At 66.7% G+C, this 226916-nt stretch carries 214 protein-coding genes, 1 tRNA gene, 1 pseudogene and 1 riboswitch (2 of these 217 running past the window's edge); of the genes and pseudogenes, 97 read left to right on the forward strand and 119 right to left on the reverse strand.

Features of this window, described 5'->3' with window-relative positions:
* Both BMX32_RS02980 and BMX32_RS02985 read right to left on the reverse strand, forming a co-directional pair.
* Positions 1-620: the beginning of an aspartate aminotransferase family protein gene (locus BMX32_RS02980; RefSeq protein WP_089974339.1), read on the reverse strand. Its footprint begins 784 nt before the window's first position; 620 of the gene's 1404 nt are visible here — the first part of the coding sequence; its start codon is at positions 618-620; its stop codon lies beyond the left edge, outside the window.
* Entirely contained in the window at positions 617-1357 is a 741-nt protein-coding gene (locus BMX32_RS02985) for an MtnX-like HAD-IB family phosphatase (RefSeq protein WP_089974341.1), read from the reverse strand. The genes BMX32_RS02980 and BMX32_RS02985 overlap by 4 nt, the downstream gene beginning before the upstream one ends.
* A gap of 110 nt (positions 1358-1467) precedes the next feature.
* On the opposite strand from BMX32_RS02985, the gene BMX32_RS02990 reads away from it, so the two are divergent.
* On the forward strand, positions 1468-2232 hold the full coding sequence (locus tag BMX32_RS02990; RefSeq protein WP_089974343.1) for a MipA/OmpV family protein: 765 nt from the start codon (positions 1468-1470) through the stop codon (positions 2230-2232).
* 21 nt (positions 2233-2253) lie between these two features.
* Here BMX32_RS02990 and BMX32_RS02995 read toward each other — a convergent pair whose 3' ends face one another.
* The 8 genes from BMX32_RS02995 to BMX32_RS03030 form a co-directional block, all read right to left on the reverse strand.
* Positions 2254-2568: a non-heme iron oxygenase ferredoxin subunit gene (locus BMX32_RS02995; protein ID WP_089974344.1), complete on the reverse strand. Its 315-nt coding sequence runs from the start codon at positions 2566-2568 to the stop codon at positions 2254-2256.
* Entirely contained in the window at positions 2568-3098 is a 531-nt protein-coding gene (locus BMX32_RS03000; RefSeq protein ID WP_089974346.1) for a GNAT family N-acetyltransferase, read from the reverse strand. The genes BMX32_RS02995 and BMX32_RS03000 overlap by 1 nt, the downstream gene beginning before the upstream one ends.
* A 155-nt stretch (positions 3099-3253) precedes the next feature.
* Positions 3254-4501: an aminotransferase class V-fold PLP-dependent enzyme gene (locus tag BMX32_RS03005; protein ID WP_089974348.1), complete on the reverse strand. Its 1248-nt coding sequence runs from the start codon at positions 4499-4501 to the stop codon at positions 3254-3256.
* A 17-nt stretch (positions 4502-4518) separates the two neighbouring features.
* Positions 4519-5841 carry a Fe-S cluster assembly protein SufD gene (sufD, locus tag BMX32_RS03010; RefSeq protein WP_089974350.1) on the reverse strand — a complete coding sequence of 441 codons (1323 nt, stop codon included), beginning with the start codon at positions 5839-5841 and terminating at the stop codon, positions 4519-4521.
* A complete protein-coding gene (sufC, locus tag BMX32_RS03015; RefSeq protein ID WP_089976873.1) occupies positions 5838-6623 on the reverse strand; it encodes a Fe-S cluster assembly ATPase SufC in 786 nt (261 codons plus the stop codon). The genes sufD and sufC overlap by 4 nt, the downstream gene beginning before the upstream one ends.
* 21 nt (positions 6624-6644) lie before the next feature.
* On the reverse strand, positions 6645-7052 hold the full coding sequence (locus BMX32_RS03020; protein WP_089974352.1) for an ACT domain-containing protein: 408 nt from the start codon (positions 7050-7052) through the stop codon (positions 6645-6647).
* A 2-nt stretch (positions 7053-7054) separates the two neighbouring features.
* Entirely contained in the window at positions 7055-8515 is a 1461-nt protein-coding gene (gene sufB / locus BMX32_RS03025) for a Fe-S cluster assembly protein SufB (RefSeq protein WP_089976877.1), read from the reverse strand.
* Between the two features lie 14 nt (positions 8516-8529).
* Entirely contained in the window at positions 8530-8982 is a 453-nt protein-coding gene (locus BMX32_RS03030) for an SUF system Fe-S cluster assembly regulator (protein WP_089974354.1), read from the reverse strand.
* Between the two features lie 275 nt (positions 8983-9257).
* Here BMX32_RS03030 and BMX32_RS03035 point away from each other — a divergent pair, with 275 nt between their 5' ends.
* Both BMX32_RS03035 and BMX32_RS03040 read left to right on the forward strand, forming a co-directional pair.
* Positions 9258-9596, forward strand: coding sequence for a P-II family nitrogen regulator (locus tag BMX32_RS03035; RefSeq protein ID WP_089974356.1), 339 nt, complete (start codon positions 9258-9260; stop codon positions 9594-9596).
* A complete protein-coding gene (locus BMX32_RS03040; protein ID WP_089974358.1) occupies positions 9586-10899 on the forward strand; it encodes an ammonium transporter in 1314 nt (437 codons plus the stop codon). Before BMX32_RS03035 ends, BMX32_RS03040 begins: the two co-directional genes overlap by 11 nt.
* Before the next feature lie 18 nt (positions 10900-10917).
* Here BMX32_RS03040 and BMX32_RS03045 read toward each other — a convergent pair whose 3' ends face one another.
* From BMX32_RS03045 to BMX32_RS03055, 3 genes are read right to left on the reverse strand one after another with little or no spacing between them, the layout of a single operon-like run.
* Complete coding sequence (locus BMX32_RS03045; RefSeq protein WP_089974360.1) at positions 10918-11409, reverse strand: RidA family protein; 492 nt, start codon at positions 11407-11409, stop codon at positions 10918-10920.
* Positions 11406-11825 (reverse strand): c-type cytochrome, encoded by a 420-nt coding sequence (locus BMX32_RS03050; protein ID WP_089974362.1) that lies wholly within the window; start codon positions 11823-11825, stop codon positions 11406-11408. Before BMX32_RS03050 ends, BMX32_RS03045 begins: the two co-directional genes overlap by 4 nt.
* Positions 11822-13426: a flavin monoamine oxidase family protein gene (locus BMX32_RS03055; RefSeq protein ID WP_170843546.1), complete on the reverse strand. Its 1605-nt coding sequence runs from the start codon at positions 13424-13426 to the stop codon at positions 11822-11824. Before BMX32_RS03055 ends, BMX32_RS03050 begins: the two co-directional genes overlap by 4 nt.
* 150 nt (positions 13427-13576) lie before the next feature.
* Between BMX32_RS03055 and BMX32_RS03060 the strand changes: the two genes are divergently transcribed.
* Both BMX32_RS03060 and murU read left to right on the forward strand, forming a co-directional pair.
* On the forward strand, positions 13577-14587 hold the full coding sequence (locus BMX32_RS03060) for an aminoglycoside phosphotransferase family protein (protein ID WP_089974364.1): 1011 nt from the start codon (positions 13577-13579) through the stop codon (positions 14585-14587).
* Positions 14584-15261: an N-acetylmuramate alpha-1-phosphate uridylyltransferase MurU gene (gene murU, locus BMX32_RS03065; RefSeq protein ID WP_089974366.1), complete on the forward strand. Its 678-nt coding sequence runs from the start codon at positions 14584-14586 to the stop codon at positions 15259-15261. Before BMX32_RS03060 ends, murU begins: the two co-directional genes overlap by 4 nt.
* A gap of 24 nt (positions 15262-15285) precedes the next feature.
* Here the strand turns inward: murU and BMX32_RS03070 are convergent, their stop codons facing one another.
* From BMX32_RS03070 to BMX32_RS03090, 5 genes are all read right to left on the reverse strand, one after another.
* Positions 15286-15513, reverse strand: coding sequence for a hypothetical protein (locus tag BMX32_RS03070; RefSeq protein WP_089974368.1), 228 nt, complete (start codon positions 15511-15513; stop codon positions 15286-15288).
* An 87-nt stretch (positions 15514-15600) separates the two neighbouring features.
* Positions 15601-16614 (reverse strand): flagellar motor protein MotB, encoded by a 1014-nt coding sequence (gene motB, locus BMX32_RS03075; RefSeq protein WP_089974370.1) that lies wholly within the window; start codon positions 16612-16614, stop codon positions 15601-15603.
* A gap of 6 nt (positions 16615-16620) precedes the next feature.
* Positions 16621-17475 carry a flagellar motor stator protein MotA gene (gene motA / locus BMX32_RS03080; protein ID WP_089974371.1) on the reverse strand — a complete coding sequence of 285 codons (855 nt, stop codon included), beginning with the start codon at positions 17473-17475 and terminating at the stop codon, positions 16621-16623.
* Positions 17476-17554: 79 nt separating this feature from the next.
* The gene (locus tag BMX32_RS03085) at positions 17555-18868 is read right to left on the reverse strand and encodes a two-component system sensor histidine kinase NtrB (RefSeq protein WP_089974373.1); all 1314 of its coding nucleotides are present in this window, start codon (positions 18866-18868) and stop codon (positions 17555-17557) included.
* Positions 18869-18962: 94 nt separating this feature from the next.
* On the reverse strand, positions 18963-19226 hold the full coding sequence (locus BMX32_RS03090) for a hypothetical protein (RefSeq protein ID WP_089974375.1): 264 nt from the start codon (positions 19224-19226) through the stop codon (positions 18963-18965).
* 203 nt (positions 19227-19429) lie between these two features.
* Between BMX32_RS03090 and BMX32_RS03095 the strand changes: the two genes are divergently transcribed.
* Complete coding sequence (locus BMX32_RS03095; protein WP_089974377.1) at positions 19430-19669, forward strand: hypothetical protein; 240 nt, start codon at positions 19430-19432, stop codon at positions 19667-19669.
* A gap of 1437 nt (positions 19670-21106) precedes the next feature.
* Here BMX32_RS03095 and secF read toward each other — a convergent pair.
* The 4 genes from secF to tgt form a co-directional block, all read right to left on the reverse strand.
* Positions 21107-22069, reverse strand: a complete 963-nt coding sequence (secF, locus tag BMX32_RS03100) for a protein translocase subunit SecF (protein ID WP_089974379.1) — start codon at positions 22067-22069, stop codon at positions 21107-21109.
* 14 nt (positions 22070-22083) lie between these two features.
* On the reverse strand, positions 22084-23967 hold the full coding sequence (gene secD, locus BMX32_RS03105; protein WP_089974381.1) for a protein translocase subunit SecD: 1884 nt from the start codon (positions 23965-23967) through the stop codon (positions 22084-22086).
* 63 nt (positions 23968-24030) lie between these two features.
* Complete coding sequence (gene yajC, locus BMX32_RS03110; protein ID WP_089974384.1) at positions 24031-24378, reverse strand: preprotein translocase subunit YajC; 348 nt, start codon at positions 24376-24378, stop codon at positions 24031-24033.
* A gap of 143 nt (positions 24379-24521) precedes the next feature.
* Entirely contained in the window at positions 24522-25652 is a 1131-nt protein-coding gene (gene tgt, locus BMX32_RS03115; RefSeq protein ID WP_089974386.1) for a tRNA guanosine(34) transglycosylase Tgt, read from the reverse strand.
* 158 nt (positions 25653-25810) lie between these two features.
* Here tgt and BMX32_RS03120 point away from each other — a divergent pair, with 158 nt between their 5' ends.
* Positions 25811-26965, forward strand: a complete 1155-nt coding sequence (locus BMX32_RS03120; protein ID WP_089974388.1) for a flagellar hook-length control protein FliK — start codon at positions 25811-25813, stop codon at positions 26963-26965.
* Positions 26962-27225 carry a hypothetical protein gene (locus BMX32_RS03125; protein WP_089974391.1) on the forward strand — a complete coding sequence of 88 codons (264 nt, stop codon included), beginning with the start codon at positions 26962-26964 and terminating at the stop codon, positions 27223-27225. Before BMX32_RS03120 ends, BMX32_RS03125 begins: the two co-directional genes overlap by 4 nt.
* 11 nt (positions 27226-27236) lie before the next feature.
* On the opposite strand, the gene murD is transcribed toward BMX32_RS03125, so the two are convergent.
* From murD to BMX32_RS03140, 3 genes are read right to left on the reverse strand one after another with little or no spacing between them, the layout of a single operon-like run.
* On the reverse strand, positions 27237-28589 hold the full coding sequence (murD, locus tag BMX32_RS03130) for a UDP-N-acetylmuramoyl-L-alanine--D-glutamate ligase (RefSeq protein WP_089974393.1): 1353 nt from the start codon (positions 28587-28589) through the stop codon (positions 27237-27239).
* Positions 28576-29925 (reverse strand): UDP-N-acetyl-alpha-D-muramoyl-L-alanyl-L-glutamate epimerase, encoded by a 1350-nt coding sequence (gene murL / locus BMX32_RS03135; RefSeq protein WP_089974395.1) that lies wholly within the window; start codon positions 29923-29925, stop codon positions 28576-28578. The genes murD and murL overlap by 14 nt, the downstream gene beginning before the upstream one ends.
* Positions 29922-32534 carry a bifunctional aspartate kinase/diaminopimelate decarboxylase gene (locus BMX32_RS03140; protein ID WP_280140808.1) on the reverse strand — a complete coding sequence of 871 codons (2613 nt, stop codon included), beginning with the start codon at positions 32532-32534 and terminating at the stop codon, positions 29922-29924. Before BMX32_RS03140 ends, murL begins: the two co-directional genes overlap by 4 nt.
* 263 nt (positions 32535-32797) lie before the next feature.
* Here BMX32_RS03140 and BMX32_RS03145 point away from each other — a divergent pair, with 263 nt between their 5' ends.
* From BMX32_RS03145 to phaZ, 5 genes are all read left to right on the forward strand, one after another.
* Positions 32798-34111 carry an APC family permease gene (locus BMX32_RS03145; protein ID WP_089974397.1) on the forward strand — a complete coding sequence of 438 codons (1314 nt, stop codon included), beginning with the start codon at positions 32798-32800 and terminating at the stop codon, positions 34109-34111.
* Positions 34112-34158: 47 nt separating this feature from the next.
* On the forward strand, positions 34159-34710 hold the full coding sequence (locus BMX32_RS03150) for a (2Fe-2S)-binding protein (RefSeq protein ID WP_089974399.1): 552 nt from the start codon (positions 34159-34161) through the stop codon (positions 34708-34710).
* Positions 34707-36983, forward strand: a complete 2277-nt coding sequence (locus tag BMX32_RS03155; protein WP_089974401.1) for a xanthine dehydrogenase family protein molybdopterin-binding subunit — start codon at positions 34707-34709, stop codon at positions 36981-36983. The genes BMX32_RS03150 and BMX32_RS03155 overlap by 4 nt, the downstream gene beginning before the upstream one ends.
* Before the next feature lie 30 nt (positions 36984-37013).
* On the forward strand, positions 37014-37778 hold the full coding sequence (locus BMX32_RS03160) for a class I SAM-dependent methyltransferase (RefSeq protein ID WP_089974403.1): 765 nt from the start codon (positions 37014-37016) through the stop codon (positions 37776-37778).
* 85 nt (positions 37779-37863) lie between these two features.
* Positions 37864-39147 carry a polyhydroxyalkanoate depolymerase gene (gene phaZ / locus BMX32_RS03165; protein WP_089974405.1) on the forward strand — a complete coding sequence of 428 codons (1284 nt, stop codon included), beginning with the start codon at positions 37864-37866 and terminating at the stop codon, positions 39145-39147.
* An 83-nt stretch (positions 39148-39230) separates the two neighbouring features.
* Here the strand turns inward: phaZ and BMX32_RS03170 are convergent, their stop codons facing one another.
* Together BMX32_RS03170 and BMX32_RS03175 are read right to left on the reverse strand one after the other, a co-directional pair.
* The gene (locus BMX32_RS03170) at positions 39231-40334 is read right to left on the reverse strand and encodes an SLC13 family permease (protein ID WP_089974408.1); all 1104 of its coding nucleotides are present in this window, start codon (positions 40332-40334) and stop codon (positions 39231-39233) included.
* Between the two features lie 112 nt (positions 40335-40446).
* Positions 40447-41214 carry a DUF4097 family beta strand repeat-containing protein gene (locus BMX32_RS03175; protein ID WP_089974409.1) on the reverse strand — a complete coding sequence of 256 codons (768 nt, stop codon included), beginning with the start codon at positions 41212-41214 and terminating at the stop codon, positions 40447-40449.
* A gap of 166 nt (positions 41215-41380) precedes the next feature.
* Here BMX32_RS03175 and BMX32_RS03180 point away from each other — a divergent pair, with 166 nt between their 5' ends.
* On the forward strand, positions 41381-41902 hold the full coding sequence (locus tag BMX32_RS03180; RefSeq protein ID WP_029214022.1) for a hypothetical protein: 522 nt from the start codon (positions 41381-41383) through the stop codon (positions 41900-41902).
* Between the two features lie 45 nt (positions 41903-41947).
* On the opposite strand, the gene mazG is transcribed toward BMX32_RS03180, so the two are convergent.
* Genes mazG through gspN form a run of 5 tightly spaced genes read right to left on the reverse strand, consistent with a single transcriptional unit; the run spans position 41948 to position 45660 of the window.
* Positions 41948-42739 (reverse strand): nucleoside triphosphate pyrophosphohydrolase, encoded by a 792-nt coding sequence (gene mazG, locus BMX32_RS03185; protein ID WP_029214023.1) that lies wholly within the window; start codon positions 42737-42739, stop codon positions 41948-41950.
* Complete coding sequence (gene cysQ, locus BMX32_RS03190; RefSeq protein WP_029214024.1) at positions 42736-43551, reverse strand: 3'(2'),5'-bisphosphate nucleotidase CysQ; 816 nt, start codon at positions 43549-43551, stop codon at positions 42736-42738. Before cysQ ends, mazG begins: the two co-directional genes overlap by 4 nt.
* Positions 43548-44105 carry an ADP compounds hydrolase NudE gene (gene nudE, locus BMX32_RS03195; RefSeq protein WP_029214025.1) on the reverse strand — a complete coding sequence of 186 codons (558 nt, stop codon included), beginning with the start codon at positions 44103-44105 and terminating at the stop codon, positions 43548-43550. Before nudE ends, cysQ begins: the two co-directional genes overlap by 4 nt.
* Positions 44102-44890, reverse strand: a complete 789-nt coding sequence (locus BMX32_RS03200; RefSeq protein WP_089974412.1) for an inositol monophosphatase family protein — start codon at positions 44888-44890, stop codon at positions 44102-44104. Before BMX32_RS03200 ends, nudE begins: the two co-directional genes overlap by 4 nt.
* Positions 44887-45660 carry a type II secretion system protein N gene (gene gspN, locus BMX32_RS03205; RefSeq protein WP_029213493.1) on the reverse strand — a complete coding sequence of 258 codons (774 nt, stop codon included), beginning with the start codon at positions 45658-45660 and terminating at the stop codon, positions 44887-44889. The genes BMX32_RS03200 and gspN overlap by 4 nt, the downstream gene beginning before the upstream one ends.
* Before the next feature lie 65 nt (positions 45661-45725).
* Between gspN and BMX32_RS03210 the strand changes: the two genes are divergently transcribed.
* Positions 45726-47096, forward strand: a complete 1371-nt coding sequence (locus BMX32_RS03210; protein ID WP_089974413.1) for an adenosylmethionine--8-amino-7-oxononanoate transaminase — start codon at positions 45726-45728, stop codon at positions 47094-47096.
* 23 nt (positions 47097-47119) lie between these two features.
* Here the strand turns inward: BMX32_RS03210 and BMX32_RS03215 are convergent, their stop codons facing one another.
* A complete protein-coding gene (locus BMX32_RS03215) occupies positions 47120-47746 on the reverse strand; it encodes a 2-hydroxychromene-2-carboxylate isomerase (protein ID WP_089974414.1) in 627 nt (208 codons plus the stop codon).
* Between the two features lie 83 nt (positions 47747-47829).
* On the opposite strand from BMX32_RS03215, the gene BMX32_RS03220 reads away from it, so the two are divergent.
* Positions 47830-48564: a 16S rRNA (uracil(1498)-N(3))-methyltransferase gene (locus BMX32_RS03220; RefSeq protein ID WP_089974415.1), complete on the forward strand. Its 735-nt coding sequence runs from the start codon at positions 47830-47832 to the stop codon at positions 48562-48564.
* Between the two features lie 89 nt (positions 48565-48653).
* On the opposite strand, the gene BMX32_RS03225 is transcribed toward BMX32_RS03220, so the two are convergent.
* From BMX32_RS03225 to glyA, 12 genes are all read right to left on the reverse strand, one after another.
* Positions 48654-49622 carry a potassium channel beta subunit family protein gene (locus BMX32_RS03225; protein WP_089974416.1) on the reverse strand — a complete coding sequence of 323 codons (969 nt, stop codon included), beginning with the start codon at positions 49620-49622 and terminating at the stop codon, positions 48654-48656.
* Positions 49623-49631: 9 nt separating this feature from the next.
* Complete coding sequence (locus tag BMX32_RS03230) at positions 49632-50132, reverse strand: phosphatidylglycerophosphatase A family protein (RefSeq protein WP_029213488.1); 501 nt, start codon at positions 50130-50132, stop codon at positions 49632-49634.
* On the reverse strand, positions 50129-51082 hold the full coding sequence (thiL, locus tag BMX32_RS03235) for a thiamine-phosphate kinase (RefSeq protein WP_089974417.1): 954 nt from the start codon (positions 51080-51082) through the stop codon (positions 50129-50131). Before thiL ends, BMX32_RS03230 begins: the two co-directional genes overlap by 4 nt.
* Before the next feature lie 46 nt (positions 51083-51128).
* Positions 51129-51548 carry a transcription antitermination factor NusB gene (gene nusB / locus BMX32_RS03240; RefSeq protein ID WP_049808634.1) on the reverse strand — a complete coding sequence of 140 codons (420 nt, stop codon included), beginning with the start codon at positions 51546-51548 and terminating at the stop codon, positions 51129-51131.
* A gap of 23 nt (positions 51549-51571) precedes the next feature.
* Entirely contained in the window at positions 51572-52039 is a 468-nt protein-coding gene (ribE, locus tag BMX32_RS03245) for a 6,7-dimethyl-8-ribityllumazine synthase (protein WP_089974419.1), read from the reverse strand.
* Between the two features lie 45 nt (positions 52040-52084).
* Positions 52085-53017, reverse strand: a complete 933-nt coding sequence (gene ldcA / locus BMX32_RS03250; RefSeq protein WP_089974421.1) for a muramoyltetrapeptide carboxypeptidase — start codon at positions 53015-53017, stop codon at positions 52085-52087.
* Positions 53018-53089: 72 nt separating this feature from the next.
* Positions 53090-54181 (reverse strand): 3,4-dihydroxy-2-butanone-4-phosphate synthase, encoded by a 1092-nt coding sequence (ribB, locus tag BMX32_RS03255; protein WP_029213484.1) that lies wholly within the window; start codon positions 54179-54181, stop codon positions 53090-53092.
* 14 nt (positions 54182-54195) lie between these two features.
* The gene (locus BMX32_RS03260) at positions 54196-54837 is read right to left on the reverse strand and encodes a riboflavin synthase (RefSeq protein ID WP_029213483.1); all 642 of its coding nucleotides are present in this window, start codon (positions 54835-54837) and stop codon (positions 54196-54198) included.
* A gap of 122 nt (positions 54838-54959) precedes the next feature.
* Positions 54960-55106: riboswitch (FMN riboswitch) on the reverse strand.
* A gap of 130 nt (positions 55107-55236) precedes the next feature.
* Positions 55237-56220 (reverse strand): Gfo/Idh/MocA family protein, encoded by a 984-nt coding sequence (locus BMX32_RS03265; RefSeq protein ID WP_089974423.1) that lies wholly within the window; start codon positions 56218-56220, stop codon positions 55237-55239.
* The gene (gene ribD / locus BMX32_RS03270) at positions 56220-57302 is read right to left on the reverse strand and encodes a bifunctional diaminohydroxyphosphoribosylaminopyrimidine deaminase/5-amino-6-(5-phosphoribosylamino)uracil reductase RibD (protein WP_089976887.1); all 1083 of its coding nucleotides are present in this window, start codon (positions 57300-57302) and stop codon (positions 56220-56222) included. The genes BMX32_RS03265 and ribD overlap by 1 nt, the downstream gene beginning before the upstream one ends.
* Positions 57303-57340: 38 nt before the next feature.
* The gene (nrdR, locus tag BMX32_RS03275) at positions 57341-57856 is read right to left on the reverse strand and encodes a transcriptional regulator NrdR (protein WP_029213480.1); all 516 of its coding nucleotides are present in this window, start codon (positions 57854-57856) and stop codon (positions 57341-57343) included.
* Positions 57856-59112 carry a serine hydroxymethyltransferase gene (gene glyA / locus BMX32_RS03280; RefSeq protein ID WP_089974425.1) on the reverse strand — a complete coding sequence of 419 codons (1257 nt, stop codon included), beginning with the start codon at positions 59110-59112 and terminating at the stop codon, positions 57856-57858. The genes nrdR and glyA overlap by 1 nt, the downstream gene beginning before the upstream one ends.
* A gap of 201 nt (positions 59113-59313) precedes the next feature.
* Between glyA and BMX32_RS03285 the strand changes: the two genes are divergently transcribed.
* The 4 genes from BMX32_RS03285 to BMX32_RS03300 all read left to right on the forward strand — a co-directional run bounded on the left by BMX32_RS03285 (position 59314) and on the right by BMX32_RS03300 (position 63494).
* Entirely contained in the window at positions 59314-60294 is a 981-nt protein-coding gene (locus BMX32_RS03285) for a reprolysin-like metallopeptidase (protein WP_089974427.1), read from the forward strand.
* Positions 60295-60435: 141 nt separating this feature from the next.
* On the forward strand, positions 60436-62094 hold the full coding sequence (gene ettA, locus BMX32_RS03290) for an energy-dependent translational throttle protein EttA (RefSeq protein ID WP_029213477.1): 1659 nt from the start codon (positions 60436-60438) through the stop codon (positions 62092-62094).
* Positions 62095-62175: 81 nt separating this feature from the next.
* Positions 62176-62988 carry an orotidine-5'-phosphate decarboxylase gene (gene pyrF / locus BMX32_RS03295; protein WP_089974429.1) on the forward strand — a complete coding sequence of 271 codons (813 nt, stop codon included), beginning with the start codon at positions 62176-62178 and terminating at the stop codon, positions 62986-62988.
* Between the two features lie 122 nt (positions 62989-63110).
* On the forward strand, positions 63111-63494 hold the full coding sequence (locus BMX32_RS03300; RefSeq protein ID WP_029213475.1) for a hypothetical protein: 384 nt from the start codon (positions 63111-63113) through the stop codon (positions 63492-63494).
* 44 nt (positions 63495-63538) lie between these two features.
* Here BMX32_RS03300 and def read toward each other — a convergent pair whose 3' ends face one another.
* On the reverse strand, positions 63539-64075 hold the full coding sequence (gene def, locus BMX32_RS03305) for a peptide deformylase (protein ID WP_089974433.1): 537 nt from the start codon (positions 64073-64075) through the stop codon (positions 63539-63541).
* A 162-nt stretch (positions 64076-64237) separates the two neighbouring features.
* Here def and BMX32_RS03310 point away from each other — a divergent pair, with 162 nt between their 5' ends.
* Positions 64238-66310, forward strand: coding sequence for a carbon starvation CstA family protein (locus BMX32_RS03310; protein WP_029213473.1), 2073 nt, complete (start codon positions 64238-64240; stop codon positions 66308-66310).
* Positions 66311-66320: 10 nt separating this feature from the next.
* Positions 66321-66518: a YbdD/YjiX family protein gene (locus BMX32_RS03315; RefSeq protein WP_029213472.1), complete on the forward strand. Its 198-nt coding sequence runs from the start codon at positions 66321-66323 to the stop codon at positions 66516-66518.
* Between the two features lie 93 nt (positions 66519-66611).
* Here the strand turns inward: BMX32_RS03315 and BMX32_RS03320 are convergent, their stop codons facing one another.
* The gene (locus BMX32_RS03320; RefSeq protein ID WP_089974435.1) at positions 66612-67547 is read right to left on the reverse strand and encodes a hypothetical protein; all 936 of its coding nucleotides are present in this window, start codon (positions 67545-67547) and stop codon (positions 66612-66614) included.
* 308 nt (positions 67548-67855) lie between these two features.
* Between BMX32_RS03320 and BMX32_RS03325 the strand changes: the two genes are divergently transcribed.
* Positions 67856-70693, forward strand: a complete 2838-nt coding sequence (locus BMX32_RS03325) for a bifunctional diguanylate cyclase/phosphodiesterase (protein WP_244511392.1) — start codon at positions 67856-67858, stop codon at positions 70691-70693.
* 45 nt (positions 70694-70738) lie between these two features.
* Here the strand turns inward: BMX32_RS03325 and BMX32_RS03330 are convergent, their stop codons facing one another.
* Complete coding sequence (locus BMX32_RS03330; RefSeq protein ID WP_280140810.1) at positions 70739-71689, reverse strand: Hsp33 family molecular chaperone HslO; 951 nt, start codon at positions 71687-71689, stop codon at positions 70739-70741.
* Positions 71690-71796: 107 nt separating this feature from the next.
* On the opposite strand from BMX32_RS03330, the gene mtgA reads away from it, so the two are divergent.
* Genes mtgA through BMX32_RS03345 form a run of 3 tightly spaced genes read left to right on the forward strand, consistent with a single transcriptional unit; the run spans position 71797 to position 73993 of the window.
* Positions 71797-72537: a monofunctional biosynthetic peptidoglycan transglycosylase gene (mtgA, locus tag BMX32_RS03335; protein ID WP_089974439.1), complete on the forward strand. Its 741-nt coding sequence runs from the start codon at positions 71797-71799 to the stop codon at positions 72535-72537.
* 8 nt (positions 72538-72545) lie between these two features.
* Positions 72546-73517, forward strand: coding sequence for a glycosyltransferase family 2 protein (locus tag BMX32_RS03340; protein WP_089974441.1), 972 nt, complete (start codon positions 72546-72548; stop codon positions 73515-73517).
* Positions 73518-73564: 47 nt separating this feature from the next.
* Positions 73565-73993: a CBS domain-containing protein gene (locus BMX32_RS03345; protein WP_029213466.1), complete on the forward strand. Its 429-nt coding sequence runs from the start codon at positions 73565-73567 to the stop codon at positions 73991-73993.
* Here BMX32_RS03345 and BMX32_RS03350 read toward each other — a convergent pair.
* On the reverse strand, positions 73990-75273 hold the full coding sequence (locus BMX32_RS03350; RefSeq protein WP_244511394.1) for an NTP/NDP exchange transporter: 1284 nt from the start codon (positions 75271-75273) through the stop codon (positions 73990-73992). The genes BMX32_RS03345 and BMX32_RS03350 overlap by 4 nt on opposite strands.
* A 212-nt stretch (positions 75274-75485) precedes the next feature.
* Between BMX32_RS03350 and BMX32_RS03355 the strand changes: the two genes are divergently transcribed.
* Positions 75486-76844 carry a serine hydrolase domain-containing protein gene (locus BMX32_RS03355; protein WP_089974443.1) on the forward strand — a complete coding sequence of 453 codons (1359 nt, stop codon included), beginning with the start codon at positions 75486-75488 and terminating at the stop codon, positions 76842-76844.
* Between the two features lie 70 nt (positions 76845-76914).
* On the opposite strand, the gene BMX32_RS03360 is transcribed toward BMX32_RS03355, so the two are convergent.
* The 3 genes from BMX32_RS03360 to gcvH form a co-directional block, all read right to left on the reverse strand.
* Positions 76915-77949, reverse strand: a complete 1035-nt coding sequence (locus BMX32_RS03360) for an energy transducer TonB (RefSeq protein WP_029213463.1) — start codon at positions 77947-77949, stop codon at positions 76915-76917.
* A gap of 274 nt (positions 77950-78223) precedes the next feature.
* Positions 78224-78862 carry a met regulon transcriptional regulator MetJ gene (metJ, locus tag BMX32_RS18995; RefSeq protein ID WP_089974445.1) on the reverse strand — a complete coding sequence of 213 codons (639 nt, stop codon included), beginning with the start codon at positions 78860-78862 and terminating at the stop codon, positions 78224-78226.
* A gap of 430 nt (positions 78863-79292) precedes the next feature.
* The gene (gcvH, locus tag BMX32_RS03370; RefSeq protein ID WP_089974448.1) at positions 79293-79688 is read right to left on the reverse strand and encodes a glycine cleavage system protein GcvH; all 396 of its coding nucleotides are present in this window, start codon (positions 79686-79688) and stop codon (positions 79293-79295) included.
* Between the two features lie 289 nt (positions 79689-79977).
* Here gcvH and BMX32_RS03375 point away from each other — a divergent pair, with 289 nt between their 5' ends.
* Positions 79978-81126 carry a DUF3103 family protein gene (locus BMX32_RS03375; RefSeq protein ID WP_170843548.1) on the forward strand — a complete coding sequence of 383 codons (1149 nt, stop codon included), beginning with the start codon at positions 79978-79980 and terminating at the stop codon, positions 81124-81126.
* 66 nt (positions 81127-81192) lie between these two features.
* Here the strand turns inward: BMX32_RS03375 and gcvT are convergent, their stop codons facing one another.
* Positions 81193-82299 (reverse strand): glycine cleavage system aminomethyltransferase GcvT, encoded by a 1107-nt coding sequence (gcvT, locus tag BMX32_RS03380; RefSeq protein WP_029213460.1) that lies wholly within the window; start codon positions 82297-82299, stop codon positions 81193-81195.
* Positions 82300-82454: 155 nt separating this feature from the next.
* Between gcvT and BMX32_RS03385 the strand changes: the two genes are divergently transcribed.
* Genes BMX32_RS03385 through BMX32_RS03400 form a run of 4 tightly spaced genes read left to right on the forward strand, consistent with a single transcriptional unit; the run spans position 82455 to position 85923 of the window.
* The gene (locus BMX32_RS03385) at positions 82455-83597 is read left to right on the forward strand and encodes an MlaE family ABC transporter permease (RefSeq protein ID WP_089974451.1); all 1143 of its coding nucleotides are present in this window, start codon (positions 82455-82457) and stop codon (positions 83595-83597) included.
* Positions 83594-84379 carry an ABC transporter ATP-binding protein gene (locus BMX32_RS03390; RefSeq protein WP_029213458.1) on the forward strand — a complete coding sequence of 262 codons (786 nt, stop codon included), beginning with the start codon at positions 83594-83596 and terminating at the stop codon, positions 84377-84379. The genes BMX32_RS03385 and BMX32_RS03390 overlap by 4 nt, the downstream gene beginning before the upstream one ends.
* Before the next feature lie 3 nt (positions 84380-84382).
* Complete coding sequence (locus BMX32_RS03395; protein WP_089974453.1) at positions 84383-85321, forward strand: MlaD family protein; 939 nt, start codon at positions 84383-84385, stop codon at positions 85319-85321.
* On the forward strand, positions 85318-85923 hold the full coding sequence (locus BMX32_RS03400) for an ABC-type transport auxiliary lipoprotein family protein (RefSeq protein ID WP_089974454.1): 606 nt from the start codon (positions 85318-85320) through the stop codon (positions 85921-85923). The genes BMX32_RS03395 and BMX32_RS03400 overlap by 4 nt, the downstream gene beginning before the upstream one ends.
* A gap of 72 nt (positions 85924-85995) precedes the next feature.
* Here the strand turns inward: BMX32_RS03400 and BMX32_RS03405 are convergent, their stop codons facing one another.
* Positions 85996-86562 carry an alpha-ketoglutarate-dependent dioxygenase AlkB family protein gene (locus tag BMX32_RS03405; RefSeq protein WP_170843603.1) on the reverse strand — a complete coding sequence of 189 codons (567 nt, stop codon included), beginning with the start codon at positions 86560-86562 and terminating at the stop codon, positions 85996-85998.
* A gap of 17 nt (positions 86563-86579) precedes the next feature.
* Positions 86580-87980, reverse strand: coding sequence for an amidase (locus tag BMX32_RS03410; RefSeq protein ID WP_029213454.1), 1401 nt, complete (start codon positions 87978-87980; stop codon positions 86580-86582).
* Between the two features lie 168 nt (positions 87981-88148).
* Here BMX32_RS03410 and BMX32_RS03415 point away from each other — a divergent pair, with 168 nt between their 5' ends.
* On the forward strand, positions 88149-89756 hold the full coding sequence (locus tag BMX32_RS03415; RefSeq protein WP_089974455.1) for an electron transfer flavoprotein-ubiquinone oxidoreductase: 1608 nt from the start codon (positions 88149-88151) through the stop codon (positions 89754-89756).
* Positions 89757-89759: 3 nt separating this feature from the next.
* Here the strand turns inward: BMX32_RS03415 and BMX32_RS03420 are convergent, their stop codons facing one another.
* The 3 genes from BMX32_RS03420 to BMX32_RS03430 form a co-directional block, all read right to left on the reverse strand.
* A complete protein-coding gene (locus tag BMX32_RS03420) occupies positions 89760-90692 on the reverse strand; it encodes a glycosyltransferase family 2 protein (protein WP_170843549.1) in 933 nt (310 codons plus the stop codon).
* Entirely contained in the window at positions 90692-91696 is a 1005-nt protein-coding gene (locus BMX32_RS03425) for a glycosyltransferase family 2 protein (protein WP_089974458.1), read from the reverse strand. The genes BMX32_RS03420 and BMX32_RS03425 overlap by 1 nt, the downstream gene beginning before the upstream one ends.
* A gap of 94 nt (positions 91697-91790) precedes the next feature.
* Entirely contained in the window at positions 91791-92801 is a 1011-nt protein-coding gene (locus BMX32_RS03430) for a glycosyltransferase family 2 protein (protein WP_089974459.1), read from the reverse strand.
* A gap of 155 nt (positions 92802-92956) precedes the next feature.
* Between BMX32_RS03430 and BMX32_RS03435 the strand changes: the two genes are divergently transcribed.
* Both BMX32_RS03435 and BMX32_RS03440 read left to right on the forward strand, forming a co-directional pair.
* Positions 92957-93703 (forward strand): electron transfer flavoprotein subunit beta/FixA family protein, encoded by a 747-nt coding sequence (locus BMX32_RS03435; protein ID WP_029213664.1) that lies wholly within the window; start codon positions 92957-92959, stop codon positions 93701-93703.
* Between the two features lie 22 nt (positions 93704-93725).
* Complete coding sequence (locus BMX32_RS03440; RefSeq protein ID WP_029213665.1) at positions 93726-94667, forward strand: electron transfer flavoprotein subunit alpha/FixB family protein; 942 nt, start codon at positions 93726-93728, stop codon at positions 94665-94667.
* 48 nt (positions 94668-94715) lie between these two features.
* Here BMX32_RS03440 and BMX32_RS03445 read toward each other — a convergent pair whose 3' ends face one another.
* Both BMX32_RS03445 and BMX32_RS03450 read right to left on the reverse strand, forming a co-directional pair.
* Entirely contained in the window at positions 94716-95639 is a 924-nt protein-coding gene (locus BMX32_RS03445; protein WP_139206660.1) for a hypothetical protein, read from the reverse strand.
* Complete coding sequence (locus BMX32_RS03450) at positions 95626-96243, reverse strand: class I SAM-dependent methyltransferase (protein ID WP_089974463.1); 618 nt, start codon at positions 96241-96243, stop codon at positions 95626-95628. Before BMX32_RS03450 ends, BMX32_RS03445 begins: the two co-directional genes overlap by 14 nt.
* A 148-nt stretch (positions 96244-96391) precedes the next feature.
* Here BMX32_RS03450 and BMX32_RS03455 point away from each other — a divergent pair, with 148 nt between their 5' ends.
* Positions 96392-97423 (forward strand): glycosyltransferase family 2 protein, encoded by a 1032-nt coding sequence (locus tag BMX32_RS03455; RefSeq protein ID WP_089974464.1) that lies wholly within the window; start codon positions 96392-96394, stop codon positions 97421-97423.
* On the opposite strand, the gene BMX32_RS03460 is transcribed toward BMX32_RS03455, so the two are convergent.
* Positions 97417-99909, reverse strand: coding sequence for a hypothetical protein (locus tag BMX32_RS03460; protein WP_089974465.1), 2493 nt, complete (start codon positions 99907-99909; stop codon positions 97417-97419). The two genes, BMX32_RS03455 and BMX32_RS03460, sit on opposite strands and share 7 nt — an antisense overlap.
* A gap of 299 nt (positions 99910-100208) precedes the next feature.
* On the opposite strand from BMX32_RS03460, the gene BMX32_RS03465 reads away from it, so the two are divergent.
* The 7 genes from BMX32_RS03465 to BMX32_RS03495 are packed head-to-tail and all read left to right on the forward strand — an operon-like array spanning position 100209 to position 108132.
* Entirely contained in the window at positions 100209-101645 is a 1437-nt protein-coding gene (locus BMX32_RS03465) for a UbiA family prenyltransferase (RefSeq protein ID WP_170843604.1), read from the forward strand.
* Positions 101645-102949: an FAD-binding oxidoreductase gene (locus tag BMX32_RS03470; RefSeq protein ID WP_089974467.1), complete on the forward strand. Its 1305-nt coding sequence runs from the start codon at positions 101645-101647 to the stop codon at positions 102947-102949. Before BMX32_RS03465 ends, BMX32_RS03470 begins: the two co-directional genes overlap by 1 nt.
* The gene (locus BMX32_RS03475; protein ID WP_089974468.1) at positions 102946-104679 is read left to right on the forward strand and encodes a hypothetical protein; all 1734 of its coding nucleotides are present in this window, start codon (positions 102946-102948) and stop codon (positions 104677-104679) included. Before BMX32_RS03470 ends, BMX32_RS03475 begins: the two co-directional genes overlap by 4 nt.
* A gap of 11 nt (positions 104680-104690) precedes the next feature.
* On the forward strand, positions 104691-105428 hold the full coding sequence (locus BMX32_RS03480; protein ID WP_089974470.1) for an SDR family oxidoreductase: 738 nt from the start codon (positions 104691-104693) through the stop codon (positions 105426-105428).
* Positions 105429-105430: 2 nt separating this feature from the next.
* Entirely contained in the window at positions 105431-106375 is a 945-nt protein-coding gene (locus BMX32_RS03485; protein WP_089974472.1) for an NAD-dependent epimerase/dehydratase family protein, read from the forward strand.
* Between the two features lie 27 nt (positions 106376-106402).
* Positions 106403-107695 carry an NAD(P)/FAD-dependent oxidoreductase gene (locus BMX32_RS03490; RefSeq protein WP_089974474.1) on the forward strand — a complete coding sequence of 431 codons (1293 nt, stop codon included), beginning with the start codon at positions 106403-106405 and terminating at the stop codon, positions 107693-107695.
* A gap of 44 nt (positions 107696-107739) precedes the next feature.
* Positions 107740-108132, forward strand: coding sequence for a GtrA family protein (locus tag BMX32_RS03495; RefSeq protein WP_089976895.1), 393 nt, complete (start codon positions 107740-107742; stop codon positions 108130-108132).
* A 24-nt stretch (positions 108133-108156) separates the two neighbouring features.
* Here the strand turns inward: BMX32_RS03495 and BMX32_RS03500 are convergent, their stop codons facing one another.
* Positions 108157-109380, reverse strand: a complete 1224-nt coding sequence (locus BMX32_RS03500) for a hypothetical protein (RefSeq protein WP_089974476.1) — start codon at positions 109378-109380, stop codon at positions 108157-108159.
* A gap of 198 nt (positions 109381-109578) precedes the next feature.
* Between BMX32_RS03500 and BMX32_RS03505 the strand changes: the two genes are divergently transcribed.
* Entirely contained in the window at positions 109579-111420 is a 1842-nt protein-coding gene (locus BMX32_RS03505) for a hypothetical protein (protein ID WP_089974478.1), read from the forward strand.
* A gap of 21 nt (positions 111421-111441) precedes the next feature.
* Here BMX32_RS03505 and BMX32_RS03510 read toward each other — a convergent pair whose 3' ends face one another.
* The 6 genes from BMX32_RS03510 to BMX32_RS03535 all read right to left on the reverse strand — a co-directional run bounded on the left by BMX32_RS03510 (position 111442) and on the right by BMX32_RS03535 (position 119731).
* Positions 111442-112392, reverse strand: a complete 951-nt coding sequence (locus tag BMX32_RS03510; RefSeq protein ID WP_170843550.1) for a methyltransferase domain-containing protein — start codon at positions 112390-112392, stop codon at positions 111442-111444.
* A 147-nt stretch (positions 112393-112539) separates the two neighbouring features.
* Positions 112540-114837 (reverse strand): glycosyltransferase family 2 protein, encoded by a 2298-nt coding sequence (locus BMX32_RS03515; RefSeq protein ID WP_170843551.1) that lies wholly within the window; start codon positions 114835-114837, stop codon positions 112540-112542.
* A 53-nt stretch (positions 114838-114890) separates the two neighbouring features.
* Entirely contained in the window at positions 114891-116342 is a 1452-nt protein-coding gene (locus BMX32_RS03520; RefSeq protein WP_089974486.1) for a class I SAM-dependent methyltransferase, read from the reverse strand.
* 2 nt (positions 116343-116344) lie between these two features.
* On the reverse strand, positions 116345-117712 hold the full coding sequence (locus tag BMX32_RS03525) for an ABC transporter ATP-binding protein (protein ID WP_089974488.1): 1368 nt from the start codon (positions 117710-117712) through the stop codon (positions 116345-116347).
* Complete coding sequence (locus BMX32_RS03530) at positions 117702-118448, reverse strand: ABC transporter permease (protein ID WP_089976898.1); 747 nt, start codon at positions 118446-118448, stop codon at positions 117702-117704. Before BMX32_RS03530 ends, BMX32_RS03525 begins: the two co-directional genes overlap by 11 nt.
* A 113-nt stretch (positions 118449-118561) precedes the next feature.
* Entirely contained in the window at positions 118562-119731 is a 1170-nt protein-coding gene (locus BMX32_RS03535) for a trans-sulfuration enzyme family protein (RefSeq protein WP_089974490.1), read from the reverse strand.
* Between the two features lie 211 nt (positions 119732-119942).
* On the opposite strand from BMX32_RS03535, the gene rfbB reads away from it, so the two are divergent.
* Genes rfbB through BMX32_RS03560 form a run of 5 tightly spaced genes read left to right on the forward strand, consistent with a single transcriptional unit; the run spans position 119943 to position 124776 of the window.
* Complete coding sequence (gene rfbB, locus BMX32_RS03540; protein WP_089974492.1) at positions 119943-120992, forward strand: dTDP-glucose 4,6-dehydratase; 1050 nt, start codon at positions 119943-119945, stop codon at positions 120990-120992.
* Complete coding sequence (rfbA, locus tag BMX32_RS03545) at positions 120989-121873, forward strand: glucose-1-phosphate thymidylyltransferase RfbA (protein WP_089974495.1); 885 nt, start codon at positions 120989-120991, stop codon at positions 121871-121873. The genes rfbB and rfbA overlap by 4 nt, the downstream gene beginning before the upstream one ends.
* Positions 121870-122427, forward strand: coding sequence for a dTDP-4-dehydrorhamnose 3,5-epimerase (gene rfbC / locus BMX32_RS03550; RefSeq protein ID WP_029213864.1), 558 nt, complete (start codon positions 121870-121872; stop codon positions 122425-122427). Before rfbA ends, rfbC begins: the two co-directional genes overlap by 4 nt.
* Positions 122424-123350, forward strand: coding sequence for a dTDP-4-dehydrorhamnose reductase (gene rfbD / locus BMX32_RS03555; RefSeq protein ID WP_089974498.1), 927 nt, complete (start codon positions 122424-122426; stop codon positions 123348-123350). Before rfbC ends, rfbD begins: the two co-directional genes overlap by 4 nt.
* 7 nt (positions 123351-123357) lie before the next feature.
* Complete coding sequence (locus tag BMX32_RS03560; RefSeq protein WP_089974501.1) at positions 123358-124776, forward strand: mannose-1-phosphate guanylyltransferase/mannose-6-phosphate isomerase; 1419 nt, start codon at positions 123358-123360, stop codon at positions 124774-124776.
* Positions 124777-124804: 28 nt separating this feature from the next.
* Here the strand turns inward: BMX32_RS03560 and BMX32_RS03565 are convergent, their stop codons facing one another.
* From BMX32_RS03565 to BMX32_RS03590, 6 genes are all read right to left on the reverse strand, one after another.
* Positions 124805-126148 (reverse strand): phosphohexomutase domain-containing protein, encoded by a 1344-nt coding sequence (locus BMX32_RS03565; protein ID WP_089974504.1) that lies wholly within the window; start codon positions 126146-126148, stop codon positions 124805-124807.
* A 10-nt stretch (positions 126149-126158) separates the two neighbouring features.
* Positions 126159-127988, reverse strand: a complete 1830-nt coding sequence (gene glmS, locus BMX32_RS03570) for a glutamine--fructose-6-phosphate transaminase (isomerizing) (RefSeq protein ID WP_089974507.1) — start codon at positions 127986-127988, stop codon at positions 126159-126161.
* Positions 127989-128005: 17 nt separating this feature from the next.
* Complete coding sequence (locus BMX32_RS03575) at positions 128006-129376, reverse strand: pyridoxal-phosphate dependent enzyme (RefSeq protein WP_089974510.1); 1371 nt, start codon at positions 129374-129376, stop codon at positions 128006-128008.
* 202 nt (positions 129377-129578) lie between these two features.
* Complete coding sequence (locus BMX32_RS03580) at positions 129579-129806, reverse strand: YdcH family protein (protein ID WP_089974512.1); 228 nt, start codon at positions 129804-129806, stop codon at positions 129579-129581.
* Between the two features lie 381 nt (positions 129807-130187).
* On the reverse strand, positions 130188-130850 hold the full coding sequence (locus BMX32_RS03585) for a DUF4398 domain-containing protein (protein WP_089974514.1): 663 nt from the start codon (positions 130848-130850) through the stop codon (positions 130188-130190).
* On the reverse strand, positions 130850-131251 hold the full coding sequence (locus BMX32_RS03590; RefSeq protein ID WP_244511395.1) for a DUF4398 domain-containing protein: 402 nt from the start codon (positions 131249-131251) through the stop codon (positions 130850-130852). The genes BMX32_RS03585 and BMX32_RS03590 overlap by 1 nt, the downstream gene beginning before the upstream one ends.
* A gap of 216 nt (positions 131252-131467) precedes the next feature.
* Here BMX32_RS03590 and BMX32_RS03595 point away from each other — a divergent pair, with 216 nt between their 5' ends.
* Entirely contained in the window at positions 131468-132577 is a 1110-nt protein-coding gene (locus tag BMX32_RS03595) for a PilT/PilU family type 4a pilus ATPase (RefSeq protein ID WP_089974518.1), read from the forward strand.
* Positions 132578-132688: 111 nt separating this feature from the next.
* Here the strand turns inward: BMX32_RS03595 and maiA are convergent, their stop codons facing one another.
* Positions 132689-133345: a maleylacetoacetate isomerase gene (gene maiA / locus BMX32_RS03600; protein WP_170843552.1), complete on the reverse strand. Its 657-nt coding sequence runs from the start codon at positions 133343-133345 to the stop codon at positions 132689-132691.
* 113 nt (positions 133346-133458) lie between these two features.
* Here maiA and BMX32_RS03605 point away from each other — a divergent pair, with 113 nt between their 5' ends.
* Complete coding sequence (locus BMX32_RS03605; RefSeq protein WP_089974520.1) at positions 133459-134640, forward strand: phosphoglycerate kinase; 1182 nt, start codon at positions 133459-133461, stop codon at positions 134638-134640.
* Positions 134640-135290: an HAD hydrolase-like protein gene (locus BMX32_RS03610; RefSeq protein WP_089974523.1), complete on the forward strand. Its 651-nt coding sequence runs from the start codon at positions 134640-134642 to the stop codon at positions 135288-135290. The genes BMX32_RS03605 and BMX32_RS03610 overlap by 1 nt, the downstream gene beginning before the upstream one ends.
* 427 nt (positions 135291-135717) lie before the next feature.
* On the opposite strand, the gene tkt is transcribed toward BMX32_RS03610, so the two are convergent.
* Positions 135718-137730 (reverse strand): transketolase, encoded by a 2013-nt coding sequence (gene tkt / locus BMX32_RS03615; RefSeq protein ID WP_089974527.1) that lies wholly within the window; start codon positions 137728-137730, stop codon positions 135718-135720.
* 223 nt (positions 137731-137953) lie between these two features.
* Between tkt and BMX32_RS03620 the strand changes: the two genes are divergently transcribed.
* Positions 137954-138682: an outer membrane protein gene (locus BMX32_RS03620; protein ID WP_089974531.1), complete on the forward strand. Its 729-nt coding sequence runs from the start codon at positions 137954-137956 to the stop codon at positions 138680-138682.
* Between the two features lie 212 nt (positions 138683-138894).
* The gene (locus tag BMX32_RS03625; protein WP_089974533.1) at positions 138895-139476 is read left to right on the forward strand and encodes a porin family protein; all 582 of its coding nucleotides are present in this window, start codon (positions 138895-138897) and stop codon (positions 139474-139476) included.
* A gap of 75 nt (positions 139477-139551) precedes the next feature.
* Here BMX32_RS03625 and BMX32_RS03630 read toward each other — a convergent pair whose 3' ends face one another.
* The 4 genes from BMX32_RS03630 to BMX32_RS03645 form a co-directional block, all read right to left on the reverse strand.
* Positions 139552-140574: a class I fructose-bisphosphate aldolase gene (locus BMX32_RS03630; protein ID WP_089974537.1), complete on the reverse strand. Its 1023-nt coding sequence runs from the start codon at positions 140572-140574 to the stop codon at positions 139552-139554.
* A gap of 106 nt (positions 140575-140680) precedes the next feature.
* The gene (locus BMX32_RS03635; protein ID WP_089974541.1) at positions 140681-141133 is read right to left on the reverse strand and encodes a hypothetical protein; all 453 of its coding nucleotides are present in this window, start codon (positions 141131-141133) and stop codon (positions 140681-140683) included.
* A gap of 131 nt (positions 141134-141264) precedes the next feature.
* Positions 141265-142734, reverse strand: a complete 1470-nt coding sequence (pyk, locus tag BMX32_RS03640) for a pyruvate kinase (protein ID WP_089974544.1) — start codon at positions 142732-142734, stop codon at positions 141265-141267.
* A gap of 38 nt (positions 142735-142772) precedes the next feature.
* A complete protein-coding gene (locus BMX32_RS03645; RefSeq protein ID WP_089974548.1) occupies positions 142773-143597 on the reverse strand; it encodes a S1/P1 nuclease in 825 nt (274 codons plus the stop codon).
* A 193-nt stretch (positions 143598-143790) separates the two neighbouring features.
* Here BMX32_RS03645 and gap point away from each other — a divergent pair, with 193 nt between their 5' ends.
* Together gap and BMX32_RS03655 are read left to right on the forward strand one after the other, a co-directional pair.
* Positions 143791-144807: a type I glyceraldehyde-3-phosphate dehydrogenase gene (gene gap, locus BMX32_RS03650; RefSeq protein WP_089974550.1), complete on the forward strand. Its 1017-nt coding sequence runs from the start codon at positions 143791-143793 to the stop codon at positions 144805-144807.
* A gap of 83 nt (positions 144808-144890) precedes the next feature.
* Entirely contained in the window at positions 144891-145433 is a 543-nt protein-coding gene (locus BMX32_RS03655) for an SEL1-like repeat protein (protein ID WP_089974553.1), read from the forward strand.
* 8 nt (positions 145434-145441) lie between these two features.
* Here the strand turns inward: BMX32_RS03655 and BMX32_RS03660 are convergent, their stop codons facing one another.
* From BMX32_RS03660 to hppD, 3 genes are all read right to left on the reverse strand, one after another.
* Positions 145442-146422 (reverse strand): fumarylacetoacetate hydrolase family protein, encoded by a 981-nt coding sequence (locus BMX32_RS03660; protein ID WP_089974556.1) that lies wholly within the window; start codon positions 146420-146422, stop codon positions 145442-145444.
* 15 nt (positions 146423-146437) lie between these two features.
* Entirely contained in the window at positions 146438-147748 is a 1311-nt protein-coding gene (gene hmgA / locus BMX32_RS03665) for a homogentisate 1,2-dioxygenase (protein WP_089974560.1), read from the reverse strand.
* A gap of 165 nt (positions 147749-147913) precedes the next feature.
* Positions 147914-149002 carry a 4-hydroxyphenylpyruvate dioxygenase gene (hppD, locus tag BMX32_RS03670; RefSeq protein ID WP_089974563.1) on the reverse strand — a complete coding sequence of 363 codons (1089 nt, stop codon included), beginning with the start codon at positions 149000-149002 and terminating at the stop codon, positions 147914-147916.
* An 87-nt stretch (positions 149003-149089) separates the two neighbouring features.
* Between hppD and BMX32_RS03675 the strand changes: the two genes are divergently transcribed.
* A complete protein-coding gene (locus tag BMX32_RS03675) occupies positions 149090-149539 on the forward strand; it encodes a MarR family winged helix-turn-helix transcriptional regulator (RefSeq protein ID WP_089974564.1) in 450 nt (149 codons plus the stop codon).
* Positions 149540-149580: 41 nt separating this feature from the next.
* Here the strand turns inward: BMX32_RS03675 and BMX32_RS03680 are convergent, their stop codons facing one another.
* On the reverse strand, positions 149581-151086 hold the full coding sequence (locus tag BMX32_RS03680) for a peptide MFS transporter (RefSeq protein ID WP_089974566.1): 1506 nt from the start codon (positions 151084-151086) through the stop codon (positions 149581-149583).
* A gap of 151 nt (positions 151087-151237) precedes the next feature.
* Positions 151238-152086: a tryptophan 2,3-dioxygenase gene (locus BMX32_RS03685; protein WP_089974567.1), complete on the reverse strand. Its 849-nt coding sequence runs from the start codon at positions 152084-152086 to the stop codon at positions 151238-151240.
* Positions 152087-152312: 226 nt separating this feature from the next.
* Between BMX32_RS03685 and pdhA the strand changes: the two genes are divergently transcribed.
* The 5 genes from pdhA (at position 152313) to BMX32_RS03710 (ending at position 156782) form a co-directional block, all read left to right on the forward strand.
* A complete protein-coding gene (gene pdhA / locus BMX32_RS03690) occupies positions 152313-153389 on the forward strand; it encodes a pyruvate dehydrogenase (acetyl-transferring) E1 component subunit alpha (protein ID WP_089974569.1) in 1077 nt (358 codons plus the stop codon).
* A 12-nt stretch (positions 153390-153401) separates the two neighbouring features.
* The gene (locus BMX32_RS03695) at positions 153402-154382 is read left to right on the forward strand and encodes an alpha-ketoacid dehydrogenase subunit beta (protein WP_089974571.1); all 981 of its coding nucleotides are present in this window, start codon (positions 153402-153404) and stop codon (positions 154380-154382) included.
* 13 nt (positions 154383-154395) lie between these two features.
* On the forward strand, positions 154396-155772 hold the full coding sequence (locus BMX32_RS03700; protein WP_089974575.1) for a dihydrolipoamide acetyltransferase family protein: 1377 nt from the start codon (positions 154396-154398) through the stop codon (positions 155770-155772).
* An 89-nt stretch (positions 155773-155861) separates the two neighbouring features.
* Complete coding sequence (locus BMX32_RS03705) at positions 155862-156326, forward strand: YehS family protein (RefSeq protein WP_089974578.1); 465 nt, start codon at positions 155862-155864, stop codon at positions 156324-156326.
* Positions 156327-156389: 63 nt separating this feature from the next.
* Positions 156390-156782, forward strand: a complete 393-nt coding sequence (locus tag BMX32_RS03710; protein WP_089974580.1) for a VOC family protein — start codon at positions 156390-156392, stop codon at positions 156780-156782.
* A gap of 161 nt (positions 156783-156943) precedes the next feature.
* On the opposite strand, the gene BMX32_RS03715 is transcribed toward BMX32_RS03710, so the two are convergent.
* From BMX32_RS03715 to BMX32_RS03730, 4 genes are all read right to left on the reverse strand, one after another.
* Positions 156944-157267 (reverse strand): hypothetical protein, encoded by a 324-nt coding sequence (locus BMX32_RS03715; RefSeq protein WP_089974583.1) that lies wholly within the window; start codon positions 157265-157267, stop codon positions 156944-156946.
* Between the two features lies 1 nt (position 157268).
* Positions 157269-158651 carry a tryptophan--tRNA ligase gene (locus tag BMX32_RS03720; protein WP_089974586.1) on the reverse strand — a complete coding sequence of 461 codons (1383 nt, stop codon included), beginning with the start codon at positions 158649-158651 and terminating at the stop codon, positions 157269-157271.
* Positions 158652-158787: 136 nt separating this feature from the next.
* Positions 158788-159708, reverse strand: a complete 921-nt coding sequence (gene rocF / locus BMX32_RS03725; RefSeq protein WP_089974589.1) for an arginase — start codon at positions 159706-159708, stop codon at positions 158788-158790.
* Between the two features lie 78 nt (positions 159709-159786).
* Complete coding sequence (locus BMX32_RS03730) at positions 159787-161394, reverse strand: glucan 1,4-alpha-maltotetraohydrolase domain-containing protein (RefSeq protein ID WP_089974592.1); 1608 nt, start codon at positions 161392-161394, stop codon at positions 159787-159789.
* A 212-nt stretch (positions 161395-161606) separates the two neighbouring features.
* On the opposite strand from BMX32_RS03730, the gene BMX32_RS03735 reads away from it, so the two are divergent.
* The gene (locus BMX32_RS03735; RefSeq protein ID WP_089974595.1) at positions 161607-162518 is read left to right on the forward strand and encodes a LysR family transcriptional regulator; all 912 of its coding nucleotides are present in this window, start codon (positions 161607-161609) and stop codon (positions 162516-162518) included.
* A 120-nt stretch (positions 162519-162638) separates the two neighbouring features.
* Here the strand turns inward: BMX32_RS03735 and BMX32_RS03740 are convergent.
* The 4 genes from BMX32_RS03740 to BMX32_RS03755 form a co-directional block, all read right to left on the reverse strand.
* Positions 162639-162714 (reverse strand) — tRNA-Thr (locus tag BMX32_RS03740).
* A 16-nt stretch (positions 162715-162730) separates the two neighbouring features.
* The gene (locus tag BMX32_RS03745; RefSeq protein ID WP_089974598.1) at positions 162731-163531 is read right to left on the reverse strand and encodes an SPOR domain-containing protein; all 801 of its coding nucleotides are present in this window, start codon (positions 163529-163531) and stop codon (positions 162731-162733) included.
* A 64-nt stretch (positions 163532-163595) separates the two neighbouring features.
* A complete protein-coding gene (locus BMX32_RS03750) occupies positions 163596-164354 on the reverse strand; it encodes a type III pantothenate kinase (protein WP_089974601.1) in 759 nt (252 codons plus the stop codon).
* The gene (locus tag BMX32_RS03755) at positions 164351-165331 is read right to left on the reverse strand and encodes a biotin--[acetyl-CoA-carboxylase] ligase (RefSeq protein WP_089974604.1); all 981 of its coding nucleotides are present in this window, start codon (positions 165329-165331) and stop codon (positions 164351-164353) included. The genes BMX32_RS03750 and BMX32_RS03755 overlap by 4 nt, the downstream gene beginning before the upstream one ends.
* Positions 165332-165533: 202 nt before the next feature.
* Between BMX32_RS03755 and BMX32_RS03760 the strand changes: the two genes are divergently transcribed.
* Both BMX32_RS03760 and BMX32_RS03765 read left to right on the forward strand, forming a co-directional pair.
* Positions 165534-165869 carry a hypothetical protein gene (locus tag BMX32_RS03760; RefSeq protein WP_089974605.1) on the forward strand — a complete coding sequence of 112 codons (336 nt, stop codon included), beginning with the start codon at positions 165534-165536 and terminating at the stop codon, positions 165867-165869.
* A 19-nt stretch (positions 165870-165888) separates the two neighbouring features.
* Positions 165889-166689: a M90 family metallopeptidase gene (locus tag BMX32_RS03765; RefSeq protein WP_244511398.1), complete on the forward strand. Its 801-nt coding sequence runs from the start codon at positions 165889-165891 to the stop codon at positions 166687-166689.
* 40 nt (positions 166690-166729) lie between these two features.
* Here the strand turns inward: BMX32_RS03765 and BMX32_RS03770 are convergent, their stop codons facing one another.
* From BMX32_RS03770 to BMX32_RS03795, 6 genes are all read right to left on the reverse strand, one after another.
* Positions 166730-168115 (reverse strand): ATP-binding protein, encoded by a 1386-nt coding sequence (locus BMX32_RS03770; protein ID WP_089974611.1) that lies wholly within the window; start codon positions 168113-168115, stop codon positions 166730-166732.
* A 56-nt stretch (positions 168116-168171) separates the two neighbouring features.
* Positions 168172-168864 carry a response regulator transcription factor gene (locus tag BMX32_RS03775; protein WP_036115892.1) on the reverse strand — a complete coding sequence of 231 codons (693 nt, stop codon included), beginning with the start codon at positions 168862-168864 and terminating at the stop codon, positions 168172-168174.
* The gene (locus BMX32_RS03780) at positions 168864-169193 is read right to left on the reverse strand and encodes a PepSY domain-containing protein (protein WP_139206661.1); all 330 of its coding nucleotides are present in this window, start codon (positions 169191-169193) and stop codon (positions 168864-168866) included. Before BMX32_RS03780 ends, BMX32_RS03775 begins: the two co-directional genes overlap by 1 nt.
* Before the next feature lie 71 nt (positions 169194-169264).
* A complete protein-coding gene (locus BMX32_RS03785; RefSeq protein ID WP_089974617.1) occupies positions 169265-169771 on the reverse strand; it encodes a GNAT family N-acetyltransferase in 507 nt (168 codons plus the stop codon).
* A 32-nt stretch (positions 169772-169803) separates the two neighbouring features.
* Positions 169804-170784, reverse strand: a complete 981-nt coding sequence (gene dusA, locus BMX32_RS03790; RefSeq protein WP_089974620.1) for a tRNA dihydrouridine(20/20a) synthase DusA — start codon at positions 170782-170784, stop codon at positions 169804-169806.
* Positions 170785-170839: 55 nt separating this feature from the next.
* A complete protein-coding gene (locus tag BMX32_RS03795; protein WP_089974623.1) occupies positions 170840-171724 on the reverse strand; it encodes an NmrA family NAD(P)-binding protein in 885 nt (294 codons plus the stop codon).
* A 108-nt stretch (positions 171725-171832) separates the two neighbouring features.
* On the opposite strand from BMX32_RS03795, the gene BMX32_RS03800 reads away from it, so the two are divergent.
* Entirely contained in the window at positions 171833-172249 is a 417-nt protein-coding gene (locus tag BMX32_RS03800) for a winged helix-turn-helix transcriptional regulator (RefSeq protein ID WP_089974627.1), read from the forward strand.
* 12 nt (positions 172250-172261) lie between these two features.
* On the opposite strand, the gene BMX32_RS03805 is transcribed toward BMX32_RS03800, so the two are convergent.
* Positions 172262-172648: a VOC family protein gene (locus tag BMX32_RS03805; RefSeq protein ID WP_089974630.1), complete on the reverse strand. Its 387-nt coding sequence runs from the start codon at positions 172646-172648 to the stop codon at positions 172262-172264.
* Between the two features lie 276 nt (positions 172649-172924).
* Between BMX32_RS03805 and BMX32_RS03810 the strand changes: the two genes are divergently transcribed.
* Positions 172925-173902, forward strand: a complete 978-nt coding sequence (locus tag BMX32_RS03810; protein WP_170843553.1) for a YVTN family beta-propeller repeat protein — start codon at positions 172925-172927, stop codon at positions 173900-173902.
* 146 nt (positions 173903-174048) lie between these two features.
* Positions 174049-174315 (forward strand): hypothetical protein, encoded by a 267-nt coding sequence (locus BMX32_RS03815; protein ID WP_139206662.1) that lies wholly within the window; start codon positions 174049-174051, stop codon positions 174313-174315.
* Positions 174316-174326: 11 nt separating this feature from the next.
* Here the strand turns inward: BMX32_RS03815 and BMX32_RS03820 are convergent, their stop codons facing one another.
* The gene (locus BMX32_RS03820) at positions 174327-174731 is read right to left on the reverse strand and encodes a DUF1801 domain-containing protein (RefSeq protein WP_089974643.1); all 405 of its coding nucleotides are present in this window, start codon (positions 174729-174731) and stop codon (positions 174327-174329) included.
* 45 nt (positions 174732-174776) lie between these two features.
* Complete coding sequence (locus tag BMX32_RS03825) at positions 174777-175676, reverse strand: LysR family transcriptional regulator (protein ID WP_089974646.1); 900 nt, start codon at positions 175674-175676, stop codon at positions 174777-174779.
* 99 nt (positions 175677-175775) lie between these two features.
* Here BMX32_RS03825 and BMX32_RS03830 point away from each other — a divergent pair, with 99 nt between their 5' ends.
* A complete protein-coding gene (locus tag BMX32_RS03830; RefSeq protein WP_089974650.1) occupies positions 175776-176525 on the forward strand; it encodes an SDR family oxidoreductase in 750 nt (249 codons plus the stop codon).
* A gap of 87 nt (positions 176526-176612) precedes the next feature.
* On the opposite strand, the gene BMX32_RS03835 is transcribed toward BMX32_RS03830, so the two are convergent.
* Positions 176613-177761 (reverse strand): threonine aldolase family protein, encoded by a 1149-nt coding sequence (locus BMX32_RS03835; protein WP_089974653.1) that lies wholly within the window; start codon positions 177759-177761, stop codon positions 176613-176615.
* Between the two features lie 143 nt (positions 177762-177904).
* Between BMX32_RS03835 and BMX32_RS03840 the strand changes: the two genes are divergently transcribed.
* From BMX32_RS03840 to BMX32_RS03850, 3 genes are all read left to right on the forward strand, one after another.
* On the forward strand, positions 177905-178738 hold the full coding sequence (locus BMX32_RS03840; RefSeq protein WP_089974657.1) for a plasmid replication/partition related protein: 834 nt from the start codon (positions 177905-177907) through the stop codon (positions 178736-178738).
* A gap of 106 nt (positions 178739-178844) precedes the next feature.
* On the forward strand, positions 178845-179333 hold the full coding sequence (locus tag BMX32_RS03845; protein WP_089974661.1) for a hypothetical protein: 489 nt from the start codon (positions 178845-178847) through the stop codon (positions 179331-179333).
* Positions 179334-179380: 47 nt separating this feature from the next.
* Entirely contained in the window at positions 179381-180322 is a 942-nt protein-coding gene (locus BMX32_RS03850; protein ID WP_089974665.1) for a hypothetical protein, read from the forward strand.
* Here the strand turns inward: BMX32_RS03850 and BMX32_RS03855 are convergent.
* The gene (locus BMX32_RS03855) at positions 180272-181114 is read right to left on the reverse strand and encodes a methyltransferase domain-containing protein (protein WP_089974669.1); all 843 of its coding nucleotides are present in this window, start codon (positions 181112-181114) and stop codon (positions 180272-180274) included. The two genes, BMX32_RS03850 and BMX32_RS03855, sit on opposite strands and share 51 nt — an antisense overlap.
* Positions 181115-181240: 126 nt before the next feature.
* Between BMX32_RS03855 and BMX32_RS03860 the strand changes: the two genes are divergently transcribed.
* Positions 181241-183028, forward strand: coding sequence for a glycoside hydrolase family 97 protein (locus BMX32_RS03860; protein ID WP_211664167.1), 1788 nt, complete (start codon positions 181241-181243; stop codon positions 183026-183028).
* Here the strand turns inward: BMX32_RS03860 and BMX32_RS03865 are convergent.
* From BMX32_RS03865 to BMX32_RS03875, 4 genes and pseudogenes are all read right to left on the reverse strand, one after another.
* Positions 183025-186072 (reverse strand): sensor histidine kinase, encoded by a 3048-nt coding sequence (locus BMX32_RS03865; protein ID WP_170843554.1) that lies wholly within the window; start codon positions 186070-186072, stop codon positions 183025-183027. The two genes, BMX32_RS03860 and BMX32_RS03865, sit on opposite strands and share 4 nt — an antisense overlap.
* A 76-nt stretch (positions 186073-186148) precedes the next feature.
* Positions 186149-187015, reverse strand: a complete 867-nt coding sequence (locus BMX32_RS18595) for an alpha/beta hydrolase (RefSeq protein ID WP_170843555.1) — start codon at positions 187013-187015, stop codon at positions 186149-186151.
* On the reverse strand, positions 187012-189174 hold the full coding sequence (locus tag BMX32_RS03870) for a hybrid sensor histidine kinase/response regulator (protein WP_089974679.1): 2163 nt from the start codon (positions 189172-189174) through the stop codon (positions 187012-187014). Before BMX32_RS03870 ends, BMX32_RS18595 begins: the two co-directional genes overlap by 4 nt.
* A gap of 204 nt (positions 189175-189378) precedes the next feature.
* Positions 189379-190143 (reverse strand): annotated as a pseudogene (locus BMX32_RS03875) (exodeoxyribonuclease III); the annotation flags it as partial.
* Positions 190144-190624: 481 nt separating this feature from the next.
* Here BMX32_RS03875 and BMX32_RS03880 point away from each other — a divergent pair.
* Complete coding sequence (locus BMX32_RS03880; protein WP_089974685.1) at positions 190625-193645, forward strand: TonB-dependent receptor; 3021 nt, start codon at positions 190625-190627, stop codon at positions 193643-193645.
* 138 nt (positions 193646-193783) lie between these two features.
* Here BMX32_RS03880 and BMX32_RS03885 read toward each other — a convergent pair whose 3' ends face one another.
* The gene (locus BMX32_RS03885) at positions 193784-194176 is read right to left on the reverse strand and encodes a hypothetical protein (RefSeq protein WP_089974688.1); all 393 of its coding nucleotides are present in this window, start codon (positions 194174-194176) and stop codon (positions 193784-193786) included.
* A gap of 211 nt (positions 194177-194387) precedes the next feature.
* On the opposite strand from BMX32_RS03885, the gene BMX32_RS03890 reads away from it, so the two are divergent.
* Complete coding sequence (locus tag BMX32_RS03890; protein ID WP_089974691.1) at positions 194388-195164, forward strand: ferredoxin--NADP reductase; 777 nt, start codon at positions 194388-194390, stop codon at positions 195162-195164.
* Between the two features lie 80 nt (positions 195165-195244).
* Here BMX32_RS03890 and BMX32_RS03895 read toward each other — a convergent pair whose 3' ends face one another.
* Complete coding sequence (locus BMX32_RS03895) at positions 195245-195895, reverse strand: protein kinase family protein (RefSeq protein ID WP_089974693.1); 651 nt, start codon at positions 195893-195895, stop codon at positions 195245-195247.
* Between the two features lie 93 nt (positions 195896-195988).
* Between BMX32_RS03895 and BMX32_RS03900 the strand changes: the two genes are divergently transcribed.
* The 3 genes from BMX32_RS03900 to BMX32_RS03910 all read left to right on the forward strand — a co-directional run bounded on the left by BMX32_RS03900 (position 195989) and on the right by BMX32_RS03910 (position 199084).
* Positions 195989-196759, forward strand: a complete 771-nt coding sequence (locus BMX32_RS03900) for a DUF3298 and DUF4163 domain-containing protein (RefSeq protein ID WP_089974696.1) — start codon at positions 195989-195991, stop codon at positions 196757-196759.
* A complete protein-coding gene (locus tag BMX32_RS03905) occupies positions 196759-197241 on the forward strand; it encodes a DUF456 domain-containing protein (protein WP_089974699.1) in 483 nt (160 codons plus the stop codon). The genes BMX32_RS03900 and BMX32_RS03905 overlap by 1 nt, the downstream gene beginning before the upstream one ends.
* 70 nt (positions 197242-197311) lie before the next feature.
* On the forward strand, positions 197312-199084 hold the full coding sequence (locus tag BMX32_RS03910; RefSeq protein ID WP_089974702.1) for a DUF885 domain-containing protein: 1773 nt from the start codon (positions 197312-197314) through the stop codon (positions 199082-199084).
* Between the two features lie 85 nt (positions 199085-199169).
* Here BMX32_RS03910 and BMX32_RS03915 read toward each other — a convergent pair whose 3' ends face one another.
* Entirely contained in the window at positions 199170-199838 is a 669-nt protein-coding gene (locus BMX32_RS03915; RefSeq protein ID WP_089974705.1) for a PAQR family membrane homeostasis protein TrhA, read from the reverse strand.
* Positions 199839-199923: 85 nt separating this feature from the next.
* Between BMX32_RS03915 and BMX32_RS03920 the strand changes: the two genes are divergently transcribed.
* Positions 199924-200787 carry a universal stress protein gene (locus BMX32_RS03920; protein ID WP_089974707.1) on the forward strand — a complete coding sequence of 288 codons (864 nt, stop codon included), beginning with the start codon at positions 199924-199926 and terminating at the stop codon, positions 200785-200787.
* 140 nt (positions 200788-200927) lie between these two features.
* Complete coding sequence (locus BMX32_RS03925; RefSeq protein WP_089974711.1) at positions 200928-201590, forward strand: energy transducer TonB; 663 nt, start codon at positions 200928-200930, stop codon at positions 201588-201590.
* Positions 201591-201696: 106 nt separating this feature from the next.
* Here the strand turns inward: BMX32_RS03925 and BMX32_RS03930 are convergent, their stop codons facing one another.
* Positions 201697-201981: a hypothetical protein gene (locus BMX32_RS03930; RefSeq protein WP_089974714.1), complete on the reverse strand. Its 285-nt coding sequence runs from the start codon at positions 201979-201981 to the stop codon at positions 201697-201699.
* Positions 201982-202132: 151 nt separating this feature from the next.
* Between BMX32_RS03930 and BMX32_RS03935 the strand changes: the two genes are divergently transcribed.
* Positions 202133-202711 (forward strand): cysteine dioxygenase, encoded by a 579-nt coding sequence (locus BMX32_RS03935; protein ID WP_089974717.1) that lies wholly within the window; start codon positions 202133-202135, stop codon positions 202709-202711.
* A gap of 46 nt (positions 202712-202757) precedes the next feature.
* On the forward strand, positions 202758-204140 hold the full coding sequence (locus tag BMX32_RS03940) for an FAD/NAD(P)-binding protein (RefSeq protein WP_089974720.1): 1383 nt from the start codon (positions 202758-202760) through the stop codon (positions 204138-204140).
* 1 nt (position 204141) lies between these two features.
* Here BMX32_RS03940 and BMX32_RS03945 read toward each other — a convergent pair whose 3' ends face one another.
* Positions 204142-205317 carry an MFS transporter gene (locus BMX32_RS03945; protein WP_089974723.1) on the reverse strand — a complete coding sequence of 392 codons (1176 nt, stop codon included), beginning with the start codon at positions 205315-205317 and terminating at the stop codon, positions 204142-204144.
* A gap of 117 nt (positions 205318-205434) precedes the next feature.
* On the opposite strand from BMX32_RS03945, the gene cls reads away from it, so the two are divergent.
* The gene (gene cls, locus BMX32_RS03950) at positions 205435-206856 is read left to right on the forward strand and encodes a cardiolipin synthase (RefSeq protein WP_089974726.1); all 1422 of its coding nucleotides are present in this window, start codon (positions 205435-205437) and stop codon (positions 206854-206856) included.
* Positions 206857-206931: 75 nt separating this feature from the next.
* On the forward strand, positions 206932-207693 hold the full coding sequence (locus tag BMX32_RS03955; protein ID WP_089974729.1) for a carboxylesterase family protein: 762 nt from the start codon (positions 206932-206934) through the stop codon (positions 207691-207693).
* 9 nt (positions 207694-207702) lie between these two features.
* Here the strand turns inward: BMX32_RS03955 and BMX32_RS03960 are convergent, their stop codons facing one another.
* From BMX32_RS03960 to BMX32_RS03980, 5 genes are all read right to left on the reverse strand, one after another.
* Complete coding sequence (locus tag BMX32_RS03960) at positions 207703-208098, reverse strand: hypothetical protein (RefSeq protein ID WP_089974732.1); 396 nt, start codon at positions 208096-208098, stop codon at positions 207703-207705.
* 29 nt (positions 208099-208127) lie between these two features.
* Positions 208128-209312, reverse strand: coding sequence for an MFS transporter (locus tag BMX32_RS03965; protein WP_244511399.1), 1185 nt, complete (start codon positions 209310-209312; stop codon positions 208128-208130).
* A 315-nt stretch (positions 209313-209627) separates the two neighbouring features.
* A complete protein-coding gene (locus BMX32_RS03970; RefSeq protein WP_089974737.1) occupies positions 209628-210677 on the reverse strand; it encodes a Gfo/Idh/MocA family oxidoreductase in 1050 nt (349 codons plus the stop codon).
* Positions 210678-210690: 13 nt separating this feature from the next.
* Positions 210691-211683 carry an inositol 2-dehydrogenase gene (gene iolG, locus BMX32_RS03975; protein WP_089974739.1) on the reverse strand — a complete coding sequence of 331 codons (993 nt, stop codon included), beginning with the start codon at positions 211681-211683 and terminating at the stop codon, positions 210691-210693.
* Positions 211676-212542, reverse strand: a complete 867-nt coding sequence (locus BMX32_RS03980) for a MurR/RpiR family transcriptional regulator (RefSeq protein WP_089974741.1) — start codon at positions 212540-212542, stop codon at positions 211676-211678. Before BMX32_RS03980 ends, iolG begins: the two co-directional genes overlap by 8 nt.
* Positions 212543-212746: 204 nt before the next feature.
* On the opposite strand from BMX32_RS03980, the gene BMX32_RS03985 reads away from it, so the two are divergent.
* From BMX32_RS03985 to BMX32_RS04025, 9 genes are all read left to right on the forward strand, one after another.
* The gene (locus BMX32_RS03985) at positions 212747-213790 is read left to right on the forward strand and encodes a sugar ABC transporter substrate-binding protein (RefSeq protein WP_089974742.1); all 1044 of its coding nucleotides are present in this window, start codon (positions 212747-212749) and stop codon (positions 213788-213790) included.
* Between the two features lie 18 nt (positions 213791-213808).
* Entirely contained in the window at positions 213809-214969 is a 1161-nt protein-coding gene (locus BMX32_RS03990; protein WP_089974744.1) for an ABC transporter permease, read from the forward strand.
* A gap of 11 nt (positions 214970-214980) precedes the next feature.
* Positions 214981-215769, forward strand: a complete 789-nt coding sequence (locus BMX32_RS03995; RefSeq protein ID WP_089974747.1) for an ATP-binding cassette domain-containing protein — start codon at positions 214981-214983, stop codon at positions 215767-215769.
* Between the two features lie 13 nt (positions 215770-215782).
* On the forward strand, positions 215783-217750 hold the full coding sequence (iolC, locus tag BMX32_RS04000; protein WP_089974750.1) for a bifunctional 5-dehydro-2-deoxygluconokinase/5-dehydro-2-deoxyphosphogluconate aldolase: 1968 nt from the start codon (positions 215783-215785) through the stop codon (positions 217748-217750).
* Complete coding sequence (gene iolD / locus BMX32_RS04005; protein ID WP_089974753.1) at positions 217747-219630, forward strand: 3D-(3,5/4)-trihydroxycyclohexane-1,2-dione acylhydrolase (decyclizing); 1884 nt, start codon at positions 217747-217749, stop codon at positions 219628-219630. Before iolC ends, iolD begins: the two co-directional genes overlap by 4 nt.
* Entirely contained in the window at positions 219627-220535 is a 909-nt protein-coding gene (gene iolE / locus BMX32_RS04010) for a myo-inosose-2 dehydratase (protein WP_089974755.1), read from the forward strand. The genes iolD and iolE overlap by 4 nt, the downstream gene beginning before the upstream one ends.
* Complete coding sequence (gene iolB / locus BMX32_RS04015; RefSeq protein ID WP_089974758.1) at positions 220532-221329, forward strand: 5-deoxy-glucuronate isomerase; 798 nt, start codon at positions 220532-220534, stop codon at positions 221327-221329. Before iolE ends, iolB begins: the two co-directional genes overlap by 4 nt.
* A 26-nt stretch (positions 221330-221355) precedes the next feature.
* On the forward strand, positions 221356-222879 hold the full coding sequence (locus BMX32_RS04020; RefSeq protein WP_089976903.1) for a CoA-acylating methylmalonate-semialdehyde dehydrogenase: 1524 nt from the start codon (positions 221356-221358) through the stop codon (positions 222877-222879).
* A gap of 120 nt (positions 222880-222999) precedes the next feature.
* Positions 223000-224337 (forward strand): carbohydrate porin, encoded by a 1338-nt coding sequence (locus BMX32_RS04025; RefSeq protein WP_089974761.1) that lies wholly within the window; start codon positions 223000-223002, stop codon positions 224335-224337.
* Between the two features lie 40 nt (positions 224338-224377).
* Here BMX32_RS04025 and BMX32_RS04030 read toward each other — a convergent pair whose 3' ends face one another.
* On the reverse strand, positions 224378-224569 hold the full coding sequence (locus BMX32_RS04030; RefSeq protein ID WP_089974764.1) for a CPXCG motif-containing cysteine-rich protein: 192 nt from the start codon (positions 224567-224569) through the stop codon (positions 224378-224380).
* 74 nt (positions 224570-224643) lie between these two features.
* On the opposite strand from BMX32_RS04030, the gene BMX32_RS04035 reads away from it, so the two are divergent.
* The 4 genes from BMX32_RS04035 to msrB form a co-directional block, all read left to right on the forward strand.
* On the forward strand, positions 224644-225354 hold the full coding sequence (locus tag BMX32_RS04035) for an HAD family hydrolase (protein ID WP_089974767.1): 711 nt from the start codon (positions 224644-224646) through the stop codon (positions 225352-225354).
* Between the two features lie 142 nt (positions 225355-225496).
* Complete coding sequence (locus BMX32_RS04040) at positions 225497-226444, forward strand: YihY/virulence factor BrkB family protein (RefSeq protein ID WP_244511400.1); 948 nt, start codon at positions 225497-225499, stop codon at positions 226442-226444.
* On the forward strand, positions 226441-226788 hold the full coding sequence (locus BMX32_RS04045) for a glycine zipper 2TM domain-containing protein (protein WP_089974770.1): 348 nt from the start codon (positions 226441-226443) through the stop codon (positions 226786-226788). Before BMX32_RS04040 ends, BMX32_RS04045 begins: the two co-directional genes overlap by 4 nt.
* A 78-nt stretch (positions 226789-226866) precedes the next feature.
* Positions 226867-226916, forward strand: the 5' end (the start) of a protein-coding gene (gene msrB, locus BMX32_RS04050) for a peptide-methionine (R)-S-oxide reductase MsrB (protein ID WP_089974773.1). 535 nt of this gene lie beyond the right edge of the window; only the first 50 of its 585 coding nucleotides appear in the window; it begins with the start codon at positions 226867-226869; its stop codon lies off the right edge, out of view.

Below are 226916 nucleotides of genomic sequence, written 5' to 3' on the forward strand. Positions count from 1 at the left end.
TGGCGCACGCACGCATCGGAGTACTCTTCCGGCGTCATGCCTTTGGGGCGACGGAACGGGTACGGAAACGGGATGAACTGCGCGCGCTCGCCGAAATGACCGAAGCGACGGCGATAGCGGTAGCTCGACGTGATCGACGAGGCGCCGAGCGTCCGGCCGTGATAGCCGCCCTCGAAAGCGAACATCAGGCTCTTGCCGCCACGCGCGTTGCGCACCAGCTTGAGCGAGTCTTCGACTGCCTGCGCGCCACCGACGTTGAAATGGCAGCGGCCGTCGAGACCGAACTTCGCCTTCGCGTCGAGTGCGATGGTCTTCGCGAGCTCGATCTTGCCCTGGTGCAGGTACTGGCTCGCGACCTGCGGAAGCAGGTCGATCTGCGCCTTCAGCGTGTCGTTGAGGCGCTTGTTGCCGTAACCGAAATTGACGGCCGAGTACCACATCTGCAGGTCGAGGAACGGGATGTTCTCGCTGTCGTAGATGTAGCTGCCCTCCGCGTGGCGGAAGATCTTCGGCGGATCGACGTAGTGCACGGTATCGCCGAAGGAGCAGTACTTCGCCTCGTCGGCGAGAAGGGTCGCATCGTCGATCACGACGTCGGGGTTCTTGGTGAGGAGGTTCATGCAGACAGTTCCTGGATACTCGCCGCGTGGAGGGGCATGACGGTCCGCGGCGGCAGGCGTCCGTCGAGAAGATCGGGAAGGAGGGCCAGCGCTTCGTCGAAGCTGGCGATCGGGGCATACGGGATACCGGCGGCACGGCAGTGCTCGATCAGCCGGTTTTTCGCGAAGACGAAGTCCACACGATCGGCCGCGCAGAAATCCGACGCGCCGTCGCCGATCAGCAGCGTGTAGCCGCCACGGCGGCGAGCCGCGTCGACGCGGGCGCACTTGCACGTGCCGCTGCGACATCCGTCGGCCGCGAACGGCGAGGAGAGACGCCACGCGCGCGGCCCGGACTGGGCAAGTCGGTTCGCAACGGTCGGCAGACCGTCGATGCCGTGACGTTCGAGGATCGTGTGGATCGCCTGATCGAGGCCGTCGCTGACGATCTCCATCGGAATGCCGTGCTCGATCGTGGCGGCGACGAAGGCCGCGAAGCCGTGGTCGATGTGCAGGCTACCGAGATGGCGCTGGAGATCGTCGCGACTCATGTCGAGCAGTGCGACCTGGCCCGCCATGCATTCGGCGGAGCCGATCAGCCCTGCACGCCAGTCGCGTTCCAGCGCGTCCCAGCCGGGGCGGCCGTAGCGGTCGAGCAGCGAGTCGATGACGTCCTCGACGGCGATCGTGCCGTCGAAGTCGCACAGGATGTTCCAGGAGGGAGAGCTGAGCACGTAGTAAGCGCCATCGGCCAACATGGAACAAAGCCTAGGGGGCGATTCCTTTCGAACCCCTTTCCCGGATTCGAAAGGAATTCGTAAGCAGGGGCGTGCCACCCTTCGTCGCTCGTCCGCACCGGTATCCGCGCATGCACCGCTGGCGCCCCGCCCTGACCGCCCTGCTCTTCCTTCCGCTGGCCGCGCACGCCGCGGACGACGACGCGCCCTCGTATGCGTTCGGCGCGGGCGCGCAACGCATGCCGTCGTGGCAAGGTGCGAAAGACCAGCGCAACCAGCCGATTCCCTACGTGGACATCGAAATCCCCGGCGTCGGCGAACTGTCGACGGCGGACGGCCTGACGCTCGACGCGATCGGTGGCGAGCACTGGCACGGCGGTGCTTACGGCAACTGGCTCTGGGGCCGCACGCGCGACGACCTCGGCGCGCTCGGCGGCAAGGTCGCGTCGCTGTCGCCGCGCTTCCAGGCCGGTGGCTATCTGGAGTATGCGTTCGACAAGCGCTTCAGCGTCGGCGGACATGTGGCACACGACACGAACGGTGCGGGCGCCTATGCGGCGCTCTACGCCGATTACCAGTTACCGGACGTCTGGTACATCCAGCACTCCATCGAAGTGCAGGTCGAAGGCATGAACGGACCGGCGATGCGGCGCTTCTTCGGCCTCACGCCCGCCGAGGCCGCCACGTTGGGGACATCGTCATGGCACCCCGGTGCCGGCTGGCAGTCGGCCGACGTGGCGTACAACGCGTTCGTGCCGACGTCGCAGCACACGGGCTTCGCGCTGGCGGTGTCGTATGGACGGCTATTCGGCGACGCCGGCGACAGCCCGCTGGTGCGACGGTTCGGTTCGACGAGGCAGGTCACGGAGACGCTGGCGTTCGTCTACCACTTCTGACCTTACCGGATCGATGAGGCTCTAACGATCGTCGCGCGTCCAGATCGCGCCGTCGGCTTCGCGCACCGGGAATACCGTGACGGGCTCGTAAGCGGGGGGACACGTCACGTCGCCCGACCGCAGGTCGAAGCGCGCGCCGTGACGCACGCATTCCACTTCGAAGCCGTGCACCGGGCCGCCGGCGAGCTCGCCGCCGTCGTGCGTGCAGACGTCCTCGATGGCGTAGAGCTGGCCGTCGATGTTGTAGACGGCGATGGCGGTGTCGCCGTCCCACACCACGCGATGCTCGCCCGGCAGCAGTTCGCTTCGCGTCCCGACCCTGATCCAGCCATCCATCACGAGAGCACCTTCACCAGATACTCGAAACGCAGATCGTCGCGCTGTGGGAGCCCGAAGCGCTCGTCGCCATAGGGGAACGGCTTGGTGCGGCCCGTGCGGGCATAGCCCCGCCGCTCGTACCACGCGATGAGTTCCGAACGGATGTCGATCACCGTCATTTCCACGCGGTCGCATTGCCATTCGTCGCGCGCGATGCGCTCGACTTCCTCGATCACCAGCCGGCCGATGCCCGCGCCCTGGAACGGAGGATGCACGGAAAACATCCCGAAGTAGCACGTGCCACCCTGCCGCTCGATGTAGCACGACGCCGCCACGACGCCATCGCGTTCGAACAGGACGAAACGCCCGTTCTCGCTCGTGAGCAGTTCTTCGATCTCGGTGACGTCGGTACGACGGCCATGGAGGAAGTCGGCCTCGGTGGTCCAGCCGGCGCGGCTGGCGTCGCCACGATAGGCCGACTCGACCAGCGCGGCGATGACGCCGGCGTCGGCCTGGTTGGCGGTACGGAAAGTGTGCGTGGGAGTCATGGTCGAATTCTAATCCAGCGCCGCCCCCGTGGCATGCGGTCGAGCGCGGAGCTTCTGCTGCTGTGGAAGCGGCCCTGGCCGCGATGGGAGCCTGTCGCAGGCACCCATCGCGGCCGAGGCCGCTCCCACAGGAACGCTTGCCGTCTGGCGCCCTGTCAGAGCAGCAGCTTCCGCACCCGCGCGATCGCCTCGATGAACCCGTCCACCTCGGCCTTCGTGTTGTAGAAGGCCAGCGACGCGCGCAGCGTGGCGGGCACGCCGTAGAACTGCATCAGGGGATGCGCGCAATGGTGGCCCGAGCGTACCGCGACGCCCTGCAGATCGAGCAGCGTCGCCATGTCGTTGGCGTGGGCGCCTTCGATCAGGAACGAGATCACCGGCTCCTTCTCCTTGGCGCGACCGAAGATCCGCAGGCCCGGGACCTCGTCCATGGCAGCCGTCGCATACGCGAGGAGATCCTGCTCGTAGGTCTTCAGCCGATCGAAACCGATGCCTTCCAGATAGGCGATGGCTGCCGACATGCCGGCGAAACCGGCGATGTTCGGCGTACCCGCCTCGAAGCGATGCGGCGGGTCCGCGAACACCGTGCCGTCGAAACGCACCTCGCGAATCATCTCGCCGCCACCGAAGAACGGCGGCATCGCCATCAGGTGCTCGCGCTTCGCCCACAGCGCGCCGGTGCCGGTCGGGGCAAGCATCTTGTGACCGGTGATCGCATAGAAATCGCAACCGAGGGCCTGAACGTCGATGGCGCGATGCGGTGCCGCCTGCGACCCGTCGACCAGCAGAGGAATGCCACGCTTGCGGCACTCGCGCGCGATCTCGCGAATGGGATTCACCGTACCCAGGGCATTGGACACGTGCGTGACGCAGGCCAGCTTGACGTCCGGCGTGAGCATCTCGATGTATTTTTCGAGGATGAGCTCGCCGTTCTGGTCGATCGGCGCGGCCTTCACCGTGGCGCCCGTGCGTTCCGCGACCAGCTGCCACGGGACGATGTTGGCGTGGTGCTCCATCACCGTGGTGAGGATGGCGTCGCCGGGCTTCATGCGCGGCATGGCGTAGCTGTATGCCACGAGGTTGATCGACTGCGTGGTGCCGGAGGTCAGCACCACCTCGTCGCGCGACGGAGCGTTGATGAAACGCGCCAGCGCATCGCGCGCGCCTTCATAGGCGGCCGTCGCTTCTTCGCCGAGCAGGTGCACGGCACGCGAAACGTTGGCGTTATGTTCGCGGTAGTGCCGGTCGACCGCTTCGATCACCGACATCGGCTTCTGCCCGGTGTTGGCGTTGTCGAAGTAGATCAGCGGCTTGCCGTGCACGGTACGCGACAGCAGCGGAAAGTCGGCGCGGATGCGCTCGACGTCGAGCGGCGCGGCGAGCGTCTCGGGCTTGGCGTTCATGGCGGGCTCCGGAGGTCTTAGTCGGCGGCGGGGCCAGTGGGCAGGTTCGCCACCAGCAGATCGCCAAGGTGTTCGCGCAGGGCTTCGTTCGGCAGCGATTCCAGCGCCGCGCGACAGAAGGCCAGCGTCAGCAGGCTGCGCGCCTGCGACAGCGGGATGCCGCGCGACCGCAGGTAGAAGAGCGACCGTTCGTCGAGCTGACCGATCGTCGCGCCGTGCGCGGCCTTCACCTCGTCGGCGTAGATTTCCAGCTCGGGCTTGGTGTCGATCTCGGCCTGACCGGACAGCAGGAGATTCTTGTTGCTCAGCGACGCGTCGGTGCCGTCGGCACCCTCGGCCACCACGATCGCGCCGCGGAAGACGCCGCGCGACCGTCCGTCGGCGATGCCGCGCCACAGGGCCTCGGAGGCCGTGTCGCGCGCCTGGTGCCTCACTTCCAGCTGCGTATCGATGTGCTGGCGACCCGAGAGGGCGAACACGCCACGGGAATCGAAACGCGCACGGTCGCCGTTCACGTCGGCCTGCAGCTCGTGACGCACGAGCGCACCGCCGAGTTCCAGCACGTGCACCGTCGCCGTGGCGTCGGCATCGAGGCGCGCATGGGTGCGGCGAACGAGCGTGGTGGCCGTCGAGGCGTCCTGCAGCACGACGAGGCCGAGACGGCCGTGCTCGCGGACCGAGATATCGGTCACCACGGTGCCGAGCTGCGCCGCGTCGCCGAGGGTGACGTAGTGCTCGACCACGTCCACGCTGGCGGCCTTGCCGATGTCGAGCAACAGACGCACGTGCCATGCGGTATCGGCCTGCCCTCCGCTGGAGACGTGCACCACGTGCACGGGCCGGGCGATCTCGACGCCGTCGTCGACACGCAGCACGAGCCCGTCCACGGCGAGCGCCGCGTTGAGGTGCGCGAATGCGTCGGCGGCGCCGTGACGGTAACGGTTGGCGAGCGCGAATCGCAGCGGCTCGGGATTCTGCGCCAGCGCGCCCGCCAGGGGCAGCAGCGTGACGCCGGCCGTCGTCGCCGTGGAAAGGTCGGCGCGGTACGTGCCGTCGACGAAGACGACGCGATCGCCGTCGACACCGGGCAGCGCGATCCGCGTCGCGTCGACGGCCAGAGCGCCGGCGGCACCGCGATCGGCGAGCGCGAGCGCGCGCTGTGCCAGCGCGCGGAGCGGGGTGTACTTCCAGGCCTCGCTCCGGCCTTCGGGAAGGCCATCGGCGGCGAAGCTGTCGAGGTTCTCGCGACGCGCGGCATCCAGCCAGGCGATGCCCGTCGCGGGAATCCCGGCGGCGGCATCGAGCGCCGCCCGCACGAACGGGGACGGCGCGTTCGTCATGCCGGCACTCCGGTGAGATCGGCCTTGCGCAGCTCGGGATGCTTCTCGGCCAGCCATGCGTAGCCCTGTTCTTCCAGCTTCAGCGCGAGATCCTTGTCGCCGCTCTCGACGATGCGGCCGCCCGCGAGCACGTGCACGAAGTCCGGCTCGATGTAGTCGAGCAGGCGCTGGTAATGCGTGACGATGACGAACGAGCGATCGGGCGAGCGCAGCGCGTTGACGCCCTCCGCCACCTGCTTGAGCGCGTCGATGTCGAGGCCCGAATCGGTTTCGTCGAGGATCGCGAGCTTCGGCTCGAGCACGGCCATCTGGAAGATCTCGTTACGCTTCTTCTCGCCGCCCGAGAAGCCCTCGTTCACCGCGCGGTGGAGCAGCTCGTCGGAGATCTGCATCACCTTCAGCTTCTCGCGCACGAGCTTGAGGAAGCGCATGGAATCGAGTTCTTCCTCGCCACGGAACTTCCGCTGCGCGTTGAGCGCGGCACGCAGGAAGTAGGTGTTGTTGACGCCGGGGATTTCCACCGGGTACTGGAAGGCGAGGAACACGCCGACCGCGGCGCGCTCTTCGGGCTCGAGCGCCAGCAGGTCGCGGCCGGCGAAATCGACCGAGCCGGCCGTCACTTCGTAACCGTCGCGACCCGCGAGCACGTTGCCCAGCGTGGACTTGCCCGCGCCGTTGGGCCCCATGATGGCGTGCACCTCGCCCGGCTTCACGGTGAGCGAAAGGCCTTTGAGGATCTCCTTGCCTTCGACGCGGGCATGGAGGTTGTCGATCTTGAGCATGTGCATGGCGAGACGGTCCAATCAGGGCGTGAGGTGCGAGAGCGCGTCGAGCGCGTCGTCGCGGCGGTCCCAGGGCACGAAGATGTGATCGTGCAGGAACGCGGAAACAGGATTGCAAGGGATGCCGCGCTTCGCGAGCGCGGCGGAAACGGCGGCCATCATGCCGACGGCGGTGAGACTGGACTGCACGCGCAGTGTGATGCACGCCCAGAGCATGGCGCCGCTGGGCGCGTCGTCCGGATCGACATCCACGATGAGCGTCGTGCCTTCGGCCTCGCGGAACATCATCAGCGCATCGGCCATGCGCTCGCGCGCCTTGTCGTGCGAGACGTGCAGGAAGCGCTTCGGCACGGGATCGAGCCCCGGATCGAGCGCGGCGAGCAATGCGCGCAGGTCCGAGATTCCCGGCGCGGTACCGGCGATACCCATCGTCAGCCCACCGCGCCTTCGAGCGACACTTCGAGCAGCTTCTTGGCCTCGACCGCGAACTCCATCGGAAGCTCGCGGAACACCTGCTTGCAGAAGCCGTCGACGATCATCGACACGGCGTCTTCCTCGCCGATGCCCCGCGACAGGCAGTAGAACAGCTGGTCGTCGGAAATCTTGGAGGTGGTGGCCTCGTGCTCGACGATGGCGCCCGGATTCTTCACTTCCATGTACGGGAACGTGTGCGCGCCGCACTGCTTGCCTATCAGCAGCGAGTCGCACTGCGTGTAGTTGCGCGCGCCGTCGGCACCTTTCTCGATCTTCACCAGACCGCGATAGCTGTTGGAGCTGCGGCCGGCGCTGATGCCCTTGGCGACGATCTTCGACTTGGTGCCCTTGCCGATGTGGATCATCTTGGTGCCGGTGTCGGCCTGCTGACGGTGGTGCGTGAGCGCCACCGAGTAGAACTCGCCCACCGAGCGATCGCCGCGCAGCACGCAGCTGGGGTACTTCCAGGTGATGGCCGAACCGGTCTCCACCTGCGTCCAGCTGATCTTCGAGTCCGCGCCGCGGCAGTCGCCGCGCTTGGTCACGAAGTTGTAGATGCCGCCCACGCCGTTCTCGTCGCCCGGGTACCAGTTCTGCACCGTGGAATACTTGATCTGCGCGCGCTCCAGCGCCACCAGCTCGACCACCGCCGCGTGCAGCTGGTTCTCGTCGCGCATCGGCGCGGTGCAGCCTTCGAGGTACGACACGTAGGAGTCGTCCTCGGCCACGATCAGCGTGCGCTCGAACTGCCCGGTGTTGATCGCGTTGATGCGGAAATACGTCGACAGTTCCATCGGGCAACGCGTGCCCTTGGGAATGAAGACGAAGCTGCCGTCCGAGAACACGGCGGAGTTCAGCGCGGCGAAGTAGTTGTCGCCGACCGGCACGACGCTGCCGAGGTACTGGCGCACCAGGTCGCCGTGCTCGCGGATCGCCTCCGACATCGAACAGAAGATGACGCCGGCTTCGGCGAGTTCCTTGCGGAACGTGGTGCCGACGGACACGGAATCGAACACGGCGTCGACCGCCACGCCCGCGAGCTTCGCACGCTCGTGCAGCGGCACGCCGAGCTTCTCGTAGGTCTCCAGCAGTTTCGGATCGACTTCGTCGAGCGACTTCGGACCGTCCTTCGGCGCCGAGTAATAGCTGACCGACTGGTAGTCGATCGGCGCGATGTCGAGCTTCGCCCAGTCCGGCTCGGGCATCGTCAGCCAGTGGCGATAGGCGGCGAGTCGCCACTCCGTCATCCACTCCGGCTCGCCCTTGATCGCGGAAAGCTGGCGAACGGTGTCTTCGCTGAGGCCGGGCGGAAGGCTGGTCGACTCGATGTCCGTGACGAAACCCGCCTCGTAACGACGGTTGAGGGCCGCTTCGACCTCGGCATTGTCGCGCACGGGCGCGGCCACTTCGCGTGTCATGTTCTCGCTCTCGTTCATACGTTCGCCTGCGCGGCCTTGGCCGCGTCAATGGCCGGCGCCACGGGGCGCGCAGCCAGCATCTGTGCCAGGGTCATGGCGCGCAGCACGCCGTCGATCGCCCCCGAGACGGATCGCCAGCTTCCGCTGACGCCGCACTGGGACTGACGCTCGCACTGGCCCTGGGCCGTGCTGCATTCGGTCATGCCGATCGGTCCTTCCATCGCCACCACGATGTCGGCGAGGCTGATCGCCTCGGCCGGCCGCGCCAGGCGGTAGCCGCCGTTGACGCCGCGGAACGACTCCACGAGCCCGGCGTGACCCAGCAGCTTCAGCAGCTTGGACACGGTGGGCAATTCCAGGCGCGCCTCTTCGGCGATCTGAGCGGTGCTCAGAACGTCGGCAGGGTGCGCGGCGATGCAGGTCATCACCACCGTCGCGTAGTCGGTCAGTCGGCTGACACGGAGCATGGGGGAAGGGGGACTTGGAAACCAGACCAAAATGGTACTGTTTTCGGGGCGGTGTTGCAATGCGGGCCCCGGGGGGGGGGCACCACGCCGCGCATCGCCTGGAGCGGTCGTGACCGGATCCGGCCACACAGACGATGCACCGATGTGGCAACTAGCTGCACCATTACGGTGCATAGGCCTAGCTTAGCGAGTGCTCTTGCCGCACCGCACAAGGCTCTTACGGCTGGCACGCATCCTGCTGACGCACTCGTATCAGCCAACGGGGAAGCGACGCCATGAAGTGGATCAACGCGATCATCAAGCCCTTTACGCTGGACGACGTCCGCGAGGCGCTCGCCGAAGTCGGGGTGCAGGGGATGACGGTAACCGAGGTCAAAGGGTTCGGGCGCCAGCACGGGCACACGGAACTGTATCGGGGTGCGGAATACGTCGTGGATTTCCTCCCCAAACTCAAGATCGAGATCGCGGTGACCGACGATCAGGTGGAACGCGCCATCGAGGCCATCGGCACCGCGGCGCGCACGGGCAAGATCGGCGACGGCAAGATCTTCGTCATCGACCTGGAACAGGCCATCCGCATCCGCACGCAGGAGGTCGACGCCGATGCGCTCTAAGACCCTGGCCGCCCTTCCTGCCCTGCTTCCGTCGCTGGCCTTCGCGCAAGGCGCGACGCCGAAACTGGATTCCGGCGACACCGCCTGGATGCTCACGGCGACGATGCTCGTGCTCCTGATGACGATCCCCGGCCTCGCACTGTTCTACGGTGGCATGGTGCGCGCGAAGAACCTGCTCTCCGTGCTGATGCAATGCTTCGCGATCACCGCGCTCGTCACCGTGCTGTGGGTGGTCTATGGCTACTCGGTGGCCTTCGACACCACCGGCATGGCCGCGGGCACCACCAACCTTCACTCGTTCGTCGGCGGCTTCGGGCACGCCATGCTCGCCGGCCTCGCACCCGGCAGCCTGTACAACACGATCCCCGAAGCGGTCTTCGTGATGTTCCAGATGACGTTCGCCATCATCACGCCTGCGCTGATCGTCGGCGCGATCGCGGAGCGCATGAAGTTCTCGGCACTGCTCGTGTTCACGGCGCTATGGTTCACGTTCGTCTACCTGCCCGTCGCCCACATGGTCTGGGGCGGCCCCGGCTCCTTCCTCGGCGATCTCGGCGTGCTCGATTTCGCCGGCGGTACGGTCGTGCATATCAACGCCGGCATCGCGGGTCTCGTCGGCTGCCTGGTCATCGGCAAGCGTCGCGGCTATCCCGTCACCCCGATGCCGCCGCACAACCTCGGCTACACGCTCATCGGCGCGAGTATGCTCTGGCTCGGCTGGTTCGGCTTCAACGCCGGCTCGGCCGTCGCCGCCAACGGCAGCGCCGGCATGGCGATGCTCGTGACGCAGATCGCGACCGCGGCCGCGGCGATCGGCTGGACCGTGGTGGAATGGATGACGCATCGGCGGCCCAGCGTGCTCGGCATCGCCTCGGGCGCGGTCGCCGGACTCGTCGCGATCACGCCGGCCGCCGGCACCTGCGGCCCCGGCGGCGCGCTCGTGCTCGGCCTGCTCTCCGGCGTGATCTGTTTCTTCTGCGCCACGCGCCTGAAGCGTTACTTCGGCTACGACGATTCGCTCGACGTCTTCGGCGTGCACGCCGTCGCGGGCATCGTCGGCGCTCTGCTCACCGGCCCGCTCGCCGCACCCGCGCTGGGCGGGTTCGGCACCGTCACGGAACTGGGTGTGCAACTGTGGATCCAGTTCAAGGGCGTCGCATTCACCGTCGTCTACAGCGCCGTGCTCAGCTACGCCATCTTCAAAGGCATCGCCGTGACCATGGGCCTTCGCGTGGACGAGGAGCAGGAGCAGGTCGGACTCGATATCGCACTCCACGAGGAGCGTGCGTACAACCTGTCGTGATCGTGCCCGTCACCGCGGTCAGGGACGTACCGCGGTGACCTCGATCTCCACGAGGAAATTCGGGCTGACGAGGCCGGCGACCTGCATCGTCGAACGCGCTGGCAGGTTGGGCTGGGCCGCGGTACCGAAGAACTGCTTGTAAGCCTCGGTGAAGCCGGCGAAGTCCATCTTGCCACCCTTGGCCGGGTCGCCGACGAGGAAGACCTGCATCTTCACCACGTCGCCCATCGTCAGACCCATTTCCTTGAGCTGCGCCTCGATCGAGCGCAACGCACCGGTCGCCTGCGTTTTCGTGTCACCGTAGGCCTGCACACTGTCTTTGGGCGCGCTCGTATCGGACACCGGCGGAACGGCGCCACTGACGAACACGAGCGTCTTGCCGGCAGGTACTTCCACCGCGCCCGCGATCGGAAGCATCGGGTTCGCCAGCTTGTGCCGAACGACGTCGGAAGCGAGAGCCGGCGCGGAGACGGCGAGCAGCGTCGCGGCAAGTAGAAGGGATCGGGTCATGGTCGATGGCCTCGGGGTCGGTTGGGGGTGGTAGAACGGAAGGGTTCGACGTCGGCAGCGGTCACGGTGTCGGCGTAGTGATTGCCGAAATGCGTGCGGATGTAATTCACCACGTCGGCGACCTGTGCATCGGTCAGCAACATCGAGAACGGCGGCATGCCGCCCCGTCCGTTCATGACCATCACGACAGGATAGGCTTTCGCTGCCAGCTTCGGATTGGACGCAAGTGCCGGATAGTGCCCCGCGCCGACGGCCCCCTTCGCGTCCGCCATGTGGCACCCCTGGCACACGTGCGTGAACGTCTGCTCGCCCGTGATCTCGGCGGCGTGTTTCTGATCGATGAAACGCGGATCCATCGACTGCGCGTGGACAGCGGTGGCGATGCCCATCGAAAGAGCGACGATGACGGTCTTCATGAGCGGGCTCCTTCGATGGCGCGCCGGTGCACCATGTCGATCGCCGCGAGCGACGAGAGAACGGCGCCCTCCTGCCACGCGGGAAGATACGAAGCATGTTCGCCGGCCAGCACGATCCGTCCGTCCATCGAGCAAAGGTCCGCGTAGTGCTTCTCGCGCGCGGCGTCGGTCCACCAGCCGAAGCAACCCATGGCGAAAGGCACGCGATGCCATGCGATCGCCATGCCGCTCTCGAACGCGTCCGGAAACTGCGGGTGCACCTTCGCGCCGTACTCGATCGTCTTGCGGATGCGTTCGTCCGGATTCATCGCGGTGAACTCGTAGGCCTCGAGAAAGAACGCGTACGAAGCGAGCATCACGCCCTTCTTCGTGCCGATGCCGTGGCTCGGATACGCCATCATGCCGATGGGCAGGTCCGTCATCGTCACACCGCCGTAGATCGCGTCGTCTTCTTCCCAGAACCGGCGCTTGAACTGGATGCCGACTTTCGACGACGACATGTATGGCACCGCGGCGATCGCAGCCTGTTTCGCCGCCGAGACCTGGATCGGAATCTGGCTCAGCACGGACAGCGGAATCGTGCAGACGCACCAGTCGGCTTTCTCCCGACGTACGGCACCGGGCGACGCGGTGTCCTCGTAGCTGACGGTCACGCCGCGATCGTCCTGCGCGATCGCGGTGACCTTCGCGCCGTAGTGGATCACACCCTCGCCGATCTCGCGCGCGAACGCTTTCGCGATCGCGTCCATGCCGCCCACCGGTTGCAGCATCGCGGGCTGGTAATCGTAGAACTCGGCCATGCCGAGGCCCGTCCAGAGGCGCGCGTTCAGCACGTCCGATAGCCCCACGGGCTGAGAGAAGGCCGGCGCGGCGTCGGGGCCGCCGCCGGGGTCCTTCGCGTAGCCACGGTGGCCGCTGCTGTCCGGCCCTTTGACGTAGCGATACTGTGCATCGAGGCCGCCGAACTGCCGCAACGACTCGAGCAGGATTTCGCGGTCCTCTCGGCTGACCAGCTGGTCGAGACCGCCCTGGCCCGCCACCTTGGCGAGCAGGTCCGCGATTCCGCCGTGGAAATCGGCCTGCACTTCGCGCATGCGCTGAGGCTTGCCGCCGAAGGCGTCCTTCCCGTAGATGTAGGCGTTCTGATTGACCTGGATGAACGGCTCGAGCGCCACGCCGAACCGACGGCAGTAATCGAGCACACCGTGATGATGGTACGGAATGCGCCAGGGCCCCGGGTTGAAGTACATGCCCGGATCGAAGCGGCAGACCTGTCGCTGACCGCCCAGCTCGGTGAACGCGTCGCCCGGACGAAGCGTCCAGGTCCGTCCGCCGGGGCGGTCGTTGTACTCCAACACGCGCACCTTGTAGCCGGCCTTGCCGAGCTCGTAGGCCGCCGTCATGCCCGCGAGGCCGGCGCCGAGCACCAACACGGTGCCGTGCCCCGTGCCCTGGAGCGACGTCGGCGGTCGATAGGGCGATGCGGCCGCGATGCCCAGGCTGGTCATCGCCTGGTACATCATCGCCCCTCCGCCGGCGAGGCCGATCATGCGGAGGAGGTCACGGCGCGTGATGGAAGCGGTGCCCGTATCGTTCGCCATTGCAGTACCCCGGAAGGAACCCCTTGGGGCAGCATCCCAGATGGCGTCATGCGGGACAACTGGCCCGACGGTATAGCGTCGCGTCGACGCTGTGACACGTCGCCACAAAGGCTCTAAGCTCATCGTTCGTATCGCATTCGCAGACGCCGCATGACCGCCACGGAACGTTCCGCCGCACGCCTCGCCTGGGCCCGTCAGGTCACGGGCGACGCCACCCTGGACCTCGAACCCGCCTCCGCCGACGCCAGCTTCCGGAGCTACTGGCGCGGTTACGTCGACGGCCAGCCGGTCATCGTCATGGATTCGCCGCCCGACCGCGAAGACCCGGCACCCTGGATCGCGATCGGCCGGCGCCTTGCCGAGGCCGGCGTGCACGTACCGAAGGTCATGGTGGCGGACGAGGCGCAGGGCTTCCTGCTGATCGAAGACCTCGGCACGCGCACGTACCTGCCCGAGCTCGACGACGCCACCGTCGATGCGCTCTACGGCGACGCGCTCGACGCGCTGCTGCGCATGCAGATGCACGTGGATACCAACGGGCTGCCCTCGTTCAACCACGAGTGGCAGACGATGGAGCTCGAGATCATGCCGACGTGGCTTCTGCAGAAGCATCTCGGCGTGGACGTGGCATGCGAGGAATGGGACATCATCGAAGGCGCGTTCACCGCCATCATGCATGCCATCGACGAGCAACCGCGCGCGTTCATGCACCGCGACTACCACAGCCGCAACCTGCTGGTGACCACGGAACGTTCGCCCGGCGTCATCGACTTCCAGGGCGCGATGTCCGGCCCCATCACCTACGATCTGGCTTCGCTATTGCGCGATGCCTACATCGTCTGGGACAACGAGCGCGTCGAAGGCTGGGTCGAGGCCTATCGCCTACGCCTGCTCGACGCGCGCCTGCTCGACGAAACGATCGATACCGACCGTTTCCGCCGCTGGTTCGACCTCACGGGCCTGCAGCGACACATCAAGATCCTCGGCCTGTTCTGTCGCCTGCATTACCGCGACGGCAAGACGGGCTACCTCGCCGACCTGCCGCGCGTGCTCCGCTACGTGGTCGACACCGCGCGCCGTCACGCCGACGTCGCACCGCTGGCCGACTACCTCGAAGCGAAGATCGGCGACGGCGACATCCGCGTGGCGCGCGACGCATGAGACACGCGCTGATCCTCGCCGCCGGCCGCGGCGAACGCATGCGCCCGCTGACGGACAGCACGCCGAAGCCGCTGCTCGACGTCCACGGCAAACCGCTCATCGTCCACCACATCGAAAAGCTGGCCGCCGCCGACGTGCGCTACATCGTGATCAACACGTCGCATCTGGCGACGCGGTTTCCCGAGGTATTGGGCGACGGCTCCCGCTGGGGCGTGCGCATCCGTTATTCGTACGAAGGCCCGACACCGCTCGAAACCGGCGGCGGCATGCTTGCCGCCCTGCCCCTGCTGGGGCCCGAGCCGTTCATCGTGGTCAGCGCCGATATCTGGAGCGACATCGACTACGCGGCCCTGCCGCGTGAACCGGACGGCGTGGCGCACCTCGTCATGGTGCCCAATCCCGACTTCCATCCCGTCGGCGACTTCGCGCTCGCGGGCGGCCGACTGTTCGAAGGAGACGGCCCGGCGGCCGCCGAGCGGCTGACGTTCGGCAACGTCGGCGTCTATCGACGCGAGATCGTGGAGAGCGAAGCGCCCGGATGCTTCAAATTGCTGCCGATGTATCGCAAGGCGATCGCCGAAGGGCGACTGGGCGGCGAACGCTTCGACGGCTTCTGGCGGAACGTCGGCACACCGGCGCAGCTCGACGAGCTGCGCGGTGTCGTGGCCCGCTGACGTCGTCGTCGATCCCGCGGAACGTTACTGCACCGTCTCGGCGCCGATTTCCCGCAGACGTTCGTGGCCCAGCGTGAAGGCTTCGTTGAAGGCGCTGGTGATATCGACGAAATCGTGCGTGCCCGTCTTCGCTTCGATTTCCTCGCCGATGTGGTCGAGGATGCGGTAGCTACCGCGGTACAGCTGTTCGCCCGCGTCGCCATGGTGCTTGACTGCTTTGGCGACCACCCGGTACTTGGTGTGATTTTCCACTGCTTGTCCCTCCCCTATGCCCTGATACTGACTGGGGAAGATGACGGACGCAAGTGACACCGTGAAGGCTCGCCGGAGCTACGCCGGTCACTCCTGATCGGCGACGTGCGCGACCGCGCGACCCTCGGCGATGCGGGCGGACGGCGCCGGCGTGTCCGGCATGGCGCCGCCCACGTGCTCTGCCTCGGCGGCATGCAGCTTCGTCGCCTCGGGAAGCGACGGCTCCGCTGCGACTTCCGGCGAAAGCGCGGCCTTCGCCGCCTCGCGCGTCATCACCACGATGCTGATGCGCCGATTGATCGGCGCCGCCGGATCCGCCTTGTCGAACGGCACGGACGCGGCGAGGCCGACGACGCGTGCGACCTTGTCGGGCACCATGCCGCCTTCGACGAGCGTGCGCCGCGCGGCGTTCGCACGATCCGCGGAGAGCTCCCAGTTGCCGTAGGCGCTGTCGGCACTCACGTAGCGTGCGCTATCGGTATGGCCCGAGATACTGATGGTGTTCGACACCTGGTTCACGAAGCCGGCGAGCTCGTGCAGGATCTGCACCGTATAGGCCTTCATCACGCCGCTGCCCGTGTCGAACATCGGGCGATTCTGCTTGTCGACGATCTGGATACGCAGGCCTTCCGACGTGATGTCGAGCAGCAGCTGATCCTTGTAGGGCGCCATCGCCTGACTCTTCGCGATCGCTTCCTTCAGGTCGTCCATCAGCTTTTCGAGACGGCGCTTTTCCTGTTCCTTCGCAAGCTTGTCGACCTCGGCCGCGGCCGGCTTCGCGAACGCCTGCTGGTCGCCCGGACCCTTCGGCAGATCCATCGCACCGCCCAGCTTGATCATGCTCGTGCTCGCGCCGCCGGGACCCATCTTGCCCGAGGGCGCCATGGTCGACTGACCCGGCGTCATGCTCGGGTTCTTGAAGTATTCCGAAATGGCGGCGCGCTGCTGTTTGGTTCCGGCGCCCACGAGCCACATGACGAGGAAGAACGCCATCATCGCGGTCACGAAGTCCGCGTACGCCACCTTCCATGCGCCACCGTGGTGACCGTGGCCTCCGCCGCGCTTCTTGCGGACGATGATGACTTGCTTCAGTTCGCTCATGGCGACTTACCGTGCCGCCTTGAGGTGGGCTTCGAGGTCCTGGAACGTCGGACGGGTGGTCGACTTCAGCGACTTGCGTGCGAACTCGACCGACACCATCGGGTTGTAGCCGCGGAGGTTCGCCATCAGGGCGACCTTCACGCATTCGAACGCCTTGCCGTCGGTATTGACGCGCGACTCCATCGCCGCGGACAGCGGACCGATGAAGCCGTACGACAGCAGGATGCCCAGGAACGTGCCGACCAGCGCGCCCGCGATGTGCTCGCCGATGACGGCCGCGTCGCCGTCGATGGATTTCATGGTGATCACGATGCCGAGCACGGCCGCCACGATGCCGAAGCCCGGCAGCGCGTCCGCCATTTTCTGCACCGCGAGCGCAGGAACCATGGCCTCGTGGTGATGGGTCTCGAGCTCGACCTCGAGCAGCGATTCGAGTTCGTGCGGATCCATGCTGCCGCCGACGATGAGACGCAGGCAGTCGGTGATGAAGTCGATCAGGTGGTGTTCCGCGACGAGGCGCGGATACGCCGAGAACAGGGAGCTGTTCGCGGGATCCTCGATGTGCGCCTCCATGCCCAGCTGACCTTCCTTGCGCATCTTCGTGAAGATGTCATAGAGCAGGGACAGCAGGTCGACGTAGTCCTGCTTGTGATACTTCGGCCCCTTGAACAGAGCCAGCGCGTCGCGGCCGGCGCCCTTGACGACGTCCATCGAGTTCGCGCTGACGAAGGCGCCGACGGCGGCACCGAAGATGATCAGCAACTCGTACGGCTGCCACAGTGCGGCGATTTCGCCGTGCGAAAGCACGTAGCCGCCCAGCACCGACGCGAGGACGACGATAAAACCAATGATGACCAACATGAAGACTTCTCCCGATCCGGACATTTTATCGGCCGGACCGGCACGAAATTGAGGCAGTGCATCATGGTTTTCGGCAAGATTAGTCCGCAGGCTCCAGCGGCCCCGGATAACGGGGGAAGACCAGCCGGATGCGGGTGCCGACACCTAGCTCGCTCTCGATCTCGATGGCGCCGCCCGCCTGCGCGACGGTGCCGTAGACCTGCGCCAGGCCGAGGCCGGAGCCGCCTTCCTTGGTCGTGAAATAGGGTTCGAAGAGGCGCTGGCGCACCTCGTCGGGCATGCCGCCACCCGTATCCGCGATGCTGACGAACACCTGGCGAACGTTCACGGCGTCGTGCGCGAAGTCCGACGGCACCGCCTCGCACGCGCGCTCGCCCACCTCGATCACCACATGCCCGAAGCCACTCATGGCGTCGCGGGCGTTGAGACACACGTTCATAAGCGCCTGCTCCGTGCCGTGCCGGTCGAGCCAGACGGGCAACGCGCCGGGCTGCCGGTAGACCTCCACGCCCACGCGGCCGCCGAGGGCATGACGCGCGAAATCGGCGAAAGCCATCACGAGGTCGCCCAGATCGATCGCTTCCGGCTGCGACTGCTGGTTGCGCGCAAAGGCGAGCAGACGGCGGGTGAGTGCCGTGGCATGTCGCGCGCCCTCCACCGCGTAGGTCACCATGCGCCGGTGGCGCGGCGAGAGCTCGTCGCCCTCGTCCTGCAGTCCGGATAGGCTGACGATCACCGTCTGCAGCATGTTGTTGAAATCGTGGGCGATGCCGCTGACGAGTTGCCCGATCGCCTGCTGCTTCTGCGCCTGGCGCGCACTGGCCTCGGCGAGCTCCCGGGCATGGTTGACCAGTTCGAGCTGCTCGCTGACGCCGGCAAGCTGGCGCTCGGCGTCCCGGCGGGCGCCGTGCTCGGACTCGAGGCGCTCCATCAGCGTCCCGTAACGTGTCGATGCGGACACCGAACTCGCCACCGTCTGGTTGAGGCGGTCCTGCAGGAGTTCGATGATCGACTCGAGCGACGCCTGCAACTCGACGCGCTCGGTGACGTCGCGGCTGATCACGATGAAGTGGTCGAGCTCGTCGTCGGCGACGACGGGGGCGATCGTCACCTCCCACCAGCGCGGCAGACCGGCGGCCGGACGGCGGGTGCCGACGAAGTCGACCCGCTCTCCCGCGGCGGCGCGTTCGAGCGCGCGTCCCACCATGGCGCGGGCTTCCTCGGGCCAGAGGTCGAGCCATGGGCGCCCCAACAGGCGCTCCGGGCCTTCTGGGGCAAGTGCGGCACAGCCATGTCCCGCCACGAAGCGGATCACGCCATCCCGGTCGAGCTCCTTCATACAGTCGGAGGATGCCTCGACGAACTGTCTATACCGCCCATCCCAGTCGCTCATGGCGCGTGGCCGCCCGTCACCGAAGATTGTGGGATATGACGCACCGCGGCATGGTCCGCTGTCAATACGGACCGAGGACAGATGCCGGGCGTCGTCACTCCTTGTCGTCGTCGAAACCGGTTTCGCCTTCGGCGAACACGGGCGCGCCGTCTTCTTCCACGCCCAGCACGAGGCCCAGCGCCTTTTCCGCGGCCTCCGCGGCGGCGGATTCCTCGCGGAAACTGCGGTTGTCGTACACCGTGAAGTAGCTCGGATAGCTGCCATCGGCGGGATGGGACGACAGCAGGGCCGTGTAGCGCGAGCCGTCGCGGGACGCGCTGCTGCGGAGGGTGAAACCGGGAAATTCGCGTTCTGCCATGGATCGGACCTCGACGTGGAACGAAAGTCTAGCTTAGCCAGAGGCTTGCCCGAGCTCTTGCATGAAAAGCGTTATCAATCAACACAATGTTGCGGCGCTCAGCACTTGCCTCCCCTCGATTTGTACGGTATTTCGTACGTCAAGCAACGTCACGATATCTTCATGTCGTTGCGAAACAGGGGAAACACAGGGGCAACCGCAGCATGAACCTCATCACCACCGCGTCGCCGTCCCGGCGTCTCGCGTGGGCCGTCGCAACCGTACTCGCGCTCGCCGGCATCGTCGGCCTGGCTCTCGCTCCGCAAGTTGCGGCCGCGATCCCGCGCACCGGCATTCAGATGGTCTACGCCTGGCTCTGCGCATCGCTCGTCGGCTCCGCCTATGTCGTCGTCACGCTGGCAAACGACAACGAAGGCGCGACGGACGATGGAGACGATTTCTGATCCCAGGGATGAGGGATGTCTGACGAAAAGCCCGCCACTTTGGCGGGCTTTTTTTGTGCTGGGTGCGGCTCGGCTTCGCCATCGCGTTGGGTTTCGCGTGGCCGCGAAGAGCCGTCGGCCCTCACCCTCGGCGCTCCGAGCTCCGGCGTCGCTTGGGTAAGGAGGCCGCTGCGCGGCCATGTCTGATGGCTTACGCCCCGGCGCGCACGGGCTTCGCGCGGGGGGTTTCGATTCGGCCTCCGTGCCTCAACGAAAACGGCCGGCCATCCGGGCCGGCCCCCTTCGGGCCTTTTCCGCGCGAATCCCTCACCTCCACAAGTCGCGCCGAGGGTGAGGGCCGACGGCTCTGCCGGCTGTTGAGGCGCCGGGCGGGGGATGCAGCCGCGCGGGAAGCCTGCCAGCGACGAGGTGCGAGCAAGCCTGCTGGCGATGGGTGCTCGCCACGAGCGATGCCTTTGCCCGGTGCTCTGTGGGAGCGGCCTTGGCCGCGATGGGGCTCGCGGCAAGCACCCATCGCGGCCGAGGCCGCTCCCACAGACAGCCAAAAGCTTGCCGCTGTAGCAGCTCCTACCAACAGCTGGCCTCGCCGAGGCGCCAGGTGGCGAAGCAGCCGCCAGGAAATCCCGCTGGCGATAACACGGCTACCGCCGGGTGGGAGCCAGCCTGCTGGCGATGGGTACTCGCCGCCGCAATTCTGTGGGAGCGGCCTTGGCCGCGATGGGTGCTCGCGGCAAGCTCCCATCGCGGCCAAGGCCGCTCCCACAGACAGCCAAAAGCTTGCCGCTGTAGCGGCTCCTACCAACAGCTGGCCTCGCCAACCGCCGAGGCGCCGGGTGGCGAAGCAGCCGTCAGGAAATCCCGCTGGCGATAACACGGCTACCGCCGGGTGGGAGCCAGCCTGCTGGCGATGGGTACTCGCCGCCGAAGCAGTTCTGTGGGAGCGGCCTTGGCCGCTCCCACAAAAAGCCAAGAGCTCGCCGCTATAGCGGCTCCTACACAGGCAGTTTGCCTCGCGGATTGGCAGAGCCGTCGGCCGCCGCCCTCGGCGCGACTTGCGGAACCGAGCGCGGCGAGCGGATCAGGCCCGCAGGGGGCCGGCCCGGACGGCCGGCCGTTTTCGTCGAGGCAGGAGCCGAGTCGAAAACCCCCGCTCGCCGCGCGGGCGCGCAGGGGCGTCAGCCATAGGACACGGCCGCGCAGCGGCATCCTTTCCCAAGCGACGGTGAAGCCCGGAGCGCCGAGGGCGGTGGCCGACGGCTCTTCGCGGCCACGCGAAACCCAACGCGATGGCGCAGCCGAGCCGGAGCAACGAGGGCGCCGGCCGACGGCTCTTCGCGCTAACGCGAGGCAAAGCGCGACAGCGCAAGCCGAGCCGTCACAAACAAAAAAGCCCGTCCAAAGACGGGCCTTTTCGCCGTACCGAAGCGCATCCCAGGATCAGGGGCGGCGCTCGAGTTCCGGGTCTTCCTTGCTGCGCGGCATCAGGTCCTGCTTCGACACGCCGAGCCAGAGGAGGATCGGGCTGGCGACGAAGATGGACGAGAGGGTACCGACGACGATACCGATCAGCATCGTGATGGCGAAGCCGTGAACCACCGGGCCGCCGATGAAGAACAGGGCCGCCATGGTGATGCCGGTGAACAGCGAGGTGATGATGGTTCGCGACAGCGTGCTGTTGATCGAACGATTCAGCACTTCTTCCGGCGTGGCGTTGCGGCTGGAGCGGAAGAGTTCGCGGACGCGGTCGAACACGACGACCTTGTCGTTGATCGAATAGCCGACGACCGCCAGCACGGATGCGAGAACGGTCAGATCGAACTCGCGCTGCGTGATGGCGAAGATGCCGAGCGTCACCAGCACGTCGTGGATTTCCGTGGCCAGGGCCGCGATCGCGAAGCGCTTCTCGAAGCGGATCCACAGGTAGCCCATGATGCCGACGATGACGAAGATCACGGCGACGATACCGTCGCTGCGCAGTTCCTCACCAACCTGCGGACCGACGAACGAGCGGCTCTTCATCGTGACGTCCGGACGCGTCGCCTTGAGCGCCGCGACGACATCGGCGGCGACCTTCACGGCCGCCTCGTCGTTGCTGAGCTGGCCCGCGCCGGTGTCGCCCTTCGGCTGCATGCGCACGGTGAATTCGCGTGAACCGCCCACCGCCTGCACCAGCGGGTTCTCGAGACCGGCATGCTCCAGCGCGGAGCGCACTTCGTTGACCTCGATCGGCGTGGTGTATTCCACGACGACCGCGACACCGCCCTGGAAGTCCTGGCCGTAGTTGAAACCCTTGGTCACGATCAGCGCGATCGAACCGATCATGAGCAGGATCGCGAGGCCGATGCTGAATTTGCGCAGGCCGAGGAAGTTGAAGTTCGAATTGTGGTTGAAGATTTCCATGGCGTTCCTCCCCGTCAGACCGACAGGGTCTTGAGCTTGCGGCCGCCGTGGATCAGCGCGGTGATGGCATGCGTGACCGTCACCGACGTGAACATCGACGTGAGGATACCGATGAACAGCGTGACGCCAAAGCCCTTGATCGGGCCCGAGCCCATGGTCATCAGGCCCAGCGCGGCGAGCAGATGCGTGACGTTGGCATCGAGAATCGTGGCCCAGGCCTTGTCGTAACCCGTGCGGATCGCCGCCAGCGGCGACGAGCCGTTGCGCAGTTCTTCGCGGATGCGTTCGCAGATGAGCACGTTCGCGTCGATCGCCATACCCAGCGTCAGCACGATACCGGCGATGCCCGGCATCGTGAGCGTGACGCCGATGAGCGACATGACGGCCACGAGCAGCACGAGGTTGAAGAAGAGCGCGACGTCGGCGACGAGGCCGAAGAGCTTGTAGTAGATCGCGGCGGCGAGCAGCACGAGGCCGAGACCGAGCATCACCGCCTTGAAGCCCTTGTCGATGTTGTCCGCGCCGAGGCTCGGACCGATCACGCTCTCGCCGACGATGTCGACCGGCGCGGCGAGGGAACCGCCGCGCAGTAGCAGTGCCAGCTCGGAGGCTTCCTGATCGCTCGGGAGGCCGTTGGTCGAGAACTGCTTGCCGAACGGGGAACTGATGTTGGCGTAGTTGATCACCTCTTCGGTAATCTTCGGCGTCTTCACTTCCTTGCCGTCGACCATCTTCGTCTCGACCGTGCGCGTGATGTAGAGCACCGCCATCGGCTTGCCGACGTTGTCGTTGGTGAACTCCTGCATCTTGCGCGCGCCGGCGCTGTTCAGCGAGACGCTGACGTTGGGCGAACCGTTCTGCTGGTCGCGACCGGACACGGCGCTGGTCAGCTCGTCGCCCTTCGCGATCACCTTCTTGCTGAGCAGATACGGGCGGCGGCCCTGCTCCTTGCTGCCGTAGTACAGCTTCGCGTCGGGCGGCACGCTGCCCGAATTGGCGGCATCGATCGCCTGCTGCGGCGTGTACAGGCCCGCGCGGTACTCCAGCGTGGCCGTCGCGCCGATGATCTTCTTCGCCTCGGCGGTGTCCTGCACACCCGCGAGCTCGACGATGATCTGGTTCGGGCCCTGCTGCTGGATCAGCGGTTCGGACACACCCAGCGCATTCACACGCTGGCGCAGCGTGGTGACGTTCTGCGTGATCGTGCTCTGCGCGAGCTCGCGCAGCTTGGCCGGCTTGACCGTGGCATTGAGAAGGAACCGGTTGCCGGTGGTCGGGCCGTCGGTCACCGTGAGGTCCGGGTAATCCGTGCCGATCAGCGTGGCCGCCTGCTGGCGGTCGGCGTCGGTGCGAAGCACGACGCTGACACCCTGACCGCGTGCATTGCGGTTCACGGAGTCGTACGAGACGTTCTTGTCGCGGAGCAGCGAACGGATGTCGTCCGCGTAGCGCGTCTCCTGCGCGTCGATGACGGCGTTCTGGTCGACTTCCATAAGGAAGTGCACGCCGCCCTGGAGATCGAGACCCAGCGGCATCGAGTTCGCGTGGATGCCGCGCAGCCACGCCGGAACGGTGGACGCGAGATTCAGCGCCACCGTGTAGTTCTCGCCGAGGCCCGCGCGGAGGGCGTCGGACGCCTTCGTCTGCGCATCCACGTTCGGGAAACGTGCCAGCAGGCGCGTGGCCTTGTCATCGACCTCGATCGAGGTCGCCGGCACCTTCGCGGTGGCCAGCATGGCTTCGACCTTGGTTTTCAGCGTGGCGTCGACGGCGGAACCGCGGTTGCCCGAAATCTGCACGGCCGGCTGCGGCGGGAAGACGTTCGGCAACGCATACACGATGCCGAACAGCAACACGATCACGACCAGCGCGTACTTCCAGCGTGGAAAATCACTCATGCCTTACATTCCGTGAAAGCGGCCGTGCGCCGGCCGCGGCTGACGCTATAAGAAGAGGAAGCCTTACGACTTCTTCAGGCTGCCCTTCGGCAGGACCTGGGTGATCGAGCCCTTCTGCACCTGAACGACGGTGCCCGGGGCGATCTCGACACGGACGAACGACTCGCCCACGTCCTCGATGCGGCCGGCCATGCCGCCGCTCATGACGACCTCGTCGCCCTTGGCCAGCGCGGCGAGAAGGGCGCGGTGCTCCTTCTGACGCTTCATCTGCGGGCGGATCATCATGAAATAGAAGATGCCGAACAGCACCGCCATCATGATCAGCGGCGAGAAGCCAAAGGCCCCCTGCGGAGCGGCGCCGGCGGCGGGTGCAGTGGCCTGGGCAATGGCAGCGAACGTCGGAAGGCTCATCGGATTTCTCGCAAGTCATGGAACGGCCAAGGAAAAGCTGCCGTTCACGTAAAAAGATCGTGGATTATGCCACGCACCCCGGCGGTTATGTACCGCACCCCGTCAAGGCTTTGGGGGCGCCCGGGCGCCCCCGCAAGGCCTCGTCAGCCGTCGACCGCACCTTTGCGACGAGCCTCATAGAAGGCCGCGACGAAGTCCTCGAGGCCGCCGGCTTCGATGGCGCCGCGCAGACCCGCCATGAGCCGCTGGTAGTGGCGCAGGTTGTGCATCGTCGCCAGCTGGCTGCCGAGGATCTCGTTGCAGCGGTCCAGGTGGCGCAGGTAGGCGCGGGAGAAGCCGTTGGCACAGGCGTAGCAGTCGCAGCCTTCCTCGATCACGCGGGTATCGGTGGCGAACCTGGCGTTGCGGATGCGCAGCGTGCCCGACGCCGTGAACAGGAAGCCGTTGCGCGCGTTACGCGTCGGCATCACGCAGTCGAACATGTCGATGCCCCGGCGCACCGCTTCCACGATGTCCTCCGGGCGGCCCACGCCCATGAGATAGCGGGGCCGGTCCTTCGGCAGCATCGGCAGCGTGAAGTCGAGGGTGTGGTTGCGCTCGGCTTCCGGCTCGCCGACCGCGAGGCCGCCGACGGCGTAACCATCGAAGCCGATCCCGATCAGCCGCTCGGCCGACCGGCGGCGCAGGTCCTCGAACGTACTGCCCTGCACGATGCCGAACAGGGCGTTGGGATTCTTCAGGTCGTCGAACGCCTGGCGCGAGCGCTCGGCCCAGCGCAGGCTGAGCTCCATCGAATCGGAGGCCACCTTTTCCGTGGCCGGATAGGGCGTGCACTCGTCGAAGATCATGGCGATGTCGGAATCCAGAACCTTCTGGATCCGCATCGACTCCTCGGGCGACAGGAACACCTTCGAACCGTCGACCGGCGAGGCGAAGGTGACGCCTTCTTCGGTGATCTTGCGCTTGTGCGCCAGCGAGAAGACCTGGAATCCGCCGGAATCCGTGAGAATCGGCTTGTCCCACCCGATGAACTTATGCAGGCCGCCGAACTCGCCGACGATCTCGAGACCGGGCCGCAGGAAAAGGTGGAAGGTATTGCCGAGGATGATTTCCGCGCCGGTGTCGAGGACGTCGCGCGGGGTCATGGCCTTTACCGAGCCATAGGTGCCCACCGGCATGAACGCCGGGGTTTCCACGGTGCCGCGGCCGAAGCGGAGACGGCCACGCCGGGCCGCGCCATCGGTGGCGAGGAGATCGAAAGGGAGCTGGGTCATCCGCCCATTCTAACCCGGCGGCCTTCCGGTCACCTCCTGCCGGTTTGGCACAGCGGTTTTGCCCGCCGCGTCTAAAGTTCCGTAAGTTTCCGCCGATTCCCTTGGCATACAGGAGCGCGCCCACCGAGGGCTCGCCGGGCGCCGGGAGGACATCCCCCTTGATCATCCAGCCGACCAGTCTCGCTGCCCAGCTTTGGGCGGGCGCGGCCGCGGGTACCACGGCCGCAGCGGACAGCTGGCGGGTCGGGACCCTGCTGTCGGCGCGGGTCATGGGGCAGACCGACATCGGCCGCCTCCTTCTGGAGATCGGCGGCTTGACCGTCGAGGCCGACGCGCCCGGCGGACAGCTTCCGCAGCAGTTCCAGGTCCGCGTGCTCACGCAGGGTGCGCAGCCGCAGCTGGAGGTCGTCCCTGGCCAGGTCGACGAACGCGTCGCCATGCAGGGGCTTCGCGAACGTCTGCCGCTGCAGAACGGCTACGCTCCCCTGCTCGGCGTCCTTGCCGCCCTCGCCCGCCGTCCCGTCGCCCGCATGTTGCCGGCGCCGCTGCGGGCCGCACTGGCAACGCTCGAGGCCGCCATCAACAAGCCGTCCGATGTCGGCTCCCCGCTCGGCATGAAGGAGGCGATCGCCAAGAGCGGCGCGTTCCTCGAGTCGCACCTCGCGGAGCCGAAGCACGACACCCCCGCCGCCGACGATTTCAAGGCGGCTTTGCTCGCGCTGCGGCGCGCGCTCGCCGACATTCCCACGGGCCGGGCCGGCGCCACGCTCGCCCGCCCGCCGATCGACACGCCGCCGCCGCTCGTGCAGCGGCCGCTCGTGCCGCAGCCACGCGCCGACGCGGTGCAGATCGCCGACGACGATGTCGACGCGGTGGTCGGGCAGTTGCGCGTCGACACGCGCGCCGCGCTGTCGCGCGTGGAAATCGCGCAGCTCGAATCGCATCCCCAGGCAGGCTTGTGGATCGTCGAGGTGCCGCTCGCCGGCGTGCGCGGCTACGACGTGCTCCAGCTCCGCATCGAGGAAGGCAAGCCAGTCGCCGGCGAGGCCGAAGGTCCCTGGACGGTCGGCTTCGCCATCGATCCGCCATCGCTCGGCGCCGTGCAAGGCGAGATCCAGCTGCGCGTGCCGCGCGTGTCCGTACGGCTATGGGCCCAACGCCCGGAGACCGTCGCGCGCCTCGAGAACGAATTCGTACCGCTGCGCCGTCTGCTCGAAAAGAGCGGCCTGATCCTCGATCACTTCGCCTGCATGCACGGCCTGCCGACACCGCCGAGCGCGTACAGCGCCGTCCTGCTGGAAGCCCGCGCATGAACCAGGCCCTTCCTTCCCCACGCCGCAGCGTCACGCTGCGGCTCGCGTCGCCCACCAGCAACGGAAACAGCCAGCGCATCGACGCGCAGGGCGTGAAGACGATGCTGGAACGCGCGCAGGCGCTGGGCCTCGCGCCCCAGCTCGATCCACAGATCGCCACACTGCTCGCCGCCGTGCGCCTTCGCGACGACGTGCCGCCGGAGCTCTATGCGGCGCTCGCCGCAGTGGTGGGAACGTTGCTCACGGCGACCGCCGAATAACACCGTCTGGGTCAGGCGATACCCAGATTCCGGATACCGGACGCCTCGCCGGTAAACCCCGCGAGCTCGGCGAACCGGCTTCCACGCTCGGCGTAGTCCCGGAACTGATCGAAACTCGGCGCGCCCGGCGACAGCACGATGCAACCATTGCCGGCGAGGACATGGCGCGCGGCCGCCACGGCGGCGGCGAGATCGGTGGTGCGATGCACGTTCGCGACGCCCGCCGCATCCAGCGCATCCGCGATACGCGCACCGTTCGCGCCCTGGCAGACGATCGCCTCGGGCGCATGCACACGCATGGCCTCGACGAACGGCGTCCAGTCGAGGCCGCGATCGTGCCCGCCGACGATCAGCGCGACGCGCTTTGCGCCAACGCTCTCCAGGGCGGCAAGGCTGGCCAGCGGTGTCGTGCTGATCGAATCGTTGATCCACGTCAGGCCGTCGCGCTCGCCCAGCGGTTGCAGGCGGTGCGGCAGCGGCACGAACGTGGCGAGCGCGGGCGCCGCCGCTCGCGCGTCGTAGCCCATGATCTCGAGCGCGGCGAGCGCCGCGCACGCGTTGATCGCGTTGTGCAGCCCCGGCGCGGCGACGCGCGACGCTTCGATCACGCGCTCGCTCCCGCGCGCGATCCAGCCGTCCGCGACATGCCAGCCATCGCGGCTACCGAAGCCATGCAGGCCGGGGTGATCTTCCGCGCGCGCCAGGAGCGAGGGCTGCATGGCGTTGACCAGCACCTTCGACGACGCGGCGAGCAGCTTCAGCTTGTCGTCGACGTAACGCTCGCGCGATCCGTGCCAGTCGAGGTGTTCTTCGTACAGGCTCGTCACCACGCCGAGGTCGACGCCGGACGCGTCGCCCGTCTGGAAGCTCGACAGCTCGATCACCCAGAGATCCGCCTCCGAGTCGTCCAGTTCCAGCAGGGGCATGCCGATGTTGCCGGCGAGCGCGGTGCGTACGCCGAGCGATCGCGCGAGATGCGCGATGAGGGCCGACGTGGTGCTCTTGCCCTTCGTGCCCGTGACGGCGATGGTGCGTGCGCCGACATGCCCGGTGAACCAGAGCGCGGTACCCGACGTGAATCCGGTGCCGCGCGCTTGCGCGGCAAGCATCTCGGGCTTGTACGCGGAAATGCCCGGCGACTTCACCACGACGTCGTAACTCGCGAGCGTTTCGGCGTCGGGCGCGGTGGCATGCAACCGCACGGCCGGGAACGCGGCTCGCGCCGCTTCCGCTTCGTCCGCCGCGCAATACAGATCGACCACCTGTCCCGGCAGGCGTCGCGCCAGCGCATGCAGCGCCGCGCGACCCTCGCGACCGAAGCCCCAGACGGCGATGCGCCGTCCCTTCAGATCAGCCCAGCGCATCCAGTGCTCCGCGCAGACGCTCGGGAACCAGATGCGACGCACCCGGCTGCAGCCACGGCTCGATCGCCAGCTCGGCGCGGTCGAGCTGCGGCAGGATCTCGGTGCGAAACCGCGAGACGAGCGCGTCCTCGCGCCACTCGGGACGCTCGGCGAGCGCCGCCATCGCAGCGCGCGCCTCGGCGCCCTCGCCCACGCACTCGAACGGCTTGTGATCCTTGTATTCCAGCAGCGCGTCGAAGGCGCCGGCGAGCGCGTCGTCGTCGAGCAGGTTGCGCCCGAAGATCGACACCAGCCGCGGCTTCGCCATGAAGGGCGCGAGCGCGAGGAAGACGAAATGGCACTTCGGGCACTGGCCGCACCAGCGATCCGCGGGCTTGGGGCCGAGGATGCGGAAATTGCGGTTGCAGCTCGAGAACACATTGAAATAATCGCCGCCGAGGCGCGCGAACGCGCTCGTCACGGCCAGTTCGGACCATGGACGCAGCAGCGAGCAATAGTCGAGATCGGCGGCGACGTGCGAATGCAGGTAGTCGTGCAGGGTCTTCTCGAAACCGAACCCCTTGCTCCACTGATGATTCACCTGCTGGCCGTCGTATTCCAGCGTCGCCACCGACGCCGAGCGCTCGTTGGCGAACACGATGGAGTCGTAGCCGTACAGGATCGCCGCCAATGCCAGGATCGTGGAGTTGATGGCGGTGACCGGAATGTGGCCGTTCCACGCGCCGAGGCGATTCAGCTCGAACAGGCCAGAGGCCAGTTCGCGCGAGATGTTCAGCGTCGACAGCCCGGTGCGCGCCGCGCACTCCGCGATCAGCGGCGAGTTGCCGACCCATGCCGCGGTGGCGTCCGCTCCGATCGACTTGACGGCCTCCACGGCCACCACCGAGTCCTTGCCGCCGCCGATCGGCAGCAGCGAACGCTTCGGCAGGCCGATGGCCGCGGCGGCGGCTGGACGAGCGGCCGAGAACGGAAAGCGGATGCGTCCGCGCAGGTCGAGCCCGTTGCGGTAGGCGAACTCGGCCAGGCCATGCAGATAGAGCGCATCGGCGAGGCTGGCGCTCTCTTCGTCGAGCGGCTCGCCATCGACGACGATCGTTTCGGGAATGCCGGCCTTGTAGTAGCTGACCCCCGCGACGAGGTGCAGCAGGCGGAGGGCCGCCGCGAAGGCGGCCTCCCGCCCGGCCGGCACCGCCGGCGCACCGGGGAACGTGATGCGCTCGGCGAGCTCGGCGCCGTCGTCGAACGCATAGACGAGCTCGGCCACGCCGTCGGCGTAGGTATGGCGCACGAACCGGAAGGCACGGCTCTGGCGCGGATCGGAAAAAGCGGATGTCACGGGAGCAGCACCTCGTCGGCCTCGTCGCGCAGGTTGTATCGGGACGACATCACGGCGCCGTACGCGCCGCCCTGGGCGATCAGGACGACATCATCCTCCTTCGATTCGGGCAAACGCCTGTCCGAGCCGAGGATATCTCCGGATTCGCAGATGGGGCCGACGACCTGGTACATCGTGGTCGCCGGCTCGTCGAAGCGCGTGAGGTTGGCGATCTCGTGCCACGCGTCGTAGAGCGCCGGGCGGATCAGGCTGTTCATGCCGGTATCGAGGCCGAGGTAGCGGACGTTGATGCCCTTTTCCTTCTCCTGCGTGACCTTCGCGAGCAGCACGCCACAATCCGCCACCAGGTAGCGGCCCGGCTCCACCCACAGCTGGAACTGCGGATAGGCCTGGCGCACGCTGGTCAGCACGCGATCGAGCGCGGCGATGTCGAGCGCGCTCTCGCCGGGATGCGAAGGCACGCCGAGACCGCCGCCGATGTTCAGCACGGTGATCGTGCCGATGCGTTCCGCCAGCGCCGCGAGCTGCGAGTACACCTCGCCCCAGTGCGCATGGTCGAGAATGCCGGAGCCGAGATGCGCGTGCAGACCGATCACCTTCGCGCCCGCCGCATCGGCGAGACGCAGGAAGCGATCCACATGCTCGATCGGCACGCCGAACTTGCTGCCGGTGCCGCCGGTCTTCACCTTGTCGTGGTGACCGAGGCCGCGACCGAGATCCACACGCAGCACGATGTCGCGACCGGCGAACATGTCGCCCCAGTGCTCGATGGGATGCAGCGCGTCGATCGTGATCGTGGCGCGCGTGCGCAGCGCGGCTTCGAAATCGCGACGCGAGGCGAAGTTGGGCGTGAACAGCAGCGGCACGTCGTCCGGCACCGCGGCGGACACGGCGGCCAGCTCGCCCGGCGAGACGCATTCGAACGCGAAGCCCTCTTCCGCCAGCACCTTCAGGATGCCGGGATGCGTGTTGGCTTTGACCGCGTAGTGCGCGCGATCCACGGCCTTGAGCGACTTCACGCGGCGCGCCTGCGCGCGCACGGTGGGCAGGTGGTAGACGTAGCGCGGCGTGCGCTCGTCCGCGAGTCGCAGCAGCGTCGGCCGCTCGCCCTGCCACCACGCGGCGACGGGCGTCGCCTGCTCGCCGCCGCCGTAGAGCGACTGCCACGACGGCCCGAAGACCATGCTGTCGTCGGTGCGCAAGGCACCGGCACCGATGAGCAGTTCGTGCAGGCGCGGGAGCATGTCGTCCACCACGTCTTCGTCGACCACGAAGGTCAGGTTGAGGTTGTTCGACGACTGCGAGATCAGGTGCACGCGCAGCTGGCCGAACTCGGCGAGCACGCCGGACAGCTTGTGCAGCATCGAACGCATGCCGCGCCCGACCAGCGTGATCGCGGCGCACGGCGCGATGACCTTGACGCGGCAGACGCGCGCGAGATCGGCGGCCAGCGCGGCGATCGCGTCGGAGTCGAGCAGGTTCTCGGTCGGATCGAGCGAGACCGTGACGTTGGTTTCGGCCGAGCCGATCAGGTCCACCGACAGGCCGTGACGCTTGAACGCGTCGAACACGTCGGCAAGGAAGCCGACCTGCTGCCACATGCCCACCGATTCCATCGAGATCAGCGTGATCCCCTTGCGGGCGCTGATCGCCTTGATGCTCGGCGCATGCTCGCGCACTTCCGGACCGATCGACGTGCCTTCCAGCTCCGGCCGGTTGGTGTCCTTGATCAGCAGCGGCACGCGCGGCTCGCGCAGTGGCGACAGGCAGCGCGGGTGCAGCACCTTCGCGCCGGTCGAGGCGATTTCCTGGGCTTCCTCGTAATCGAGGCGCTGCAGCAGGCGTGCGCCCGCCACCTGGCGCGGATTCGCGCTGAACATGCCCGCGACGTCCGTCCAGATTTCCACGCGCGACGCGGCCAGCAGCGCGCCGAAGTACGCCGCCGACGTGTCGGACCCGCCACGCCCGAGGAGCACGGTACGGCCGGTCTCGTCCTGCGCGATGAAGCCCTGCGTGATGAAGACCTCGCCGCGCGCGGCCAGCGCCGCGGACAGACGCGGATCGTGATGCGGCTCGATCATCGCGGAAAGCAGGCGGGTGCGCTCGTTCTGGTTCGGCAGCGCCACGGAGTGCAGGCATTCGCGCGCGTCGACCCACGCCGTCGGCAGGCCGTTCGCCGAGAGAAACGCGGCGCCGAGCGCGCTCGACATCAGCTCGCCGTGCGCCTGCACGCGCGCCTGCCAGGCCAGTTCGCCGAGATCGGCGGCACCGGTGTCGGCCAGCTGCGCGAGGTCGGCGAGCCGGGCGCCGAGCGTGTCCGGCATCGCCAGCGACATCTCGGCGAGCAGGGCGTGGTGACGATCGGCCAGTGCGGCGGCCGCGTCCGAGCGACGTTTCGAGTCCGTGTGCGTGCAAAGCTGTTTCAGGCCGTCCGTAATACCGGACAGGGCCGAGACCACGATCAGCACGCGTGCGCCTTCGGCGCGGCGGCTGGCGGCCAGCTCGAGGATGTTGTGCCAGCGTGCGGCGGTGGCCACGGAGGTGCCGCCGAACTTCATGACGATCCAGGGCGCGTTGGCGGGCAACGGCGCGTTTGCGTTTTCGCTCACGGGACTCTTTTTTGCGGTGGGGAAAGGGTTATCGACGCATGGACATATCCGCCGGAGTGTTGCGCCGCAACGGAAAAAAGGCAAACGGGGATCCCGGTGCCGGCATACGCCGCTATCGCGACCCCGGTCGGCGGCGGTCCCATCGCCCGCACCGGCGCGGTCGACGCGGATACCGGCGTGCGCCGTTCCGACGGTGCGATGGCTTGCGGGGTCGCGGTGTACAGGCCATCCTGCGGCCCTCTCCTCCTGCGCCTGCGATCCACATGGAAAACCCCGGTTACGCCCGACGCCTCACCCTCATGGACGCCGCGCTCATCGTGGTGGGCGGCATCATCGGTGGCGGTATCTTCCTCAACCCGGGCATCGCGGCACAGCGCACCGACTCCGGGCTGGTGCTTCTGGCCCTCTGGGTGGGCGCCGGCCTGCTGACGCTGATCGGCTGCCTGTGCTATGCCGAACTGGGCGCGCGGCGACCCGAGGCGGGCGGTAGCTACGTGTACCTGCGCGAAGCCTTCGGCAGGCTCGCCGGGTTCCTGTTCGGCTGGACGATGCTGCTGGTGATCTACAGCGGCAGCGCCGCCGCGGTCGCGACGATCTTCGGCAGCTACGCCACCTCGGTGTTCGGACTCTCGCCCACGCTGGTGAAACCGCTCGCCGTCGGCGCGCTGGTCTTCGTCACCGGCCTGAACCTCTTCGGCATCCGCTTCGGCGCCCAGGTCCAGAACGTGTTCGCCATCCTCAAGCTCGCCGCCATCGCGGGCCTCGTCGTCACCGGCCTCGCCTTCGCCGGCGCGGGCACGACGCAGGCACTCGCGCCGTCGGCAGGCCACGCGTCCGGCGGCCTCGCCGGGGCGCTGCTGCCGGTGCTGTTCGCGTTCTCCGGTTTCAGCTACCTCAACAACCTCGCCGGCGAAGTGCGCGACCCGCAGCGCACGCTGCCGCGCGCCCTGGTGCTCGGCATGCTGGTGGTGATCGCCGCCTATGTGCTCACCAACTACGCGTATCTCGCCGTGCTCGGCCACGATGGCCTCGCGGCGAGCCAGGCCCCCGCGGCCGATGTGATGAGCCGCGTGTTCGGCGACACGGGCGCGAAGATCATCGCCATCGGCATCGCGATCTCCACGCTCGGCTTCTGCAACATCACCCTCGTCGCCGGCGCGCGCGTGCTGCAGGTGATGGGCGACGACGGCCTGTTCTTCGCCAGCGTCGCGAAGCTGCATCCGCGATACCGCACGCCGAACGTCGCGCTGATGGCGCTGTCCGCCTGGGCGATCGTGCTCGTGCTGGTGGCCAATTACGGCCAGCTGCTCGATTTCGCCACGTTCGGCGACTGGGCCGCCTACGCGGTGACCATCGCCACCCTGTTCTGGTATCGCCGGCGCGCGGCCGACCGTCCTGCGTTCGTCACGCCCGCCTACCCGTTGCTGCCGCTGACCTTTCTCGCCGTGGTGATCGCGGTGGTCGTCGCCTATGCGTGGGACAAGCCCGCCAGCGCCGCGGTCGTGTGCGGCGTCGTCGCCGCCGGCCTGCCGGTGTATGCGGTATGGCGACGCCTGTTCAGTAAAGTGGCTCGCTGATCCCGGGCACGGATGCCACAATGACCCGGTTCAGCTGAGGAAAGCAGATGGCACAGCAAGGCCCGACGTCGCCGATTCCCGTTCCGCCCCGCGAGGACGCCGCCCAACCGGCGCCCAAACCGGTGCGCGAGGGCATCGACCTCATCGTCAACGGCAAACGCTACCGGCACACGGGCGACGCGGCGATGCCGCTGCTCTGGTACCTGCGCGACGTGCTGCGCCTCACGGGCGCCAAGTACGGCTGCGACCAGGGCGACTGTGGCTTCTGCACCGTCATCGTCGACGGCAAGGCGGTCGCCGCCTGCCAGACGAAGATGGAAAAACTCATCGGCAAGCGCGTCACCACGGTCGAAGGGCTGGCCGACGGCGATGGCAAGCTGCATCCGGTGCAGCAGGCCTGGATCGACGAAGACGCCATCATGTGCGGCTTTTGCCAGCCGGGCCAGATCATGGCCGCCGTGGATCTCCTCTCGCGCCAGAAGAATCCGTCCGACGCCGACATCGACCGCATCGGCAACCTCTGCCGCTGCGGCAGCTACGGCCGCATTCGCAAGGCGATCAAGCGCGCGGCCGGCGCGATGAAGGACCCGAAGGCATGAGTGGCGAAGTCCGTCTTTCGCGCCGTCGCTTCCTCAAGTACGCCGCGGGCACCGCCGGTGCGCTGGTCGTCGGCATCGGCACGGTCGGCGCCGTGGATCGACCGCCGCCGCTCGGGCTGCTCGGCGACGCGTGGGCGCAGCTCGGCCCTTACCTGCGCATCGCCGCGGACGGGCGCATCTTCATCGGCGTCCGCGATCCGGACAACGGCGAGGGCACGGCGACGTCGCTGGCGCGCATCATCGCCGACGAACTCGACGCCGACTGGTCGCGTGTCATCGTCGAACCGCTCGGCGTGGGCGTCGTGCAGGGTAACGGCGAACCGAAATTCACCTATGGCCGGCAGCGGAGCGGCGATGCGACGAGCATCCCCGCGGCGTGGGCCGACCTTCGCCAGGCCGGCGCCCTCGCCCGCTGGCTGCTCCTCCAGGCCGCCGCGCGCCGCCTCGGCGTTCCCGCGGAGCAGCTGCGCGGCGAGAACGGCACGGTGGTGGCCGCCGACGGCCGCACCATTCCGTACGGCGACCTGGCCTCCACCGCCGCGACCATCGACGCGCCGACGTCGGCTCCGCCGCTCAAGCCGGCGGAGCGCTACCAGCTGATCGGCAAGCCGGCCGGCGACGTCGACGCCCGCGCGATCGTCACCGGCACGCAGCGCTATGCATTCGACGAAACCATCGGCGATCCGGTGATCGCGGTGCTCGCCCGCTGCCCGTACCCGGGCGGCACGCTGGAAAGCGCGGATCGCGACGCCGCGACGAAGGTGCCCGGCGTCTATGCCGTGATCGACATCGCGCCCGAGCAGGGGCAGCCCGCCGGTACGGCGGCGCAGTCGGCCGCTCTCGCCGTGCTCGCGCGCGACACGTGGTCGGCACTTTCCGGACGCGCGGCACTGAAGGCGACGTGGAAAGCGGGCGACGACCCCGAACCCACGGCGTCGGCGCACGAACAGAAGGCCCTGGAAGCCTTCGGCGACGACACCGTCGTCCCATCCACGGTGCGCAACGACGGCGATGTGATGGCCGTGCGCAAGAAGGCGGCGCGGGCGCTCGAAGCCACGTATTTCCAGCCGTGGATCGCGCACGCCACGGCCGAGACGCCGAACTGCGTGGTCCGCCTCGATCCGGAAACCAGCGTCACGGTGATCGCGTCGACGCAGTCGCCCCGTCAGGTGTACACCGTCGTGCAACGCATGACCGGTTTCCGCGCCGACCAGATCGACATCCAGGTGCCGCGCGGCGGCGGCGGCTTCGGTCGCCGCCTCGAGACCGACTACGTCGCCGAAGCGATGGCCATCGCCCTGGCGAAGAAGCCCGACGACATCCGCAACCGGCCGGTGAAGGTCCTCTGGACGCGCGACGACGACCTCGTACGCGACTACTACCGCCCCCTGGCGGTGCACCGCCTAAACGCGTCGCTCGATCGCAAGAAGAACATCGTCGGCTGGCACCAGCGGATGGCGAGCCCGTCGGCCATCGCCGGCCGCGGCACGCCCGAAAACCGCCTCTGGCAATCCGAGGTGGTGGCGGACGCGTTGCCGGCCGGGCTCGTCCCGAATTTCCGCAGCGACTGGTATCCGCTTGCCTCGAAGATGCAGCGTGGCGAGTGGCGCGGGTCGCCCAACGTCACACCGACCTTCGCGAGCGAAAGCTTCATCGACGAACTCGCCCACTCGGTGAAGGCCAATCCGCTGGACTTCCGCCTCGCGCTGCTCGGCGAGCCGCGCCAGCTGCCCTACGGTGGCCGCGGCGGTCCCATCGACACCGCGCGCATGGCCAACGTACTGAAGCTGGCCGCCGAGCGGCTGGACTGGAGTCGCTGGCTGCGCAGCGAGAACGGCCTCGGCATCGCGTGCGCCTACGTTTTCGGTGCTTACGTGGCCCATGCCGTGGAGGTCGCGCCGACCACCGACGGCATCGACATCCATCGCGTGGTCTGCGTCGCCGACGTCGGTCGCGTGGTCAATCCGCTGGGCCTGGAAGCACAGCTGCAGGGCGCGACGATGGACGCGTTGTCCACCGCCCTCAACCTCGCCATCACGGTGAAGGACGGTAAGGTGCAGCAGACGGGGTTCCGCGACTATCCGGTCGCCGCCACGCAGCCCCTGCCCTATGAGGTCGAGACGATCGTCGTCCCGTCGACCGCCGATCCGTCCGGCGCCAGCGTCATCGGCGTACCCTCGGCGGCACCGGCGCTCGCCAACGCCGTCTTCCGCGCCACCGCGGTGCGTGTCCGCCGCCTGCCCCTGCTGCGCGAGCTGGCGCGACTGCGCTAGCCGATCCGCTATCCATCACCGAGGTATCGCATGACCATCGCATCGCTCACCTCGGCCACGCCGGCGTCGCGGACCGACGCCGACCTGATCGGCAGCAACAAGCGCTTCTACGACGCGCTCTGGTCCGACGCGAAGCTGTTCTCGCCGGACCGCTTCAACACCTGGCCGCTGGTTGCCGAGATCGCCGCCGAAACGTCGCGACGGCTCGAAGTGGCTCCGGGCCTGCGGCCGCGCCTGCCGCTGCCGGATACGCAGTTCGTCGACCTCAGCCTGCCCGCGCTGGCCGAACTCGGCCGGCACGGCGCCCGAGTGGCCAACGCCATGATCGGCGCGCTGCCTTTTCGCGACGCGAGCTTCGATTTCGTCTGCGCCTTCGACATCCTCGAACACGTGGTGGACGACGAGGGCGCACTGGGCGAACTGGCACGCGTGGCGGAGCCCGGCGCGAGGCTGCTGATTTCCGTGCCGCTGGATCCCGACGCCTGGACCGCCTTCGACGACTTCGTCGGCCACTTCCGCCGCTACGAACCGGACGCCATCCGCGCGCTGCTCGCCCGGCACGGCTTCACGATCGAGCGCAGCGCCGTCTACGGGATGCAGCCGAAGTCCTCGCGCCTGCTCGACCTCGGCCAGTGGTTCCTGACCCACCAGCGGGCACGCGCCATGTGGTGGTACAACCGCGTGTTCATGCCGCTCGGCGTCCGTTTCCAGAAGCCGCTGGCCTTCACGCCGGGCTTCGCGCCAGGCCCCGGGGTCGACGAAGTACTGCTGGTCTGCCGCAAGACGGGTACCTAAATCGAGCAAAAACAGGGGCTTTACACATGGCGCGGCGCAACTGGTTATGATGCGCCACCCCTACCGGCCCCGGAAGTGAAGCGGCATGCTCTACCTCATGCACGAATGGCAACGCTCGATGCTCAGCCCGCTTTCCTATTGGGCCGAGGCCGGGGCGAAGATGTTCGGCGACATCGCCAGTCCCTTTGCCCGCGTACCAGGCGCCGAGCGCGCCGCCGCCGGCTACGAACTGATGTACCGCCTGGGCAAGGCGTACGAGAAACCGGCGTTCGACATCCATAGCGTGCACGCGCACGACCACGACGTCGCGATCGTCGAGCAGGTCTCGATGGCGAAGCCGTTCTGCACGCTCAAGCGCTTCAAGCGCTTCTCGGACGACCAGGCCACGGTCGACAAGATGAAGAACGACCCGGCGGTACTGGTCGTCGCGCCGCTGTCGGGTCACCACTCGACGCTGCTGCGCGACACGGTCCGGACGCTGCTGCGCGACCACAAGGTGTACATCACCGACTGGGTCGACGCGCGCATGATCCCGCTGGACGAAGGCTCGTTCTCGCTGGCGGATTACGTGTCGTACATCGAGGAATTCATTCGCCACGTGGGCGTGCATCGCGCGCACGTGGTGTCGGTCTGCCAGCCCACCGTGCCGGTGCTCGCCGCCGTGTCGCTGATGGCCGCCCGCGGCGAGCCGACGCCCGCCACGCTCACGCTGATGGGTGGGCCGATCGACACGCGCAAGAGTCCCACCAGCGTCGACAACCTGGCCACCACGCGACCGCTGTCGTGGTTCCGCAACCAACTCATCCACAAGGTGCCCTACCAGTATCCGGGCGCCGGCCGCGACGTCTATCCCGGCTTCCTGCAGCATGCGGGCTTCCTGGCGATGAATCCGAGCCGCCACGTGATGTCGCACTGGGATTTCTACGAGAACCTGCGCAAGGGCGACCTCGACGACGCCGAGGCGCATCGCAAGTTCTACGACGAATACAACGCCGTGCTCGACATGCCGGCCGAGTACTACCTCGACACCATCGAAACCGTGTTCCAGGAACACCGCCTGCCCAAGGGCACGTGGGAAGTCCACGGCGAGCTGGTACGCCCGGCGAAGATCAAGGACACCGCGCTGCTCACCATCGAAGGCGAGCTCGACGACATCTCGGGTCTCGGGCAGACGGAAGCCGCACACGGCCTCTGCAAGGGCATCCCGAAAAAGCGCCGCAAGCACCTCACCATCGAAGGCGCCGGCCATTACGGCATCTTCAGCGGCCGCCGCTGGCGCGATGTGGTCTACCCGGACGTGCGCGACTTCATCCGCACGTTCGACAAGGGCAACAGCAACACGGGCGCGCAGGGCAACCGCAAGGCCTGATCGTTACGCTCTGGTGGGAGCCAGCCTGCTGGCGATGGGTACTTGCCGCGGGCACCCATCGCCAGCAGGCTGGCTCCCACCCATCAAAGCAGCCACGACCCGATCAGGCCCATCACCACGAAAAACGGCACCGACCACAGGTGGAACGTGCCGTACGCCTTGCGCTCGCCCAGCAGCCGCAGCGCGATCAGGTTCGCCAGCGAACCGACCATGAAACCGAAGCCGCCCACGTTCACGCCGAACGCGATGGTCCGCCAGTCGTGCGAGTACTCCGCGAGCAGGATCGCCGCCGGCACGTTGCTCACGACCTGCGAGGCGAGCGCACCCGTCGCGTACAGATGACCGGCCTGCTGCAGGCCCAGTCCGCCGACGAACGCCTTTACCGCGTCGAGCCCCGCCAGCAGGCGCAGGTCGATGAACATCAGGACGAACGTCAGCAACAGCCCCCAGTCGATCGCCGCGACCACGCGGCGCCGCAGGATCAGGAACACCGCCAGCACGCCGCCAAGCGCCCAAGCGACCTCGTGCAGGTCGGTGAGCACGATGAAAGGGATGTAGAGCGCCGCGGCGACGACGAGCATCGTGCGGTCGACGGACTCCTCGCCGCGCTCGTGCACCTCGAGCGGCGTCGACGGAAAGGCGATGGCGGTCAGCGCCAGCAGCAGCACGAGCGCGATGCCGGCCAGCGGCAGCATGGCCCAGACGAAGGCACCGAAGCCGTTGTTCCACTGCTGCCAGACGAACAGGTTCTGCGGGTTGCCGATCGGCGTGAGCATCGAACCGGCGTTGACCGCCAGCGCCTCGAACACGACGAGCCGCGTGGCGGGCATGCGCGCGATGCGGCACATGCTCAGCGTGAGCGGAACCATCACGAAAAGCGCCACGTCGTTCGTCAGCAGCATCGACAGCAGCGCCGTCGCGGCCACGAGGCCGATGGCCGCGACGCGTCGCGTCGACGTGCGGTCGATCAGCCAGCGCCCTGCGATGTCCAGCGCGCCGCTCCGTTCGACCGCCTTGGTCAGTACCAGCAGGCCCGCCAGCGCCGCGATCGTCGGCCAGTCGACCAGCGCGGGCCAGCCACCGACGCGCGAGGGCAACGCGATCGCCAGCACGATGGCGACCGCGAGCAATACGAGAAAGAGCACATCGCGGCGCAGCTGTCGCAGCGATTCGGGCAACCACGTCATCCGACGATATCCGGGAAGAGGAAGCCGGATGATAACGGGCACGGGCGATGGACAGCGCGATGGGTACCTGGCGCGAGCACCCATCGCCAGCAGGCTGGCTCCTACCGCGGATTCAGTTCCGCGGCACGTCGACCTTGCCGGTCACGCCCTTGTGGTCGACATCGCCGCTGCCGACGCTGCGCACGCTGAGATCGCCGCGCACGCCGTCCACGTCGAGATCGCCCGACCCCAGCGTGCCGATCGCCACGTTGCCGGCCACGTCGATCAGCTTCGCATCGCCCGAACCGACGGAACCGATGCGTACGCCACCCTTGACGCGACGCGCAGTGAAATCGCCCGAGCCCACGGACGCGATGTCGAGGGGACCGGTGCCGTCCATCTTCAGATCGCCGGATCCCACCTTGCCGCGGAAGGGACCCGTCACGTCACGCGCTTCGAGATCGCCCGAGCCGATGTTCCCTTCCTGCAGCGTGACGCCGGTCACCGTCGCATCCCCCGAGCCCACATCGAGCAGGACGGGAACATCGGCGGGCACGCTCGCCTCGACCTTCAGGTAGGCGTAGTGGCTGCCGAAGCCGGACCAGCCGTCGCGCTTGTTGCTGAGCTCGACGAGCAACGTGTCACCGTCCCGTTGCTGCGTGACCACCAGATTGTGCAGCGCCTTCTCGTCCGACGCGCATGCCCTGCCCCGCACGGTGCCCTTGCCGCTCGCGGCGCCGCCGGACAGGTGCAGATCGTGGCTGTTGGTCGCGAAGCGGATGGTGCGGACGCCGCGCAGATCGAGGTCGAGGCTGCGATCGGCGTGGAACTGGCAATGCTCCTCGTCGGCCATGGCGACGGCAGGCAGCAGGAGCAGGGACGCAAGGAGCAATGAACGCATCGGGTTTTCCCCTCGAAATGGGTGGCATGGAACAGCATGGATGCCGCTCCGCGCCGAAAGGTTGCAGCCGTGGGTTCTCACGAACCTGACCGGACGGCAACGAGGCCGTCAACCGCGTCCGGACCGGCACGTTTTTCACCGTGCAAGTCCAACCGGGAGACACCCTATGCAACGCAAGACCCTTCTCGCCAGTGCCGCTTCCCTCCTACTCGCCGGCTCGGCCGCCTTCGCGTATGCGCAGGATGCCGCCCCGCAGGCCCCCGCCGCCCCGTCGGCCCGCACCAGCCAGCCGGCGCCTCCGCAGCAGCCCGGCCCGAAGTGGGGCCACGGCGATCGTGACCACGACCGCGGCGGCTGGGCCCGTCACGGCCGCGGCGGCGACCACGGCGGCCAGCGCGGTGGCGTGATCGGCGACCTTCGGGCACTCGAACGCCTCTACGTGACCAGCGGACGCAGCAAAGAGTTGCCGGCGCTGTACAACGAGGTGCTGGCGAAGTCGCAGAACCCGATGGTGCGCGACTATGCGTATCGCCATCTGGCCCGCGCACAGATGCAGCCGCAGAATGTCGACGCGGCGATCGCGACGATGCGCAAGAGCCTCGACGAGAGCCTGGCGCAGGACACGAAGCGCCATCAGGAGATGGAAGCGTTCAAGCAGCGCATGCAGCAGCGGGCTGCTGCCAAGTAAGGACAGGGCGGGGGCCGATGGCCCCCGCCCTTTTTATGTGGGCCGTCAGACCTCGTCGCGCTTCACGCGCACCCACAACGCTTCCTGTTCCCGCAGCGAATACGACGACAGTTCACGCCCCTCCGAGGCCGCGATCGCCTCCATGCCGCGGAAGCGCCGCTCGAACTTCGCGTTCGCGCCGCGCAGCGCGCGCGACACGTCGACCTTCGCGTGCCGCGCGAGATTCGCCGCCACGAAGAGCACGTCGCCGATCTCGTCGGCAAGGCGCTCTTCGTCCGCACCGTTGTCGAACTCGTGGCGCACTTCCTCGAGCTCTTCGGCGATCTTGTCGAGCACCGGCCGGTGATCGGGCCAGTCGAATCCGACGTTCGCCGCGCGCTTCTGCAGTTTCACCGCGCGCTGCCATTCCGGCAGGCCACGCGAGATACCGGCGAGCGCGCTCGCGTCGTCGACGCCTTTCGCCGCGCGCTCTTCCGCCTTGAGCCGGTCCCAGTCGCGCGAGCGCGCCGTGTCGCTCGCGTGCGTCACGTCGCCGAAGACGTGCGGATGCCGGCGTTCCATCTTGTCGCAGATCGCGGCGACGACATCGGCGAATGCGAACGCACCGGCTTCTTCGGCCATGCGGGCATGGAAGACCACCTGCAGCAGCAGGTCGCCGAGTTCGTCGCGCAGGTCGTGCATGTCGCCGCGGTCGATCGCGTCGGCGACTTCGTACGCCTCTTCGATGGTGTACGGCGCGATCGTCGCGAACGACTGCCTGACGTCCCACGGACAGCCGTCGTCGGGATCGCGCAGCCGCGCCATGATCGCGAGCAATTCGTCGACGTGTCGGGTCACGCGTCCTCCGGATCGATGAGCCGGGCCGCCCAGTCGACGCTCGTGTCGCCGCAGGCGATGAATTCGGGGTTGATGAGCGAATCGCGCGTGTTGTAGCGGAACGGTCGTCCGGCGAGATCCAGCACGCCGCCGCCCGATTCTTCGAGCACGCACTGCGCCGCCGCGGTATCCCACTCGGACGTCGCGCCCAGACGCAGGTAGATGTCGGCGTCGCCACGCGCGATGACGCAGAACTTCAGCGACGAGCCCAGCGCGAAGGTTTCGTGTTCGCCGAGGCGGTCGAGCAGCGTCATCGTGCGGCCGGTGCCATACGAACGGCTGCCCGTGACCATCAGCAGACCGTTCGCGCCGCGGGTGGACAGCGTCTCGCGCGGGGCGTCGGGCGTGCGCTGCCGCCAGGCGCCCTCGCCGCTCACCGCGGCGTAGAGATCGCCCGTGACGGGCGCGAGCACGACGCCGAGTACGCTTCGGTGATCTTCGATGAGTGCGATGTTGACGGTGAATTCGCCATTGCGCTTGACGAATTCACGGGTGCCGTCGAGCGGGTCGACGAGCCAGTGGCGTCGCCACGTCCGGCGTTCCGACCACGGCGCGGCGAGCGCTTCCTCGGAGATCACCGGCACGCCGGGCGCGAGCGCGTTGAGGCCTTCCTCGATGACGCGCTGCGCCGCGAGGTCGGCGGCGGTCACCGGGGAATCGTCGTCCTTGCAGATGACTTCGAAATCCTGCGCGTAGACGGCGAGGATCGCGTCGGCCGCGCGTCGCGCGATGGCGCAGACGGGGTCGAGCCAGAGGGCGGCGGGTGCGGTCACGCCGGGCGATAGCGGCCGGCGAGGTATTCGCGGGCCATGAACAGCGCCGCGATGGAGCGGCCTTCCGTGACGTCGTCGCGGGCGATCAGCTCGTGCAGTTCGTCGATGCGCCAGGGGACCACTTCCAGTTCCTCGGGCTCGTCGCCCTGAAGGCGCTCGGGATAGAGGTCTTCGGCGAGCACCACGTGGGCGAGGTGCGTCATGTACGAGGGGGACATCGACAGCGTGCCGAGGATCTTCAGCTTGCGCGCGCCGTAGCCGACTTCTTCCTTCAGTTCGCGGTCGGCGCCCTGCTCGGCGGTTTCGTCGCGGTCGAGGCGGCCTTTCGGCACGCCGAGCTCGTAGCGGTCGACGCCCACCCCGTACTCGCGCACGAGCAGCACCGTCTCCGGATCGCGCATCGCGACGATCAGCACGGCACCGAAGCCGCTGCCTTTCAGCCGCTGGTAGGTCCGGCGCTCGCCGTTGGAGAACTCGAGGTCCACTTCCTCCGCCCGGCGGAGGGGACTGTCGGGCGCGTCGCGCGTCGCGAGGATCGTCGGGCGTTTGTTCATCGGTCGATTGTAGCGCCGGTGAGCCGGGTGAGCGCTTCGGCGTGGATGGCGGGCGTGCCGGCCAGCACGCTGCGCGACGCGAGGTCGAGCTCCGCGCCGTGAATATCGGTGAAGACGCCGCCTGCCTCGCGGACGATCACCGCCAGCGCCGCCACGTCGAGGATGCTGACGTCGGATTCGATCACCAGATCGAGCCCGCCGCGCGCCAGCAGGTGGTAATGGCAGAAATCGCCGTAGCCGCGGATGCGGTTGCTGTCGCGGATCATCGCGCCCAGCGCGTCCCAGCGAGCGTCCCGCGTGAGCGTCTTCACGTTGCCGGTGGAGATCGACGCGTCGCGCATCGACGTCGTGGGCGCCACGCGGACGGGCTCGCCGTCGAGCCACGCGCCGCGCCCGCGCACGGCCCACATGCGTTCGCCGTACACCGGGGCCGACGACACGCCGAGCACCAGCTCGCCCCGGTGCATCAGGGCGATCTGCGTGGAAAAGAACGGCGTGCGGCGGACGAAGCTCTTCGTGCCGTCGAGCGGATCGACCAGCCAGAGGTAGTCGCGCGACGTATCGTCCGCGCCGTACTCCTCGCCGTAGATGCCCGCCTCGGGCAGCGCGGCGGCGAGAATGCCGCGGATCGCCATCTCGGCTTCGCGGTCGGCGACGGTCACCGGCGTGTCGTCGCCCTTGACGATGACGTCGACGCCGGCGCGCCAGTAGTGCTGGATGATCTCGGCGGCGGCGCCCGCCGCGTCGCGTGCCGCACCCAGTGCCTTGTCGAGAATGTCGGTCATGGCTCGATCCGCGGGGCGAGGCCCGCCTTGCGTTGCAGGTTGACGGAGCCGTCGCGGCCCGGTGGGCCGAAACGGGCGACGAGATGGGCGAGCGCGCTGTCGTCGACACGCGGCACGAGCCTGCCCTCCACGCGCCAGCCGAGCGGCGACGCGGCGAGCGAGGCGTTCACGGCCAGCGAGCCCTGGCCGTCGTCGACCAGGGTCGCGTGCATGACGCCGCCGCTCGCGCCCGTCTTCAGCGCGATGCCGCCGAGCGTCACGTCGCCCTCGGGCGTACGGATGGAGGCCTTGCGCCATGCCACGTCGGCATCGAGCGCGACGGGCCAGTTGCCCTGCAACTCGGCGCGCGGGATACGGCCCTCGACCACACCGGCCGGGACCATGCCCGCCGGCATCATCGGCCCGGCCAGCGCGGCGGCGTCCAGACGGAAATCGACACCGCTCCAGGTCATGGCGTCCGGACCGGTGCGCTCGAGGTGCCCATCGAAGCGCCCGGCGCGACCGTCGAGATGGAGGTCGAGATCGACGCGGCCCAGGATGGCGGCCCGGTCGAGGCGCCAGGTGAGGCTGCCCAGCTCACGGCCGTCGGCGGTCGCCACGCGGCCCGCGCGGCCGTCCCAGAGCGTGCCGGAGAGGTCGTGCAACGCCACGCCGTGCACGCGTCGGGCCAGCAACGGCACCGCGACGCCGGCGGGCATGAACCAGTAGAAGACGCCGGCGGCCGCCACGAGGAGCACGACGACCAGGGCGAACCAGCGGAACCATTTCAATCCATCACCTCACCTCGAAAAACCGTGGACTTGAGGACGGGAGAACGCGGGGCGATCATGGGCGGATGACCGAAGCCCTTTTCACGCCTCCGGCGGTCGACGCGTTCGTCGCCCGCGACCTCTCCGTCCTCTGGCACCCGTGCACCCAGATGCATGACCACGAGACCCTGCCCATGGTACCCGTGGTGCGCGGCGAAGGGGCGTGGCTGGTGGGCGCCGACGGCAAGCGCTACCTCGACGCGGTCAGCTCGTGGTGGACCAACCTCTTCGGCCACGCGGAGCCGCGCATCGGCGCGGCGCTGAAGGACCAGCTCGATCGCCTGGAACACGTGATCTTCGCCGGATTCACGCACGAGCCCGCCGTCGAACTCGCCGAGGAGCTGGTGCGCATCACCCCGCCCGGCCTCGAGCGCGTGTTCCTCGCCGACAACGGCTCGGCCGCGATCGAAGTCGCGCTGAAGATGAGCTTCCACTACTGGCTGAACCGGGGTCGCGGCGAGAAGACCCGATTCATCGCGCTGACCGGCAGCTACCACGGCGAAACGCTCGGTGCGCTCTCCGTCAGCGACGTGGCGCTGTATCGCAAGACATACGCACCGCTGCTGCTCACGCCCGAACTCGCGCCCTCCCCGGACGCCTACGAAGGCGAGCCGGGCGAATCGCCGGCCGACGTCGCGGCGCGACGACTGGGGGAAATGCGCACGCTGCTCGAACGCCACGCGCACGAAACCTGCGCCATCATCGTCGAACCGCTGGTGCAGTGCGCGGGCGGCATGCGCATGTACCACCCGTCGTACCTGACCGGCCTGCGCGCGCTATGCGACGAGTTCGACGTGCACTTCATCGCCGACGAGATCGCCGTGGGCTTCGGCCGGACCGGCACGCTCTTCGCGTGCGAGCAGGCGAACGTGTCGCCGGATTTCATGTGCCTCTCCAAGGGCCTCACCGGCGGCTTCCTGCCGCTCTCGGCGGTGGTCACCACGCGCGACGTGTACGAAGCGTTCTACGCCGAATACGCCGCGGGCAAGGCGTTCCTCCACTCGCATAGCTACACGGGCAATCCGCTGGCGTGCCGCGCCGCCACCGCGACGCTGAAGATCTTCCGCGACGATCCGGTGATCGAGCGCAACCGCGTGCTCGCCGCGCACATGGCCTCGCGTATCGCGCCGCTCGTCGATCATCCGCACGTCGCCGACGTGCGCCAGACCGGCATGATCGCGGCGATCGAGCTCGTGGCGGACAAGACCACCCGCGCCCCCTTCCCGGCCGCCGAACGGCGCGGCCTTCGCGTCTACCGGCACGGACTCGACCACGGCGCCCTGCTGCGTCCGCTGGGCAACATCGTGTACTTCATGCCGCCGTACGTGGTGACCGAAGACGAGATCGATTTCATGGTCGACACCGCGATCGCCGGGATCCGGATCGCAACGGGCTGACCGGCCCGCCGTCCGTCCCGCCGTCAGACGCGCGACAGGCCTACCGGCAAATCGCCCAGACGGGCCATCTCGCCACGGGTGAATTGCGCCGGATCCGCGAGGTAGTCCATCGCGAACCCGTGCGCGTCGGCACCCCAGAAGAGTTCGTCACCGATGGCGAGCGTGGGGACACCGAACAGCTGCTGGCGCATCGCTTCCTCGAAGTTCGCCTGCAGCGCGGCCTTGACGTCGGGAGCGGCCAGCGCCACGCGCACATCGTCGATGCCCAGCGATGCCGCTAGCGGTTCGAGCGCTTCGGCGGTGTCGGCCGCGCGGCCGTGCGCCCATATCCATTCGAAGATCGCGCCCACGGCGTCGACCGTGACGCCCGCCGCGATGGCGAGGCGCAGCGCGGGAAGCGGATTGAACGGGTGGGTCGGCGGAAAACGCATCGGTACGCCGTCCTGCCGGGCGCGCCACTGCGCGTAGCGGTAGGTGAATTCCCGCTTGCGCGGAATCTCGGCCGGACCGCGGTGGTTCATCTGCTTGAGCAGCGCACCGAACAGGATCGGCCGCAACGCCACCTCGCGCTGGCCCGCCAGCTCGCGCACTTGCTGCCACTGAAGCCAGGCGAACGGCGAAACGAAATCGAAATACCAGGCGATCGGCATGCTCAGGCTCCGGGGCGTCCCGGCCGACGATAGCGGCCCGCGTGCCCCGCTACAATGCATGTTTCGTGACACGAGGCACATCCATGCGCACCATCCGCATCCACGTCGACGCACCCCTGGCCAGCGGCAGCGAGGTCACCCTGCCCCCGCAGGCCGGCGAGCACGTGGCCCGGGTGCTGCGCCTGGAAACCGGCGCCCCGGTCGTCCTCTTCTCCGGGCACGACGGCATGGAGTACGACGCGACGCTGGCGTCCGTCGGCAAGCGCGACGTCGTTGCCGCGATCGGCGCCGGGCGCGCGGTGACGAACGAGTCGCCGCTCTCGCTCACCCTCGCCCAAGGCGTGGCGCGCGGCGAGAAGATGGACCTCATCGTGCAGAAGGCGACCGAGCTCGGCATCGCGCACATCGTGCCGATCCTTACCGAGCGGTCGGAGGTGAAGCTCGACGCGGCACGCGGGGAGAAGCGTCTGGCGCACTGGCGTGCCGTGGCCGCGAGCGCGTGCGAGCAGTCGGGGCGCGCACGCGTGCCGTCGATCGCGCCTGCCGTACCGCTTGCCGCGTGGCTCGCTTCGCTGGAACAGGGCGGATCGCTTCGTCTCGCGCTGCTGCCCGAAGGCACGACGCGTCCGTCCGAACTCGGTGCGATCGACGCTGCCATCCTCGCCATCGGGCCGGAGGGCGGCTTCGGCGAGCGCGATCGGGCGGCACTGGCGGCGGCCGGTTTTACCGGGTTGCGGCTCGGGCCGCGCATCCTGCGCACGGAGACGGCTGGCCTCGCGGCGATCGCAGCGTTGCAGGCGCTGTACGGCGATATCTGACTCGCTGCTCTGGTGGGAGCCAGCCTGCTGGCGATGGGTGCTTGCCGCGAGCACCTATCGCCAGAAGGCTGGCTCCCACCAGAAGCTCGTCAGCTCAGCGCCGCTGCGATTCGCGCCATCACCGCCTCGTCGAGCAGCGGCACCGCGTCCAGCGCCCTGAGGTTCTCTTCCAGCTGCGACGTGCGGCTCGCGCCGAGGATCACCGTCGACACGTTCGGGTTCTTCAGGCACCACGCGAGCGAGAGGCGCGCGAGCGGTATGCCGAGATCGTCGGCGATCGGTGCGAGTGCGCGCACGGCCTTCAGGCGCGCCCCGTCGTTTTCGAGCAGCGCGTCGCGGAGCCACGCGTAATCCGGATGCCCGAGGCGCGAATCGTCGGGCACGCCGTCGTTGTACTTGCCCGTGAGCAAGCCCGAGGCGAGCGGCGACCAGATCGTGGTACCCATGCCGTAGCGGTCGTAGAGCGACGCGTACTCACGCTCGAAACGCTCGCGGTGCAACAGGTTGTACTGCGGCTGCTCCATCGACGGCGCGACGAGGTTGCGCTCGCGCGCGACGCGGTGGGCCTCCTCGATGAGGTCGGCGGACCATTCGCTCGTGCCCCAGTACATCACCTTGCCCTGGCGCACGAGCGTATCCATCGCGAGCACCGTTTCTTCCACCGGCGTGTCCGGATCGGCGCGGTGGCAGAAGTACATGTCGAGATAGTCGACGCGCAGGCGCTGAAGTGCCTGATGGCAGGCATCGAAGACGTGCTTGCGCGAGAGACCGCGCTGCGTCGGCTTCGGCGTTTCCGTGGCACCGAAGTAGACCTTGCTCGACACGGTGTAGGCGTCGCGTGGCAGGCGCAGGTCGGCGATCACGTCGCCCATCAGGCGTTCCGCGTCGCCCGCGTTGTAGGTCTCGGCGTTATCGAAGAAGTTGACGCCATGGTCGTAGGCGAGCGCGATCAGCTCGCGCGCTTCCGAACGGCCGACCTGCCGCCCGAACGTGACCCACGCGCCGTACGACAACGCGGAAACCTTGAGGCCGGTCGAACCGAGGCGACGATATTCCATGGGGGTTCCTCAGGCGAAGAAATGAACCAGGGCGGCTAGCGCGACCGCCGCGAAGATACCCGCGATCACGTCGTCGAGCATGACGCCGAGGCCGCCTTTCACGCGACGGTCGAACCAGGCGATCGGCCACGGTTTCCACACGTCGAAGAGGCGGAACAGCGCGAAACCGCAGAGCACCGTCCACCACGGCCCATGCAGGGCCGGGAGAAGCGCGATCCACTGGCCGGTGAATTCGTCCCAGACGAGGCTGCGGTGATCGTCGACGCCGAGGATCTTTCCCGCGATGTCGCACGCGGCGACGCCCACGACGAACGAGACGACGATCACGCCGACCCACGCCAGCACGGTGAGGTCGCGAAGGAAGAGCCAGGGCAGGATCGCGGCCAGCGAGCCGAAGGTTCCCTGCGCTTTCGGCGCGAGGCCGGAGCCGAACCCCACGGCGAGCCACCCCGCCGGGGTCTTGAGAAGGCGTCGCCGGTCGGCCGGATCGAGGACGTATTTGGTGCTCATGTCGCGAAGTGGTTCCAGCCGATGCGCGCGGGTTCGTACGTGCCGCCCTGCCCGTCGATCACGCGCACGCCGGCGCCCTCGACGATGCGGCCGATACGCGTGCCGCCGCAGCCCAACCGGGCCAGCGTTGCGCCGACTTCACCCGCGCGGTTCTCCGGCACGGCGAAGCAGAGTTCGTAATCGTCGCCGCCGCCCAGCGCGAATTCCAGCGCGTCGGCATCGGCGAAGTGCGCGAGCATGCCGGACGATCGCGGCAGCATCGCCGCGTCGATGTCCGCGCCGACACCGCTTGCCGCGCAGATATGAGCGAGATCCGCGACGAGACCGTCGGAGATGTCGATACAGGCCGTGGCGATACCTCGCAGCGCCTGCCCCGCGGAAACGCGCGGCGTCGGGCGGTTCAGCCGTTCGACGAGCGAGGCGTACGGCGACGCATCGGCCTCGGCGAGACAACGCAGGCCCGCGGCGGCGTCGCCGAGCGTACCCGTCACCATCACGACATCGCCCACGCGCGCCCCGGAACGCAACAGGGCTTCGCCCGGCGCGGTGAAACCGTGCACCGCGACGGTGACCGTCAGCGGACCTCGCGTGGTATCGCCGCCGATCAACGCGAGCCGGTACGGCGTCGCCAGTTCCGCGAAACCCCGCGCGAGGCCATCGAAGAAGGCTTCGTCGCCATGCGGCGTGGTGAGGGCGAGCAACGCCCACGCGGGCGTGGCGCCCATCGCGGCGAGATCGGAGAGATTGACGGCGAGGGCCTTCCAGCCGATGTCGGCGGGATCGGTGCCCTGCGGAAAATGGACGCCCTCGACGAGGGTGTCGACGGCGATCGCGAGTTCGCGTCCCGCCGGGACCGCGACCACCGCGGCATCGTCGCCGATGCCTTCGACGACGTCGTCGCGGTGGACTTCCGTATGCCGGCGGATACGGTCGATCAGGTCGAATTCCATGCGTTTCCTTGAGGCAGGAGAGCGCGCGGGATCGCGACGCCGGGGATCAGGATCGCTTCTCGGCCGTACGCCAGTGCGTCGCGAGTTTGTCGAGCACGCCGTTCACATAGCTGTGGCCGTGATCGGCACCGAAGCGCTTCGTGGCTTCCACCGCTTCGTTGATGACGACACGGTACGGCACGTCGGGGCGGTACTTCAGCTCGTACGCGCCCATGCGCAGCGCCGCGCGCTCGATCTGGTCGATCTGCGACACCTCGCGGTCGATGAACGGCTTGAGGCCGTCGTCGAGCTCCTTCACGTGCTGCTCCACGCCCTTGAGGATGTCCTCGAAGTACTCGAGGTCGGCCACTTCCATGTCCTGCTCGTGGCGGAACTGCGCGATGACGTTACCCATCTTGCTGCCGCCGACCTGCCAGGCGTAGAGCGCCTGGACCGCGCGGCGGCGGGCGCGCGAGCGCGCCGCCATGTCGATGCCCTGACGAGGCGCGGTCACTGGCCGATCTTCGTGTAGAGGTTGACCATTTCGATGGCGACCACGGCGGCATCGGCACCCTTGTTGCCGGCCTTGGTGCCCGAACGCTCGATGGCCTGCTCGATGCTGTCGGTGGTCAGCACACCGAAGCACACCGGCACGCCGGAGGCGTAAGCGGCCTGGCCGAGACCCTTGGCGGCTTCGCCGGCGACGTAGTCGAAGTGCGGCGTCGAACCGCGGATCACCGCGCCGAGGCCGATCACGGCGGCGTACCGACCCGAGTTGGCGACCTTGTACGCGGCCTGCGCGATTTCCCAGGCGCCGGGCACGCGGATCAGGTCGATCGCATCGTCCTTCACGCCGTGGCGGACGAGCACGTCGCGCGCGCCTTCGACCAGCGGCTCGACGACGAACGCGTTGAAACGGCCTGCCACGATGGCGAAGCGGCCCTTGGGAGTGGCGAAATCGCCTTCGATGATCTTCATGTTCGGGATGTCCTGGGCGGATCGGCCGCCGCGCGACCGGATATTTTACGGGGTTTTCGGCCTTGGGTGGCCGCTGAAACGAAGGGTGGCCCTGCCGTCCGCCACCACGAGCCGGCCGGCCGCGCCGAACGGGAGGGTGAACTTGGCCGGACCGTGCCCGAACGGCAGGCCCCGGACGATGGGAATGCCCGCCGCGCCGGCGATCCGCTCGAAGACGGTGTCGAGGTCGTAGCCGTTGTCGTATTCGGCCACGCGATAGCCGGTGAAGTCGCCGACCAGCAGGGCCTTCTGCGCACCGAGCACCCCCGCGTGCAGCAGGTGATAGAGCATGCGTTCCACCCGGAACGGCGGCTCTGCGATGTCCTCGATGTAGAGCAGGCCGCCCTCGATCGATGGAAAGTACGGCGAGCCGACGAGGCCCGCGAGCATGGCGAGGTTGCCGCCCCAGAGCGTGCCGTCGACGGCGATATCCGGGGTGTGCGGCGCCTCCCATTCCCCGAGGCCCTCCTCGTCGGCGAGGGTTCGCCAGACGTGTTCCCACGTCAGCGGGTCGAGCTCCGGCGCACCGAAGTCGGCGCCGAGCATCGGGCCGCCGTAGGTGACGATGCCCGCGCGGGCATAGAGCGCGGACTGCAGCGCCGTGAAGTCGCTGTGTCCGATCATCGCCACGGGCGCGTCGCGCAGACGCTCGCCGAGTGCGTCGTAATTCAGCAGCGGCAACAGCGGGTGTGCGCCATAGCCACCGCGGATGGCGAGCACCACGTCGGGCAGCGGACGCGACGGGTCGGCCAGCCCGTTGAGGTCGGCCGCGCGCTCGGCGTCCGTGCCCGCGAAACGCAGGTCGAGGCGATCGAGGACCTCACGGCCGGCGATCCGGTGACCGGCGGCTTCCAGCCGCTCGATGCCCCGACGCATGGCCTCGGGGATATGGGGGTAACCGGAAGGAGCGATCAGGCGGATCTCGTAACGTGCGGACATGCGGGATACGTCGTGTTCCAAAGCGATAGCAATAATGGCTTGGCGGACCTTTCGCAACATCGGGTTGCGTGATCACCCCGCCTGTTCGACCACTTCGAGGCCGAACCCCGCGATGCCGACGAACTTACGCGGCGTGCCCATCACGCGGAGCCGTTTCACGCCGAGGTCCGCGAGGATCTGCGCGCCCAGACCCAGCTGACGCCATTCCTGGTCATCCTTCGGCGCGGGCATGGGGGCCGCGTCGCGCTTGAGCCGGGCCAGCAGGGCCTCGGGCGTGTCGGCGCCGGAGAGCACGAGCAGCACGCCGCGGTCCTCGGCGTCGATGCGACGCAGGGCGTCGGTCACGGTCTGCCCGAGGTCGTCGCGCTTGAGGTGGAGCACGTCGGAAAGCGTATTGCGCACGTGCACGCGCGTGATCACGGGCTCGCCATCGCCGATGTCGCCACGCGTGAGCGCGAAGTGCAGCCCATGCCGGATGGCGTCGCGGAAGGCGATGAGGCGAAAAGGACCGAACTCGGTATCGACGTCGTCGGCGAACACGCGCTCGACCGTCTTTTCGGTTTCGAGGCGATAGCGGATCAGGTCGGCGATCGTGCCGATCTTCAGGCCGTGCTTCGCCGCGAAGACTTCGAGCTCGGGGCGACGCGCCATCGAGCCGTCGTCGTGGAGGATTTCGATCAGCACGGACGCGGGCTCGAGGCCCGCGAGCGCGGCCAGGTCGCAACCGGCTTCGGTGTGGCCCGCGCGCGACAGCACGCCGCCGGCCTGCGCGGTGAGCGGAAACACGTGCCCCGGCATGGTGATGTCGGCGGGCGAGGCGTCCTTCGCGACGGCGGCCTGCACGGTGCGCGCGCGGTCGTGCGCCGAGATGCCGGTGGTGACACCCTCGGCGGCCTCGATCGAGACGGTGAAGTTGGTGTGGTACGGCGAGTTGTTGTCGCTGACCATCGGCTTCAGGCCGAGCTGACGCGTGCGCTGCTCGGTAAGCGTCAGGCACATGAGACCGCGTGCCTCGCGAACCATGAAGTTGACGTCCTCCGGCCGGACCTTTTCGGCGGCCATGACGATGTCGCCTTCGTTTTCGCGATCCTCGTCGTCGAGGATCACGACCATGCGGCCGTTGCGAAGGTCTTCGAGGATCTCGGGAATGGTGTTGAAGGGCATGGAGGTCGTTCCGCTCAGGCGAAGCCGTGCTGTTTCAGGAAGGCCTCGTCGAGGCGCGGGCTGCCGCCGGCGCCGAGCAGCCGCTCGATGTACCGCGCGACCACGTCGACCTCGATGTTCACGGCGTCGCCGGCGCGGCGCGCCGAGAACGCGGTGTGTTCGACCGTGTGCGGAATGAGGTTGACGCCGAAACGGTTGCCCTCGACCTCGTTGACCGTGAGGCTGGTACCGTCGATGCAGACGGAGCCCTTGTGCGCGATGTAACGCGCGAGGTCGGAGGGCACCTCGAAGCTCCAGCGCAGCGATCGACCGTCTGGCACGACCGAAACGACCTTGCCGGTGCCGTCGACGTGTCCGGATACCAGGTGGCCGCCAAGACGGTCCGCCAGGCGCAAGGCTTTTTCGAGGTTCACCGGGTCGCCCGCCTTGTGTCGGCCGAGCGTGGTGTGCGCGAGCGTCTCGTTCGAGACGTCGGCCGCGAAGCTGGCGACGTCGAACGCGATCACGGTGAGGCAGACGCCGGAAACGGCGATGCTGTCGCCGAGGGCGACGTCGGTCATGTCGAGGGAGGCGGTGTCGACCGTGAGACGGACGTCGCCGCCGCGCGGTTCGAGGCGCGCGATGCGGCCGACCGCCTGGATGATGCCGGTGAACATGTCAGCGACCTCCGACGAAGGAGGCGTGGCGCAGTGTGGTTTTCATGAAACGTTTCCCGCGGTGGTGAGCGAAAAACGCCCCAAGGCATGGCCTTCGCTCACTCCCCGGGGGAACGAGCGAACGCCGTCTTCTTTCATCCGGACTATGACCGTCGGCTCCGGCATCGGACCGGATCTGCTGACCTTCCGGCAGGACCGGAAGCGCTCGCGGGCTCGTTCACTGGGAACCTACCGCCGGTGGGGATTTACACCCCGCCCTGAAGACGCTGTGGAGGCGCAAGGATAGCATGGTGCTGCTTGCGCCCCCTGCCGGAATGGGGGCTGAGACGCCGTCTTTTCAAGGTCCAGCGTGGGAGCCAGCCTGCTGGCTGCAGGTACCCGGTGGCTCCTACCGAAACGTCAGGGCCTCAGCACCCGATCCATCACCCAGCTCGTGCGCGCGCCCGTGCGCGCCGTCGACGGACAGATGCCCTTCCCCGTGAGCTCCGCCACGATCGATGCGATCAGCGGCTGCTGGATATGCTCGGGGTTGGCGATGTGGATGTCCTCCACGTGCCCGCCCGATTCGAGCCGGATCGGCCCGTCGCCGAACGTGGCGAACGTGAGCCGCCCGCCGTTGCCCACGATCTGCACGCGATCCTCGCGGCGGTCGGCGGCGAAGTTCCACAGGCCGGTGCCCAGCACACCGCTGTAGAAGCGAAACGCCATCGCCACGGTGTCCTCCGCTGGATACGCACCGAGCTGGTTCGACACCATGCCGCGGGCGTCGACGATAGGGCCAAGCAGGAAATCGAGGATGTCGAGGGTATGGCAGCCGATGTCGACGAAGATGCCGCCACCCGAGATCGCCGGTTGCACCGTCCACGGCAGGTTCGCCGGATCGCGGTAGCGCGACTCGAACGGGTGGTGCAGCAGCACGTCGACGATGCGCGGCGCACCGATCGCACCGTCGGACAGCAGCTGCGCGATGCGCCGGAAGCGCGGCAACATGCGGCGGTAATACGCGACGAAAACGGGCACACCGGCGGCTTCGCCCGCGCGCACGATGTCCTGACATTCGGCGTGATCGATCGCCATGGGCTTTTCGACGTATACCGGCTTGCCCGCCGCGATCGCCTTCAGCGCGAGTTCGCGATGGCTCGACGGCGGCGTGGCGACGTACACCGCGTCGACACCGGGATCCGCGATCAGGGCGTCCGCATCGTCGTACCAGCGCGGCACACCGTGACGGCGTGCATAGTCGCGCGCCTTGTCGCCGTCGCGGCGCATCACCGCCACCAGCGACGAATCGGGTACTTTCGCGAAGGCCGGGCCGCTCTTGACCTCCGTCACGGCGCCGCAGCCGACGATCCCCCAGCGAACGTGCGCCAGGCGTGGCGTCATCACGCCCCGGCCTTCGCCGTGTGGGCGGGACGAAGCTGCAGCCGCGTGTCGTCGCCGACCTGACGCCGGTCGACGGTATCGAGCTTCCAGCGCGACGCCATGTCGTCGAGCGGCGGCAACGCCAGCATCGGGCGCGCGCTGCTGCCGAGCAGCACCGGCGCGACGTACACGAGCAGCTCGTCGGCGAGTCCCGCCGCGAGCAGCGCGCCGCAGAGCACCGGACCGGCCTCCACGTGCACTTCGTTGACGTCACGGAGCGCCAGTACGTGCAACGCGGCACGCAGATCGAGGCCACCGCGATCGTCGAGACGCACCGCGGCGCGGTCCACGCCGGCCAGATGCGCGGGCACGGCGACGTCCGGGGCGTGCATCAGCAGCGTCGGCGCGGCGGCGTCGAGCACGTTCGCGCGGTGCGGTGTGCGCAGGCGCGAATCGAGGATCGCACGCAGCGGCGGTACGAATCGTTCGTCGCCCGGAAGACGCACGGTGAGGTGCGGGTCGTCCGCCAGCACGGTGCCACTGGCCGACAGGATGGCGGACGCACGGGCGCGCCAGCGCTGCACGTCCGCGCGCGCGGCCTCGCCGGTAATCCATTTCGACGAACCGTCGGCGAGCGCGGTGCCCCCGTCGAGGCTCATCGCGAGCTTCACCCGCACCCACGGGCGCCCCCGTTCGATGCGGCTGAAGAATCCGATGTTGAGCTCGCGCGCCTGCTCGCGCATCAGGCCGACCTGCACGCCGATGCCCGCGTCGCGCAGCTTCGCGATACCGGCGCCATCGACCTTGTCGAACGGGTCCTCGTGCGCGACGACCACGCGCCCGACGCCCGCCGCGATCAGCGCGTCGGCGCAGGGCGGCGTGCGGCCATGGTGCGCGCAGGGCTCGAGCGTGACGTACGCCGTGGCGCCGCGGGCGGATTCGCCGGCTTCGCGCAGCGCGTGCACTTCGGCATGCGGCTCGCCGGCACGCCGGTGCCAGCCGGTGCCGAGCACGGTGTCGCCGCGCGCGACGACGCAGCCGACGCGCGGATTCGGTTGCGTGGTGTGCATGCCCTGCGCGGCGAGGCGCAGCGCATGGGCCATGTGGACGTGGTCCATGGCCGGAAAGAACGGGCGCGACATCAGCTCTTGCGTCCGCGCCGGGCGGCGTCCAGCAGGGGCAGCTGCATGCCTTCGATGGACGGCAGGTCGCGCTCGAGTTTCTCGATCTCTTCGCGGAACGCGTGGACGTCTTCGAAGCGCCGGTACACCGAGGCGAAACGCACGTACGCGACCTGGTCGAGCTTCTTCAGTTCGCGCATGACGAGTTCGCCGACCTGGCGCGACGGCACTTCGCGTTCGCCGCAGCGGCGCAGGTCGTTCGTGACCGCGCGCATCGCGGTATCCACGGCGTCGCTCGCCACGGGACGCTTCTGCAACGCGCGCTCGAAGCTGACACGCAGCTTGTGCTCGTCGAACGGCTCGCGACGATCGCCGGATTTGACGATCGCCGGGAGTTTCAGCTCGGCCGTTTCGAACGTGTTGAAACGCTCGCCGCACTGCGGGCACTCGCGACGACGCCGCACCGTGCTCCCGTCTTCCGTGAGGCGGGAGTCGATGACGCGCGTGTCTTCATGCTGGCAGAACGGACAATGCATCAGCCGTAGACGGGGTATTTAGCACACTGCGCGGTGACCTTGCCACGCACCGTGGCCAGCACCGTCTCGTCGGCCGGCGCGTCGAGCACGTCGCAGATCCAGCCTGCGAGATCGATGGCATCGGCTTCGGTGTAACCACGCGTCGTGATCGCCGGCGTGCCGATGCGCAGGCCCGACGTGACGAACGGCGAACGCGGATCGTTCGGCACGGCGTTCTTGTTGACGGTGATGTGCGCCTTGCCGAGCGCGGCCTCGGCGTCCTTGCCCGTCACGTCGCGACCGATCAGGTCGATGAGCATGAGGTGGTTCTCGGTGCCGCCGGACACGACCTTGTAGCCGCGCGCGATCAGCGTCTCCGCCATGGCCTTGGCGTTCTTCACCACCTGCTTCTGATACTCCGTGAAGGCCGGCTCGAGGGCTTCCTTGAACGCGACGGCCTTGGCGGCGATCACGTGCATGAGCGGACCGCCCTGAATGCCCGGGAACACGATGGACTGGAGTTTCTTCTCCAGCTCTTCGCCGATGCCCTTCGCCACGATGATGCCACCGCGCGGACCGCGCAGCGTCTTGTGCGTGGTGGAGGTGACGACGTGCGCGTGCGGTACCGGGTTCGGGTAGACGCCCGCGGCCACGAGGCCGGCGACGTGCGCCATGTCGACGAACAGGTACGCACCCACCTTGTCGGCGATGGCGCGGAACTTCGCCCAGTCGAGCACCTGCGAGTACGCCGAGAAGCCGGCGACGATCATCTTCGGCTTGTGCTCGACGGCGAGCTTCTCGATCTCGTCGTAGTCGACCAGACCGGTGTCCGGATCGATGCCGTACTGCACCGCGTTGAATAACTTGCCCGACATGTTCACCTTGGCGCCGTGCGTCAGGTGACCGCCGTGAGCGAGGCTCATGCCGAGGATCGTGTCGCCCGGCTGCAGCAACGCGAAGTACACGGCCTGGTTGGCCTGCGAGCCCGAATGCGGCTGGACGTTGGCGTAATCGGCACCGAAGAGCTTCTTCAGGCGGTCGATGGCCAGCTTCTCGGCGACGTCGACGTATTCGCAACCGCCGTAGTAGCGCTTGCCGGGGTAACCCTCGGCGTACTTGTTCGTCAGGACCGAACCCTGGGCTTCCATCACGCGCGGGCTGGCGTAGTTCTCGGAGGCGATCAGCTCGACGTGATCTTCCTGGCGACGGGCTTCGCCCGCGATGGCCTGGGCCAGCTCGTCGTCGTAACCGGCGATCGTTGCATCCTTCGGGAACATCTGAACCTCGTGCAGAGCGCAATGGGAAAGGGGAAAAGTGTAGCCGAGGTGGGGGTTTGCAGCCAGCCGGACAAGGTCCGGAGCGGCATTCGCGACCCAGGCCTACCCACCTGCGGGGCACAGGCCTACTCCACCGCACGGGCACCCCACCTAGGCTTGCCGAGGGCGATTGCCCCTCCCCCTCCCCAAGGAATGGACACCATGCGACTGCGACACCTTCCCCTGGCACTGGCCCTCGTCGCCGGCACCCTGGCGACCGCCCCGGCGGCCATCGCCAGCTCTTCCGCGCTGGCCTTCGACATGGCCGTGGCCGACCGCCAGGTCACGGAATTCACCCTTGAACACAACGGCGCGGTCCACCGCATCGCCGGCCTGGAGCGCCTGGACGTGGAACTCGAAGGCCCCGACGGCCGACCCGGCGCCATGTACGTCGCGCGGGTCGACGGCCGCCCGGCCACGCTCGTCCGGCTGGGCGACGCGCTGGACATCGCGTTCGACGACGCCGCGCCGACGTCTGCGGCCGCGAGGTCGCGGCGTTCGGGCGAGTGGACTGCCGACTACACCGGATTCGGCGACCTCGTGACCAGCGACGACGCCGAGCCGTACGACCCGGAGGCCGACGAGCCGGGCGGCGACGGGCTCAATGTCTGGATCTTCCTCCACGACCAGTCGAAGGAACCGGATCACGCCCATTTCCTCAACTGGTACACGACCTGGTGGGTCCGGGAGATGCAGAAGGACATCGTGCCGGGCAAGAAGGTCCGCGTTTTCCTCAAGACGAACGTCCCGGGGCTGACCGATCTCGACTACCACGCCGGCACGGCCGCCCAGCGCCTGAAAGACGTCCATCTGCGCGGCTTCGAGCACGTCCACGACGCGCACGGTGCGCCGGGTCAGCTCGCCCGTTACGTGCTGTTCGTCGACGAGCCGGCGGCGAACTGGGGCGAAGACGTCGTCGGCGTCGCGCTGGACAACGGAAAGTCGGCGCTGGCGAGCCGGCGGGGACCGCGTCACATCGTGGCGCACGAGATCGGCCACACCATCGGCGGCGTGCACGAGCTAGCCCAGAAGGCCTGGTGCGCGAGCAGCATGGCCGGGTACGTCTGGCTCACGGCCAGCTGCCTCTGGTACACCACCCCCAACCAGCGCGGCATTCGCGACTATCTCCTGCCGCGCCTGTAGGACGAGCCCGGGGCCCGGCCCGTCCGGGCCCCGCCGCGACGACTCCGCCCTCCGCCCCGTCACGCCGACCGGTTATAATCGGGGTTTGCCTGCCCGGAGCCTCCCTCGCTCCGACGGCCCGCATCGCCTGACGGAGCACCCATGCAATACATCTACACCATGAACGGGGTGAGCAAGATCGTTCCCCCGAAGCGCCAGATCATCAAGGACATCTCCCTGTCCTTCTTCCCCGGCGCCAAGATCGGTCTCCTCGGCCTGAACGGCGCGGGCAAGTCGACGGTGCTGAAGATCATGGCGGGCGTCGATACCGACTATCAGGGCGAGGCGCGCGCCAATCCGGGCACCAAGATCGGCTACCTGGCGCAGGAGCCCGACCTCGACCCGAACAAGACCGTGCGCGAAGTGGTCGAGGAAGGCGTGTCCGAGGTTCTCGACGCGCAGAAGCGCCTCGAGGAGGTCTATGCCGCCTACGCCGAAGAAGGCGCGGATTTCGACAAGCTGGCCAAGGAGCAGGAAGCCCTCGAAGGCATCCTCGCCGCCAACGACGCGCATGCGCTGGAGCGCCAGCTCGAAGTCGCCGCCGACGCGCTGCGCCTGCCGCCGTGGGACGCCCTCGTCGGCCCGCTGTCCGGTGGCGAGAAGCGCCGCGTGGCCCTGTGCCGCCTGCTGCTCTCGAAGCCCGACATGCTGCTGCTCGACGAGCCGACCAACCATCTCGACGCCGAGTCGGTCGACTGGCTGGAAACCTTCCTGCACGACTACCCGGGCACGGTCGTCGCGGTCACCCATGACCGCTACTTCCTCGACAACGCCGCCGAGTGGATCCTCGAGCTCGACCGCGGCCGCGGCATTCCCTGGAAGGGCAACTACACCGACTGGCTGGAGCAGAAGGGCGAGCGCCTGAAGCAGGAAGCCAACCAGGAGAAGTCGCGCCAGAAGGCGCTGGCGAAGGAACTGGAGTGGATCCGTTCGGCCGCCAAGGGCCGCCAGTCGAAGGGCAAGGCGCGCATCAACCGTTTCGAAGAGCTGAACTCGGTCGAGTACCAGCGCCGCAACGAAACCAACGAGATCTTCATCCCGCCGGGCGAGCGTCTGGGCCAGGAAGTCATCGAGTTCAAGAACGTCACCAAGTCATTCGGCGACCGCGTGCTGATCGAAGACCTCTCGTTCAAGATTCCGCCGGGCGCCATCGTCGGCATCATCGGCCCGAACGGCGCCGGCAAGTCCACGCTCATGAAGATGATCATGGGCAAGGAGAAGCCGGACTCCGGCGAAGTGAAGACCGGCCACACGGTCAAGCTCGCCTATGTCGACCAGTCGCGCGATGCGCTCGATGCGAAGAACAACGTCTGGCAGGAAGTGTCGGGCGGCTCGGACATCCTGACCATCGGCACGTTCGAGATCCAGTCGCGCTCGTACATCGGTCGCTTCAACTTCAAGGGCACCGACCAGCAGAAGATCGTCGGCCAGCTGTCCGGCGGTGAGCGCGGTCGCCTGCACATGGCCAAGACCCTTCTGCAGGGCGGCAACGTGCTGCTGCTCGACGAGCCGTCGAACGATCTCGACGTCGAAACGCTGCGCGCGCTCGAAGACGCCCTGCTCGAGTTCCCGGGCTGCGCCGTGGTCATCTCGCATGACCGCTGGTTCCTCGACCGTATCGCCACGCACATCATCGCGTTCGAAGGCGACTCGCACGTCGAGTTCTTCCCGGGCAACTACAACGAGTACGAAGCCGACAAGAAGCGCCGCCTCGGCGACGATGCCGGCCCGAAGCGCGTGAAGTACAAGAAGCTGGTCTGACCAGGACCACCGATCCTGTGGGAGCGCGCTGGCGCGCTCCCACAAGGAGCCCGATTCCCGCCTTACCGTGTGGTGCACCCCATGAACTTCATGACGGCTCTGAAGGACGCCTGGCGTCGCAACGACTCCCTGGTGTGCGTGGGCCTCGACCCGGAGCCCGGCCGTTTGCCGGCGGGCCTGTCCGGCACCGAGGGCATCTTCGAATTCTGCCGCGACATCGTCGATGCGACGGCCGGCTCCGTCTGTGCGTACAAGCCCCAGATCGCCCATTTCGCCGCCCAGCGCGCGGAAGAGGTGCTCGAGCGCCTGATCGCGCACATCCATGACCGGCACCCCGACATTCCGGTGATCCTCGACGCCAAGCGCGGCGACATCGGGTCGACGGCGAAGCAGTACGCCGCCGAAGCCTTCGACCGTTACGACGCCGACGCGGTCACGCTGAATCCGTACCTCGGCCACGATTCCGTCGCCCCGTTCCTCGACCGCGCCGACAAGGGCGTGATCCTGCTCTGCCGCACCTCGAACCCCGGCGGCAAGGATTTCCAGGCGCTCGACTGCGGCGGCGAGCCGCTCTACATCCGGGTGGCGGAAACCATCGCGCGCGAGTGGAACGGAAACGGCAACTGCGCACTGGTCACGGGCGCGACCTGGCCGGAAGAGCTCGGCCGCGTTCGCAGGATCGTGGGCGACATGCCATTGCTCGTTCCCGGCATCGGCGCGCAGGGTGGCGACGTCGAGGCGGTGATGCGTCATGGCCGGACGGCGGACGGAACGGGCCTGATGATTTCATCCTCGCGCGCCATCCTTTACGCTAGCGGCGGCTCCGACTTCGCCGACGTAGCACATCGCGCGGCGGAAGAAATGAGAAAATCGGTCAACTCATTCCGCTCGTAAGCCAAAAAACAAATAGCAGTCGCAAATTGCACGATTCAGCAACTGCAAAAGGCTTACGCTGCTACTCCGCGCTATCGAACAATACCGGGCTAGAAGCGCCACAGCGTTCCACCGGAGTTGTCATGCCACCTATCAACCGAGGTTTTTCCCAACGTCTGCATGTCGCGCTGGACATGGCTGGCGTGAAGAAAGGCCGCGGCCGAATCACGCAGCTGGCCGACCTTTTCGACGTCAGTCGTGAAACCGCGCGGAAATGGCTCAGCGATCTCGGCCTGCCGGAACTGGAACGCCAGATCGACATGGCGACGCGCTTCGGCGTCAACTTCGAGTGGCTCGCCACGGGCCGCGGTTCGCCGAACGGCGCGACCGGCGTGCGCGAAAGCCCGGCCCTCTATCGTGCGGATTCGCGCGAGCAACTGCGCCTGGTCGGCCTCGTCAGCCGCCTGCCCAAGGAGCGCCGCAAGGCCCTCCTGGTCATCATCGAAGCGCTCGCCGACGCAGAGTAGCGCCGTGCAGGCGCCGCCATGGCGGCGCCTGACTGACCCGTCGCTCAATCGTCCGCGACGTCCATGCCCGGGAACAGCACCTCGGTATAGCCGAAGCGCGAGAAGTCGGTAATCCGCGACGGATATAAGCGTCCGATAAGGTGGTCGCACTCGTGCTGCACCACCCGGGCGTGGAAGCCCTCGGCGACGCGGTCGATCGGCTTGCCCTTCGGATCGACGCCCGTGTAGCGGATCGTCGCATAGCGATCGACGACGCCGCGAAGTCCCGGAACGGACAGGCACCCTTCCCACCCTTCTTCCATCTCGTCCGACAGCGGCACGATCACCGGATTGAGCAGGATGGTCTGCGGCACCGGCGGCGCGTCGGGGTAACGCTCGCTGCTGTCGAACCCGAAGATCACCAGCTGGAGATCCACGCCGATCTGCGGCGCGGCGAGGCCCACGCCACCGACGTGGTGCATCGTTTCGAACATGTCGTCGATGAGGGCGTCGAGCTCGGGCGAGCCGATCATGTCCGGTGGCACCGGCGGCGCGATGCGAAGCAGACGCTCGTCGCCCATTTTCAGGATCTCGCGAATCATGGGGGTCCGGCGGGGAGGGGGAAGGCGTCAGCATAGCGCGGATGCACGCGCGCCACGGCGCGGCCATTCGACCAATGGCTAATACGTGAAACCCCGCATGGCGATTGACCCCCGAAGCGACGGGGACGACCCTTGGGCCATCCGCACGGGGAGCTCCAAGCCATGAACAGCGCCATCCCGAAACCCAGTCCCGCAGGCAAGATCCTGTGGGCTGCCATCGCCATCGTCGGCGCGTGGTGCCTCGGCGTCGTCGCCCTGCGACGCGGCGAGCCGATCAACGCGATCTGGCTGGTCACCGCGTCGATCGCGGTGTTCCTGATCGGCTATCGCTTCTATAGCCGCATGATCGCGACGCGTGTGCTTCAGCTCGACCCGACACGCGCGACGCCCTCGGTGCTGCGCAACGACGGGCTCGATTACGTGCCCACCGACCGATGGGTGGTCTTCGGCCACCACTTCGCCGCCATCGCCGGCGCCGGGCCGCTCGTCGGCCCCGTGCTCGCGGCGCAGATGGGCTACCTGCCCGGCACGCTCTGGATCCTCGTCGGCGTGGTATTCGCCGGCGCGGTGCAGGATTTCATGATCCTGGGCCTGTCGCTGCGCAGGGACGGTCGCTCGCTCGGGCACATGCTGCGCGCCGAGCTGGGCGAGGTGCCCGGGGTGATCGCCATGGTCGGTGTGCTGGTCCTGATGATGATCGTGCTGGCGGTGCTCGCACTGGTCGTGGTCAAGGCCCTGACGCACAGCCCCTGGGGCACCTTCACCGTGGCGGCCACGATTCCGATCGCGCTGCTGATGGGCGTGTACCTGCGCTACATCCGGCCCGGAAAGATCCTCGAGGTGTCGATCATCGGCCTTGTCCTGTTGCTGGCTTCCATCTGGTACGGCAAGGCGGTCAACGACTCGCCGACACTCTCGGTCCTTTTCGACTTCGATGCCAAGGCGCTGGCGTGGCTGCTCATCGGCTACGGGTTCTTCGCCTCCGTGCTGCCCGTGTGGCTGCTGCTGGCACCGCGCGATTACCTGTCCACGTTCCTGAAGATCGGCACCATCGCCCTCCTGGCGCTCGCCATCTTCCTTGCCGCGCCGACGCTGCAGATGCCGGCGATCACGAAGTTCGTCGATGGCACGGGCCCGGTCTTTGCGGGCAACCTGTTCCCGTTCCTGTTCATCACCATCGCCTGCGGCGCGGTCTCGGGCTGGCATTCGATCATCGCCTCCGGCACCACACCGAAGCTGCTCGCCAACGAGGGCGAGGCGCGCCTCGTCGGTTACGGCGGCATGCTGATGGAAGCCTTCGTCGCGATCATGGCGCTGATCGCCGCCGCCTCGCTGCATCCGGGCGTCTACTTCGCGATGAACTCGCCCGGCGCGCTCGTCGGGACCACCGCCGAGCAGGCGGCGGCGACGATCAGCAGCTGGGGCTTCCTGGTCACGCCCGCGGAGCTGACGCAGACCGCACGCGACATCGGTGAGGGAACGATCCTCGGTCGTGCCGGCGGCGCCCCCACCCTGGCGGTCGGCATGGCGCAGCTGCTGCACGGGATCATGCCCGGCGAAGGCATGACGGCGCTCTGGTACCACTACGCCATCCTCTTCGAAGCCCTGTTCATCCTGACCACGGTCGACGCGGGCACCCGGGTGGGGCGCTTCATGATCCAGGAACTGGCGGGCATGGCATGGGCACCGCTGAAGCAGACCGAATCGTGGCTGGGCAACGTGGTGGCCACGGTGATCTGCGTCGGGCTGTGGGGTTATTTCCTCTATCAGGGCGCCGTGGATCCGCTGGGCGGCATCAACACCCTGTGGCCCCTGTTCGGTATCGCGAACCAGATGCTCGCGGCGATCGCCCTGATGCTGGCGACGGTCGTCACCGTGAAGCTGAAGCGCGAGCGTTACGTGCTCGTGCCGGCGGTCCCGGCCGCGTGGCTGGTGATCTGCACGCTGACCGCCGGCTGGCAGAAACTCTTCGATGCGAAGATCAGCTTTACCGCCGCCGCGCAGAAATACGCGGATGCCGCGGCCAGCGGCAAGCTGCTGGCACCGGCGAAGACCGCGGAGGAAATGCAGCGGATCATCGTCAACAACCGCGTGGACATGGTGCTGACCGGCCTGTTCATGCTGCTGGTGCTGACGATGCTGTTCTTCTCGCTGCGGTCCATCGTCCGCGCGTGGAAGGCCAACCATCCCACCGCACAGGAAGAACCGTACGTCGCGCTGTCGAGCGTGGGCTGAGGAACGCGGCATGGCCATCACCCATACCCGTTCGATCTGGCGCTGGGCGGTACAGACCGCCCGGCTGTGCTGCGGCGTACCCGATTACGATGTCTACGTGAAACACCTGCGCGAGCACCACCCGGAACGGAAGGTGCCCAGCTACGGGGAGTTCTTCCGGGAACGGCAGGAAGCGAGGTATCGGGGAACGGGCGGGCGCTGTTGTTGACTGGTGGGAGCCAGCCTGCTGGCGATGGGAGCTTGCGACGAGCACCCATCGCCAGCAGGCTGGCTCCCACCCCTCACCGAGGATCGTGAACGATCAGAGATCCTGGTGGTACTGCACGTACGGCGTGCGCGACTGGTCCGGCTCGGGACCGACCGGGCCGGTCGGGGCGTTGCCCGACGACCAGACGTTCTGCGCACCGACCGAGAGTTCGCCGCGCCACGGCAGGCGCCAGGTGACGCCGAGGTCGATGGCGCTCCAGCGGCGGTCCGGATTGAGACCGTTCACCGCGGTAGCCTCGGGCTGCATGGTGCGGCCCGTGATCAGACCCGACAGCGGACCGCGATCGACGCCGAAGCTCAGCGCCTTCTGGTCGACGGTACCGATCCCGAGGAGGTTGCCCGGCAGCAGGCGGATACGGCCGATGCTCGCGCCGAGGTCGATGCCGCTACGGGCGCCGAGATCGACGCGGCCGTGGGCGTTGAGTTCGGTGGACGACGACAGGGCGTTGACCGGGAGCCCGGACGCCGTGGTCAGCCCCGGCAGGACCCGGGGAAGTGCCGCGCCCGTGCCGGTCGGACGGCTGGAACCCACGCCGAGGCCGACGCTGTAGCCGGCGCCGCGATACGTGGCGCCCACTTCGCTGCCGACGATGCGCGGCGGCGCGCCAGGCGCACTGCAACGATCGCCCTTGCTCCCGCTCGCGCAGGATTCGGCCGAATTGATCCAGCCCTGACCGCTGACAGTGGCGTGTGCCTGGACGCGGGGGCCGATGTCGTACTGGAGGCCGCTGGTCAGCGCCGGACCCGCGGTCACCGCCTGAGGCGCCAGCGGCTGGGTGGTGTCGGCGCGGTCGTCGGCCTGCAGGGAAAGGGCGCGGCCATCCGGCGCGAGCCAGACGGGAATCGCACCGCGAGAACCCGCATCGCCACCCAGAAGGCGCGACGCCGTGGCGTCCTGTCCGACCGGCGCGACCTGTCCTGCCGCGGCGAGCGGCATCAACAGAAGCATGGTCAGGACAGATCGGCGCATGGAGGGTTCGTCTGTGACGGCTGAGTTTCCCCGCGTCCCGCCTCAGCCTGACGGGAACGACCCGAGTATACGCCGTTTTACTTTTTACTAACACCCCGGGGAGGGGCCCTTAAGGAAACAGCCTGCCTGCCGTTTATGACCATGAAGGGTCGCCGCCGGGGGGCGACGGCCCCCGGAACCGCGCCACGGCGCCCCATCGCGCGGCCGCCGCAACGCATATAGACTGAACCGACCACGACCGGAACCTTAGTCAGGCGATGACCTTCGCTCCATCCCAAAGCCCGACCCTGCAGGCTCCCGGTTCCGCTGTGGCTGAGCCCTTGCAGGCGGCTGTCGAACGCCTCCTGCGCGCCGCGGACGCCGAGTCCGTGCGGGTGGATTGCGAGGCCTTCGTCCATTGCCTCGTCGCCGATGCCACCGTGACGTGGCGGCCTGCTTCCGAGTCTGCGCCGGCCGGCGCGCTGGAACTGGCGATCGATCCACAAAACGAGCGCTACATCGACGTCCGCGCCGCGGACGGCGAACTGCGGGCGTCCGCCGACCTGCTCGCCTGGGTCGGCCGCCTCGCCGCCGCCCGTCTTCGGCAGCTGGCGGAAACGGCGAACCTCTACGAGGCCATCTCGCGCCTCGCCCTGGCGGAACGTCTTCAGCGCGCCCTCTACGCGATCGCGGAGCAGGCCGGTGCCGAGCACAACATGAAGGACATGATGAGCGCGCTCCACGGCATCGTGGGCAGCCTCATGTACGCCGAGAATTTCTTCATCGTGCTGTACGACGCGCAGAACCGCACGGTTCGCTTCCCGTACTTCGTGGACACCGAAGACCAGGACATCCCGGATCCGGAAGGCGTGCGCGCGATCGAAGCGATCGAGAACACGCTGACCTGGCACGTGCTGCAGAGTGGTCGCGCGATGATGGGCGCGAGCAGCGAACTCGAGAAGAACCTGCCCGGCCCGCGCGTGCCGATCGGTCCGCCCAGCGACGACTGGCTCGGCGTGCCCATGAAGCGCGGCGACGACGTCGTCGGCGCGCTGGTGGTGCAGAGCTACCGCGACGACACCCGCTACACCGAGAACGATCGCGACCTGCTCACCTACGTGGCGCAGCACGTGCAGACGGCGCTGGAGCGCCGCCAGGCACACGAGGAACTGGAACGTCGCGTCACCACGCGCACGGCGGCATTGCGCGAAGCCAACCGCGTGCTGCGCCAGCAGGTCCTGCAGCGCCAGCGGGGCGAGCGCCTGCAGGCGGCGCTGTTCCGTATCGCGGAACTGGCGAACACGTCGGACAGCATCGAAAACTTCTATGCCGCGGTCCATCGCGTGATCGGTGGCCTGCTCTACGCACGCAATTTCTATATCGCGCTGCTTTCGGAAGACCAGAACAAGCTGACCTTCCCCTACTCCGTCGACGAACTCGATGGCGTGCGCGAGCCCCGCGAACTCGGCCGTGGCCTCACCGAGTACGTGCTGCGCAACGGCAAGGCGCTGCTGGCCGACCGCGACGAGATCGATCGCCTCAATCGCGACCAGGTGCTGTCGACCTCGGGTGCGCGCTCGCTGCACTGGCTCGGCGTGCCGCTGATCTGGAACGAGAAGTCGATGGGCGTGCTCGCGGTGCAGAGCTACACGCCCGAGCACACGTACAGCGCACGCGACCAGGAACTGCTGACCTTCGTCAGTTACCACATCGCCAACGCGCTGCAGCGCAAGTACACGACCGAATCGCTGAAGCAGGCCTACGCCAGCCTCGAACGCCGTGTCACGGAACGCACCCGCGCCCTGGCGCTGGCCAACCGCGACCTGCGCGAGCAGATCGCGGAGCGCGAGCGGGTCGAGCGCCGCCTCAAATACGAAACCCTGCACGATTCGCTCACCGGCCTGCCGAACCGCACGCTGTTGCTGCAGCGTCTGGAGCAGGCGCTGAACCACTACCGCGAGAACCCGGGCGACCTGTTCGCGGTGCTGTTCATCGACCTCGACCGGTTCAAGGTGATCAACGATTCGGTGGGCCACCTCGTCGGCGACGACCTGTTGTTCCAGGTGGGCGGTCGCATCCGCGCCTGCCTGAAGACGCGCGACGTCGTGGCGCGCCTCGGCGGCGACGAATTCGCCGTGCTCGTCGAGGGCATCGTCGACCCGCAGGCCGCGACGCACATCGCCGAGCGCATCATCGCGCAGTTGCAGACCCCCTTCCGCCTCGGCGCGAAGGAGATCTTCACGTCCGCGTCCATCGGCATCGCGTTGCCGACGCCCGAGTACACGCGTCCGGAAGAACTCCTCCGCGACGCCGACTCGGCCATGTACCGGGCGAAGGACGAAGGCCGCCATCGCGCGGCCGTCTTCGACGATCGCCTACGTCGCGAGGCCCTTTCGCTGCTCGAACTGGAAGGCGACCTGCGCCGCGCGCTCACGCGCAACGAGTTCGTTCCTTTCTATCAGCCGATCGTGGATCTCGAAGACACTCGCGTCGTCGGCTACGAAGCACTGCTGCGCTGGCGCCACCCAGAACGCGGCCTGCTGCCGCCGGGCGAATTCCTCGCCGTGGCCGAAGACACCGGCTGCTCGGAAGCCATCGACTGGCAGATCTTCGACCAGGTGATCCGCCAGGCGCGTGCGCTGGTGGGCGACGAGGGCTTCATCAGCATCAACGTCTCGGGCAGCCATTTCCGCTCGCCGGACCTCGATCAGCGCCTTCTCGACCTGCTCGCGGAACATCGCGTGCCGGCCCGATCGATCCGCGTCGAGGTCACCGAGCGTGCGCTGCTCGAGAACCCCGCCCAGGTGAAGCGGATCCTCGAGAACCTCCGCGACCACGGCGTGGGCATCGCTCTGGACGATTTCGGCACGGGCTACTCATCGCTGAGCTACCTGCACCAGTACCCGATCGAGACGCTTAAGATCGATCGCTCGTTCGTGATCGAGCTGCCCGCGGAAGACACCGACGCACACAGCACCGCAGTGGTGCGCGCGATCCAGGCGCTCGCGGATTCGCTGCGCATGCAGGTGATCGCCGAAGGCATCGAGACGGAATCGCAGATGCGCGCCCTGCGTCGCATCGGTTGCCGGTTCGGTCAGGGCTTCCTGTTCGCGCAGCCGCAGCCCGCGAGCAAGTGGCTCGGGGCGCCGTTGTCGCTGGATGCGTGATGCGTGATGCGGTGGGAGCCGGCCTGCCGGCTCCCACCCGATCCTTCACTGCAGCGTCGACGGGGACGGCGGCGTCTCGACCTGTGTGAGCAGGCGCTCGGCGTCCACGCGATCGAACGTGTAGCGCGTGGCGCAGAATTCGCACACCACCTCGATCTCGCCGTCGCGCTCGTCCAGCGCCGCCTCGACTTCCGGGCGGCCGAGCGCGCGCAGCATGCCTTCCACGCGCTCCTGCGAGCAGGTGCAGCCGAACGCCAGCGAGCGCGGCTCGTAGAGCCGCACCGTCTCCTCGTGGAAGAGCCGGTAGAGCAGTTCTTCCGGACGCGTGGAGAGCATCTCCTTGTCGCTGAGCGTCGCCAGCAGGTGACCCACGCGCTCCCAGGCGTCGTCGTCGTCCTCGACGGCGCTGTGACCGCCCTCGCCCGGCACCGGCTGCACCATCAGGCCCACCGCGTGCTGGCCGTCGGCGGCGAGCATGATGCGCGCGGGCAGCTGCTCCGACCGCTCGAAGTAGCCTTCGAGCGCCTGCGCGAGCGACGGCGGCGGCAGCGACGCGTCCGACGGCGGCGAGAGGTCGACGATGCCCTGGTAACGGCCCCGGTCGGCCTGACCGATCGTGATGGCGAGCAACGGCTCCGGGGCCGCCGCGAGATCGACGTGATCGGCCAGTGCGCCGGGCTCGTTTTCGTCGTGGCGCGCGATGCCGCGCACGCGACCCTTGTCCGTGCATTCGGCGAAGAGCAGGCGCAGCGCGCCCTGGCTCTTGTACTCCAGCGAGAGCGCGCCATCGAACTTGATGTTGCCGGTGAGCAGCGCGCTCGCGGCGACCGCCTGACCCAGCGTCGTGCGCAGGGCCGATGGGTAGTCCGCTCGCGAGGCGATCTCGTGCCAGCTGGCGCCGAGCCGGACGAGCACGCCGCGCATGCCCGCTTTCTCGAGCATGAAGCGATAGAGCACGTCCTCGGACACGAGGGTATCGACGATCGAATCGGTCACGGCATTCTCCTGGTGATCCAACGGCAGATGGGGTCGCGCCCGGACAGCGACAAGCCCACGGAGGCCAGTGCCCCTTATACTGCGCCATCCTCCGCCAGCGCGCCGCCATGATCCCGACGCATCGCTCGCCCCTTCGCCGGATCGTCCGCATCGCGTGCCTGCTCGTCGTGGCCTGGCTGGCCCTGTCGTGCGTCGTCGTGTTCGCCTTCCGTTTCATCCCGCCGTGGACCAGCGCGATGATGATGGAGCGTCGCGTGGAGGCATGGGTGACGGGTGAGCACGATTTCACGCTTCGGCACCGCTGGGTTCCATGGGGGCGCATTTCGCCCCAGGTGGGCATCGCGATGGTGGCGGGCGAGGACCAGAAATTCCCGTACCACCACGGCTTCGATGTCGATGCGATCCAGGATGCCATCGACGCGGCCGACGAAGGCAAGCGCCTGCGCGGTGCCAGCACGATCAGCCAGCAAGTGGCGAAGAACCTTTTCCTCTGGAACGGTCGCAGTTTCGTCCGCAAGGGCCTTGAAGCCTGGTTCACGGTGCTCATCGAAACGCTCTGGCCGAAGCAGCGCATCCTCGAGGTGTACATGAATACGGTGGAGCTCGGTAACGGCGTGTACGGCGTGGGCGCCGCGGCCGACGCGTTCTACCGCGGCACACCCGACCGACTCGATGCGACGCAGTCCGCGCGTCTCGCCGCCGTGCTGCCGAATCCGCGCCGCTTCCGCGTCGATGCGCCGAGCGCCTACGTGCAGCGCCGCACCGCATGGATCGCCCGGCAGGTCGTGCAGCTCGGCGGCCCCGCCTATCTTTCCCGACCGGCGCCCGTCTCCGGCCGGGTGCGCTGAGGCCCGCCATGTCCTACTCCCTCGCCATCGTCGTGCCCGCGTACAACGAGACCGCCGTGGCGGAGACGTTCCATGCGCGCCTCGGCGCGGTGCTGGACGGACTCGATGCCACGTCGCGGATCATCTATGTCGACGACGGCAGCCACGACGGCACGTGGACGACGCTGCGCGCCATCGCCGCGCGCGACCCGCGTGTCGAGGCGCTGCGGCTCTCGCGCAACTTCGGCAAGGAAGCCGCGATGACGGCCGGCCTCGACGCCGCGGATGCCGACGCCGTGGTGGTCATCGACATCGACCTGCAGGATCCGCCCGAACTCATCCCGGCACTGGTCGCGCGCTGGCAGGAAGGCTTCGACGTGGTCTACGCCACACGCGGCGAACGCGACGGCGAATCGCGGACCAAGAAATTCACCTCCGCGGCGTTCTACCGCGTGATGGAGCGCCTGTCCGATACCCCGATGCCACGCGACACCGGCGACTTCCGCCTGCTGTCCCGCCGTGCGGCGGATGCGCTGCGCCAGCTCCGCGAGCGCCAGCGCTTCATGAAAGGGCTGTTCGCCTGGATAGGCTATCGACAGACCGCGATCACGTACCATCGCGACGCGCGGCACGCCGGCGACACCAAGTGGAACTACTGGCGCCTGACCAACCTCGCGGTGGAAGGCATCACGTCGTTCTCCACCGCACCGCTGCGCATCGCCACCTGGGTCGGCGTCTCCGCCGCGACGCTCGCCTTCCTCTACGGCCTCTGGGTGATGCTGAAGGTGCTGATCTGGGGCGACCCCGTGCGTGGCTACCCCACCCTGATGGTGGTGATCCTGTTCCTGGGCGGCGCCCAGTTGCTGGCGCTGGGCGTGATCGGAGAATACGTCGGCCGCACCTATGCCGAGTCGAAGCGGCGCCCCCTCTACTACGTGGACGACCGCGCCGGTGCCCGTCCTTCACCTGATCGTTACCCGGCGCCTCCGGGCCAGCGGTAGACTGTCCTCACCGCGGCGGCGGCCGCACCCATCCCGGGAGTCGAGGCATGCAGCAGGTCAGACAACTCCTTGAAACGAAGGGCCGTGCCGTCTATTCGGTCGCCGAGGACGCGAGCGTCTTCGAAGCGATCCAGCAGATGTCCGAGAAGAACGTCGGCGCGCTGGCGGTCATGAAGGGCAGCGAACTCGTCGGCATCGTTTCCGAGCGCGATTACGCCCGCAAGGTCATCCTGCAGAATCGCTCGTCGCGCGATACGCGGGTGGCCGAGATCATGACGTCGAGCGTCATTTCCGTCGCCCTCGATGCCACCGTCGACGAGTGCATGCGCCTGTGCACCGATGGGCGCCTGCGCCACCTCCCGGTGCTCGATGCCCAACGGGTGGTCGGCATGGTGTCGATCGGCGACCTGGTGAAGGCGACGATCCAGGAACAGCAGCTGACGATCAGCCAGCTCGAGCAATACATCACGGGCTAGGCGCGGCGTTCGTCGCTTTCCGGCTCCAGGTCGGGCGAGGTCGCCGCGCGCCGGGCCACGTCCGTGGCGACGGCGGCGAGCCCCGCGCAGATCAGGCCGATACCGGCGATGCCCACGCCGATGGCGTGCAGGCCATAGAGGCCGCTCGTGACGAGCAGGTCGCCGAAGCGCCACACGGTCGTCTCGATGAAGTTCTTGCCCTTGTACCGCGCTTCGCGCGGCATGCGCGTGTAGAGGGCGTCCGACGCCGGCTTGCCCATCCCGAAGGTCATGCCTCGTGTCACCACCTGCACGACGACGATGACAGGCACCGCGATGCCGAACAGCGACGCGGCACCGGGGCCGTGGATCGCGAGCCAGGACAGCAGCAGGACGTTGACGGCCGACGGCACCACCAGCGCCCAGAGCGTGCCGAAACGGCGCATCAGCAGCGGCGTGACGGTCAGCTGCAACACCGCGCCCAGACCGTTGATCCACAGATCGAGATCCGCGTAGAACGCGGTTCGCAGAGCGTTGTCGGTGAAGCGCGCCTTCGTGTAGTCGGCCATCAGCGCGTAAGCCATGGTCGCGATGCCGTCGCTCAGCAGCATCAGCAGCGCCATGTAGCGGAGGAACGGCTGCGCGACCGCCGCCTTCGCACCCTCGATCATCGAGCCCCCCAGGGGCGCCCCGTCCGTCCGGTCGTTGGCGCCCACGCGACGGGACACGACCAGCAACGCGCCGAGCGCGACCGCCAGCGTGCCGGCGGATACCACCAGCATCGACGGCACGCCCAGCCGCACCACGAGCAGCCGCGTCAGCAGGGGCCCGAGCAACGCGCCCGCCATGCCGCCGAACGCGATCAGCGGGAACGCGACGCGCGCCTCCGTGCTGCTGAAGACGTCCGCCATCAGGCTCCAGAAGAGCGAAACCACGAACAGGTTGAAGACGCTGACCCAGACGAAGAAGACCTGGCCCAGGGCTACCGCGCCGATGCGGTCCTGCGCGACGAACGCGGGCACGAACGCCACCAGGCAGGCCACGAAGAAGAGGTAACTGCACAGCAGTACCTTGCGCCGCGCGAAGCGCGATACGAGCCAGCCGAATACCGGCGTCAGCGCCAGCATCACGACGAAGACGATCGCGTAGAACATCGGCAGCGACGACGAACCCGCGGCGCCGACCAGCTGGTCGCGCACCGGGCGCAGCACGTAATAGGAGGTCAGGACGAGGAAGAAGCCGATGACCGAGAGCACGAGGGTCGGCCCGCGCCGCTGGGCTGCGTCTGCAGGTTCGTTCACTGGCCGGGGCGTCCGCTGGGGTTGGCGCAAGCCTAGCACGCCGTTGCTGCGCCGCCGCGAAGCTGCGCTGCCGGACCCGTTCAGGGACATCAAGGCCCCGATCCGTTGTCGTGGGCGTGGAAGTGCATGACAATGCCGGTGACGATTGCCGGACGACCCGGCCTTCCCATCTTTCGCGGCGTGTCCCCACGCCTCGTTCCCGCGAGAAAAGCATGTCGTTCCGTTCCGCCTCCCTGCTCGTGTGTGCGCTTGCCTGCACCGTCGCCGCGCCATTCGCCCTCGCCGCCGTTCCGCCGCAGAAGCCGCCGGTCGTCCACGTGGACCCGGAAGCCGAGAAACTGCCGACCGACCGCGTGAAGGCGACGGTCGAGAATTACAAACGCTGGCTCGACGCGGTGGAAGCCCGCGACGCGGCCCCGGCGCTGGTCACCGCGATCATCGTCGACGACAAGGTGGTGTACGAGCGCGCCATTGGCTACGCGAACGCGAAGACGAAGGAGCCCGCGACGCCCGAGACCGTGTTCCGCCTCGCGTCGCTATCGAAGGCCTTCGCCACCGGCGTCACGGCCGTGCTCGTGCGCGCCGGGTTCCTCAGCTGGGACACGAAGCTCGTCGACACGCTGCCGTACTTCAAGCTCAAGGACGTCCAGTCGGCGCAGCAGGCCACGGTGCGCGACATCCTCGGGCAGCGTCTCGGCCTGCCGCGCAATACGTACGACGCCATGCTCGAGGCCGACGCGCCGTACGAGGAGCTCGTGCGCAAGCTCGACGAGGTCGACCTCTCGTGCAAGGTGGGCGCCTGCTACGGCTATCAGAACGTCGCCTTCAGCATGATCGGCGACGTGATCTACGCGCAGACCGGCGACTACTTCTTCCGCCAGGTCGAGCGCCGCATCTTCGCGCCGCTCGGCATGACCACCGCGAGCTACGGCCGCGACGCGCTCGAGGCCAGCAAGAGCTGGGCGCGCCCCCACCGTGGCGGTCCGCACAACTGGATCCCCTACGAGCCCAACGACAGCTACTACCGCGTGGCCCCCGCCGCCGGCGTGAACGCCAGCCTCCGCGACATGGAGCAGTGGCTGATGGCGCAGATGGGCGGCCGGCCGGACGTGCTGCCCACGCCGCTGCTCGACGTGCTGCACGCACCGGAGGTATCCACGCCGTCCGAGGAGCGTTCGCAGCCCTGGCGGCGTGCGCGCGTGACCGACGCGCATTACGCGCTCGGCTGGCGCGTGTTCCGCTATGCGAACGAAGATCTGGTCTACCACGCGGGCGCCGTGTCGGGTTACCGCACGATGATCGGCTTCTTCCCGAAGTACCACGCCGGCGTCGTCACGATGTGGAACGGCGCGGGTCCGGTGCCCGCCGGCCTGATGCCGATGGTCTTCGACAGCCTGCTCGGCCTGCCGCACATGGACTGGGCAGGCATCGACGGCCCCGTCCGTGCCGCGCCGGTCGCCCGGGTCGCCGCGCCGAAGGCCGCCGCGACGACGAAGGCGAAGGCGAAGGCGAAAGCACCGGCGAAGAAGACGGCCGCGAAGAAGTCGACGGCGAAGAAAACGAAACCCTGATCGACACCGTCATCCCGGCGAACGCGGGGCGACGAGCCAAAAAGAAACGGCCCCTCGCGGGGCCGTTTTGTTATCTGCCGAGGTTGAACTGCAACCGTCGCCGCAGCGTCACCGTCATGGGCTCGCCGTTGCGCGTGGCCGGCTTGTATTCCCAGCGGCTGACCGCGTCGATCGCGGAGCGGTCGAACACGTGCTTTGGCTGCGAGTCGACCACCGTGACGTTGCCGACCGCGCCATCGGCGCCGACGGCGAATTCCACGTCGACCCATCCTTCCTGGTTCGCACGCATCGCCGCAGTCGGATAGCGCGGGCTCACCTGACGGACGAGCACCGCCTCGCTGATCGCATCGGATGTCGCGGCACGCGCGGCAGGCGCTGCCGGGCGCGTGGCGGCCGGGGCGTTCGTCGCCGGTGCCTGAGGCTGTTGCGCGACGCGGGCGGCCTGCTCGCGCGCGGCCTGCAGCCGCTGCGCTTCCGCGGCGGCGGCCTGCTCGGCCTGCTGACGTGCCGCGGTGGCGGCGTTCTGCTGGGCGAGCTGCTGGGCCTTCTGCGCGTCGACCGCCTGCTGCTGTTCGCGGTCCAGCGTCTTGCGCTGCGCATCCAGCTTCGAGCGCAGGATCGTCAGGGTGTAGTTCTCGGGATCCGCCTTGGCGAGCAGATCGATCTCGCGCTGGGCTTCGGCGAAATCGCGCTGGTTGATCGTCTGCTCCGTGGCGGCGGCGCCATAGGAGAACGTTTCGCGCAACGCGTCGGCGGCCACCGGGTTACCGGGCTGTTTCTGCAACGCCTTCATGTAGAACTCGAAGGCGTTGTTGCCGGCCGGCGCGACCAGCCGCTGTTCGTTCATGGCCGTGCGCGCTTCGGAAAGCAGCTGGTCGACGCTCAGCGCGTCGACGTTCGCCGGCGGCGCCTCGCGAGTCGTCGTCGCCTTGGGCGCACCGTTGGCGACCGGCGTCGTACCGGCGCCGGCATCGCGGTAGGGCTTGATGATGAGGAACCACGCCGCGACAGCGAGCGCCAGGACGATGGCGACCACGGCGACGGTAACGGGACTGATCGCGCCGCGCATCTTAGGGCGGGCGCTGAAACGATGACGAGTATCCATGGCGGTTCGAAACGGACTCCGCAAAGGCGCGCGCCCCCAGACTGGAATGATGCGGAGAGACCCCCCGTCCCCCGCAGCGCGATGTGGCGACAAGGTAACCGTAATGGCGGCGTGAATCCAGCCGAGGCGTCTAGGACGTTTTCCGGGCCGCGAACCGGTCCCCCTTAAACGAACAACCCCGGCCAGGCCGGGGTCAAGTTTTCGAAGTGACTCCCCGCGCTGGGCACCGCGGGGAGCTAATTCGCAAAACGACTTTCTTATTGGAAGGTGACGCTTACTTGGCCTTGACGGCCTTCGGTGCGCGGACAGCCTTCGGTGCCTTGGCGGCCTTGGTCGCGCGAACGACCTTGGCAGCGGCGACCTTCTTCGACGCGGCCTTGCGCGGTGCAGCCTTGCGCGTGGCGGTCTTGCGGACGGTCTTCTTCGCGGACGCCTTCTTGACGGCCTTCTTCACCGCCTTCTTGGCAGCGACCTTGCGGGCCGGCGCCTTACGGACGGACTTCTTCGCAGCCGCCTTCTTGGCCGGCGACTTGCGGGTTGCAGCCTTCTTGGTCGCGACCTTGCGGGTCGAGGCCTTCTTCGCCGGCGACTTGCGCGCGGCGGTCTTCTTCACGGTCGACTTCTTCGACGCCTTCTTGGCGGCGGACTTCTTGGCAGTGGCTTTCTTGGCAGTGGCCATAGTTCTTCTCAGCTCCTCATCAGTTGGCAGTGGTTGCCCAGTAAAAGCGTGGAGGAACGCTTCAACCAGCAGATCGCTGTTCGTCGCGTGCCTCAAATTGTTCACCTGGCGGCGTGTGCGTTCATCGGAAAGCAGGCGGAGAACATGCAGCGGAATCGAGACTGTGATCTTGCGAACCGAACCCGCTTTCGAACCATGCTCCACATACGGCCTGATGAAATTTCCTGTTTCCATTTCCGGTTCCCCGTCAATTGACGCAAAAGCTATTCCTGAACATTTCCGCTGTCAATAAATTTTGGCTCTAAATTGAAGACGTTGCGGACCGCGAGCGCGACGCTCGCACCCTCGTCGAGCCCCGCTCCAGCCACTTCCATTAATCGCAGCGAATGATTTTCCGCGGACATGCGATCACACCGCGATGGAAAATCGGTACAGCAAATGCCTTAAATAAAGGCATTTTCGTCGCAGAGAAAAAATACTCGGCCAACGCGCGCGTCGTCGCGCCATCGCCGCGCCGCGTCCGCGACGGACCGCCGACGACCCCGATTCGGGGGATGAACGGAGTTCGACTGAGGGCAAAAAAAAATTTCCGCCGGACCCTCCGAACGGACAAAAAAATGCCGGTCGCGGACGACCGGCATCGATTCCGAGCCTGCGAAGCGGATCAGTGGTCGTCGTTCTCCGCCACCTGGGCGTAGTCGTCGGGCGTCAAAAGTTCGTCGAGCTCCGCCTTGTCGGAGATCTTCAGTTTGAAGATCCAGCCACGGCCGAACGCGTCTTCGTTGATCGTTTCCGGCTTGTCGCTCAGCGCGGTGTTTACCTCGATCACTTCGCCGGACACCGGCGTGTAAATGTCGGACGCCGCCTTCACCGATTCGACGACGGCAACGCCATCGCCCTGCTTCGGCGTCGCGCCGACTTCCGGCAGCTCGACGTAGACCAGATCGCCGAGGGAGCTCTGGGCATGGTCGGAAATGCCAACCGTGACCGTGCCGTCCTCTTCGACGCGAGCCCACTCGTGGGACTTCGCAAATTTCAGATCGCCGGGGATATCGTTCATGGGTTTGCCTCGTTGTCTTCGGACGTGTGCGGATGGTGGGTCGATCAATTGTACTTATCCGGGCGGTCCGGGGAAGCGCCGGGTTGCGTGACGACCGGCACACGGCGCGAGGGCACCGACATGACTTTGGTCCTTCGCCGACAGATGAGGCTCCGCATGCCCACTAATTTGTATTCACGGCGGGCAGATCCTGACGCCGTATCGGTCCTGGCCTTCCCCCATCGAGCCAGAGGCCGACGCTTCCATGCGGGGTTACCCGCAACCCTCCCACGCATCAGGAGAGACAAGAATGAAGAGGAATCTCAAGACGACGGTCATCGGTGCCGCGCTCGCGCTGGCCCTCTCGTCGCCCGCCATGGCCGGCGAGACGCGCTCCGTCGGCGACGTCCGCGAGGATGCGGCCCGCCAGGTCGCGATGATGATCAACGACCCCACCTTCGATGCGGCGCTGCGCGAGCACATGACGAAGGGGCGGGTGTCGCTGGCGGACGCCCTTCGTGAGTACGCTCAGGATGCCGACACGATGGCGCGTGTCGACATGACGGATGAGCTGCGCGACCTCGACCGCGAGGCCATCCGCCTTCGCGGTCTCGACGGCCGGATCGGTTCGCTCCTGGGTCTGCGGCTGCACGGGTTGGATGCCTCGGTGACGCCCGCCAGCCTTCGCGACGTCTGGACGGCGGCGATCGGCCGCGACCCGGCAACGGGTGAGGAACAGGTGCTGGCCTACGACACGAACGGGCGGGAACATCGCTATGCGGTCGACGCGGTACCGGACATCCCGATGCTCGTGGTGGAGTCGGACAGCCCGGCGGCCGTACAGGCCGGCATGGCCGTGGTGAACGAGACGCTTCGCACGAAAGGCCTTCAGAGGTCCATGGCGCCCGGTGCCCTCTCGAAGAGTGGCGCGGAAGACCTCACGTTGCTGAAGGCGATCCGCCTCGCCGATGACAAGGAACCCGACATCCAGGGCGACGCCGAGATCTACGCGATCGTCTCCGGCGTTGGCCCCGACGGCAAGGCGCAGGTGATCACGAAGGACATGAACTGGCTGGACAGGGACAAGACCTGGTACACCCCCGGACAGGACCTGATCAACTGGACCAATTACGGCACCAACTACGTGAACGTGCAGTTCTACGAGTCGGATGGCAACACCGACTTCAAGAACCTCGGTGCCACACTCGCCAATGCGGTCGGCGATGTGTCGACGCTCGTCTCGCCCGGCGCCCCGGCAGCCGTACTGATCGCCGGCGTCTCGAAGATCGGCGCGAAGATCATCGAGGCCATGCCGCAGAGTGCTACCACCAATGATGACGACTACGTGGACTCGTTCTACGTCATCGAGCGGGGCGGCAATTACGGCACCGAGACCAAGCCACTCGTCGGCGCCGCGAGAAACGCCGAGATGGTTCTGGAAGCGCACAAGGTGAAGTAAGGTTGGGAAAAAAAGGGGGCGGTCGAAAGACCGCCCCCTCTTCTATATATAGAGAGACGCAATCCCTCAGTCGACGATACCCGGCATCGGCTGCCCGTCACGCACGAAGGGGAACTTCACCACGCGCACCGGGACGGCCTTGCCACGGATGTCGACGCGCACGTCGCCCAACTCACCGACCGGCACGCGCGCGAATGCGACGGACTTGCCGAGCGTCGGCGCGAAACCGCCCGAGAGGATCTCGCCCTCGCCCGCCGCGGTCAGCACCTTCTGCCCGTGACGCAGCACACCCTTCTCGTCCATCACCAGCCCCACCATCGTGCGCGGCACGCCCGTGGCCTTCTGCTGCTCGAGCGCCGCGCGGCCGATGAAGTCGCGGCCCTCGTCGAGCGAGATCGTCCAGGCGAGCGCGGCTTCCCACGGCGTGACCGACTCGTCCATGTCCTGGCCGTAAAGGTTCATGCCCGCTTCCAGACGGAGCGTGTCGCGGGCACCGAGGCCCGCCGGCGCGACGCCGGCCTCGTGCAACAGCTTCCACAGTTCGACCACGCGGCTGTTCGGCACCACGACCTCGAAACCGTCCTCACCCGTATAGCCGGTGCGTGCCAGGAACAGGGGCATGCCGTTCGGGCCTTCGATCTCGATCGCCGCGAACTTGCCGAGCTTGCCCGCTTTCTCCCGGACGTCTTCGGGCAGCAGTCCGATCAGCGTCTCGCGGGCCGTCGGACCCTGCACGGCGATCATGCCGAACTCCGGACGTTCGCGCACCGACACGCCGAACTCGCCGGCGTGCTTCTCGATCCAGGCCAGGTCGTTCACGCGGGTGGCGGCGTTCACCACGAGGCGGAAGAAGTCCTCGCGGAGGAAGTAGACGATGAGATCGTCGACCACGCCGCCACGCTCGTTGAGCATGCACGTGTAGAGCGCCTTGCCAGGCTTGGCCAGCTTGTCGACGTTGTTGGCGACCAGCTTGCGCAGAAAGTCGCGCGTGCGTTCACCGGTGAGGTCCACCACGGTCATGTGCGACACGTCGAACATGCCGGCGCCCTTGCGGACGGCGTGGTGCTCTTCGATCTGCGACCCGTAGGCGATGGGCATGTCCCAGCCGCCGAAGTCGACCATGCGGGCGCCAAGTTCGCGGTGAGTGGCGTTGAGTTCGGTCTTGTCGGTCATCGTCTTACCTTGCAGGGGATGGCGGTGGGATCAACCTTGCATTATCGGGCCCGAGGGGCCCCGCGTCCAAGCGCGGGTGCAGCAACGCGCCGGCGCCTCCCCGGCGCCAATCCCATCCACGATTTAGCCGTCGAGTCCTGTTAGCCTCTCCGCCCATGACGACTGGATCGGCACCCGGTACCGCCACGCTCACCCGAGACCCGGGTGGCCCGCGCCTCGCACTGGCGGGCGACTGGACCCTGCCACATTACGAGGCGCTCCAGCGCCGCGCCAACGAGCTGGCCGGGGCGGTCGACGCCGCCACGGTCGTCGATACGACCGGTCTCGGCGCCATGGATACCTCGGGAGCGTTCGTGGTGGCCGAGCTGCTCGGCAGCGCCCGCACCCAGTCGCTGGCGCAGGACGAATCCCTGCCCCCTGCGCGGCGCGCCCTGCTGAAGACGGTCGGCGACGCGATCGACACCTACTGCAAGGGCATCAAGCGACCGCGCGACGCCGGCTTCGTGGTCATGCTCGAACGTATCGGCCGGGCGATGGAAGGCTTCTGGAAGCAGACGCTCAAACTGCTCGCCTTCATCGGCATCACGCTGCAGGGCTTCTTCACCAATGCGTTGCGTCCGAATCGCTGGCGCGTGACGTCGCTGACCTCGCACATCGAGCAGACGGGCCTCGACGCTGTGCCCATCCTGGCCCTGCTGTCGTTCATGGTCGGCTGCGTGGTGGCCTTCCTCGGTTCCACCGCGCTGGCCGCCTACGGCGCGAGCCTGTTCACCGTCGACCTGGTGGGCATCGCGTTCCTGCGCGAATTCGGCGTGCTGCTGACGTCCATTCTTCTGGCCGGCCGGACGGCCAGCGCGTTCACGGCGCAGATCGGCTCGATGAAGGCGCGCGAAGAGATCGACGCGATCCGCACCCTCGGCCTCGATCCGATCGAACTGCTCGTGCTGCCGCGCGTACTCGCCCTGCTCATCGCATTGCCGCTGCTGACGTTCATCGCGATGATCTCCGGCATCGTCGGCGGCGGCGTGGTCTGCCTGCTGGCGCTGAACATCTCGCCGTCGATGTTCCTGACCATGTTCCAGACGGACATTCCGATCACTCATTTCTATGTGGGCATCGCGAAGGCGCCGCCCTTCGCCTTCATGATCGCCGTGATCGGCTGCATGGAGGGGTTCAAGGTGTCCGGCAGCGCGCAGTCGGTGGGCGAGCACACGACCTCGGCGGTGGTCCAGTCGATCTTCGTCGTGATCCTGCTCGATGCCACCGCCGCCCTCTTCTATATGGAGATGGGCTGGTGAGCGCGCGCGAAACGGTCATCGAGGTCCGTGGCCTCGTCAATCGCTTCGGCACGCAGACCGTGCACGAGAACCTCGACCTCGACGTCTACCGCGGCGAGATCATCGGGATCGTCGGCGGCTCGGGCACCGGCAAGTCGGTGCTGCTGCGGACGATCATCGGTCTGGTCCGACCCGTCGCGGGCGAGGTGCGCGTGTTCGGGCAGGACCTCCTGTCGCTGTCCGATGAGCGCCGCTCGCAAGTGGAGCGACGCTTCGGCGTGCTGTTCCAGAGCGGGGCGCTCTTCTCGTCGCTGACGGTGGCGGAAAACATCGCCCTGCCTCTCGTCGAACACGCCGGCCTCCCGCGTGCCGACGCGCAACGGCTTGCCGGCGTGAAGCTGGCGCTGGCGGGATTGCCGGTCGACTCCGGACGGAAGTACCCCTCGCAACTCTCGGGCGGAATGATCAAGCGCGCCGCCCTGGCACGCGCGCTGGCACTCGATCCGGAGATCCTCTTCCTCGACGAGCCGACGGCCGGCCTCGACCCGATCAGCGCCGCGGCGTTCGACAGCCTGCTCGTCACGCTGCGCAACGCGCTCGGGCTCACCGTGTTCCTCGTGACCCACGACCTCGACACGCTGTATTCCACCTGCGACCGCGTCGCGGTGCTCTCGCAGCGCCGCGTGCTCGCCGCCGCGCCGATCGACGAAGTGGCGAAGACCGACGACGCCTGGGTACAGGCCTATTTCAACGGACCGCGCGGTCGCGCGGCCACCGCCGCCGCCCACGCGGCACGGGAGTAACCCATGGAAACGCGCGCCCACCACGTTTTGATCGGTCTGTTCACCGTCCTTGTCGTGCTCTTCGGCCTCGGCTTCGGGGTCTGGCTGGCCAAGGCCCATTCCGACCAGGAGTGGAACTATTACGACATCGTGTTCAACGAAGCCGTCACGGGCCTGTCGCGCGGCGGTGCCGTGCAGTACAACGGCATCCGGCTCGGCGACGTGATGCAGCTGAAGCTCGACCCGGAAGATCCCCGCCGCGTGCTGGCGCGGATCCGCGTGGAAGGCGACACGCCGTTGCGCAAGGACACGCACGCCAAGCTCGCCCTCACCGGCGTGACCGGCGTGGCGATCGTCCAGCTGTCCGGCGGCTCGCCGGGCAGCCCGCTGCTGGTGGGTCACGACGGCGAAGTGCCGATCATCGTCGCCGATCCCTCGCCGTTCGCGCGGCTTCTTTCCAATGGCGAAGACCTCATCACCAACATCACGCAGGCCGCGGCGCGCGCCAGCGAGTTGCTGTCGAAAGAGAACGTGCAGCGCATCGGCATGACGCTCGACCATCTGGAGAAGACCACCAGCGTCATCGCCGACGAACGCGAGGACATCCGCTCGCTCATCAAGCAGCTGGGCACCGCCACCCAGCAGGCCAACGACACACTGGCAGAGAGCCGCGCGCTGATGCGCAACGCGAACGGGCTCGTCGAGGGCCAGGGCAAGGCGACGCTGGAAAGCGCTCAGCGCGCGATGGGCTCGCTGGAGCACTCCATGGCGTCGATCGACCGCCTGCTCAACGACAACGCCGACGCACTCAACGGCGGCGCCGCCAGCCTCGGCGACCTGGGCCCCGCCCTGCGCGAACTGCGCGACACGCTGGGATCGCTACGTTCCATCACCCGCCGGCTGGACGAGAACCCCAGTGGTTATCTGTTCGGCCGGGAGAAGACCAAGGAGTTCACCCCATGAGCCGCGCCCGCTTCGCCGCACCGCTGATCCTCGCGCTGCTGTCGGCATGCTCGATCCTGCCGAAGGCGGAGAGCCCGCACATCTATACGCTGCCCGCCGCTCCCGGCGGGCGCCCGGCCGCACCGGCGCAGGCGAACTGGGCGCTGCGCATCACCGCGCCGAGCGCACCGCGCGCGCTCGACAACTCGCGCATCGCCGTGATGCCCGGCGGCAACACGATCACCGTGTATGCCGCGGCGCGCTGGGCCGACAGCGTGCCCAACCTGTTCCGCGACCGGCTCGCGGACGCCTTCCGTGACAGCGGACGCGTGTCCGCCATCAGCACGGACGACGCGAACCTCGCCGCCGACTACGAACTGGGCGGCAACCTCGCCGCGTTCCAGACGGAGTACGTCGATGCGAAACCGACCGTGGTGATCCGCTACGACGCGACACTCTCCGGCACGCGCAGGCACCAGATCGTCGCCAGCCGCCGCTTCGAGATCTCCGAGCCGGTGGAAGGGAAGGACGTGCCGCAGGTCGTCGAGGCCTTCGGCCGCGCGATGAACCGGCTGTCGGGCGAGGTGGTGGGCTGGACGATGCAGTCGGCGCCGGCGCGGTGAGGGTGGGAGCCAGCCTGCTGGCGAAGGGTGCTCGCCGCAAGCACCCATCGCCAGCAGGCTGGCTCCCGCCGCTCACGCGATGTGACGAAATGTCAGGTTGATGCGCGGATCGCTCACACGCTTCCGCGGCGGCAACTCATGCTTGTAGAGCCGCTGCGTATCGCCTGCCATCGTCAGCAGGCTGCCGTGCGTCAACGCGATCGCCGTCGGTTCGCCACCCGCCTTCGCGCGAAACCGGAAGGTCCGCTCCGCGCCGAGACTCACCGACGCGATGACAGGCTGCGCGCCGAGCTCCGGCTCGTCGTCGCTGTGCCAGCCCATGCGATCCGCGCCGTCGCGGTAGAGATTCGCCAGCACGCTGTTGAACGGCACACCGCATGCCGCGGCCACACGATCGCGCAGCGCGAGCAGTTCCGGGATCCAGGGATGCGGCACGAAGCGCGTGCCCGAATAGCGATACACGGCACCCTCGTCGCCCATCCACGCGCTCAGCCGCGGGGAATCCACCACGCGGCCGAACATGCGGATGCGGTGCACCTCCCAGGGCAGCGAGGCGAGGAGATGCGCAAGCAGACGATCGCCTTCCGACGCTTCGAGCCATGCCGGCGCGAACGTGACATCCGCGCCGGCCAGATCGATCCGCGTCGCGCGCGACGTCAGACCGGCTCCACCGGGTACGCCGGTTCGGCGTCCAGCGACGATGCGCAGACGGCCGCGAGTTCGAGCAGGCGAAGGTCGGACCCGCGGGCGCCGACGAGTTGCATGCCGATGGGCATGCCGTTGGGCAGCGTCCCCATCGGAATGCTGACGGCAGGACAGCCGGCGAGGCTGGCGAAGCTGCACAGGTCCGCCTGCGACGACGGCACGGGGCCATCGAGCGGGAACGCACCCTGCGACGTCGTGGGCATCACCAGTACGTCGACCTGCGCGAACAGACGGCGCATCTTGAGCGTGGCGGCGTCGATCACCAGATCGGCCCGCACGTAATCCGCCGCGGACTTCTTCGCCGCGAAGTCCACCATCCGCCGGAACTCCGCCGAAACGGGATACGCCTCGTCGGCGAGTTCGTCAGCGAAAGTGTTGAGCATTTCCGCCTCCATGATGAGCAGGCCCGCGCGGCGCGTGCGTGCGAAATCCCAGTCGGAAAAGTCGACGGTGCGGCGCTCGCCGAGTTCGCCCCCGAGCTTCGACAGGGCCTCGTCGAACACGGCGATGACGTCGGCTTCCACGCCCACCGCCGCGAGATCCGGAAGGAATCCGGCACGAAGGTTGCCCGGCTCCCAGTCCGGCGGCGAAAAGGCCACGCGACGGCGGCGCGAGCGGGCATCGTCGGCGTCGTAACCCGCCAGCGTCTGCAGCAATACCGTGAGATCGTCGACGCCGCGCGCCAGCAGGCCCACGGCATCGAGGCGACGTGCCGCCGGCACCAGCCCGCGCGCGGAGATCTCGCCGTGGGTGGGCTTCAGCGCATAGACACCGCAGTAGCTCGCGGGTACGCGGATCGATCCGAGCGTGTCGGACCCGATCGCCGCGACGGCCAGACCGGCCGCGACCGCGGCCGCCGCGCCGCCGGACGACCCGCCCGCGGTGTAACCGAGGCGGTGCGGGTTGTGCGTCGCACCATGGAACGGATTATTCGTGGCAAGGCCAAGGGCGCCCTCGTCCATGTTCGTCTTGCCGAGCAGCACCGCGCCCGATGCGCGCAACCGTGCGATGACGTGGGCGTCTTCGTCGGGCACGACGCTCCGCCGACGCATGCCGGCGCGCGTCGCCACGCCCGCGACGTCGAAGTTGTCCTTGATGGCGATCGGCAAGCCGTCGAGCCGGCCGATGACGCCGTCCCGGCGGCGCCGGTCCGCAGCCAGCGCCTGCTCCTGGATCAGCGAGACGCTGTAATCGACGAACGCGTTGATACGGGGATTGAGACGCTCGATGGCGTCCTGGTAAACGTCGGACAGGGCCTGGGGCTGGACCCGTCCGATGGCCAGCCAATGCAGGATCTGCAGAAGTGTGGCGCGTCGCATGTCGACATCGGCGACCGGCGGCATCGTATTCATGAACTCTCCTTGCGCTTGCCTCGATTATGAACGCGGTTCGTGAAGATCGCGCAACCCCCTTCCATGCCCGCAGCGCAGCAAGCCGTTTGAAACGCCGATTTGCCGCCGTCACGGCGAAAACGGACAATGCCGGGTTGATACCGCAGCCAGCCGTTGAGTGAGCCAGCCATGAGCGAACGCGAAACCATGGAATACGACCTCGTCGTCGTCGGGGCCGGCCCGTCCGGTCTGGCGTTCGCGATCCGTGCGAAGCAGCTCAACCCGGAGACCACTGTCTGCGTCATCGAGAAAGCCTCGACGATCGGCGCGCAGATCCTCTCGGGCGCCGTGATCGAGACGGCACCGCTCGATCGCCTGTTGCCCGAGTGGCGCAAGACGCCGCCGCCGGTCTGTGTGCCGGTGACGAAGGACGAGTTCTGGTTCTTCCGCGACAGCCAGTCGGCGATCAAGAGCCCGATGGCGCCGCCGCAGATGCACAACCACGGGAACGTGGTGGTCAGCCTGGGTGCGCTGTGCGCGTGGCTGGCACCGCAGGCGGAGGCGCTCGGCGTCGACGTCTTCCCCGGCTATGCCGCCGCCGAGGCGCTGTTCGACGAGAGCGGCGCGGTGAATGGCGTTCGCATCGGGGACATGGGCATCGCGCGCGACGGCACGCACAAACCCGGTTACACCGAAGGCATCGACATCCGCGCGAAGGTCACCGTGCTGGCCGAAGGCTGCCGTGGTCACATCAGCAAGTCGCTGATCAAGAAGTTCGACCTCGACGCCAACAGCGATCCGCAGACGTACGGCATCGGCATCAAGGAACTCTGGCAGCTCGCGCCCGGCAAGGGAGAGACGGGAAAGGTCGTGCACACGCTGGGCTGGCCACTGGCGAACGACACGTACGGCGGCAGCTTCATGTACCACCTCGACAACGATCGCGTGGCGATCGGTTTCGTGGTCGGGCTCGATTACCCGGATCCGGCGTTCTCGCCGTTCGAGGCGTTCCAGCAGTTCAAGCACCACCCGAACGTGAAGGGCCTGCTCGAAGGCGGCACGATCGTCTCCGCAGGCGCGCGCGCGATCATCGAAGGCGGGGCGCAATCGCTGCCGAAGGTGGAGATGCCCGGCGCGATCCTGATCGGCGACTCCGCCGGACTCGTCAACGTGCCGAAGATCAAGGGCACGCACCAGGCGATCGCATCCGGCATGCTCGCGGCGGAACACCTCATGGCGACCGGCCTGTCGCCGGCGGGCTGGGACGCGAAGCTGCGTGGCTCCGCCGTCATGACCGAACTGCACAAGGTGCGCAACATCCGCCCCGGCTTCAACAAGGGCCTGTGGCGCGGCCTGATCAACGCCGCGTGGGAAACCGTCACGGGCGGCCGTTCGCCGTGGACGCTGAAGAACCACGCCGACTGGTCGTCGCTGGACAAGCTCGGCCAGTACGAAGCGCCGAAGAAAGACTACGTGGAGCGCACGCTCGCCCCACGCGACCGCCTCGCCAGCGTGTACTTCGCCGCGACCGAGCACGACGAAGACCAGCCAGTGCACCTGAAGGTCGCCGATACGAGCATCTGCATCGACCGCTGCACCACCGAATACGGCAACCCGTGCGAACGGTTCTGCCCGGCGGGCGTCTACGAGATGGTGCAGGACGAAGGCGGTCGTCGGCTCCAGATCAACGCGGCGAACTGCGTGCACTGCAAGACGTGCGACATCAAGGATCCGTACCAGATCATCACCTGGGTGACGCCCGAGGGTGGGTCGGGGCCGAACTACCAGAACCTCTGAGGCTCAGAGGCGACCGAGCAACGCGGCGAGCATCAGACCCGCGTTGCCCACTGCCGTCTGTCGATAGAGTCCGGCACTCGCGAAGGCGACGAGACGCGGCAGCAGCCAGCTGTCGCGGCCACGAACGAAGCGCTCGAAGCGCACGCGATTCGCGGCGCTGAAGTCGTCCGTCATCGCGGCGAGCAACGCGATGTTGGCATCGTTCCATTCGCGATGGCGACCGCCCACCATGTCCGCCATGCGCCGCAGGCGCGCGCCGAATCCGGCGTTGGAACCGATGACGTTTTCCGCGTGCTGGCGATACCCGATGGTGGGCTCGCGGTCGTAGACGATGCGGCCTTCGGCGGCCGACACCACGAGGTACGCCCACCAGTCGTGCGATACGACGCGAGCGTCTTCCGCCGCGCGGCACATCAAGACGCGTGCCTGCCGGTTCAACAGCATCGTGTTGCCGCCGGCAAGGCTCTGCACCAGCGCATTCGCAAAAGACGGCGTCAGCGCGAACAGCGGCGAGAAGCCGTAGGGCGTGCCGCTTTCGTCGATCAATCGCGACCGGCCGCAGTACAGCGCGGCGGCGTCGTCGGACACGCCGCCGATGGCGTCGAGCGCTTTCGCCAGCTTGTCGGCATCCCAGACATCGTCCTGATCGCTGAACGCGACGAAATCGCCGTCGATGCCGTCCCGGTGCAGCATCGACATGAAGTTGCGCGAATACCCGGCGCGCGGCCCCTGCCACAGCACGAGCCGTTCGGCGCCGAGGCGTTCACGGTAGGTCAGCAGGATTGCCAGCGTCTCGTCGGTCGACCCATCGTCGGAGGCGTGGATCGTCCAGTCGGCATGAGTCTGCGCGATGATCGAATCGAGCTGCTCGGCGAGGTGGCGCGCGCCGTTGTAGGTGGCGAGCAGGATCGCCACATGGCGGCGTGACGTGCTCATCAGCCGATCCTCAGCAGATCGCGGATCGCCGAGCGCGCGCCGGTGCCGAACAGGGCGTAACGGCCGCTCGTCCATTCACGCATGACCGGCGCGACACGCCCCCACACCGGCCGACCGCCGATCGCGAGCCGTGCCTGCAGGTGGTCGCGCATCGCCCGCGTCGCTTCGATGCACGCATCGTCGGCGCAGCGCCCTTCGAGGCGATCGACCAGCGCGTCGAGACGTGCCGCGTCCGCACGGATCGTGTCGTTGCGAGGACGGAACATGTCCGTGACGCGCTGCTTCGAGGTACGGCGGGCCATGCCGATCTGGTTGGCGCCATGTTGACGGTAGTCGACCAACGCGTCGTCGATGATGTCGATGCGGCCGACGGCGGCGGCGAGCGTGGCAAGCCAGGCGTCGTGTACCCAGTCGTGCGGCAGCGGCAGGGCGACCTCGAGCAGCGAACGGCGAAACGCGGACGCCGCGCCGGTCGCAAGGTTGCGGCGAAGGTAGACGAGGAAGGCGTCGCCGGAACGGACGCCTTCGCGCTCGTGAGGACTGAGTTCCAGGGCCTCGAACAGCCCGTGCCCAAGGTCGCGCCCTGCCGCGTCGACCAGCCGGGCGTCGGAATGGACGAACGTCAGGCGAGGATCGGCGGCAAAACGAGCGACCATGGTCGCGATCTTGTCCGGGTGCCAGGCGTCGTCCTGATCGCAAAGGAACACGATATCTCCAGTCGCTTCCGACAAGGCCCGCGAGAAGTTCGCGACGTACCCGAGGCGCTCGGTGCGCCGCGTCAGTTTCAGCGCGATGCCGCGTGCGCGCGCTTGCGCCGCGAAGGCCTCGACGACGTGCCAGGTCTCATCCGTCGACGCGTCGTCACCGATGACGATCTCGTCGGGGATGCGGCTCTGGGTCAGGAGGGTCTGCAGCTGCTCTCCGACCCACGTGGCGCCGTTGTACGTGCACACGACGGTGCTCACGGTCGGGGCGGTCGCCCTGGCGGCAGCTGGCTGGGTCATCGGAAATGCGCGTCCTCGCGGGCAATAGACGATTGTCTCAGATTACCGCTCAGCGTTCCGACCGGCCCGTGACGTCGCCCTGCCGCGCGGATGCTCAGTCTTTTCTCAATATGTCGCGCACGACCGACGAAAGCCCGTTCCCGTAGCGCGCATAGGCGCCCCGGCGCCACTCGGCATAGATCAGCGGCCATCGCCCGGGACGCGGACGGGTGCCGATGGTCACGCGCTCCCGATAATGTGCGAGGCGCCTCGCCAACAGGTCCCGGAAGGCAGCGGGGGCCGCCGGGTCCGAGCCAAAACGATCGGCGAGTCCCGCCATGCGCTCGACGGCCCGCCCCAGCAAGGCATTTCGCGGCCGAAAGAGATCGCCGAAACGCGCGCGGAAGGTTCGCCGGGCGATGCCGATCTGATTTCCACCATGCTGGCGATAATCGATCAGCGGCATATGGATGGCGGCGATGTGCCCGAACATGGCGGCGACCGTCGCGAGCCATTCGTCGTGTATCCACCCCGCCGGGACAGGCAAAGCCTTATCGACGACCCATCGTCGACACGCCGCCGTCGCACCGGTGACGACGGCGCGCTCCAGCAGGACGGGGAACGCCGCACCCGCGTCGATCGCGGCCCACTGCGCTGGCCGCAGTTCGATCGCTGTGAAAAGCGAATGCTCCAGGCTCCGGCCGTCACCGTCGACGAGCCTCGCATCGGTGAACGCGAGGGAAAGCTCCGGGTCGTCGTCGAATCGTGCCAGTACGTCCCGAAGTTTGTCGGGGTGCCACACGTCGTCCTGATCGCAGAGAAACACCACCTCGGCCGTCGCCAGTCTCAGTGCATCCGAGAAATTCGCGATGTACCCCAGATTCGCCTGCCGCAGCCGTAGCACCACCTCGATGCCCTCGGCCCGGGCCCTCTCGGCGAAGGATTCGACCATCGCCGGCGTCTCGTCCGACGACGCGTCGTCGGCGATCACGATCTGCGCGGGAAGACGCGACTGCGCCAGCAGGCTTTCCAGCTGCTCCGCGAGGAAACGAGCGCCGTTATAGGTGCACAGGACAACGCTCGCACCGGAGCGAGCCCCACGGGGTCTGGGCGAGCCGACATTCATTCAGGTTTCTGATTCCATGGATATCATGGCGATTATCGCAAAGAAGCCGGACCCCGAATCTGTCGGGGCCCCAGTCCAAAATCCGGCCGTCCCGGTTACAATCAGGGGCTTATGTGCCCTCTCTCCGAATGGGCTCCCATTCCAAGGAACCGCAGATGAAGATTCTGGTCGGCTACAAGCGCGTCGTGGACTACAACGTCCGCATCCAGGTGAAGCCCGATGGCACGGGCGTCGTCACCGACGGCGTCAAGCTCTCCGCCAATCCCTTCGACGACATCGCCCTCGAGGAGGCCCTGCGCCTGCGCGAGAAGGGCGTGGCCGAGGAAGTCATCGTGGTGGGCATCGGCCCGGCCGACCTCACGGCGCACCTGCGTAACGGCCTGGCCATGGGCGCCAACCGCGCCATCCACGTGCAGACCGCCGACACCGTCTCGCCGCTGACCGCCGCCCGCACGTTCCTCAAGCTGGTGGAGAAGGAGCAGCCGGGCCTCGTGATTCTCGGCAAGCAGGCCATCGACGACGATGCCAACCAGACCGGCCAGATGCTTGCCGCCCTCTGGGATCGTCCGCAGGCCACGTTCGCCAGCAAGGTCGAGATCGCCGACGGCAAGGCCACGGTCACCCGTGAAGTCGACGCCGGCCTGGAAACGATCGAAGCCGACCTTCCGGCCGTCGTCACGACCGATCTGCGCCTCAACGAGCCGCGCTTCATCAAGCTGCCGGACATCATGAAGGCCAAGTCCAAGCCGATCGACGTGATCGAGCTGGCCTCGCTGGGCGTCGACGCCGCCGACCACATCAAGACCACGCACTACGCCGCCCCACCGAAGCGCAGCAAGGGCGTCATGGTGAAGGACGCCGCCGAACTCGTCGCGGCCCTCAAGCAGAAGGGCCTGCTGTAAAGCAGCCGACCGGAGAATCGACATGTCCAAGATCCTCGTTATCGCCGAACACCTCGACGGCAAGCTCAATGGTGCTACCGCGCGCGCCGTGAGCGCCGCCGCCGCCGTCAAGCCGGAATCCATCGACGTCATCGTCCTGTCCGATGCGCCGGACGCCGTGGCCGCCGAGGCCGCGAAGATCGATGGCGTAGGCAAGGTGCTGACCATCGCCCGCGCCGAGAACGCCCATGCACTGGCCGCGGTGCTCGCCCCGCAGATCGCGAAGGCCGCCGCCGGTTATTCGCACGTGTTCGCGCCGTCGACCACGTTCGGCAAGGACGTCGCACCGCGCGTCGCCGCCCTGCTTGGCGTGTCGCAGGTCAGCGATGTCATGACCGTGGAAGGCCCGCACAGCTTCAAGCGTCCGATCTACGCTGGCAACGCCATCGTCACCGTCGAGGTGGACGCCGCGTCCACCGTCGTCGCCACCATCCGCACCGCTTCGTGGCCGGCCGCGGGGTCGAACGGCGCCGCGCCGGTCGAGGCGCTGACCGTCGACGCCGCCCTTCCCTCGCACACCCGCTTCGTCGGCCTGCAGCAGGGCAAGAGCGACCGTCCGGACCTGCAGGGCGCGCCGAAGGTCGTCTCCGGCGGCCGCGGCGTGGGCTCGAAGGAGAACTTCGACGTCATCTACAAGTTCGCGGACAAGATCGGCGCCGCCGTCGGCGCATCGCGCGCCGCCGTGGATGCCGGCTACGTGCCGAACGAGATGCAGGTCGGCCAGACCGGCAAGATCATCGCGCCGGAGCTGTACATCGCCATCGGCATCTCGGGCGCCATCCAGCACCTGACCGGCATCAAGGACGCCGGCACGATCGTCGCGATCAACAAGGACGGCGAGGCGCCGATCTTCGAGATCGCAGACATCGGCCTGGTGGGCGATCTGTTCAAGATCCTGCCGGAACTGGAATCGGCCATCGGCTGAGTATTCCACGCATCCGTAGTGAAGAACGCGCCTTGACCGGCGCGTTTTTTATGGATCCGCAGCAGCGCCGCCGTCACGCCTCGTGAAAGCGGCCCAAAGCATTCCAGCAACATATGCCGTGACGTCGCCACCGAAAGTGGCGAGGCGAAAACACATCGCTGTGAGCAGGATGGCGGGCTGTGATGCCATACCTGAAAGAAGCGTCACGAAGACTGCTTCCCGGACGCCCAGCCCTGCAGGCGCACCAATGACAACGAAACCCGCCATCCAGCTCGCCGCGGCCACGGCAGTCCATGTGGCGAAGGGCGTCCGCGTAGCCTGCTCCGAAGGCGCCACCGCCAGAAGCGTCAACCCCATGAGTAGAAAGAAGACCACGTAAAGTCCGAGTGCCATCACCAGCCAGCCTGCGTGGAACGTCGGCAGGCGCTGCCTGACCCAATTCACCCGTAAACGCATGACGCCAAGCGTTATAACCGCAAGGCACACGAAAGAAAGGATCGAGGCATAGATGGCGACCGGTGGCAGGAGAATGCCGAATCGAGCCGCGAACGAAGCACTGGCCGCCGAAGCGACAGCCGTGAGGCACGCGACCTCGGCAAACGCACACAAGGCGAGCGATGCGTGCGTCAAGCCTTGCTTGCGCAAGGCGACGTGGCGCCCTACGTATTGAAGTATGCCTCCCGGAACGTACTTGTACGCCTGCGTGACCAGATACGTTGAAACCGTCGGACCCATTCGCGCGTGACTCACGAAAACTCGCTGTAGAGTGGCCCACGCGAATGCCAGAACTCCCACTGCAAGGCTATATGTCGCCATGGCACGAGCGACGCTCCAGCGTTCGCGGTAAAAAGCACCGTTAGCCGAAAGCTGCTCAAGAACACCCTCGGAATAGAAGCGCCACGCTATCCATGCGAGACAGGCGATGCTTAGAACGGATCCGGCAAGACGCAGTTTTTTCTTAACGCCGGACACGACAAAGCACCATAGTCCACGGCAACGGTGAGCGCACGTCGACCACGTCGAATCGTTCTGACAGCATCTCCACGAAGCGACGGCGTGACCAGTGTTGGATATGCCCGGGCGTGTTGCCCAGATTCGGAAGGTACTTCAATCGCACCATGTTGAGCAGTCGCCAGATCGGCTCGCGTGGCACGCTTACCAGCACGTATTCGGTGCTCAATGCTTCAAGCACGCGCAAGCCTTCCCTAGGATATTCGAGATGCTCGAGAACCTCGCAGCAAACGACAAAATTGGCTGGCTCGAAACATCCCAACGCATCCTGGATTCGACATGTACTAAAGCGAATATCCAGCGCCGCGCGCCGGGCCCGGCGCGTTGCCTCGGCCACGACATTGGGAGCGATATCGCAGCCCTCGGCCTTCCAGCCCTTGCGGGCCAGGCGAATGGAGAGCTCACCTTCGCCGCAGCCGATCTCCAGCGCCCGATCAACGCGTGAAGCCGCCGCGAGGGCATCGAATGTGTCGAGAAAGCCCTTCATGAGGTAGCGCGCGATGGGATTTCGCGTGCCGTACTTATCGAAGTAATTCCCGGCAGGCTGTACAACAGGCTCGTTCATCAATATCTTCCTAGCTACAAGCACCGGTGGAACAGACCGTCATGGCTCGCGAATGTTGAAATTCTGACATATTCCATGGAAGGTCGCCCGCCGCGTAAGCCAGGGAAAATCAGCGCGCCGTGCGGTACGGCGGAAGCAGGAGACGGACATGATCGATGCATCGGTTCAACCTCGCGTCGCGGAACCTGGCGGCGCGCAGACGGTGCGAAAGCTGGTCATCCAGATACCTTGCCTGAACGAGGCAAGCACGCTGCATATTGCGCTATCTGCCCTACCCCGCAAGGTTCCCGGCTTTGAGTCGGTGGAATGGCTAATCGTCGATGACGGCTCTACGGATCACACCGCGCGTGTCGCGCGTGAAGCAGGTGTGGATCACGTGATCAGGCATCCAACCAACCGCGGTCTTGCCGCCGCGTTCATGACTGGACTCGAAGCATCGCTGAAACTGGGCGCCGACGTGATCGTGAATACCGATGCCGACAATCAATACGATGCTCGTGACATACCGCTATTGACGCAGCCCATCCTGGCTCACGAAGCCGATCTGGTGATCGGTTCTCGCCCGATCGAGCAGACCGAGCATTTCTCCTGGACCAAGCGAAAGCTTCAACGACTGGGTAGCTGGGCGGTCCGCGTGGCGAGTCACACGAACGTGGCCGACGCTCCCAGCGGATTCAGGGCCATAAGCCGCGAAGCGGCCATGCGGCTGAACGTCTTCGGACAATACACCTACACGCTCGAAACGATCATCCAGGCCGGCCTCAGCGGCCTGAGGGTGGCGTGCGTACCGATCCGAACGCACCCGGACCTGCGGCCATCCCGCTTGGTGAAAAGCATTCGGAGCTACGTGCAACGATCGTTAGGTACGATCATCCGGGTTTTCGTGACCTATCGCCCCTTGGTGACGTTCCTGTACGCCGGTGGCCTCATCGGACTCGTTGGCCTCGCGGCGGGCCTCCGCTTTGTCTACTTCTACCTTTCCGGCGAAGGCGAGGGGCATGTTCAGTCAGTCGTTCTCGCAGCGCTTTGCCTTATCCTTTCCATGCTACTGACAATGATGGGCCTCATCGCGGACCTCATCTCGGTCAATCGCAAGCTTCTCGAGGATGTTCTTCTGCGCGTGCGCCACATGGAAGAAACGAACCATGCTGCAAGTGAAGCAAGCAGGGGTGATCAGTAGCGAACAACGGGCTTCGGCGGGCGTGTACGCTTGCGCGCGATCCATGCCGCGAATACCAACGAAAGTGCCGAAAGCAGAGCGATCGGAACGCCAATCAGAACCGCGAGCGGCCGGTATCGGAACGCGATGTCAGCAGGGCCATCCACAGGGATGGCCGGCATGACGCCGAGGTACCGCTGAGGGCGAACCGGCTTTCCACCGGACGTTACGTGCCACCCCGAACGCATGCTCATCGGAACGACGACGAATCCGCTGGATGATCCGGAATAGTGCAACGAAAAGCCGAGCGGACCAGTCGGATCGAGCGCGATGGGAGCACCACTCGATGCGTGCGGAAGATCGGTTAGCGAGCCCAGAAAGTAGGGGCCAGCGGGCACATCGTTGTTCTCCAACAACACGATCCCCGCATCACTGGCAACCGGCTGGAAGGTTCCGAGGTCGGTTCGCCGCACGCGAAAGCCGAAGTCCATGCACCCCTCGGCCGGTCCGCCAGCAATGCCCGCGCTACAGCCACTCCATTGGCCCGGAAAACTCCATACCGTCAGTTTGTCGTCTGCTTCCGCGCCCAGGTATTTGAGTGTCAGGAGGTAGTTGCCGGCATCGAGCGCGAGCGGTGCAGGCAGCGAAAAAGTACGCACCTGATTATCGACGATGTCCGCGGCAGCCACGTTCCACGCTGCAAGGGGAGCGTCGAGACCGGGTTTCGTTAAAACGACCCTCAGCACTCCATGCTGCATCGCTCGTCCGTACGTGGCCAGATTGAAACTCACGCCTTCCACGAGCGCCGGACGAGCTATCACCGATGTCTGGACAAGCGTGTTTGCAGGCATGGGAGGCAAGGCCACCCGGGCCACGCGCGCGGCATCAGGCGGGAGACCCGTCGACGAGGACACCAGGCATTCACCGCCCACGGCATAGCGAACGCCCAGTGCCGAGAACACGGGTGATGCGAAATGAAAGCCGCTCCCGGCAACGCGGCTCGCCGTAGCAGTGGTCAAGCTGCCACTCGCGGCCTCCTGAAGCAGGGCCTTGAGTCCCTCGGTCCTGAAGCCGTGACCGAACCACTCTGCAATGCCATATACCCCTAGGGAACCGGATACGAGGAACGAGTCGTCGGCGACGGTCGACTGGAAGGGCCCACTGGTCGCTGCGATCCTGTCTATGAGCGGGACTCTGGGATAGAACGCCGCTGTCGGCATCGGGCCATTCAGCAGCCTGAAGTAACTTGCAAGATCGATGGCTTGCACAAGTGTGAGAGCAAGTACAAACGGGACTACCAGCGCTTTCCGAACCCGCGCCTGGAGGTACAGAATGCATGCCGCTGCAGCCAGCGCGATTGAGAGGTCGAGCAGGCACGCAGCGCGATTCCACCTGTTGTTCGCCAGGCCGGGAATCCAGGCGAGCAGCCCACGGGGTACCAATCCGAAAACGAGGACAGCCGATACCGCCAGGAGTGCGAGGGAGAAGACCGTGAGGACCGAGGGCCAGCGCCGACGTATGACCGCTACCGCGGCGATGACGATGACGAGCAGTGCAAGAGTCGGCGCGACGATGCCGACATACATACCCGACTCGACAGCCCTGACCTGCCGAGCGGTGTGAGGCAGCAATTGCGCGATGTCCGAGTACGACAGCTCCGTTCCCGTGACCCGGCCGCCGAGCTCGAAATCCCTGAGCCACTCCGCGAATCCCAGCAATCCCGGAAAGGAGAGGCCGATTGCAGCTAAGAGACCGAGAGAGCACCGAGCGAAACCGGCACGACGGCACCAGAGACGATCGATCAGGGTCCCGCAGAGGACATAAAGGAGCGCAGCACCGATGCCGAGAAACGAGACGAACGGAAAGCCGCCGATCAGCAATCCGGAAAGTGGAAGTGCCACGCCAGGAACGGCGTGGCGGGTGCCATCCCTGAAAGCGCGATCGACGCCCCATAGCAACCAGCCGATCCAGATGGCCGTGCTTAGGTGCGGCCAATAAAGCCATGCTGCGTTGAAGCCGCAAAGCATGACCGTCAGTCCTGCGAAGAGGCTCGCAAGCATGCCACCATGCCTGCGCACGAAGGCATATACGCCCGTCGCCCCGAAAGAAAGATTGAACAGGATGGCAGCGAGCAGCCCCAGTGCAGCGCTGGGCGACGCCGCGAAGATCAGAAATGCAGGCGTCAATTCGCCGGATGCCAGGTTCAGTATGCCGGGCTCGCCACCGGCCGGCAGGGGGTTCCACAAGGGCAAGTGCCCAGCACGCAGCTGCTGACGGGCCTGAATCCATCTGGGCAAGTAATAGTCCAGCACGTCGGAGCGCTCGGCGTGACGTACATCCGCGAAGCTGACCTGGTTTCCCCAACCCGGCTGGGAGAGCAACAGATCGAATGGCCCTACGGTCTGGTCACGGAACGGATTCGCACCGAGTGCGATCAGAGCAATCAACAGAAACGCACCGAAAGCCCAGGCTAGCTCGCGCGGCGTGAGCGGTACTCGATGGTCCATCAAGACCCCTTGGCTACGTGCTACGACAGGTAATGGCCGCAATTCGCCGCTCCCGACTCGACTGCGTAAGGCCGCCTCGCTATAGTCTGCGGCGATCATTTGCTCCGGATAACAGGCCCGCAGAGATCGCGGCGGCCTGGGCCGTGCCGAACCGTTCGCGCCAGTCCCCCGCTTGAAAAACACGTCATTGGTGGCTGGCGACCCGATCTTAGCAAGATACAGGGATGCGGGTACCATTCGTATTTTTGTGCACTGCGGCTTCGGCGGCTTTTTTTGATTGGGGAATACCGATGGTGGGCATGACAACGGACAACTCGGCGAAATCGGGCATCCCGCTTTGCGTCGATCTGGACGGAACGCTGATCCGCTCCGATCTGCTCATCGAATCGGCCCTGGCCTTGCTCGCCCAACGGCCGCTTGCGATTTTCTCGATGCTGGCGTGGCTACTGCGTGGCAAAGCGCACCTCAAGCGGGAAATCGCGCGAAGGGTCGTCGTGGATCCGTCCACCTTGCCCTACAACGCCGAGTTGATCGATTGGCTCAGCGAGCAGCGAACGCAGCGCCAGGTGGTGCTATGCACGGCATCGGACATAACGCTGGCGCGGCCGGTCGCGGATCATGCGGCGGTCTTCGACGACGTCATCGCCAGCAACGGCGACATCAATCTTTCCGGCACCAGAAAGGCAAGGGTGCTGATTGAGCGGTTCGGCGACAAGGCGTTCGATTACATCGGCAATGCGCCCGTCGATCTCGCCGTCTGGAAGCACGCCCACGCCGCGCTCGTCGTTGAAAACGGCCACAGCCTGTCGTCGGCAGCGGCGAAAGTGGCGACAGTGGAAAAACGTTTCGAGGTTCGCAGCGGCGGATCACGTACGTGGGCCAAAGCGCTCCGAATCCACCAGTGGATTAAGAACGTCCTCGTATTCCTTCCCCTACTCGCGTCGCACCGCTTGCTCGAAGTCGATTCGCTGATTCCGTCACTGCTCGCTTTCTTCTGCTTCGGACTATGCGCATCAAGCGTCTACATCACGAACGACCTGCTGGATCTTCCGGCGGATAGACAACATCACCGTAAGCGTAATCGCCCGTTCGCGGCGGGAACGTTGCCGCTGATCGCCGGCCCCGTGCTCGCCGTGATACTGCTCGTCGCTGGTTTCGGCCTCGCCATGTTCGTGTCGAGGTCGTTCATAGGCGTCCTGCTTGCGTATTACGTGCTCACCTCGGCCTACTCGATTCGGCTCAAACGCGTAATGATGCTCGACGTCGTGGTGCTCGCCACCCTCTATACGACGCGTATCCTCGCTGGCACGGCCGCGCTGCATACCAAGCCGTCGTTCTGGCTGCTCGCCTTTTCGATGTTCATCTTCCTCAGCCTCGCGATGGTGAAGCGCTTCACGGAACTGCTTACATTGCAGAAGAGTGGAAAAGTGAAGGCCAGCGGTCGCGGTTACGACGTGGAGGACATCCCCCTCATCCAGTCGCTGGGTGCGTCGAGCGGCTACCTGGCGGTGCTCGTGCTCGCGCTCTACGTCGACAGCACGGCGAGCATGTCGCTTTACGAGCACCCGCATTATCTGTGGATGCTCTGCCCGCTTCTGCTCTACTGGATCAGCCGCACGTGGGCCATCGCGCATCGCGGCGTGATGCATGACGACCCGGTCGTGTTCGCCGTCATGGATCGCACGAGCCAGATCCTCGGCGTGATCGCCGCCGTCATCGTCGCGGCGGCCATCTGATGGCTCACGTAGGCCGCTCGTGGGGTCGTTATCCCGTCACGACCGAGACGGTGGTGGCCCTGAGCGATCGCCATGCACCGCTTCCGTCCAGCGAGAAGCCCGTACTTCCGCTGGGGAACGCGCGCAGTTACGGCGACAGCTGCCTGAATGATGGCGGTGTATTACTTGCCGCGCGCGGCCTGGATCACTTCATCGCGTTCGACCCCGCCACCGGCGTGCTTACGTGCGAGGCCGGCGTCCTTTTTTCCGACATCCTCGACCTGGTGGTTCCGCAGGGCTGGTTCCTGCCGGTGACGCCGGGCACGCGTTTCGTCACCGTCGGCGGCGCCATCGGCAACGACGTGCACGGCAAGAACCACCATCGCGCGGGCACGTTCGGACACCACGTACTCGCCTTCGAGCTGCTCCGCACGGACGGTTCGCGGCGCATCTGCTCCCCCATGGAGAACGCCGACTGGTTCGCGGCGACCGTCGGCGGCCTGGGACTCACGGGCGTGATCACATGGGCGACGATCCAGCTGCGCCGCATCGCGGGGCCGTGGTTGTCCGCGGAGAGCCATCGTTTCGAAAACCTCGCCGGCTTCTTCGAGTTGTCCCGCACTTCCGACACGGACTACGAATACACCGTGTCGTGGATCGACTGCGCCGCGCGCGGCAAGGGGCTTGGCCGCGGCCTGTTCAGCCGAGCCAACCATGCGCCGTCGCGTCCCGACCGGCGCCCGATGCCGCCGGCACGCACGCTGTCCATGCCCGTGACGCCGCCGGTGAGCCTGATCAATTCGCTGAGCCTGCGCGCTTTCAACCAGCTCTATTACCACCGTCAGCGCAAGCGCGTAGTGCACACCACGATGCACTACCAGCCCTTCTTCTATCCGCTGGACGGCATCGCCAACTGGAACCGCATGTACGGACCGCGAGGCTTCCTGCAGTACCAGTGCGTGGTGCCGCCCGCCGCGGCCGAAACCGCCATGCGGGAGCTCGTGAAGACCATTGCGGACGCGGGCGGTGGCTCCTTTCTTGCTGTGCTCAAGGAGTTCGGCGACACGCCGTCGCCCGGCATGCTGTCGTTTCCGCGGACCGGCACGACGCTCGCGCTCGATTTTCCGAATGGCGGCCCCGAGACCTTCGCGCTCCTCGATCGCCTCGACGCGATCGTCGCAGACAAGAGCGGCGCGGTGTATCCGGCGAAGGACGCACGGATGTCCGGTGCACATTTTCGCGCGTACTTCCCGGCACACGAAGCCTTCGTGGCGTTCGTCGATCCCGGCATCTCGTCGAGCTTCTGGCGGCGGGTTTCGGAGTGACGCCAGCCGAGGCCGGCCGCGCTCCGCTCGCCGCCGTCGAATCTCGTATCGCGCCGAGCCTGGCGCGACGTCTGGCGACGACATGCATCGGCCTGTCGACCCTGATGGTGCTGCTCTCCATCGTCGGCATCGTACGCGCGTACTCGCCCGTTCCTTACTGGGACATGTGGGATGGGTACGTCGGGTTCTTTCTTCGCGCAAGCAGCGAGGGATGGTCTGCCCTGTTCGAGGCGCACAACGAGCATCGGCTGATCCTGGCGAGGCTATTGTTCTACCCGGACATTGCGTGGTTCGGCGGCATGGGCATCCTTCCTCTCGTGGCCAATGTCGCGCTTGCGGGCGGCGTCGCCTTCTCCTTGTGCCGTGCGGCACTGACACTGACCACGGAAGGATCGCCCCCGACCCGGCATGCGATCGTCGCTCTCATCGTCGGCATGGCGTTCTTCTGGTCGCAGCGGGAGAACTTCACCTGGGCCTTCCAGACCCAGTTCTTCCTGGCGGAAGCGCTGCCCCTGTTCGCATTCCAGCTTGCCGCTTCTGGTGCTTCCGCGAAGCGCGCGGGCAACTTGCCGGCGATGGGAACCGCCTGCGCGTTTCTTGCCATCGGCGCCATGGCGAACGGGATTCTCGTCTTTCCACTTCTGTTGTTCCTCGGTGCCTGCATCGGTCTGGGCCGTCGCTGGCTGTTTGGGACAGGCCTGATCACGATAGCGACGATCGCTCTCTTCCTGAGGGCGTTTCGCGGCGGACAAACGCATGTACCGATGCTCTTGGTACTGCAGGATCGCCCGTTCGAGGTGCTCCATTTCGTATTGCGGTACCTGGGCAGCCCGCTTTACTTCGCGCTGGGCGCCGCGCCACCTGCCATCCCCAGTGCAGAGGTCTCCGGAGCCGTTCTGCTGGTCGGTGCGTGCTGGCTTGTGCCGGCCGCTTGGCGCGAGCGCCGTTCGCGCCCACTACGCATCGCGATGCTCGCCGTTGTTTCCTATGTGGTGGCGAGCGCGCTCGGGACCGCGCTCGGACGGCTGCCGATCCAATATGGTCTTGCCGGTGCGCTCGTAAGCCGGTACAGCAGCCTCGCCATGCTTGCCTGGCTCGCGCTCGTCGTCGCGGCCAGTCCTGGCCTCGCAGCCGGCCTATCGCGCGCAAGGGTACCCGCCCTGATCTGTGCGGTGCTTCTGGCCATGCTCCCCTGGCAGCTCCGGGCCGCCCGCAGCCAGGCGAGCATCACGTGGAACCGCGAACTGGCGGGCCTTGCCCTGGCAACGGGAACGAACGATCCCGAGGCGATCTCCGCGGTCTATCCGCGAGAAGCGACGGATATCGCTCTTGACACTGCCACCCGGGCGAGAGCGGCTGGCTTGCCGCCTTTCGGTCGCCCGGTATTCGCTTCGGCGTCCGGCTGGCTGGGGTCGAAGTTGGCCCAGCCCGTCTGCCAGGGCGGCATCGAAACGTCGCGCCCCCTATCCGACGAGGGCGACCAGCGGATCGACGGACACCTCAGGCAGGCATTCAGCCAATCGGCTGGGCAACCCGCTCTGGTCGTGGACGGTCGCGATACAATCGTGGGATGGGTCCTCGTGGCGCCGCGAGGGGCCCGCAGGCGCGATGACGCGGCCCAGGGCGAGCCCTTCAGCGGTTACGTGCGCCATGCCCAGGGCCGGGAATCCGGCCTGCCGGCCACGTCTCTTCGCATATGCCAGTTGCCCACCAGCGCACCATTCGTTTAACGGAGTAATCAATGCAGCGAGTCCTCATCATTGGCGCGACCTCGGCCATCGCCGAGGCGACGGCACGCCTCTACGCCGAACGTGGCGCCCGGCTGCATCTGGTCGCCCGCAACCGCCCGAAGCTCGATGCCATCGCCGACGATCTCCTCGTACGCGGCGCACCGGAAGTGACACACGCGGCACTGGATGTCGGTGACTTCTCCGCACACGCCGCGGTGATCGACGAGGCATGGCGCGCGCTTGGCGATGTCGACGTGGTACTGGTCGCCCACGGCACACTTCCCGACCAGGCCGCCTGCGAGTCGTCGGTGGACACCGCCCTGGCGGAATTCGCCGTCAATGGCACGTCGACGATCGCGTTGCTGACCCTGATCGCAAATCGCATGCAGACGGCCGGCCGGGGCACCATCGCCGTGATTTCGTCGGTTGCAGGTGATCGCGGCCGCGCAAGCAATTACCTTTACGGCTCGGCCAAGGCCGCAGTCAGCACCTTCCTGAGCGGCCTGCGCCAGCGCATGGCGAAGCACGGTGTCGACGTGGTGACCATCAAGCCGGGCTTCGTCGACACGCCGATGACCCGCGATTTCAAAAAGGGTGCGCTTTGGGCCAAGCCCGAAGTGATCGCCGAGGGCATCGTGCATGCCGTCGACAAGGGCCGCCCGGTCGCCTACCTGCCGTGGTTCTGGTTCGGCGTCATGACCATCATCCGCTGCATCCCCGAATTCCTCTTCAAGCGCCTCAGCCTCTGACCATGGCAGACAAGAACAGCAAGATCGTCATCACCGGCGCGGCCGGCCTCGTCGGACAGAACCTGATCGTCGAGCTCAAGAGCCAGGGTTTCACGCAGCTCGTTGCCATCGACAAGCATGCCTACAACATGGGCATCCTGCGCGACCTGCATCCCGATGTCGTCGCGATCGAAGCCGACGTGGCCGTTCCCGGCGACTGGGAAAGCGCGTTCGCCGGTGCCGCGTGCGTCGTGCAGCTCCATGCGCAGATCACCAGCAAGTATCCGGAAGAATTTGTCCGCAACAATATCGACGCCACGCGCGTGGTGCTGGACGCGTTCAAGCGCCACGGCGTGCCCTACATGGTGCACATCAGCTCCTCGGTCGTGGTGTCGGTCGCCAACGACGACTACACCAACACGAAGAAGGCGCAGGAGAAGCTCGTCGTCGACTCGGGCATCCGGCACACGGTGCTGCGTCCGACGCTGATGTTCGGTTGGTTCGACCCCAAGCACTTCGGCTGGCTGTCGCGCTTCATGGCGAAGACGCCCGTGTTCCCGATCCCCGGCGACGGCCGCTACATGCGTCAGCCGCTCTACGAGCGCGATTTCTGCCGCTGCATCGCCGACTGCATCGTCCGCGAGCGTAACGGCGAGGTGTATGACGTCGTGGGCGATACGCGTATCGACTACGTCGACATCATCCATACGATCAAGAAGGTCAAGGGGCTGAAGACGATCATCCTGCACATTCCCTATGGACTGTTCGGCTTCCTTTTGCGCGTCTACGCGCTCTTCAGTGGCAAACCGCCGTTCACCGAAAGCCAGCTCAAGGCGTTGAGCGCCGGCGATGATTTCAAGGGCGTGGACACCGAGGCGGAGTTCGGGGTGAAACAGACACCGTTTGCCATCGCGATCAAAGAAAGCTATTGCGACCCGCGCTATTCCGCCATCGTGCTCAAGCGCTGACCCACCCTGGATCCGGAAAGCAATCACATGACCAACGCAAAACGAGTCGCCGTTCTCGGAGCGGGCCCGATGGGCCTCGCCGTGGCTTATCAGCTTGCCAAAGACGGCCACAACCCGGTCATCTTCGAGGCAGACGACCGCGTGGGCGGCATGACCGCCTCTTTCAATTTCTCCGGCCTGAAAATCGAGCGCTATTACCACTTCCACTGCATCTCGGACGCAGGCTTTCTGACCATGCTCGATGAGCTGGGGTTGGCGGATCGCATGCGCTGGACAGAGACGAAGATGGGCTACTGGTTCGGCAAACGCCTGCAACCGTGGGGCAATCCAGTCGCCCTTCTGAAATTCAAGGGGTTGAGCTTCACGGCAAAGTTTCGGTACGGGCTCCATGCATTCCTGTCGACGAAGCGCAAAAACTGGCGTCCACTCGACCACGTCGAAGCAACGGGTTGGATCAAACGTTGGGTCGGCGACGAAGCATGGCGCTCGCTCTGGCAGCGCTTGTTCGACTACAAGTTCTACGACTACAGCGACAATCTCTCCGCGGCCTGGATATGGAGCCGCATCCGCCGCATCGGCAACTCGCGCTATAGCATGTTTCGCGAGAAGCTCGGCTATCTGGACGGAGGTTCGGACACGCTGCTGAACGGCATGCAACAGTGGATCGCATCGAATGGTGGCGAATTCCGCCTGTCGACGCCGGTAACACGAGTAGTCATGGGCGACGGTCGCGTCACCGGCGTCGAGACCCCTACCGGATTCGAAGCATTCGACCGCGTCGTCAGCACGATTCCGCTTCCGTTCGTCCCGCGCATCATGCCCGACCTGCCGGCCGACATTCTCGCGAAATTCTCTGCCTTGAAGAATGTCGCGGTTGTTTGCGTCATCGCCAAGCTGCGCAAGCCGGTCAGCGAAAACTTCTGGCTGAACACCAATGACGACGACATGGATATTCCTGGCCTGGTTGAATACACCAACCTCCGCCCACTCAAGGATCACGTCGTGTACGTCCCGTTCTACATGCCAGGCGACCACCCCAAGTATGGCGAGTCGGACGACGTATTCACGGGCAAGGTGCGGCGCTACCTAAAGGCCATCAACCCTGCACTGACCGACCGAGATTTCATCGACATTCGCGCCAATCGATATCGCTACGCCCAGCCGATCTGCCCACCCGGTTACCTTGACGACCTGCCACCGAGAAAGCTGCCAGTGAATGGCCTCTGGGTCGCGGATACATCTCATTACTACCCTGAAGATCGCGGCATCTCCGAGAGTATCGATTTTGGAAGGATGTTGGCCAGGGAAGTGGTCGCGTGATCACTGCCAGTCCACGCCCCTCCCGTGCACGACGCCTGCACGAACTGCTGCGATCGCAGTTCGTGCTCTTCCTGGTGGTCGGAGGTGTAGCGGCGGCCGCAAACTTTGCGTCGCGCATCGCCTTCAACCATTGGATAGGCTACGCATGGGCCGTCACGCTCGCATATTGCATCGGCATGGCGACTGCGTTCGCGTTGAACCGACTGTTCGTGTTCAAGCACTCGTCGCAGGCCGTGCACCATCAGGCCATATGGTTCGTCGTCGTCAACCTGTTCGCATTGGCCCAGACACTCGCGGTGAGCGTGCTGCTCGCTAAGGTTGTATTCCCCAGAGTGGGCTTCGCGTGGCACCCCGATTCGGTGGCGCACCTCGTGGGAATCATGCTTCCGCTTGTCTCGAGCTACTTCGGGCACAAGTACCTTTCGTTTCGGCACTGACGCGGGCGCTGCACGAATCCGTCATCAGGGGAACAGGCTGCGAGAGGCCAGATCCTTGCACTGATTCCCGGTAAGGCCGACGTGCCACATGCGCGACTTCGCACCGTCGTAGTGAACCGGCAGCTGATAGGTCGCCTCGCCACTTTCGACGCAATGCCGGATCTCCGCCCGCCAGGATACCCGGTCGTGAAATCGCTGGGCAAAAAAGGCGAACTGCACGAGTGCACCCGCTAGGACGAGGCAGACGAGCGCTCTGGACACCCTGCCAACCTCGGGCAGCGTGTATAGCAAGAGCCAGCTAAGCATCATATACGGGAAGAAGAAGTAACGCGGCCCGGCCGTGAACGGATTGAGGATGGATACCGGAACGCGCGTTACCGACGCTGCGATGCTTGCCACGAGGCATGCGACGAGCATCAGGAAGTAAGGATCGCGCCACTTCGCGCGAGCGATGGCAAACACGACGCCGCCAGCCAATACCAGCCAGCCCAGAACAACTGCGAATACCTCAGGCAGCATCCGCGAGCCGAGGGCGTAGTCGCCAAAGAAACGCGTGACGATGCTGACGGTGTCGATACTCGTCTCGCCAGGTGACTTGAGCGCACCGTTGACGTACATCGTGTAGCACTGCACCGCGGCGGCCAGCGATGCGACCGTCAACACGACGAAATCAGCGCGTTTGCGCAGAACAGCGGCGCGGAAGCCCAGGACGACGGCCATGGGAACGGCCATGGGTGACGAGAGACCACCTACCAGGACGAGAACGCACCTCCAAACCGTACGCGGCTTCGCCTGTTCGTCCCAGAAAATAGCGACGAACGACCATATGGCTCCCCACCAGAACGCATACTCCGAGACGGCGAAGACTTCGGAGTCGGTCGGCAAGAGCGCCACCGCCAACGCCGCTGCCAGCGGATGGCGAAGGCGTGTGGGGCTGAACGCGACTAGCGCGATCGTACCCGCCGTGAATATCAGGGTAAGCCAGTATTCGATACTCGGCAGGTGCGAAAATGAAAGAGAAGCCGCGATCAGGAAAATCACCTTCGCGGGAATGACGAGATAGCCAGCGACGGGCGAAAGAATCGATCCCCATCCATGAGCAAGATAATCAGGAAGCGTTACCGTCCCCTCTTCTACCCAGACGTAAGGATGCAACCATTGATCGGGACGACGCCAGATCAGAATGCCGGCCACTAGTAGGACGAGAAAAGGCCAGGAAGAAAACCACCGTCTGACGAGATGCGGCATCCACGTGTTCCGTTAGAAATGATGGGCCGAACGTCCAAGCCGGCACGAAAATCCCCCTCGTGCTCCGAACGGCGCCTTGCAGCGGCTATTATGCATGAACCGGCGAGACCTTATACGCCGCCCTCATTTCCCGGCGGACCGGCCCCGCCGCACCATGTCTCGACTTCACCCGCCGAAAAGGGGTCCGTGTTGAAAACAATGTCTGCCATTCCGGGCCCCGCGACTCGCTGGGGGCGCATTCTGCAGGGCGCGGGCGTCTTCGCGGCGTGCTTCCTGCTCAGAAGCATCTACGTTTCGCTTTTCGCCTGCGATCTGCCGCAATGGGACCAGTGGGACGCCGAAGGCGACCACCTGCTTCGCGCGTGGATGCATGGCACCTGGCACGTCGCGGATCTTTTCTCATCGCATAACGAACACCGGATCGCGTTCACGCGCCTCATCTCGCTCGCCATCTTCGAGGCGAACTCCGGGCAATGGGACAACCTGGTCGAGGCGTATGTCAATGCCGGGATTTTCAGCACGATGCTCACCCTTCTGTGGACCCTGCTCAATCGGAACGGCATCGCGACGTCCCTCCGCACCGCTTCCGCGCTGACAGTGCTGCTCATCGCCGCCCTCCCATTCAGCTGGGAAAACGCACTGGTCGGATTCCAGAGCCAGTTCTATCTCATGGCGATCGCTGCGATCGCCATGATAGGGATCGTTTCGTACATGCGGCCCTCTCGCCTCATGGTTGTCTGGCTCCTCGTCACGGGTGTGGCGTCGCTGTTCACGATGGCATCGGGCCTCATCGCGGCAGTGGCATGCATCGCAACGATTGTCGTCCGCGCATGGCGTGAACCGCTGGGGCACAAGTTTCTGTTTGTGAGTGTGGGCCTTCTGGCAGCGATTTCCGTGACCGGTCTTCTACTCGTACCCACGATTCCGGGTCACGAGGCCTATAAGGCCCAGGGAATGGTTGACCACGTACGCGGCCTTGCTGTCGTCCTGATGTGGCCTCTGGAGCCCAGGATGAGGCACTTGCAGAGCACCTTTACGATGCTTCTGGTCGCGATGATCATGTGGGCGCCCATGCTCCTGTTGTCGTTCCGGGTCCTACGGCGCAGGCAAGCTTCTTCTCAGGAATTGTTCGCTATTGGCGTTGCGATCTGGGTCCTGCTGCAGGCCGCTGCAATCGCACATTCCCGAGGGCACGGCATCGAAGTCATGGCGTCACGCTACATGGATATTCCGGCCATCGGCAGCCTGGTCAACGCCTGGCTGACACTGGCCGCGCTTCAGAGACGCGAGCTGAACCGAAATGTCTTCCGCATTGGGGTCGCCAGTTCCGCGCTGTTCGTCACCGGTCTTGCCGTGGGCCTGCACAAGCGAACGCCCGACGACCTCAGCCTCGCGTTGGATCGAAACAACCACACGACCGAGCAGACCCGTAACGTCCGAAACTATGTGCGCTCCGGGAACTTCGCCGACCTCGACAAGCCGTTCTTCACTATTCCGTATCCCGACGCCCGACGCCTGCAGTCCTTGCTCGACGATCCGCTCGTCAAAGCCATGCTTCCGGTGTCGGTACGTACGCCGCTCTGGCTTCCAAGGGATATTGGCGGCTTCACTCGCGAAAACCTGCCATCCACGCTGATCGGCGATACACCGGCGACGGCCATAGGTTCGTATGCCTCAGCGAATGGCAACGCCTACATCGGGGCCATGATCTCGCCCGACGTGCGCTCCGCCTTTCCCATGGCGATGATCGAGGTCGTCGGTGGGCGCATAGGTAAGAAGGGCCTCTCCGTGGCGTTGCAAAGCTCAAGCGGAATGACGCCGCTCGTACTTAGGCGCCAAGCCGGCCTTCGCTGGACTGCCGTCTACACGGCCGCTCCATCCGGTGCGTTTCGCGTCTCCGCGATCGACGACACAAAGGACAGTTGGCTTGGTCTGAGTGCACCGGTCGAGAGCGGAGTACTCAGCGCCTGGGCGCATCGATTCCAGGATTTCACGATTCGACACATGCGCAAGAGCGTAGGAGCTCCATACGCTCCGTGACTCGACGACCGGCGCGTCAGCTCAGCCCCGGACCGCCCTGAAGAGCGCGCGCAGAGGCGCCGTTATCCGCCATGAGCGCGACCCTTCGTATTCCGCGATGCGGGACGCGAGGAACGCCTTCTCCTGTCTGGCATCTTCGAGCATGGCGGACATCATCGTCCACTGCTCTTCACCGTGTTGAACGGCCTCACCCTCCATTCTCCGCCAGCTTTCGACTCGCTCCTCCCTGTCGGAAACGGGTGTTGCGCGAACGAAGAACTCGAATTCGCCGTAAGCCGTGCCGGTGAATGCGTCGCAACCAAGGCGGGTCAGGTCGTGCGACGCCAGCTCTCGCATCAGTCGAGCAAACGATCTGGGCGTAAACACCCAACAATGCACATCGTGGTACGTGCCGTTCATGACAACGTCGTTGGCAAGGTGCATACAACCCTCGAACGTGAAGTCGCGCCCCAGGCGCGCCTCGTCAATTCTTCCCTGCCATGCGGCCATGGAATCGATCTGAGTCTTGTTCAGGGTAAAGTCCAGCACCTGGTGCGGCTGTGGTACACGCGCCCGCACCATGTGAGCACAGATCACGTCCGCCAGGCGCGTATCGCCGCGAAGGTAGTCGAAGGAATAGCGCCGATCGGGAATCGCCAGACGGATCTTCCCTCGGTCATTCAAGACCTCGACCAGCTCATCAAGCCATGCGATCAGATCCGGAACGTGCTCGATGACATGCGAAGCGACGATGTAATCGACCTTCGCGTTTACCCCGACAGCATCCTGAAGCGTGTTTCCTCCCCACGTCGCATCGACATCGACGATGTCCCCGCTATCAACATGGGGATCAGATGCGTATCGCTGCCGAAGCGTCTCCGTATCCGCGTAGTCGACGTAGATCACCTTGCCAACGCTTCGCCGAACTACGGGATTATTGAGGGGACCCAATTCGAGCCCGACTTCAGTAGAGAAGTCGATGCCGTCGGTCAAGATCGACTGCCGGTCGTTAGCCACAAAGACTGCCTCCCGCGGGATTCCGCCTGCGGGAGGATAGTACGACGCGGTTCCGGCCGGGCCAACCCCCTGCCCCGTAGCGACCTCGGGCCGCCGCGAGGCCGTCGTCATGCCCTGACCTGGTCAGGCGCTACGCGCCACGCGAGACGAGTGCCGTTTCGGGCCAAACAGGAAACAGGCATCGTCCAGACTGAGGTTCGGATTGAAGTATGGGTCGTCCAGAAGCGAGGTTGACCAGCGATCCTTCATGAACCTGGCCTCTCCTAGAAAACGATTCTTACGCGGGCCTGCGTCGTCGTGCCCACGCGAGGCGGATTCGTGGTGATACATCTCCGCGCGCGGGGTCCACACAATCGCATAGCCCGCCGCCCGGATCCGCAGACAGAGATCGACGTCGTTGAACGCGACACCCAGTGCCTCGTCGAATCCACCAACTTCGTCGAACACCTCGCGCCTCACCGCCATGCAGGCCGCCGTAACGGCGGAAAGCTGTTGGGTGAGGTGCATACGGCACATCTGGCCGGGATATCCACGTTGCTGGAGGTGATAGGCGTGACCCGCGACACGTGCCTCGCCAAGACCAAGGATGATGCCCGCGTGCTGTACGGTGTCGTTCGGGTAATACAGCATGCACCCGACTGCGCCCACTTCCCTGCGCATCGCGTGCGACACGAGTTCGTCGAGCCACGCAGGCGTGATGACTTCCAGATCGTTGTTCGCGAAAACGATCACATCCCCGGATGTCTGCGCGACGGCGAAGTTGTTGATGGCAGAGAAATTGAATGGCGCATCGTAGCGAAGCACCCGTGCGCTTCCGGCTTCATCCAGCTCCTGCAGGTATCGCAGTGTTTCGCCCTCGACCGAACCATTGTCGACAATGACGATCTCAAAGCGCCCATATGTTGTCTTTGCGAGAATGCTCTGCACGCATTGTCGAAGCAGGTCCACATGGTCGCGTGTCGGAATGACGATCGATACGAGGGGTTCCTTTTCCGGGTCGATGGAATGCGCGAAGTTCCCGGGGAACGACGTCAGTTCATCGAACCGGCCCTTGATACCGAGTCGCTCGAAATGCGCGGACAACGACTTCTGGGCTGCGACACTCGCGTAGCTCTTTTCCTGCGGCCCCGCAGCCGTGGAGCCTGCGATCGTCCGCCAGTGGTAAAGGACATGCGGGACATGGACGACGCCGGCAGAGCCAACCCGCTCTACGCAGCGAAGTGCTAGGTCATAGTCCTGACTGCCCTCATAGCCCTCGCGGAATCCACCGACATCGCGCAACAACGCCGCGCTGTAGACACCGAAGTGACTGACCATGTTGTGGCCGCGGAAGAGATCTATGTTGAAGTCGGGCTTGAAGTAAGGGTCGAAACGAATGCCGTCCTCACCTATCTTGTCCTCGTCCGAGAAAAGAACGCCGGCACCAGGGTTGTCGAGGATGGCTTGGGCCATCGTCGAGAGAGCTACCGGCGACAACTCATCGTCGTGGTCCAGCAGGGCGACGTAGTCGCCTGTCACGAGTTCCAGTGCGGAGTTCGACGATCGGGAGATATGGCCGTTCTTCTCGCGGAAAACTACCTTGATACGCGCGTCGCGAGCAGCGTATTCGCTGAGCACGGATCGGATGCGTGGGTTTGGCGAACAATCGTCGGCAATGCACAGCGTCCAGTTCGAATAGGACTGCTCGATGACCGAGTCGATACACCGTCGCAGCCACTTCTCGGGCGGGTTGTATACCGGCATGACGATGGATAGCGAAGGCGCGTCGCCGCGGTCCTCGAACGATTGCCTGATGGCGGCAAGCTGGGACGCCGTCCAAGTATCATTGACGAGAACCCAGTTCTGGTAGCTGCGCGCGAGCGAGGCATCCACGATGCCGATGTAGATCGAATAGATCTTGCGACCTACGGCTCGCGGACCACCCCGCAGGAGTTCCGCTACGCAGGCGCGCATGAGCCGCTTCCGCGACATACCCGTCCTCGGACGCCCCGCGATCGAGCTGAGCATCGTGCGGGCTGCGGCGAGTCGACCGACCTTCCTGATCGTGAAGCGTTCCAGGTCGAACTCGCCCGGAATGGCCATCGGGTCGAAACGCAGACCAACGATGTCACTCCTGAGGGCGATGATCGAGCGCTCGCCGTGAGTAGCCGCCCCGAACAGCGGGATGGCATCAGCCTCCTGTATCGGCGTCTCGAAGTCCGGATACAGCAACGCATGGAGCCCGGCTCCGTCGACCGACTTGATGTCGCACGTGATCTCGTACCAGCCACCGGGCATGCGGCCACCCGGCACCTCGATCCGGAACTGGGGATCATTGCCTGTCGATGCCCAGCGCGTGGCGGATCCCGGGCTGGCAACGAGATCGTTCACAGGCACCAGCTTGAGCGCGATCTCGCCGTGAGACGAACTTTTCTCATTCATCGGAGACACAGATAGCTTACCTCGCTTACGTTCATTCGGACCGTCGAACGACATCAGGCGCGATTGCGCGACCGAAAGAGATCGAAAAAAGTACGCCGGCTAATCGCTTCGAGCAGCCGCGTGGACTCATCCAGTTTTCCCGACAACTCGTCAATCCGCGCATTCAGATGTGCAACGGACTGCGCTGTCGTCTGCGCCTCGGCATCGACGCGACGATGGACGCCGGAGATCGTTTCGCCGAACGTGTCCAGCTGGCTTCGAAGCGCAGCCAGAGGTAGGCGCTTCTCACTGCCATTGATCTCGTTGGCGACACCGGACAATTGTGACTCCGCAACTTTTGAGACCTCGGGATCGGTTAGCAACGCCTCGTAATCGACTGTCATCTCGAGGGTGATGCTACCTTCGTTCGCGAGGTCGCCCCAGATGTCCCCAACATAGACTTCGAAGTTCGGGTCGTTGTGAAACGCGGCGAGCCTCAGCCTCCCTTCGAATCGTTCGGCCACGAACTGGCCATGCACCCCGACAAGGCGAGCCGCCGCATGCACGTCGACGTCGATGACTTTGTTGAGGTCGTCGCGGAACGCGAGGGAAAGCAGGCTGAACACGCCCCCCATATTCGCCGGGTCGATTCGCAGGAAATCAGGCCGTGTGGCCGCTGGAAACCGGAACGATAACTGCACGCGCCCCAGCGCGCCACCCGCCTTGGCCGCGAGCGAATTCTGCTCGGAGAAGCCCTCGTCTTCCGCGCGGTAGTACACGCGCGCCTCCACGCCCGATGGCAGAGCCACGGCGCGATCAAGCTGGCCCGTCTTTTCATCAATGATCGTGCCGGCGATCTGCTCGAAGTAGTTTCGGACACGATCCGGCTCGACTTCGGCAAAGGCCATGAAATCATCGAATGCCTCGGTCGTTTTCCCGCCAAGGGTGAGGACGGCCAGCCCGTTACTGTGGACGAACTCGAAGATCCGATACTCACGACGAAGCTCGGCGATGAACTTCCATACCCCGAAATCGCCGTGTTTGACCTGAGTGTCGTGAAAAAGAACGACACCCCGCTCGCTCATCTTGGGAAGCCAGGTACGGAAGTCGTTGCTGACGGCCTCGTAGGTGTGCAGGCCATCGATGTGCAGGAGATCAATGCTCCCATCGGCGAACTCGCCACGCACGTCGTCGAAGTAGCCCTGCTTCAGCGTGGAGAAGTGACCGAACCGCTGGTCGTGGCGAGCACGCAATGCATCGAGCACGGAGTGATCATAGAACCGCGCCTGAGGATCGCCCTCCCAGCTGTCGATCGCGACGAAACTGGCGTCGAGCCCGATCGCCTCGGCCGCCTGACAGAATGCGATATAAGAATTGCCGGAATCGGTGCCCAGCTCGACCAATGTCCGCGGGCGCAGCATTTCGATGATCGCGTAAGCGAATGGAATATGCCCCGCCCAGGGATACGGGAACGTCAGCGACGGCTTCAGGAAAGCCGTTCGATATTTATCAAGCGTAAAATTCATGGTTAGTTCTCACTGATGACTTCGACGTCGAGCATATTTATGCCGATGAGACCAGACGGAGTGCCCATGCCATCAGACCTGAACTTGAGTGCCTCATGAATCCAGTGCTGGATGACATGTTCCGATTGGTCCCCCTCCGCCACACCCGCCGTCACGAAATATTCGCCGGCCTGCAGTCGCGGCATTTCAAACCGGAAGACTGCAGTCAGCGTCCCTGCTGCCTCAATGCGGAATCGTTCCTTGATGTAAAGGTGCGTGTTGTCGCCGAACAGCAGCTGCCCCAGCCGATCTTTGATATAGAAGCCGACGATGACGCCGTCTAGCTCGTCTTGCGCGGTTATATCGATCTTGAGAGCGACCTCTTCGCCACCGAAAACGAGGCCGAGCTCGGTGTCGTCCCGATCGACAAGTGCAACATGGGAAATGGTGGCGCGCGATTCGCCAAAACTGGTCGCGTGCGGATCGAACGGGAACAGTTCGATATCGTTTCGCAGGACGGACCTATCCCGTAGTTCCAGACGCTCGTCACGCCGCCGCGCGACGCGCGGATCGGTTTCACTGCGGGTGGCAATGCGGGTAGCCGTCGTTCCCTGCCGCTCGTGAATGAATGCCTCCGTGTATGCCGCCATCACGTCCTTGGCGATACCCGCGGCTTTGACCACGCCGCCATCGAGCCAGATCGCGCGATCGCACAAGCCAGTGACGGCAGCGCCGTCGTGGCTAACAAAGAGCAGGGTTCCACGGGTCTTGAACTCGCGCAGGAATCGCATGCACTTCTGAGTAAAGAATGCGTCACCCACGGCAAGCGCTTCGTCAATGATCAGCACATCGGCATCGACATGCACAATGACGGAGAACGCGAGCCTCATCACCATGCCGCTCGAATAACTCTTCACCGGCTGATCGATGAAAGACCCGATGTCGGCGAACTCTGCGATCTGATCGAAACGACCATCGATTTCAGTTTTCGAAAGACCGAGGATGGATGCATTGAGATAGACGTTCTCACGTCCTGTGAACTCGGCATTGAATCCGCTACCCAGCTCCAGCAACGCGGCGACACGCCCATTGACCGCCACATCGCCTTCATTGGCGGCCAGCGTACCGGCAATGAGCTGGAGCAGGGTCGACTTGCCCGAACCGTTACGTCCGATGATTCCGAGCGTCTCGCCTCGTTGCACGTCGAAAGTCACGCCATGAAGCGCCCAGAACTCCCGGTAATAGGTACGGCGCGCGCCCACCAGCCCCTGCAGCAGCCGGTGTAGCGGGCGATCGTAAATGTGATAGCACTTGCTGACGTTCCGTACGGAAATCGCCACGTCGGCGCTGCCTGAAGCCTCCGTTCCGGAAATCGACCGGTCAGATGACATCGGCGAACCCTCGCTTTGTTTTCAGGAACCACGCATAACCGAGGTAAGCGAAGACGGCGCTACCCACAGCGTAGAGAGTCAGGCCGGCGAAATCCGGCAAATGCCCCCAGAGCGCGACTTCACGAGCCTGGTTGATGATGAACGACAGCGGATTCAGCGCGAAGATCACCCGGTATTTCTCGGGAAGCGTGTCGACAGGAATGATGGCCGAGGAAAGAAACAGCATAGCCGTGGCGAAAACACCGGTGACCTGTGGAATGTCGCGGATGTACACGCCGAGCGACGCGAGAAACCAGCTAACGCCCATCGTGAATATGACAAACGGTGCCACGACAATTGGAACGAGGAAAATTGTCAGTGGAACGTACAACTTGAATACGAAGTGCAGGCACGCAAAAACGATGAAATTCGCGGCCACGTGAAATAAGGCTGACAGGACCATGGGCCAAGGCAGGATTTCCAACGGAAAAATGATCCGTTTCACCAGATTGGGATTGCCCGTAATCAGGGTCGGCGATCGAACAAGGCATTCGGCGAAATAGCCATGGATGATCAGCCCGACGAACAGGATGAGCGCGTACTCGCCAGTGCTGTCGGAGGTATGCGGCCACCGACTCTTCATGATGTAGCCGAACGCGATCGTATACACGCCCAACATCAGGAACGGACTGATCAACGACCACAGAAGACCAAACGTTGCCCCGCGGTAACGGCCGAGCAACTCACGCTTGCTCATCGCAAGAGTAAGCGAACGGTACTTGCCGAAGGCCTCAAACGGGCCCGTCAGCGTAATTTTCTTCAGGGACGGATACGACAATGTGCGCTCACTCCAGTGTTCGATCGTCGCGACTATGCGAGCGCGGCAGCCAATTCAGCACGAAGGTCATCGACATTTTCGACGCCGACTGAAAGACGAATCAGTCCATCGGAGATACCCAGTCGCTTGCGATTCGCCGCTGGGATCGACGCGTGCGTCATGATCGCAGGGTGCTCGATCAGACTCTCGACGCCACCGAGCGACTCGGCGAGCGCGAACAGTTCGCAGCGCTCGAGTACGCGGCGCGCCTTGCGCAGGCCGCCCTTGACCTCGACGGAGATGATGCCGCCGAAACCATCCATCTGCTTGCGCGCCAGCGCATGCTGCGGGTGCGATTTCAGGCCCGGGTAGATCACCTTTTCGACGGCCGGATGCTTCTCAAGCCAGGTAGCGAGCTCCATCGCGCCCGCACAATGGGCATTCATACGAAGGTGCAAGGTTTTCAGGCCACGCATGGCGAGGAAGGCATCGAAGGGCCCGGCGACGGCACCGATCGCGTTCTGCAGGAACGCCATCTGCTGAGCCAGGTCGTCGTTGCCCGCGACCACGATGCCGCCCACGATGTCCGAATGACCGTTGAGGTACTTAGTGGCGGAATGCAGAACGAGGTCGGCACCTAATTCGATGGGCCGCTGCAGCATGGGCGAGCAGAACGTATTGTCCACTACGAGAATCAGCCCGTGCTTCCGTGCGAATGCCGCGATCTTCGCCAGATCGACCAACTTCAGCATGGGATTGGTGGGCGTTTCCGCCCAGATCATCCGCGTTTCCGGGCGAAGCGCCGCCTTCAGCGCAGCCGTGTCGTTGAGATCGACGAAGCTGAAATCGAGACCCGCGGACCTACGGCGGACCTTGTCGAAGAGCCGATAGCTGCCACCGTACAGGTCGTCCATCGCGATCACGTGGCTGCCGGTATCGAGCAGTTCCAGAACCGTCGCCGCCGCGGCGAGACCCGACGCGAAAGCGAAACCCGCGACGCCGCCTTCGAGATCCGCGACGCAGCGCTCGTACGCCATGCGTGTCGGGTTCTGCGTGCGGGAGTATTCGTATCCTTGATGCACGCCCGGGCTCTGCTGCACGTAAGTCGACGTAGCGTAGATGGGGGTCATGATCGCCCCAGTTGACGGATCCGGTGACTGGCCGGCGTGAATGGCGCGAGTGCCAAGACCGTAAGGAGGAGATTTCGAGGGTTTCTTGGCCATGGTCGTCTGACTCGGAAAGCCGGAGGGCGGCGGGACTGCGCGGCGCGCAGATGACCGCGTATGATAACCGGATTCTGGAATACAGGCCGCGTTTGGCCTATCTCCCGCCGGGTGCGTTCATGTTATTGAACGCGCCGACGGGCCGGGGCTCGGCATTGCCGGAGCATGCGAGAATACCGGCCCTGCACATGAAAGGACTATGCGTAACTCCATGAAAACCTTACTAGTCACCGGCGGCGCAGGCTTCATCGGCGCCAATTTCGTCCTGCAGGCAGTCGCCGATGGCCTGACGGTTATCAATCTGGACAAGCTTACGTACGCGGGCAATATTCAGACTCTCGAGTCGATCAAGGACCATCCTTCCCATATTTTTGTGAAAGGCGATATCGGCGACCGCGAGCTCATCTCGCGCCTCCTCGCCGAGCACCGCCCGGATGCGGTGGTCAACTTCGCCGCCGAGAGCCATGTCGACCGCTCCATCGACGGCCCCGCCGCCTTCATCGAGACGAACGTCGTCGGCACCCTGGGCCTGCTGGAAGCTACCCGCGACTACTGGAAGGGTCTGGACGAGGCCGCCGCCAAGGCGTTCCGGTTCCTGCACGTATCTACCGACGAGGTCTACGGCTCCCTGGGCGCCGAGGGCTTCTTCACCGAAACCACCCCCTACGCCCCCAATTCGCCGTACTCGGCGTCGAAGGCCGCGTCGGACCATCTCGTCCGCGCCTTCCACCACACGTACGGCCTGCCGGTCCTGACGACCAACTGCTCCAACAACTACGGGCCGTACCAGTTCCCCGAAAAGCTGATCCCACTGGTCATCCAGAAGGCGCTGGCCGGCGAAGCGCTTCCGATCTACGGCGACGGCATGAACGTCCGCGATTGGCTGTTCGTCGAAGACCACTGCACGGCGATCCGCCGTGTGCTCGAGGCCGGGCGCCTGGGCGAAACCTACAATGTCGGCGGCAATTCGGAGCGCGCCAATCTCGTCGTCGTCAAGACGATCTGCGCGATTCTCGACGAGGTCTCGCCCCTCGCCGACGGCAAGCCGCACGAGAGCCTGATCACCTTCGTCCGCGACCGCCCGGGCCACGACCGCCGTTATGCGATCGACGCCAGCAAGCTGAAGGACGAACTGGGCTGGACGCCGGCTCACACCTTCGAATCGGGCATCCGCGCCACGGTGCAGTGGTACCTCGACAACCGCCCGTGGGTCCAGGGCATCCTCGACGGCAGCTACCAGCTGGAGCGACTCGGCGCATGACGACCAAGGGCATCATCCTCGCGGGCGGCTCGGGTACGCGTCTTTACCCGATCACGAAGGCGGTCAGCAAGCAGCTGCTGCCGGTGTACGACAAGCCCATGATCTACTACCCGCTCGCCACGCTCATGCTGGCGGGCATCCGGGACATCCTGGTCATCAACACGCCGCACGAGCAGGAACTCTTCCAGCGCCTGCTTGGTGACGGCAGCCAGTGGGGCATCAACATCACGTACGCCGTGCAGCCCTCGCCGGATGGCCTCGCCCAGGCCTTCATCATCGGCAAGGAGTTCATCGGCAACGATCCCAGTTGTCTCGTGCTCGGCGACAACATCTTTTACGGTGTCGGCCTGACGGAACGCATGAAGCGCGCGGCCTCGCGCGAGCACGGCGCCACGGTGTTCGGCTACTTCGTCAAGGATCCCGAGCGCTACGGCGTGGCCGAATTCGACGCGGCCGGCAAGGTCATCGGCCTGGAAGAAAAGCCCACGGAGCCCAAGTCGAATTACGCCGTCACCGGTCTCTACTTCTACGATAACCGGGCCGTCGATTTCGCCTCTGCGCTCAAGCCGTCGCCGCGCGGCGAACTCGAGATCACGGACCTCAACCGCTGCTACCTCGACGACGAGACCCTGCACCTCGAGCAGCTCGGTCGCGGCTATGCATGGCTCGATACGGGTACGCACGAGTCGCTGATGGAAGCGGGCGAATACATCCAGACCATCGAGAACCGCCAGGGCCTCAAGGTCTGCTGCCCCGAAGAAATCGCATACGTCAACAAGTGGATCGATGCCGAGCAGTTGCTGCGCCTCGCCGAGCCGCTCGCGAAGACCGGCTACGGCCAGTACCTCAAGCACCTGATCAAGCAAGGCTACGTCGGATGAAGTTCATCGAAACCTCCCTGCCCGGTTGCATCGTGATCGAACCCCAGGTGTTCGGCGACTCCCGCGGCTTTTTCTACGAGAGCTTCAACGACGCCAAATACAAGGAAGCGGGCATCGACCGGCATTTCGTCCAGTCGAACGTATCGCGCTCCGCGCGTGGCGTCCTGCGCGGCCTGCACTACCAGTGGCCACATCCGCAGGGTAAGCTCGTGAGCGTGCTCGAAGGCGAGGTCTACGATGTCGCCGTCGATATCCGTCGCGGGTCGCCCACGTTCGGCCAGTGGGCCGGCGTGATGCTCACCGCCGAGAACCATCGCCATTTCTGGATTCCGGAAGGCTTTGCCCACGGCTTCTGCGTGGTGTCGGAGTTCGCGACGTTCTCTTACCAGTGCACCGATCTCTACGACGCGAAGGCGGACGGCGGTGTTCGCTGGGACGACCCCGCCATCGGCGTCGACTGGCCGCTTTCGGATCCCCTGCTCTCCGACAAGGATGCGAAGGCGCCGCTGCTGGCCGAGATTGCGCCGGAGCGCCTGCCGGAGTACACGGCGTGAAGCTTCTGCTGCTGGGGGCGAACGGTCAGCTTGGCCAGACCTTTCTGACCGAGGGCGGACTCGCTCGCCGCGGCGACCTGATCGCCGCCACCCGCACCGGCGAACTCAACGCGCCGGGCCGAGGCGTCGTCGGGAATCTCGAGGATCTGACCGCGCTGGCATCGCTGCTGGATGCCGAGCGACCGGACATCGTCGTCAACGCAGCCGCCTATACGGCGGTGGACAAGGCGGAGTCGGACGAAGGCACGGCGTCGCGCGTCAACGGCGAGGCACTCGGGGTCATCGGGCGATGGGCCGCCAGCCATGGCGCGCTCGTCATCCACTTTTCGACGGATTACGTGTTTCCCGGCACGGCGACAGCGCCGTATGCCCCCACCGCCGCCACGGGCCCCCAGGGCGCCTACGGAAGAAGCAAGCTGGCGGGTGAAGAAGCGCTTCGAGCCAGCGGCGCGCGGCACATGATCTTCAGGACGGCATGGGTGTACTCGGCCGTCGGCAACAACTTCCTGCGCACGATGCTGCGTCTCGGCGCCGATCGCGACGAGCTGCGTGTCGTCGCCGACCAGCGTGGCACGCCGACGACCACGCGGCTCATCGTGGCCGGAACGCTGGCCGCGATCGATCGCTATGTGTCGTCCGGCGGAAACGATCCGGGCCTCCTCGGCACGTTCCACCTGACGGCATCCGGCGAGACGACCTGGCACGGTTTCGCGGAGGCGATCTTCGCCGAAGCGGTGGCGTCGGGCGTGCTGGCCAGGGCACCGAACGTGCAGCCCATCGCGACGGCGGAGTTTCCGACACCGGCCCGACGTCCCGCCTATTCCGTCCTGGACAACGCTTCGTTCGCCGCAACGTTCGGCCACCCGCTCGCCGACTGGCGCGTGGGATTGCAGGAGGTCGTCGGCGAGCTTGCCACCTCGTGAGGCAATCATGCTGATCCCCCTCATCCTCAGCGGCGGTAGCGGCACGCGCCTGTGGCCGATCTCCCGGCGCAATCTGCCGAAGCAGTTCCTGTCCATCACGGGAACCGAAACCCTCTTCCAGCAGACGGTCCGTCGCGCGCAGTCGCTGCCCGACACCGCGTCGCCGGTCGTGGTGGCGAGCGACGATCATCGTTTCCTCGCCGCCGAGCAGCTGCAGGAGCTGGGCATCACCGACGCCAGCATCCTGCTGGAGCCGGTCGCCCGCAACACCGCCCCCGCGATCGCGGTCGGCGCGCTGCAAGCCCTGCGACGCGATCCCGAGGCGCTCATCCTCGTATTGCCTGCCGATCATCTGATCGGCGACAACGCCGCGTTCGCCGAGGTCGTCGCCCGCGCGCGCCCTCTCGCGGAACAGGACTGGCTGGTAACGTTCGGCATCCGTCCGGATCGCGCCGAAACAGGCTTCGGATACATCCGGCGCGGGGATGCCCTCGGCGTCGAGCGAACCACGTTCCGCGTCAGCCAGTTCGTGGAGAAACCGAAACACGACGTGGCCGAAAAATACGTCGCCAGCGGCGAGTACGACTGGAACTCGGGCATGTTCCTGTTCCGTGCGTCCCGTTATCTGGACGAGCTCGGGCTGCACGCCCCGGCCATGCTGGACGCCGCGCGGTCCGCGTTCGCCACGGCCGACACCGATCTCGATTTCATCCGGCTCGACGCGGAAGCGTTCGCCAAGGCGCCCAACGACTCCATCGACTACGCCGTGATGGAGAAGACGGCCCATGCGGCCGTGGTTCCCGTTGCCTGCGAATGGAGCGACATCGGCTCCTGGGACGCGTTGTGGATGGCCGCGGACAAGGATGCCGACGGCAACCGGCTGGAAGGCGATGTGATCGCGATGGACACGCGCAACTCGCTCGTCCGTTCGCACGACCGCCATCTGGTGGCAACCATCGGCCTCGACGATATCGTGGTGGTGACCACGCCGGACGCCACACTGGTGGCACGGCGCGATGCATCGCAGGACGTGAAGAAGATCGTCGACCAGCTGAAGACCGCGGGCCGTACCGAGCACGACCTGCATCGCGTCGTACGACGGCCGTGGGGTAGTTACGATTCGCTGGAGTCGGGGGATCGGTTCCAGGTCAAGCGCATCGTCGTGAAGCCAGGCGCATCGCTCAGCCTGCAGATGCACCACCACCGCGCCGAGCACTGGATCGTCGTGAAGGGCGTGGCGGAAGTCACCTGCGACGACAAGGTCTTCCTGCTCGCCGAAAACCAGAGCACCTACCTGCCACTCGGCAGCCGCCATCGCCTGCGCAACCCGGGCAAGATGCCGCTCGAACTGATCGAGGTCCAGTCAGGGAGCTATCTCGGCGAAGACGACATCGTTCGCTTCGACGACGTGTACGGTCGGGCGTGAGAAGAGAGGGCCCACCGGGCCCTTTTCTTCAACCGACGATCAGCGCCGACAGCTCGGCGGTCATCTCTGACATGAGTGCGGCATCGTCTCGCGCTTCGACGTTGAGCCGCAACAGCGGCTCCGTGTTGGACGAACGCAGGTTGAAGCGCCAGCTGCCGAAATCCGCACTGACGCCGTCGACGTGATCCAGCACGGGACGCTGCGGCGCGTACCGCGCCATAACGCGAGCGACCGTCGAGGGGGCGTCGTCCACGACGAAGTTGATTTCGCCGCTGCACGGATAGGCGGCCATGCGCTCGGCGAGCATATCGGCAAGCGTCTTTTCGCCCGTCGACAGACGTTCCGCCACGAGTAGCCACGGAATCATTCCGGAGTCGCAATAAGCGAAGTCGCGGAAATAGTGGTGCGCGCTCATCTCGCCGCCATACATGGCGTCCTCGGCGCGCATGCGCTCCTTGATGAAGGCGTGCCCGGTCTTGCTCTCGACGGGGATGCCGCCGGCAGCCGTCACCATGTCGATCGTGTTCCACGTCAGGCGGGGGTCGTGGACGATCTTCGCGCCAGGATGCTTTTCCAGCAGCTGCGCCGCGAGTAATCCGACGATGTAATACCCCTCGATGAAGTCCCCCGCGGCATCGAACAGGAAACACCGGTCGAAGTCGCCGTCCCACGCGATGCCGAAATCCGCGCGATGCTCGCGCACGGCATGCGCGGTCGCTTCGCGGTTCTCCGGAAGCAGAGGATTGGGAATGCCGTTGGGGAAAGTTCCATCCGGCTCGTGATTGACGCGGACGAACTCGAACGGCAGGTGCGCGTCGAGCAGATCGACGATGGCCCCTGCCCCACCGTTTCCCGCGTTGACGACGATCTTCAGCGGCCGAAGCGCGCTCGTGTCGATGTAACCGAGAAGGTGATCGACGTAGGCGGACTTGTCATGGTCATGCACGACGTGTCCGCGCTTCGATACGGGATCGCCGAAGGCGTTTTCTTCCACCATCCGCTCGATGTCCCGCAGACCGGTATCGCCGCTGATCGGCCTCGCACCTTCGCGCACCAGCTTCATGCCGTTGTAATCGATCGGATTGTGGCTGGCCGTCACCATGATCCCGCCGGCGACGCCACGGTGGAACGTCTGGAAGTAGACCTCCTCCGTGCCGCACAGACCGATGTCGATCGCGTCGCGACCTTCGTCGTTCAGGCCACGCGCGATCGCCGCTGCGAACGCCGGGCTGTCGCGGCGAATGTCGAAACCAACGACGACTGCGCCCGGACCAACGGTACGGGCGAACGCACGGCCGAGTCGGTACGCCATACTCTCGTCGAGCTCATCCGGGACACGGCCGCGAATGTCATAGGCCTTGAAGCATTTCATCGAACGTTCGTCACTCGACTGTCACCGACTTCGCCAGGTTTCGCGGCTGATCCACATCGGTGCCGCGCAACACCGCCACGTGATAAGCAAGCAACTGCATCGGTACCGTAAATACGGCCGGTGCGATCAGATCGCCACCGCCATCCACGTAGATCGTCGCCAGACGCTCGGTATCCGCCTCGATGTCCACACGTTCGTCGGCGAACACGATCAGCTCGCCACCACGCGCCCGCACCTCCTGCAGGTTCGACTTCAGCTTGTCGAGCAACGGCCCGTTCGGCGCCACCGCGACAATCGGCATGTTCTCGTCGACCAGCGCGAGCGGGCCATGCTTGAGCTCGCCGGCCGGGTACGCTTCGGCATGGATGTACGAGATTTCCTTGAGCTTGAGCGAGCCTTCGAGCGCGACCGGGAACTGGGCGCCGCGACCGAGGAAGAGCGCGTGCTGCTTGTTGATGAAGTGGTCGGCGATCTTCACGATCTCCGGCTCGCTCTTCAGCGCGTTCTCGATATAGCGCGGCAGCGACTGGAGCTCCTTGCAGTGTTCCAGGTAGCGGGCGTCATCGAGACCGCGGCGACGGCCGAGATCGAGTGCCAGCAGCGCGAACGCGGCGAGCTGCGTGGTGAAGGCCTTGGTCGAGGCCACACCGATCTCCGGGCCCGCGCGCGTCATCAGGCGCAGGTCGGACTCGCGCACGACCGACGACTCGGGCACGTTGCAGATCGCGAAGGTCGCCAAGTAACCGCGACGGCGCGACTCGCGCATGGCGGCGAGCGTGTCGGCGGTTTCGCCGGACTGCGACACCGCGACGAAAAGCGTGTTCTCCGGTACCACCACGTCGCGGTAGCGATACTCGCTCGCGACCTCGACCACGACGGGAATACGCGCGAGTTCCTCGATCCAGTACTTCGCCACCATACCGGCGTGGTAGCTGGTGCCGCATGCCACGATGTGGATGGCGCGGGTCTTGTCGAGGATCGGATCGGCGTCGATGCCGAAAATGTTCGGCAACACGCCGTGCGGGCCGATACGGCCCTCGAGCGTGTCGGCGACGGCGCGCGGCTGCTCGAAGATTTCCTTCTGCATGTAATGCCGATACTCGCCGCGCTCGACGGAGTCGGCGCTGATCTCGCTCTCGTGCGCCGTGCGGTCGACGGGCTTGCCGTCGAGGCCGAACACGGCCACGGTGTCGCGGGTGATCTCGACGACGTCGTCTTCTTCCAGGTACATCATCCGGTTGGTGACCTTGATGAGCGCCTGTGCGTCGGACCCGAGGAAGTGCTCGCCGATGCCGATGCCGACCAGCAGCGGGCAGCCGCGACGGGCGCCGACGATGCGTTCCGGCTCGTCGAGGCTCATCACCGCGATGGCGTAGGCGCCTTCGAGCTCACGCACCGCGGCCGTCACCGCTTCACGCAACCCCTTGCCTGCCTGCACGTGTTCGTCGATCACCGCACCCATCACCTCGGTGTCGGTTTCCGAATGGAACTCGCGACCCTTGGCCTTCAGCGATTCGCGCAGCGACGCGTAGTTCTCGATGATGCCGTTGTGCACGATCGCGATGCGGCCCTGCACGTGCGGGTGGGCATTCTTTTCGCTGGGGACACCATGCGTGGCCCAGCGGGTGTGCGCGATGCCCGTGCCGCCCGGCACCGGGTCGGCGTCGTAGATCGCTTCCATCTCGCGCACCTTGCCCTTCGCGCGAACACGTCGGATCTCGCCGCCATCCGCGATGGCCATGCCAGCGGAATCGTAGCCACGGTATTCGAGCGCCTTGAGTCCGGCGATGAGGATGGGCGCGATATCACGCTGCGCGACAGCGGCGACGATTCCACACATGATGCTTCCCCCGTTCCTTAGTTGACTTTGCGACGCAGGTAATTGAGCAGGTCGATACGCGTGATGAGGCCGAGGAACTGCTCGCCGTCGACGACGATGGCGACGTGACCCTTGTCGAACACCCGCATCAGGTCCTCGATCGACGACCTCACCTGGAGCATTTCCGGCGAGGCGATCATGGCGGTGGCGACGAGATCGCGAAACTTCCTTTCGTCCGCATGCACGTGCAACAGCACGTCGGATTCGTCGAGGATGCCGACGATGCGATCGCCCTCCATCACCGGAAGCTGCGAGACGTCGTACAGTTTCATGCGGTTGTACGCGGTGATCAGCAGATCGTCGGGCTTGATCACGACCGTGTCGCGGCGCGCGTACGGGCGCAGGATCAGGTCGCGCAGGTCCCCGTGCTGCTCGCGATCGAGGAAGCCGTTGTCGAGCATCCAGTAGTCGTTGTACATCTTCGACAGGTACTTGTTGCCCGTGTCGCACACGAGCGTGACGACGCGCTTGGGCGTCGTCTGTTCGCGGCAGTACTTCAGCGCGGCCGTGAGCAGCGTGCCGGTGGACGAGCCGCCGAGGATGCCTTCCTTCGCCAGCAGTTCGCGCGCGGCGAGGAAGCTCTCCTTGTCGGAAACCGCGTAGGCTTTCTCCACCATAGAGAAGTCGCTGATCGACGGGAGGAAATCCTCGCCGATGCCTTCGACCATCCAGCTACCGGACTTCTCCGACAACGTGCCCTCATTGATGTACTCGGCGAGGATGGAGCCGACCGGGTCGGCCAGCACGATCTTCGTCTCCGGCGAGTGCTCGCGCAGATACGCCGTAAGGCCGCTCATCGTGCCCGACGAGCCGCAGCCCACGACGATGGCGTCGACCTTGCCGTCGAGCTGTTCGAGGATCTCGGGACCGGTCGTCTGCACGTGCGCGGCCGGGTTGTCGGGGTTGCCGAACTGGTTGATAAAGTAAGCACCCGGCGTCTCGCGCGCGATGCGCTCGGCCATGTCCTGGTAGTACTCGGGGTGACCCTTGGCGACGTCGGAACGCGTGAGCACCACTTCGGCACCCATGGCCTTCAGGTTGAAGATCTTCTCGCGACTCATCTTGTCGGGCACGACCAGCACGAGGCGATAGCCCTTCTGCTGCGCGACGAGCGCCAGGCCCAGGCCCGTATTGCCGGCGGTACCTTCGACCAGGGTGTCGCCCGGCTTGATCTTCCCGGCGCGCTCGGCGCCCTCGATCATCGACATGCCGATGCGGTCCTTGACGGAACCGCCCGGATTGGCGCTCTCGAGCTTCAGGAACAGTTCGCAACAGCCTGTATCCAGGTGCTGGGCACGCACCATCGGGGTGCGGCCGATCAGTTCGAGGACGCTGTCATGAACACTCATTGGAACTCCGTGATTTGATCCGGCGCGGCCCCTTCGACCGCCGCCTGTTGGGCCGACATGATAATGGGTGCGGCGCTGAACCGATGCCCGGCCTCTCGGCCGAAGCAAAACGATGTATGGGAGACCGCCTCCCGGCCCGCGGGTTCCCTCATGAAAACGGGCGCCCTGGGGCGCCCGTCGGTTCATGGTCAAGGGAGCTGGATCAGTGTCTCTGCCGTTGCCACTGGTCCCACATTCGCTCGAGTCGTTCCTTGGCCTGCAGCTTTTCCCGCTTCATCTTGCCGAGGTCCTCGTCGCCAAGCGCCAGGCATCCGCGGCCGGCGTCTTCGAGCTTGGAATCGAGTTCCTTGTGACGGAAATAGAGACGACGGGTTTCGGCATCACCGTGGATGAACTTTTCGACGTCGTCACGCTGCTGGTTTTCGAACATAGCTAAAACTCCTCGCGGTGGGATCGGCTCGCGTCGCGGGCCGGTCGTGAGGGGAGCCATGCGGGCACGGTCTTCGCATCGGAAGAAGCTGGAATGGCGATGCGGTGTGCCTGGGTGAACGTACGCATGCTCCGGCAGGGCCGTCACGTGTTTTTCTCGTGACGGGCTACCGAAGCTACTCCGCCTGCCGAAGGGGTGCAAGGGCGATTTTTCTGAAATGGCGCACGAAAAAATGGTTGCTGGCGCAACGACTTGCGAGACAGGTACCTCGACCGCATCGGGGCTTGACCGATGACTGTGGGAGCGCGCTTGCGCGCGATGGGTGCTTGTCGCGAGCACCCATCGCGCGCAAGCGCGCTCCCACACCGGCCTGGGGGACGATCAGTTACCGCCGGATTTCTTCGACTTCTTCGGCGTGGTGGCCGGCGTGCTCGCCGGGGCGCCACCGTCGGAGGAGTTGATGTCGCGCATCGCGCGCGCGGCGGCTTCCGCCAGCGCCGCCTGCTTCTTGGCGGCGTTGGCCACCTTGGCCTGCGCCGCGGCGACCTGACGGGCCTTGTCGCCCTCGGCCTTGGCCTGCTCCAGCGCCTGGGAATACTCCACGCCCTGCTGCTGCAGGCGCGCGGCTTCTTCCTGGATCATCTGGTTCTGCATGCGCTGCTGCTCGAGCTGGCGACGGGCCATCTCGGCGTCGAGGCGGCTGGATTCGAGCAGGATGCCGTCGTGCTCGCGATCGAGCTGGGCGCTCTTGGCCTGGGCGTCCTGGAACTGCGCGACGGCCTTGGCGGTGTCCACACGGCGCTCGGCGATGTACAGGTAATGCGCGTGCAGCTTGTCCTTCGGCTTGTACTGGCCGACCTGGCTGATGGCTTCACGGGCACGGGCCTGCTCGCCCTGGGCGTAGCCGCCCAGCACCGGGTCGGACGACAGCTGGTCGAGGCTGGAATTCAGACGGCGGACGTCGAGGTCGTCCGTGGCCGCGAGCGCGTTGCCCGCGGAAACGGCAAGCGCCAGCGCGGAGAGGAGGATGGTAGAGCGCTTCATCACTGGCCTCCGTCGTTCTTCAGCGGTTCGGTCTGCCCACCGATGGGCGGCGGGGTGGTGTCGGTCGCCTCGGGCAGCACCGTCTCGGTCTCCTGAACATTGTTCGGGATGGGCACGGTGTCGTTGGCGTGGTTGTCGATCATCTCGACGCGCATGCGCGAGTTTTCCTGGCTCTTGGCCGTGTTCTGGGCGCGGGCGGCGCCGAGACGCGCCTTGGCGCGTGCCAGCTCGCTGTCGGCGCGCGACTCGTCGGCGAGCAGCGCCGCGTCGTCGTACTTGCGGCTCGCCATCGCGGCCTGCGCCTGGCCGAATTTGCTCTGCGCGTAGTCGAGGTCGACCGGCGCATAATCGGCCGCACCCGCGTCGCGCGCCGCCTGCAGCTGGGCGAGCGCCTGATTCATGGACCCGTTCGGCGGGGGCGTGCTGGCACAGCCAGCAAGGGTAGCGATAACCATGGCCAAGGCGGCCAGGCCAATGAGCCGGCGGCCCCGGGACAGGGCTTTCGACGGCAAGATGTGCACCATCACTCGTTCCTCTTACAGATTTGCGAGATATTGTCGATATACAGGTCAGTGAGACCGTCTACTCGATTGTAATGCGAACGCCCGGGGGTTTAGGTGGATATCGGTTATTTCCTGAAGCTGATGGTGGACAAGGGCGCGTCGGACATGTTCCTGACGACCGGTGCCCCCGTGAACATCAAGGTGGAGGGCAAGCTTTACCCGCTCGGTAACACTGGCCTGCCGAGCGGAATGGTGAAGAAAATCGCCTATTCGCTGATGGACGAGGGCCAGGTGCCCCAGTTCGAGCGCGACCTCGAGCTCAACATGGCCCTGGCCGTGAAGGAAGCCGGCCGGTTCCGCATCAACGTGTTCAAGCAGCGCGGCGAGATCGGCATGGTCATCCGTGCCATCAAGAGCGAGATCCCCTCCCTCGACGAGCTTCGCCTGCCGTCCATCTTCCGCGATCTCATCATGGAGCCGCGCGGCCTGATCCTGGTCGTGGGCGCCACGGGGTCGGGCAAGTCCACCACGCTGGCGGCGATGCTCGACCAGCGCAACAGCAACAGCTCGGGCCACATCCTCACGATCGAGGATCCCATCGAATACCTGCACCGGCACAAGCGGTCCATCGTCAACCAGCGCGAAGTCGGCCTCGATACGCACAGCTACCACGAGGCCCTCAAGAACGCGATGCGCGAGGCGCCGGACGTCATCATGATCGGCGAGATCCGCGATACCGACACGATGGAGGCCGCGATCTCGTTCTCGGAAACGGGGCACCTCTGCCTCGCCACGCTGCACTCGAACAACGCGGACCAGACCCTGGAGCGCATCCTCAACTTCTTCCCGGAGTCGGCGCACAAGAACGTGCTGATGAACCTCGCGCTGAACCTGCGCGCGGTGATCAGCCAGCGTCTGGTCATCGGCAAGGACGGCCGCCGCATGCCGGCGACCGAGGTGCTGCTGAACACCCCGCTGATCCGCGACATGATCCGTCGCGGCCAGATCCACGAGGTGAAGGAAGCCATGGACCGCAGCCTGCAGGAAGGCATGCAGACCTTCGACCAGTCCCTCTACCGCCTGTACAAGGACGGCCTGATCACGCTCGACGAGTGCCTTAACAAGGCCGATTCGCGCGATGGCCTGGCCCTGAAGATCCGCCTGTCGGAAGGCTCGTCGGGCAACGAGTTCGCGTCGAGCGATCCGTACGGCATCGGGGTCTGATCCTCTCGGAGGGAGCCAGCAGGCTGGCGATGGGGGCTTGCCGCGAGCACCCTTCGCCAGCAGGCTGGCTCCCACCGACAATTCGCCTGCCGACCGCTCCAGTCGACGCGCTCAGGCGCTGGCCGGCGCGTCCGGCTGCGCTTCCGGCGCCGCCTTGCGGAACGCCTCCATCGCGTTGCACGCCTCGACGACCCGACGGATCGTCGGATACGGCGCCAGGTCCACGCCCCAGCGCACGGCGTTGTAATACTGCGGCACCAGGCAGGCGTCGGCGAGGGTTGGCGTGTCGCCGAAGCTGAAGCGGCCCGCGGTGCCGTCCGCCAGCAGCTTTTCGATGCCGTCGAACCCGTTCGCGATCCAGCGACGGGACCACGCCTCCTTGGCCGCCTGGTCCGCGCCGAACCCGGCCTCGATGGCCTTCAGCACGCGCAGGTTCCCCAGCGGGTGGATGTCCGTGGCCACCGCCAGCACGAGTTCGCGCACCTTCGCCCTGCCCCGCGCGTCGGCCGGCATCAGCGGCGGTGACGGCCGGGTCTCCTCCAGGTACTCCATGATCGACACGGATTGCCGCACGATCTGGCCCTCATCGACGAGGGTCGGCAGCTGCGCCTGCGGGGACACCGCTCGGTAGCTTTCCTTGAGGTGCGCCCCACCGTCTTCGATGAGCGATACCGGGCGGGCCTCGTAGGGCAACCCCTTGAGGTTCAGCACGATCCGGATGCGGTAGGCGGCGCTGGAGCGCCAGTAGGTGTAGAGGATCAGTGACATCGGGCGTCCTTCGGTCGATGCCGGATTCTAGCCCCGTGACCGGGTCGATTTGCGCCGGGTCCGCCCACCCGAGGACAATCGGGGTTTTCACCTTTCCGAAGCTGGAGTCCAACGTGTCCTTCATCCGCATGCAAGACCTCGACCTGCGCGGCAAGCGCGTGCTGATCCGCGAGGACCTCAACGTCCCCGTCGAGAACGGAAAGATCACTTCCACGCAGCGTCTCGACGCCTCGCTGCCCACCATCGTCGCCGCGCGCGACGCGGGCGCGAAGGTCATGGTCATCTCGCATCTCGGTCGGCCGAAGGAAGGCGAATTCGACGACGCCTCGTCGCTGAAGCCGGTGGCGGCGTGGCTGGGCGAAAAGCTCGGCAAGGACGTGCGGCTGGTGCGCGACTATCTCGACGGCGTCGACCTGGCCGATGGCGAGGTGGTGGTGCTGGAGAACTGCCGCATGAACGTCGGCGAAGGCAAGGACGACGAAGCGCTGTCGAAGAAGTACGCCGCGCTGTGCGACGTGTTCGTCATGGACGCCTTCGGCACCGCGCACCGTGCGCAGGCTTCGACGCATGGCGTGATCCGCTTCGCGCCCGTCGCCGCGGCTGGCCCCCTGCTGGCGAAGGAGCTCGACGCGCTCGGCAAGGCCCTCGACAACCCGAAGCCGCCGGTGCTCGCGATCGTCGCAGGCTCCAAGGTGTCCACCAAGCTCGAACTGCTGCAGAACCTCGTCGGCAAGGTCGACCAGCTCATCGTCGGCGGCGGCATCGCCAACACGTTCATCCTCGCCGCCGGGCACAAGGTCGGTAAATCGCTGGTCGAAGCCGACCTGCTCGACACGGCGAAGAAGATCATCGCCGATGCGAAGGCACGCGGCGCCGACGTACCGGTGCCGACCGACGTCGTCGTGGCGACGGAATTCGCCGCCACGGCGAAGGCCACCGTCAAGGCCGTCGACCAGGTCGCCGACGACGACATGATCCTGGACATCGGGCCCGACACCGCCAGCCGCTACGCGGACCTCATCGCGAAGGCCGGCACGGCCGTGTGGAACGGCCCGGTGGGCGTCTTCGAATTCGATGCCTTCGGCAAGGGCACGGAAACGCTCGCGCGCGCCATCGCGGCTTCCAGCGCTTTCTCGATCGCCGGCGGCGGCGACACCCTCGCGGCCGTCGACAAGTACGGCATCGAAGACGGCGTCTCCTACATTTCCACCGGCGGCGGCGCGTTCCTCGAATTCCTCGAAGGCAAGGAGCTTCCCGCCGTGGCCGCTCTGAAGGCGCGGGCGGAAACCAAGTAATGCTGGTTCTCTTCGATCTCGACGGCACGCTCATCGATTCGCAGCTCGGCATCTTCGCCGGCGTGCGCCATGCGCTGTCCAGCGTCGGTGGCGTGGCGCCGGACGACGCCGTGCTTCGCTCGTGGATCGGGCCGCCGCTCCGCGTCACGTTCGGCAGCGTGCTCGGCGGCGACAACGACCGCATCGAGGCGGCCATCGAGGCTTATTCGCAGCGCTTCCGCGACGTGGGCTGGTCCGAGCACACCGTGTACGAGGGCGTGGCGGACATGATCGCCGCGCTGGTCGACGGCGGTCATCGCCTCGCCGTCGTCACCAGCAAGACGCGCCATCACGCCGAGCCGATCATCGCGCACCTGCCTTTCGGCAAGGCGTTCGAGCGCCTCTACGCGCCGGGTCCGGAAACGGCCCGCAGCGAAAAGGCCGACATGATCGCCGCGGCACTCGCCGATTTCGGCCAGTCGCCCGACGAGACGCTAATGATCGGCGACCGCCTCTACGACATGGAAGGTGCCGTCGAGAACGGCGTGCGCGGCGTCGGCGTCCTCTGGGGCTTCGGCGATCGCGAGGAGCTCGAAGCCGCGGGCGCGTGGAAGCTAGTGGACGCACCGGCGGAAGTGGCGCTGCTCGCGGATGCGTTCGTGTCGGGGTAAGGGCTGACCGATCGCGGAGGGCGGCGCGGGCAGATGACACGCGCGCCCCTCCGTAGCCTGATCGGATGAAGACAGGCCTCCGATACCTGGTCATTGCCGCCGCATCCTTTTCGATCGCTTCGCCGGCCGCCGACAACCCTTCTGTCCAGCATCGCTTGCCGGGACGGGCGCCGACATCCCACGAATCCCGCCCCCGTCTGGCATTCAAACCCGTGCCCAACAGCGGCTCATTCGACCGCATCGTCGGCACCGTCGTGGACCTGACCTTGAACGTGCTGCGCGCGCCGGGATATCACGGCCGAGTGCGGACCGGGGCGGACACACCGATGTCACAGCCGCTCCCACAGGTGCTTCCCGGGCACTGGACCGCCAAAAAAAACGCCCCGGGCGCGAGCCCGGGGCGTTTTCAGTCACGCGTGGCGACGACTTACTTGATGACGCTCTTCACCGCGTCGACCACCTTCGGCGTGGTGATGCCGAAGTGCTCGTACAGCTTGTCGATCGGAGCCGAGGCGCCGAAGGTCGTCATGCCGATCGTCGCGCCGTCGAGACCGACGTACTTGGACCAGAAGTCGACCGACGCGGCTTCGACCGCCACGCGCGCGCGGCACCACGACGGCAGCACGCCTTCGCGGTATTCGACCGGCTGTGCGTCGAACTCTTCCGTGCAGGGCATGGAGACGACGCGGACGGGAATGCCCTGGTCGCCGAGTGCCTGCGCGGCTTCGACGGCGATACCGACTTCCGAGCCCGTGGCGATGATGATCGCCTTGAACTTCTCCGACGGCTCCCAGAGGACGTAGCCGCCCTTCTCGATGTCCGCGAGCTGCTGCTCGGTGCGCGGATTATGCTTCAGGTTCTGGCGCGAGAAGATCAGGCACGACGGGTTGCCGGCGCGCTCGATGGCCTTCTTCCACGACACCGCCGACTCCACGGCATCGGCCGGGCGCCACACGCGGTTGTTCGGGATCAGACGCAGCGAGCCCAGGTGTTCGACAGGCTGATGGGTCGGGCCGTCTTCGCCCAGGCCGATCGAGTCGTGCGTGTACACGTGGATGGCGTGCGCCGGGATGAGGCACGACATGCGCACGGCGTTACGCGCGTAGTCCGAGAACACGAGGAACGTGGCGTCGTACGGAACGAAGCCGCCGTGCAGCGCGATACCGTTGGAGATCGCCGACATGCCGAACTCGCGCACGCCGTAGTGGATGTAGTTGCCCTCGGCGCCACCGGTGGCGATGTTCTTCGAACCCTTCCAGATGGTGAGGTTCGACGGCGCGAGGTCGGCCGAGCCGCCGATCAGTTCGGGAAGCAGCGGACCGAAGGCATCGAGCGCCATCTGCGACGCCTTGCGCGATGCGACGACCGGACCTTCCGCCTGCAGCTTCGCGATGTAGGCCGCGGAGTCCTTCGCCCAGTTGGCCGGCAGGTCGCCCGATACGCGGCGCTTGAACTCGGCTGCCAGTTCCGGGAAGGCCTTGGCGTACGCGTCGAACTTCTCGTTCCACGCGGCCTCGTTCTTCGCGCCGGCGTCCTTCGCGCTCCACGAGTCGTACATCGACTGCGGAATCTCGAACGGACCGTACTCCCACCCCAGCTGCTTGCGGGCGGCGGCGACCTCGTCGGCGCCGAGCGGTGCGCCGTGCGACGATTCCTTGCCTTCCTTGTTCGGCGCACCGAAGCCGATCACCGTCTTGCAGATGATCAGCGAGGGCTTTTCGTTCTGCGACGTGGCGGCGGCGATGGCCTTCTTGATGGCTTCGCCGTCGTGACCGTCGACCGGCTTGTCGTCGGCGCCGACGACCACGTTCCAGCCGTAGGCGCGGAAGCGCTCGGCGGTGTTGTCGGTGAACCAGTCGTGCACTTCGCCGTCGATCGAGATGCCGTTGTCGTCGTAGATCGCGACGAGCTTGCCGAGCTTCAGCGTGCCCGCGAGCGACGACACTTCATGCGAGATGCCTTCCATCAGGCAACCGTCGCCGACGAAGACGAAGGTGTGGTGATCGACGATGTCGTGGCCCGGACGGTTGAAGCGTGCCGCGAGGACTTCTTCGGCGATCGCGAAACCGACGGCGTTGGCGAGGCCCTGGCCCAGCGGGCCGGTGGTCGTCTCGACGCCCGGCGTGTGGTGGTATTCCGGATGACCCGCCGTGCGGTAGCCCAGCTGACGGAAGTGCTTCAGGTCTTCGATGCCCAGGTCGTAACCGGTCAGGTGCAGCAGCGCGTACTGCAGCATCGAGCCGTGGCCGTTGGAGAGCACGAAGCGGTCGCGGTTCGGCCAATGCGGGTTGGACGGGTTGTGATGGAGGAAATCGCCCCAGAGGACTTCGGCGATATCGGCCATGCCCATCGGCATGCCCGGATGGCCGGACTTGGCAGCTTCGACACCATCCATGGCCAGGGCGCGGATCGCATTGGCGCGTTCGCGGCGTGTCGTCATCGGCGTTCTCCAGTTAGCAAGGGGGCGGAAAACGTCAATTGTCGCGCATCGCGTAATGGTTGTCGTGGATGTTCATGTCGCGCCGCAGAAGTTAACCCGGCCTTAATCTTTTGACCCCTTCTTTTTAATTTCTTCAGGTTCGGACCGCTCTAATCGACCCCGGTCACCGATCTCCCCCACCCCCACGATCGGTGGCCGCCCCGAAAATAAGAGGAACACTCCCATGAAAAAGGCAGCTCTTGCCCTTGCGGTCTCTTGCGCTTCGTTTGCGGCCATTCCGGCCTTTGCACAGGACAACACGGCCGTCTCCGGCAACTATCAGCCCAGCCAGTCGGTCGGTAGCGGCAACTGGTTCATCGGCGCCAACGTCGGCCGTACCAACGGCAGCGACAACGGCGGTTTCGGCAGCGACACCAGCGGTTTCAACTTCCTGAAGGGCGAAAAGGGCCGTCGCACCGGCTACGGCGTCCTCGGCGGCTACCGGTGGAAAGTCGGTCCCGACCTCGGTCTCGGCGTCGAAGCGGGTTACACCGATCTCGGCAATTACCGCGTCAAGAACGTCTTCGAGAACGATCAGGACGTGAACCAGCGCTCCACGCGCAACGCGCTGCGTGGCTGGATGGTCGGCGTGAACGGCAAGATCAACCTCGTGCCGCAGTGGTACATCTCGGCGCACGGCGGTTATTTCCGCGCCAACGACAACAATCAGAACTACAACAACAGCGTAGGCCAGGATCTCGGATTCTCGAGCGGCGGCCGCGCCGACCGCGGCAGCTGGTACGGCGGCATCGGTACCGGTTGGGACGCCACCGAGCACTTCAGCGTGGGTGTCGCTTACGACTACTTCCACGCCGACGCCGGCAAGGTCCGCAACAACGAGACCGGCGAGATCACGCGCGGCCTGAAGCGCTCCACCGGCCTCGTGTCGGTGGCGGGCGAATACCGCTTCTAAGCACCCGCTCCTTCAACGGCACGACCTTAAGCCACGGCGCCCCCTCGCCGTGGCTTAATCGTTTCTTAATACTGAACTAGCGGGTATTGAATCTATTCCGGCCCGCCCAATCTATGTTCCCAAGCACGGCACCCCCGCTCGTGCTGCAGCGCCACGGCACTCCCCGGTAGCCGGCGCCGAACAATAAAAAAGCTGCACTGGAGACTCCCCACATGAAGAAGACCCTTATCGCCCTTGCCTTGGTCGCCGCCGGCGCCGTCGCCGCCCCGGCCTTTGCCCAGGAAGCCAATGGCGCTGGCTGGTTCGCCAACGGCAGCGTTGGCCGTACCTCGGTCAACAAGGACCGCTACGACGGTCACGACACCGGCTACCAGCTCAACGGTGGCTATCGCTGGACCGTGAGCCCCTGGGCCGCGATCGGTGTCGAGGCCGGTTACAACGATCTCGGCAACATCCATGCGAAGAACTTCTTCAACGGCAACCGTGTCGTCGATCGCCGCAAGTCCGAGCTGCATGGCTGGACCGCTGGTGTGAACGGCCACTTCAACATCGACCAGAACTGGTACATCAGCGGCCGCGCCGGTGTGTACGGCTGGAAGGGCCACGGCACGGAGAGCGACGACTTCGATCGCCGCAACATCGACAAGACCAGCTGGTACGCCGGTGCAGGCGTCGGCTACGACTTCTCGAAGAACTGGAGCCTTGGCGTGAACTTCGATCACTACGATGCGAAGAAAGACGGCCTCGATCTGTCGACCAACATGACCTCGGTCACGGCGGAATACCGCTTCTGAGGCGCCCGCCGGATCGAAACGGCGGCACAAAAAAAACCCGGCGCCTCGCGGCGCCGGGTTTTTTCGTGAGGGGGATCAGCCCTTCTTCCAGGTGCCCTTGGCGGCCTGGCTGTTTTCCTTCGCACGCTCCACGACGATCTTCTGCGCGGCGGCGAGGTTGCCCTTCTGGTCCTTCGCCCAGGTTTCCAGCGCCGCGGACACGAGCGCGCGGCCATACGAGAAGCTGATCGGCCACGGGTGCGGACCGAGCTTGTTGATCTCGTTGAGGTTCTCCGTGGCCTGCTGATCGCCCTGGCCACCCGACAAGAACACGATGCCCGCGACGGCGGCTGGCACGGCGTACTGGAAGACGCTGACCGTGGCGTTCGCGATGTCCTCGGCGTCGACCTGGTCTTCCTTCGGCGCGTACTTGCCCGGGATGACCATGCTGACCTTGAGGATCAGGGCCTTCAGTTCCACGTTGTTGAGCTCGAGCTGCGCGAACAGGCTCTGCAGGACTTCCTTGTGCACGGCGAAGCTCGTGTCGAGGTCCTGCACGTTTTCCTTGTCGTCCATCAGGATTTCCGGCTCGACCATCGGAACGAGGCCGGCTTCCTGGCAGAGCGCGGCGTAGCGCGCCAGCGCATGGGTGTTGGCTTCGACGGCGGCCGAGGTCGGCGTGTCGTCGGTGATCTTGATGACCGCGCGCCACTTGGCGAACTTCGCGCCCAGCTTCGCGTATTCCTGCAGGCGCTCACGGAGACCGTCGAGGCCTTCGGTCACCACTTCACCCGGCGAACCGGCGAGCGGATGCGTGCCCTTGTCGACCTTGATGCCCGGAATGATGCCGGCCTTTTCCATCGCCTCGACCATCGTGCGGCCGTCGGAGGTCTTCTGGCGGATCGTCTCGTCGAACAGGATGGCGCCAGAGATGTACTCACCGAGACCCGGTGCGGTCAGCAGCATTTCGCGGTACGCGCGGCGGTTCTCTTCGCTGTTCTCGAGACCGACCGCCTCGATGCGCTTCTTGATGGTCGAGGCCGATTCGTCGACGGCGATGATGCCCTTGCCGGGCGCGACCATCGCCTGTGCGATTTCTTCGAGGTTTTCGATGCTCATGAGAACTCCAGTGAAGTAAGTGGTATGCCTCGCACACGAGGCGAGGCCGATGCGGAAACCGGCGGAGTATAGGGGACTGTTCCGCGAATGCCGTTGTGCGCCGCGATCAACTGGTCTGGTAACCCGGCAGAGCGCACCGCTTGTAGAGGGCCGCCTTCTTCGCGGGATCCTCGGGCACGTTGAACCCGACGACGTAGTAGGTGTTGACCGGATCCGCGTTGCGGTTCACGCCGCTGCGCGCGTAGCGGAAGTCCTTGACGGCACTGACGGCCACCAGCGAAAGATCGCCCTCGGGAATCGTCCTGGCCGCGACGACGTTCTGCGGCAGGCCGTTCGACCCGATCAGGTAGGTGACGGCGACGCAACCCGGCTGGTTGAGATTCTTGCCCGTATTGGGCACATCGGCATTGACGGACGTGTTGGTGAGCGTCCAGTAGTACGGAAGACGGTCCGGAGCGACGCGGCGCGCGTTCTGGCCGAGATTCTGGGCACCGGCCGAGCCCGCGGCCAGGAGAAGGACGGCGGCGGTAACGCCGGTCAGGGAACGAATTCGGATCATGGCGCCCTCGTAGGTAGGTCAGCGCGCCGAGTTTACTCCCGCCGGGGGACGGGGTGCGTGTGAAATCGTGCGGTGAATCGGTGGGAGCCAGCAGGCTGGCTCCCACCAGAGCGACGCCGGTAAAGCGAGCCTTACAGATCGCGCAGGCTGTCCGCGATGCCGTCGTCGCCGATCACCAGCAGCTTCAGCGTGTTGGTGCCGCCGCCGCGACCGATGTGGTCGCCGTGCGTGAGGATCACGCGATCGCCCTTGGCCAGCTTGCCCAGCGCGAAGAGGTGCTGCAGCGCGGCGCGCGCGGTATGCGCCGGATCGAGGTTGCTCTGTTCGAAGTCCACCGGCTGCACGTCGCGCAGCATGAGCATGCGGCGACGGGCCACGGCCGACGGCGACATCGCGTAGATGGGCACGGCGAAGCGATAGCGCGACAGCCACTGCGCGGTAGCGCCGGATTCGGTCAGCGCGACGATGGCGCGGACGCCGACCTGCGCGGCAAGCAGCATCGCGGCCAGCGCGATGGCTTGGTCGGAGCGGTCGAGCGAATGGGTACCCGGACGGAGATCGTCGCGCGGCTCGAACTGACGCTCGGCACCGAGGCAGATACGGCGCATCGCGGCCACGGCCTTGTCGGGATGGGCGCCGGCGGCGCTTTCCTCCGACAGCATCACGGCGTCGGTGCCGTCGATCACCGCGTTGGCGACGTCGAGCACCTCGGCGCGCGTCGGGATCGGCGCGCGCACCATCGACTGCAGCATCTGCGTCGCGGTGATCACCGAGCGGTTGCGCATCACCGACTCGCGGATGATCTTCTTCTGCAGGCCCGGCAGCTCGGCGTCGCCGATCTCCACGCCGAGGTCGCCGCGCGCCACCATCACCACGTCGGACGCGTCGATGATCTCACCCAGCACGGGGATGGCGTCGGCGCGCTCGATCTTGGAAACGATGGCGGCATCGCCACCGGCTTCGCGCAGCAGACGGCGGGCTTCGTGCAGGTCGGCCGCCGAGCGGACGAACGACACGGCGAGGAAGTCGGCGCCCATCTCGGCGGCGAGCTTGATGTCGTTGCGATCCTTGTCGGACAGCGCGGAGACGCTGAGGCCACCGCCCTGGCGATTCAGGCCCTTGCGGTTCGACAGGCGGCCGCCGATCGCGACGCGGGTGTGGATCTCGGACCCGACCACGTCCACGACGGCGAGCGCGACGAGACCGTCGTCGAGGAGGAGGATGTCGCCCGCGACCACGTCGCGCGGCAGGTCGTAATAGCTGACGCCGACGCGGGTCTGGTCGCCGGCCGGCGCATCCGGACGGCAATCGAGCACGAAGCTGTCGCCGGGCATGAGGTCGATCGGGCCATCGGCGAACTTCTCGATGCGGATCTTCGGACCCTGCAGGTCGGCCAGGATGCCCACTTCGCGGCCCACCGCGTCGGCCGCGGCGCGCACGGCGTTGGCACGCGCGCGGTGATCGTCGGGGGTGCCGTGCGACAGGTTCAGGCGAACGATATCCACGCCCTCCTCGAGGATCTTCTCGAGCATGCCCGGCACGTCGGTGGCGGGTCCGAGGGTGGCGACGATCTTGGTGCGGCGTACCTGGATATCGGTCATCTGATGGTCTCTTGGTCTTGAATTCGGGAGGACGCGGATCAGTCCAGCGTCTTGTTCAGGAGGTCGGCCAGCCGCTTGCCCGCCTCGCGCAGGCGTGTTTCGGCGATGGGCAGGTTGTGCGCGACGTAGGCGTCGTCGATACGGTGGCTGTCCGGGTAGAAGCCCGGCGCCGCGACGATCTCGCAGGACTCTTCGGCCCATTGGGCATAGGGGTTGTCGAAGGGAGCGATCGGGCGCGGCAGCTTGACCGGACCCTCGGCGGCCAGGCGGTCGGCGTACGCGGACCACTTCAGGTCGCGCGTGTAGAGCATCTGAGAGTCCCAGACCCGGTGCAGGTTCGTGCCCTTGCCGTCGAACTGGACCTGGTAGTCGTTGCCACCCTTGTCGTCGCGATTGCCTGCGTGGAGCGGCTGGTGGACGTCGCCGACGAAGTGGACGACGAACTTCAGCGCCTCGGCTCGGTCCGCGGTCGACGCGTGCCGATCGCCCAGGATGGCCACGTACTTCTCCAGCCCGCCTACGACGCAGCGCCCGTCCGGGCACTCGCGCGGCGGCACGTAATGGCATTTGCCGTCGCGGAAGTCCATGTAGTGGAGCGGGCCGGTGGCCTTGCCCAGCGCCTCCCGGCCCGGCTCGTCGCGCAGGTGGTCCGGCCAGCTGGCGACGTCGGCGAGCGAGTCCGCGCCATCGGCCTTGAGCAGTCGCTGGACCTCCGCACGGGCCGACGGGTCCAGCTGGCGCCAGGCCAGCTCGGCGACGATCCGGTGCCCGATGTCGCCCCAGGCGTGCACCGTGGCGGCGAACGCGGGGATGGCCAGGGCCAGAAGGACGGCGACGACACGGCGCTTTGCGGCGGATTTCATGGGCTGGTAAACGTTTCCGGGTTTACGAGCGGTGAAGTGTGCCACAGGCCCGGATGAGAATTTAGATCGATCTACTGGATCGGGTGAGGCGGGTTGAGACACCGGCCGGCCTGCCGCGACTTGCGATCCGTTATCATCGAGTTTTGTGCCACCCGCCCCTACTTCGTCAGACATTCCCACTCGGAGGCTGCACATGACCATCAAGGTCGCCATCAACGGTTACGGCCGCATCGGTCGCAACATCCTGCGCTCGCTCTACGAAGCGAAGAAGAACGGCCAGGACATCCAGATCGTCGCGGTCAACGACCTCGGCAACGCCGAGACCAACGCCCATCTCACCCAGTACGACACGGCCCATGGCCGGTTCCCGGGCGACGTGTCGGTGGACGGCGGCGACCTCATCGTCAACGGCGACCGCATCAAGGTGTTCGCCGAGCGCGACCCGTCGAAGCTCCCCTGGGGCGAGCACGGCGTCGACGTCGTGATGGAGTCGACCGGCTTCTTCACCTCGAAGGCCAAGGCCAGCGCGCACATCGCCGGCGGTGCGAAGAAGGTGATCATCTCCGCCCCGGGCGACAAGGACGTGGACGGCACGTTCGTCATGGGCGTCAACGACGACAAGCTGCACTCGGGCCTCGAAGTCATTTCCAACGCGTCGTGCACCACCAACTGCCTCGCGCCGCTGGCCAAGGTGCTCCACGAGAAGATCGGCATCGTGCACGGCCTGATGACCACGATCCACGCGTACACGAACGATCAGGTCCTGACCGACGTCTACCACTCCGACCTGCGTCGCGCCCGCAGCGCCACGCACAGCCAGATCCCGACCAAGACCGGCGCCGCCGCCGCGGTCGGCCTGGTGCTGCCGGAGCTCAACGGCAAGCTCGACGGCTTCGCGATGCGCGTGCCGACGATCAACGTCTCGGTGGTCGACCTGACGTTCACGGCCAAGCGCGCCACCACGAAGGAAGAGATCGACGCCGCCATCAACGAAGCCGCCAACGGCGCGATGAAGGGCATCCTGTCGGTCAACACCCAGCCGCTGGTCTCGATCGATTTCAACCATAACCCGCACTCGTCGATCTACGACTCGACGCAGACGCGCGTCATGGAAGGCACGCTGGTCAAGGTGCTGTCGTGGTACGACAACGAGTGGGGTTTCTCGAACCGCATGCTCGACATGGCCAAGGCGCTGATGTCGGCGAAGTAAGCCGCACCACAACGCAATAGGTACGGCCACGGGGGGCCCGCAGCGATGCGGGCCCCCTTTCTTTTTGTCCGGAGGATCCACTCATGCGCCACCATGCCTTCTCAGCCGCATGCGTCGTCTTGCTGCTGCCCGCGAAGGCACTCGCGATGCATTGCACGGCATCGCACCCCGTCACCCACGACATCGTGGTGCGGGGGCTGCTCGACCCATCGGTCTCCATCGAGCGGCGAAAGCGCCTCGCCGATCGCCTGCTCTGCTCGGCACTCGCCGGCAATGCCGCCAGTCAGGAGCTGGCGGGCGAACTGTATTTCGAAGGCCCCGCTCGCAAGGGGAACGTCCTCCCGCGCGACCTCTCACGCGCGCGCCGTCTGCTCACGGCAGCCGCCGACCATGGTCGTCGCCACGCGATGCACGACCTGGCGCGGCTGGAACTGGCCGACCACCACCCTTACCGGGCGGCGATGTGGACGCGCGTGGAGACGGCGCTGCACGGACCGCCGCCGGCCGGCGTAGCGCCGCTGCACGAACGCGTCCAGCGACGCGTCACGCCGGACTCCCGACTCGATGCGGAAGTGGCGGCCAAGGTACGCGCGGTGCGCGAAGCGATGGGAAAGGCGGAGCCGTAGCAGCGGCGTTACGGTTTCGCGATTTTCTGCTCGATGGCGCCGAAGATCGACGCGCCGTTCGTATCGGTCACTTCGATGCGAACGGTGTCGCCGAAAGCGAGGAACGGCGTGAGGGCCTTGCCGTCGCGCAGCGTCTCGACGGTGCGCTGCTCGGCGAGGCAGGACGCGCCCTTCGACGTGTCCTGGTTCGCGATGGTGCCGGAGCCCACGAGGGTGCCGGCCGTGAGCGGCCGCGTCTTCGCCGCGTGCGCCACCAGCTGCGCGAAATCGAACTGCATGTCGACGCCGCACTCCGCTTCGCCGAACCACGTGCCGTTGATCCACGTGCGCATCGGCAGGTGCAGCTTTTCGCCCTGCCACGCGTCGCCGAGCTCGTCGGGCGTCACGAAGACCGGCGACAGCGCCGAGCGCGGCTTGGACTGCAGGAAGCCGAAGCCCTTCGCCAGCTCGCCGGGAATCAGCCCACGCAGCGAGACGTCGTTGACGATGCCCACGAGCTGGATGTGCGCCGCGGCGTCGGCCGGCGAAACGCCCATCGGCACGTCGTCGGTGATGACCAGCACTTCCGCTTCGAGGTCGATGCCGAAGTCTTCGCTCGCCACGATCACCGGATCGCGCGGGCCGAGGAATCCCGCGCTGGTGGCCTGGTACATCAGCGGATCGGTATAGAACGACTCGGGCACCTCGGCACCGCGCGCCTTGCGCACGCGCTCGACGTGCGGGAGATACGCGCTGCCATCGACGAACTCGTACGCGCGCGGGAGCGGCGCCGCGAGCTTCGCCATGTCCAGGTCGAACGCATCCTTCGCGTGGCCGGCGTGCAGGTCTTCGGAAAGCGCATTCAGGCGCGGGGCGATGGCATGCCATTCGTCCAGCGCGGCCTGCATCGTCGCAGCGATGCCAGTGGCCTTCACCGCACGGGTGAGTTCGCGATTGACGACGATCAGCGTGCCGTCACGGCCGCCTTCCTTCAGCGAAGCGAGTTTCATGCCTATCCTTTTCGTTCAGACCGCCGACGGGTCGAAGTGTTTCTTCAGCCCGCGCCAGCATTCGTAATAATCGCCCTGCAGCGCCTGCGACGCGAGGGCCTGCCGACTGGGGCGGATGACCTTCCGCGTTTCGAACATGAAGGCCATGGTACCGACGATATGGTCGGCCTTCGACACGTCGGCATGCGACGCCTTTTCGAAACTCGCGGCGTCCGGACCGTGGCCGCTCATGCAGTTGTGCAGGCTGGAGCCGCCCGGCACGAAACCGCCCGCCTTCGCATCGTACGCGCCATCGATCAGGCCCATGAACTCGCTCGCCACGTTGCGATGAAAGTAAGGCGGACGGAACGTGTGTTCCGCCACGAGCCAGCGCGGCGGAAAGATCACGAAATCCATGTTCGCGACGCCGGGCGTATCGCTCGCCGACGTCAGCACGGTGAAGATCGACGGGTCCGGATGGTCCACGGCGATCGAGCCGATCGTGTTGAACCGGCGCAGGTCGTACTTGTAGGGCGTGTAATTGCCGTGCCACGCGACCACGTCGAGTGGCGAATGATCGATCGTCGCCTGCCAGAGGTGGCCCTGGAATTTCGCGACCAGCGCGAAGTCGCCGTCGAGATCTTCGTAGGCCGCGACGGGCGCCAGGAAATCGCGCGGGTGCGCGAGCCCGTTCGCACCGATGGGTCCGAGGTCGGGCAGGTGCAGCGGCGCACCGAAATTCTCGGCGACGTAACCGCGCGCCTCGCCGTCCGGCAGTTCCACGAGAAAGCGGACACCGCGTGGCACGACCGCGATCTCCTGCGGCGCCACGTCCAGCACGCCCAGTTCGGTACGGATGCGCAGGCGGCCCTGTTGCGGAACAATCAGCAGCTCGCCGTCGGCGTCGTAGAAATACCGGCCTTCCATCGAGCGGTTGGCCAGGTACTGGTGGATGCCGATACCGGCCTGCTCCGCGGGGCCGCCGTTGCCGGCCATGGTGAACAGGCCATCGAGGAAATCGGTGGGTTGCGCGGGAAACGGCAGCGGGTCCCAACGCAACTGGTTGGGCGTGGCGGGTGCCTCGTCGAACCGATTGTGGAAGGTGGCGTGCGCCAGTTCGGAAAACGGCGAGTGCTGCGCGGCCGGCCGGATGCGATAGAGCCAGCTACGCAGGTTGCGGTGGCGCGGCGCGGTGAACGCGCTGCCCGTGAGCTGCTCGGCGTAGAGACCCTTCGCCACGCGCTGCGGCGAGTTCTGACCGGTGGGCAGCACGCCCTCGACCGCTTCGGTCGCGAACTCGTTGGCGAAACCGGTCTGGTAACCGCGGGTGTCGTCGGTATGGGTCATCGGTGATGTCCTGATGCAAGGGCGAGCCGGCGATTCAATCCGGCCCGGACAGTGCAGGCATTTGGTGGGAGCCAGCCTGCTGGCGATGGGTGCTCGCCGCGAGCACCCATCGCCAGCAGGCTGGCTCCCACCAGAGCGCGTGTCGCGACCGCGCTTTCTAGGCTATCAAAGCACGCCGCGACGCATCTGGTCGCGCTCGATGGACTCGAACAGCGCCTTGAAGTTGCCGTTGCCGAAGCCTTCGTTGCCCTTGCGCTGGATGATCTCGAAGAAGATCGGGCCGATGTTGTTCTGCGTGAAGATCTGCAGCAGCAGTTTCTTCTTGGTCTCGTCGTCGGCGTCGATCAGCAGCTTGTTCTTCTGCAGGCGCGGCACGTCTTCACCGTGGTCGGGAACGCGCTCGTCGATCACTTCGTAATACGTGTCCGGCGTGTCGAGGAAGGCCACGTCGAGCGCGCGCATCGCTTCGACCGACGCGTAGATGTCGTCGGTGAAGAGCGCGATGTGCTGGATACCTTCGCCGTTGTACTCGCGGATGTACTCGTTGATCTGCGACTTCTCGTCCGACGACTCGTTCAGCGGGATGCGCACCATGCCGTCCGGCGCGGTCATCGCCTTCGAGACGAGGCCCGTCTTGGCGCCCTTGATGTCGAAGTAGCGGATCTCGCGGAAGTTGAACAGGCGCTCGTAGTACTCCGACCACTTCTGCATGTTGCCGAAGTGGAGGTTGTGCGTGAGGTGGTCGATGAAGGTGAGACCGAACCCCTTCGGACGGCGGTCGACGCCCGGAATCCACTCGAATTCGCTGTCGAACACGTCGCCCTTGTCGCCGTAGGTGTCGATCAGGTAGAGCGCGCAGCCACCGATGCCCTGGATGGTCGGCACGTTCAGCGCGAGCGTCTCCGGCTTGTTGTCGACCAGCTCGGCGCCGTTCGACAGCGCGGTGGCCTGCACGTCGGTCGCCGGACGATTGAAGCGGATGGCGAAGCCACAGGCGCTCGGACCGTGAGCGGCCACGAAATCCGACGCGAACGAGTCCGGCTCGTCGTTGACCAGGAAATTGCACTCGCCCTGGCGATACAGGGTGATCTTCTTCGACTTGTGCCTGGCGACCGCCGTGAAGCCCAGCTTCGGGAACAGCGTGTGCAGCAGCTGCGGATCCGGCGCGGCGAATTCGACGAACTCGAAGCCGTCCACACCCTGCGGGTTTTCGAAGGTGGTGACATCCATACCGATATTGGGCTGGGCGCTCATGGGCGATACTCCTGGCTGGGGACGGCTTGCGCCGTTATACCCGACGTTATAGTTTCACCTGAAACCATTTGCAAGGACCAGTGCAGCATGAATTTCGACGCCGTCCCCGCCCATGCGCCGCTGGAACTGGAGCATTTCCTGCCCTACCGCCTCTCGATCCTGTCCAACACGGTCAGCCAGGGCATCGCGGCGGAATACGAGGAGCGCTTCCAGCTGAGCATGACGGAATGGCGCGTCATGACGATCCTCGCCCGGTTTCCCGAGGTGTCTGCCCGGGAAGTGGTGGAGCGGACGGCGATGGACAAGGTCGCCGTGAGCCGCGCCGTGAGCCGGCTGGTGGACGCGGGCCGGGTGGACCGGGGCACTCACGATGGGGACAAGCGCCGCTCGGTGCTGAAGCTGTCGGAAGCCGGCTGGGCGATCCACGACGAAGTGGCCCCGCTCGCGCGGGCGCACGAGCGGGAATTGCTGGCGAAGCTCTCGGCCGAGGAACGCGAGCACCTGGACCGGATTCTGGACAAGTTGCTGGCGATCTGACTGCGTTCCGGTGGGAGCCAGCAGGCTGGCTCCCACCTCGGTTATTTCACCCCGTGCATCAGCCGGTTGATCAGCGGCGCGATCAGGAACAGCACGATGCCCGCGCCGACCAGCAGCTCGAAGCTGAAGGTGAAGCCCGAAAGCGCCGAACCGACCGTCATGCCGGTCTCGCCGCTGATGTGTCCGGCAAGCAGGCCCGAGAGGTTGTTGCCGATGGCGGTGGAGAGGAACCAGCCGCCCATCGCGAGGCCGACCACGCGGATCGGCGCCAGCTTCGTCACCATGGACAGGCCGATGGGCGACAGGCACAGCTCGCCGATGGTCTGCAGCACGTAGCACGCCGCCAGCGGCCAGAACGGAATCAGCCCCTTGCCGTCGACGAGGCTCGTGAGCGCATACATCAGCACGAGGAAGCCGAGGGCGTTGAAGATCAGGCCCAGGCCGAACTTGCGCGGAATCGAGGGCTCCTTGCGCAGTCGCGACGACCACGCCCAGGCGAGCGCCACGACCGGCGCGAACACGAGGATCGCGGCGGAATTCACCGACTGGAACCACCCGGTGGGGAATTCCCAGCCGAACATCTGGCGGTCGACGATGTTCTGCGCGAGGAAGTTGAACGAGCTGCCGGCCTGTTCGAAGAACATCCAGAACAGCACGTTGAACGTAAACAGCAGCAGCATCGCGATCACGCGGTGGATCTGGATGCGGTCGTGGCGCACGGCCTCGATCACCAGCATCACGGCCACGCCGATGAAGAGCACACCGAGCAGCCAGGCGATGAAGATCGCGCCGGCCTTCGCCATCAGCAGGTAGACCAGCGGGATGGCGACGAGGATGCCCACCAGCACGCCGACGAAGCTCTTGCCTTCGTGGCGCTCCGGCGGCGGCACGCCCACGCCCTTCAGCTGCTTGCGCCCGATCAGGAACCAGATGAAGCAGATCACCATACCGATGCCGGTCGCGGCGAACACGGCCTTGTAGTTCTGCTGCAGCGGCGTATCCGTGATGACCGAAGCGAGCCAGCCGGTGACCAGCGGCGCGAGGAAACCGCCGAGGTTGATGCCCATGTAGAAGATCGTGAAGCCGCGATCGCGACGGTCGTCGCCAACCGGGTAGATCTGCCCGACCAGCGACGAGATGTTCGGCTTGAACAGGCCGTTGCCGACGATCACCGTCGCGAGGCCCGCAAGGAAGACGTTCTGGTCGGGCACCATCACCATGAACAGGCCCGCGCCCATCACCGCGGCGCCGAGCAGGATCGAGCGCTGATACCCGAGGATGCGGTCCGCGACGTAGCCACCGAAGATGGCGGATGCGTAGACCAGTGCGAGATAGGCGCCGTACGTGCGGCTGGCGTAGCCCTGCCCCGCCTGATCGCCATTGAAGAACTCGGCCACGATGTACAGCGTGAGTGCCCAGCGCATGCCGTAGAACGCGAAGCGCTCCCAGAATTCGGTCATGAACAGCATCCACAAGGGACGCGGATGACCGAGCGTCTGCGGGTACTCGGGTACGGGCCGGTCGGCGGCGGGGGCGGTGGCTGTCATGGCTTCCCTTGGAATCGTTTCGTGCAGCGTGTTTAGCTGGACCGGGGGAACCCGTCAAATCGTGCGTCGCTCGGCGGGAGCCAGCATGCCGGCGATGAGGACCCGCGGCGAGCATCCGTCGCCAGCAAGCTGGCTCCCGCCAAAGCCCGCGTCAGGTGCCCAGAATGGTGCGTACTTCGATGAGCTCGGGGAAGAAGCTCTGCTCCAGCGCCTTGCGCAGGAACGCCACGCCGGACGAACCGCCCGTGCCGGGACGGAAACCGATGATCCGCTCCACCGTCTTCATGTGACGGAACCGCCAGAGCTGGAACGCTTCCTCGATGTCGACCAGTTCCTCGCTGAGATGGTACTCAGGCCAGTGACTGGCGGTGTCCTCGTAGATCCGCTTGAACACGGGCAGCAGGCCCGGCTGGCTGTGCCAGGGCTGGGTCAGGTCGCGATCGAGCAGCTCGGCGGGCACGGGATGGCCGCGACGGGCGAGATACCGCAGGAATTCGTCGTACAGGCCCGGCGCTTCGAACACGACGCGCAGCCGCTCGTGCGCCGCCGGATCGTGTTCGAACACGCGCAGCATGTCGGCGTGCTTGTTGCCGAGCAGGAACTCGACCACCCGGTACTGCAGCGACTGGAATCCCGACGACGGCCCCAGCACGTCGCGGAACTGCAGGTATTCGGCCGGGGTGAGCGTTTCCAGCACGCCCCACTGCTCGTACAGCTGCCGCTGGATCTGCTTCACCCTCGCAAGAACTTTCAGCGTGCCGTCCACGTCGTCGCGACGCAGGCGGGCGAGCGCGGCGTCGAGCTCGTGGATCATCAGCTTGAGCCAGAGCTCGGAGGTCTGGTGCTGGACGATGAAGAGCATCTCGTCGTGGTGCGCCGGCTCGCTGCGTGGCTGCTGCGCGGTGAGTACCTGGTCGAGCTTCAGGTACTCCCCATAGGTGAGGCGCCCGTCGAGATCGGTGCGGATACCGGGTTCGAGGTCGCGCTGGGGGTTGGCCATGGGGATCTTCACATCGGGGGTTGACGGGGTCGCAGACGGCTCTACAGCGCCATTTCGGCGGACCGCGGAGGATGAATCATGCTGCGCCGTACCTTGCCGGGCCATAATACCCCTGATATCTAGTCCGGCTCGCAAGACTATGAAAGCCGTGTCGCGCCCCGCTGGATGGGCCCGGCCGCTTCCCCGCTCGTGCGTGTCGTTTCTAACCTTCCCCTGGGAGCGAGTCGTGTCCATCGCCGCCAAGTTCGAAATCGAATATCTGCAATACCTTGACCAGGACGGCAAGGAAACCGGTAAGGAACTCCCCGAATTCGCCAAGGATCTCGACCACATGGTCGAGCTCTACAAGCTCATGGTGTCGACGCGCGTGTTCGACGCCAAGTCGATCGCGCTCCAGCGCACGGGCAAGCTCGGCACGTACGCGTCGTGCCTGGGCCACGAAGCCGCGCACGTCGGCATCGGCAGCGCCATGCGCCGCGAGGATTCGCTGGCGGTGTCGTATCGCGAATACGGCGCGCAGCTGTACCGCGGCGTGAAGCCGCGCGAGGTCTACACCTACTGGGGTGGCGACGAGCGCGGCAACGACTTCGCCGACGCACCCGCGCACGACTTCGCCTGGTGCGTGCCCATCGGTACGCAGTGCCTGCATGCCGCCGGTTCCGCGCTGGCATTCAAGATCCGCAACGAGCCGCGCGTGGCCGTCTGCACGATCGGCGACGGCGGTTCGTCGAAGGGCGACTTCTACGGCGCCATCAACGTCGCCGGCGCGCAGCAGCTGCCGCTGGTCGCCGTGATCGTGAACAACCAGTGGGCGATCTCCGTGCCCCGCCGCATCCAGAGCGGCTCCGGCACGCTCGCCCAGAAGGGCATCGCGGCCGGCCTGTTCTGCATCCAGGTCGACGGCAACGACATCATCGCCGTGCGCAAGGCGATGGAAGACGCGCTCGAGCGCGCGCGTTCCGGTCAGGGCGGCAGCGTCATCGAAGCGGTCACCTACCGCCTCGGCGACCACACCACCGCCGACGACGCACGCCGCTACCGCGAAGACCAGGAAGTGAAGGACGCCTGGCAGCGCGACCCCGTGCCGCGCCTGCGCAAGTGGCTCGAAGCCAAGGGCAAGTGGGACGAAACCAAGGAAGAGGCCTGGAAGGCCGAGTGCGACGACTGGATGGACAACGAGGTCAACGCGTACCTGGAAACGAAGAACCAGCCGGCGACGGCGATGTTCGACTTCCTCTACGCCGAGGTCCCCGCCGACCTCGAAAAGCAGCGTGAACTCGTCGCTTCCCTCGATCGCAAGTAAGGACCCCTTCCCATGGCACAAATCACTCTCATCGAAGCGGTGACCCAGGCGCTCGCTTACGAAATGCGCAACGACGAAAGCGTCGTGGTGCTCGGCGAGGACGTCGGCGTGAACGGCGGTGTGTTCCGCGCCACGCAGGGCCTGCAGGAACAGTTCGGCGAAATGCGCGTCATCGACACGCCGCTGGACGAAGGCACCATCGCCGGTCTCACCATCGGCCTCGCCGTGCAGGGCATGAAGCCCGTCGCCGAAGCGCAGTTCGAAGGCTTCATCTACCCGATGATGGAGCACATCGCCTGCCACGCCGCGCGCATGCGCAACCGCACGCGCGGTCGCATGACCGTGCCGGCCGTGTGGCGCGCCCCGTGGGGCGGCGGCATCCGCGCACCGGAGCACCACTCCGAGGCGAACGAACACCTGTTCACCAACATCCCCGGCCTGCGCGTCGTCATGCCCTCGTCGCCCGCGCGCGCCTACGGCCTGCTGCTCGCCGCCATCCGCGATCCGGATCCGGTCATCTTCTTCGAGCCGAAGCGCATCTACCGTCAGTACAAGGAAGAAGTGCCCGACGACGGCGAGGCGCTGCCGCTCGACGTCTGCTTCGTGCTGCGCGACGGCACCGACGTGACCCTGGTGACCTGGGGCGCGCAGGTGAAGGAATGCCTCGAAGCCGCCGACGAACTCGCCCAGAAGGGCATCAGTGCCGAAGTCATCGACGTCGCCACCCTGACGCCGCTCGACTTCGACACGATCGCGGAATCCGTCACCAAGACGGGCCGCTGCGTCATCGTGCACGAAGCGCCGAAGACCGCCGGCTTCGGCGCCGAGATCGCCGCGCGACTGTCCGAGGAGTGCCTCTACAGCCTGCTCGCACCGGTCGAACGCGTCACGGGTTTCGATACCCACATCCCGCTGTTCCGCCTGGAAATGAAGTACCTGCCCAGCGTCGAACGCATCGTCGAAGCCGCCGAGCGCACGCTCGCCGCCTCCTGAGGAACCGATAGAAATGGCCGACATCAAGACCTTTTTCCTGCCGGACCTCGGCGAAGGCCTGCCCGACGCGACCGTCGTCGAGTGGCACGTGAAGGAAGGCGACACCATCAAGCTCGACGCCCCGCTGGTGTCGATGGAAACCGCGAAGGCCGTTGTCGACGTGCCCTCGCCCTACTCCGGCACCGTGAAGAAGCTGCACGGCGCCGCCGGCGACATCGTCGAAACCGGCGCGCCGCTGGCCGATTTCGAGATCGACCCGAATGCGCGCCAGCGTGCGGAAGCCGAGTCCACCGGCCATCACCACGGCCCGAAGAAGGGTGTCGGTAGTCCGGCACCGGACGACGGGCACAAGGTCGTCGCGTCCGACGACGGCGGCGAGATCGAAGACGGCGGCGACCGCGAGGACGAAGGCACTGTCGTCGGCGCCATGGTCAGCGGAAACACCGTGCACACCGAACAGGTCTCCAGCGCCGGTGGCGTGAAGGCCGTGCCGGCCGTGCGCGCCGCTGCGAAGAAGCTCAAGGTCGATCTCGCCCGCGTGCAGCCCTCGGGCGCCGGCGGTGTGATCACCATGGCCGATGTGAAGGCCGCCGCCGCGAACGGCAGCGCCGCGCTGGGTGCCGCACCGGCCCGTCCGGCCGCCGCGCAGCACCTCGCCCCGACGCTGCCCGAGCCGGGCCCGGCACCCACGCGCACGCCCGTGTCGCTGGCTGGCAAGGCCGTCCGCACCGCGCCCCCGGGCAAGGAGTCGATGGGCCAGCCGGAGCAGCTCAAGGGCGTCCGCCGCAACATGGCGCGCGTGATGGCCGAGGCGCATGCTCAAGTTGTCCCGACCACGCTGGTCGACGATGCCGACCTGCACGCGTGGATCGGCAAGCAGGACATCACGGCGCGCCTGATCCGCTCGATCGTCGTCGCGTGCAAGACCGTGCCCGCGCTCAACGCGTGGTTCGACGGCAAGACGCTGACGCGCACGCTGCACCCGCACGTGGACATCGGCATCGCCGTCGACACCGAAGACGGCCTGTTCGTGCCGGCCCTGCGCAACGCCGACGTGCTCGACGGTGCCGGCGTCCGCGCCGCGATCAAGCGCCTGCGCAGCAGCGTCGAAGACCGCAGCATCCCTGCATCGGAGCTTTCGGGTTACACGATCAGCCTGTCGAACTTCGGCATGTTCGCCGGTCGCTATGCCACGCCGGTGGTCGTCCCGCCGACGGTCGCCATCATCGGCGCCGGCAAGCTCAGCCACGACGTCGTCGCCGTGATGGGCGGCATCGAAGTGCACCGCCGCATGCCCCTGTCGCTGACGTTCGACCACCGCGCCGCCACGGGTGGCGAGGCCGCGCGGTTCCTGAAGGCGATGATCGACGATCTGGGTCTGCCGCAGTAAGTCGGTGGGAGCCAGCCTGCTGGCGAAGGGTGGCTGCCGCGAGCACCCTTCGCCAGCAGGCTGGCTCCCACCACGGTATCCTTCGCGCCATGCTCAACAACGACACCCTCCGTAGCATCCGCTACATGCTCGACCTCGGCGACGTCCACGTCGTCGAGATCATGAAACTCTCCGGTTTTCCCGCCACGCGCGAGCAGGTGGAGCCCTGGCTGCACAAGGAAGACGAGCCCGGTTTCGCCGAGATGCCCGACGCCGCCATGGCGCACTTCCTCGACGGCCTGATCGTGCATCGCCGTGGTCGCGACGAAAGCCAGCCTGCCCGGCCGGTCGAAACCCGCATCAACAACAACGTGGTGCTGAAGAAACTGCGCGTCGCCTTCGAGCTGAAGGAGGACGACATCCTCGCGATCATGGGCGAGATCGGTTTCCGCGTATCGAAGGGCGAGATCAACGCGCTCTTCCGCCAGCCGAAGCACAGCAATTTCCGCCTGTGCGGCGACCAGTTCCTGCGCAACTTCCTGAAGGGCCTGACACAGCGCCTTCGCGGCGCGTGAGCCTCACGCGGCCTCCGCGCGTCCGGTGTTAGCGTCGAACTCCCGTGTCACGGAGGTCCGACCATGCACCACAGCAGGCTCTGCAACCTCGTCATCGACTGTCAGGGCAGCGACCTCGCCGCCGCCACCGAATTCTGGAGCCGTGCGCTCGGCAAACCGGTGGACAACCCGGACGAGGACGGCGACGGGAAGTACGCGGTGCTGACGACGGCACCCGACGAGCTGAAAGTGCTCATCCAGTGCGTCGACCATCCCAGCCGCGTGCATCTGGACATCGAGACCGACGACCTCGACGCCGAAGCCGCGCGACTCGAGGCGTTGGGTGCGAAGCGGATCGGCTTCGTGAAGCGCTGGTGGGTAATGGAAGCGCCCACCGGGCATCGCTTCTGCATCGTGCGGCGGCAGGCCGAGGCATTCGGGCCGCATGTGAACCAATGGAACGCGAACCCGCGGTAGCCTGACCGCCGCTCTGGTGGGAGCCAGCCTGCTGCCGATCGCCGACCACCGCTCTGGTGGGAGCCAGCCTGCTGGCGAATGGGTGCTTGCGTCGAGCACCCATTCGCCAGCAGGCTGGCTCCCATCGAGCAAGGTGCCGATCTATCGAGGCAAGCCGCGAATCAGGCGCGCTTCTTCCAGACTATCTGCCGCACGATCAGCGCCACGAGCAGCACGGCCAGGAACGCGCCGTAGCCGTACAGCGCCGGCACCACCTGCTGCCAGATCGCCCCGCTCTTCGTGCCGAACTGATCCGCCGCGGGAAGTTCCACCGCGTCGAACGCGACGATCGCCGACTGGATCGCCGCGACCGTGGCCGCGATCAATGCCAGGACGTCGAAAGCGCGCCGCGTCATGTTCCGCAGCAGCGACTTCGGATACGCCCAGTACGCCCAGCCGAGCACGATCAGCCACGGCGCCAGCAACATGATCGCCAGATAGCGCATGTCAGGCCTTCGCCTTCGCCGCGGCCTCTTCCGCCGTGGCGGCGGCCAGAGCGTCGAGTTCTGCACGCAGCCTGAGCACACCGGTCGCGGCATCGGCCGATGCGGCCGTGGCCACGACATCGCCACCCATCTTCAGCACGATCTGCCCGCCCTGCGTCTCGAGGACCGCCGACGCGCCACCCAGCGTGGACAGCGCCTGGCGCAACGCACCCGCGGCCTTCGGATCGGCGAACGGCACGGACAGCAGGAGCTCGTCGCCATCGCTGCCGAACAGCCGGAAACGGAAGCTGCCGTCGGTGTCGCGGAAGCTGGCGATGCGCGGCGGCTTCGCCTTCGTGGCGACCGGCGCGACAGCCGGTGCCGGGGCGACGATCTGCCGCGAGCTGCGCAGGCCGACCGCCTGTCGCAGCGTCTGGACGAGCGGCCCGGCGATGGCGCGCGCTTTCGCGGCGCCCGCCTGCAGGACGTCTTCCATGTCGTCCGGACGCGCCATCAGGCTCTCGTAGCGCTCGCGCATCGGGCCGACCTCGGCCTCGACACGCTCGAACAGTGCCTGCTTCGCCTCGCCCCAGCCGAGGCCGCCGTGCAGGGCCTCGGCGAACGCGGCGGTTTCCGCCGGCGTCGCGAACGCCTTGAAGATCGTGAACAGCGAGGAATCGTCGGTGTCCTTCGCCTCGCCCGGCGCGCGCGAATCGGTGACGATCTTCATGATCGCGTCGCGCATGCCCTTCGGACCGCCTTCGAACAGCGGGATGGTGTTGTCGTAGCTCTTCGACATCTTGCGCCCGTCGAGGCCCGGCAGGGTCGCCACCTGCTCTTCGATGTGCGCCTCGGGCATCACGAAGAAATCGCTGCCATAGGTGTGGTTGAAGCGCTGCGCGATGTCGCGCGCCATCTCGATGTGCTGGATCTGGTCGCGACCGACCGGCACCTTGTTCGCGTTGAACGCGAGGATGTCGGCCGCCATCAGCACGGGATACATGTACAGGCCGGCGTTGATGCCGGCATCGGCGTCTTCCTGGTTTTCGATGTTGCGATCGACCGCCGCCTTGTAGGCGTGGGCGCGATTGAGCAACCCCTTCGCCGTGACGCAGGTCAGCAGCCACATCAGCTCCGGCACTTCGGGAATGTCCGACTGCCGGTAGAACGTGGCCGCATTCGGGTCCAGGCCCACCGCAAGCCAGGTGGCCGCGATCTTCAGGCGCGAGGCTTCCACGCGATCGGCGTCGTCGCTCTTGATCAGGGCGTGGTAATCGGCCATGAAGTAGAACGCGTCGACGTTCGGGTCCTTGCTTGCAAGGACGGCCGGACGGATGGCCCCGACATAGTTGCCGAGGTGCGGCGTGCCGGTGGTGGTGATGCCGGTGAGGACGCGGGTGTGCATGGGGCGGGGAAACCTGGCGGACGGAAACCGCCCGAGTGTAGCCCGCGCCAAGGCCCGGCGGCGACCATCACCTGTGGCAGGTTGCCGCTGCCCACCCTCGTAAGGTGGGAGTCAGCCTGCCGGCGATGGCAATCCCTCACCGCATCAGCGTCGACTTCCCGAACAGCGACTCCACCAGATCCACCGCCAGCTTCGCCGTCTGGTTGCGCTTGTCGAACGCGGGGTTCAGCTCGACGATGTCGAGCGAACCGACCCGGCCCGTGTCCGCGATCATTTCCATCACCAGCTGCGCCTCGCGGTAGTTCGGACCGCCACGCACGGTGGTGCCCACGCCCGGCGCGATGGACGGGTCGAGGAAATCGACGTCGAAGCTCACGTGCAGATGGGTGTCCGCGTCGACATCGGCCAGCGCTTCCTCCATCGCGGCCTTGATGCCGATCTCGTCGATGTAGCGCATATCGTAGATATCGATGCCCACCTCGTGGACGAAGCGCTTTTCGCCCTCGTCCACCGAACGGATGCCGATCTGCCGGAACACGTCGGGCGAGGTCGCCGGCACCGTGCCGCCGATGTGCGTGAGCACGTCGGGGCCGTAACCGCACAGGCACGCCACGGGCATGCCGTGGATGTTCCCGGACGGCGTGATCTGGCTGGTGTTGAAGTCGGCGTGGGCATCGAGCCAGAGCACGCGCAGCTTCTTGCCCGTTTCGCGGCAGTGGCGCGCCACGGCGGAGATCGAACCGATGGCGAGGCAATGATCGCCGCCGAGCATGATCGGCAGGTGCCCTGCCGCCAGTTCGGCGTGCACGGCGTCATGCACCGCGGTATTCCAGGCGACGACGGCGTCGAGGTGCCGGTAGCCGTCCGTCGGCGGCAGCCACGGATTGAGCGGACCGACCAGGTTGCCGCGATCGACGACATGCATGCCGCGCTTCGCGAGGCGCTCACCGAGCCGGGCGACGCGCAGCGCCTCCGGCCCCATGGAGCTGCCGCGATGGCCGGCGCCGATATCGGTGGGGACGCCGACGAGGGCGACGGAGCGGGTAAGAGGACTCATGAGGGGACGACTCAACGGGCGTTCGCCGAGTTTACACCGTGCCACAAAACGGCCACGTTGCAGCGCGGCAGGCATCGCTCAGAAATGCGCCGTCTCGGTCTCCGCAGGATCGGGCGACGTGACGTTGTTCGCGCCCGGCTGCCATTCCGGAGGCCTGCCTTTCGTCACCTTCACGCACTTCCATTCGTTGAACGACGAGGGAAGATCGACGGCGCCCCTCCAATGAGGCGCGGCATCGTCGTGCCAGGCGAGCCTGAGGCCTTTGTCCGGATTCCAGCCGCCAAGGGCCGGGTCGGCCCCGACAGCGACCATGTCCTCACCCGGGATCGTGGCGACATCGCACGCGAAGCGTTTCGTCACGGTGGTCGGCTGACCCGCGAGCCATATGCGCACACTTCGATCGGCATTCGCAAAACGCGCCGTGAACCCCTGGATGCCGATCTGTCGCGCATCGACGAAAGGCGAATTCAACGACACCACGATGCGCACGGGCGTACCGACCAGCGCGACGATCCAGCCCGGACCGCTCTTGAACGACACGGTACTGTCCGCGACGACACCGGCCTCGCGCCGCAGCGCGATCAGGGCCTTGATGTAGTTGTGGAACGTCGCATCCGAACCGTCGTCGTTGTACATGTCGGGCCAATAGACCGACGGTGTACCGGGCGTCGTAAGGATGTACGCGTAAGCGAGCTGCCGCAGGTGCTCGTCCGTGAGCGACCATAAATGCTGCCCGCCATTCACGCCGGGCGACGCCCCCGTGTCGTGATTATCGACGAACGTCACGGCGATGCTCCGGTACGAAGCGTCCGGATTTCCGCCCAGGGAGTGCTGCCAGTCGGCTATCTCACCCGGACCGGCCTGGAATTTCGCCTTGAGCGAGAAATCGAACACCGTGCATCGCGCGGCATCGGACCAGCGCTTGAGCGGATCCTGCCAACTGTTGCCGGCACCCGGGTCCGTCCAGAGTTCTCCAATGCAGAAACCGCCGTCGGCCACCTGCCTCATCCAGTCGTCCACATGGCGCCCCGCATACCCTTTGACGAAATCGAACCGGAACCCGCTGGCGCCGTAGTTGTCCCGGAGATTCACGAGCTCGGCCCTGAAGCGGTCCAGATTGGCGAACTTCGTGAGGTCGAGGTCCGCATCGCCCGAGAAGAACGGTTCGCCATCGTCGCATTGCGTGCGGTCGGGGCAGTCGTCGCGGAAAAGCCAGCGGTCTGCCGGCGCGACGTCGTTACCCGGTTGCGACTGCGGAAGGCGTGCCCTGTCGATGTGATTGGGCACGATGTCGTAGATGAGCTTCACGCCGGCACCGCGCATCGCGGCGACCGCGGCGCGAAGGTCCGCGTCACTTCCGTAGAGGCTGTTCTTGTCGAAACGGTTCCAGAAATAGCCCTCTCCGCCCTGCGTCGCCGACTTCGGCTCGTCCACCCAGGGCGGCGGCATCCAGATCGCGGTAAATCCATCGGCAGCGATGCGAGGCGCGTTCCTCGCCAGCATCACGTACCACACCTTACCGCCGCCGGCGCGCACCGAGTTCCAGTGAAACCCCTGCAGCAGGATCTCGTCGCCACCGTCGTAGCGCACGCCCGTGGGCGTCTTGCCCCCGACGTCCGCGCCTTGCGTCGCGGTCGCCAGGGCCAGCCCCACGGCGAGAAGCGCGATTCGCGTCCATGCGATCATGTCGTCTCGCCCATCATCCGGCGTGTGGATCGTCCGACGACGCGCGCATGGCTTCCATCGGCCATCCGTCGTAGCCTCGCGATAAACGGCATGCACCGCCGGGACGCGACGCCCGCATGCCCATTACCGGCGCGACATCGGCGGGCCGCCGGGTGGCGACTGCGGCGGACAAAATAGGCACCATGGGCCACGACCCAGGCAGAAGGCCGAACATGATCCGACTGGACGACCTGCAACTCTTCGTGCAGACCACCGACGCGGGCAGTTTCTCCGCGGCCGCCCGGCTGGCGGACACCACGCCGGCGATGGTCAGCAACGCCGTGCAGCGACTCGAACGCGAGCTCGGCGCGCGGCTGTTCGTGCGTTCGACGCGCAGCATGCGCCTTTCCGACGACGGCGAACGCTACCTTCCGCACGCGCGCGCGATGCTCGACGCCCTCGCGGGCGGGTCCCGGGTGCTTGCCGAGAGTCGCGGTGAAATTTCCGGCTTGCTGCGCCTTTCCGTGCCGTCCGATATCGGCCGTCACGTGCTGCTGCCCTGGCTCGACGCGTTCCAGGAAGACCATCCGGCGGTCACGCTGCAATTGCGCGTCAGCGATCGCTCGGCGGACCTGCACCGACACCCGATCGACGCCGCGATCCGCTACGGCACCCTCGACGACTCCGGTCTCGTCGCGCAAGCGCTGGCACCCGACAATCGTCGCGTGCTCTGCGCGTCGCCGGCCTACCTCGCGAAGCACGGCACGCCGCGACAACCTGACGACCTGCGCGATCACAACTGCCTGTGCTTCGTGTGGGGCGATACCGTGCACGATCGCTGGACCTTCGACATGCCACGCGGCGCGCACACGGTAAAAGTCTCGGGCAACCGCATCAGCGACGACGCCGAAATCACACGCCGCTGGGGCGTGGCCGGCTACGGCATCGTCTACAAATCGGGCATCGACGTGATCGACGATCTCGCGGCGGGTCGCCTGATCGAGCTGCTGCCGGGCATGGGCGAAAGATCGCCGCTGAACCTCGTCAGCGCGCATCGCTCGCAGCTGACGCCGGCGGTACAGAGGCTGCGGGATTTTTTGCGCGAAAAACTCAAGACGCCAGGCAACCCGTCGGAGAGCAGGTAGAGCGCATCCTGTGCGCGACAGCCTTTGGGCCTCGCGCATCAGGGCATGATGCATTTCGCGAACAGATGTCGCGCGCAGGGCGCGCTCCAACCAGAGTCGCCGCGATTCGTACGAGAAGGATGGTGCCGACACCCGGATTCGAACTGGGGACCTACCGCTTACAAGGCGGTTGCTCTACCAACTGAGCTATGCCGGCGAAGGCGGGGAGTTTATCAGAAGCAGCCGGTCGTTCGTGCCGCGACGCCGGGGGTGCGGATGCCCTTGCGGATGTCCGGGCCGGCCTCCTCGGGAACCACGACGTCGAGCCACCAGACCGGCGTGGTTTCGGTGCGCTCGCTCATGCGGGCCGGGAAGCCCGCGGCGATGACTTCGTCGCGGCGCTTGCGGGCGTTGGCCGGGTCGTGGAAGAGGCCGAGCGCGACCGAGTTCTGCATCTCGCCCGGCGCGGTCACGACGAAATAGTCCTTGATGCCCTTGCCTTCGAGCCGGCGCGCCTGCGCGAGTGCCTGCTCGCGCGTGGACTGCGCCGGCAGGAACACGCGCCAGCCGCGCGATTCGCTCGTCTGCTCCTGGCGCTGGCGGCTGCGCACGGTGCGCGGCGAGATGGCGGTGCGTGCGGCACGCAGGTCGACCTGCGTCGGGAACGGGCCGATGGCGAGACAGCGATAACTGCGACGCGGACTGGTCGGTGCGTTCGTGGCGTCGGCAAGGGCGTCGGCGCCGGGCTTCGGCACGATGGGCTTCGCTGCGACGGGCGCCGTCGTCGCGGGGTTCGCAGGCGCGGCGACTGGCGCCGCGACGGTCGCTGCGCGCGCGACGGTCGCGGCGGTCGCGGATGTGGGCGGCGCCGCGACGGTGACGGGAGGTGCGGGCACTTCGGCAAGGAGCTTCAGGCGTGGCACGCCACCGTCGTTGGGATCCATCGCTGGCGTGCCCGCGTCGCCCAGCAGCAGCCACGCGGCTACCGCGATATTGAGGGCGATCAGCAGTACGAAAAGCAAACGCAGCAGCATGGTGGCCTTGGGTCCGGGTGGAGGCTGCGCGCGTTCCCCTGTCAGAACCGGCGGCGTCGGAATTCTAGGCGAATTTCCCGGAGGCGGCATCGGACGTCGCCCACACCGCGAGTCCGCGCAGCACCGCGTCGGGCACGACCGTGACGTCGCGCTGGAGCAGCGGTGCCAGGAGATCGGCGTCGCCGCCACCCAGCGTCACGGTCGGATGGCCACCGAGCATCGGCGCGGCGCGATCGACGAAGCGGTCGACGAGCGCGGCGCAGGCCTGCCAGCAACCGGACGCGAGACCGTCCGCCGTGTTGTCGGCGAGATCGCGCACCGAACCATTGCGATCCGGGCGCACCTGCACCGTGGCGCCGAGCACGGACTGCTGCATGAGCAGCGGCCCGGGCGCGATCCAGCCGCCGAGGTGCGTGCCGTTCGCGTCGAGCGCGTCGAGGGTGAGCGCCGTGCCGACGCTCGCCAGCACGCACGGCGCGCGGCCCGCGGCGTACGCGTCGACCATGGCGAGGAAACGATCCACACCGAGACGGGCGGGTTCGGCGTACGCGTTGGCGACACCGCACGCCTCGGCCGGCGTGCGCACCCAGACCGGGCCGACGCCGAAGGCCTTTCCGGCGGCGACGGCGACGGCGGATTCGCGCGCCGCGTCGACGACCGAAGCGCCGACCACGCGGCGAGGCACCGGCCAGGTCGCCCACAACGTGGCGAGTTCGTGCGCGATGTCGGCATCCCAGCCGAAAGCGCCGCGTTCGACGAACGTCTCGCCGTCGAGCAGTGCGAACTTCAGCCGTGTGTTGCCGAGGTCGAGCAGGAGGATCATGGCGCGCTCCGGCGCACCGAGACGTCGGCGCTGTCGACGGTGACGAGCGTGCCGTCCGCGCGGCGGACGCGCAAGGCGCCGCGTTCGTCGACACCCTGCCCCACGGCGTCGAAATCGCCGCGTGGGTCGAGGATGCGCAACGGCACGTCGCGCAGCAGGTCGTTGGCCGCGTACTCGTCGGCGAACGCCGCGAAGCCATGGCGCTCGAACGTTTTCAGGCCTTCCGTCAGCTCCGCGACGACGGCGGCGGCGATACGGTTGCGCCCGGGAGGATCGCCGCCGACGATCGAGGCGAGGTCGGTGATCGGCTGGCCCGCGCGCTCGTGCAGGCTGTCCGGCAGCCGGATGTTGAGGCCAGCGCCGATGACCGCCGCGCACGGTCCGGAATACTCGCCCGACAGCTCGACGAGGATGCCCGCGAGCTTCGCGTTGCCCGCGAGCACGTCGTTCGGCCACTTCAGCCCGGCCGTGCGGATGCCGAGTTCGCCGAGGGCGCGGACGAGCATCACGCCTACCGCGAGCGACAGTCCCGAGAGCGACGCGAAGCCACCGTCGAAGCGCTTGAGCACCGACAGGTAGAGGTTCATGCCCGGCGGCGACAGCCAGGTGCGGCCGCGACGGCCGCGGCCTGCCGACTGGGATTCGGCAAGGACGAAGGCCAGGTCGTCCAGTACCGGAATGCGCCGGGCCAGTTCGCTGGAGGTGGAGTCGATTTCCCAATGCACCTCGAGCATGCCCACCTGCGCGAGCGTGCCCGGTGCCAGTCCGGCACGGATGCGTTGCCCGTCGAGCAACTCGGTGGGCCACGGCAGGCGATAACCGCCACCGACCTTGGCCTCGACCGGCACGCCCTTCAGACGCAGGGCTTCGATCTGCTTCCACACGGCCGCGCGCGTCACGCCGGCCTGGCGGGCCAGCGCCGCGCCGGACACGGAGTCACCGCCGGCGAGGGCATCGAGAAGGTCGCGTGCGAGCATGGGTTGCCGTGGGCCGTCAGGTGGCCGCTGTCGAGGGTGGGGAGGTCCGGGACATCCGCCGATTCTAGGGCAGTGGCGCGGTTTTCGCCCGTACTGCCCGTCGGCGGCGGCCGGCAGACCTCCAGCACTGGCAGGCTCGTGAAATTTCTGCGAGGATCGGTTGTCCCCCTCTTCGTCCCTCGAGGGGCTGCAGGGTTTACCGATGAACGCCAGACCGTACATCTTCGGATGTCTGTGCCTCGTCGGTGCCGCCGGCACCGCCGCCGCTTCCGACATCGACCCGAGTGGTCTGCTCTCCGCGAGCGGAAGCGGTGTGTCGTCGTCGTTCGAAGGCAGCTCGCGCTCGTCGCAGTCGGGCCGCGACTCGGCCGGCGGCGGCGATGTCGCCCCCGCCCGTCCCGCACCCGCTTCCCATCGCGACACCGCGCCCGGCACCGTGGCGCCGCCGGTCGATGTCGACATGTCGCGCGACGAAGTCTCGCCGCTGCGTTCGTCGACGCCGAGCTGGCAGTCGCTGCTCCCGGGATCCATGCTCTGATTCGTTCCGGCCGTTCGTCGTGGGATTCGTCCAGTCGCTGATCGCGCGGTTCCGCGCGCCCGTGCCACCGATCGACGACGCGCTGTGGAAGCAGGCCCTGGCCCGCGTGCCATTGGCCCGCGCGCTCGACGCGCCGCGAGCGCACTACCTGCGCCAGCTCGCTGCGTCGTTCCTTCACACCAAGCGCTTCCACGCGATGGGCGACGCGTCGCTCGACGATTTCTGGCGGCTGGCGATCGCCATACAGGCCAGCCTGCCCGCCCTTCCGCGTGGGCCGGGCGCGTTCCGCGGCTGGACGAACATCTTGGTCTATCCCGGGGAATTCAACGTGCACCGCAGCCATTACGACGCGCATACGGGCGTCGTGACGGACCGCGACGACACGCTGATCGGCGAGGCGTGGGACCGCGGACCGATGGTGCTTTCACTGGCCGACGTGGCGCTCGACCTCGAAGCGCCCTGGGATGGCTACAACGTCGTGATCCACGAGATGGCGCACAAACTCGACATGCTCGCCGGTCCCGCCAACGGCGTGCCGCTGCTGCCGTCGTCGATCGATCGTCGCCGGTGGATCGAGACCATGCAGCGCGGCTTCGACCGCCTGTCGAAGGCCATCGACCGTGGCCGGCACACGACCATCGATCCGTACGCGGCCGAAGCGCCCGAAGAGTATTTCGCCGTGACGAGCGAGCTGCATTTCTCGCAACCGCTGTCGTTGCGCGAGGCGGAGCCGGAGGTGGCTGCGTTGCTGGAGGCGTTTTACGGGCCGTCGCCTGGCCTGGGGCACGAGGCGAGCGCGCTCGCATCCTCCGGTCGTTGAACCGCCTACCTTCGCGCGCGAAGGGTGCCCGCGAACGCACTTACGGCGGCGGCAGCTTCACGCTGAACCGCGCGCCGCCGAGTTCTTCCGAACGGTCGACGTGCAGTTCGCCCTGGTAGGCCTTGACGATGTCCTGCACGATCGACAGGCCGATACCGTGGCCCTGCACGCGCTCGTCGCCGCGCACGCCGCGCTGGAGAACCTTTTCGATCTTCTCGTCGGGAATGCCTGGGCCGTCGTCTTCGACCACCAGTTCGAGACCGCTGCGGCCGCGGATCTTGCCCACCGAGCGCGCCGTGAGCAGTACGCGGTGCGAGGCCCACTTGAACGCGTTCTCGACGAGGTTGCCCATCAGCTCCAGCAGGTCGCCCTGCTCGCCGGGGAACGTCACGCCGTCTTCGATCTCGAATTCGCACAGCACGTTCTTGGCGGCGTAGACCTTCTCGAGACTCTGCACGAGGTCTTCCGCGTGCCCCGCGATGGGTTCGACCGACGCGATGGTGCGACGCCCCGACGTGGCGGCGCGCGAGAGCTGGTACGCGACGATCTCGTCCATGCGACGCACCTGGTCGAGCAGCTCGCCACGCAGGTTGCCCGCATCGCCGCCGTTTTCCAGTTGCGAGCGAACCACCGCCAGCGGCGTCTTCAGGCTGTGCGCGAGGTCGGCGAGCGTATCGCGATAACGCGTGCGCTGTTCGCGCTCGCTGTCGATGAATGCGTTGAGCCGGCGCGTGAGCACGGTCAGCTCGACGGGATACGGTCCGTCGAGATGATCGCGCGAGCCGCGCTCGATGTGCGCGAGATCGCTCGACACCCGACGCAACGGCAGCAGGCTCCAGCGCAGCAGGAACAGCTGCAGCAGCATGAGCATCATGCCGAGCATCGCCAGCCACAGGAACTGCGTGCGACGGTACGTGGCCACCTGCCGTTCGAACTGATCTTCGGTCTGCGCCACCGCGAAGGTCAGCGGCACGCTGCGCTTGTCGGTGCTGTCGAGCGACACGCCGTAGCTGAACACGTAGAGCTTTCCGCTGCGCGTCTCCACGGGTTCGAAGGCGGTATCGCCCGGCGAGAGCATGCGCACGAAATCGAAGTCGCGCCCGAGCGCCGACGAGGATTCCCAGCGAAAACCGTCGTTGCCGACGATGATCGCGTACAGCCCGGAACCGGGCCGCGAGAAGTCGGGGTTGGGCTGGCTGTCCGGCGTGGTGACCTTGCCGGCGCGCGTGATGTCGGTGCCGGTGATGTACGCGATGGCGTAGTTGTGCAGCCGGTCGTGCATGGCCGACAGCTCCGACGCGTAGTTCGCCTTGTTCTGGGCGAGACCGGTCAGACCGAGGAACGCCGCAAGCGCGAAGCCGGTCGCCAGTGCCGCGCGCGCGGCCAGCGAGAGGGGCCGGCGTCGGGTCGGTGAAGCGTTGTCCATGCTTCGGGACTGGCTCGGAGCGGCACGCCATGGTGGCCGTGCCGCCCTCGGGCGTATCAGTCTTCGTCCGCTTCGTTGCGCGGAATCGCGAAACGATAGCCACGACCGCGCACGGTCTCGATCGGCTTCAGCGCGCTTTCCGGATCGAGCTTGCGACGCAGGCGGCCGATGAAGACTTCGAGCACGTTGGAATCGCGGTCGAAATCCTGCTGGTAAATGTGCTCGGTGAGGTCGGCCTTGGAGACCAGCTCGCCCGCGTGCAGCATCAGGTATTCGAGCACCTTGTACTCGTAGCTGGTGAGGTCGACCTGGCGGCCTTCGACCGTGACCGTCTGCGCCGTGGTGTCGAGCTTGATCGGGCCACAGGCCAGCACCGGCTTGGACCAGCCGCTGGCACGACGCACGAGGGCGTTGATGCGGGCGAGCAGTTCCTCGACGTGGAAGGGCTTCACCAGGTAATCGTCGGCACCGTGCTTCAGGCCTTCGACCTTGTCCTGCCAGCTGCCGCGCGCGGTGAGGATGAGGATGGGATAGCGCTGGCCGTGCTCGCGCAGCGCCTTGACCAGGTCCATGCCCGACAGCTTGGGCAGGCCGAGATCGATGATCGCCAGGTCGAACGGCACCTCGCGACCGAGGTACAGCCCTTCTTCGCCATCCTGGGCGGCATCGACGGCGAAGCCATCACGCTTCAGGCGCGCGGCGAGCGTCTCGCGCAGCGGGGCCTCGTCCTCTACGAGCAGGATTCGCATCAATGTTTCTCCTTGTTGTCCCCGGCGCTGACGTCCAGGGGCTTGGCGGTTTCGGTACGGATCGGCACCACCTTCACGTGACCGTCGAGGGTGAGCACCTTGACCCGGTATTCGGTGATCCGGCCGCGCTCGACGAGCCGCGTATCCGCCGACAGCACTTTCCCCCCGGTATCTTTCTGCACCTTGCTCACGGCCTGCTCCAGCGTCAGCGACTGGTCGGCGAGGGCGACGACGGGCAAGGCAAGGCAGAGCGCGGCGAAAAATAGCGGACGAAACGTGATTTTCATGTCTGGCGCGGAGCGGCCGGGTCGGTCTGGTCGGCCGATCATGCCGATGCCCTACCCGCCTGAAGCTGAACGAAAACCGGATCGCGCGGATTCGCCCGGCCCCGGGAAGGGTCTCAGGGGAGCCGCTCGAACAGGGTGAGCACCTTGCCCCGGTACTCCGCCTCGTCGAACGGACGGTACCCGAGGCGCTCGCCCAGCCGCACGGACGGGGTGTTTTCCGCATCGATCAGGCAGACGGTGCGGCCCTTGTCGCGGCGCTCGAAGAACCATTCGTGGACGGCGTGCAGGGCTTCGGTACCGTAGCCCTTGCCCTGGGCGGCGCCGGACAGCGCCCATGCGCCCTCGGGAAACGGGTCGAACCGGTCGCCGAGGCCGCGGTGGAAGTGCGCGAGCCCTGCCTCGCCGAGATACCGGCCGCCGTCCTTTTCCCGGAGGGAGAAGAGGCCGTAGCCGAACGCCGTCCAGTGGCCGATGTTCCGCAGCAGCTTGATCCAGGTGTCCTCCGGCGCCGCGGTGCCGCCGATGAAGTGCATGACCTTCGGGTCGCTCCGCATCGCGGTGCAGTCGTCGAAGTCCGAGAGCGCACATGGCGACAGAATCAGCCGTTCGGTAACGATCATGCGGTGCGGTTCCCCTGCGAACGTGTCGGGTGTCAGGCGGCCTGGCGGAATGCGACGAGCGCGGATTCGATCAGTCCCCAGTCGGCGCCCGGGAGGTGCGCGCCTTCGGAGAGCTGCCGGCGGAAACCGCGCGCGCCCGGTTCGCCCTGGAAAAGGCCGAGGATGTGTCGCGTGATGTGCTTGAGCTGGGTGCCGCGCGCGAGTTCGGCCTCGACGTAGATGCGCATGCGTTCGAGCACATCGGTGCGCTCGGGCAAGGGCGTGCCGAAAAGATCCGCCTCGACCTGCGCCAGCACGTAGGGGTCGTGATATGCCGCGCGACCCAGCATCACCCCGTCGACGTGGGCGAGGTGCTCGCGCACCGCGTCGACGGTGGTGATGCCGCCGTTGATGACGATGGTCAGCTCGGGGAACTCGCGTTTCAGGCGGTAGACCCGTTCGTAATCGAGTGGCGGGATCTCGCGGTTCTCCTTCGGACTGAGGCCCTGTAGCCACGCCTTGCGCGCATGCACGACGAGGGTGCGCACGCCCGCCTCGACCATCGTGGTGGTGAAACGCTGCAGGTCGGCGTATTCGTCCTGATCGTCCACGCCGATGCGGCACTTCACCGTCACCGGTACGTCCACCGCGTCGGCCATCGCCCTGACGCACTCGCCGACGAGATCCGGCTCGCGCATGAGGCACGCGCCGAACTTGCCCGACTGCACGCGATCCGACGGGCAACCCACGTTGAGATTGATTTCGTCGTACCCGGCCTGGGTGCCGATGACCGCGGCCTTCGCCAGCTCCACGGGATCGCTGCCGCCCAGCTGGAGCGCGACCGGATGCTCTTCGTGGCTATGTTCCAGCAGGCGGAGCTGCTGCCCACGCACGAGCGCGGGACTGGTCACCATCTCGGTATACAGGCGCGCATGCGGCGACAGGAGCCGGTGGAAGTACCGGCAATGCCGGTCGGTCCAGTCGAGCATGGGCGCGACGGTGAGGCGGTGGGCGGCGGGGTCGATCGGATGCATGCGGCCATTTTAGCCTGTCGCACGCGCAGGCGTCGGTAGCGTCGGCGACCGCATGTCAGCGCGAAAGCGCGCCGGCCTGCTCCGCGAAGAACGTCGCCAGCGGCTTCGGTGTCCGGCCGATCAGTCCCGCGAGGTCGCCCGTGACGATGCCCAGGCTGCCGGAGCGCGTCGCCACTTCCATCGAGGCGAGCACGGGAATGAGAAAGTCCGGCAGGCCCGCCGGCCCGAGGCCCGCCACGAACTGCTCGTCGGTCACGTCGACGACCTCGAGCGGACGGCCCGTCGCGTTGCGCGCCAGCGCGGCGATCTCCGGGACCGAAAAGGCCTCGCTGCCGGTCAGCGTGTATGTATGGCCGCCGGCGGGCGGATTCGCGAGGACCACGGCGATGGCTTCCGCGATCTCGTCGCGCGCGGCGTACGAGGTCTTTCCGTCCGCGGCCGCCGTGCACCAGTGGCCGCTCTTCAGGGCGGAGGGCAAGCCCATGAACAGGTTTTCCTGGTACCAGCCGTTGCGGAAGAGGATCACGGGCAGGCCCGAGGCCGCCAGCGCTTCTTCGGTGCGGACGTGATCCGCGGCGAACGAGAGCGGCGACGCCGTCGGCTCGGGTAGCGACGTGTATGCCAGGCGTCGGGCGCCGGCGGCGACGGCCGCGTCGACCGCGTTGCGGTGCTGCCGCTGACGACGGCCCTCGGGGGTCAACGTGTCGGTGGAGACGATGAGGACCGTCGCGGCGCCCGCGAAGGAACGCGTCAGCCCAGGCAGGTCGTCGAAATCGGCCTCGCGTACCTCGATGCCGCGCGCAGCGACACTGGCGAGCTTCGCGGGATCGCGACTGCCCGCCACGATCAGGCCAGGCGAAACGCCGCGCGAGAGAAGATGCTCGATGACCTTGCCACCGAGGTGACCGGCGGCGCCGGTGATGAATATCGAGTCGCTCATGATCGGGGTGATCCTTCTGGAGTGGTACTCTCTTTTTGAGAGTCATACCAAGATCGGGCTATCGACGCCTTCCGTAAAGGAGGCACTTTCGCTGGAGATAGGCACACGATGGGAACTACCCAAACGCCCCGGAGCGAATTCGGCCAGCTGATCGAACGATCCCGCGCGGCGACCGGCAACATCAACGACTGCCCGGTGCGCGACGTCCTCGACGCCATCGGAGGCCGCTGGAGCACGCTGCTGCTGATGGCCCTCGCCGAGCGACCTTACCGATTCGGCGAACTACGCCGCCTGGTCCCGGACATCTCACAGCGGATGCTCACGCAGACACTGCACGACCTCCAGCGCGAAGGCTACGTGCGGCGCGAGGTTTTCCCCACCCGCCCGCCCAGCGTCGAGTACAGCATGACCGAGCTCGGCCATTCGATCTTCGAGCCGATCAGCGGCCTGCTGCGATGGGCGGCGCAGAACGTCGGCGCCGTGCACGCCGCCCGGCGTTCGTTCGATGACGCGCACGCGACCTGAGCGATCGCGCGATCACTGCCCGGCCGGCGGCTCCCAGAGCTCGACCTTGTTTCCTTCGGGATCGATGACCCAGCCGAACTTGCCGTAGTCGGAGTCGTCCATCTTGTCCAATACGTCGCAGCCTTCGGCGCGCAGGGCTTCCAGTAAGCCAACGAGATCCGCGACGCGGTAGTTGACCGTGAAGGGCGGTTTGCCCTTCGCACCCGGATCCGCATCCGCCGCGCCGATCGACCAGATCGTGCTGCCCTTCACCGGATTGCCCGCGTCGTCCGTCCAGGCGAAGGCGGCGCCGCCCCATGCCTGCACGTCGATCCCCAGATGGGTCTTGTACCAGGCACGCAGCGCTGCCGGGTCCCTGGCGTCGAAGAAGATGCCGCCGATGCCGGTCACTCGTTTCATGGGTGTCTCCGAGGGCGGCCCGGATGAGCCGTACCGAAGCATAACCACGCCCGCACGAGGGTCAACAAGCCATTGGCGGTGAGTCCCGCTCCGACGCTAAGATCGAAACGCTGGCACTCGGGGCCCGGGCGCGCATCGCGTTCGGGAGGGCAGCAGGGGTTCTTGTCATGAAGAGGAAGATCGCGCGCCGACGGTGGCGCCGGCACGCGCGTACCCACCGAATTCACCCTGAGGTAGCCTATGACGCAGCAGACGAAACGCAAAACGACCTCCCCGATGCACCGCTGGTTCGGGCGGATGGCACGCGCCGTCCTTCCCTTGGTCCTGATCTGCGTCGCGACGCCCTCGGCCGCGATGCAGAACACCCACGCCTATGTCACCAACACCGGCGATGGGACCGTATCGGTGATCGACATGCGCACCAACTCAGTGACCGCGACGATCGCGGTCGGTGGCGTACCGTACTCGGCAGCGGTAACGCCCGACGGCATGAAAATCTATGTGGCCAACGCCACTGAAAACACCGTGTTCGTGATCGATGCCACTACCAATATCGTCACCGCGACGGTTGCCGTGGGCAGGTTTCCGGCCGCCCTCGTCGTGAGCCCCGACGGTACGAAGGTTTACGTGGCGAACGCCAACGCCAGCACGATGAGCGTGATCGACGTGGCGACCGATGCCGTCACCGCCACGCTCCCCGTAGGCTACCTGCCGCTCGCCATCGCCGTCAGTCCCGACGGCTCGCGACTCTACACGGTCGATGTCGGATACGAAGATATCAACTACGTCTCGGTGATCGATACCGCATCGATGGCGATCGTCGCGACGATCCCCGTGCCCGTGAATGCGAGCGACATCTCGGTGGGACCGTTCGGCGCGCGTGCTTACGTGACGAGCTACGGCAGCGACAGGACATCCGTTATCGACACCTCGACCAACACGGTGATCGATTCGTTCGCCTCGGGACTCGGAACGGCGTATGTCGCCACCAGTCGCATCGGCTTTCCGCTATATGTTTCCGACCTGGACGAAGATGCCGTGTCTGTGATCAATCCGGTCACCCGGCGCGTCATCACCAAGATCGCCACGGGCAGCGCTCCCGGGGAATTGACTGTCGCACGCGCGACCGGACGGATCTACGTCGCGAATTACGGATCGGACGACGTCACGGTCATCCACCCGATCACGCACGCCGTCATGGCGACGATACCGACGGGTAAGCGACCAATCTATATCGCGACTCAGCCGCTCTGATCCAGCGATCGCAAGGGACGGCTTCCGCCCCTTGCGATGATCCGGATTCACAAAAGTGAAAAACGGCCGATATTGCATATCGACGCTATAAGGTCGCGCCCCGATAATGCGACAGCACTTACGCACTTCGATCGATGTTCGGTTACATGTCCAGGCAAAACGTTCGACGCGCGCGACTCATCCGCGCACTGCAACACCTCTCCGCATCGGGCATCGACACCTTCGAAGCACAGGCCAGGCACCTCGGCAACGCCATCGGCGCTGCTCGTCTGGAGGCGATGGTCACGGGGAGTTACATCAATACCTGGTTCGCCCGCTGCGTGGAACACAGCATGGGGCTGACGAAAGGCTGGATGGACGAGGCCGATGCCCCCGACACCGATGTCGAGCCGGTCGACACGACGTCCGTGTGAGGCCGCGCCGGTTACTTCTTCTTCGTCTTCTTCGCGACGTTCAGCGCGATCGCCCCGCGCACGAGCGCGACGAAGGCCTTTTCGTCGACGGTCTCGCCGTCCGCGATGTCGATGGCGCGACGCGTGTTGCCGTCGAGGCTGGCGTTGAAAAGACGTTTCGGGTCGTCGAGCGACGCGCCTTTCGCGAAGGTGAGCTTGATCTTCGCCTTATAGGATTCGCCGGTGCAGATGATGCCATCGCACGACCAGACGGGCGTGCCCATCCACTTCCATTCTTCGACGATGGTGGGATCGGTGCTCAGGATGAGCGAGCGCATGCGCGCGAGGGTGTCGCCCCGCCAGTCGCCGAGTTCGGCGATGCGCTGGTCGATGAGGTGCGACGCGGATGCGTCGTCGCCCGATGGTTTCTTCGTCATGGCCTCTCCCCTCCTCCGACGGTCGCCCGTTGTACCACCGGCGCCTCACGCGTGCGAGCCGAAACCGACGCTTTCGGCGGCAACGAATTCGGTCAGACGCTTCACGCGGACGGGCGTCAGCCGTCCGAACGCGTGCAGGGCATGCAGGGGTAACGATGGCAGTGCCTGCGCCGGGAGTACCGGCACGAGCCGGCCCGCGTCGATGTCCGACTGCACGGTGCAGCGCATGAGATAGGCGACACCGATGCCCTGGAGCGCCGCCTCGCGCAACCCCGCCCCGGTGTCGACACCCACCGGCCCGTGCGGTACGAAGGTCGTTCCGTCGTCGAACGACAGTGGATAGGAGCGGCCTTTCAGCAGGTAGCGCACGAAGGGTAGTTCGCGAAGTTCATCGATGGTGGACGGCACGCCGTGCACGCCGAGGAGCGCCGGCGAGGCGACGAGTGCCATGTCGAGCTGCGCGAGCAAGCGCGACCGCAGATCGCTCTCGGCGGGATGCCCTACGCGGAACACCACGTCGAAGCCTTCGCTGACGACGTCGACCGACCGATCGACGAGCACGAGGTCGATTTCCAGACCGGGATGACGCGGAAGGAAGCGCGATGCGAGCGGTTGCAGCAGCAGCCGGCCGAGGTCGCTGGGCATGCTCACGCGAAGCCGGCCGCGGGCGTCGCCATCGGGACGGATCGCGTCGGCCGAGTCGTCGAGGTCGCGCAGCAGCGGTGCCACGCGATTGAAGAACACGAGGCCGTCGGGAGTGAGATCCAGCTGCCGCGTGGATCGCCGGAACAGCTTGACGCCAAGCTCGCGCTCCAGCCGCGCGATGCCCTTCGAGACGGCCGACGGCGTGGTGCCCAGGATGCGGGATGCGGCGGTGAACGAGCCGGATTCCACGGCGCGGACGAACGCGATCAGATTGGGCGCCTGAAGAAGCAGGTGGGACATCTGGGAGTTCCTGGCACAAATGAAGTGCCCGTGTGCGACCTACCGGGGTCGCGGATGCGCCGCATATCGTGGCGACCATCATCGTAACGAGGCAACCCCATGAAACGCTTGGACGGTAAGATCGCGCTTATCACCGGTGGCAACAGTGGCATCGGCCTGGCATCCGCACGGCGCTTCGCACGCGAAGGCGCGCAGGTGATCGTCACGGCGCGACGCAAGGAGGTTCTCGACGAGGCCACCGCGTCGATCGGCCACGGCGCCATCGGCATCGTCGGCGACGTCGCCGATCTCGCCCACCACACGCACGTCGCCAGCGTCGTCCGCGAGCGCTTCGGCAAGCTCGACGTCTACATGGCCAATGCCGGCGTCATCACCATCCAGCCGTCCGCCGACGTCACGCCCGAGGTCTACGACGCGCAGTTCGGCGTGAACACCCGGGGCGTGTTCTTCGGCGTGCAGACCATCGCTCCCGTCATGCGCGACGGTGGCAGCATCATCCTCACCAGCTCGCTGGCCGCGACGCGCATGCTCGACGGACACGCCGTGTATGCGGGAAGCAAGGCGGCCATCGCGGCGTTCGCCCGACACTGGACGATGGAATTCCGTGCGCGCCGGCTCCGCGTCAACGTGCTGAGTCCCGGGCCGGTCGATACCGCGATCCTCGCCAAGCTCGGCGTATCGGAAGCCGATCGTCCGGCCTTCCTCGACGCCGTGTCCGCGCAGATTCCGGCGGGGCGCATGGGCACGGCGGAGGAACTCGCCGAGGCCGCGTTGTTCCTCGCGTCCGATGCCGGCGCCTTCGTCAACGGGATCGAACTGAATGTGGACGGCGGCATGTCGGCCGCCTGAGGCTGTTTCGGTGGGAGCCAGGCTGCTGGCGATGGATGCTCGCCGCGAGCACCCGTCGCCAGCAGGCTGGCTCCCACCATCGAGCGATCAGAATGCCCCCGCGATCGTGGCTGGCGACTTGCGTAGCAGCGTTTCATTGAACGCGAGTCGCAGCCTTCCCTCGCGCACGGTGCGGATCGCGATGTCCGACTGCAACAGGCGTTCGCGCAGACCCGTGGCGATGCGTTCGTCGAGCTTGAGGAACGCGACGTTGCTGCCGTTCTCCACGCGTTGCACCTCGATGCCGGGTTTGCCGGCGAGGCGTGTCAGCAGATCGTCGGCGGCCGCACGCACGCGCCCGAAGCGTTGCTCGAAGCCCGTCAGCGTCTTCGACGCCACGATCGCCGCCGTCCAGCCGTGGTAGAGGTTGCCGCCGAAGATGTGGCGTGCCTGCCGCGCTTTCGCGACGAAGGCCTTGTCGCCCGCGAGGATCGCGCCGAACGGCGCATCCAGGTATTTGTACAGCGACACGTAGACCGAATCGAACGGCGCGCAATAGTCCCGCACATCGAAACCGGGCATGCCGCACATCAGCAGCAGGCGCGCGCCATCCAGGTGCATGCGGGCGCCTTTCGCTCGCGCCAGCGCCGCGATCTTCCCGATCGTCGCCGCGCTCACCGTCGCGCCATCCAGCCGGCGGACCGGACTCTCGATGGACACCGCGCCCACCTCGACCGGAAAAGGGTCCTCCGCGCTCTGCGTGAACGCGGCAGCCATTGCGTCGGCGAGTCCGGCGGACGCACCACCTTCGACCGGCACCGCATGGATCGCGTTCATGATCGCGATGGCGTCGGATTCGTCGCGGTACACGTGGCTGACGTCCTGCAGCAACACGCGAGGACGGCTCGCGCAGTGCAGCCGGATGGCGATCTGGTTCGCCATGGTGCCGCTCGGGATGAACGCGGCGTCTTCCTTGCCGACCATCTGCGCGAATTGCTTTTCCAGCGCGCCCGTGGCGCCGTCGGCGAAATACACATCGGCGACGTCGTCGCGACCTTTCATCGCGGCGATGAGCCGCGCAGGCACCGCTTCCGGCTTCGAAGGCACGTTGTCGCCGAGAAACGACACGATGAGGTCCACCGGAATGTCCTCGGGCCCGCGCACGGCGGCGAGCGCCGGAGCCCAGGGCAATCCCAGCCCCGCCAACGACAACGCGCCGAGTGGTGCGACCTGCATGAATTCGCGACGACTGACCATCCGTTTCCTCCCCGATCGCGGCGTCGGGCCGCGCCGGCCAAGGGTCGCACGAGGCGTCGCGACGACGCCAATGCCCGCGTCTCTGCAGATGCGACCCGCAGGCACTAGAATGCCGCCCCGCCCGTCCGACCCAAGCCGCCGCCATGCATATCGTCGTCAACGAAGAACTCAAGGCCTACATCGATCCGCTCACGCCGGACGAACACGAATCGCTGGAGCGCAGCCTCCTCACCGAAGGCTGCCGCGACGCGCTGGTGCTGTGGGGCGACACGCTGGTCGACGGGCACAACCGGTACGGCATCTGCCGCAAGCACGGCATTCCGTTCAACACGGTGCAGAACGAGCGCTTTCAGTCGCTGGACGACGTGCACCTGTGGATGATCGAGCAGCACCTCGGTCGTCGTAGCGTCTCCGACTTCCAGCGCGGCGTGCTGGCCCTGCGCAAGCGCGAGATCCTTGCCGAGCGCCGCGCACGTGCCGCCGAGGCGGAGGCCGAGGGCCGCGAGGCGTCGCCCGACGTGCCGTTCGATACGACGGGCGCCCAGCCCGCGTCGGGCAAGGCGGCGCGCCCCAGCCCCACCGAGAGCCGCAAGGAGATCGCGCGCGAGGCGCGGATCAGCAGCAACCAGGTCGGCATGATCGAGAAGATCCGCAAGGAAGCCGCGCCGGAAGTGGTCGCGGCGGTGAAATCGGGCACGCTCTCGATCAGCGCCGCGGCGGCCGTCGCCAGCCTGCCCGAGGACGAGCAGCGCGCCGCCGCCACGGCGGGCGATTCCGAACTGAAGGAAGCGGCGAAGCGGGTCCGCGAGTCCCGCCGCAAGCCACGCGAGAAGCCCACGGACGAAGTGATGGCCCTGCGCGAGCAGGTCGCCGACCTCGAAGCCGAGAACCGCAACCTGCGCCGCGAGATCGACGCCCTCCGCGCCCGCCTTGGCGAAACCGTGCCCGAAGACGCCGACGAGGCGATGGCGGAGTAAGGTGGGAGGGGCCGGGAACTCCGGTGGCCTGCCGGCGTTCCAAGCCCCGGTACACCGGACGCGCCTCCCGAGCGTTCGAAGGCCTGAACCCGGAGCGTCCCCATCCATGAAATCGATTCTCGCCCTCGTCGCCACCTCGCTGCTCGCCACGGCCGCCATGGCCCAGCAGCAGAAACCGCTGAACCTCAACCTGCCACCCAACTTCGTGCCCGCGCCGGCCACGACGGCCGCCGCGCCGGCACCGGCCTCGTCGACCGCTGGCGCGCCCGCCGCCGCCAACGAAAGCGTGGCGATCACGCGCTCGCGTCCGCTGGATCCACCCGGCACGTATTACGGCGACACCAGCGGCCGCATGGCGGGAGCCGACGTCGACGACAGCCCCCGTTGCGACGACGCCACGTACAACGATCCGCAGGTGCATGGCAGCGTCAGCACCGGCGTGGTCAGCGCCAGCCGCGGTGGTGGCGGCAGCTATCAGGCCGGCGCGGTCAGCCTGAGCCAGGCCTTCGGCAGCTGCGATCACCCCAAAGGCGGGGTCAGCATCTCCGTCGGTGGGGGGCAGAGCAACTTCGGTCATGGACGGGGCCGCTGGTAATCCGGCGGGTGTAGCATCGGCCGGGTTGCCCGGACGAGCGCCTACCGATGCCCCAATCCAGCGCACTCTCTCAGCGCGGCCAGTTCCGCGCGATGTACAAGGGTCTCAAGGACGAGCGCCGCCTCGATCGCACACCGGTGATTTTCTGCGAAGGCGATTCGTGGTTCTCGACGCCCCTGGCGATGAATCTGCTGGACTGGATCGTCTCGCCCGCCCCCGACGACGAGGAGCGCGGCGTCCCGCAGTTCGGGCAGGGCGGGCTCTTCTTCCGCGTCGAGCGCAGCGGCGACCAGGCCGCGCCGCAGCGCGAACATCCGGGCCGTTCGATGTTCACGCGCGACAACGTCGACGACCTGCTCGGCTGGTTCACGACGTTCGACTTCGACGCCGTGCTGCTGAGTGCCGGCGGCAACGATTTCGTCGACACGTGGCTCGGCCACGCACTCCAGGGCCAGACGGGCCTGACGCCACAGGAGGCCTTCGCGGTGATCGAGGCCACCGGCCGTTACGACCAGGTGCGCGACGCGTACGCGTTCTTCCTCGACGCGTTCCATCGTGCGAAGCCGCAGGTGCCGTTCCTCGCGCACACCTACGACTACCCCCGGCTGATCGGCAGCAAGGCCGAGTTCGGCCTGCGCAATCTCGGCGTCGCCGCGTTGCTGAAGAAGTCGATCGGCCCATGGATCGGCCCGAACATCCGCGGCGCACTGGGTGACGACATCGCCAGGGGCAGGCAGTTCGCGAAGCTCATGATCGATGGCTTCGTCGAGCAGGTGCTCGACCCGCTGAAGAGGGATCCGCGCTTCGGCGGCATGTTCGACTACGTCGACCTGCGTGGGCTGTTGCCGGACGATGCGCAGTGGAACGACGAGATGCATCCGACCGAAGCCGGCTTCCACACGCTGGCCGGCGTCTTTCGCGCACGGCTGATCCAGAAGCTACCCGCCCGCAAGACGGGCGTGGAAGACGACGATCCGGTCGTCGGCTGACGGATCCGCGTCCCCGCTGCGCAGCCACGGCATGCGCGCGAAGGTCCGCGTGCAGGGACCGAGCGTGACGACGCGGATGTCGCGACGGCGCGCTTCGCGCTCGATGTTCGCGACGACGTCGCGCAGGATCGGTCCGGTGAACGGCGTGAACAGATAGAACACGTTCGCGTGCGAGAGATCCGCGTCGCGCGCATCCCCGACGGCCATCGATACATCGCGCAGCCCAAGGCGCGCGGCTGCCGCGCGTGCACTTTCCACGTAGGCGGCTTCGCGTTCGATGCCCATCGTCCGCGCGCCGGTCAGCACGTTGACGAGCATCGGCACGTGGCCGAGGCCCGCGCCGAGATCCAGCACCACGTCGTCGGGCCCGATGCGGGCACGCGCCGCGCCGTCGACGATGTGCCGCGCGGGGCTCGGCTGGTAGAACACCATGCCGGACGGTGGTGCGGCATGGGGCGCATCGGGTTCCTCGAGCGCGAGCACACCGGCGAGCACATGGTCGAAGACGTCGTAGTGCTGGCCGCTCGGGAAGCCGACGTCGAGCCATGGGGCGAACGCCTGCCGCCCTTCGCTACGGCGTATCGCGTCGCGCATCGTGTCGAAGCCCGAGGCGTCGACGGCCTGCATGGCATCGACGAGCGCCACCGCCCTGGCGACGACGGCAGCGTCGCGGGCCCCCAGCATCAGCAGTTCGAGCCGGTCGGCCGCTTCGGCGCGCCAGCGGAACGCCGCGGGATCGCGCCACGCGGCCTCCGCTTCGATCAGTTCGACGAACGTGGCGAGGGTCTCCATGACCGCCGAGCATATCGCGAGGGCCGTTGCACGAGCGTAACCGGGCGCGCAAACGTGCCGTGCGTCCTTGAGTTGCGCGGCCGGCGTATGGAATGCTCGGCCCTCGTTGCCATGAGGACCACCCGGATGAAGCACGCCCGCCGCCATCTCTGCGCCGCCGTCGCAGCCCTCGTCAGCCTGCCCGCGTTCGCGACGCCACCGCTGGCGACCCTGGTCTTCCGCGATGGCGGGCGCCCTGTGCTCAGCATCACCGATCCGCACGGCGCGGCGCTCGTCGACGAGACGCTCGGCCTGCGCACCACGGATGCGGACCTCACGCACGACCTGAAGCTGATCGGCACCTCGCAGCGACAGCTCACCGAGCATTACCGCATGACGGTGGGCAAACGCCTCGACCGCACGAGCAATCTTTCCGAGACGCGCTACGCGCTGCAGAACGCCAAGGGCCAGAAGCTTGACGTGGTCGTGCGCATCGGCAACGACGGCGTGGCCTTCCGTTACGAGCTGCCCGGAAAGACCCAGGCGACGGTCACCGGCGAAGCGACCTCGTTCGCCGTCCCCGCGAGCGCGCAGGCATGGCTGCTGCCGTACAGCCCGGAGTACGAGAAGGAGCGCTTCCAGATCACGGCCGGCACCGCCGCGGCCGGCCAATACGGCTACCCCTCGCTCTTCCGCGTCGGCGACAGCTACGTGCTCATCACCGAAGCCAACGCCGACGGACGCTACGACGGCAGCCGCCTCTCGCATACCGCGAACACCGGCGACTTCGCGCTCGTGCTGGCCGACGCGCGCGTCGACAGCACCGGCGTCACGCCGTGGCGCACGGCGATCATCGGCGACCTGGCGACGGTGACGGAATCCACGCTGGTCGACGACCTGGCCGATCCGGCGAAATTCGCTGACACCTCGTGGATCCGGCCTGGCAAGGTCGCCTGGTCGTGGCTCAGCGAGCACCAGAGTCCTTCGGATTTCACGCGTCAGAAGGCGTACGTAGACTTTGCATCGAAGAATCACCTTCCCTATGTGCTCGTGGACGAAGGCTGGAGCGACGCGTGGGTGCCCGAACTCGTCCGTTACGCCCAGGCGAAGCACGTCGACATCCTGCTCTGGTACCACTGGTCGAAGCTCGATACGCCGGCGAAGCGCATCGCGGAACTCACGCGGATCAAGGGCTGGGGCGTGAAGGGCGTGAAGGTGGACTTCATGGAGTCCGATTCGCAGGCGCGCTTCCGCTGGTACGACGAGACGCTGGCCGACACGGCGAAGCTGCACCTGATGCTCAACTTCCACGGCGCGACCATTCCGCACGGCCTGCAGCGCACGTGGCCGCACCTCATGACGATGGAAGGCGTGCGGGGCGCGGAGAACGACCCGCCCGTGGTCGGCAACACGATCCAGCCGTTCACGCGCAACGTCGTCGGCTCGATGGATTACACGCCGGTGGCGTTCGATGCCGGCCGCAAGGAGGCGTCGATCGCGCACGAGGTGGCGTTGCCCATCGTCTTCGAATCCGGCTGGACGCATTTCGCCGACCGCCCCGAAGCGTATGACGCACGCCCCCAGGCGCTGGCCTTCCTCGACCAAATTCCTACCGTATGGGATGAAACGAAACTGATCGGCGGCACACCGGGACAGGACGCGATCTTCGCGCGTCGCAGCGGCGATCGCTGGTTCGTCGGCGCCATCGCCGCCGGCGCGGCGCGCCGGCTCACCGTACCCCTGGCTTCCCTCGGCGTCGGCCCGTGGCATGCCGACATCGTGCGTGACGGCGCAGGGCGTGGCGACGTCGTGCACACGCGACAGAACGTCACGGCCGACGGCTCGCTGTCGTTCGACGTGCCGATGAACGGCGGCTTCGCGGCGATCCTCTGCCCGATGGCCAAGGGCCAGTTCGACAACGGCTGCTACCGCTAGAAGGGCAACCGCACCCGTCGCCACCACCGCCGGAACGGCGTGTGGTGGCCGGGGAAGGCGCGCGCCGCGGGAACACGCACGAGGATTTCCGTTCCGCCATCGAGGCGCGATGCGATCGACGGGACGCCACCCGCGGCGATCGCCCTCTCGCGGATACCGCGCAGTCCCCAATGGCCGTCGCGACCGTCGCGGAGCACGACCTGATCGATCCCGCGGCCATCGTCGCGCACGCTGAGCACGAGGTCGCAGCCTTCGAACCGCAGCTCCACGTCGATCCGGCTGGCGTGCGCGTGAGCGATCGCGTTGTGGATCGCCTCGCGGGCGATGCCGTAGAGCTCGTCGCGCACCAGGCCGTCGAGGTGCCGCAGTTCGGCGCTCACGGTGACCACGACGGGCACCGTGTGTTCCGTCGCATACGCCGCCGCGAGTTCGCGCAGAGCCACGTCGAGGCGACCCGATTCGCCGACGCTGGTACGCAGGTCGCGCACGCGATCCCGCGCTTCCACCATCGCCTCGTCCGCCCGGTCGAGCGCGCCTTCCATCGCCACGCGTAGCGGATCGTCCGGCGGCACGCGGTTGGCGATCGCCTGAAAACGCATGGTCAGGCCCTGGATGCTCTGCAGCAGCGTGTCGTGCAGGTCGCGCGCGATGCGCTCCCGCTCCGCATGCCGTTCCTGCAGGCGCGCACGCAGCTCCACCGAAATCCGGCGCAGGCGCGCCAGGAACGCGGCCCAGATCAGCAGCGCGACGACGATCGCGCACAGCACGTAGAACCAGGGCATCTGATAGAACGCCCGCGCCACGACGATGACGGTGGACGCACCCGCCTCGTCCCCTACGCCATCCTCGTTCGAGGCGACCACGCGGAACACGTAGCGACCCGGTGGCGGATCCGTGTAGATCGCCTCGCGATCGTTCCCCGCGTCGCGCCAGCGTGTGTCGATGCCCTCCATGCGATAGCGGAAGCGGACGCGCTCGGGCATGGTCAGGCTGGTCGCGGTGAACGCGATGCGCAGCCGCTCGGTGTGCGCGGGGATGCCTATCTCGGCGGTGGCCGGCCAGGTACCCGCGTCCGTGGTGATCGAGCGCACAAACACGGTGGGTGCGAGCGCGTTGCGCGGCACGTCGGCGGGGTCGATCGACACGATGCCGCTGGTGGTCGCGAACCACAGGCGCCCATCGTCCGCGACGACCGCGGTCGGAAGCGGGCGGAACTGCGCGGGGGTTCCCGGCAGGCCGTCGAGCGAATCGAACACCGCCACCTCGGGTCGGAACGCCGGATCGTCGAGCGCGTGGGCCATGTCGGCGGCGCGGATGCGCACGACGCCCTGCGCCGCGCTCGCCCAGAAATCGCCACGTCGGTCGCGCACCAGACCCGAGACGCCGCGCAACGGATCGCCGCGCGTCACGATCATGCGCGCGCGCCCACCGACGATGGCCGCGATGCCGAGTTCACCGCCGACCCACATGGCCGGGCCGTCGTCGAGCAACGCCGTGACGTTCCCGATGGCGAGTCCCTCGCGAGCGCCATACGTCGTGTCGCGCGCACCGTCGCGTTCCAGCACCGTGTTGCGGGCGAAGCCCATCCACACGTGTCCGCGATGGTCGCGTGCCAGCACCAGCGGCGCGGGGTCGTTGGCGAACGCGGGCAACGGATCGTGCGTCCATGCGCCGCCGCTGTAGTGGTAGATGCCGGGCCGGTTCAGAGACACCCATGCGCCGCCCTTGCCGTCGCCGACGATGGCCTGCACGCCCGAGTAATCGGGATACGGCAGCGGCGCGATCATCTCGGGCTCGCCGCCGTGCAAGCGCCACAGACCGTTGGGACCGCCGAGCCAGGTGCTGCCATCGGGGTCGCGACTTGCCGCCGTGATCGCCTGCGCCAGGTTCGTGCGGGTGATGCCGTCGAGACCGAGGTGGGTGAGCGGATGACTCTTCGTGCCGACCCAGACGCCGCTCGAGGCCGCGGCCACCATCGCGAAGTCGGTGGCGCCCGGCGGCTGCATCGCCGGTAGCAGGCGGCTGACACGGAACCGGTCGAGGCCGCGGCTCCCGCCAAACCACAGGTTGCCCTCGCGATCCTGGATCACGGCGGTGGCGTAGTCGGAACTCATACCGTCGCGCTCCTGGAAGCGCTGGGCGTTCGGGTCGTCGGGGCCGACCACCCTGCCCGCCAGCTCGCGCACGCGCGGTACGCGACGGATGCCGTTGCCCAGCGTCGGGGTCCAGAGCGCGCCGTCGCGATCGAACAGCAGCCCCGCCGAGGACAAGCGCAGCGACGGCCCGGCGGTCTGCGGGTCGGAGGCCGCCGTCCAGACGGGCCGGACGCCGCCGTCCGCTTCGGCGACCCAGATGGCACCGTCCGGCGCCTCGGCGATGCGATTGATCCGACCGACGTCCCGGGTAGCGATCCGGAAACGGTCGCCGCCTTTAGGCAGCCATGCGAGCACGTCCTCGGTGGCGACCCACAGCCGGCCTTCGCGATCCGTGGCCAGCGTGCGCGCGCGGTTGCCCGGAAGGCCGAGCGCCTCTCCCATGGGCTTCCAGCGGCCGTGATCGAACGCGGCCAGTCCGTTGAACGTCGCCGCCCAGATCGTGCCGTCGGGCGTCCGCGCCAGGGCGTACACGGTGCCGGACGGCAATCCCGATTCGCCCGCGTAATGCGTGGCGCGGTCCTTGTCGATGAAGCTGGCCACCCCGTAGCGGAACCCGACCCACAGTCCTCCCGAGGGCGGCGCGTAGAGCGACGCGACGCTGGAGGCGAGGAAATCGCCGCCTTCACGCGGGCGATAACGCTCGAAACGGACGCCGTCGAAGCGGTACAGGCCGGTCTGGGTGCCGAGCCAGAGGTAGCCGTCGCTCGTCTGCGCGAGCGCCGTCACCTGGCCCGGAGCGCCTTCGCGAACGGTCCAGGCCGTGTGGTAGTACTGGGCGAGATCGCGGTCGCGGTTGTCCATCGCCGCCGCGCCGACGGCGAACGCCAGCCAGCCGGCCAGGGCCAGCAGCGCGTTCCATCCCCGTGATCGCGTGCATGCGGGACGCATGCTTACCTCGTCAATCTTGCGAGGCGCAACGATAGCGCGCGCAAGGGTTCTACGTCCTCGTACCGTGCCGCCGGGATCAGCGCGCCAGACCCGCGTCGCGCAGGAACGCGAGGGAATCGGCCAGCACCCGCCCGGCCGCGGGCGATCGCTCGGGCGAGGCGAGCACATGGGCCGCCTGGTCGTAGGCGACCAGGCGACGACGCTCCGCCGGTGTGCCGAGCCACTCGAAGGCATCGCGCATCGCGCGCACCGACGTGAGGGTGTCGCGGTCGCCGTCGCCACCGTCCCATACGCCGAAAAAAACGGGACAGGCGATGGCGCTCAGGCGCTCCGGTCGCATCCATTCGATGAAGAGGTGCGCGATCGCCCGGTAGGCGTCGGTGTGCACGACGCTCGACCAGTAGCGCCGCTGGAACGGGCTGCGCTCGCCCGGGGGCTCGACGGCACCCTGCATCAGCACGGCGGCGCGCAGCTGGTCGGCGTCGTGGACGCGAATGCCGGGGGACCAGGCCACGATCGCGGCGATGGCTTCGGGACGACGCACGGCGAGGTCGAGCGCGAGCGACGCGCCCATCGACGTCGCGACCAGCACCACGCGCTCGCCCAGCGCGAGGCCGACGTCGAGTGCCTCGTCCGCGTCCGCGCGCCAACGCTCCGGCGTGATCCCCGCCATCGCGCCGGGTGCCGTGCTGCCGTGGCCGGTAAGGCGATTGAGGAACAGGTGCGCGTCGCAGGCATCGGCGATCGCGCGGTGCGCGGGCGCCCCTTCGGCCTGGCTCGCGGTGAATCCATGGACGTAGACGACGGACAGGCGGCGCCGCTCGTACGGCGCCGCGCCACGGAAGACGATGCGCGCCTCGTTATCGGGCTTGAGGTCGGGAACGGCGCGCTCATCCTCCGCGATCCGGGCGGCGACCGCATCCAGGCCGGACGGCGCCCTCATGCGTCCATCGCCGGCGCCATCTGCTCGCGCTGCGTCGTGACGAAGCGCTGCACGGAGCGGGCCAGCGCATCCACGTCGGGCACCGCGACGCGCATGTCGCCACCCGCTTCGAGCAGTACCGCGATGTCGTCGCAGACGCGCGCGGCTCCGGGGACGCCGAGATTGCCGAGCACGTTGCGCAGGGAATGCAGGGATTCCGACGCCATCGCGATGTCGCGTCCCAGGGCCGCCGCGCGCAGCATGTCGAAGTACTCGTCGGCCGTCCGTGCACACAGGTCGACGAATCCGGAAAACTCCTCGGGGCTGCTCAGCGCGCGCATGTCGTCGAGCGGCGTCTGGGCGTGGCTGGCGGACGGCTCGTCCACCTCCGTCTGCCAGCGCCGCGCCGCGCGATCGAGGCGGCGTTCCTCGGCCACCGACTCGATGACGTCGAGAAGGCGCTGCGCGGCGATCGGCTTGGTGAGATACGCCCGCGCGCCGGCGCGGAACGCGATGCGCACGGCATCGTGGCTGGAGTCGGCGCTCAGCATGACGATCGGCGGCACCGTGCGGATGCGTCGCGTGCTTTCGATCCGGCCGAGCACGTCCCAGCCCGAGCTGCCGGGCATGTGCAGGTCCATGAAGATGATGTCGAACGATTCGTGGTCGAGCCGCGCCAGCGCTTCGTCGCCACTGGCACAGAACACCGGCGCGTGTCCGGCGCGCTCGAGGATGCGCCCGACGATTTCGCGATTGGCCGCGTTGTCGTCCACCACGAGACAGCGCTGCGTGGCGACTCGCTCGCGGTGGTCGTCGAGCAGCTCCACCAGCGGCATCTCGGCGGCGCTGCGTGCGCCCGCCGCCGCGTGCGGCAGCGCGAAACGCCACGTGAAGATCGATCCACCCATCGGGTTGTCGGTCACGTCGAGCGAGCCGTTCATCTGCTCGGACACGTTGCGCACGATGTACAGGCCGAGACCCACGCCTTCCTGGCGGCGACCTTCGCCGACGCTCAGCTGATGGAACGGGTCGAAAATGCGCTGCTTGTCGGCGTCGGCGATGCCGATGCCGTTGTCGCTCACGGTGCAGACGATCGTGGGATCGCGGCCGCCGATGCCCGGCACGAGTTCGATGCGCACGTCCACCGAGCCGCCCGGTGGCGTGAACTTGAGCGCGTTCGAGGCGAGGTTGGAAAGCACCTGCTCGATACGACCGGGGTCACCACTGAAGACGCCCTCGACCGAGGCGTCGCGCGCGAGGCTGAACGTGATACGCTTCTCCGCCGCGAGCGACCGGCACACCGCGCCGACCGTCGCGAGCACTTCGTCGAACGCGAAGGACTGGTGCCGGAGAGTGAAGCTACCGCCGGCGAACGACGCGACGTCGAGCACGGCGTTGACCCGGTGCAGCAGGGCGTTCGCGTTGGTCGACAACAGGCCGACGAGGCGGCGCTGGTCGTCGCTCATCACGCCGGTGTCGACCAGCGACGCCGAATGGATCACGGTGCTCAGCGGCGTGCGCATCTCGTGGCTCATCATGGAGATGAAGCGGTGCTGCGCCTCGCGCGAGGCGATCGCCTCGGCGGACACGTCGCGAAGCGCGTCCATCACGCGATACAGCGTCATGGGGAGCACGATCACCAGCGCCAGCGCGTAGAGCGCGTAAGCCGGTCGCGCCACCCAGTAACCGTCCGGAGCGACGACGAGCAGGATCGCGACGGATGCCGCCACTCCGGCGCCGAACACGCGCCGGCTGTAGCGCACGCCGAGCGCTACCGACAGGAACGGAAGGACCGCGGTGAGCGTGATGACGAGCATGAAAGCGGCCTTGAGCAGCAGGGCCACCGCGACGAAATTGACGATGCTGCCCACGCCGTCGACGACGGCGCTCTCGCGGAGCGCACCGGCGCGGACGCCGAGCATCCAGAACGCGCTGAGCAGGAACAGCGTGACCGCCACGGGCACCACGCGCTGCGCTTCCGCCGCCATCGGCGCCGGGCCGTGCAGCCACGCGACGCTCCAGACGACGATGAATCCGAGGATCACCGTGCGCATGAGCGACACGTGGTACTCCCGGAAACTCGCCACGATGCGGTCGATGCGGGGATTGCGCAGCCGCTCGGCGACCTCGCTGAGCATCATCGGCCCGGCATGCTTGCCGTTACCGCCTTCGATCTTCATGCACGCGTGGTCCGACTTCCCCCCGATAACGTCCTAGTCTATGAACTCTGCGAGGGCTGGCAAGTGCGGTCGCAATAGGAAAGAGCATGTAATCGTTTACGACCCGATCGAGCCTGGTCGCAGGCGCCCAGGCCCGGACCGCTATCTCCCGGCTTTCGGCGAACCGCTTTTCTTCGCCGCGGCGCGCATCCGGGGCGCCTTGCCCAGTTCGACCCATGTCGGGGCGTGGTCGCTGGCCTTGGGCCGGTCGCGGACCCATCGGTCCACATCGGCGTCCTTCAGGCGGGCGGCGAGGTCGGGCGAGAGCAGCAGGTGATCGATGCGCAATCCCCTGTCCCGCGGCCAGTGCTGGCGGAAATAGTCCCAGAACGTGTAGATGCGCTCGTCCGGGTGGATGGCGCGGAGCGCGTCGGTCCAGCCCTGGGCGAGCAGCCGCGCGTACGCATCGCGGCTTTCCGGCTGCAGCAGGGCGTCGCGCCGCCAGTTCTTCGGATCGTAGATGTCGTCGTCGGTGGGCACCACGTTGTAGTCGCCGGCCAGCACCACGGGGTGGCCCGAGGCGAGCAGCGCGTTCGCGTGGCGGAGGAATCGCTCGAACCAGGCGAGTTTGTAGTCGAATTTCGGGCCCGGCTGCGGATTCCCGTTCGGCAGGTACAGGCATCCGACGAGCACGCCGTGCGCGACGGCCTCGAGGTAGCGGCTCTGCGTGTCCTTCGCGTCGCCGGGAAGGCCGCGCCGGCTTTCGACGGGGTCCACACCTTTCGCGAGGATCGCGACGCCGTTCCACGATGGCTGGCCCGCCCAGAGCGCCCCGTAGCCCGCCTCGTTGATCGCGTCGACGGGGAACGCGGCGTCCGTCGCCTTCAGCTCCTGCAGGCACGCGATCTCTGGCGACTCGCGCTCCAGCCACTCCAGAAGGTTCGGGAGGCGGGACCGGATGCCGTTGACGTTGTAGGTGGCGATCTTCATGTCGCGACTTTCCGCAACGCGCAGTCGAAGAGCGGTGACGGCAACGGCGCGTCGCCCCGTTGGCACCGGGGATTGGCACGACACTTGCCTCGATCTAAAAGACGACGAGATTCGCCTCCATCGACGCCCCCGCCGCAATAATTTTTTGCGACCCCGGTCAGCCACCATCGCGGGCCAGCGGAACCCGCTCAGGGAAAGCATTAATTGCCACAATTACCCATAGTTACATCGTTTTCTGCTGCAATGCGTCATGCCATTCGGACGGCTGGACGGCCGTACGAGAACGACGTCCGGGCGCTGGACAACCTCAACAACGTGCTGTAAACCGTTCGTCTAGTCCATTTGGATCGAGACAAATGGATGGTGTGGCGATGGAGCGCGGGCGGGGTCATCGAGGCTCCATCGCAGTACCGGACGGGGGTCCGGTGCTACGGCCCCGTGCCTTCGTCGTATTTCGGGGCATCACTTTTTCGGGGTTGGCATGAACAAGCACATTCTTCGCAGGAGCGCACTCGCACTGGCGGTCTGTACCTGCCTGGGCGGCGTTTCCAGCGTCTTCGCACAGTCCACCACCGGCGGCCTCAACGGCTCCGTTCCGGCGGGTGGCAACCAGACCGTCGTCGTCGAAAGCACGACGGGCTTCCGCCGCGAGATCGGCGTCGATGCCAATGGCCGCTACAGCGCCACGCAGCTTCCGCTGGGCACGTACAACGTCACCCTGATGCGCGACGGCGCGCCCGTGGATTCCCGCAAGAACGTCACCCTGCGCGTCGGCGCCAGCACGGACGTCTCGTTCGCCGCGGCCAGCACGGCGAGCAATGCGGAGAGCCTCGAAGGCGTGACCGTCACCGGCACCGCCCTGCCGAGCATCGACGTCACCGCGGTCGACTCGCGCACCGTCATCACCTCGGAGCAGCTCGCCCGCATGCCGCTCGGCCGTTCGGCCGAAGCCATCGCGCGCCTCGCTCCCGGCGTCGTGAACAACGGCGGCGGCTTCACCAGCGACACCGGCAAGTCGGTCGTCAGCTTCGGTGGCGCGGCGGCCAACGAGAACGCGTATTACATCAACGGCTTCAACACGACCGACCCGCTCAACGCGCTCGGCGGCCTGCAGCTCCCCTATGGCGCGATCGACCAGCAGGAAGTCTATACGGGCGGCTACAGTGCCCAGTACGGCCGTTCCGACGGTGGCGTGATCAGCCAGGTCGGCAAGCGCGGCACGAACGAGTGGCACTTCGGTGCGCAGCTGCTGTGGGAGCCGAACTGGGCGCGCGCGTCCGGCCCGAACCTGCATTACGCGAACACGCCGGCGTCCGCACCGGCCGGCGACCTGTATCAGCCGAAGAGCCAGAACGACAAGTGGACCACGACGGTGAGCGCTTATGCCGGCGGCCCGCTGATCAAGGACAAGCTCTTCTTCTTCGTCGCGGGTGAATTCGAGAAGACGGGCCAGCGCAACGTGAACCCGGTGGGCAACGGCACCCCGGCGTCGACGAACTACTACTCCAATCCGCGCTGGTACAGCAAGCTCGACTGGAACATCAACGACAGCAATATCGTCGAGCTGACCAGCGTCGGCGACAAGCGCGAAGGTTCCGGCACCCGCTACAGCTACAACTACGCCGATCTGTCGCGCCGCGCGCGTCTGGGCGACGTCAACGACACCAAGACCGGCGGCGACCTGTGGGTCGGTAAGTACACCGGCTACCTCACGGACAACCTCACCATCAGCGCCACCTACGGCAAGATGTCGAGCAAGAACTACGAGCAGCCGACCGAGTACGACCCGAATCTCGTTCGCGTCGACAACTCGGTGCGCCAGAACCCGGCGCTCAACGGCGGCACGCCGATCCAGAACAGCCAGGTGGGCAACATCAGCTCGCCGGCGCGTGGCAACAAGTCGACGAACCTCCGCTTCGATGTCCAGTACGTGGCCGGCGATCACACGCTCATGGCCGGTATCGACAACGTCCGCTCGCGCGTCATCGCGTTCGGCGACGCCAGCCCGGGCCCGGGCTACACCTGGAATTACGGCCAGTCCGCCGACCCGAACGAGGCGATCAACGACACGCCGGGACGTAACTTCGTGCCTGCACCGGGCGGTTTCCCGAACGGCGGGCAGGGTTACTGGGTCCAGCGCAACATCGTGAGCAACCTCGTGAACGTGCGCTCCGACCAGAAGGCGCAGTTCATCGAAGACAAGTGGCAGGTCAACGATCGCGTGCTGCTCACGGTCGGTCTGCGCAACGACCAGTTCACCGACTACAACCAGTTCAGCCAGGCGTTCATCAAACAGACCCGTCCGCAGTGGGCGCCGCGCCTCGGCGCCGCGTGGGACGTGAACGGCGACGGCAGCTTCAAGGTCTACGCCAACGCCGGCCGTTACTACCTCGGCCTGCCGCTCAATCCGGCGACCGGTGCGGCCGCGGGTTACACATCGACGCAGCAGTACTACACCTACTCCGGCATCAACCCGGTGGACGGCAGCCCGACGGGCCTGACGCAGTTCAGCGGCGTGGTCTCGGGCAACAACTCGTACGGCATCCCGCCTGACCCGCGTACCGTCGCCGCGAAGGATCTGAAGTCGGAGAACCAGGACGAGTACATCGTCGGCTTCGACAAGAGCTGGAACGAGAACTGGACGTACGGCGTCAAGCTGACGCAGCGCAAGCTCAACGCGGTGATCGACGACTTCTGCGACCTCGACGTCGTGAAGAACAAGGCGGAATCGCTCGGATATGAAATCGGTTCGACGAACAGCTGCTACCTCGTCAACGGCGGCCATTCGAACCAGTTCACGCTGATCGACACGGCCGGCAATCCGTTCGTCGTGCCGCTCAGCCGCGAAGAGATGGGCATGCCGAAGACGAAGCGTAAGTACTACAGCGCCGAGTTCTACACCGAGCATCAGTTCGACGGCACGTGGTACGGCAAGTTCGACTACGTGTTCTCGCGCTCCTACGGCAACACCGAGGGCCAGGCCCGTACCGATACGCGCCAGGCCGGCGCCGCCGGCAGCGTGGACTGGGACAACCACTGGGTCATGGACGGCGCCAACGGTCCGCTCGGCAACGACCACACGCACGTGTTCAAGGCGTACGGTTACTGGCAGCTCGCGCCGGAGTGGCAGGTCTCGGGTAACCTCCAGGCCATTTCCGGTGCGCCGGAAGTCTGCCTTGGCTATTACGGTCCGGACCAGCAGGATCCCGCGCTCTACGGCAGCTCGTACCACTGGTGCGACGGCAAGCGTTCGCCCCCGGGCGACAAGGGCCGCCTGCCGTGGACGTTCCAGCTCGACCTGGGCGTGACGTACCGTCCGGAGTGGGCCGGCTCGAAGCTGGCGTTCTCCGCGAACGTGTTCAACGTGCTCAACCAGCAGCGCGCGACGTTCCGCTACCCGACCGAGTTCGAGTCGCGCGGTACGCCGCACCCGATCTACCGCGTGCCGCTCATCACCCAGGACCCGCGTTACGCGCGTCTGGCGGTCAGCTACGACTTCTAAGGGCGCATCGCGCCTGACAAGCATCCCTGTGTGACACTTGCGCCCCTCTCCGTAAGCCGGCTACTCCCCAGCCGGTTTACGGGGACCGGGCGCTCTTTTTTTTTATGGGATTCCGCTTCGGGTAAGAGCCCGATGCGATCAGCGGGCCTCGCCCGAGGCCGCCACCACCATCTCGATGTAACCGAGGATCTCTGGAATCGGCAGGTCGAAGATGCCGGCGTCGCCGTTGTCGTACGCCTGGCGCCACACGGCGTAACCGTCGCGCCATGCCTCGTCCGTGTCGGCAGCGCCTTCGTGGGCCAGCAGGCTCGCATCGAGGGTGGCCCGCGACACCGCCGCGTGGTTCATGGCCGGCTGTGTGCCGCCCGGCAAGCGATGGTTGCGCAGTTTCACGCCGAGGATCGAGACGTGGAACACCTCGCCGTCCTCCGGCTCGCGATCGATCCGGCGAATCGCCACGCGGGACGCCTCCTCGCCGGGGCGGGTGCGGTATGTCCAGGCCTGGCCCACGGCATAGTCGGGGTTCGTCACCGGCGGTCCTCTTCACATGGGGCGGCCCCGCATCTTAGTGCAGCGAAGGCGCACCGGACCGATATGCCTTAAACTGGTGCCCATGAGCGCACACCCCCGGGTGTGGCGCCACGCGCGAGGCAGCGCGGCCCCGGGCCGCTTCCCCAGCCGAAACTCGAGGCCCGCGCGCAGCGCCGGCCCGCCCTTTTTCGTCTTCGAGGTTTGATAAACCATGGTGGCATTGGCGACCGAGCACGTCATCGACGTGCACCACTGGAACGACAGCCTTTTCAGCTTCCGCACCACGCGCGATCCCGGGTTCCGTTTCGAGAGCGGCCACTTCGTGATGATCGGCCTGGAGGTCGATGGCCGGCCGCTGATGCGTGCCTACTCCATCGCCAGCGCGCATTACGAGGAGCACCTGGAGTTCTTCAGCATCAAGGTGCAGGACGGCCCGCTGACGTCGCGGCTCCAGCATCTGAAGCCGGGCGACCCGGTGATCGTCAGCCGTAAGCCCACCGGCACGCTCGTGCTGAACGACCTGAAGCCGGGCAAGCGCCTTTACCTGCTCGGCACCGGCACGGGTCTCGCGCCGTTCATGTCGATCATCCGCGACCCGGACACCTACGAGCGCTTCGACCGCATCGTGCTCGCCCACGGCGTGCGCCACGTCAACGATCTCGCCTACTCCGACTACATCGAGAAGGAGCTGCCGAACCACGAGTACCTCGGCGAGCTGGTGCGCGAGAAGCTGATCTACTACCCGACCGTGACGCGCGAGCCGTTCCGCAACCGTGGGCGCATCACCGACGCCATCGCCGACGGCGAAATGGCGCGCGTTACCGGCCTGCCGCAACTCGACCCGGCACACGACCGCGTGATGCTCTGCGGCAGCCCGTCGATGCTCGACGATATCTGCGTGCTGCTCGACGGCGAGGGTTTCCAGGCATCGCCGCGTACCCGCGAGCCGGGGGATTACGTGATCGAGCGGGCGTTCGTCGAGAAATAAGCGCCTTTGGGTGGAAGCCAGCCTGCTGGCGATGGATGCTCGCCGCGAGCTCCCATCGCCAGCAGGCTGGCTCTCACCGATCAGCGCCTTATGCGCCCCTGCCCTTCGTTGTCCCAATAGCCGAAGACCTTCCGCGCGATGAGCTTGTAGAGCCGCTTCCCCGTCGCACGCCACAGGCGCGAGTGCGGTGCGGGCTGCGCGAGGATCGCGAGCTGTCGCACCGACAGGCGGTCTCCCGCGTACGTCCGCTTGTGCTTCAGGAGGTGCCGCAGGTCTTCGCGCGCGAGCAGGCGGAACAGCGCGCCGCGCCTGCCGCGGGTCCACGCGATCTGGAAATCCACGAGCCCGGGCGTGCCATCCTCGCGTACCAGCCAGTTCGGCTCCTTGGCGAGGTCGTTGTGCACGATGCCACGACGGTGCAGCCGGGCGAGCAGCCGCAACGCGTCGCGATAGTACGCGGGATCCACCGGGCGCCCGGCCTGCATCGGCTCGCCGGCCATGTAACTGCGCTCGAGCACGCGCCCGTTCCAGGCGAGCAGGCGTGGCACGCCGTCGAGCCCGTCCAGACGCGCCAGCGCCCTCGCTTCTCGCGCGGCGGCGCGGCGTGCGAAGCCCCGCGCCCACCAGCGCGCGGCGCCGATGTCGCGACGGATCAGCAGCACGCCATCGCGCTCGACGCGTTCGATACGACCGAGTTCGTCGGCCTTGAGCAGGGTGACGGCTTCCGTCATCGCGTTATGCACAGTATCCCTAAGGTTCGTTGACGCGCCCTCTGCCATGGGAAAGGCTAAGATGCGGGGCCTCGCATCGTAAGAGAACGCAAGATGCTCGTGCGACACATCCTGTCGCTGGTCTTCGCCACGGCCGGGCTCGCCGCCTGCCGCGACGGCGCCGACCGCACGAACGACGGCGACAGGCAGCCGCCGCCGCAGGCGAGCGCGCACAAGGATACCGAATCCGCCACGCAGGACCTCTACACCATGGAGGTCTCGATGCCCGATCTGCCGCCGGGCGCCGCCGCCCTGCGCGGACAGATCGACTGCTACGTGGAGCGGCAGAAACGGCATTTCCTGGCGAGCCTGCGCGAGCCGGGCGCGCGCGAGAGCGCACGACAGCTTCCGTGGGACCTCAACCTGGACATCGCGGTGGCCTCCCGCACGGACCGCTTCATCAACGTGCAGGTCGACGGCTCGGCCTTCACCGGCGGCGCGCACCCGGCGCCGATCGTCGACAGTTTCACCTACGACATGCAGGAAGAGCGGGTGATCGGCATCCGTGAGTTCTTCGACGACCCGCACGCCGCGGAGTCCGCCTTCGCTTCCGAGGCGCGTCGTCAGCTCTTCACCGCGCTCGACGACCAGGAACAGCCGCTGGCTTCCGACAGCGAACAGATCGATCTCGGTACGGCACCCGGCAAGGACCACTATCGCGTCTTCAGCCTGCTGACCGGGCCGGACAACAAGGTGCACGGACTCACCTTCATCTTTCCGCCCTACCAGGTGGCCTCGTACGCCGCCGGACCGCAGGCCATCGACGTACCCAGCGAGGCATTTTCGGCATTTCTCAAGCCCGAGTACCGCGAGGCCTTCCGCTGATGGAGTTCTTCCTCTACCTGCTCGCCGCCTTGCTGATCGTCGGCGGCGTGGCCGGCGCGATCCTTCCGGTGCTTCCCGGCATCCCGATGATCTTTGGCGGCATCTGGCTCGCCGCCGCCGTGGACGATTACCAGCATCTCGGCTGGGGCTGGCTGATCGCCATCGGCATCGTCGGTGCCGTGGGTATCGCGCTGGATTTCGTCTCGGCGTCGTTCGGCGCGAAAAAGATCGGCGCCAGTCCGCGTGCCCTCTGGGGCGCCGGCGCAGGCACCGTGATCGGCATGTTCTTCGGCATCCCGGGACTCATCGTCGGCCCGTTCGCCGGCGCGGTGGTCGGCGAACTGTGGTCCGGCGAAAGCGTGCTCCGCTCCGCGCACGTCGGCGTGAGCACATGGGTGGGCATGCTGGTGGGCATCGTCGCGAAGGTCGTCCTCTCCTTCCTGATGATCGGCATGGCGGGGCTCGCCCTCCTCTTCGCCTGACGGCCAAAGGTCACATGGCGGACCGTACCCCCAGCGGCTAGTCTTCGGCGGACCACCCGGGGAGATACGCATGTTCCGACGACTCACGCTCGCCGCCGCCGTGACGCTCTGCATCGGCAGCCTGCACGCGCAGACCGCGACCCAGCCCGCCTGGATCGCCCGCAGCAACGCCGACGCCCAGCCCTTGCTGGACGTGACCGCCCGCTTCAGCCCGGAGTCCGCCTCGGAGATCGGGGTGAAGGGATACGACGAGAAGACCGCCGACCTCGGCCCCGACACGGACAAGCGACAGCGCGCGGCCCTCGTCCAGGTACGCAATACCGTGAATCGCCGCCTCGCCGAGGAGAAGGATCCGAACGTGAAGCAGGATCTTCAGATCCTGCTCAAGCAGATCGACGGCTCCATCAAGGGCATCGACCTCAACGACAGATACATGCTGCCGTGGTTCGACGCCGGCGAGATCATCTTCGGCGGCGAGTTCACGCTGCTGAACGCGGAAAGCACGGCGGAGCAGAACGAGGCCGCGCTCGGCCGCCTCAAGTGCTACGTGGGGATGACCGCGGGATGCACGCCGCTGGTCGATCAGGCGCGCGCACGCACCACCGAAAAGCTCGGCGACAAGGCGCTCCTCGGGCCCGTGAAGGCGGACGTGGAGCAGAAGCTGGGCAACACGCAGCGCTACGTCGACGGCATCCGCAAGCTCTTCGCGGAGAAGAAGATCGCTGGCAGCGACGAAGCCATGGCGAAGCTCGACCAGCAGCTGAAGGATTACAACGCCTGGGTGAAGAATACGGTGCTGCCGCGCGCACGCACGGACTTCCGCCTGCCCGAGGCCATGTACGCGTACAACCTGGAGCAGGTCGGCCTCGATATCGCGCCGCGCGACCTCATCGATCGCGCCGAGCTCGAATTCATGGAGACGACGTATGCGCTGCAGATGATCGCGCCGGTCGTCGCGAAGGCGGAAGGCCTTCCGGATGGCGACTACCGCGACGTGCTGAAGGCGCTGAAAAAGAAGCAGCTGGCGAAGGAAAAGGTCGAGCCCACGTATCACGCCGTGATCGTGAGGATCGAAGACATCATCCGCAAGCAGCGCATCGTCGAGCTGCCGAAGCGCAAGATGGCGATGCGCCTCGCATCGGAAGCCGAGAACGCACGCTCGCCCGCGCCGCACATGGATCCCCCGCCATTCATCGGCAACACCGGTCAGCGCGGCACGTTCGTGCTCACCACGGGTAACCCGCCCGCCGACGGCGAGAAGACCCAGAGCTACGACGACTTCACCTTCGAAGCCGCCGCGTGGACGCTCACGGCGCACGAAGGCCGGCCGGGCCACGAGCTGCAGTTCGCCGCGATGGTCGAACAGGGCGTGTCGCTCACGCGCAGCCTCTTCGCGTTCAACAGCGTCAACGTCGAAGGCTGGGCGCTTTACGCCGAAGCCGAGATGGTGCCGTACGAGCCGCCGGCCGGTCAGTTCATCGCCCTGCAGTTCCGCCTGCTGCGCGCCGCGCGCGCGTTCCTCGATCCCATGCTCAACCTCGGCCTGATCGACCGGGAGCGCGCTCGTCAGATCCTCGTGGACGACGTGGGCCTGTCCGAACCGATGGCGCGCCAGGAACTCGATCGCTACACGCTCAACTCGCCGGGCCAGGCCACGGCGTACTTCTACGGGTACACGCGTATCCTGCAGCTGCGCGCGGAAACCCAGACGAAGCTGGGCAAGGCATTCGACCGCAAGGCGTTCAACGACTTCCTGATCGCCCAGGGCCTGCTGCCGCCGGACCTGCTGGCGGAAGCGGTGCGGACGCGCTTCGTGCCGGAGCAGTTGAAGAAGGCGAAGTAGCCTTGCTCAGGTGGGAGCCAGCCTGCTGGCGAATGGGTGCCTGGCGCGAGCACCCGTTCGCCAGCAGGCTGGCTCCCACCACGAGCTATACAGCGTGGTGGGCACCCGGAATCACGTAAAGCAACACCGCCAGGTAGTGCAGCACGCTGCCGGCGAGCACGAAGAAGTGCCAGATCGCGTGGTGGTACGGCAGCTTGCGCGCCATGTAGAACGGCACGCCGGCGGTATATGCCACGCCGCCGCCGAACAGGAGCAGAAGACCACCCATCGGCACGTTGTCGCGCAGCGGTTCGATCGCGATCACCGCGACCCATCCCATCGCCACGTACATCGCGACGGCGGCCTTGCGGTAACGCTTCAGCAGGCCGAGTTCGGCGGCGCTGCCGACGATCGCCAGCGTCCAGATCGTGGCGAACAGACCCCAGCCCCACGCCCCCGGCAACGCGAGCAGCGTGAAGGGCGTGTACGTGCCGGCGATGAGCAGGAAGATGGCGATGTGGTCGAGCGTGCGGAGCACGCGCTTCGCGACGACGCCGGGAATCGCGTGGTAAAGCGTCGATGCCGTGTAGAGCAGGATCAGGGTGGTGCCGAACACGGAGCTGGCGACCACCGCGCGTGCGCCGCCGTACATGGCCGAGAACGCGACCAGTACCGCGAGGCCCGCGATGCTGAGAACGAGACCGATGCCGTGGATCACGCTGCTGGCGACTTCCTCGCCGAGGGGATAACGCGGCTGCGCGCTGTCGAGAACCATGACTGCTCCGGAAAGACCTACCTGACCGGTCGAGGGTAACCGAAGTCGCCGTGACGAACGCGACCGACCTTGCCGGAACCGGAGATTGACCGCGACGTCCCCGCCGGTGTTCCATGGGCGCATGACACTCGAACTGCTCGTGCACATCGGTCGTCTTCCGCCGCAGGGTGCCGGCCTGCGTGCCGCGCTGGCCATGGCGTCGCGCATCGGCGCACGGCTCGACGCGCTCTACGTCGTCGACCTGCCCGCCGCCGCCTTCACGGTGCCCGAGGCCGTGCCGATGCAGCTCGATGCGGTTCGCCAGCGGGCCAGCGACGCGAAAGCGATCGCCGCCGACTGGGCGACGTTGCTCGGATCCCGCGATCTGCGCGGCAACTGGCGCGTCGGCAACGGCGACACGGTCACCGTGCTGGCCCACGCCTCGGCCGGCTACGATCTCGTCGTGATGGAGCGCTCGTCGACGATGCGCGGCGACGCGCCGGTCGGTTTCGGCGTGGTGTCGCGCACCGTGTTCGCGTCCAGCCGCGGCGTGCTCGTCGTCCCCGAAGCCGCCACCGTCGACACGCTGGGCGAGCACGTGCTCGTGGCCTGGAGCGGCAGTCGCGAATCGGCCCTGGCCGTGCGCTCGTCGCTGCCCATGCTGCGCACGGCGTCGCGCGTCACGGTGATCGACGGCAGTCGCGACGAGGACATGGGCACCTGCGCCCTGCCCGACACGGACATCTGCGGCTGGCTCGATACCCACGGCGTCAAGGCCGAGGTGCGCCGGCTCGACGACGCCGCGCTCGCGGCGCCCGGCCCCGCGCTGCTGGACATCGCCCACGCCGAAGGCGCCGACCTGATCGTCATGGGCGCCTGGGGACGGTCGCGGCTCTCCGAGATGGTGCTCGGCGGCACCACGCGATACCTCTTCATGCAGTCCGACGTGCCGATGCTCGTCGCCCATTGATGGCCGTCTGGACGGCCCTCTTGCAAGTTCCCGCGACCGGCGCCTAATCTGCAACCGGACCCGAACACGATCCCCGCCGGTCCCCACCGGCCGTGTTCCCGACCGCGCATCACCTTCCCCCACGTTGCAGGAGGTGGCTCATGTCGTTCGCTCGTCCGCACGCCCTCGCCGGATGCCATCCGGATACCGTCCGCATCGTCGCGATGAGCGCGGCGATCGCCCTCAACGCCGCCGCCCTGCTCGCCGTCATGCGACCCATGGTGGCGACGCTGTCGTTCGATCCACCAGCCACCCCGACGATTCGCCTGATCGATCATTCGGCGGAACCGAAGGTCGCCCCTCCCCCGCCCATCGACCTGAAACCGCTGCCGGTCAAGCGCATCACCGTACCCGTGCGTCAGGCGAAGCCGCTCGAGATCGTGACGCCCACGGTCGTGGCGCCACCGACCGACGAAGGCACGGCGGCCGTCCTGCCGGACGCCCCCGTCGCGCCGGCGTTGCCGACACGACCGGCGGCTCCCGTGGAGGCGACGCTCGCGTACGTGTCGGCACCGGCACCGGTCTACCCGCGCGTCGCGATCGCGGCGCGCATGCAGGGAACGGTCACGCTGCGCGTGCTCGTCGACGAGACGGGCAAACCGATCGACGTGGTGGTCGAAAGCAGCAGCGGGCATGCCGTGCTCGACAAGGCGGCCCGCGCGCAGGTTCTCGCGAACTGGCGGTTCCAGCCGGCGACGGCGAACGGTCAGGCGGTCAAGGCCTGGGCGCGCATCCCGGTGAGCTTCGATCTGCGACAACTCTGAAAGCGGATCGCAGGAGCGCGCCTTGCGCGCGACAGCTTCGCGACGAGCCGCGGGCTCTGTTGCTTCATCCCCAGAAGCTGTCGCACGCGAGGCGCGCTCCTGCCCTTCAACGCGGCGCGAGCACCACGTCCGGCTTGCGGGTGGCCCGCGCGATGGCCCAGACGACGAGGGCGATCAGCGCGACGGGCACCAGCACGGGCAGCAGCGCGAGGGCGACCACCGGGGCGATGGCGAGCATCGCCACGCCGCCGATGACGGCGCCGAGCATGCCGCCGACGAGGCTGAAGATTCCACCGATGATCCCGAAGACCAGCTTCAGGACCGCGCCGACCAGGGCGAACAGGATCCAGAAGCCAACGGCGAGAACGACGAGCGAGCTGAGGAAGATCATGGCCGGTACTCCGTTGCGGGGTAACCGCCGGAGGGCGGTCAACGGCTTCGATGCGGCGGGTCGCGAAAGGGTTTAAGCGCTTCCGGTTACGGGGCTTTAACAGTCGGCATGGTCCACTCCTGCACAGTTGATCTGCCCGGACCGCCCTTCCATGGGTAAGCGCACTTCCATCATCAGGACCTTGCGGGACATCGCGTTCGATCTGTCGGACGGCCCGCATCCCGATCTCGCCTCCATGGGGCGGGAAGTCGGTCGTGTGTTGCACGGCCGCACCGGGGAACTCGCCGAAACGCTCGGCCCCTTGCGCGAGCGCCGGCGCGGCTTCGAGCGCTGGATGCTCGCCGAACGCGCGAAACCGGCGGTCAGCGTGCTGGTGATGGCCTGGCCGCCCGGTTATTCGACGCCGGTGCACGACCACGGCGGACTATGGGGCCTCGAGGCCACGATCGCCGGGGCGCTCGAAGTGGAATCGTTCGACAAGGGCGACACGGATCATTCGCTGCGCAGCACGGGCCGCACCTGGCTCGGGCCGGGCGACGCGACGTGGTTCGACGCCTCGGAAACCCACACCCACCGTTGCCGCAATCTGTCGCGACACGAAACCGCGCTCACGCTTCACGTGTACGGTGGCGATCTGGCACAGTACCTCGCATACGAGCAGCCCGGTCCTTCCGGACACTGGATAGCACGACCGAGGCAATCGATCATCGCGGGACGCCTGACGGCCTGACGGTCTCACGGCCCTCCACCCCAGCCAACGGGCGAAGGACCAAAGCATGTTTCATAAGGTCGCCATCATCGGCGGTGGCGCAGCGGCGGCGACGCTGGTGAGCGAACTCCTGGAGCGACGCACTTCGCGTCCGCTTCATCTCGACTGGTACGCAGGCGGCCCCGAAGCCGGCCGCGGCATCGCCTATGGCACGCCGTCGGCGCAGCACCTGCTCAACGTGCGCGCGGCGTCGATGGGCATGTTCGTGAGCAAGCCCGGCGGATTCCTCGAATACGCGCAGGCGATCGATCCGTCGGTCAAGGGCTCCGATTTCCTGCCTCGCCGTCTCTACGGCGATTTCCTGCGGTCGCGCGTCGAGCAGGCACTGAAGAACGCCGGCTCGTTCGGGCACGACGTGAACGTGCTGCCGTTCACCGCCGACTCGCTGGTGCCGTCGGCCGAGGGTGTCGCCATCGGCTACGGCGACGGCGAATCGCACGCCGAGGCCGCGGTGCTCGCCATCGGCTCGCTCCCTCCCCGCCCGCTGCCCGGTGTCGAAGACGCCGCGATCGCTAGCGGGCGCTACGTCGTCGACCCGTGGCCGTTCCTCGCGAACGCCGTGCCGGACGATCGTCCGCTGCGCGTCCTCGTGATCGGCCTCGGTCTGACCGCCGTCGACGTACTGCTCGAACTGTCGGCACGCTGGCCCAACGCGCATTTCGATGCGCTGTCGCGACACGGCAAGCTGCCCGAGCCGCACCTCGCCACCGCCTCGGCGCCCGCGGACGACGGCGGAGAACTCGTCGATTCGATGCGGGACGATCCGAATATCCGCACCTGGCTGCGCCGGCTGCGCGAGGCGACGACGAACGCGGAGGACTGGCGCACCGTCATCGACGGCCTGCGGCCGCATACGCAGTCGCTCTGGCGCGATCTGCCACGCGCCGAGCGGGCACGTTTCCTCCGCCATGCCCGCTGGGCATGGGAACGCGCGCGGCATCGCATGCCACCGGAGGTCACCGCGAAGATCGAGGCGCTCGAACAGGCGGGTCGCCTCACCCGCGGCCGTGGTCGCATGCGCTCGGTGCACCTCTCGCTCGACGGTGCGCTCGACGTGGCCCGCGTCGCGGCAGGTGGCGTCGACGTGGTGCAGTCCTACGACATCGTCATCCAGACCGTCGGCCTGAACACCGACACGCAGCGCACCGAACACCCGCTGATACGCCAGCTCGTAATCGGCGGCCACGTGACGCCGGACAGCCTGGGCCTCGGTCTGAAGGCGGAGCCCAATGGCCAGCTGCACGACGGCAACGACCGGCCGCGATCGAACCTGTTCGCGATCGGCAGCCTGCTGCGTGGCGCGCTATGGGAGTCCACCGCGATTCCGGAGATCCGCAAGCAGGCGCAGGCTCTTGCGAACCTGCTGCTCGCCGACGACAAACACCGCTGACTCAGGCCGCGGCGGGCACCGCCCGCCGTTCGAGGGCCATGCTCGCCAGTGTCGCGAGCAGGCCCGCCACCGTGACCGCCGCACCGGCGAGGCTCACCACCGGCATGGTGAAACCGGCCGCGAGCACGGCACCGCCGAGCCACGCACCGCCGGCATTGCCGAGGTTGAACGCGGCGATGTTCAGTGTCGATGCGAGATTCGGCGCATCGCCCGCGACGTGCACCACGCGCGACTGCAACGGCGCGACGGTGGCGAACGCGGCGACGCCCCAGACGAACACCGTGACGATCGACGCGATCGTGGAATGCATCGTCCAGGCGAACACCACGAGCAGCAGCGCGAGCGCGACGAGGATGCCGACGAGCGACGGCATCAGCTTCCAGTCCGCCAGGCGCCCGCCCAGCATGTTGCCGACGGTCGTACCGACGCCGAACAGCACCAGCACGGCACCCGTCCAGTGCGGGCCGATGTGCGACTGCTCCTGCAGGATCGGCGCGATGTAGGTGAACACGGTGAACACGCCGCCGAAGCCCAGCACCGTCATGCCGAGCGCGATCAGCACCTGCGGCTCGCGCAACACACGCAGTTCGCGACCCATGTGCGGCGCCTTCAGGTCCGGCAGGGCGGGGACGAAACGGGCCACCGCGGCCGTGGCGAGCACGCCGAGGACGGTCACTGCCCAGAACGTGGCGCGCCAGCCGGCCCACTGACCCAGGAACGTGCCGAACGGCACGCCCAGCACGTTGGCCAGCGTGAGACCCGCGAACATCAGGGCGATGGCGCGGGCACGCTGGTTCGCGGGCACGAGGTGCGCCGCGACCACGGCGCCGATGCCGAAGAACGAGCCATGGCAGAACGCCGCCACCACGCGGGCGACCATCAGCACGTCGTACGTCGGCGCCACGGCGCAGAGCAGGTTGCCGAGGATGAAGAATCCGAGGAGCAGCAACAACGCGCGCTTCCGCTCCATCGTCGCGGTCAGCGCGGCGAGCAGCGGCGCACCCACGGCCACGCCGAGGGCATAGCCGGACACCAGCATGCCGGCGGCGGGGATCGACACGCGCAGGTCGGTCGCGACCTCGGGCAGCAGGCCCATGATCACGAACTCGGTGGTACCGATCGCGAACGCGGCCACGGCGAGGGCCAGCAAGGGCAGACGCGACGAAGAGACATTCATTGGGATAGGCTCGATGGAAAGCGATAACGTGCATTTTCCTGCCCGGGGCCCCATGCAGAAACACCTGTCCGCGCCAAATACTCTTGCCGCAGGCGCGAAAGTGCGGAGCGGGCACGCATGATCGCGACGGCCATCGCCATCGCGGCACTGTCCCTGCACGTGGCTGGCGTGTTCGCCGCGATGCACGCCGTCATGCACGCCCGAACGGCGCAGGGCGCCTTCGCCTGGGCGCTCGGCCTCGTCCTGCTGCCCTACGTCACCCTCGTGCCTTATCTCTTCCTGGGCGCGAGCCATTTCAGCGGCTACGTCGACCTCCACCGCCAGCGGCAGGCACGATTCTTCCTGCTGCACGAGGAAGCCGGACACCCGGGACGGCCGGGCATGCTCGCGCCGCCGCCCGGCCGCGAAGACCCTCGCTACGACGCGATCGGCCACATGCTGAAGACCGCGATGCATGGCGGGAACGCGCTCGTGCTCCACGTCGACGGCGCGGACGCCTTCGATGCGATGTTCGCCGCGATCGCACGCGCGGAGCGTTACGTGCTGGTGCAGTTCTTCATCATCCACGACGACGTGCTCGGTCGTCGCCTGCGCGACGCGCTGCTCGAACGGGCCGCCGCCGGCGTCGAGGTGTGCCTCCTCTACGACAGCATCGGCAGCCACGAGCTCCCGGACAGTTACGTCGATCGTCTGCGCGCCGGCGGCGTACGTACCCACCGGTTCGCCACCCGGCGCTGGCGAAACCGTTTCCAGCTGAACTTCCGCAACCACCGCAAGGTGCTCGTCGTCGACGGCGAGCGCGGCTTCGTGGGCGGCCTCAACGCGGGCGACGAATACCTCGGCGCGAAGCCGCCGCTGTCGCCCTGGCGCGACACGCACATGGAGATCGAAGGCCCGGCGGTGGCGGACCTGCAACGCGTGTTCGCCGAGGACTGGTACTGGGTCACGGGCGAACGGCCGCCGTCGTCGCCGCCGCCGGAACGCTGCGGCCGTGCCGGGACGATGATCGTGGCGACCGGCCCGGCCGACCCCCAGGAGAGCTGTTCCCTGTTCTTCACGCAGGCGATCCAGTCGGCGCGGCACCGCGTGTGGATCACCACGCCCTACTTCGTGCCCGATCAGGCCGTGTTCGGCGCGCTGCGCCTCGCCGTCTTCCGTGGCGTGGACGTGCGCATCCTCATCCCCTCTCGTCCGGATCACCGCACGGTGTTCATGGCATCCACGCTCTACGCGCACGAGGCGACGCTCGCCGGCATCCGGATGTTCCGCTACCAGCCGGGGTTCGTGCACCAGAAGGTGATGCTCATCGACGAAGACACCGCCGTCGTGGGTAGCATGAACCTCGACAACCGCAGTTTCCGCCTGAATTTCGAGATCGCCGCGCTGAACGTCGACGAGACCTTCGCCGCGGACGTACGGGCCATGCTGGAGCGAGACTTCGGCAACAGCGACGAGGTCAACCCCAACGATTACCGGCGCCTGTCGTATTTCCACCGGGTGGCCCTGCACGTGGCCCGGCTGTTCGATCCGATCCTCTGACCGCGCGGCCGACGCACTTGCGGTTTACGCGTTACTCCGCTTGACTCGACCGCTCGCCCACGCAGGACCTATCCCATGCTCCGGACCCTCGCCTTCGTCACCGCGATCCTGGCCACCAGTGCCCATGCGGCACCTGCCCGTTTCGTGGAGCGCACCGTCGACGTGCAGGGCAGGACGTATCGCTACCAGGTCTTCGTGCCGGCCGACGTGAGCGCGCATCCGGCGGTCGTGCTTTTCCTGCACGGCAGCGGCGAACGCGGCGACGACAACGCGAAGCAGATGTCGCAGGGCCTGCCGCCGTGGCTCAAGGCACACAGCGACTTCCCGGCCGTGGTCGTCATTCCGCAGGCACCCGACGACACCGAGTGGACCGACAAGGCCGATGCCGACATGGCGATGGCCGCGCTCGAGAAGAGCGTGGGCGAGTTCCACGGCGACCGGAAGCGCCTGTATCTCACGGGGCTGTCGATGGGTGGCTACGGTTCGTGGCAGCTCGCGGTGGATCACCCGCGGACGTTCGCGGCCGCCGCGATCATCTGCGGCGGCGTGTCGCCCTTGCCGGACGACGGGCGGAACCTCTTCGTGCACGGCGTGCCCGAGGGCGACGATCCGTTCGCCTGGGTGGCGAAACGCATCGGCGCCACGCCGGTCTGGATCTTCCATGGCGGCGACGACAACGTGGTGCCGACCGAGCAGTCGCGAAAGATGCACGCGGCGCTGGTCGCGCGCGGCGCGCAGGTGAAGTACACCGAATTCCCGGGCGTGAATCATGGGTCGTGGGACAAGGCGTACGCCACGCCGGATCTGTGGGACTGGATGTTCGCCCACTCTCGCTGACTATCGCGGTCAGTCGGAGTGGCGGATGCCGGCGACGAGTTTCTTCAGATCGCCGGAGAACATCGCCCAGCCCAGACACGCGCCGAGGAAGGCGCCAACCATCTCGAAGAACACGCGCAGACCGATGGCGTCGGGATCGTGCACCGCCGCGAGCTTGAGCTTCAGCAGCGTGATCGATTGCAGTGGCGCCATGTTGAAGTAGAAGAGGTTCCAGATGTCCTGGCCGCCGCCGATGACCACCGACAGCGCGAAAGCGACGCCGATCGCCATGCCCGCGCTCCATCCGTTGCCCCGGTTGATGAAATGCAGCACGCCATAGACCACGATGCCCACGACGAGCGCGATGGCGCCCGCTTCGAGGGCACCGACGATGCCGTAGCCCATCCAGCTGCGATCGTATGGCATGCGAGAACTCGTCAGGGATCGATGCCGCATTATGCCCGTGCGCGGGCCCGCGTATCGTCGTCGCGGCCGAATCGCAGGTAGAGCGATACGGCCAGCACCACGGCGGCCGCCGCCGCGAAACCGGCCAGCAGGAAGATCGCCGGGTAGTCCCACACGCCCGCGACCCAGCCGCCGATCGGGCCGGTGAGGCCGAGCGCGATGTCGAGGAACACCGAGTAGGCACCCAGCGCGGCGCCGCGATTGTGCGTGCTCACCCGGCTCACCGCCGCGACGCCCAGCGCGGGAAACACCAGCGCGAAGCCCGAACCGGTCAATGCGGCACCGGCCAGCGCCGCGTGCGGCGTGTCGCCCTGCCAGAGGAGGGCGAGACCAAGGCATTCGACGAACAGCGAAACGATGGCGACGCGATAGCCACCGAATCGGTCGATGGCGTTGCCGAACACCAGGCGGATACCGATGAAGCAGGCACCGAACACGGAAAGCGAGAGCGCCGCATCCGACCACCCACGACTCGCGTAGTAGAGCGCCACGAACGTGGATAGCGTGCCGAACCCGATCGAGCCGAGCGCGAGACCCGCGCCGTAAGGCATCACGCGGAGGAAGACGCTACGGAACGGCAGGCGCTCGCCGTGCGACGGCGCCACGCGGGCTTTCCACAGCGCGAACGGCAGCGCGACGAGACCCAGTACGAACGTGAGCACGCCAAGCGCGATGAACCCATGAGCGTGCGCGAGCCAGACGCCGAGCGGCGCACCGACCGCGATGCCGCCGTAGGTGGCGATACCGTTCCATGAGATCACGCGCGCCGTGTGCTCGCCGCCGATCCCACCGATACCCCACGTGATCGCACCGGTGCTCACCCAGCTCTCGGCAAAGCCGAGACCGAGACGACTCAGCAGGATCAACGTCAGCGCCAGCGCCGGGATGTGCGGCACCAGTGCGCCGAGCGCGAGGAACAGCCCCGACAGCGCGAGCACCGCGAGACCGGCCACCACCGTGCGCTTCGGACCCATCGCGTCCGCCATGCGTCCGGCATGCGGGCGACTCAGCAGGGTCGCAAGATACTGCGCGCTGACGGCGAGGCCGGCCACGATGGTGGAGTAGCCGAGGTCGTGATGCGCAAACCCCGGCAACACGGCGAGCGGAATACCGATGCACAGGTAGCAGACGAAGGAAAACACCACCGCCGACAGGATGCGCACGGTGACGGCCAAGCGCCTGCCGCGCTTGGGAACGAGGGGCGGGAGAGACATGGTGCCGATTATAGCGCCCGATGCTGCGGTGCCGCATTGGCGGATCTGGCCGTGAGGTGTGCGAGCGGCGAGCACCCTTCGCCAGCAGGCTGGCTCCCACCGGCTTGGGGTTGGTGTGGGAGCGGCCTTGGCCGCGAAGGGTGCTTGCGGCAAGCACCCTTCGCCAGCAGGCTGGCTCCCACCGGCTTGGGGTTGGTGTGGGTGTGGCCTTGGCCGCGATGGAGGCTTGCCGCAAGCACCCTTCGCCAGCAGGCTGGCTCCCACCGGGCTTCGCCGCTATCGCGGCTCCTGCAGAGGCATCGGATGCGGTGGGCCGAGGACGACCGGCTGGCCGCTGTGCAGCGACTCGCGCAGCGCCACGGCGATGCGTGTCGCCTCCACCGCGTCGTCCATCGTGAGGTCGAATGGCGTTTCGTCGAGGATGGCGTCGACGAAGTGTTTCGCCTGGGTCACGAACGCGGGCGCGAAGCGCTCGTAGAACGAAGGCAGTACCAGATTGCGCACCCCGTTGGCATCGGCGATCTCCACGCGATCCGCGCGCGGGTTGCGGCCGACGCTCACGCGGCCGGCGGTGCCCGTGATGTCCGTGTGCGTGTCGTGGCCATGGGCCTGCGTGCGCGAGGCGTAGAACATCGCCATGCGGCCACCCTCGAATTCCACGGTCGCGATGCCGTTGTCGACATCGCCCATCGCTTCGAGCGGCGGATACATCGCCACCGTCCCGGCGGCATACACCTTCACCGCCTTCGGCCGGCCCAGCAGCCAGCGCGCCAGGTCGATATCGTGCACGCTGCAGTCGAGGAAGATGCCGCCACTCGTCGGTGCGAACGCGAGGAACGCGCCACTCGGATCGGCGAGATCCGCCGTCTGCGAATAGACGAGGAACGGCCGGCCGATGCCGCCTGCCTCGATGTGCTGGAACGCGTGCCGGTAGCTTTCGTCGAACCGGCGCACGAATCCGACCATCGCGCGCTTCGACGACGCGGCGGCGTGCGCCGCGGCACGCCGGCAGTCGTCGATCTCCAGCGACAAGGGCTTTTCGCAGAACACGTGCTTGCCGGCGTCCAGCGCCTGCTCGATCTGCGCGGCATGCAACGACGTCGGCGTGACGAGGAACACCGCGTCCACCGATGCATCGGCAAGCAGGGCCTCGAACGTCTCATGGACGACGGCCACCCCGAGCGTGTCTTTCGCCCAGGCGCGCTCCCCTTCCACGGGGCTGCACACGGCGACGAGGTCCGCGCGCGGTACCGCGCGTGCGAGGTTCTCGGCGTAGCGCTGGCCGAGCCGACCGAGGCCCGCGAGGCCGATGCGTAGTGACGTCATGACCCGTACTCCGTCAGATAGCTACCGCGATGGCCTGGCCTTCGCGCCACGAGCGAGCCGCGGCCTCGGCCAGTTCCAGCGCCTTGATGCCGTCGGCGATGGTGGTGCGCACCGGTGTGCCGGCGACCAGCGCGTCGAAGAAATGCGCGATCTCCGCCGCGTAGGCCTCGCGATAACGTTCGAGGAAGAAATGCTCGGGCAGGTCGTGCGCGATGTGTGTCGCGGTGTGCGACACCACCTGCGTCGGCGCGACGTTACCCGCCTGCAACATCCCCTTGCTGCCCAGCACCTCGAAGCGCTGGTCGTAACCGTACGCGGCGCGGCGCGACGTGTTGATCTGGCACAGCCTGCCGCGCTTCGTGCGGATCGTGACCGCCGTGGTATCGAGGTCGCCCGCCGCCTCGATGGCCGGATCGGTAAGACAGCTGCCGGTCGCGTGCACGCTCACGGCTTCGTCGGCGAGGATCCAGCGGAAGATGTCGAAGTCGTGGATCAGCATGTCCTTGAAGATGCCGCCGGAGCTCTCGATGTAGGACACCGGCGGCGCACCCGGGTCGCGGCTCGTCACGATCAGCACCTCGGGCGTGCCGATCTCGCCGTCGTCCAGGCGTTTCTTCAGCGACGAGAACGTCGGATCGAAGCGACGCTGGAACGCGATCATGCAGACCACGCCCGCCTTCTCCACCGCCGCCTGGCACGAGCGGGCGCGTTCGACGTCGAGGTCGACGGGCTTCTCGCAGAAGATGGCCTTGCCTGCCCCGGCGGCGCGGTGGATGAGGTCGGCATGTGTATCGGTGCTCGATCCGATGACGACGGCACCCACGGCGGGATCGTTCAGCGCGTCGTCGATGGACGCCACCTTGGCGCCGTGCCTTTCCGCCAGCGCCTGGGCCGATGGCGCATGCACGTCGACCACGTAGCGCAGCCGCGCTTCCGGATGGCGGGCGACGTTGCCCGCATGGATCTTGCCGATGCGACCGGCACCGAAAACGGCAACTTCAATCATCGTATTCTCCTCGGGGGATCGTTTCTTCGACGGTGAGTTCGAGCTTGTAGGCCAGCGCGACGAACAGCGCCTGGCAGAGGCACATGGTGCTGGTGAGGCCGCGGAACGCGAACGCACTACCCTCCTTCACCTTCAGCAGCACATCGGAATGGCGGGCGAGCGGTCCCAGATCGCTCTCGGTGATGGCGAGCACCCCGGCCTTGTGCTGCTGCGCCACGCGCATCGCGTAGAGCGTTTCCTTGCCGAACGGCGGAAAACTGATGGCGATCAGCGCGTCGCCCTTGCCGATGCTGCGGAGCTGCTCGCGGAACATGCCGCCCAGGCCGTTGACCAGGTGCACGCGCTTCTGCGTGTGCTGGAGCGCGTAGGCAATGTACGTCGCGATCGCGAACGAACGACGCACGCCCATCACGTAGATGTTCTCGGCATCGGCGAGCATGTCGACCGCTTTCTGGAACCGTGTCTCGTCGAGTTCGCCGGCGAGTTCGTCGAGACCGGCGCGACTGGCGTCGATGAAGCGCGATGCGATCTCGGCCGCCGGCACCCCGCCGGTGCGGCCCTTGATCACGCTGCGGATGCGCTGCTGGTAGCTCCGGGCCGGCGAGGCCTGCGCGGCCCATGCATCGCGGAACACCGCCTGCATTTCCGAGAAGCCGGAATAACCGAAGCGCTGCGCGAACCGGACCACGGCGGATGCGTGCACGCCGCAGCCTTCGGCGATCTCGCCGACGCGCTGGACCATGATGGAACTGCGATGTTCCTCAAGGTAGCGCGCGACGCACTGCAACTGGCGGGGCAGCGCCTCGTACTCGTCGGCGACGCGCTGCATGAGTGCATCGGCTTCGCTGCGTTTGGCCATCGTCCTCTCCCGTCGCGTTCCGGCGCATTCAAGCACGGGATGGAACGTTTTTTCCATTTATTCTTTTGCTGCAATGCAAATTGCAACGGTGGAACGGGCGGTCCATGCTCGGTTCGCTTTCGGCAAAACAGCGGCCGCTTGGCCGTATCGCAGTTCGACTCAATCCATCCATCCGACCGCGACGCGGTCATTCGGGGAGGAAATATGCGATCCAAACTGTTCCACGCCACTCTGGCCGCCGCACTCGCCCTTGGTCTCGGCGCCGCCGCCCCCGCCTCCCGGGCGGCACCCGGCGACCGTTACGTGCTCGTGACCCACGCCGCCGATTCCGATTCCTGGTGGAACACCATCAAGAACTCGATCAAGCAGGCGGGCGAGGACTTCGGCGTCGCCGTCGACTATCGCGGCTCCGGCAACGGCGACCTCAGCGAGATGGCGCGGCAACTCGAGTCCGCCGCGGCGCGCAACTACAAGGGCGTCGCCTTCGACATCGCCAACGTCTCGGTCCTGCAGGGACCGGCCGCGAAGGTCACCGCCAAGGGCATCCCCATCGTCACGATCAACTCCGGCACGCCGGACGAGAGCAAGAAGCTCGGCGCGATCATGCACGTGGGCCAGGGCGAGTACGACGCCGGCAAGGCGGCGGGCGAAAGGGCGAAGGCCAAGGGCATCACGAGTTTCGTCTGCGTGAACCACTACGCCACCAACAACGCCTCGTTCGAACGCTGCCAGGGCTTCGCGGACGCCATCGGCCTCAAGGACTGGCGCAAGACGTCCATGATCGACACCGGCATGGATCCGACCGTGGTCGCGAGCAAGCTCAGCGCCTACCTGCGTACCAATCCGAAGACGCAGGCGATTCTCGCGCTCGGCCCGAACGCCGCCGAGCCGGCCATCAAGGTCGTCCAGGACATGCGTCTGACCGGGAAGATCGAGTTCGGCACGTTCGATCTCTCACCCGCGATCATCGGTGGCATCAAGTCCGGCGTCATCCAGTACGCGATCGACCAGCAGCCGTACCTGCAGGGCTACATGGGCATCGCCGCGCTGGTGATCGCGCACGATCAGAACACCAAGGATCCCGCGAAGATCATCGCCGCCCTCAAGGCGAATCCGAAGTTCCAGGCGCGCCTGAAGCAGTACGACCTCAAGCCCGTCTATACCGCCACGGGTGTGAGTTCGGGCCCCGCGTTCGTCACGAAGGACAACGTCGCCACCGTCGAGAAGTACGCCGGCCAGTACCGCTGACCGGCAGGAGCACCGTCCATGAGCGCCATCAACGAGAGCGTCACGAACATGATCCCCACCAGCCGCGCGAAGGCGCCGGAGGCAACGACACCCACGGACGAGCGCGTACGGAAACTCTCTCCGTGGCGGGTGCTGCTCGACAGGCCCGAACTCGGCTCGATCGCGGGTACCGTGCTCGTCTTCGTGTTCTTCGGCATCACCGCGGGCGGTTCCGGCATGTTCGCGCTCGATGGCGTCATCAACTGGGCGCAGGTGGCGGCGTATCTCGGCATCATCGCCGTCGGCGCGTGCCTGCTGATGATCGCCGGCGAATTCGACCTGTCCATGGGGTCGATGATCGGCTTCGCCGGCGTCATGGTGGCCATCCCGCCGATGTACCTGGGCTGGCCGCTGTGGGCGTCGGTGATCTTCGCGTTCGCCGGCTCGATGGCGCTCGGCGCGCTCAACGGCTACCTCGTCGTCCGGACCCGGCTGCCGTCGTTCATCGTCACCCTAGCCTTCATGTTCATCCTGCGCGGCCTCACGCTGGTGCTGTCGACGCGCTTCGCCAACAGCACGATCGTCAGCGGCGTCGGCGAAAAGTTCACGTCCGATCCCGTGGTCTCGGCCCTCTTCCAGGGCACGACGTTGCACTGGCTGTTCACCGCCCTCGCCGGCATGGACCTCATCGAGAAACTGCCCTCCGGCGATCCCGTCGTCGCCGGCCTGCCCAAGGTGCTCGTGTGGTGGATCGTCATGGCGATCGCGGCCGGCTTCGTGCTGGCGCGCACCCGCTTCGGCAACTGGATCTACACCGTGGGCGGCGATGCGAACGCGGCGAAGAACGTCGGCGTGCCGGTCCGCCGCGTCAAGGTCTCGCTGTTCGTGCTCACCGCCTTCTGCGCCTGTCTCTTCGGCGTGCTGCAGGTCGCCGACGTGGGCTCCGCGGCGGCCGACCGCGGACTGCAGAAAGAGTTCGAGGCGATCATCGCCGTCGTCATCGGCGGCACGCTGCTCACTGGTGGGTTCGGATCCGTCATCGGGGCCTGTTTCGGCGCGCTGATCTTCGGCGTCGTGCAGATCGGCATCTCGTACACCAACATCGATTCCGACTGGTACCGCGTGTTCCTGGGCGGCATGTTGCTGCTGGCGGTCCTGTTCAACCACTACATCCGCAGCCGCGCCGCGGCGACGAAATGAGGGGCGCCACCATGGCCGACGATTACATCCTCGAACTCGACGACGTCAGCAAGTTCTTCGGTAGCGTGATCGCCCTGCAGGGGGTGACGCTGCGCCTGAAGCGCGGCGAGGTGCACTGCCTGCTGGGCGACAACGGGGCGGGCAAGTCCACGCTGATCAAGACGCTGGCGGGCGTGCACCAGCCCAGCAGCGGCTCCTACCGCGTGGACGGCGAGCCCGTGCGTTTCTCGTCCCCGCGCGAAGCGCTCGATCGCGGCATCGCCACCGTCTATCAGGACCTCGCGCTGGTGCCGTTGATGAGCGTGGCGCGCAATTTCTTCGCAGGGCGCGAACCGCGCCGCAAGCTCTTCGGCCTGCTGCCGGTGCTCGACATGCACTACGCGAACGAGACGGCGCGCGAGAAACTCGCCGAGATGGGCATCCGCGTGCGCGACGCCAGCCAGCCCGTCGGCACCATGTCGGGCGGCGAGCGGCAGTGCCTCGCCATCGCGCGCGCCATCCATTTCGGGGCCAAGGTGCTGATCCTCGACGAGCCCACGGCGGCGCTCGGCGTGAAGCAGTCGTGCAACGTCCTGAAGCTGATCCACAACGCGCGCGAGCGCGGCATCTCGGTGATCTTCATCACCCACAACGTGCACCACGCCTACCCCATCGCGGACAGCTTCACGCTGCTCAATCGCGGACAGTCGATGGGAACCTTCGCCAAGAGCGACATCACGAAGGAAGCGGTGCTGGACATGATGGCGGGCGGCACCGAGATCCAGAGCCTCGTCGACGAACTGGAAGGCCGCGCGGCCTGACCACGGAACCCCTATGCGTCCTCTCCTCCCCCGCTCCGCTTCCCGTCCCATCGACGTCGCCTGCCTCGGCCGGCTCGCGGTGGATCTCTATGCCCAGCAGATCGGCGCCCGGCTCGAGGACGCGACCAGCTTCGCGAAGTACCTCGGCGGTTCGTCGGCCAACGTCGCGTTCGGCACGGCGCGCCTCGGGCTTCGCTCGGCGATGCTCTCGCGCGTCGGCGACGACCACATGGGCCGGTTCCTCACCGAAACCCTCCACACCGAAGGCTGCGACGTCAGTCAGGTGAGGGTCGATCCGGCGCGCCTCACCGCGCTGGCCATCCTCGGCATCAAGGACAGCGAGACGTTTCCGCTGCTTTTCTATCGCGAGAACTGCGCCGATATGGCGATCGAGCCCGCCGACATCGACGAGGCGTTCATCGCCACGTGCCGCGCGCTCGCGATCACGGGCACCCATCTGTCGACGCCCGGTGTCCTCGCCGCCAGCACGCGGGCGATCGAGCTGGCGCGCCGGCACGACGTCCGCACCGTGCTGGATATCGACTTCCGCCCGGTGCTCTGGGGGCTGACCGGGCGCGGCGAGGGCGAGCGGCGATTCGTCGCCGCCGATCACGTCACCGCGCACCTGCAGGGCATCCTCCCGGGTTTCGACGTCATCGTCGGCACCGAAGAGGAATTCCACATCGCCGGCGGTAGCGAAGACCTCGTCGCCGCGCTGCGCGCGGTGCGAGGCATCAGCAACGCCATGCTCGTGGTGAAGCGTGGTCCGCTCGGTTGCAGCATCGTGGAAGGCACGGTGCCCAGCGACATCGACGACGCGCCCACGTATCGCGGTGCGCGCGTCGACGTGCTCAACGTGCTCGGCGCCGGGGACGCCTTCCTGTCGGGATTCCTCGCCGGCTGGCTGCGGGGCGAGTCCGTCGAACGCGCGTGCGCGTTCGCCAACGCCTGTGGCGCCATCGTGGTGTCGCGCCACGGCTGCGCGCCCGCCATGCCGGCGCGCGCCGAGCTCGACGCGTTCCTCGCGCGCGAGGGCGGCATCCACCGGCCGGATCTCGACGACGAGCTGGCGCACCTGCACCGCACCGCGGTGCCGCGCAAGGTGTGGGACGAACTCTATGTGTTCGCGTTCGATCATCGCGTGCCGTTCTTCGAGATCGCACGAGCCGCGGGTGCCGACGAGTCGCGCCTTCCGCGGCTCAAGCAACTGCTCGTCGACGCCGTCGCCGCGACCGAACGCGGCGGCGAGCTGCAAGGCAAGGTCGGCATGCTGGCGGACGACCGCTACGGGCAGGACGCGCTCAACGCCGCCACGGGCCGGGGGTGGTGGATCGGTCGCCCCGTGGAGGTGTCCGGCTCCAACCCGCTGGAACTCGAGCGCGGACGGTCGATCGGGAGCCAGCTGATCGGCTGGCCGCGCGAGCATGTCATCAAGTGCCTGGTCGCTTTCGATCCGGACGCCGCGCCGCTGGATCGCATCGAGCAGGAGACGCAGTTACGCACCCTCTACGACGCAGCGAAGATCAGCGGCCACGAGCTGCTGCTCGAAGTCATCCCGCCGGGCTGCGCCGACGCCGCCATCCGCGACGAGAAGGTGCTGCGTTCGCTCAAACGCATCTACAACCTCGGTATCCGCCCCGACTGGTGGAAGCTCTGTCCTCCACGTCGCGACGCGTGGCCCGCGATCGACGCGCTCATCGCCGAACGCGATCCACACTGTCGCGGCGTTCTTCTCCTCGGCCTCAACGCCGCCGCGGAGACACTGGCGGTCGGCTTCGCCGACGCCGCCACGAGCCGGACCTGCCGGGGCTTCGCCGTCGGGCGGACGATCTTCGCCGACTGCGCGCGGTCGTGGCTCGCGGGCGACATCGACGACGCCACCCTCGTCGCCCAGGCGCAAGCCTCCTTCGAGCGGATGATCGCGCTGTGGCGCGACGCGCACCGGTCGGGCAACCGGATAACGGAAGGTGCCGCCGCATGAGCGCGACGATCCGACTCACCTGCGCGCAGGCCCTGGTCCGCTACCTCGCCGCGTTGCGTGGACGCGACGTCGACGACGACGAGGCGACGCCGCTCTTCGGCGGCGTGTTCGCGATCTTCGGACACGGCAATGTGGCGGCACTCGGCGAGGCGCTGTACGGCATGCGCGACACGCTCCCCACCTACCGCGCGCACAACGAGCAGGCGATGGCGCATGCGGCCATCGCCTATGCGAAAGCGAACATGCGCCGTCGCATGATGGCGGTCACGACATCCATCGGACCGGGGGCCACCAATCTGGTGACCGCCGCCGCGCTGGCCCACGTGAACCGGCTGCCGGTGCTGCTGTTGCCCGGCGACATCTTCGTCTCGCGCGCGCCCGATCCCGTCCTGCAGCAGCTGGAAGATTTCAGCGACGGCACGGCGTCCGTCAACGACTGCCTGCGTCCGGTGTCGCGTTATTTCGATCGCATCGTTCGCCCCGAACAGTTGCTCACCGCGCTGCCGCGCGCCATCCGCGCCCTGACCGATCCCGCCCTCTGCGGTCCGGTCACGCTCGCGTTGCCGCAGGACGTGCAGGCCGAGGCGTACGACTTTCCCGCGTCGTTCTTCGAGCCCCGGGAGATCGTGTTCCGGGCGCCGCAACCCACCGACGACGAATTGATGGCGGCCCTCGACGCCATCGAGGCGGCCGAACGGCCGGTCATCGTGGCGGGGGGCGGCGCCCTGTACGCCAGGGCGACGCCCGAGCTCATGGCGTTCGCGGAGAAACACGGCGTGCCCGTCTGCGAAACGCAGGCCGGCAAGGGCGCGCTGCCATGGAACCACCCGCTTCACCTCGGACCGGCGGGCGTCTGCGGTTCGACCGCGGCGAACGGGCTGCTCCCCGAGGCGGATCTCGTCATCGCGGTCGGTACACGCCTGCAGGATTTCACGACGGGGTCGAACACGCTCTTCCGTCACGTGCCGATCCTCTCGATCAACGTCAATGCGTTCGATGCGCTGAAGGGCGACGGCCTGGAAGTGATCGGCGACGCGGCGCAGGTGCTGGACGACCTCAGCTTCGGCCTCGAGGACTGGGCCGCGCCGGAAGCGTGGACCGAGCGTGCGCGCGTCGCCGCGGGCGTCTGGGTCGACACCGTCTCGCGCATCACGGAGCGCCGCGAGGCGCCGCCCGGACGCCTGCCCTACGACGGCGAAGTGATCGGCGCGGTGCAGCGTTCGTCGCCGACGTCCGCGATGAGCGACATCGTGGTCTGCGCGGCCGGCACGCTCCCTGCCGAACTGGAAAAACTCTGGCGCACCGAGACGGCCGGCGGATACCACATGGAATACGGCTATTCGTGCATGGGCTACGAGATCGCGGGCGGCCTCGGGGTCAAGATGGCCGCGCCCGATCGCGAGGTCGTCGTCATGGTCGGCGACGGCAGCTACCTCATGATGAACTCGGAGATCGCCACGTCGGTGATGCTCGACGCGAAGCTGATCGTCGTGTTGCTGGACAACCGCGGCTACGGGTGCATCAACCGGCTCCAGCAGGCGACCGGTGGCGCGCCGTTCAACAACATGCTCGACGATTGCGTGCAGGGTCGGCATGGCGCGCCGTCCATCGACTTCGCCGCTCACGCGCGCAGCCTCGGCGCGATCGCGGAACACGTCGCCGATATCCCGGGCCTGGAGATGGCCCTGACACGCGCGCGCGCCGCCGACCGCACCTACCTCATCTGCATCGATACGGACGCCACGCGCACGACCGAAGAGGGCGGCGTATGGTGGGACGTGGCGGTGCCGGAAGTCTCAACGCGGAAGCCCGTGCGCGATGCGCGCGCGGCCTACGAAACCGCCCTCGCCGGCCGCAAGGCCAGGATCACGCCCGCATGAAGAACGATCCGATCCGCATCGGCATCAACCCGATCTCCTGGAGCAACGACGACCTGCCGTCGCTCGGCGGCGAGATTCCCCTCTCGACGGCGCTCGAGGAAGGCAAGGCCATCGGTTACGAAGGATTCGAACTCGGCAACAAGTTTCCGAAGGATCCTGCGGAGCTGCGTCGGCTCATGGCCGGCTACGGCCTCGACGTGGTGTCCGGCTGGTATTCGGGCCGCCTCGCCGAGCGCGACGCCAGCGCGGAATGCGTCGCCGTCGAACGGCACCTTCGCCTGCTCGCGGAGAACGGATGCGAGGTGATGGTCTATGGCGAGGTGGCGCACGCCATCCAGGGCGAGCCGGTGCCGCTCTACAAGCGACCTCGCTTCCGCGACGACGACGCGTGGAAGCGCTACGGCGAGAAAGTCACCGAATTCGCACGTTTCACGCTCACGCACGGCGTGCGCCTCGCCTATCACCATCACATGGGCGCGTACGTCGAATCGCCGGACGACGTCGACCGCCTGATGGCCAGCACGGGTGACGACGTCGGGCTGCTTTTCGACAGCGGTCATACCTACTTCGGTGGCGGCGACCCGCTCGCGGTGCTCGATCGCCATATCGCGCGCATCTGCCATGTGCACTGCAAGGACGTGCGTCCTGGCGTGATTCGCCTTGCACGCAACCGTCAGTGGACGTTCCTCGAATCCGTACTCAACGGCGCGTTCACCGTGCCCGGCGACGGCGTCATCGATTTCGCCGCGATCGTCGAGCGGCTCAAGGCCCACGGCTACCGCGGCTGGCTCGTGGTCGAGGCCGAGCAGGATCCGTCCGTCGCCCCGAGCTACGCCTTCGCGAAGAAGGGCTACGACACGCTGCGCCAGCTGCTCGACCGCGTCCCGGCGAAGGAGGTCGCATGACCCTGCTGGTCAAGGCCATGCCGACAGGCGAGGCCATCGTGAAGGTGACGCCACAGACGGCGCGCTGGCATTACGTGGGCTTCGAAGCGCGGCGCCTCGCCCGAGGACGGACGACCCGCGTCGAACTGCCCGCCGACCGGGAAGGCTGCCTCGTGGTGCTCACGGGCACGGTCGATGTCACCGTCGGCGAAACGACGTGGCGCGGTCTCGGCGGCCGCGCCAGCGTATTCGACGATCGCTCGCCCGTGGCGATCTACGCACCCCCCTCGTCGGTGTTCGTCATCGAGGCCGTCGACGACGCCGAGGTCGCCGTCGCCTCGGCACCGGGCACCGGCAGGCATGGCGTCCGTCTGATCGAATCCGAGTCGATGAAACGCTCGGTGCGCGGAACGGGCGCGAACACGCGCTATGTGTGCGACATCCTCCCGGAGAGCGAGCCGGCCGAGTCGCTCCTCGTGGTCGAGGTACTGACGCCCGCGGGACACTCGTCGAGCTATCCGCCGCACAAGCACGACACCGACGCGTTGCCCGAAGAGAGCGTGCTCGAGGAGACCTACTACCACCGCATCGATCCGCCGCAGGGCTTCGCCTTCCAGCGCGTGTACACCGATACGCGGGATATCGACGAGTCGATGGCGGTCGGCGACCACGACGTCGTCATGGTGCCGCGCGGTTACCACCCCGTCGTGATGCCCCACGGCTATCGGGGCTACTACCTCAACGTCATGGCCGGTCCCCGCCGTGAATGGCACTTCCGCAACGACCCCGCCCACGAATGGATGATCGCGCGCTGACGCGCCGCGATCGGAGTAACCAAGACATGTCCGCCCAGCCCTCCCCCGACACCCTCCCCCGCATCGGTCACTTCATCGCCGGCCGGCCGTACGCCGGGTCGCCTGCCGGCAGCGCGCCCGTCTACGATCCTGCGCGCGGCGTGCCGTCCGCCGAAGTGGACCTGGCATCGGCCGCCGACGTCGACGCCGCCGTGCGCGCGGCGCACGCCGCGTTTCCCGAATGGTCGCAGACACCCGCGCTGAAGCGCGCGCGCGTGATGTTCCGCCTCAAGGAACTGATCGAACGGGACATGGATCGACTCGCGCGGATCATCGTGTCGGAGCACGGCAAGGTGCTCTCCGATGCGAAGGGCGAGCTGCAGCGCGGGCTCGAGGTGGTGGAGTACGCCTGCGGCATCCCCGAACTGATGAAAGGCGAGTACACCGAGCAGATCGCCAACGGCATCGACGCATGGACGATGCGCCAGGCGCTCGGCGTCTGCGTCGGCATCACGCCGTTCAACTTTCCGGCGATGGTGCCCATGTGGATGTTCCCGATGGCGGTGGCCTGCGGCAACACGTTCGTGCTCAAGCCGTCCGAACGCGACCCCTCGCTCGGCGTGGAGCTGGCGAAGCTGCTGAAGGAGGCCGGCCTTCCCGACGGCGTGTTCAACGTGGTGCACGGCGACAAGACCGCCGTGGACGCCCTGCTGGATCACGATCTGGTGCGGGCCGTCAGCTTCGTCGGTTCCACCCCCATCGCCGAATACATTTACGCAAGGGGATGCGCGAAAGGTAAGCGCGTCCAAGCCTTGGGCGGGGCAAAGAATCATATGATCGTCATGCCCGACGCCGACCTCGACAAGACCGCAGATGCGCTGATGGGCGCCGGTTACGGCGCGGCGGGAGAGCGTTGCATGGCGATCTCGGTGGCGGTGGCCGTCGGCGAGGCCACGGCGGATGCGCTGGTCGCGAAGCTTGCTCCGCGCGTGGCGGCATTGCGGATCGGCCACGGCCTCGACGAGTCGATCGAGATGGGCCCCGTCGTCACGGCCGTGCATCGCGATCGCATCACCGGTTACATCGACGACGGCGTGGCATCCGGCGCGGAGCTCGTCGTGGATGGCCGCGGTCATCGTGTCGCGGGTTGCGAGCAGGGCTTCTTCGTCGGCGGAACGTTGTTCGATCGCGTCACGCCGGCGATGAGAATCTACAAGGAAGAAATTTTCGGACCCGTTCTCTGCGTGGTGCGCGTTGCGGATTTCACGAGCGCGCTCGCGTTGGTCGACGCGCACGAGTTCGGCAACGGCACGGCGATCTTCACGCGCGATGGCCAGGTGGCGCGGGAATTCGCGCACCGCGTCCAGGTCGGCATGATCGGGATCAACGTTCCCATTCCGGTGCCGATGGCGTTCCACAGTTTCGGCGGATGGAAGAAGAGCCTGATGGGCGATCACCACGCTCACGGCCCGGAATCCGTGCGCTTCTACACAAAACAGAAGGCCATTACACAGCGTTGGCTGAACCACAGCGAAAGCACCGGCGCAGAGTTCGCGATGCCCACGCATTGATATGACAAAAGAACTATCATTGCTCGGTTGTGCACAACGAAAACATGTTGCGTCGCAACTGGCATAAACAAAATCGAAATACGCAAAAGCATAATTTTTTTCTTTCAGGGAGAAGGGCACATGCGCCATTCATTGATCAAGCATCCCCTTGCCAGAGTCATCGTCGCCTGCCTCGCTTTCGGTACCGTCGCCGCGCACGCACAGGACGCATCGACCTCCGATACGGACAGCCTGGCCAACAGGAAGTACCTGTTCGGCGACTGGAATGGCGAGCGCACGCGCCTCGCGGACAAGGGCATCACGTTCGACTTCGGCTACGGCTTCCAGGCCGCGCACAATTATTCGGGCGGCGACCGTCGCCTCACGCGTTACACCGACCAGTGGAAATTCGGCAGCGCCTTCGATCTGGAGAAGCTCTGGGGATGGAGCGGCGCCACCTTCAAGGTGGTGATCACCGACCGTAACGGCCGCAATCTCGGCGCGGATGCGAACATCGGCAACAACCAGCTGATCCAGGAAGTGTACGGGCGCGGTCAGACGTGGCACCTCACGATCTTCGCGCTGGAACAGAAGTTCTTCGATGGCCGCCTGACGTGGAAACTCGGCCGCCTGCCGGTGGGCGAGGAGATCAACCAGTTCTCGTGCGACTTCCAGAACCTCACGTTCTGCGGTGCTCCTCCGGGCAACATCGTGGGCGACTACTGGGTGAACTGGCCGACGAGCCAGTGGGCCACGGTGCTCAAGCTCAATACGACGAGCGACACCTTCGTCCAGATCGCGGCATATCAGGTGAACCCGAAGTACGTCGACGACTCGTATGCGCGTCGCAACGGCTGGAAGCCCGACTTCCCGAGCGGCACCACTGGAGCGCTGATCCCGCTGGAATTCGGCTGGAAGCCTTCGGTCAACGGCCTGCCCGGCTCGTACCGCGCGGGCGTCTGGTACAACACCTCCGACGGTGACGACCTCTATCTCAACACCGATCATCAGCCGCTCGCGCTGGCGGGTGGCACGGCGCTGCAGCACGATTCGCGTCGCGGCGCATGGGTGACCTTCCAGCAGCAGTTCACCGGTGAAGCCGGCGGCAAGGGCACGACGGCGTTCTTCAACTACACCGCCGCCGACCACGCCACCTCCGCGACCAACAGCCAGGTCGCGGTCGGTGTCGAGTACAAGGGCATCTTCGATCGTCCGAACGACTTCGTCGGCGCGGCCTTCGGTGCCACGCACGCGAACGGCTATGCCGCGAAGAACCAGCGCTTGCTCAACGCGCTGAATCCGGAACAGGCCCGCGTGATCAACGACGGGTACGAGAAAGTGGTGGAAGTGTTCTACAGCTGGTCGCCGATCGCTTCGGTCGCGATCCGCCCGAACCTCCAGTACATCAAGGATCCGGGCGGCAGCAAGCAGAACGACAACGCCTTCGTGCTCGGTCTGAAGACCAGCGTCGCGTTCTGATGCGCGTGTGGGAGCGGCCAAGGCCGCTCCCACGGTGCTTCTAGCCGTCGTTTTCCGCGGATGCCGTGAGCTCGAAGGATTCGTCCCCCTCGTCGACCACGAGCCGCATCACGATCGGACGGCAACACACCTGGCAATCCTCGATGTACGTCTGGCTGCCCGCCGAGACGTCGACGGCGACCTCGATGGTTTCGCCGCAATACGGGCATGCGATGTCGGTGAAATCGAACATGACGGGGTCTCCGGGGCCTCGATGGGTGGGTTCGCGCTATCCTACCGGGCCGTAACCCCCGGGACTTGCATGCCATGATCGACCTGGTCGGCTTCGACGGCGACGACACCCTCTGGCGCAGCCAGGAGTTCTACGACGACGCGCAAGCGTCCTTCGAGGCGATCCTCGGGCGCTACGTGGACCTCGCCAGCGACGGCCTGCGCGACGCGCTGCTCGCCACCGAACGCGGCAACATCGCCCTCTTCGGGTACGGTGCCAAGGGCATGACCCTGTCGATGATCGAGTCCGCCATCGAACTGACGGACGGCCGGATCGAGGCACGCGACATCCATCGCATCGTTCGCCTCGGCAAGGACGTCCTGGCGCATCCCGTCGAGCTCCTTCCCGGTATCCGCGACGCGGTGACGGCTGTGGCCGCCACGCACCGCGTGGTGCTGATCACGAAAGGCGATCTCTTCCATCAGGAATACAAGGTCGCCCGAAGCGGCCTCGCCGACATCTTCCATCGGATCGAGATCGTCTCGGAAAAGGATCCCGCGGCCTACCGCCGCCTTTTCGCCGAGTTCGACATCCCACCGGCGCGCTTCGCGATGGTCGGCAACTCCCTGAAATCGGACATCGCGCCGGTGGTCGAACTGGGCGGCTGGGGCGTCTACATGCCGTACCACAGCACCTGGGCGCACGAGCTCGTTGACGATTTCGCCATGGGCGAGCGCGTCATCGAAGTAGCGGGCGCGAACGGTGTGCCTGAAGCTATCGCACGCATGCATTCGTCAGTCGGATAGACGGCTCTGGTGGGAGCCAGCCTGCTGGCGAAGGGTGCTTGCCGCGAGCACCCTTCGCCAGCAGGCTGGCTCCCACCGAAGGGCTCGACATCCCCTTCGCACCGGAGCCGTAAGCTGGGCCGCGAACGACAAGGAGGCTCCCGTGCACGCGAAGCTGAAACTCATCTGGCGGGTCATCCGCACCACCGCGCGAGGATTCAGCGACGACGAGCTGATGACCCGTGCCGCGGCACTGGCGTTCTACTCGGCGCTGTCCTTCGCGCCGCTGCTGGTGCTGCTGCTGTGGGTCGTCGCATCACTGCGGCCGGAATGGCAGACACAACTGATCGACAGCCTGAACGGGCTGGTGGGGCCGCGTGCCTCCGACGCCGTGCGGCTCGTCATCGAGAACGCGAAACAGAAGCCGAGCGTCGGCAGCATGGCGGGCGTGATCGGCCTTGGCGTGACGCTGGTCGGCGCGTCGGCGGTGTTCGCCCAGCTGCAGGGCGCGCTGAACCGGGTGTGGAGCCTCCAGCCGCGCCCCGGCTCGACCCGGGGCGCCATCGTGGGCTGGCTGCGGGCGCGCATGCACGCGCTGGGCCTGCTGCTGTCGCTGGCGTTCCTGCTCGTGATTTCCTTCTCCGCCAGCGCCCTCATCGCCGTGTTCGTTCGTGGCGGCACCACGGGCTGGCAGGTGCTCGAGATCCTGATCTCCCTGGGCGTCTTCGTGCTGATCTTCGGAGCCATTTACAAGGTGCTGCCGGACGCCATCATCGAATGGCGCGACGCGATGATCGGCGCGACCCTCACGGCCCTCTTGTTCGCGGTCGGCAAGTTCGCCATCGCCATCTACCTCGATCGCAGCAACGTCGGCGGGCCCTACGGCCCGGCGGGCGGCGTGGTGGTGCTCCTGGTCTGGGTCTATTACTCGGCACTGATCCTGCTGCTTGGCGCCGAGCTGACCGAGGCCGTCGCCGAAGTGCGGGGCACGCCAATTAAACCGCGGCCATACGCGATGTCGACCCGTACGCCCGAGAGCCCCCGGATTGACCCGTCCGTCACGAGCGCGGCGGTATCCCTGAAGACCACCGAGAAGGAGGAACACCCATGAAGACCGCTCTCCTCGCCGCCGCCGCGATCACCCTTGCCAGCGCGGCTGCCTTCACCCCGCCGCCGGCCGATGCGCAGGCACGGCGTAGCCAGCACCAGGTGTGCCGCGACGTCGAGACCAAGGAAATCCAGTCCAAGGACAACAATCGCCTGATCGGCACCGGTGTGGGCGCCGTCGCGGGCGGCCTGCTGGGCAACCAGGTGGGCGGAGGCAAGGGCAAGACGCTCGCGACCGTCGCCGGCGCGGTGGGCGGCGGCTACGCGGGTAACCAGATCCAGAAGAACCACCAGAACAAGAACGCCCGGTACGAGACCCATCGCGAATGCCACTGGGTCAACGACTGACCGACGTGTAATGCCGGGCCGCTAACGCCGGTCTGGTGTGGGAAGGGGGCCGTCCGGCCCCCGCCCCTCGGAGGCAGCATGCGCCACGATCCCGATCGACGTCGTTTCCTTGGTGTGCTGGCCGTGAC

Source organism: Luteibacter sp. UNCMF331Sha3.1 (assembly GCF_900109915.1).
Taxonomy (GTDB): domain Bacteria; phylum Pseudomonadota; class Gammaproteobacteria; order Xanthomonadales; family Rhodanobacteraceae; genus Luteibacter.

Bases quoted from the DNA above. Each gene is read 5' to 3' on its own strand.
- BMX32_RS03505 (WP_089974478.1), top strand. From the start codon at position 109,579: ATGTCTGCCATTCCGGGCCCCGCGACTCGCTGGGGGCGCATTCTGCAG.
- iolG (WP_089974739.1), bottom strand. From the start codon at position 211,683: ATGATTGAAGTTGCCGTTTTCGGTGCCGGTCGCATCGGCAAGATCCAT.
- BMX32_RS03830 (WP_089974650.1), top strand. From the start codon at position 175,776: ATGAAACGCTTGGACGGTAAGATCGCGCTTATCACCGGTGGCAACAGT.
- BMX32_RS03700 (WP_089974575.1), top strand. From the start codon at position 154,396: ATGGCCGACATCAAGACCTTTTTCCTGCCGGACCTCGGCGAAGGCCTG.
- iolE (WP_089974755.1), top strand. From the start codon at position 219,627: ATGAAGAACGATCCGATCCGCATCGGCATCAACCCGATCTCCTGGAGC.
- BMX32_RS03720 (WP_089974586.1), bottom strand. From the start codon at position 158,651: ATGCACACCCGCGTCCTCACCGGCATCACCACCACCGGCACGCCGCAC.
- BMX32_RS03095 (WP_089974377.1), top strand. From the start codon at position 19,430: ATGAACCTCATCACCACCGCGTCGCCGTCCCGGCGTCTCGCGTGGGCC.
- BMX32_RS03630 (WP_089974537.1), bottom strand. From the start codon at position 140,574: ATGAGCATCGAAAACCTCGAAGAAATCGCACAGGCGATGGTCGCGCCC.
- BMX32_RS03880 (WP_089974685.1), top strand. From the start codon at position 190,625: ATGAACAAGCACATTCTTCGCAGGAGCGCACTCGCACTGGCGGTCTGT.
- BMX32_RS02990 (WP_089974343.1), top strand. From the start codon at position 1,468: ATGCACCGCTGGCGCCCCGCCCTGACCGCCCTGCTCTTCCTTCCGCTG.
- BMX32_RS03210 (WP_089974413.1), top strand. From the start codon at position 45,726: ATGACCGAAGCCCTTTTCACGCCTCCGGCGGTCGACGCGTTCGTCGCC.
- BMX32_RS03560 (WP_089974501.1), top strand. From the start codon at position 123,358: ATGCTGATCCCCCTCATCCTCAGCGGCGGTAGCGGCACGCGCCTGTGG.
- BMX32_RS03705 (WP_089974578.1), top strand. From the start codon at position 155,862: ATGCTCAACAACGACACCCTCCGTAGCATCCGCTACATGCTCGACCTC.
- BMX32_RS03980 (WP_089974741.1), bottom strand. From the start codon at position 212,542: ATGGCCAAACGCAGCGAAGCCGATGCACTCATGCAGCGCGTCGCCGAC.
- BMX32_RS03915 (WP_089974705.1), bottom strand. From the start codon at position 199,838: ATGGTTCTCGACAGCGCGCAGCCGCGTTATCCCCTCGGCGAGGAAGTC.
- BMX32_RS03745 (WP_089974598.1), bottom strand. From the start codon at position 163,531: ATGCTGCTGCGTTTGCTTTTCGTACTGCTGATCGCCCTCAATATCGCG.
- BMX32_RS03345 (WP_029213466.1), top strand. From the start codon at position 73,565: ATGCAGCAGGTCAGACAACTCCTTGAAACGAAGGGCCGTGCCGTCTAT.
- BMX32_RS03175 (WP_089974409.1), bottom strand. From the start codon at position 41,214: ATGCGTTCATTGCTCCTTGCGTCCCTGCTCCTGCTGCCTGCCGTCGCC.
- BMX32_RS03580 (WP_089974512.1), bottom strand. From the start codon at position 129,806: ATGTTCGAAAACCAGCAGCGTGACGACGTCGAAAAGTTCATCCACGGT.
- BMX32_RS03310 (WP_029213473.1), top strand. From the start codon at position 64,238: ATGAACAGCGCCATCCCGAAACCCAGTCCCGCAGGCAAGATCCTGTGG.
- ribD (WP_089976887.1), bottom strand. From the start codon at position 57,302: ATGGCCCATGCGCTGCGCCTCGCCGCGCAGGGCATGCACACCACGCAA.
- BMX32_RS03300 (WP_029213475.1), top strand. From the start codon at position 63,111: ATGCCACCTATCAACCGAGGTTTTTCCCAACGTCTGCATGTCGCGCTG.
- BMX32_RS03225 (WP_089974416.1), bottom strand. From the start codon at position 49,622: ATGGAATATCGTCGCCTCGGTTCGACCGGCCTCAAGGTTTCCGCGTTG.
- BMX32_RS03865 (WP_170843554.1), bottom strand. From the start codon at position 186,072: ATGCGTCCCGCATGCACGCGATCACGGGGATGGAACGCGCTGCTGGCC.
- BMX32_RS03675 (WP_089974564.1), top strand. From the start codon at position 149,090: ATGAATTTCGACGCCGTCCCCGCCCATGCGCCGCTGGAACTGGAGCAT.
- sufD (WP_089974350.1), bottom strand. From the start codon at position 5,841: ATGACGAACGCGCCGTCCCCGTTCGTGCGGGCGGCGCTCGATGCCGCC.
- nusB (WP_049808634.1), bottom strand. From the start codon at position 51,548: ATGGCGGCGCGCTCGCGCGCCCGCCGCCGCGCGGTCCAGGCGCTCTAC.
- BMX32_RS03680 (WP_089974566.1), bottom strand. From the start codon at position 151,086: ATGACAGCCACCGCCCCCGCCGCCGACCGGCCCGTACCCGAGTACCCG.
- BMX32_RS03905 (WP_089974699.1), top strand. From the start codon at position 196,759: ATGGAGTTCTTCCTCTACCTGCTCGCCGCCTTGCTGATCGTCGGCGGC.
- BMX32_RS03530 (WP_089976898.1), bottom strand. From the start codon at position 118,448: ATGAGCAAGCGTGAGTTGCTCGGCCGTTACCGCGGGGCAACGTTTGGT.
- BMX32_RS03385 (WP_089974451.1), top strand. From the start codon at position 82,455: ATGACGACTGGATCGGCACCCGGTACCGCCACGCTCACCCGAGACCCG.
- BMX32_RS02985 (WP_089974341.1), bottom strand. From the start codon at position 1,357: ATGTTGGCCGATGGCGCTTACTACGTGCTCAGCTCTCCCTCCTGGAAC.
- BMX32_RS03465 (WP_170843604.1), top strand. From the start codon at position 100,209: ATGACAACGGACAACTCGGCGAAATCGGGCATCCCGCTTTGCGTCGAT.
- BMX32_RS03930 (WP_089974714.1), bottom strand. From the start codon at position 201,981: ATGATCTTCCTCAGCTCGCTCGTCGTTCTCGCCGTTGGCTTCTGGATC.
- pyrF (WP_089974429.1), top strand. From the start codon at position 62,176: ATGAACTTCATGACGGCTCTGAAGGACGCCTGGCGTCGCAACGACTCC.
- BMX32_RS03620 (WP_089974531.1), top strand. From the start codon at position 137,954: ATGAAAAAGGCAGCTCTTGCCCTTGCGGTCTCTTGCGCTTCGTTTGCG.
- BMX32_RS03960 (WP_089974732.1), bottom strand. From the start codon at position 208,098: ATGCCATACGATCGCAGCTGGATGGGCTACGGCATCGTCGGTGCCCTC.
- BMX32_RS03735 (WP_089974595.1), top strand. From the start codon at position 161,607: ATGATCCGACTGGACGACCTGCAACTCTTCGTGCAGACCACCGACGCG.
- BMX32_RS04035 (WP_089974767.1), top strand. From the start codon at position 224,644: ATGATCGACCTGGTCGGCTTCGACGGCGACGACACCCTCTGGCGCAGC.
- BMX32_RS03800 (WP_089974627.1), top strand. From the start codon at position 171,833: ATGGGAACTACCCAAACGCCCCGGAGCGAATTCGGCCAGCTGATCGAA.
- BMX32_RS03730 (WP_089974592.1), bottom strand. From the start codon at position 161,394: ATGATCGCATGGACGCGAATCGCGCTTCTCGCCGTGGGGCTGGCCCTG.
- BMX32_RS03440 (WP_029213665.1), top strand. From the start codon at position 93,726: ATGTCCAAGATCCTCGTTATCGCCGAACACCTCGACGGCAAGCTCAAT.
- BMX32_RS03785 (WP_089974617.1), bottom strand. From the start codon at position 169,771: ATGATCGTTACCGAACGGCTGATTCTGTCGCCATGTGCGCTCTCGGAC.
- BMX32_RS03895 (WP_089974693.1), bottom strand. From the start codon at position 195,895: ATGACGGAAGCCGTCACCCTGCTCAAGGCCGACGAACTCGGTCGTATC.
- BMX32_RS03810 (WP_170843553.1), top strand. From the start codon at position 172,925: ATGCACCGCTGGTTCGGGCGGATGGCACGCGCCGTCCTTCCCTTGGTC.
- BMX32_RS03395 (WP_089974453.1), top strand. From the start codon at position 84,383: ATGGAAACGCGCGCCCACCACGTTTTGATCGGTCTGTTCACCGTCCTT.
- sufC (WP_089976873.1), bottom strand. From the start codon at position 6,623: ATGCTCAAGATCGACAACCTCCATGCCCGCGTCGAAGGCAAGGAGATC.
- BMX32_RS03410 (WP_029213454.1), bottom strand. From the start codon at position 87,980: ATGAATACGATGCCGCCGGTCGCCGATGTCGACATGCGACGCGCCACA.
- glyA (WP_089974425.1), bottom strand. From the start codon at position 59,112: ATGTTCCCGAAGGATGCAACGATCGCCGGTTACGACGACGAGCTGGCC.
- BMX32_RS03340 (WP_089974441.1), top strand. From the start codon at position 72,546: ATGTCCTACTCCCTCGCCATCGTCGTGCCCGCGTACAACGAGACCGCC.
- BMX32_RS03060 (WP_089974364.1), top strand. From the start codon at position 13,577: ATGACCGCCACGGAACGTTCCGCCGCACGCCTCGCCTGGGCCCGTCAG.
- BMX32_RS03035 (WP_089974356.1), top strand. From the start codon at position 9,258: ATGAAGTGGATCAACGCGATCATCAAGCCCTTTACGCTGGACGACGTC.
- BMX32_RS03770 (WP_089974611.1), bottom strand. From the start codon at position 168,115: ATGGACAACGCTTCACCGACCCGACGCCGGCCCCTCTCGCTGGCCGCG.
- BMX32_RS03480 (WP_089974470.1), top strand. From the start codon at position 104,691: ATGCAGCGAGTCCTCATCATTGGCGCGACCTCGGCCATCGCCGAGGCG.
- ribE (WP_089974419.1), bottom strand. From the start codon at position 52,039: ATGAAGATCATCGAAGGCGATTTCGCCACTCCCAAGGGCCGCTTCGCC.
- BMX32_RS03795 (WP_089974623.1), bottom strand. From the start codon at position 171,724: ATGAGCGACTCGATATTCATCACCGGCGCCGCCGGTCACCTCGGTGGC.
- hmgA (WP_089974560.1), bottom strand. From the start codon at position 147,748: ATGACCCATACCGACGACACCCGCGGTTACCAGACCGGTTTCGCCAAC.
- nudE (WP_029214025.1), bottom strand. From the start codon at position 44,105: ATGAACAAACGCCCGACGATCCTCGCGACGCGCGACGCGCCCGACAGT.
- BMX32_RS03635 (WP_089974541.1), bottom strand. From the start codon at position 141,133: ATGATCCGAATTCGTTCCCTGACCGGCGTTACCGCCGCCGTCCTTCTC.
- BMX32_RS03435 (WP_029213664.1), top strand. From the start codon at position 92,957: ATGAAGATTCTGGTCGGCTACAAGCGCGTCGTGGACTACAACGTCCGC.
- BMX32_RS03000 (WP_089974346.1), bottom strand. From the start codon at position 3,098: ATGACTCCCACGCACACTTTCCGTACCGCCAACCAGGCCGACGCCGGC.
- gcvH (WP_089974448.1), bottom strand. From the start codon at position 79,688: ATGAACGATATCCCCGGCGATCTGAAATTTGCGAAGTCCCACGAGTGG.
- BMX32_RS03320 (WP_089974435.1), bottom strand. From the start codon at position 67,547: ATGCGCCGATCTGTCCTGACCATGCTTCTGTTGATGCCGCTCGCCGCG.
- BMX32_RS03265 (WP_089974423.1), bottom strand. From the start codon at position 56,220: ATGACGCCACGCCTGGCGCACGTTCGCTGGGGGATCGTCGGCTGCGGC.
- BMX32_RS03825 (WP_089974646.1), bottom strand. From the start codon at position 175,676: ATGTCCCACCTGCTTCTTCAGGCGCCCAATCTGATCGCGTTCGTCCGC.
- BMX32_RS03935 (WP_089974717.1), top strand. From the start codon at position 202,133: ATGGGTAAGCGCACTTCCATCATCAGGACCTTGCGGGACATCGCGTTC.
- BMX32_RS03945 (WP_089974723.1), bottom strand. From the start codon at position 205,317: ATGAATGTCTCTTCGTCGCGTCTGCCCTTGCTGGCCCTCGCCGTGGCC.
- thiL (WP_089974417.1), bottom strand. From the start codon at position 51,082: ATGGAATTCGACCTGATCGACCGTATCCGCCGGCATACGGAAGTCCAC.
- BMX32_RS03450 (WP_089974463.1), bottom strand. From the start codon at position 96,243: ATGAACGAGCCTGTTGTACAGCCTGCCGGGAATTACTTCGATAAGTAC.
- BMX32_RS03055 (WP_170843546.1), bottom strand. From the start codon at position 13,426: ATGGCGAACGATACGGGCACCGCTTCCATCACGCGCCGTGACCTCCTC.
- BMX32_RS03260 (WP_029213483.1), bottom strand. From the start codon at position 54,837: ATGTTCACCGGCATCATCCAGGCGGTCGGCCGCATCGCGCGCCTCGAA.
- BMX32_RS03455 (WP_089974464.1), top strand. From the start codon at position 96,392: ATGATCGATGCATCGGTTCAACCTCGCGTCGCGGAACCTGGCGGCGCG.
- BMX32_RS03285 (WP_089974427.1), top strand. From the start codon at position 59,314: ATGCGACTGCGACACCTTCCCCTGGCACTGGCCCTCGTCGCCGGCACC.
- BMX32_RS03835 (WP_089974653.1), bottom strand. From the start codon at position 177,761: ATGGTCAGTCGTCGCGAATTCATGCAGGTCGCACCACTCGGCGCGTTG.
- BMX32_RS03125 (WP_089974391.1), top strand. From the start codon at position 26,962: ATGAACCAGGCCCTTCCTTCCCCACGCCGCAGCGTCACGCTGCGGCTC.
- BMX32_RS03045 (WP_089974360.1), bottom strand. From the start codon at position 11,409: ATGACCCGATCCCTTCTACTTGCCGCGACGCTGCTCGCCGTCTCCGCG.
- BMX32_RS04030 (WP_089974764.1), bottom strand. From the start codon at position 224,569: ATGTTCGATTTCACCGACATCGCATGCCCGTATTGCGGCGAAACCATC.
- BMX32_RS03470 (WP_089974467.1), top strand. From the start codon at position 101,645: ATGGCTCACGTAGGCCGCTCGTGGGGTCGTTATCCCGTCACGACCGAG.
- iolC (WP_089974750.1), top strand. From the start codon at position 215,783: ATGCGTCCTCTCCTCCCCCGCTCCGCTTCCCGTCCCATCGACGTCGCC.
- ribB (WP_029213484.1), bottom strand. From the start codon at position 54,181: ATGCCCTTCAACACCATTCCCGAGATCCTCGAAGACCTTCGCAACGGC.
- BMX32_RS03150 (WP_089974399.1), top strand. From the start codon at position 34,159: ATGGCACAGCAAGGCCCGACGTCGCCGATTCCCGTTCCGCCCCGCGAG.
- BMX32_RS18595 (WP_170843555.1), bottom strand. From the start codon at position 187,015: ATGAGGGCGCCGTCCGGCCTGGATGCGGTCGCCGCCCGGATCGCGGAG.
- pyk (WP_089974544.1), bottom strand. From the start codon at position 142,734: ATGACCGATATCCAGGTACGCCGCACCAAGATCGTCGCCACCCTCGGA.
- dusA (WP_089974620.1), bottom strand. From the start codon at position 170,784: ATGCATCCGATCGACCCCGCCGCCCACCGCCTCACCGTCGCGCCCATG.
- BMX32_RS03625 (WP_089974533.1), top strand. From the start codon at position 138,895: ATGAAGAAGACCCTTATCGCCCTTGCCTTGGTCGCCGCCGGCGCCGTC.
- BMX32_RS03040 (WP_089974358.1), top strand. From the start codon at position 9,586: ATGCGCTCTAAGACCCTGGCCGCCCTTCCTGCCCTGCTTCCGTCGCTG.
- murD (WP_089974393.1), bottom strand. From the start codon at position 28,589: ATGCGCTGGGCTGATCTGAAGGGACGGCGCATCGCCGTCTGGGGCTTC.
- BMX32_RS03660 (WP_089974556.1), bottom strand. From the start codon at position 146,422: ATGAAACTCGCTTCGCTGAAGGAAGGCGGCCGTGACGGCACGCTGATC.
- BMX32_RS03170 (WP_089974408.1), bottom strand. From the start codon at position 40,334: ATGACGTGGTTGCCCGAATCGCTGCGACAGCTGCGCCGCGATGTGCTC.
- BMX32_RS03485 (WP_089974472.1), top strand. From the start codon at position 105,431: ATGGCAGACAAGAACAGCAAGATCGTCATCACCGGCGCGGCCGGCCTC.
- BMX32_RS03460 (WP_089974465.1), bottom strand. From the start codon at position 99,909: ATGGACCATCGAGTACCGCTCACGCCGCGCGAGCTAGCCTGGGCTTTC.
- BMX32_RS03760 (WP_089974605.1), top strand. From the start codon at position 165,534: ATGAACGCCAGACCGTACATCTTCGGATGTCTGTGCCTCGTCGGTGCC.
- rfbC (WP_029213864.1), top strand. From the start codon at position 121,870: ATGAAGTTCATCGAAACCTCCCTGCCCGGTTGCATCGTGATCGAACCC.
- BMX32_RS03900 (WP_089974696.1), top strand. From the start codon at position 195,989: ATGCTCGTGCGACACATCCTGTCGCTGGTCTTCGCCACGGCCGGGCTC.
- BMX32_RS03780 (WP_139206661.1), bottom strand. From the start codon at position 169,193: ATGATCGGCCGACCAGACCGACCCGGCCGCTCCGCGCCAGACATGAAA.
- BMX32_RS03710 (WP_089974580.1), top strand. From the start codon at position 156,390: ATGCACCACAGCAGGCTCTGCAACCTCGTCATCGACTGTCAGGGCAGC.
- phaZ (WP_089974405.1), top strand. From the start codon at position 37,864: ATGCTCTACCTCATGCACGAATGGCAACGCTCGATGCTCAGCCCGCTT.
- BMX32_RS03655 (WP_089974553.1), top strand. From the start codon at position 144,891: ATGCGCCACCATGCCTTCTCAGCCGCATGCGTCGTCTTGCTGCTGCCC.
- BMX32_RS03685 (WP_089974567.1), bottom strand. From the start codon at position 152,086: ATGGCCAACCCCCAGCGCGACCTCGAACCCGGTATCCGCACCGATCTC.
- BMX32_RS03940 (WP_089974720.1), top strand. From the start codon at position 202,758: ATGTTTCATAAGGTCGCCATCATCGGCGGTGGCGCAGCGGCGGCGACG.
- metJ (WP_089974445.1), bottom strand. From the start codon at position 78,862: ATGGAAACAGGAAATTTCATCAGGCCGTATGTGGAGCATGGTTCGAAA.
- BMX32_RS03820 (WP_089974643.1), bottom strand. From the start codon at position 174,731: ATGACGAAGAAACCATCGGGCGACGACGCATCCGCGTCGCACCTCATC.
- BMX32_RS03855 (WP_089974669.1), bottom strand. From the start codon at position 181,114: ATGGAGACCCTCGCCACGTTCGTCGAACTGATCGAAGCGGAGGCCGCG.
- BMX32_RS03695 (WP_089974571.1), top strand. From the start codon at position 153,402: ATGGCACAAATCACTCTCATCGAAGCGGTGACCCAGGCGCTCGCTTAC.
- BMX32_RS03565 (WP_089974504.1), bottom strand. From the start codon at position 126,148: ATGAAATGCTTCAAGGCCTATGACATTCGCGGCCGTGTCCCGGATGAG.
- BMX32_RS03050 (WP_089974362.1), bottom strand. From the start codon at position 11,825: ATGAAGACCGTCATCGTCGCTCTTTCGATGGGCATCGCCACCGCTGTC.
- BMX32_RS03425 (WP_089974458.1), bottom strand. From the start codon at position 91,696: ATGACCCAGCCAGCTGCCGCCAGGGCGACCGCCCCGACCGTGAGCACC.
- BMX32_RS03230 (WP_029213488.1), bottom strand. From the start codon at position 50,132: ATGAGCACCAAATACGTCCTCGATCCGGCCGACCGGCGACGCCTTCTC.
- BMX32_RS04020 (WP_089976903.1), top strand. From the start codon at position 221,356: ATGTCCGCCCAGCCCTCCCCCGACACCCTCCCCCGCATCGGTCACTTC.
- BMX32_RS03085 (WP_089974373.1), bottom strand. From the start codon at position 18,868: ATGAGCGACTGGGATGGGCGGTATAGACAGTTCGTCGAGGCATCCTCC.
- BMX32_RS03755 (WP_089974604.1), bottom strand. From the start codon at position 165,331: ATGCTCGCACGCGACCTTCTCGATGCCCTCGCCGGCGGTGACTCCGTG.
- BMX32_RS03890 (WP_089974691.1), top strand. From the start codon at position 194,388: ATGGTGGCATTGGCGACCGAGCACGTCATCGACGTGCACCACTGGAAC.
- BMX32_RS03870 (WP_089974679.1), bottom strand. From the start codon at position 189,174: ATGAAGATCGAAGGCGGTAACGGCAAGCATGCCGGGCCGATGATGCTC.
- iolD (WP_089974753.1), top strand. From the start codon at position 217,747: ATGAGCGCGACGATCCGACTCACCTGCGCGCAGGCCCTGGTCCGCTAC.
- BMX32_RS03990 (WP_089974744.1), top strand. From the start codon at position 213,809: ATGAGCGCCATCAACGAGAGCGTCACGAACATGATCCCCACCAGCCGC.
- nrdR (WP_029213480.1), bottom strand. From the start codon at position 57,856: ATGCATTGTCCGTTCTGCCAGCATGAAGACACGCGCGTCATCGACTCC.
- BMX32_RS03535 (WP_089974490.1), bottom strand. From the start codon at position 119,731: ATGGCCAAGAAACCCTCGAAATCTCCTCCTTACGGTCTTGGCACTCGC.
- BMX32_RS03850 (WP_089974665.1), top strand. From the start codon at position 179,381: ATGCCCCAATCCAGCGCACTCTCTCAGCGCGGCCAGTTCCGCGCGATG.
- BMX32_RS03215 (WP_089974414.1), bottom strand. From the start codon at position 47,746: ATGCCGATCGCCTGGTATTTCGATTTCGTTTCGCCGTTCGCCTGGCTT.
- gcvT (WP_029213460.1), bottom strand. From the start codon at position 82,299: ATGACCGACAAGACCGAACTCAACGCCACTCACCGCGAACTTGGCGCC.
- BMX32_RS03090 (WP_089974375.1), bottom strand. From the start codon at position 19,226: ATGGCAGAACGCGAATTTCCCGGTTTCACCCTCCGCAGCAGCGCGTCC.
- BMX32_RS03715 (WP_089974583.1), bottom strand. From the start codon at position 157,267: ATGCGCTATCTGGCGATCATGTTGCTGGCGCCGTGGCTGATCGTGCTC.
- BMX32_RS03360 (WP_029213463.1), bottom strand. From the start codon at position 77,949: ATGGATACTCGTCATCGTTTCAGCGCCCGCCCTAAGATGCGCGGCGCG.
- secF (WP_089974379.1), bottom strand. From the start codon at position 22,069: ATGGAAATCTTCAACCACAATTCGAACTTCAACTTCCTCGGCCTGCGC.
- secD (WP_089974381.1), bottom strand. From the start codon at position 23,967: ATGAGTGATTTTCCACGCTGGAAGTACGCGCTGGTCGTGATCGTGTTG.
- cls (WP_089974726.1), top strand. From the start codon at position 205,435: ATGATCGCGACGGCCATCGCCATCGCGGCACTGTCCCTGCACGTGGCT.
- BMX32_RS03590 (WP_244511395.1), bottom strand. From the start codon at position 131,251: ATGAATCAGGCGCTCGCCCAGCTGCAGGCGGCGCGCGACGCGGGTGCG.
- mtgA (WP_089974439.1), top strand. From the start codon at position 71,797: ATGATCCCGACGCATCGCTCGCCCCTTCGCCGGATCGTCCGCATCGCG.
- BMX32_RS03955 (WP_089974729.1), top strand. From the start codon at position 206,932: ATGCTCCGGACCCTCGCCTTCGTCACCGCGATCCTGGCCACCAGTGCC.
- BMX32_RS03200 (WP_089974412.1), bottom strand. From the start codon at position 44,890: ATGACCGACATTCTCGACAAGGCACTGGGTGCGGCACGCGACGCGGCG.
- sufB (WP_089976877.1), bottom strand. From the start codon at position 8,515: ATGACACGCGAAGTGGCCGCGCCCGTGCGCGACAATGCCGAGGTCGAA.
- BMX32_RS03220 (WP_089974415.1), top strand. From the start codon at position 47,830: ATGCGCACCATCCGCATCCACGTCGACGCACCCCTGGCCAGCGGCAGC.
- BMX32_RS03970 (WP_089974737.1), bottom strand. From the start codon at position 210,677: ATGACGTCACTACGCATCGGCCTCGCGGGCCTCGGTCGGCTCGGCCAG.
- BMX32_RS03610 (WP_089974523.1), top strand. From the start codon at position 134,640: ATGCTGGTTCTCTTCGATCTCGACGGCACGCTCATCGATTCGCAGCTC.
- BMX32_RS03400 (WP_089974454.1), top strand. From the start codon at position 85,318: ATGAGCCGCGCCCGCTTCGCCGCACCGCTGATCCTCGCGCTGCTGTCG.
- yajC (WP_089974384.1), bottom strand. From the start codon at position 24,378: ATGAGCCTTCCGACGTTCGCTGCCATTGCCCAGGCCACTGCACCCGCC.
- BMX32_RS03520 (WP_089974486.1), bottom strand. From the start codon at position 116,342: ATGAATTTTACGCTTGATAAATATCGAACGGCTTTCCTGAAGCCGTCG.
- BMX32_RS03805 (WP_089974630.1), bottom strand. From the start codon at position 172,648: ATGAAACGAGTGACCGGCATCGGCGGCATCTTCTTCGACGCCAGGGAC.
- motA (WP_089974371.1), bottom strand. From the start codon at position 17,475: ATGTTGGTCATCATTGGTTTTATCGTCGTCCTCGCGTCGGTGCTGGGC.
- BMX32_RS03420 (WP_170843549.1), bottom strand. From the start codon at position 90,692: ATGAGCACGTCACGCCGCCATGTGGCGATCCTGCTCGCCACCTACAAC.
- BMX32_RS03145 (WP_089974397.1), top strand. From the start codon at position 32,798: ATGGAAAACCCCGGTTACGCCCGACGCCTCACCCTCATGGACGCCGCG.
- BMX32_RS03585 (WP_089974514.1), bottom strand. From the start codon at position 130,850: ATGAAGCGCTCTACCATCCTCCTCTCCGCGCTGGCGCTTGCCGTTTCC.
- BMX32_RS03525 (WP_089974488.1), bottom strand. From the start codon at position 117,712: ATGTCATCTGACCGGTCGATTTCCGGAACGGAGGCTTCAGGCAGCGCC.
- BMX32_RS03815 (WP_139206662.1), top strand. From the start codon at position 174,049: ATGTCCAGGCAAAACGTTCGACGCGCGCGACTCATCCGCGCACTGCAA.
- ldcA (WP_089974421.1), bottom strand. From the start codon at position 53,017: ATGTCCGCACGTTACGAGATCCGCCTGATCGCTCCTTCCGGTTACCCC.
- def (WP_089974433.1), bottom strand. From the start codon at position 64,075: ATGATTCGCGAGATCCTGAAAATGGGCGACGAGCGTCTGCTTCGCATC.
- BMX32_RS03750 (WP_089974601.1), bottom strand. From the start codon at position 164,354: ATGATCCTCCTGCTCGACCTCGGCAACACACGGCTGAAGTTCGCACTG.
- BMX32_RS04045 (WP_089974770.1), top strand. From the start codon at position 226,441: ATGAAGACCGCTCTCCTCGCCGCCGCCGCGATCACCCTTGCCAGCGCG.
- BMX32_RS03840 (WP_089974657.1), top strand. From the start codon at position 177,905: ATGCATATCGTCGTCAACGAAGAACTCAAGGCCTACATCGATCCGCTC.
- BMX32_RS03845 (WP_089974661.1), top strand. From the start codon at position 178,845: ATGAAATCGATTCTCGCCCTCGTCGCCACCTCGCTGCTCGCCACGGCC.
- BMX32_RS03180 (WP_029214022.1), top strand. From the start codon at position 41,381: ATGCAACGCAAGACCCTTCTCGCCAGTGCCGCTTCCCTCCTACTCGCC.
- rfbB (WP_089974492.1), top strand. From the start codon at position 119,943: ATGAAAACCTTACTAGTCACCGGCGGCGCAGGCTTCATCGGCGCCAAT.
- BMX32_RS03415 (WP_089974455.1), top strand. From the start codon at position 88,149: ATGAGCGAACGCGAAACCATGGAATACGACCTCGTCGTCGTCGGGGCC.
- BMX32_RS03575 (WP_089974510.1), bottom strand. From the start codon at position 129,376: ATGAGTGTTCATGACAGCGTCCTCGAACTGATCGGCCGCACCCCGATG.
- BMX32_RS03645 (WP_089974548.1), bottom strand. From the start codon at position 143,597: ATGAAATCCGCCGCAAAGCGCCGTGTCGTCGCCGTCCTTCTGGCCCTG.
- BMX32_RS03985 (WP_089974742.1), top strand. From the start codon at position 212,747: ATGCGATCCAAACTGTTCCACGCCACTCTGGCCGCCGCACTCGCCCTT.
- BMX32_RS03910 (WP_089974702.1), top strand. From the start codon at position 197,312: ATGTTCCGACGACTCACGCTCGCCGCCGCCGTGACGCTCTGCATCGGC.
- BMX32_RS03860 (WP_211664167.1), top strand. From the start codon at position 181,241: ATGAAGCACGCCCGCCGCCATCTCTGCGCCGCCGTCGCAGCCCTCGTC.
- BMX32_RS03500 (WP_089974476.1), bottom strand. From the start codon at position 109,380: ATGCCGCATCTCGTCAGACGGTGGTTTTCTTCCTGGCCTTTTCTCGTC.
- maiA (WP_170843552.1), bottom strand. From the start codon at position 133,345: ATGTCACTGATCCTCTACACCTACTGGCGCTCCAGCGCCGCCTACCGC.
- tgt (WP_089974386.1), bottom strand. From the start codon at position 25,652: ATGACCCAGCTCCCTTTCGATCTCCTCGCCACCGATGGCGCGGCCCGG.
- hppD (WP_089974563.1), bottom strand. From the start codon at position 149,002: ATGAGCGCCCAGCCCAATATCGGTATGGATGTCACCACCTTCGAAAAC.
- BMX32_RS03515 (WP_170843551.1), bottom strand. From the start codon at position 114,837: ATGAATGAGAAAAGTTCGTCTCACGGCGAGATCGCGCTCAAGCTGGTG.
- ettA (WP_029213477.1), top strand. From the start codon at position 60,436: ATGCAATACATCTACACCATGAACGGGGTGAGCAAGATCGTTCCCCCG.
- rocF (WP_089974589.1), bottom strand. From the start codon at position 159,708: ATGAGTCCTCTTACCCGCTCCGTCGCCCTCGTCGGCGTCCCCACCGAT.
- BMX32_RS03005 (WP_089974348.1), bottom strand. From the start codon at position 4,501: ATGAACGCCAAGCCCGAGACGCTCGCCGCGCCGCTCGACGTCGAGCGC.
- BMX32_RS03155 (WP_089974401.1), top strand. From the start codon at position 34,707: ATGAGTGGCGAAGTCCGTCTTTCGCGCCGTCGCTTCCTCAAGTACGCC.
- BMX32_RS03020 (WP_089974352.1), bottom strand. From the start codon at position 7,052: ATGGGTATCGCCGGTACCGCGCCGGGAATCTCGGACCTGCGCGCATTG.
- murU (WP_089974366.1), top strand. From the start codon at position 14,584: ATGAGACACGCGCTGATCCTCGCCGCCGGCCGCGGCGAACGCATGCGC.
- rfbA (WP_089974495.1), top strand. From the start codon at position 120,989: ATGACGACCAAGGGCATCATCCTCGCGGGCGGCTCGGGTACGCGTCTT.
- BMX32_RS03030 (WP_089974354.1), bottom strand. From the start codon at position 8,982: ATGCTCCGTGTCAGCCGACTGACCGACTACGCGACGGTGGTGATGACC.
- BMX32_RS03775 (WP_036115892.1), bottom strand. From the start codon at position 168,864: ATGCGAATCCTGCTCGTAGAGGACGAGGCCCCGCTGCGCGAGACGCTC.
- motB (WP_089974370.1), bottom strand. From the start codon at position 16,614: ATGAGCGAACTGAAGCAAGTCATCATCGTCCGCAAGAAGCGCGGCGGA.
- BMX32_RS04025 (WP_089974761.1), top strand. From the start codon at position 223,000: ATGCGCCATTCATTGATCAAGCATCCCCTTGCCAGAGTCATCGTCGCC.
- BMX32_RS03160 (WP_089974403.1), top strand. From the start codon at position 37,014: ATGACCATCGCATCGCTCACCTCGGCCACGCCGGCGTCGCGGACCGAC.
- BMX32_RS03355 (WP_089974443.1), top strand. From the start codon at position 75,486: ATGTCGTTCCGTTCCGCCTCCCTGCTCGTGTGTGCGCTTGCCTGCACC.
- glmS (WP_089974507.1), bottom strand. From the start codon at position 127,988: ATGTGTGGAATCGTCGCCGCTGTCGCGCAGCGTGATATCGCGCCCATC.
- iolB (WP_089974758.1), top strand. From the start codon at position 220,532: ATGACCCTGCTGGTCAAGGCCATGCCGACAGGCGAGGCCATCGTGAAG.
- BMX32_RS03375 (WP_170843548.1), top strand. From the start codon at position 79,978: ATGAAGAGGAATCTCAAGACGACGGTCATCGGTGCCGCGCTCGCGCTG.
- BMX32_RS03490 (WP_089974474.1), top strand. From the start codon at position 106,403: ATGACCAACGCAAAACGAGTCGCCGTTCTCGGAGCGGGCCCGATGGGC.
- BMX32_RS03925 (WP_089974711.1), top strand. From the start codon at position 200,928: ATGTCGTTCGCTCGTCCGCACGCCCTCGCCGGATGCCATCCGGATACC.
- BMX32_RS02995 (WP_089974344.1), bottom strand. From the start codon at position 2,568: ATGGATGGCTGGATCAGGGTCGGGACGCGAAGCGAACTGCTGCCGGGC.
- BMX32_RS03995 (WP_089974747.1), top strand. From the start codon at position 214,981: ATGGCCGACGATTACATCCTCGAACTCGACGACGTCAGCAAGTTCTTC.
- BMX32_RS03315 (WP_029213472.1), top strand. From the start codon at position 66,321: ATGGCCATCACCCATACCCGTTCGATCTGGCGCTGGGCGGTACAGACC.
- BMX32_RS03430 (WP_089974459.1), bottom strand. From the start codon at position 92,801: ATGAATGTCGGCTCGCCCAGACCCCGTGGGGCTCGCTCCGGTGCGAGC.
- tkt (WP_089974527.1), bottom strand. From the start codon at position 137,730: ATGACGACACGCCGCGAACGCGCCAATGCGATCCGCGCCCTGGCCATG.
- gap (WP_089974550.1), top strand. From the start codon at position 143,791: ATGACCATCAAGGTCGCCATCAACGGTTACGGCCGCATCGGTCGCAAC.